We start from the raw sequence: 230,686 nt of genomic DNA, 5'->3' as shown, positions 1-230,686 counted from the left end.
GTTCCCGTCAGCCAGCTTGGAGAGCAGACCGGCAGGCAATCTGAGTGTCCCGGTCGGCGTTGCAACGACGAAAGATGCATCGGCCCCCGCCTTTCTCTCCGCGGCGTCAATGACGGCAGCCGGAATATTGATGCCGGCGGATACCGCCGAAGCGGATAGCAGGAACGTTGTCGTTCCTTGCGGCGCGGCATCGATGGCCGCGGCGGCTTTAACCGGATCGACGGACAAGTACGACAGTCCGCCACGCTCGGTTACCGCGGTCGAGAATTCGAGCGGCAAGCTTCCGGGCTTCGATGGAATAACTGTAATGCGATCATTCGAATTCGTCGTGGAAGGCGGACCTTCCCGGGTGACGACGAGCCGATATGTCATCCTCGTTTCGCCGTCCGGGGCTATAACTTCAACGGAGATCGGAGTTTCCCCGACGGCCAGCTGCACGGCATCTACCTTGGCCTTTCCGTTAACGGTGACGGAGGCATCCGGCTCGAACGGCAAGGCTTCGATAGTCATCTCCGTGGCCGTATAAGGCACATGTACGGTATAGCTCTCCACATCCGGCGCAAAAGCGGGAGTCAGGGCGCCGGGATGAACGGACAGATGGGCGATCGCCGCATTGTCGGAAGATTCCGGCGGCGGATCCGAGCCGGTGTCCGTTGCCGAACGTGTCACCGTAATCGAATATTCGTTCGTCGTGCCGTCCTCCGCCGTAACGGTAATGGGAATGGAGGTCACAGACGAGTCGGTTTTGAGGGATACGTCGACCGCGGCGCCGGATTCTACAGTTTTGCCGTCAACCGTTACCGTTGCCTTGCCGCTGGCGACCGTCGGCGTCACGGCTACGGCGTACACGGATTCGGAGACCGTAACCGAATAGCTCTTTCTGCCGGAGCTGAAGGCGGGCGTCAGGTTCCCTTCCGAGACGGAGAGACCGCTCAGCGTCGCGTCCGAGGACAACGCCGGCGCGGCGGATCGGGTGAAGGAGAAGAGAGTTCCGTTGTCCTCGAGCAGCCGCCATCCCTCTTTGCCGTTGTCCGCGTCGCCGGCAAGGATCTCGGAGCCGTGAGCCCCGACAAGGCTGTACAGCACGCGATAGCCAAGCCTGTACGTATTGCCTGCCTCGTAATCGTCAGCGGACGCTAGATCGATTTCCAAGGTTGTCCGGTTCGTGATCACTCGTTTCTGTTTTCCGGGCATTGCCGTATATGAACCTCCCGGCGTTTCCGCAAAAACCGCGAGTTCCACGCCGCGGTACCGATAGTGCCTCGACGTGTCCGGGGCGTACACGGAGAGCGTCACCGTCTTGAACGCGTCACCGGCATTCGAAACCAGCTTGTCCGCTTCCTTCCCGCCGCTCCCGCTAATTGCGTAGGAGACGGCGCCGGACGTTGGCGGGTCGACGGCATCGAACAAGAATGGAAACCCGTCGAGCACGATCCGTTGCAACCCCGTCTCGGCGATCATACCCGCAACTTGCACGTAACCGTCGTTTGAGTCGATATTGCTTAAAGTTACGCCGGAAGAATCGTACGACGACTCCAGAAAATCAAGACCCGGAATGGTTTCAGTAAAAGGCAGGCCTTTGACGACCGTCAGAACGGCGCTTTCGGCGAGCCGATCCCGCACTGCCGGAGCCAGATCGACTCGCTCGATGGTACCGTCCTTAATGTCGGATCCGCTAGCAGCCTCCACCAGCAAGGCAAGCGGCATGAGCCACAGCAGCGCGGCAAGCGCTCCGCTGACGATGCGGCGCATCGCAACCACGTCTCTTCGCCTCCTACTCATCGAACGTCACGGAAATCGGCGAATCGGCAGGCGCCTCCGTCACGTCGAATACGAATGAGGCACCGTCAATGGTCACCGTACGGATGCCGGGCACGGTCAACGTGCCGCTGAGGCGGATATAGCCGTCGCTCCCGTCCGTGTTGGTTACCGTTACGCCGTCCGATTCGGCACCGTTTTGCAAAGAATCGTGGCCGGCGACGGCGACATCGAACGGCTGATCTTGGACGACGGTCAGCACCGTACCGCCGCTAAGCCGTTTCGTGACGTCGTCGGCGAGATCTGCCAGGCCGATCGTGCCGTCCTCGATATCTTCGCCGGTAAGGGGCGTTACGGTGCCGCCGCTGTCAGATGGATGGACCGTCACGACGAACAGCTGCTCGGCGATGTCGCCGGACGGGTCGACTGCTTTGACGGAGAAATAATCGACGCCCGAATATCCGGCTTGCGGAGTATAGGTCCAACTGCCGTCCTCGTCGACGTCCACCGTGCCGTACAGGGGGCTTTTCAGCTTCGCATAAATTAAGGCGTCTCCACCGGCATCGACGACCCCCGCCTGGCCGGCAACCGCCTCGCCTTGACCCGTTTCGGCTTCCACGAAAGGCACGGCGGCGATAGGCGCGATGTTGGCAACGTCCACGGTCACGGTCGTCTGCGCGGACAAACCAAACGGATCCGAGGCCGTGACGCCAAAGCTGTCCGTACCCGTAAAACCTGCCGCGGGCGCGTACGTCCAGCTGCCGTCGGCGTTCACCGCGGCCGTTCCGTTCACTGGGCCCGCGGATTTGCTGAACGTCAACGCGTCTTGATTCGGGTCTGTCCCCGTCACTTTGCCGCTGACCGGCGTTGCCTGCCTGGTCGTTCTATGATCCGGATTCGCCGAAGGGGAGTAATTGTCATAAACGATATAGTCCAGAGCGACAACGTCCTTATATCCTGTCACGTTCGCCGGCGCAATGAAAACTTGATGAGGGACATATACCATTTCGCCTTTTTCGTTTTCGACCCTATCGCCCAGGTTGTCCAGTTCGAATGGAATGACGCCGCCATTGGCCAGGTCCACCGTGGTCGGATTCCCGTCGACGATAATTTGCACCTTGGGCTCCATCGGTGCGCTGTATTTCGCCGCCAACCCCAATTTCAGATAATTGCCGACAAACCGAAACGAGATGGTACCGCCGGTCAAGGACTGCTTCATGTTCCCGCTCGAGAACTCCGAACCGCTCACCGGCGTGAATGTCCCGTTATATTGGATTCTCGGGTCATCTTGTTCGATTTGCTGCCGCTGCGAGTCCGCGCTCGCGCCAGGAACGGACGTGGCGAACAGTCCGACAGACAAAGCCGCCAGCAGCGCGAGTCCTGCCGCTTTCTTCCTCAAATTTCGTCACCCTTTCGTCCCCTATGATTGTTGTTCTTCCAGCATACGATGTTGTTCTCCCAAAATTCTCACAAACCGAGCGCGGCTGCAGTTTCTCGTGGCAGGCTGTCGAAAATTTTGTGATAATGGCTTGAGAGGAATTTGGGAGCGAAAGATGTTAGGCTGGCGAAAATGATCACGGGAGGAACCGGTGGGGAGCTTGAGCTGGAGAAATGGGGGGCTTATCGGCTCCCGGGCGTTAGGGTTAACGCTGATACCGCTGATTTCGATTTTGTTATTGATAGGGATTTACGGTTACACGGTGCCGAACCGGTCGGCCCCGGAGGCTTCGCACGGCGTTTTGGATCTAAGCGGCTGGGATTTCGGCAGCAGGGGGTTCGTCAATCTCGACGGAGAGTGGACGTTCTACCCGAACAAGCTGCTTTCGCCGGATGATTTCCGCAGCGGCGGAGAAAGAGGCGAAGAGGCCATCACCGCCAACATCCCGAATGCCTGGTTTGGAGGAAGTCCTCCGGACCGGGCGAGCGGCACGCCGTACGGGACGTATCGTTTGAACGTCAAGCTGCAGGAGAGCGGCGCCAGTTACGGAATCCGGGTGAACAACATTAACAGGGCGCACCGGCTTTTCGTTAACGGCTTTGAGATCGGCAACGGCGGGAATCCGTCCGGCAACCCGCGCGAATTCAAAGCGGAAAACAAGCCGTATACGACGTTCTTCCGCGCGGAAGGCCGGGAGCTGGAAATCGTTCTGCAAGTCGCCAGCGACGATCCGGCGCGCATCGGAGGCTTTGAAGATTTGCAGTTCGGCACGCAAGCGGACATGGCACGAAATGACGAAATCCTTTTCGCTTTCGAGTTTTTCGGTCTGTTCATCCTTTTGTTGTTCGGCGGGCATCACTTGACCATCTACGTCATGAGGCTGAAGGACAAAGCCTATCTGTACAGCGGCCTCTACTTCCTGACATTCATCGTCTTCATTGCGTTGGACGGAGATCAACTGCTTCTTCAACTCGTGCCGGAATTCTCCTATGAATGGGCGAGGAAGCTTTATTACATCGGCGGGTTGTCGAATTTCGCGGTTCTGGGCATGTTCCTTCATTATTTGGACGGTAAGCTGTTATCCCGAAGGCTGCTTATGGCGCTCGTCGCCCCGCTCGCTGCCTACATCGCTTCCGTCGCGGCTCTTCCCCATACGATGTATTCGGTCGTCGGCAATCTGCCGTGGATCTATTCCTTGCTGCTGGTCGCGTTTTACTTCTTTCGGTCCGTGCGGCTGTACGCGAAACAAAACGGACAACTGGACCGCAAGGAATCCGCGCTCCTTTGCGGAGTTCTCGTATCGATCCTGTCGATTCTGCTGTTCGGTTTTTTCTATTCGCTCGGCTGGGTGGACACGGATTTTGGGCGCCGCATCGCGTTCCTTGCGGTCATCACCTTCATGAATACGCTGCTCGCGTTCCGTCTCGCCCGCGCCATGAATCGAACGGAACAGTTGACGGAGCAATTGATCCAGCGGGACAAGCTGAAGGATGAATTCCTGGCCAACACGTCGCATGAATTGAAAACCCCATTGCACGGCATTCAGAATATGGCTTCATTCTTGCTCGACGGGAGAGCGGGCGCACTTACGGATAAACAGCGAAGCGAGCTGACTCTCATCCAGGACACGTCGACGAAGCTTTCAGCGCTCGTGAACGACCTTGTGGACGTCGTCCGGCTGAAGCACGGGGATTTGCAGCTTGCGGAAACCGTGCTGGATTTGCGGGTCGCCGCTCAGACGGCGTTCCAGGTGCTGGAGTTCGAACTGGCGGGCAAGGATGTGCGATGGGAGAACCGCATAATGCCGGGCACGTTCGTCCGTGCGGACGAAAACCGGGTACGCCAGGTACTGTACAACCTCATTCATAATGCGATCAAACATACGAAAAGCGGATGGATCGCGATCGGCGCGGCGGTTGCGGACGGTCAAGTTATTGTGCGGGTAGAGGATACGGGGATCGGAATTCCGAAGGAAAGCCATGAAGCCATTTTCGGTTATTTCGAGCAAGCGGAACGCGACCTTCCGAAGGACGGTTACACGGGAATGGGGCTGGGTCTATACATCAGCCGCCGGCTGGTGGAACGGATGGGCGGCCAAATTTACGTGGAGCGTTCCGAACCCGGACAAGGCACGAGCATGGCGTTCACCTTGCCGCCGGCAGAGGGCATCGCCTTCGAATCCGCGGAAGGGTATGCTGCCGCATCGGAGGAACGGACAGGCTCGGTTTACCCGGCGGAACTCGAAATCATGGATCCATCGCGGGAGTATACCGTACTGATCGTCGACGACGAGGCCTCCAACGTCCGTATCCTGCTCAATCTGCTGGGTGATGAGTACAACGTGTTGACGGCCTTTTCCGCGAAAGAGGCGATGCGCAAGCTGGAAGACCATCCGGGCATCGATCTCATGATATTGGACGTCATGATGCCGGAAATGTCGGGAATCGATCTGTGCCGGACCGTACGGGAAACGCGCTCGGTGCTCGAATTGCCCGTTCTGTTTGCGACCGCAAGGGATTCCTTGCACGATATCGAGCTCTGCTTCCGCGCGGGCGGGAACGACTTCATCGCCAAACCGTTCGATCCGAAGACGCTCGCCGCAAGGGTCCGGACGTTGTTGTCGATGAAAAAATCGATGGACCTGGCCGTCAAAAACGAAATGGCGTTCCTGCAAGCGCAGATTAAACCGCATTTTCTGTACAACGCGATCAGCAGCATCGTTTCTTTTTGTTATACCGACGGGGAAAAGGCCGCTTATTTGCTGTCCAAGTTGAGCCGCTATTTGCGGATGGTGTTCGAACGTGACCAAAAGACGCTGTACGTTCCCCTAAACACGGAGTTGGAACTGATCGAGGCTTACGTGGAAATAGAGAAAGCGCGGTTCGGCGAGCGTCTGGCCTACAAGCTGCAGGCGGATCCCGAACTCGAATCGGTCGTCATTCCTTCGCTTACCCTTCAGCCGTTCGTCGAGAATGCCATCCGGCACGGGTTGTTCGAAAAAGATGGCAACGGTACGGTAACGTTAACGATTTCGGACGGGAACGGCTATATCCGATTCGATATCGCCGACGATGGCATCGGCATGGCGGATGATATCCTCTACCGCTTAAGAGCGGGCGATCGGCCGGACGGCGCCGGCATCGGAGTGACGAACGTCCGCAGGCGGCTGGCGGGCATTCCGGGCGCGAGCGTAACGGTCGATTCGGCATTGGAACGGGGAACGAGGGTTACCGTTTATATGCCGAAGCCGGATACGGCAAGCTGAAGAGGGGGGAGGAGAAAGCATGTTGCGCGTCATGATCGTAGAGGATGAGAAGCCGATCCTGGATCTGATGGAGAGGATTGTCGGCCGGCATCCGATGCTGCAGGTCGCGGGAACGTTCACGAGTTCTCTCGAGGCGCTGGAACGGTATCCGCAGTTGAAGCCCGACGCCGTCTTTCTTGACGTCGAGATGCCCAAGATGGGCGGTATCGAGCTTGCGGACAAACTGAGGGCGATCGATGAAGAGCTTCAGGTCGTGTTCACGACGGCTTATCCCGGCTACGCGGTCGAGGCGTTCCGCGTGAGCGCGGTCGATTACCTGCTCAAACCAGTCACGCCAGATACGCTTGAGAGGGTCGTGACCCGACTCTTGAAGAACCATTTGCTGCGTTCCGCATCGCGGCCTCAGTCCGCTGCCGAGAATCCGCCGGTCCGCTGCTTAGGCACGTTCGAGACAAGGAAAGCGGACGGAAGCCTGATCGGCTGGCCGACCCGGAAGACGGAGGAGCTGTTCGCTTATCTGCTCGCGTATCCGAACCGCCTTGCGGGCAAATGGCAATTGGCGGATCTTCTTTGGCCGGATCTGGATGAAGAACGTGCGCTCCATAACGTCCACAACACGGTCTACCGGCTGAAGAAGGCTTTGAAAGAAGCGGAACTGACGGTGGAGTTAACTCACGGCAACGAAGGATACCTGATGCGCATCCCCCCTTCTTTCACGGATCTGGAAAGCTTTCGCGACTTTATGAACCGGACGTCCGCGATCGACGAACGGAATGCGGTGGAGGGAGAGAACCAGTTTCGAACGTCCCGGGGAGCTTTGTTCGGGGGCAAAGATTACGTGTGGAGCTTAGGGCTCGGGGCGGAGGTGGCGGCGCAGCAGGCTGCCCTTGCCCGAATGCTCGTGCATTATTACCGCGGCATTGGGGATGAGGCGGCCGCGAAGGAAACGATCCGGAGTTATATGTGGAATTCCCCGTTCGACGAGGAGATGAATGCGGGGTTTTTTACGTTTGGCGGCTGACCGGGAGCTTGGGAGAATTTTGTGAGTGCCGCGGGTTATTCTTTCGGCAAGAAGTCGGGCGCGACTCGATGAACCGGGAGGATAACATGAGAGCAAACGAATATTATATGCCGACGGATTGGCGGATCAAGGGAGACATCCGGGAAGTTTATGAAGTCTGTTCGAATTTCAAGGATTATCAGCGCTGGTGGCCGGAAGTATATTTAGATATTCAAACGGCGGGAACCGACAAGGAAACGGGAAACGAGGTATACGCCCTCCTTACGAGGGGCAAGCTGCCCTACAAGCTGCGCTGGCAGTCGTGCAAAACGGCGGAAAATGTTCCGCATTCCCTGTCGCTCAAGGCCTCCGGCGATTTGGCCGGTCATGGCACTTGGAAATTCGAGCAGGACGGCGAGTACGTGAACGTACGATTCGATTGGTACGTGAACGCGGATAAACCGTTGTTGAAATGGTTGTCTCCGGTCATGAAGCCGATCTTCCGGTCCAATCATTACTGGGCGATGGGCAAAGGGCTCGCGAGCCTTGAGAGAGAATTGGAACGCAGACACCGGGACATTCGCTGATTTTGACCCGGCATGCGCGAATATCCTGTCCGTTGGCAGAATGTCTCCATATATTAAGGGGGGAACAAATCCCAACCTTCATAAGGAGTGATTCGAAATGGCTTTTGGATTCGGCGGAGTTGGCGGAGTCGGAGTCGGCGGAGTCGGAGTCGGCGGCGTAGGTTGCGGGGTTGGATGGGGCGGCGGCGCCGCGTTCGTTCTCGTTCTTTTCATCCTGCTGGTCATCATCTTGGCTGCCGGTATCATCTAACGGAGCAGACGGTTCAGCAAGTCCCGGTGAGGGTCACTCACCGGGACTTTTTTTACTTCCGCAGGAGTGGTACCATTCGAGAAGATGAGGATGAAGCGGGAATCCGCAAAGGAGAAACGTAAATATGACGTCTACTCATGGAACCGTGGTCGTGGTGGGAAGCATGAACATGGACATCGTCGTCAAGGCTTCCCGCTTTCCGGCGAGCGGCGAGACGCTGTTCGGACAAGAGGTGCACTTCGAGCCCGGCGGCAAAGGCGGCAACCAAGCCGTCGCTTGTGCCAAGCTCGGCCATGAAACGTTCATGCTGGGTGCGGTGGGGGGAGACGCGTTCGGCGGCAGCTTGATGAAGTCGCTCGAGACGAACGGGGTCAACGCCGAGCATATGAAGAAGACCGGCTCCGCGGCGACCGGGATCGCCTCCATTACGCTGACGCCAGAGGATAACACGATCCTGGTGGTACCCGGCGCGAACGGCACCCTAACCGCAGAAGACGTAAACGCTTGGAGCGAGGTCATCTCGAAGGGGTCGATCCTGCTCGTGCAGCTGGAGATTCCGATGGAAGCGGTCGCGGCGGCCGTGGACATCGCCTATCGACAGGGCATTCCGGTCATTCTGAATCCGGCCCCGGCGAGCGAGATTCCGGCGGACGTTTTGGGCAAAATCCGTTATATCACGCCGAATCAAACCGAGTTACATACCCTAACCGGCGTGGACCCAGAGTCCGAAGGCTTGGAGAAGGCCATGGATGCCCTGCTCGCCAAAGGACCGGAAGCGGTCATCGCGACGCTGGGCAGCCAAGGCGCAGCTTGGAAAACGCGGGGCGGAACGCTGCAACGGTCCGCTTCTCGACGCGTTGAAGTCGTGGATACGACCGGCGCGGGCGACGCCTTCAACGGCGGACTGGCCTGCTCGTTGTCCCGGAATCGGGGGCTCGAGGAAAGCGTGCGGTTCGCGATCGCCGTCTCCGCGCTGGCGGTGACGAAATTCGGAGCCCAAGGCGGCATGCCCGTCCTGAAAGAAGTGGAAAGATTGCTGAACGAGGGAGAATGAAATGACGCAACGGAAAATCATCATCGACGCGGACACCGGGATCGACGACGCTTTCGCGATCCTGTACGGCCTGAAATCGGAAAAGGCGGACATCGTGGGGATCACCACCGTTTTCGGCAACATTTCCGTGGAACTGGCAACCGAGAATACGCTCCGGATCCTCAAGCTGGCTGGGCGGGAGAATGAAATTCCCGTCAGCCGTGGCGCATCGAAGCCGATTTCACGCGAATTGCAAGGCTACTCGACGCACGTGCACGGACAGAACGGCATCGGCGAGGTCGAGCTGCCTCTATCCTCCCAACGTCCGATCGAGGAAGCCGCGGACGATTTCATCCTCCGCATGGCCGACGAGCTGAACGGCGAATTGGTTCTCGTCACGCTCGGGCGGCTGACGAACGTAGCGCTGGCTCTGCGGAAGGATCCCCGGCTCGCGGGCAAGATCAAACACCTCTATGTCATGGGTGGCGCGGTTCAAGCGCCGGGCAACGTGACGCCGGTCGCCGAAGCGAATATTTGGGGAGATCCCGAGGCCGCGGAACTCGTCGTCCGGTCGGGCATGCCGATCACGCTCGTCGGCTTGGACGTGACCATGAAGACGCTGCTGCATCAATCGCAGCTGGATTCGCTGAAGCGGACCTGCAAGCCCGAGAATCGCGGCATCGTCGACTTCATCGACGGGATGATGCGGTTTTATTTCGGCTTCTATCGAGAGTTCAACGGGTTCCGCGATTACGCGCCTATGCATGATCCCTTGGCCCTGCTGATCGCCCTGGAGCCGGGAATCGTGCGTACTCAGACGATGCATCTATCGGTGGAATGCACAGGCGAGCTTTGCGTCGGCATGACCGTGGCGGATCTGAGGCGCAAGCCCCGCGTCGGAACGCCGGTGCAGGTATGCGTGGAGGTTCAAGCAGCGCAAGCGGTGGAGTTACTCCTGGCGGCATTCGATTAACGGCAATAAAAATAAAGGACAAGAACCGTTAACGACGCAAACGTCGGCGGGTCTTGTCCTTTATTCTTTACGATCGTAAATCCGCTTATTGGCTTACCGGGCTGGAGCAGGATGTCTGGCAAGAGGATTGAAGAGAGCATGCCGCGCATTTGCCTTGCCTCGTTTTGCGCACATAACGATACAAAGTCCATCCGGCATAACCGAAAATACCCGCACCCGCAACAATGCTGAAGACCATGAAGGTTCATTCCCTTCTTCGTAGTTTAATGAAAGCCCAGGAGAAGACAGCCGCGATAGATGATGAACGCAATGATATAGGCGACGATCAACGCGTATCCCACGGAAAACCAGGTCCATTTGGCCGATTTCGTTTCGTTGCGGATAACGCCGACCGTTGCGAGGCAAGGGACATAAAGCAGGATAAACACCATGAAGCTGTAGGCTTGAAGAGGCGTAAAGAAATGAGAAATCGCGCCTTCCAAACCGGCTTGCGTGGGTGCCGCGTAAATGATTCCCATCGTGGACACGACGACCTCTTTGGCCAGAAAGCCCGTCAGCAGAGCGGCGCCCGCCTGCCAATTGCCGAAGCCCAGAGGATGCAGGACGGGAGAGATGAAGGAACCGATCGTCTGCAGGAAGCTTTCGTTCATCGGCACGTTCCACCCGTGAAAGCCGGTGTAGCCGAGCAGCCAGATGACGACGGAGCCGCCGAATATGAACGTGCCCGCTTTCCGAACGAAGCCTTTGCCTTTCTCCCACGTGCTGCGGGACAAGGTGCGCCATTGCGGGATCCGGTAAGGCGGCACCTCGACGATGAACATCGATTCCTCTTCCTTGGCTAACGAGCTGGAAAAAAGCTTGGCCAGGAGAAGCGCGACGACCACGCCGAGCACGTACAGCGATAAAACGATAATCGCCTGATGCGATTGAAAGAACGTGCCTACGAAGAGGCTGTATACGGACAATCTGGCGGAGCAGGACATGAGCGGGGTCAACAGAATGGTCAGAAGCCGTTCCTTCGGCTGCTCGATCGTCCGCGCGGCCATGATGCCCGGAACGTTGCAGCCGAACCCGATGATCATCGGGATGAAAGCTTTGCCGTTCAGCCCGACGCCCTCCAGCAATTTGTCCATGACGGTCGCGATACGCGCCATGTATCCGGAATCTTCGATGAACGAGATGATCAGGAACAGCATGAAGATTTGGGGCACGAAGACGAGTACGCCCCCGACTCCCGAAACCACGCCGTCCAGCAGGACGGCTTTGATGAACGCCGCGGCCCCCGCCGTGTCCAGAAAAGACGAAAGGCCGTTCCGGATCGGCCCGTTGAGCAGAGCGTCTAACTGATCGGACAGAGGCGTCCCGATCCAGTCGAACGTCAGCTTGAAAGTGAAATACATGAAGGCCAGAAATACCGGAATGCCGAGAAACTTGTTCATGACGACCGCGTCGATCTTTTCCGACAGCGTGGAGCGCGAAGATTCGGTTTCGCGTACTGCGTCCTTCATCCAGCCGCTTATGATATCGGCGCGTCTGTCGCGCACGTAATCCGGCAGCCGTTTGCCCGCGGCTTCCGCTTGAACAAGGGCCTCCGTTTCATCGTAGAAGGCTTGCAGCCAGGCGGGATCGACATGCTGGCGAAGCTTTTGCAAGACCGGAATGTTGCCTTCGAAAAATTGCAGGGCCAGCCACCGCTTGGGCTGCAAATCGTCCGGCAGCTTCGCTTCCAGCTTGGAAACGGCCTTCTCCAGCAGCGATCCGTAATTCAACCGGCGACCGCCGGGGTTTGAACCGCCGCCCTTGCTCGATTGGAGCGCTTCTTGCAGCAGAGCGTCGCAACCCTTGCCCGTGCGAGCGATGACGGGAACGACCGGAACGCCGATTTGCCGCGATAACCGCGGGATATCGATGTCCAAGCCGCGCTTCTCCGCCACGTCGACCATGTTGAGCGCCACCACGACCGGCTTGCCGTATTCCAGCAATTGAATCGTCAGATGCAGGTTCCGCTCCAGCTGCGAAGCGTCGACGACGTTCAAGAGCAGCGAAGGCGATTCGTCCAGCAAGTACAGCGTCGTGACCCCTTCGTCGCGGGACAACGGGCTGAGCGAATAAATCCCGGGTAGATCGACGAGCTGGCCTTGCTTATTATTGAGAATGCCGACTTTCTTCTCGATCGTGACGCCGGCCCAGTTGCCGACGTATTCGTACGAGTGGGTCAGCATGTTAAACAACGAAGTTTTGCCGGTATTCGGGTTACCGGTTAACGCGACCGTCAGCACACGGCCTCCACGAAGATGTGACCCGCGTCTTTGCGCCGAATCGCGATCCATTGCCCTTTGACTTCGATCGTGCAAGGGCCCCCGAACGGCATGGCTTTGCGAAGGGAAATGACGGTTCCTTCCATGACGCCGAGATCCCCGAGCCGCCGGCGGACGAGGGTATGCACCCGGTCCAGTCCCGTCACTTTCACTTGGGAACCGAAACTCGCTTCCAGTAAAGTCATTATGTTCACTCCGGTACAGTCTTTGCAATGATAATGATTATCAATTTCTACGACTTATACTAGAGCATAAAGGCGCGAAAATCAATGTAAAACTGTGGTGGAACGCTAATGCAATAGGGTTCCTTCCGAATGTCCGCATACAGCTGATCCGTCTGGTCGACTTGGGCTATCGCGACATGCTCACGTTACTTCCCCCTTCCGGCTTTTTTAACAGTATCTCCATATCCAGTGTGCGCAAGCGGATTATCGCCTCCCATGTGCGATCGTACTGGCGGTTCAACCGCCTGTGCATATGTTATCGCATGATCCACCCACCGTTGGGAAAAAGGGAGGCGAGCAGCATGGCGGTCAAGCCATCCGGACGGCAAACCGGCAATTATCTCGTGCCCATCTATCGGAAGTGCCGCCGCGGAATCGTGGACATCCAGGCGATCAGGGAGAGGACGGAACCGGCGTTTCCGCAATCGTTTTTCGATTTCATGCCCCCGCCGGAAAGGCGGCAGGAGATGGCCGCGTTCGGAACGGGGTTCGTCGTCAACCGCAAAGGTTGGATTCTGACGAGCGACCATGTCGTGAGGGACGCGCGTGAAATCCGGATCGGCCTTCATAACGGCAAGAAGTGTTCGGCCAAGGTCGTTTGGAACGACAAGGAACACGATATCGCGTTGCTTGAGGTGGAAGGCTCCCCGCCGCTCCAACCTCTGCCGTTAGGCTCTTCGCGGAGAAGCGAAGTGGGCGAATTCGTCCTGTCCATCGGAAATCCGCTCGGGTTGGAAAACTCGCTCTCCTCGGGAGTCATCAGCAGAAAACATAAGTCGGTGGCGGTTTCCGACAAGGATCTGGACGACGTCATCCAGACGGATTGCGCCATCAATCCGGGGAGCAGCGGCGGCCCTCTGATCAACTTGAAGGGCGAAGTGATCGGCATGAACGCCTTCATGGCGAAAAACAAAAACGGGCTCGGATTCGCGCTCGGCATCGACGGAATCAAGAGCCGAATCCGGGAATATCTCGACTAAGCGGTGTCCATCGGGGCTGTCCCAAAAGCTAAGGGACAGCCTTTTTATGTTTTCAGCGATGCGTCGGCGTAAGTTATTGTCCGGATTGCCTCGGGCTGAAAGCGAACCGTTGGCGGCAAGTCTCACCTCAACAAGAAAAATAACGTTACGTCAAAACGTTATTTACTCGGTAAAGCACGGCGGTGTCTGCTATAAGACGCTATGGTAACGCTATTGCTCCACGTGATGGCGCCCCGAAGGCATTTTCGACAAAATAACGATTCGGCATCATCCTATTTACGAGATAAGGTGCGTTTAAACGATGATAAGGTGTTAACGACGCCTTATGCCTAGAATAACAGCTAGAGACGGTTGGAGACGGCGGTGCGCTGTCCGGGTCGGTTGTCAGCCGGGCAGGAACCCATCCTCGCCCGGCTTCTTCTTAAATAAACAGAGTTTCTTCTTTAGTTCTCCTGGTAAAACGCAAAATGACCAGCCTTTATACTGGATGTGGTTTGGGAAAGGAGGACGTGCAAGAGGAGTTGTAAGCGCTTCACTTATGCTCAAATCTGATTACGGAGGGGGAATCAACCCATGAGGAGAAGAATCAAGCAAGCGATCAGCAGCCTACTTGCCGCGGCTTTGCTCGGCCCGGCGCTATGGCTGACTCCCGTCGCGCAGGCGGAAACCGATCCGACGGAAACCGTTACGGTGTACCACGAAGCGTTCGCGGGAGGCCAAGGAGCCGCAACGCCATCGGGCGGTGCGAGCCTGACGGCGGTGACCGGCAAAGCGTTTGACGGCAATGCGGACGGCGCGGCGCTCTACGTGAGCAACCGCGTGAACAACTGGGATGCCGTCGATTTCAGGTTCGCCGACCTCGGCCTGCAGAACGGCAAAACCTACACGGTCACCCTCACCGGTTACGTAGATGCCGGAGTGACGGTGCCGGCGGGCGCGCAAACCTGGCTGCAGACGGTGAACGGCTACGGCTGGCTGGCCGGGGCGGATTTCGCCGCCGGATCGGCGTTCACGATGACCAAAGAATTCACCGTGGATACGAGCAAGGATAGCGCGCTTCGCGTCCAATCGAACGATGCCGGAGCGGGCGTTCCGTTCTACATCGGGGATATCCTGATCACCGAGAAGACCGCTTCGGGCGGTGGAGGAAGTAACGACAGACCTCCGGCATTGCCGTTCAACACGATTACGTTCGAAGACCAAACGGCGGGCGGCTTCGCCGGCCGGGCCGGTACCGAAACGCTGACCGTCACGAACGAAGCCAACCATACGGCAGGCGGCTCCTATTCGCTCAAAGTGGAGAACAGAACCGCCGCTTGGCACGGTCCGTCGCTGCGAATCGAGAAATACGTGGATCTCGGCTTCGAATACACGCTCTCGGTGTGGGTGAAGCTGCTCTCCCCCGATAGCTCGCAGCTCCAATTGTCCACTCAGATCGGCGACGGAAGCAGCGCCAGCTATAACAACGTTTTGGGCAAAACGATCACGACCGCCGACGGATGGGTGCTGTACCAAGGCACGTATCGGTATAACAACGCGGGCGGCGAGTATCTAACCCTTTACGTGGAGAGCTCGAACAACGGCACGGCTTCTTACTACATCGACGATGTCAGCCTCGTGCGGGGATCGGGCCCGATCGGCATCCAGAAAGATTTGATCCCGATCAAGGATGCCTATCAAAACGACTTCCTCATCGGTAACGCGGTGTCGTCGGCCGATCTGGACGGCGTCAGGCTCGAGCTTCTGAAGATGCACCACAACGCGGTGACGGCCGAAAACACCATGAAGCCGGATTCGCTCCAACCGACGAAGGGAGACTTTACGTTCGACGGGGCGGACGCGATCGTGGATAAAGCGCGCGCCGAAGGGCTAAACGTGCACGGGCACGTGCTCGTCTGGCATCAGCAGACGCCCGCCTGGATGAATACGGCGCAGGATGCCCAAAACAACACGGTTCCTCTCGGACGCGACGAAGCGCTGGGCAATATGCGGACCCATATCCGCACGGTCATGGAGCATTTCGGCAGCAAGGTGATTTCCTGGGACGTCGTCAACGAAGCAATGAATGACAACCCGGCGAACCCATCGGATTGGCAATCGGCTCTGCGCCGTTCCCCTTGGTATCAAGCCGTCGGACCGGACTACGTCGAGCAAGCGTTCTTGGCAGCGAGAGAGGTTCTGAACGATCATCCCGACTGGGATATCAAGCTCTACTACAATGACTATAACGACGACAATCAGAACAAGGCCCAAGCCATCTACAGCATGGTCAAAGCGCTGAACGACAAGTATGCCGAAACGCATCCCGGCAAGAAGCTGATCGACGGAATCGGCATGCAAGGACACTACAACATCAACACGAATCCGGACAACGTGAAGCTGTCGCTCGAGAAGTTCATTTCCCTCGGCGTGGAAGTCAGCGTCTCCGAGCTCGACGTGCAGGCCGGCAGCAACGGCCAGCTGACCGAGAAGCAAGCGGTCGCCCAAGGCTATCTGTACGCGCAGCTGTTCAAGCTTTACAAAGCCCATGCCGACCACATCGCGCGCGTGACGTTCTGGGGACTGAACGACGCGACGAGCTGGCGGGCCGAAAGCAGTCCGCTGCCGTTCGATAAGAACCTGCAGGCCAAACCGGCTTACTACGGTATCCTCGACCCGGATAAATTCATCGCCGAGCATCCGCCCGAGTCGACGCAAGCCAACCAGGCAACGGCCGGGTTCGCGACGCCCGTCGTCGACGGCACGGTCGACGCGGTCTGGAGCCGGACGCCGGAAATGCCGATCAACCGGTACCAGACGGCTTGGCAAGGCGCGGCCGGAACCGCGAAAGCGCTCTGGGACAATCAAAACCTGTACGTGCTGATCCAGGTGAGCGATGCGCAGCTGGATAAGGGCAGCCTCAATCCTTGGGAGCAGGATTCCGTCGAAATCTTCGTGGATCAGAACAATGCCAAGACTTCGTTCTACCAAGACGATGACGGGCAGTACAGGGTGAACTTCGACAACGAGACTTCGTTTAACCCGCCTGCCCTCGCGGACGGTTTCGTATCGGCAACCCATGTCAACGGAATGAACTATACCGTCGAAGTCAAGATTCCGCTCAAGTCGGTCACGCCGGCGAACGGCTTGAAGCTCGGCTTCGACGTGCAGATCAACGACGCCAAAGACGGTGCCCGCCAAAGCGTGGCGGCTTGGAACGACACGACAGGCACCGGTTATATGGACACATCCGTATACGGCGAGCTGACCTTGAAGGCGCCCCCGGCCGCGCCGACCGATCTCACGCTGACCGCGGCAAGCTCCACTTCGATCGCGCTCGATTGGTCCTATGCTTCCGGAGCTCCGGTCACGTTCAGCGTTTTCCGCGCCACGGCAGCCGACGGTCCGTTCACGGAAGCGGCCGCGAACCTGAATGACTCGGCTTTCACGGACACGAACCTGCAGCCGGATACGAAGTACTACTACTATGTGAAGGCTTCCGACGGAACGACGGTTTCGCAGCCGAGCCTGACGGTATCCGGGCGCACGCTTCTTGCTCCGGTCGGTCACCTGGCCGCAGCTGCGCTGAACCATCAGGTCATCCGCTTGGACTGGGATCGAATCCAGCCTGCCGCTGCTTACGCCGTGTATCGCTCTACGGCTGCCGACGGGCCCTACACGAAGATCGCCGATCGCTTGAGCGCCTCCCAGTATGTGGACAATCAACTCGAACCTTCGACGATTTATTATTATAAGGTCGTGGCGATTGCCGGCAACAACCGGTCCGAAGCGGCGAGCGCGCAAGCGGCAACCCCCGCCAAGCCGGGTAAGCCGCAGCGTTAAAGAAAACGATTTTCCAATGGCGGCTCCAGCATATATGCTTTTTGAAGTAAGGACTATAGTTTGCCTGGTTAACTTGCTGAGGGATTATTTCCTATAATGAAAGTGCTTACAAAAAAGGTTGGAGAGGGGTTTCGGCACAGTGGCAAAAAATAAATGGTGGTCGATCGGCCTGGCGCTCGCTCTCACAGGGTCGTTAATCGCAGGTTGTTCCAAAGCGACGGACAAAACGGAGAGCAAGCCGAGCGATTCGGCTAGCGCACCCGCATCGGCGTCCGCATCCGCATCCGCGGAGCAATCCCAGAAACCGCTGGATAAAGTGACGTTCACTTACTTCAACGGCGTCGCGGGGAAAAAAGACAGGAACACGAACGAGACTACGATAGGCAAGGCGTTGGAAGACCAGACCGGCGTGAATTTCAAAATGGAATTCCTCGTCGGCGACCTGAACACCAAAATCGGAACGTTCATCGCCTCCAACGAGTATCCCGACGTGCTGGTGCCGGACGCGGCCATCGATAAAGTCATCGACGCCGGCGGCTTCATCGACCTTGCGCCATATATCGAGAAGTATCCGAATCTCAAACGCGTTTACGGTCCCTATTTGAAACAAATGACCTCTTCCGACGGCAAAATCTACATCCTGCCTTTCTCCACGGTCGTCGGCGACTTCGTTCCGGACCCGAACATCAACCAAGGCGCGTTCTGGGTACAGCGCCGCGTCCTGAAGGAAGCGGGTTACCCGAAAATCAAAACGCTCGACGAATACTTCAAGCTGGTCGAAGATTACGTCAACAAGCATAAAGACGAAAATCTGACGGGCTTCCTGACGCTGACGCACGACTGGAGATTTTTCGCGACCTCCAACCCGCCGATGCATCTGCAGGGATATCCGAACGACGGCAACGTCATCGTCGACATGAACACGCACGAAGCGAAGACGTATGCAGGTACCGACGCTACGAAACAATGGCTGCAGAAGCTGAACGAACTGAACGCGAAGGGCTTGTTCGACAAAGCTTCCTTCGTCGACAACTACGACCAATATATCGCCAAGCTCGCCTCCCATAAAGTCGTCGGATTTTTCGATTACGGCTGGCAGATCAACAACGCGCAGCTTAACCTGCAGGACGCGGCGAAGAAAGATCCTGCCCAGGACGATTTCGTGTACTTCCCGCTGCCGGTCACTTTCGACGGAGGCAAGGACCAGTACCTCGATCCGCCGGGCTTCGTCAAAAACCGCGGTCTGGGCGTCACCGTCAGCGCGAAGGATCCGGACCGCATCATGGCTTTCTTCGATACGCTGCTGAAAGAAGATAACCAGATCATGAAAAGCTGGGGCATCAAGGGCGAAACGTACGAAGTCGACGACAAAGGCCGTTTCTACCGCACGAAGGAAGAAATCACTAAAATCGATGAAGCGTTCCGCGAGCAATTCGGTTTCAAATACTTCGATTGGGATTGGCCGATGTACAACACGAACTCCACGCTCGCGGACGGCAACGCGCTGGCGCCGGCCCTGCAGCCTGAAGTGTTCCAAATGAACTTGACCGACAAAGACAAGGAAATCCTCGGCAAGTACGGCGTGCAGACGTATTCCGAAATGTTCTCGCCTCCGGATCCCCGCCCGTGGTACCCGGCATGGGGCATTCCGAAGGAACAAGGTTCGCCGCAGCAAATCTGGGAAACGAAGAAAGACGAGGTCACCAAGAAGTACTTCCCGAAAATCGTGCTGGCGAGCCCGGACAAATTCGAGTCCGAATGGCAAGCGTACCTGAAAGAGTTCGGCAAACTGGATACCGCCGGTTACGAGAAGTGGTATACGGAACAAATCAAGGGTATTCTTGATTCCCTGAAATAAGGATCCCTGAATAGGAGGCGAAAGGCCGGCCCACATGCCATGCGCATACTGCCGGCCTTTCCTTCATACGGATTCGGCCCTACAAGGAGCGAAGGATATGGAGAATCTGATGACACCGAAGAGTCACGCCGGCACGCCGCTGCCGAACAATCCGAGACGGCTCCGCCTCTTCTTCAAAAGACTGTTTCAGCAAAGAGCGCTTGTTCTGATGTCGTTTCCCTTCCTGATCTGGCTGTTCATTTTCAAGTACGTCCCGATCTGGGGTTGGACTATCGCGTTTCAGGACTTCAAGCCGGCCAAGAAGATTTTCGACCAGAAGTGGGTAGGCTGGAAGCACTTCGAGGCTTTGTTCAAGGAAGATGCTTTCTTTCGGGTGCTGAGGAATACGCTCGCCATGAGCGGGATCAACCTGGTGCTGGGCTTCGTAACGGCCATCTTGCTGGCCATCATGCTGAACGAGCTGCGCCATGCCTTTTTCAAACGGCTCGTGCAGACGATCAGTTACATGCCGCATTTTATTTCGTGGGTCGTCGCGGCCAGCATCATTTCGACCGTCCTGTCTTCGGACGGCGGCATCATCAACGAATTGCTGATGGCGCTCGGATTGATCAAGGAGCCGATTTTATGGCTGGGTGTCGGCCACTATTTCTGGGGCATTCTCGGAGCATCCGAGGTGTGGAAGAACGTCGGCTGGAATACGATCGTCTACCTCGCGGCCATGACGATGATCGATCCGTCGCAATACGAAGCGGCGGAAATGGACGGAGCCGGCCGGTTTAAGCGGATTTGGCACATCACGCTGCCGGGACTCAAGCCCGTCATCATCATCCTGCTCATCATGAACGTCGGCAACATTCTGGAAACCGGCTTCGAGCCCCAGTACTTGCTGGGCAACGGAATGAATTTGGACTATTCGGAGAACCTCGACCTATTCGTCCTCCGTTACGGGATATCCATGGGGAATTTCTCGCTGGCTGCTGCCGCGGGCATTTTCAAGACCGTGGTGAGCTTCATTCTGTTGTTCTCGGCTAACGGCATCGCCAAACGGTTCGGCGAAGCCAGGCTGTTTTAAGGAGGGAGCACATCATGGAAAAAACGCAAAAGCTGTACGGCCGGTTCCGTTCTCCGGGAGACCGCATTTTCGATACGGTCAACGCGATTTTATTGCTCCTGTTGGTCGTCGTCACTTTATATCCGTTCGTCAACATGCTGGCGGTTTCCGTGAACGATGCCAACGATTCGATCAAGGGCGGCATTTATTTATGGCCGAGAGTGTTCAGTTGGAGCAATTACGCTTATGTATTCCGGGAAGCGACGATCTTCCACGCCGCTTGGATTTCCATCCTGCGGACCGTCATCGGCACCGTGATTACCGTTTTCTGCTCGGCCATGGTCGCCTATACGATCAGCCGGCAGGATTTCGTGCTCCGCAAATTCGTCTCCATCGCTTTCGTGCTCACGATGTACTTCAACGGAGGACTCATTCCGAACTACCTGCTCATCCGGGAGCTCGGCATGCTGAATAACTTCTGGGTTTACATCATTCCGGGCATCATCGGCGTGTTCAACCTGATCATTATCCGTTCGTTCATTGAAGGATTGCCCGAAAGCATCTTGGAATCGTCCAGGATTGACGGAGCGGGGGAATTCACGACGTTCATCAAAATCGTGCTGCCGCTCACGGTGCCGGTGCTCGCGACCGTCGCCTTGTTTACGGCCGTCTGGCAATGGAACTCCTGGTTCGACGTTTTCCTGTACAATTCCAGGGAACTTAACCTGAGCACGCTGCAATATGAACTCATGAAGATTCTCCAGAACTCCAATGCATCCACGTCGGCGACCGACGGCTTCGCTACGTCCCAGAACGGGGGCAATTTCGTGACGCCGACCTCGATCAGGGCCACGATGACCATCGTCGCCAGCTTGCCGATCATCATCGTGTATCCGTTCTTGCAAAAATACTTCGTCAAAGGCATGACGCTCGGCGGGGTGAAAGGTTAAATCTAAACTTTTCAAAGGAAAAGTTAAATATTTTCGGTTTCCCGACGGCAGTCGAACCGTTACAATTGAAAAGAAAGCGATTACAAGCACTCCCGGCGAGGAGATGAGCCGTACATGAGATCAGTCATTCTCATCGACGACGAAGTGTTTGCCCGCAAAGGGCTGTGCAGCCTCATTCCCTGGAATGACCATGGCTATCAAATCGTGGGCGAGGCTTCCGACGGGGAAGAAGGGCTCGAACTGATCGAGCGGCTGCAACCGGATTTGGTCATTACGGATATCCGAATGCCCGTCGTGGACGGGTTGGAGTTGATCCGCAGCGCGAAAGAAAAGAACCTGACGCGCTCCAAATTCATCCTGATTACCGGATACAACGACTTCTCATATGCTCAGCAAGCTCTCCGCTTCGAAGTGGACGATCTCCTGCTCAAACCGATCGATGAAGACGAGCTGACGGAGACGCTGCGCCGCGTTTCCTCGAAATGGGAGAAAGCGGCCGTGCCGGCGGAAAACGAGAACCGTCGCGCGCTCCTGCTGGAGCGGCTCTTGCAAGGCAAGGCGGAAGAATCGACGGCCCAAGAAGCTGCCCGCCTGTTCGGCTTCACGCGGGACGCCGAGTTTCGGTATGTCATCGTGGAAAGGAACGACGCCTCTTCCGAGACCGAGGAAGAGGCGGCTTTGGCATTGGAAGGCTGGAAACGCTCGGCCGCGGATTTCCTGGCGGCATTAGGCCAAGGGGATCCGCCGATGCCGTTTCAGACCCATAATCCCTACGCATTCGGGTTTCTCGCGGATTCAGGGCGGCTGCGCGCATATGCGGGATCTTGGGAGAGATTCGCCGAAGGGCTCGTACGTCACGTGTCCAAAGCCGCTGCGGATTCCTCCGCCGTTCCCCGGGTATATCTGGGCCATTCCGTACGTTCCGCGAAGGATGCGGCCATGTCTTACCGGAGCGTCTTCGAATCGCTGCCCCATAAATTCGCTTTGGCGGATCAAACCGTGATTTTCTCGGAAAAGACGGGTTCGATGCCCTTGCAATATCGCGACCTGGATCCGAAATGGACGGACGTTTTCATGGAGAGCCTGGAAGAGCACGACGTGAACGCCGCCCATGAAGCGGTGTCCCATATGTTCGCGGAATTTCGGGACTTGCGGTTTGCGCCGGAATCCATACATGCGTGCATCTCGCGTTTTGCGCTCGGAGTCGCCGAAACCATCGGGAAAATGGAGGGAAATGAAGCGGAAGTCGAGTCTTTGCTCGGCGTTTTGCATTGGAACAAGCGCCCGATGACCTTGTCCGGGCTGAGGCGGGTATTCGAGGACTTCGTCCGGGACGGCTCCGATTATATGGCCTCCCTTCGCAAGGATAAAGCGAAAGGCGGCATTTCCAAAGTAAAGCTGTACATCGAGACGCACTTCCGGGAAAATATCAGCTTGAAGAGCATCGCGAAGCAGTTTTACATGAACCCCGTTTATTTGGGCCAGCTGTTCAGAAAAACGTACAACGTTTACTTTAACGATTACCTGCTGAACATCCGGATCCAGGAGGCCAAACGCCTGCTGCGGCAAACCGACTGCAAGGTATACGAAGTCGCGGCCAAGGTCGGTTTCAGCAACCCGGATTACTTCGTCACGCAATTCGAGAAAGTCGAACGGAAAACGCCCATGGAGTATAAAAATTCGCTCATTGCCCGTTCCTAAACCTTCTTGCGGCGGTGTCCCATGGTTCGAAGCTTAAACGACATCCGGCTGCGGGATAAAATGCTGCTCGTGTTCGTGCTTGCGGTATTCATTCCCGTCGTGCTGACGAACGTGATTTTCTACCAGATCACGACGAACAACGTGAAAAACCAGAAACTTTCGGACATCAACAGGGCCCTCGACCAGATCCGCAATAACATTTTGGATCAGATCGACGCGAGCGTTGGAATTTCGTCCGTCTTATATAACGATGCCGTGCTGATGGAGTACCTCGACAAGGAGTACGATTCTCCCGCCGACTACGTGGATAACTACCATACGTACATTCTCCATGTGCTCGAGAAATACAGCCCGGTCTACCAAGTCATCCAGTCCGTGACCCTCTACTCCGACAACCCCACTCTCTTGTTCGGCGGACGGGTGCTGCAAATCACGGACGAGGTCCGAAAGCAGGCGTGGTACCGTAAATTAACGGAGAACGCATCCACGCTGCCGATCATCGAATGGAACCATCCGGATTTCCCCGGCCTGACGCCGAACGCGATCAGCGTCATCCGCAGCATGAATGATCCCGGCGGATTCAACCAAACGGAGAAGTTTTTGAAGATCGACCTTCATCCCGAGAAAATCGCGGACTCCCTGCGCAACGTGACCTTGGAGGGACAAGTGTATTTGATCGAGGGGGACCGGATCCTGCTTTCGACCGACCCGGACAGGGCTTCGGCCGAACCCGTCCCTTTCGTTGCGCCGTCCCGATCGAACGGATCGATCGTGCTGGAGAAAGACTTCGGGAACGTATCCTACCTGAAGGGTTGGAAAATCGTCGGAGAGTTCGATGAGCGCAAAGTGTTGGAAGAGGTACGGAAATCCAGGGAGTTCGTGATCTATATGGCGATTCCCAATATCGTCGTTCCGACCATCATCATCATCTGGTTCACGCGCTCGCTGAACAACCGGATCATCCGCATTTTGAAGCATATGAAACGGGTGAAGAACCATTCGTTCGAGCCGATCAACGATAAGCCGTCCGCCGACGAGATCGGGCAGCTGACCGGCGAATTCAACCGCATGACGCTGCAGATCAAATCCCTGATCCAAGACGTCTATCTCGCGGACATCCAGAAGAAGGAGCTTCAGCTCAGCCGCAACCAATCGCAGCTGCACGCCCTGCAAAGCCAGATTAACCCCCATTTCCTGTTCAATTCGCTGGAGACGATCCGGATGCGAAGCTTGATGAAGCAGGAGACCGAAACGGCCAAGATGATCCACAACATGGCGAAGATTTTCCGGAAGTCGCTGACGTGGGGCAAGGATTGGATCACGGTGAAAGACGAGCTGGATCTCGTCGAGTGTTTCCTGGAAATCCAGAAGTACCGTTTCGGCGATAAGTTGAATTACGAAATTCGGGCGGACGACGAAGTGCTGAAGGCGATGATTCCCAAAATGTCGCTTCAGCCGCTGGTCGAGAATGCGAGCATCCACGGCATCGAGCCGCTGAAGGAATCCGGGAAGATCATCGTGGAAATCCGCAAGGTTCCCGGCGGAATCGTGTATATCGTACAGGATAACGGAGTCGGCATTCCGGCGGAGAAGCTCGAACAGCTGCTCAGGGCGTTGGACAACGAAGAGGAAGCCTACGACCGCGTCGGGATCCGCAACGTGTTCCTGCGCCTTAAAGGTTATTACGGAGACCGCGTCGATTACCGGGTGCAAAGCACGGAAGGCGAAGGAACGGAAATCGTGATTTTCGTCGAGGATGAGCCGGCAGAAGATGAATCTGCATAGGAAGGCATGAAAGCCCCGATGATCTTGGGATCACCGGGGCTTTCATGCGATTAATGGCCTGCGGTGAGTATTTCATGCCGCTGTTGCAAGCGAGTTCCCCGCTTATGCATTGACAAAATTTTATAATGTGTTTAGAATTTATCCATTTTTTATAAATATCCGATCGGTAGGATGGAGAGGAGCTTTTATGAAAAATGGGGGAGCAAAATGAAATTCGCTTACGCGGCGTTGATTTTGTTGATTTGCTTGGCGAGCGAGCTGAGGATTCCCTCCGCCAGCGTGGTGCCCCGGGAGGCGGCGGGCTCCGAATTTTCGGCGGAGCGGGCATACGATCACCTGAAAGTGTTCGCGGTGCAGCCGAGGGTGCCCGGAACGGCCAATCACAATGAAGCCGCGAATTACATCGCCGAGACGATCAGAAGAATGGGCATTCCGGTATCCTTCGAAACGTCGACCGTGGATTTCCGGGTCCGAAAGCTGCCCATCCGCAACATCGTCGCCGAGCTGCCGGGCACGCAGCCGGGAAAGCCGATTCTCATGACCGCCCACTACGACTCCGTGGAGGAAGGGCCGGGCGCGAACGACGATGCCGCTAGCGTCGCCGTGCTGCTGGAGACGCTGCGCGTCCTAAAGCAGGAAGCTCCCCTGCGGAACACGGTCGTCGTGCTGCTCACGGACGGGGAAGAATCCGGGCTGTTCGGCGCGAAAGCCTATATGAATCGTCATGCTGCGGACGACATCGGTTTCGTGCTGAACCTGGAAGCACGGGGCTCCTCAGGTCCGATGCTGCTTTTCCAGACGAGTGGAGAAAACGGTCAAGCGATCCGGTTGCTCCGGGAAAACGCAGATCATCCCTATGCCTTCTCGTTTTTCCAGGACGTGTTCAAGATCTTGCCGAACGATACGGATTTCACGGTATTCAAAAACGCGGGCGTGCCCGGGCTGAACTTCGCCTACGCGGAAGGCGCGGGCGTGTATCATACCGCGAACGACGATCTCGGCCATGTCAGCCTTCCGACGGTGCAGCATAGCGGAGAGACGGCTTTAGCGATGGCCAAAACACTGGGTAATGTGGACCTATCCTCGTTGAACGGCCAAGGAAATGATGCGTTCTTTAACTTGTTCGGCAATGCGCTCGTGACGTACCCCGCGGCATGGAATCCCGTGTTGACCGCGATCTCCCTGGGGCTGTTCGCATGGGCGGTTTACTTGGGATGGAAAAGAAGAGAGCTGCGGCCGAGGAATGGGGTAAAATGGGCGTTGTTCACGATCGTAGTGATTCTGCTGCTAGCCGTCTTCGGGACGTTTTGGAGCATCGGTTATTCGCTTCTGGAGTTCCAGGGCTTCACTTGGCCGTTCTTCGTTTATGTCGGCATCGTCGCGATCCTCAGCGGTCTCATCGTTTGGGGACTTAGGAAAATCAAGGCGGTCTCTTGGTTGAACATGCTGCTGAATGGCATGCGGATCGAGGACGCCGCAGTCGGTGCAATGCTTTTGATGGCGTTGCTTGCTCTCCTTACGACTTTCGGCATGCCGGGCAGCCATTACCTCACGGCGATCCCGTTGTCGTTAAGCGCCGTCAGCCTAGGGGGCAGCGTTCGGCTGCGCCGATCCCCGCGGGCGATCACTTTTCTTCAAATGGTGACCGTCATCCCCCTCATTCTCGTGCTCTATCCGTTCTTCCGGCTGATGGCCATCGGGGTCGGGATCGCGGGAATCCATTATCTGCTGATCCTCCTGCTGCTGTTCGTGCCGCTAGCCATGCCGCTTGCGCGCAAACGTTAACTATATTTGGGGATGCGCCCGCTTTATAATGGTGTAGAAGTCATGTTCGGGAAAGCCGAGGCATGTTTTCGAAGGAGGAGATTCGCGCATGAGCGGAGATAAAGCCCTGCCCATCCTTAGCCTGAAGGCGTTGAACCGGGCTTCGCTCGCCAGACAAATGCTGTTGAGCCGGGTCCGGCTGCCTTCGCTCGAAGCCATCGAGCGGCTTGCCGGCCTGCAAGCTCAGGCGCCGAACCCCCCTTATTACGCGCTATGGTCCCGTTTGGAGGGCTTTCGTCAAGAAGAATTATCCCGGCTCATTCAGGATAAAAAGGCCGTTCGGATCGCCTTGATGCGCGCGACGCTCCACCTGGTGTCCTCCCGGGATTGCTTCTCTTTGCGATCGTGGGTGCAGCCCGCCTTGGACCGAAGCTTGAACGGAGCTTTCGGCACGCTTCTTGGGGAAGTAGACCGGCAGGCACTGGCATTAGAGGCACGAGCGGAGATTCAAGAGGAGCCGCTGACGCTCCGCGAGCTCGGCAAGAGGCTGGGAAAGCGATGGACCCGCAGCGACCCGGAAGCCCTCGCCGCGGCAGCCAGAAACCTGGTGCCGCTCGTTCAGGTGCCGCCGCGGGGCTTATGGGGCGTGAGCGGACAAGCCGTGCATACGACCGCGGAAGCTTGGCTGGGCCCGCTATTCTCCTCGTCAATGGGGGAGGAGGAAATCATTCTCCGGTACCTGTACGCTTTCGGCCCGGCGTCCGTCAAGGACATACAGGCATGGTCGGGGCTTACCCGTTTGAACGAAACCGTCGGGAAGCTGCGGGCCAAACTTATCTCCTTCCGCGACGAAAGAGACGTCGAATTGTTCGATTTGCCGGACGCTCCGAGACCGGATCCGGAAACGCACGCCCCGCCAAGATTCCTGGGAGAATTCGATAACCTGCTCCTGTCCTACGCGGATCGCAGCCGGCTGATCGGGGAGGAAGACCGAGCGCGGGTATTCACCAGGAACGGCATCGTCCGGTCCACCATCCTCGTGGACGGTTTCGTCTCCGGCACGTGGAAAATCACGCGCGATAAAAGTACGGCCGTTTTAAGCATAGAACCCTTCCAATCTCTATCCGGTGAGGCTCGAAGCGAGCTGACCTTGGAGGGGGAACGATTACTCGGCTTTGCCGCAGCGGACGCTTCCAAGCTTGATATCGTGTTCGAATCGCACAGCGAAGAGTAAGCTCCGAGTCCAGCGCAAAGCTGGCCCCTTCACCGCTTTCTTGTATAATGAAAATAACAAGATGCTTTCCAAGCATGGAACAAAGGAGAGCCTATGTCGACGATCAATGACGTAGCGGAGAAGGCGGGAGTCTCCGTGACGACGGTGTCCCGGGTCCTAAACAACCGCGGTTACATCAGCGAGAAAACCCGGGAAAAAGTTTACCGCACGATGGAAGAACTGAATTACCAGCCGAACGAGATCGCCCGGTCTCTGCTTCGCAAGCAATCGAATATCATCGGCCTCATCATTCCGGACATTTCCCACCCCTTCTTCGGCGAGTTCGCCAATGCCGCGGAGTATTACGCCTACCAGAACGGGTGCAAGCTTTTACTATGCAATTCGCAGCTGGATCCGGCCAAGGAACGGGAGTATATCGAGATGATGAAACGCCACCGGGTGGACGGCATCATCATGGGCAGCCACACGCTTGACGTCGAGGTGTATCGCAATCTCCCCTATCCCGTCGTGACGCTGGACCGCCAAATCGAAGGCATTCCTTTTGTCGCATCGGACAATGAACGCGGCGGAGAACTCGCGGCTCAGCTCCTGATCGACAAGGGTTGCCGGAAACTCGCGCATATTTGCGGCAACCTGCAGTTGGACTTGCTCGCAAACCGGCGGACGTCCGGGTTCGAACGGGTCGCTTCCGAGAACGGCGCAACGTTTATGACCCTTCAGACGAACATGGACGTTTTCGACCAGCAAGAGTACGAGCGGATCATATCCGGCCTTTTGACGGAGCACCCGGATATCGACGGTGTTTTCGCGACCAGCGACATTATCGCCGCCTTCGTGATCAAATGGTGCCGCAAGCTCGGCAAACAGGTGCCCGGCCAGGTGAGGATCGTCGGGTACGACGACGTCCGGATGGCTTCGTGGGCTACCCCCGGAATCACCACGGTCAAGCAGCCGATCCGGGAGATGGGCAGACTGGCGGTCGAGTTGATCCGCAAACAAATGGACGAGGAAGACTTCAGCATGGAAAATTTACTCCCGGTCACATTGGTAGAGAGAGAGACGACGTAACGCAGCAGGCAAGCCCGCGATTTTCGCGGGCTTTTTTCTATGAAAAAAAACCGTGAATTTACATATGTCAAACGATTGACATGTCAAACGATTGTCATATATAATCGGAATCGTTGAAAGCGATTACCAAAAACGCATTTGGAGGGGTTCTGTTTGAAAAAGACATTCGCTTCGCTCCTGATCGCATCGCTGGCTTTTGGCTTGGCCGCATGCGGCGGCTCCAAAACGGCTGAGTCGCCGGACGCGTCCTCCGCGGCGCCGAGCAGCTCGGCGAGCAGCAGCGCGTCAGCCAGTCCGGACCAGGAAAAAGTGAAAATCATCATCACGAACGGCAAAGGTGAAATCGCTTCCCAATGGACGCAGGCCGCCAAGGACTTCATGGCCGCGAACCCGAACATCGAAGTCGTGGCGCAGTCCCAAGCGGTCGGCGACACGCTCAGCATTCTCGATAAGCTGACGGCCTCCGGTGAAGTCGTCACCGTAGCCATGCTGGAACCGAGTGCCGTACTAAACAAATACAAAGACTTCGGCATCGATTTGTCCGGCGAGAAGTGGAACGAAGAAACGAAAGACGGCTTCAAGAACGAGCAAGGCCAAGTCGTCGGCTTCCCGTTCGCGATCGAAGGCTTCGGACTCGTCTATAACAAGAAAGTGGTCGAGAAAGCGGTGGGCGGCACGTTCGACCCGTTCTCCATCAACACCCGCGACAAATTGAAAGAGCTGCTTGACAAAATCAAGGCTTCCGGCGTGAAATACCCGGTCGCCTACCAGACGGAAGCCTGGTCGGTGAGCAACCATTACAGCACGCAATTCCTGAACCAGGTCGCCGACGGCAGCACGATCGTCTCGCAGCTGAAGGAAGGCAAATTCGACCTGGCCGGCAACGCGGCTTGGAACGGTTATTACGACACGATGGACCTGCTGGCTTCCAAGGATTACAACAAATACGGCGAGCGTCCGCTGGGCCAGTACTACGACGACGCTCACCTGTCGGTCGGCAAAGGCGAATCCGCGATGCTGTTCAACGGCAACTGGGCGTTCGACTCCCTGAAAGCCGTCGCCGGCGACTCCTTCGGCTTCATTCCGGTACCGAACGACAACAACCCGGACAACCCGCTGAACAACAAAATCGTGGCCGGCCCGACGCAAATCCTGGCCATCAACAAAAACGCGACTCCGGCGCAGCAAGAAGCGGGCAAGAAGTTCTTGAACTGGCTCGTCTACGATAAAGCCGGCCAAGACTTCCTGGTGAACAAATCCCAAATCATCTCGGCCTTCAAGAACAACCCGAACAAGGTCACGAACCCGCTCGGAGCCGCGATTGCCGACGCTATCGCGCAAGGCAAAACGATGCCGTTCAGCACGAACTACGTCGTCGCCGACGACTGGTTCAAAATCATCGGCCCGGATGTCCAGAAATACATCGTCAAGAAAGAATCCCGCGCGGATCTGGCGAAAGCCATCCAAACGTATTGCACGAGCAAGAAATAACGGCGTCGCAGGTTCCATGGATCAGATAGGCGAGTTCACGCTCGCCTATCTGATCGTTCATTTCGTGCAAGGGGTGGCGAGAGAGAATGATCGCAGAAAAAAGCAAGGTCAAACGGTTAGGCAACCAGTTGTTTTTCACCGGCCCCACCCTGATCGCGTTCGCGATTGCCGTATTGATTCCGTTCGCGTACGGCTATTACCTGACATTGATGCACATGACGTCGCCCGTGAGTCCGCTGGAGTTCTCGGGGATCGACAACTATAAGACGGCTTTCCAGGATAAGGACCTGTGGGCGTCGCTGTGGTTGACCGTCAAATACGTCGGCGCCACGATCGTGCTCGTCAACGCGATCGGTTTCATCTTGGCTTATCTGGTCACTTCCGGCCTCCGAAGCCAAAACTTTTTCCGTACCGCGCTGTTCACGCCGAACCTCATCGGCGGCTTGGTCCTCGGCTATATCTGGCAATTCATTTTCGTCCAATCCCTGCCTATGATCGGGGAGAAATTCGGCATCGAGGCGCTGCGTCTAGGTTGGCTGGGCGATGAGCACCAAGCCTTCTGGGCCCTCGTCATCGTGACGATCTGGCAATCGGCGGGTTACATGATGATCATTTTCATCGCCGGACTGATCAGCGTGCCGAAAGACATCATCGAAGCGTCTACCATCGATGGCGCCAATGCGTTCCAGCGGCTCACCAGAATGACCTTGCCCCTGATGGTGCCTTCGTTCGTCGTCACGATTTTCCTGACTTTGAAAAACGCCTTCATGGTTTACGATATCAACTTCTCCCTCACGGGAGGAGGCCCGTTCAACAGCACGCAGATGGTATCCATGCACGTCGTGCAGAAAGCGTTCCTGGAGACGAACTACGGCGTCGGTCAGGCGGAAGCGATCGTTCTGTTCGTCATCGTGGCCGTCGTGACGGGATTGCAGGTTTATTTCAGCAAGAAGATGGAGGTGGAAGCGTAATGGCGGCACGCAGGTGGACTTCTTTGACGCTGACTTACCTTTTGCTGATCGTGGCGTTCGTGTCGTTTACGTTCCCGTTCTTCCTCCTTATCGTGAATTCTTTCAAAACCAACGGAGACATCCTCGAGAATCCGTTCTCGCTGCCGAGGCATTGGGATTTCAGCCATTTCGGCGACGTCATCGAGAAAATGAACTTCCTCGTGACGTTCAAAAACACGTTCGTGATCTCCGCGCTCAGCGTCGCGTTCATCCTGCTGTTCAGCGCGATGGCGGCGTACTATATCGTCAGGAACGCGACCCGGTTCAATAAAACGTTTTTCGCGGTTCTCGTCGCTTCCATGATCATTCCGTTCCAATCGATCATGATTCCGCTCATTTACATTTACGGAGCCAAGCTGAATTGGATCAAAACGATGCCGATGGGGCTGCTGATCGTCCTCTATATCGGTTTCGGCAGCGCGTTTTCCGTCTTCATCTACCACGGCTTCATCAAGTCCATCCCGCTCGAATTGGAGGAAGCGTCGCTCATCGACGGATGCACCCGCAGGCAGACGTTTTTCAAAATCGTCCTGCCGATGCTCGCGCCGACCTCCTCCACGATCGCGATCCTGAACGTGCTGTGGATCTGGAACGACTATTTGCTTCCGTCGCTCGTGCTGAACGACGAGGCGCATTTCACGATGCCGATCAAAATGAAGGTTTTCAACGGCACGTACATGAACAACTGGGAGCTGCTGATCCCGGCGATCCTCATGACGGTGCTGCCGATTCTCGTCGTCTATTTGTTCGGCCAGCGGTACATCATCAAGGGCGTCATGCAAGGGGCGATCAAATAAGTTGAAGCATCAGGAACTCGCGCGCAAAGCAACGCATTGGGTGGCCGCTCACCGCGAACGGGCGGCGGACGATTACTGGAAACTGCGGTACCATGTGACGCCGCCGATGCATTGGATGAACGATCCGAACGGTTTTTGTTTTTACAGGGGGGAATACCATCTTTTTTATCAGTACCACCCTTATTCGGCTTATTGGGACGATATCCATTGGGGACATGTCAAAAGCGCCGATCTCGTTTTTTGGACCGAAATGCCGATCGCGCTGGCGCCTTCCGAGGATTATGACCGGGACGGTTGTTTCTCGGGAAGCGCCATCGAGAAAGACGGGCTGCTGTTCCTGATGTATACGGGCAACCGTTGGACGGGCGGCAACCGGGATACCGACCTGGAGCAAGCCCAGTGCTTGGCGATCAGCGCAGACGGAATCCGTTTTGACAAGTGGTCAGAAAATCCGGTGATCCGCAAGGCGCCCGACGGCGATATCCATCCGTACCATTTCCGCGATCCCAAGGTTTGGCGTCACGGCGACCAATTTTACTGCGTCCTCGGATCCCGAACGCGCGAGCATGTTGGACAACTGTTGCTGTACGTCTCGGCCGATCTCATGAATTGGGAATTCATCGGCATTCCCGCCCAAGGGTCGGACCCGGATCGGGACGGCTACATGTGGGAATGCCCGGACTTGTTCCGTCTGGACGGCCAAGACGTGCTCGTGATGTCACCTCAAGGCGTGAAACCGACGGGAGACAAGTTCCTGAACTTGCACCAAGCCGGCTATATGCTTGGCGAACTGGATTACGCGTCCGGGAAATTCCAACACGGGCCGTTCGAGATGCTCGATTACGGATTCGATTTTTACGCGCCGCAGACAATGGAGGACGGGCAAGGCCGCCGAATCATGATGGCTTGGATGGCAATGTGGGAAAGTTCGATGCCGGAGCGGGACCGCCACTGGGCGGGCGCCATGACGCTGCCGCGGCAACTGTCGCTGGAAGAAGGGCAAATCCGCTGCAGGCCGATCCCGGAGCTTGAGAAGCTTCGTGGCGGCCTTACGGCATACGACGATATCGAAGTATCGGGAGATGTGCGGCTGGACGGGGTTTTCGGTGACGGCTACGAGTTGGAATTGCTGATCGACGCGTCGGGGGCGGCGGTAGCCGGCGTCGCGCTTCGGGTGGACGAGGTCGCCGGCGAAGAGACGGTTATCTCGTTCCGTCCTTCGGAACAAACGGTCACGCTCAATCGCGAAAAATCGGGAAGCGGCCCGGGAGGCATACGGAAAGCGCCGGTACGATCGGAGGACGGACTGCTGCAGCTTCGGCTGTTCGTGGACCGGTCTTCCGTGGAAGCGTTCCTGCAAGACGGAGAGAAAACGATGACGGCGAGAATATACCCGGGCGAACGCTCGACCGGGATCCGGTTTTTCGCCGAAGGAACCATGAAGATCGTCCGATTGCGCAAATGGGATTTACAACGAAGCGTAGGAGCGGCGGAAGGAGTCGTGCACGGTGAATAGGGCATGGTGGAAAGAAGCTGTGGTATACCAGATCTACCCCCGAAGCTTCATGGACAGCAACGGGGACGGAATCGGAGATCTGCAAGGCATCGTCTCCAAGCTGGATTATTTGAAGGAATTCGGCATCGACGTCATTTGGATCTGCCCGACGTACAAATCGCCGAACGACGATAACGGATACGACATTTCCGACTATCAGGACATCATGGACGAATTCGGCACGATGGGAGACTTCGATCGGCTGCTGGAAGAAGTGCATGCCCGGGGCATGAAGCTCATTTTGGACTTAGTCATCAACCATACGTCGGACGAGCATCCCTGGTTCATCGAATCGCGGTCGGGCAAGGACAGCGGGAAACGCGATTATTACATTTGGAGCGACCCGAAGGACGGCGCGGAACCGAACAACTGGGAGAGCATCTTCGGCGGTCCTGCTTGGGAATTGGACGAAGCGAGCGGGCAGTACTACATGCACATTTTCTCCCGCAAGCAGCCGGACCTGAATTGGGAAAATCCGAAGGTGCGCCAAGAGCTTTACGACATGGTCAACTGGTGGCTCGACAAAGGCATCGACGGGTTCCGGGTGGACGCGATTTCCCACATCAAGAAAGTGCCGGGTTTTCCGGACCTCCCGAATCCTGAAGGACGGAAGCTCGTTCCTTCGTTCGACGGTCACATGAACCGCGAAGGCATCCACGTTTTTCTTGACGAACTGAAACGCGAAACGCTGTCCCGGTATGACGTCATGACGGTCGGCGAAGCCAACGGCGTCAGCGTGGAGGATACGGAGGACGTCGATCTCTGGGTAGGAGAAGAAAACGGCAAGTTCAATATGATCTTCCAGTTCGAACACTTGAAGCTTTGGAACACGGGAGAGGGCGGACGGCCGGACCTGCCGGCTTTCAAAAAGACGCTCACCCGTTGGCAAAAGGGCTTGGAGGGCCGAGGCTGGAACGCTTTGTTCATGGAGAACCATGACCTTCCCCGCTCGGTATCCATCTGGGGCGACGAAGGCGCATACCGCGTACAGTCCGCCAAGGCGCTCGCCACGATGTACTTCCTGATGCACGGAACGCCGTATATTTATCAAGGGCAGGAAATCGGCATGACGAACGTGCGGTTCGACTCCATTGAGGACTACAACGACGTCGCCATCCGCAACCTGTATCGGATCGAGTCCGAGAACGGCAAAAGCCACGAGGAGATCATGAAGGGCATCTGGTCCCACGGAAGGGACAACTCCCGAACGCCCATGCAGTGGAATGATGGCCCGAATGCCGGTTTTACCGAGGGCAAGCCGTGGCTCAAAACCAATCCGAACTACCGGGCGATCAACGTCGCACAGGACATCGACGACCCTGATTCGATCTATCACCATTACAGGCGGCTTATCCGCCTGCGCAAGCAGCTTGCCGTCGCCGTTTACGGCACTTACGATCTGCTGCTGCCGGAGCATGAGAGCGTATATGCTTATACGAGAACGTTGGGCGATGACTTGCTGCTGGTCGCGGTTAATCTATCCGAAGCGGCGGCGACCGTTAACCTGCCTAAAGATTTACGGCTTGAAACGTCGGAGCTGCTGCTCGCGAGCGACGCGGGTGCCAGCCCTGACGCCGCGACGGAAATGATGACTTTAAAGCCGTTCGAGTCGAGAGTATACTTAATAGAGCGATGAATCGGCGGAAGGTTCGAGCGGCCGGCGCCTTCGGCGTCGGCTTTTCATCGTATTTCGACGGGGGGAAGGGAATACATATGCGCATCGGCGCGATCGAAGCAGGGGGCACCAAATTCGTGTGCGGCATCGGCGACGAGGAAGGGCGGATCCTGGACCGGATCAGCTTTCCGACGGAAAGGCCGGAGCCGACGCTGGGCAAAGTGATCGACTATTTCCGGGATAAAGGCGTAGAGGCGATCGGGATCGGGACGTTCGGACCGATCAACATCGACCCGGCCAGCCCGATGTACGGGCACGTAACGACGACGCCGAAACCGGGCTGGACGGGTTACGATTTCCTCGGAACGTTGAAAAAGGAATTCGACGTTCCGTTCGGCTGGGACACGGACGTGAACGCCGCGGCGTACGGCGAGGCGAAGTGGGGAGCGGCGAAAGGGCTGGACAGCTGCGCCTATTTCACGATCGGCACCGGCATCGGCGTCGGCGTCTATGCGGAAGGTAAGCTCGTCCACGGCCTTGTGCACCCGGAGGGCGGCCACATTCCGGTCAAGCGTCACCCGGACGATACGTTCGAGGGTTTCTGCCCTTACCACAAGGACTGCTTGGAGGGCGTAGCGGCGGGCCCGGCAATTGAGCGGAGATGGGGCGTTAAAGGCAGCGAACTGGGCGCGGACCATCCGGCATGGGCGATGGAAGCCTACTATATCGGACAAGCCGTGGCGACGGCCGTTCTCATGCTGTCTCCGAAGAAGATCATTCTCGGCGGCGGCGTCATGAAACAGGAGCACCTGCTTCCGATGATTCGGGAAGAAGCGAAACGCTATCTGAACGGATACGTGCGCGATGAGAGGGTCCTGGCGGGAATGGACGAATACGTCGTCGCTCCGGGGCTCGGCGAAATCGCCGGCCTTTATGGGGCGCTGGCGCTCGGCCTCGCCGCAGCGGGACGCGCGTAAGGAATCGGAATTCATAAAGAAAGTCCCGGCGAGGCGATCGCCGGGACTTGCCATTTTCGCGGAAAACGGTCCCCCTCTCCTAATTCTCGGTGTTCTCTTCCTCTTTCTTGGGTGCGTTTTGAAGCTTCCGCAGGTAATCGTCCAGTTGGTCGAACCTTTGCATCCAAAGACGGCGGTACGATTCCAGCCACTCGTCCATTTCCCGGAAAGGTTCGGGCTTCAGCCTGTAGATTCGCCGGTTCGCGATCGCTTGGACTTCGACGATTCCGGCTTCGCTCAGCACCTTCAGATGCTTGGAAGCCTGAGGCTGGCCCAGCCCCAATCGAACGGTGATTTCTCCTACGGACAGGGGACCGTCTCGTAACAGCTCGACGATGTGCAGGCGGTTAGGTTCGGCAAGAGCGGTAAGTGTCGAGTTCATATTCTTAATATATCCAATTGGGAATATTCCAGTCAATGCAATCAAAGCGGAATCATGTTGCGATTCTTTGAACATGGATGGGGAGCGGAACGTCCGATTGGATGGAGACGGACGGGCTCTCCCGTTTTAAAATAAAGGCAAAACGAAAAGGAGGGGTCGACAGTGGGAACTACCGGCACGATCATTCTCATCGTCTGCGTCATGGCCGTCGCCTTGATCGCGACGTTCTGGGTCGGCTTTTCCAAAGAAAACAAAGAAGAGAACGCGGCCTATGACGCCAAACCGTTGGCGAAATGGAAGAGGCTGCTTTGGATTTACGCGGCCACGCTCGTCGCTGTAGTGGCCGTCTTTTTTCTCTTGCTGCGGAAGTAAGCTACAGGCTACAGGGTCTCCAGGGCATGGGCGAACGCTTCGATGCCTGGGCCGATTTGATGCAGTCCCGGTTTGGCATAGCTGAGCCGGACGAATCCCGGCTCGGAGCCGAACACGCTTCCCGGCAAGAATAGAATGCCCCGCTTGATTCCTTCCTCCACGAGCTTGCCTCCGTCCGGCTCCCGATCGATTTTGCACCATAGATTGAGGCCGCCTTCCGGGAGATGGAACGAGACCCGGCGTCCGAGATGGCGATGAAGCGCATCGGCCATCTTTTGCTGCTTTTCCCGAAGGGAATGCTGCAGACGCCGAAGGTGATCTCCGAATTCTTCCGACTGGAGCAGCCGCTCGGCCAGCCACTGGGAGACGACGCTCAAGCCGAAATCCATCTGCTGCCGGGCATCGGTCAGACGGCCGATGACGGTTCGGGGAGCGATCATCCAACCGATCCGAAGGCCGGAAGCGGCGATTTTCGAGAGCGAGCCGATATAGAGAACGATGCCTTCCCGATCCGACGCCTTTAGCGGCAGAGGCGGTTCTCCGCCGAACGAGGTCAAGCTGAAGGGGTCGTCTTCGACGATCGGGATCCTGAGCCGGGCGGCCGTCCGGAGCAGCCGTTCCCGCTTCTCCGCGCTCATGACCGACCCGGTTGGATTCTGATAATTCGGATTCACGAAGATCATGCGGATCTGATGTTCCCGGTACAGCCGCTCGATATCCTCCGGCTCGATCCCGTCCGGGTATACCGGCAACGGCAAGACGCGGAGTCCGGCCGATCGGAACATCGGCAGGGAGCGGCAGTACGACGGATCCTCCACGGCCACGGCGTCGCCGGGCGAGAGAAGGCACCGGGTAATCAAAAACAGGGATTGCTGCGAGCCGGACGTGATCAACACGGACGATTCCGTCGCGGAAATGCCGAGACGGCGGAGCAGGGTGGCGACGAGCGTTTTTCTCAGCGGCCCGAAGCCCTGGGGATCGTCGTACCCGAGGTGCTCCGAGAACCGCTGTCCCTGCAGGAGATCCGCGACCGCCTCATTGGGAAACAGGTCGGCCGACAATTCCCCGTTCGCCATGTCGATCACGTTGTCGCCGTTCCGGGCAACCTCACGTATCCTCCGCATGAGCGGAAGATTGGGAAGGATGGTTCCGCCTTCCGTGTATTTTCTCCAGTTCGGAGCCGCGTCCCAACCCGAACGCGCCACCCGGGTTCCGCTGCCCACGCTGCTTTCCACCCATCCCGAAGCGCGCAGCTCTTCATACGCCTGCACGACCGTGCTCCGGTTGACGCCCAGCCGTTCCGCCAGCTTTCTCTCGGAAGGAAGCAGGCTGCCGGGCGGCCACTCCCCGTAAGCGATCCCTTGTTCGAGGTACTCGTAAATTTGCCGGTACAACGGTTTGCCCGCCGTTCGATCCGGTTTCCACATCGCTGCCGATCCTCCGTCCTTCATTCCCGCCAACGCCGATGTCAGTGCCATTTTACAACAGTATCCGCTCTTCGAACCGAAAAATCAAAAAACCGCCGAAGCATCGGCGGTTTGTACGTTTACGGATCAACCTTGGTTGGCCAGGTTGTCGGCGGTCATCGCGATTTGTTCGAACGCCTTGTTCAGCTCGGCCAGGCTGCCGGCTTGCGAGTCGGTGTTCCGGCTGATCGATTGGACCAGCTTGCCGAACCGGTCGGTCGAGGACTGGATCGATTTCAGCAGTTCCCGGATTTGCCCGGATGTCTCTTTGGACACGTCGGCCATTTTACGAATTTCCTGCGCGACCACGGAAAAGCCCTTGCCGGCTTCACCGGCCCTTGCGGCCTCAATGGCGGCGTTCAGCCCGAGCAGGTTGGACTGGTTGGCGATTTCCTGGACGAATTCCAGTGCTTTGTGGACTTGCTTGATATCCTCGGCCATCGAATGAGAGACCGCGGCGAAACCTTTCACTTCTTCCGACAGATCCTTCGACCCTTCGGTGATTTGGACGGTCATCGCGGTCATTTCCTCCACGACGGCGGACAAATGGGTCGCTTCTTCGCGCAGTTTGCTCACCGTTTCGTTCGTCGTGATCGCGGCGATGACGCCGACGGCTGTCTTTCCGTCCTCGTCGAAAATCGGCACGGCCTTCGAATAATACGGAAAGCCGAACGCCTCCGGCCCTCTTTCTTCTTTGACGGGAAGCCCCGTCATCAGCGCCTTGTACGACACGCTGTCCTTGAAACGGTCGATCGTCATTCCTTTAATTTTGAAGTGGATTTTCTCCGATGGCAGCGATTCCAGCACCGTTTCGGTATCGGCGAGCAGCAACGCGGCTCCTTCGAAAAACAGCTCCTGAATCGTACCCAAGTGGCGATGATACAGCTCTAGTCTAGGATGCATGGCGGGAATCTCCTTCGCTCTGGTTGTCGACGTTTTACCGCTGTTGCTTTACATTCGATGGACGGCGGGGATTTCCTGCGGGAAGGCGCGCAAATTGCGGCGTTACCCCCATTTTTTGCGCGCCGGAAACGGCGGGATTGCGGTATGATGTTATCAAACAATCCCCTCCGAGGAGCAGGATAGGATGAACGAAGCGGAAGCGCAAACGACAACCTCTCTTCAACCCGGCATCGGGCAAGAAGAGCGATTCCGGATCATCGCCGAAAATAGTTTGGACGCGATCATTTTGGTGGATAACGACGGCATCGTCCGGTTCGTGTCGCCCTCCATCGAAAGCCTGATCGGATTTTACACTTCGGATTACGAGGGAATCGATGCGTTCGACGTCATTCACCCGGACGACCAAGAACGGGTCCGGCAGTGTCATCGGGACGTCGTGCGAACGAAAGAATCCGTCGATTTGGAGTACCGTGTCCTTCACACGAAAGGGCACACCGTTTACATAGAATCCAGGGTAAAAGCCGTGCTCGACTGCGCCGGCGAGGTTCAGTACGTCGTCGCCATCGCCCGGGACATCACGAAACGCAAAGCAACGGAGAGGGCCCTGGAGGAAAGCGAGCAAAGATACAAATCCCTGTTCGAAAATAATCTGGCCGGCGTTTTCTCGATCGATTTGGCATTGAATTTCGTCAACGCGAACAGAGCCTTCGAGGACATCTCCGGCATCGAGATGGCTACGCTGACGGACCGGTGCTTTATGGGGCTGATTTGGGACGAAGACCATCCCTCGGTTTACCAGGTGTTGTTCGAAGTCATGCAGCAGAAAGAGCCGCGGGACTTCGATTGCCGGATTTACAAGGGCCGGCACGGCGAGAAAATCGTTAACATCACGATGGTGCCGATCATCCTGGGCGGCCAACTGACGGGCGTACACGGCCTCGTGCGCGATATTACGGAGCGGAAGCGGGAAGAGCAGGAGCTCATTCACAGCGAGGAAAGATACAGGTCCCTTCAACAAAGCCTCAATCGTTTCTCCAGCGACCTGGCGAACGTCATGAAGGTCGCCGATCTGGAGAAACGGCTGCTGGACGAGGTGAGGGACGTCCTGCAGGTCACCGAGGCATCCATCGAAGAGCGGCCTCGGGGGCAAGAGCCTGCCGATCGGGATCCGCTCGACCACTGGGTGAAAATCGGGCAGAAGGAGCATCCGGTTTATTTGCGAATCGCGCTGAAGCAGCCGATTTCGGGCATCGAAGCGCAATGGCTGGAAACGGCGATGCATTACGTGACCATCCTGTACGACAACCTGCTGGTGATCGAGGATTTGATCCGGCAAGTCGAAGAAATGGTGGAGAAGAACGAAACGCCCAAGTGGATGCTTCGCCTGCTTTTCAAGCTATCGGAGAAAGAACGGTTCGCGCTCTCGAGCGACCTGCACGATTCGGTGCTGCAGGATTTGATCATCTGGTACCGTAAGCTGGAGTCGCTTCGGTCCGGCAACGGGTTCGACGAACCCGTACGAAGCGAGCTTGTCCGCATCGAAGAGGGATTGCTGGACGCGATCCATCAGATTCGCATCACCTGCAACGAATTACGGCCGCCTTTCCTGCTGAAAATGGGGCTCGTCGAATCGGTCAAAAGCCTGCTGACCTATGCCCGGATGTTCGCGAACTACGAAATCGGCTTTACGGCAGACGGGTTCGACAGTGCGCTCGGCGAAGAACAGATTCTCGGCGTGTATCGGATCGTGCAGGAACTGCTGAACAACGCCTCCAAGCACTCTGAAGCAACCCGGGTGGACATGAATCTGTCGTCGGACGGCGGCCGCGTCTATTTTTCTTATTCGGACGACGGAGTCGGAATCGACTTGACGACGCTGTCGGGATCCTTCCAGCACATGGGCATCTCCGGCATGGAAAAGCGCGTGCTGAGCTTGGGCGGCGAAATGAAGCTGAGGTCTTCTCCGAAAGCCGGGTTCCACGTTCAGATCTCGATTCCCGAAAATACGGACTTTAAAGGTGATACGTATGGACATTTTGTTGGTTGACGACCACCGTTCCGTGGTCGAAGGGACGAAGCTGTTGATCGAATCCGAGCCGGACATGAACGTGAAGATCGAGACCGACGTGTACTTGGTGCCGGACTTGATCAAGCTTCATAAGTTCGACGTGATCTTATTCGATTTATACATGCCGAACATCAATGGGGCCGACCTGGCGAAAAAGGTGCTCGAAATCGTGCCCGATGCGGTCATTTTGATCTATTCCGGTTTCGAGATCGCTCCGCACTTCAATCTGCTGATGGAGTCCGGCGTGTCCGGCTTCATCGCGAAAACGTCGACGAGGGATCAGCTCATCCAAGCGATCCGCTTCGCGGCAAGGAAAGAGGCGATCATCCCGATGCAGCTGCTGAAGCAGCTGAGGAGGCAGGAAATCGTCGTGTCCGGGGGAGCCGATCAAGAGAAAGTGACGATCACGAACGAAGAGGAAAAGCTGCTCCGGGAACTCGCGAAAGGCAAGAGCAACAAGGAGATCGCCAAAACGCTCATGATCAGCCAGCGGTCCCTGGAATACGGCCTGACGGACATTTTCCAGAAGCTGCACGCGGGTTCGCGGGTCGAAGCCATCAAGAAAGCCAAAACCCTCGGCATTCTGCCGGCGGAGGATTTATATTGATGTTAGAGAAAGCCGGCCTCGGGCCGGCTTTTTGTGTGCTTCCCACTAATCAGCTCGTTTCACCGTGCGTCCGCCGAAATAGTGTCCCACGTCCACTAATCAGCTCGCACACTCTACCGCACCCCCGCCCCAATAGCGCGCCACCCGCGCTAAATCGCACACTCTCCTGCACTAACCCCCGCCTCCCGCCCACTTTTTGCGTCGCCCCCGCATTTTTTTGCGCGAGACGGCACTTTGTTTGCGGGCGGGTCGCCATCGTTTGCGCGTTGGGCCGAAACCTTCCGTTATATGATGTCTCCATAAACGCCCGGATCCAATTAAAGGGCCGCACAATGGAGGAACGGAACGATGATTAACATCCGCAACGTATCGAAAGTATTCCCGATGGAGTCCGGCGATTTCGCCGCGCTGAGGAACAACGAAATCCACATCCGCAAAGGTGAATTCGTCGCGATCATGGGTCCGAGCGGCTCCGGCAAGAGCACGCTCCTGCAACTGATCGGAGGGCTGGATCTGCCGACCTCGGGCGACGTGGTCGTGGACGGCGTGAAGCTGAACGCGTTGAACGAGAAGGAGAGGACGCTGTTCCGCAGAACGAAGGTCGGCTTCGTGTTCCAGAACTACCAGCTGCTGCCGATGATGACGGCCTCCGAGAACATTGCCTTGTCGCTCGCGGCGAACAAAACGCCGAAAGAGGAAATCCGGAAGACCGTGCAGCGCCTCCTCAAAGAGGTCAACCTCGAGGGCAAAGGCGACCAATTCCCTTCGCAGCTGTCCGGCGGCCAGCAGCAGCGCGTGGCGATCGCCAGGGCGCTGGCGATGAAGCCGGGCCTCATCCTGGCGGATGAGCCGACCGGCAACCTGGACGGCCAGAACGGCCGCGATATTCTGCAGCTTCTCTCCAGGCTCAGCAGGGAAGAGCAAATGACGATCGTTATGGTGACGCACGACCGTCAGGCTGCAAAGGCGGCGGACCGCATCATCGTGATCCGGGACGGCGAAGTGGCGCAAGACGGGCTGGAAGGCGGGGAAGCGGTATGAATCCTTGGCAAATCGCCTGGCGCAACCTGAAGCGCAGAAAGCTTCGGACCTTCCTGACCATGCTGTCGATCGTCATCGGCGTCGCTTCGACTTTCGCGGTCATCTCTTCCGTCGAAACCGCGAAGAAGACGTTCCCCCTGTATCTCCAGCAGGCTTTCGGCAAAGCGGATTTCCAGATCAGCGGGACCGATGCTTACTTCCCGGAGGAAACGTTCCGCTCGTTCGAACAAATAAACGGTACGGCGTCCGTGTCGGCCTTAAAGCAGAATACGAAGCTGCTCCTCGACAAAGAAGGCGTATCCGCGATCCAAAAACGCGTCGACCTGACCGGCTATAGCCGGCTCGATACCGCGCTCACCGGTTTCAAAGTCGTCGAAGGGAGTTTGACCCAGGGCGGCGCCGTCATCACGGACCGTACGGCAGGCGTTTGGAAAGCCCGCGTCGGCGACACGATCTCCTTCGACACGGATAAAGGAGTCCGCGAAATCCGGATCTCCGCCATCGTCAAATATACGGTGGAGCTGATGGGGCCGAGCAGCTGGATGATGGCCAAATACCACCCCTGGTCGGTTGCCGTGCCGCTGCCCGTTCTGCAGGATTGGTTCGGGTTGTCAGGCAAAATCCAGGGCATCCAGGTCAAAGCCTTGCCGGGAACGGACAAAGCCGCGCTCGAAGGGCAGCTCGACAAGCTCGTCAAAGGTTACGGCAACGTCTACATGCAGCCCATCCTGATCGATTACGATTCGCTCGACGAGGCGGATACGTTTTTCATCGCCCTGTATTTGGCCGGCTTCCTCGGCATCGCGCTCAGCGCGTTCATTATCTTCAATTCCATGTACGTGGGTATCAAAGAGCGTAAAAACGAATTCGCAGCGCTTAAGACAATCGGTTACACGCCGGAACAATTGCGGTCGTTCGTCCTGCTCGAGGTCGTGCTGCTTTCCGTCATCGGTACCGCATTTGGTCTGCTCTTCGGTTATGGACTGGCGCACTTGCTGAAAATGCTCATTTTCCTGGTGTTCGGCGCGGACGACGAGGGGGGCATGTCCCTGGGCCAAGGATTCGCGATTTCCGTATGCGCCGGGCTGCTCATGCCTGTCGCGGCTGCCTTGTACCCGATCCGGCAAGCGGGAAAGATCAGCGTCATCGAGGCGTTCAAGGAGACCCGGACTGCGCCGAAGTCCCGAGGGAAGTGGTGGGGTATTCTCGGGGTTCTGCTGATCGCGTCCGCCTTTTTCATCAACCATTTGCTGCTCGTCGCGCCGCTCATGCTGGGCATCGTGCTCGTCTTCCCCTATTTGTTCAGGGGCGCCGTGATCTTGCTAAGACCGGTGTACCGCAAGCTGTTCGGCTTCAGCGGACAAATCGCCGCCAGCAACCTGAACCGGAACCGGACCCGCTCGGCCATGACTTCCATCATTCTGTGCATGGGCATCGCCATGATCGTGCTGATGAGCTCGCTCAATTCCGCGCTGGTCCAATCGTTCGAACGCGTCATTTATTCTTCCTACGGAGGCAACCTGGACATCCATCTGCACCACATCGAGAAAACCGACTTGGAGCAGCTGAAGCAGGTGGAAGGGGTGGCGGACGCCCAGACGTACCCGACTTATTCCGCCATCTGGAACTTGGACGGATCGAAACGCAAGCTTCCCGTATACGGGATCGGCGCCGAGTGGATCGACCGCTTCCCGCTGTTCTCGGTTTCGGATCGGACGCCGGGCGAACTCGTTCGGGGCTTGAAGAAGGATGAAATCGTCCTCGATAAAATGGCATTCAAAGCTTGGGGCGGCGAAATCGGCGGGGCGATCGAGCTTGCCACCCTTCAAGGTACGCAGTCTTTCCGCGTAGTCGACGTCGTGGAGTCGATGAAAAACGGCGGTTACGGCGCTTTCCTCCCGACCGATCGATTCAAGGAAGCATTTGGGCTCAAATACGAGAGGAACGCTTTGATCCTGAAGGACGAGAACGCCTCGCCGGTGCAGCTAAGGGAAAACATTTTCGATCGGTTCGGCGGCCGGATCGAAGAAATGTTCGGGCCGGAAGACTGGGTATCGGTCATGAGCGCAACTTACACGGGCTCGTTCGCCATTATCGATTTCCTGGTCATCCTTTCGATCCTGATATCGGGCATCGGCATTGCCAACACGCTGCTGATCAACATCATGGAGCGGGTTCGCGAGCTCGGCATGATGCGCGCGGTCGGCGTGACGAGGCGCCAGGTGAACCGGATGGTCCTGCTGGAGGGACTCGGCATGGGAACGGCAGCGACCGTGATCGGCTGCGCGTTCGGGATCACGCTCGTCTACCTAACTTCGACTTTCATGGAAATCCGTTCTTTGACGTACCGATTCGGGGTTCCCTGGACGATTATCGCGATCATCTCCTTGTTCGGCCTCGCCGTCAGCTTGATCGCAAGCTTCGCTCCCGCTTCGCGAGCTTCGAAAACCCGTTTAAGCGAGGCGCTGCGCTATGAGTAAACGAAGCCTGTTTGCGCTAGGTTTGTTGGCCATGTTGCTGCTGTCGGGGTGCGGCTCGAAATCATCGTGGGAAAATGAAGAGGTATCCGAGGTCAGCCACAGGCTCATGGAAGACGACGTTAAAGCGGAATGGACGATTGACGGCAACGGAGACGACGGAACCAAACGGATTCGCGTCGTCATCGCGGCCAAAGACGGCGGGACGATCGATGATTTCGACGTGAACCACGAGAAACTGCTGCACCTCATGGTCGTCAGCAAGGATTTATCCTATTTCCGTCACATCCATCCCGAGTATTTGGGGAACGGCGTATTCGAGATCGAAAACCGCTTCCCGTTCGGCGGCGAGTACCGGTTGATCGCCGATTTCAAACCGACCGACGGCGATGCCATGAACAAGATGGCTTGGGTTACGGTCGACGGTAAGACCGCGAAGGCGGTCCCCGTCACGCCGGATCAGCGCCTGGACCGAACCGTGGACGGACTGCGAGTCAGTCTCACGATCAATCCTCCGGCATCCGGCAAGGATGTGACACTGCGGTACGCGATCACCGACGCGGCGACGGGGAAGGCCGTAACCGATCTGGAGCCTTATTTGGGAGCGATCGGGCACGTGGTGGTCTTGACGGAGGATGGGGAGCGGTACTTGCATGTTCATGCCGAAGAAGGCCAGGGTACGGGGCCGGTTGCCGTATTCGAAACCCGGTTTCCCGCCCCTGGAATCTATAAGATTTGGGCTCAGTTCCAGAGGAACGGCGAGGTGGTGACGGTTCCTTTCGTGACGCGCATTTCCTGAACGTTGGCAACATTTATGGCATGAACCGGCCCGGAAAACCTGCTAGACTTGTAGACATTCCAAGCCGAAGTCCGCTATCGGACACGGGGGACCCAAGAATGGGGTGAAGCCGCATGCAGCATGTGCGGCCGGGGCTACTCTTTGACCCGAACCCGTCAGCTAACCTCGCAGGCACGACAAAGGGAGGAATCTGCAAGTGAAAGGTTTGAAAGGTTGGAAGAAGTGGCTTTCCGTTGGTGCGTTGACGGCAGCGATCGCGATTCCGGGTGCGGCATCCGCGGCAACTCCGAATTACGCAACCGTCCAGTATAAAGTATTCTACGTGACCTCCGGCGACTACGCCGATTTCACTAAGCTCCTTCAGCAATATTTCCAAGGGTTCGCAGGTTATGCGCAACCGGTCGTGACGAATCCCGTGACGACGAAGCCGGTGACGCAGCCGACCGCGACTCCCGTAACGAAGCCGGTAACGACGGCGCCCGTGACGAAACCGGTCGCGAAGCCCGTATCGAAACCGGTCACGAAACCGACGACGAGCACAACGACGACGACCGCTTCCAGCTACGCGTCCCAAGTCGTTTCCTTGGTCAACCAGGAACGTGCCAAGGCAGGCCTGAAGCCGCTCGCTTCCAACGCGAAGCTGACGCAAATGGCGCTGGTGAAAGCCAAAGACATGAAAAACAACAACTACTTCGACCATAACTCGCCGACCTACGGCTCCCCGTTCGACATGATGAAATCGTTCGGCATCGCGTACCGCTACGCCGGCGAGAACATCGCGATGGGGCAGCGCACGCCGCAGGAAGTCATGACGGCATGGATGAACAGCCCGGGCCATAAGGCGAACATCCTGGGCGCGAACTACACCTCCATCGGCGTTGCTTATTACAACGGCGAATGGGTCCAGGAGTTCACAGGCTAAAATCGATAACGACACGAGCCTTTGCCTTTCGCGATCACGCGGAGGCAAAGGCTTTTTTTATTTTATGGTATTAATTTCCCATATGCCTATGGTATTTTATAGCTAAGAGAATGCAGTAGACTAAAAATTCGACGACACCGTGGAGCATGCTCATGACCTATTTATATATCTTCTATTTTTTCCTGCCATTCCTCTTCCTGTTCTATACGGGAATCGAAGTACTCCATCGGGACCCCCGCAACAAGCTTCATCGCGTGACCATGGAATTCATGCTGTCATGCAGCTTGCTTTATTTAGGCGACTTTTTCGGCCACATGCTTCCGCTGGAGCAATCGGACTTCGGCCTGCGCCTTAAGCTGATCGGCGGTTTCTTCACGATGTCGGTCGGCATGTATTTCTTCCAGATCCTCAATAAATTCTCGCTGCGTTCCGTCTTGTTCCACGTCGTCGCATTGTTTCCGCTCGTATGCATCGTGCCGCTCATTCTAAACATGCCCGCGTTCCGTTTTGAATATTTGGCCGGCCCCTATTTCCGTACGGAGCATTATAACGAAGCTTACAGGTGGGTCATTTACTCCGTGGCCGCCATCGCGATGGCGGGTTTCGTTTCCCAAATCGTCCGCGCTTTCAATCAATACCGCACCAAGGAAATCAGCGTCCTGGAACGCAAAAGAATCCGTTTGATCCTGGGGGGCGGTCTCGCGTGCGTCGTCTGGGTCGTCGTTTCAGAAGCGGTCTTCAAACCGCTGCTGCCAGACGTTCCATGGGTCCCTTACTCCGCGCTGGATTCGTTCGCCGTTCTCATTTTCGCGCTTTTCATCCGTCATGCGATGGTTAACTACGAGTTTCTGTCCACAGCCGACCTCCGCTACAAAATTCTGTTCAATTTAACTTCGCAAGGCATCTTCCTGCTCGACGACCATGGAAGATTGGTGGAGATGAACCCTGCGGCAGTCGCGATGACGGGATTTTCGCCGAATGAGACTTGTTGGAAAGGAATGCTCCTGGCGGATGTGGTTACGCTAGAAGATACAAGCCAGTACGAGTTGTTCAGCCACGCGATCCGCAACCGAATTCCGCTGCACCTTGTTTCCCGAATCCGCAACCGGCGCGGGGAAGCTTACGTCGTCGAGTCCGACATGGTGCATATGGAAGTGGAAGGACGCTACTGGAGATACCTCACGAATACGGACATTACCCTGCAGACGGAAAACGAGCGGAAGCTGAGACAACTCGCGTACCATGACTCCTTGACGGGTTTGCTGAACCGCCGGAGCTTCATGGAGATTCTGACGGACAAAATCGCGGAATGGCCGGCGCAAGGCCAAGGGTTTGCCGTATATTTGATCGACTTGGACCACTTCAAATGGGTGAACGATACGCTTGGCCATGCGGCGGGGGATGAATTGCTCCAGGTTCTGTCGCAACGTTTGAAGGAGATCGCTCCCGGACGCTCCCATGCGGCTCGGATGGGGGGCGACGAGTTTGTCCTCCTTCTCGAAGGTGCAGAGGGGGTTCGCGACGTGACGGACGTCGCCGATCGGCTGACATCTGAACTCAATAAGCCTGTCCGGCTTTCGGATCAAGATTACGAGATGACCGCCAGCGTCGGCATCCGGATCGTCGCAGGTGAAGAGAATGCCGAGCTGGAAACGATTCTTAAAGATGCGGACCGCGCCATGTACGAAGCCAAACAAGCGGGGCGCAATCGATACCGAGTATTCGGAACCGCCATGGTGGAAAGTTAGTCAGGTTCGCTTGCGCCGCACTATTGACAGTGTGGCTTTTCTGTATTATCTTTAATTTAAGATAATTAAATTCAAAGTTTAAGGAGGCCGATTCACATGGAATTGAAAGGCATCCACCATTTGTCGGCGATCACGGCCAGCGCTTCGGCGAACTTCGATTTCTATACGAAAATCCTCGGCATGCGGCTGGTGAAGAAGACGGTCAACCAGGACGACACCTCCGTTTATCACCTGTTCTACGGGGACGACAGAGGGAACCCGGGGACGGAGCTCACTTTCTTCGAATTTCCGATGGCCGGCCGGAACCGGCATGGCGGGAACAGCATTTCCTCGACGTCTCTCCGCGTGGCCGGCGACGAAGCCCTGCGCTATTGGAAGCAGCGCTTTGAAGAGTATGGCGTCGAGCATGACGAGATCATCGAGCGGGCCGGTCGCCAGACGCTGGCTTTCCGGGATCCCGAAGATCAGCGCCTGATCCTGGTGTCGGACGAGAACAACCATGGGGTGGCCGGCGGCGTTCCTTGGACGCGCAGCCCGATCCCGGCTGAATATTTCATCCTCGGGCTAGGTCCCGTACAGCTGACCGTTCCCTACGCGGAGCCGACCGTTCAAGTCCTGACCTCGCTTATGGGCTTCCGTCCCAAAGGCAAATATCCTTCGACCGTGGCCGGGCAGCCGGACATTCTGGTATTCGAAACCGGCGAAGGGGGGAGCGGGGCCGAAATTCACGTGGAGGAGAGAACCGACCTTCCGCGCGAGCTGCCGGGCGCCGGCGGAGTCCATCACGTCGCCTTCCGCGTGGAAGACGAGGAAGAGCTTCGCAAGTGGATCGAACGGATCCGTTCGGCCCGATTCCCGAATTCCGGATTCGTCGACCGGTTTTACTTCCGATCGCTGTATTTCCGGGAAGCGAACGGCATTCTGTTCGAGCTGGCGACGGACGGACCGGGCTTCGACACCGACGAGGACATCCGCCATCTGGGTGAGTCGTTGGCGCTGCCCCCGTTCCTCGAGCCTCACCGGCAACGAATCGAAGCGGGATTGAAACCGCTGGATACCGCAAACGAAACGAAGGAGGGCGATCCTTATGATCCATTACTTTGAGCAAGGAACGAACCCTGCGGCGCCGACGCTGCTGCTGCTTCACGGTACGGGGGGCTCCGAGCGCGATCTGGTCGGCGTCGGGAAAATGATCTCCCCCGCCTCGTCTCTGCTTGGCGTTCGGGGCAACGTGTCCGAAAACGGGATGGCGAGGTTTTTTCGGCGCTTGGCCGAAGGGGTTTTCGACGAAGAGGATTTGATTTTCCGCACGCAGGAATTGAACGGCTTCCTCGATGAGGCCGCCGTACAGTACGGCTTGGATCGCGGAAACATCTTGGCGGTCGGGTACTCCAACGGGGCGAATATCGCCGCCAGCCTGCTGTTCCATCTTCAGGATTCGCTCAAGGGAGCCGTGCTGTTCCACCCGATGGTTCCCCGGCGCGGAATTGCGCTGCCTTCCATGGAGGGAGTGCCGGTCTTCATCGGCGCCGGCCGCAACGATCCTCTCTGCGCTCCATCCGAATCGGAGGAGCTGGCGGAGTTGCTGCAAGGGGCCGGAGCCGGCGTAACCCTGCATTGGGAGAACAACGGCCACCAGCTCTCGAGGAGCGAAGTCGAGCAAGCCGCCGCCTGGTTCGGCGACCAATTCTGACGTTGGAACGATTAACGCATGCGCATATGTGAATGTACGGAGCCGACCTGCTTATGCAGGCGGCTTTTTTGCTTAATGTACCTGTAGATGGAATTGGAAAGTTATTGCTCTCGGGCACTAAAACTTCATAAAGCAATAAAATGGACCCTTACTCGGGGACAAAGCAGAAGTTCGTGCCCAAAAGCAATAAAATGGGGGAGGGCGGTTTACCCGTACCATAAGGAAATCAAATGGTTATGATTTACGAATTCAATTTTTAGGCACCCGGAGGCATGTGGTACATTCAAATTACAATACGGGAGGAGCTGACGCGACGTGGAGACGGTTCGCTTGGAACGCGGGGAATTCGGTGAGGCAGCCGTTCCTTCTCACGCTTACTACGGGGTCCGGACGAAGCTTGCGATGGAGCGGTTCAGGGATGCGGGCAGGGATTACAAGCATGATTTACTGATCTCCTTGTCGTCGCTTAAACGGTGCGCGGCACGCGCGGAGGCGGATGCCGGACGTCTCGAACCGCGGCTCGCCTCCCAGCTCGAAAGGTCCGCTCAAGAGATCGTGGAAGGCCGATGGCACGATCAATTCGTGTTCGAGCCGAACCGGTGCGGCTTCGGGGCGCTTCTGTCGCTCAACATGAACGAAGTGCTGGTGAACCGGACGATGGAACTGCTCGGGGAGGACAAAGGCAGCTACCACTTGATCAGTCCCGACTGGCATGCGGAATCGACGCTGCACCCGAACCGCTTTTTTACCGTCGCGTTCCAACTCGCCTCGGCCCGGTACGTGTCCGACATGCTGCGGTGCGCGGATACGCTTCCGGCGCATCTATCCAAAGCGCTCGTTCCCGTACTCAGGCCGCTTTACGAACGCCTATGTCGGATCGACGCCGACCATTTCGATGCCGTCTTCGTCGCGAAGCTGGCTCGGGCGACGAGCCTGCCCCTGCGGACGGAACGAACGCCGGCCCCCTATGCTGAAAGCGTTTACGACGTATCGGCTTCTTCCATGAAAGCTTCCCTATCGGCCATCGAGCCCGCCATTCATCAAATCGATTCCGTCGAGCTGAAGGCCGGCATCATCCAGATTTCGGCGTTCCGGGACATGATTTCCTATATCGCCAAATCGGGATTTTCGGCGCAGGGCATGGAGGAAGTGGCCGCTTACTACGCGTGGCAGTGTTTGGATTCATTTTACAGGGCTTTGATCAAAATAAATCAGATCTACCACTGAGAAATGCGGTAATATGAGGGCGGATGGAAATCGCGAAGAGGAGAGACCGGGATGGACTTCCGCAAGCTCAAAACCTTTCAGGCCGTCGCCGAGAACTTGAACCTGACCAAAGCGGCGGAGCAGCTGGGCTATTCCCAGCCGGCCATTACGCTTCAGCTTCAGGCCCTCGAAAGCGAACTCGGGGTTTCCCTTATAACGAGAGTAGGCAAAAAAACGTACCTCACGGCCTCCGGCAGGGTGGTCAAGTCTTACATCGACCAGGCGTTTTCGATCCTGGACGAGATGGAGCACGAGCTCAAAAAAATGCAGCAGCCGTACGGCCTGCTGACGATCGCGGCACCGGAGCTGTACTGCAACCAGTTCCTGTCGATCGGCATTCACTCCTTCATCGCCGAGAACCCGCAAGTGAAGCTGCAGCTGTTCTCCTGCGACAGCAACGAGGCCATGAAGAAGGTCGCCGCCAACGAGGCGGACCTGGCGATCATCGCCGGGCCTTGCCGGTCCCCTCTGATGGAGTCGCAGCCGCTCGGCAAGGAAGATTTCGTGCTCGTGACGACCAAGGAACTGTTCGAAGAGCATTCCCTGGAGGAGCTTCTGACGAAGTATCCTTTCATTACGTATAAATCGGGCTCCAATCTGCAACTCATGGTCAATGAGTGCCTGGATGACGTCGGTTTCGCCCCAAGCAGCTATATCGAATGCATCAGCGACGAAACGATCAAACGCACCGTCCTTCACCATACGGGCGTGGCGCTGCTCGGCTCCGCGCTGGTGGAGGAAGAGTTGAACAAAGGCACGTTAATCGAGCTGCACCGTTTTCCGGAGCAGATCGAGACCTCGATGGTCGTCCTCAAAAGCAGGGCGGAGGAAAACAACATCCGGACCTTTTCCGGAATCGTGCGGCGGATTTGGGCCAATATGGGTGGAATGGGGGAACGCGCATGATCGCAACGAAGAACCGCAACATATCCTTGATCGGCGTACCGATTCAGCTCGGAGCGGACCGTCCCGGCGTCGAGATGGGTCCAAGCGCGATCCGAAGTTCGAATCTGCAAGCCAAACTGGAGTCTCTCGGGTATCGCGTGAGCGACGTAGGGGACGTCCATGTCAATCGTAACATCGAAGCCTGCGGCCCCGGAGAGAAGCTGAAATATATCGCCGAGATCGCCAGGGTCAATACCGATCTGACGGCACGGGTGTCTCAAGAGATGGCAAAAGGCCAATTGCCGCTCGTCCTGGGCGGCGACCATAGTCTCGCCATCGGGACGATCAAAGGCGTGCTGCAGCACGTGAAGAAGCTCGGCGTGATTTGGTTCGATGCCCATGCGGACGTGAACACGGAAGAGACGACGATGTCCGGCAACATCCACGGGATGTCGCTGGCCGTGCTGCTCGGATACGGCCATCACAGCCTGGTGTCCATCGCCGGGGAGCAGACGAAGGTGGATCCCTCCAAGGTCGTCATTATCGGCGCGCGTTCGGTGGATCCAGGTGAACGGACGTTTCTCCGGGAACAGGGCATCCGGGTATTCACGATGCACGACATCGACCGCTACGGCATGAAGGCGGTCATGGACGAAGCGCTGGAGCGCGTCACGACGGGAACGGACGGCGTCCATCTGAGCCTGGACCTGGACGGGATGGACCCGAGCGCCGCTCCGGGCGTCGGCACGCCGGTTAACGGAGGTCTATCCTATCGGGAGAGCCATTTTGCGATGGAACTGCTCCACGAGAGCGCGAATCTCGTGTCCGCCGAAGTGGTGGAAGTGAATCCGGCGCTCGACGTGAACAATAAAACGGCGCAAACCGCCGTGGAGCTGATCGGCTCCCTGTTCGGGGAAAGCATCATGTAGCGCGCCTTCCGTTCGGCGCGCGAGAAAGGAGTGGATCCGGGATGAACGCGGCCATGGACATCATCGGGCAAACCGTACGCTACGGCGCCCGCAATTACCATCCGCTGCCGATCGTCATCTCGAAAGCGGAAGGCGTTTGGGTGGAGGATCCGTCGGGCAAGAAATACATGGATATGCTCAGCGCCTACTCCGCTTTGAACCACGGACACCGGCATCCGAAAATCATCCAGGCGCTCAAGGACCAGGCGGACCAAGTGACCTTGACTTCGAGGGCGTTCCATAGCGGCAACCTGGGCGTATTTTATGAGAAGCTGGCCGCCTTGACCGGCAAGTCCCGCATCCTTCCGATGAATACGGGCGCCGAAGCGGTGGAGACGGCGATCAAGGCCGTCCGCCGCTGGGCGTACCGGGTGAAGAAGGTGCCCGAGAACCAGGCGGAGATCATCGTGTGCGAGGGGAATTTCCACGGACGCACGATCACGGTCACTTCCTTCTCCTCGGCGGCGGAGTACAGGGACGGGTTCGGCCCGTTCACGCCGGGCTTCCGGATCATTCCGTACGGCGATCTGGAGGCGCTGCGGGCGGCGATGACGCCGAACACCGCCGCGCTGCTGATCGAGCCGATCCAGGGCGAAGCCGGCATCGTCCTTCCGCCGGAAGGGTTCCTGAAAGCCGCTTACGAGCTGTGCCGGGACAACGGTGTGCTCTTCGCGGCCGATGAAATCCAGACCGGTTTCGGCCGAACGGGCATGCCGTTCGCCTGCGACTGGGAAGGCGTGAAGCCCGACCTGTACATCCTCGGGAAAGCGCTCGGGGGAGGCGTCTTTCCGATCTCGGCCGTCGCCGCGGACGACGAAATCCTCGGCGTGTTCGATCCCGGCTCCCACGGCTCGACGTTCGGCGGCAACCCGCTCGGCTGCGCCGTCGCGATCGCCGCGATGGAGGTTTTCGAAGAAGAAGAGCTGGCCGGCCGTTCGGCAGAGCTGGGGGTCTACTTCCTGGGCCGCTTGAAGGCGATCCGCCATCCCGCCATCCGGGAGGTGCGCGGGCGGGGATTGTTCATCGGGCTGGAACTGAACGAGCCGGCGAGGCCTTACTGCGAGAAGCTGATGGAGCTTGGCATCTTGTGCAAGGAAACCCACGAAACGACGATCCGGTTCGCTCCTCCGCTCATCATCACGGAGCAGCAGCTGGATTGGGCCGTCAACCGCATCCAATCGATTTTTCAATCGTCTTCCTACTAAAGGCTTCACGGAGAGGAGAGCCCGTATGGAGAGGACAACGCTTGCGCCTTACGCGAACGAACCGTTTACCGATTTTACTCAGCCCGAGAACCGTGAGGCGATGGAGGCCGCGCTTCGCAAGGTGAAAGGCGAGCTTGGCCGGGACTACCCGCTGTGGATCGGTGCCGACAAAGTCATGACCGACGGCAAGACGGAATCGCTCAATCCCGGGGACATCGGACAGGTGGTCGGCAGGGTCAGCAAGGCGACGAAGGAGCTGGCCGAGAAGGCGCTGGAAGCCGCGCTAGCGGCATTCGAGACGTGGAAGCGGGTCCCGGCGGAAACCCGCGCGGGCTATTTGTTCCGGGCGGCAAGCCTGATGCGGGAACGAAAGCATGAATTTTCGGCCATGATGGTATTCGAGGCGGGCAAAAACTGGGCCGAAGCGGACGCGGACACGGCGGAAGCGATCGACTTCCTGGAGTTCTACGGACGGGAAATGATCCGCCTGAGCGAAGCGAACGAGCACCGGCCGCTCACTCCCGTCGCGGGCGAGCGGAATCGGATCGCTTACATCCCGCTCGGGGTCGGCGTCGTCATTCCTCCATGGAATTTCCCGCTCGCCATCTGTGCCGGCATGACGTCGGCCGCGGTGGTAAGCGGCAATACGGTGCTATTGAAGCCGGCCTCGGTCACTCCGGTCATCGCCCATAAATTCGTGGAGCTGATGGAAGAGGCGGGGCTGCCGCCGGGCGTCATCAACTTCGTGCCGGGCAGCGGCTCGGAGATCGGCGACTACCTGGTCGCCCATCCGAAAACGCGGTTCATCAGCTTTACCGGCTCCAAGGAAGTCGGCCTGCGGATCAACGAGTTGGCGGCCAAAACGGCGGAGGGCCAGATCTGGATCAAACGCGTCATTGCGGAGATGGGCGGCAAGGACGGCATCGTGGTGGATGAAACGGCGGACTTGGAGGCGGCGGCTCAAGCGATCGTCGTTTCCGCATTCGGCTACCAAGGGCAGAAGTGTTCGGCCGGTTCCCGCGCCTTCATCGTGGAGTCGGTTTACGATGAAGTGGTGGAGCGGGTTCGCGAGCTGACCGCGGCATGGGCCGTGGGGCTGCCGGAACTGAACTTCAAAAGCGGACCGGTGGCGGAGCGGAACGCTTACGAGAAAATTCTGCAGTACATCGAGATCGGCAAAGGTGAAGGACGGCTGATCGCGGGCGGCGGCAAAGCGGACGTCGAACCTAACGGCTATTACATCGAGCCGACCGTGTTCGCGGACGTCGACGGCAAAGCCCGCATCATGCAGGAGGAAATTTTCGGACCCGTATTGGCGATCGGCAAGGCACGCGATTATCGCGAAGCCGTCGCCCTGTACAACGATACCGAGTTCGGGCTGACCGGCTCTTTCTTCTCGCGGGATGAAGACCGGATCGCCTACGCGCTCGAGGAAATGCACTGCGGCAACCTGTACATCAACCGCAAATGCACGGGAGCGCTCGTGGGTGCCCATCCTTTCGGCGGCTTCAACATGTCCGGCACCGACTCGAAAGCCGGAGGATACGATTATTTGCTTCTGTTCACGCAAGCCAAAGCGACTTCGAGAAAGTTGTAAAAGGAGGGGCTTCCCATGGCGGCTGCCCGTAAAATTCGATTAATCAAAGTCCCGTTCGCCGTTAGAACCGGCCGCCCGGGCGCCGAGCAGGGAGCGGACAGCATCATGGACGCCGGGCTGGGAAGGATGATCCGCCATCTCGGCCAGGAGCTGGAGGAAGAGAGGCTGACCGGCGCCAACGTGCGGGAGGTCAGCGAGCGGCTGGCAAGCAAAGTGTCGCAAGCGGTCTCCGAAGGCGAGTTTCCGCTCGTCGTGGGAGGAGATAGGAGCATCTCCATCGGCGCGATTGCCGGATTGAACCGTGAGCACGGCAACGTGGGCGTCATCTGGTTCGACGCGCATCCGAGCCTGCTGACGGAGCAAACGAGCTCGACCGGTTACGTGAACGAAATGGCGCTGGCCTCGATCCTCGGCAAGACGGAGATCGATGTTGCGGGCGTGGGCAAGGTTCGCAAGGAAAACCTCGTTCTGATCGGCCTTCGCGAAGTGCAGCCGAGCGAGCGCGAGTGGATTAAGGCGGAAGGCCTCCACTGCTTCACGATGGCGGAAGTCGACCGGATGGGCATCGAAAAAGTCGTGCAGCAAGCGCTCGAAATCGCGGGCCGCGGGACGGACGGCATCCATGTGAGCTTCGACGCGGATTGCCTGGATCCGCTGGAGGCGCCGGGCGTCGTGTCTGCGGTGCCGGGCGGGCTTTATTTCCGCGAAGCGCACTTTGCATGCGAGCTGCTGGCGGATTCGGGCAAGGTGACGTCGATGGACGTCACCGAAGTGAACCCGTTCCTCGATGACCAGCGTAGAACGGCGCGGTTGATCGCGGGCTTGGTGGCTTCGGTGCTGGGTAAAAAGATTTTGTGAGTGTTTGTGATGGAGAGACCGACGATTCCGAATCGAAGGTGATGAATCATGGAGACGATGCTTCGCAACGCCTTCCAGCATCTCGGCAAAAGCCGCACGGCGAACCGGATGGCGCGCAAGTACGGGCTGAAGTTCGGCGCCGGCCGTTTCGTGGCCGGGGAAACGATCGAGCACGCGATCCGGACGGTGCGGCGGCTCAACGGCGAGGGCTTGATGGCGACGCTGGACCATTTGGGAGAGTTCGTCGGGACGGAAGCGGAAGCGGCCCAATCGGCAGACATGTGCATCCGCACGCTGGAGGCGATCGCCGAGTCCGGCGTCGACTCCAATTTGTCGCTGAAGCTGACCTCGCTCGGCCTCGACCTGAACGAAGAAACGTGCCTCCGCAACATGCGCGCCATTTTGGAAACCGCCCGAAAGCACGGGAATTTCGTCCGGATCGACATGGAGGATTTTTCCCACTGCCAGCAGACGCTGGACCTTTACCGCAGGCTAAGGGAAGAATTCGATAACGTCGGGGTCGTCATCCAAGCGTATTTGTACCGCAGCGAACAGGATATCGCGGATTTGGCGGCGTACCGGGCGAACATGCGTCTCGTGAAAGGGGCTTATAAGGAATCCCCCCGCGTGGCCTACCCCGAGAAGAAGCAGGTGGACGACAATTACCGGAAAATCATCCGGCAACAGCTGAACAACGGGAATTACGCGGCCATCGCCACCCACGACGAGTCCGTGGTGGAGGAGATCAAGGGGTATATCTGGGATCGCGGCATCCCGCATGATAAGTTCGAATTCCAGATGCTGTACGGGATCGCGGAGGACCTCCAGCGGAGATTGGTCGGCGAAGGTTACCGCGTCCGCGTTTACGTCCCCTACGGCATCGATTGGTTCGGCTATTTCATGAGGCGCCTGGCGGAACGGCCGGCGAACGTCTGGTTCGTGTTGAAGAATTTGTTCCGGTAACTTGTGCCATGGAGGCCTGAAGGGCTAGGTTGAGCCCTTCGGGCTTTTTTTATTATTGGGCGAAAAACGCTTGAAGGTGACGTAACGTCACCCGATATAATCAAGAAAGCGGCCGCACCGTAGGCAAGGAGAGGAGCTGAGGCGATGGATCGGAAAGATCCCGAACAATGGACGACCGGACAGATCGCGCGCCGAACGGGCATCACGCTCAGAACGCTGCGCTATTACGACCAAATCGGGCTGCTCAAGCCGACCGTTCGCCAGATTAGCTCCGCCCGGCGGTACGGCAAGGAAGATTTGATCCGGCTGCAGAAGATCCAGGCGCTGAAATACATCGGGATGCCACTGGCGGACATCCAAAGGATCATCGACGACCCGTCGCTGCCCGAACGGGATTTGAAGAGCTCCTTCCTGGCGCAGCAGGAGATGATCCGGCATAAAATCAACCACATGCAGTTCGTGTCCCAAGCGATCGAGGAAGCGATCGGCATGCTGGACCGGCAGACGGAAGAGGCGGACTGGGACGGTTTGGCACGCATCATGGAGACGATCCGCCAAGACCGCGACTGGGGGGTGCAATACCGCAATGCGGCCCGGCTGCAGGCGCGAATACGGCTGTACGACCGGTTCGGCGAGAATCCTACGGGCTGGCACCGGTGGTTGTTCGAGCGCCTTCCGCTGAAGGGCGATCTAAAGGTCGCGGACATCGGTTGCGGAGACGGATCTCTGTGGCGGAGAAACGGCGAACGCATTCCGCTCCGGTGGAGCGTCACGCTCGCGGACATCTCCTCCGGCATGCTGGAGGCCGCGCGCCTCAATCTCGGCGACCTCGGCAACCGAATGAAGTTCGTCGCGGCGGACGTCCAGGCCCTGCCGTTCGAAGACGGCGAATTCGACGTCGTCATCGCCGGCCATATGCTGTACCACGTGGGCGATATTCCGCGGGCGATCGCCGAGCTTCGGCGCATCCTGAAGCCGGGAGGAACGCTTTACGCCACCACGATGGGGAAACGCCATCTCCGCGAGATGGAAGAGCTGGCCCGGGAGTTCCAGCCCGACATGCAGGTGCTCGATCCCGTGATGGAACGGTTCCACTTAGAGAACGGGGAAGCGATACTCAAGCCCTGGTTTCCGGTCTGCGAGACGATCCGATACGGGGACGGACTCCGCGTCACGGAAGCCGAACCGCTCATTCAATACATGGCTTCTACGCCGATGAACGCCGGCCAGTATATGACGGGGGAAACACTGGAGCGATTCCGCCAGCATGTCCGGGGGCGGCTGGAACGGGAAGGAAGCATCGACATCACGGCGGACACGGGAGTGTTCCGCGCCGTGAAATCCGAATAAGGGGAATCGACCATGAACCCGAATGTCCGAATGTTGAAAGAAGAAGTGTTGTCCGACAATTGGTACGTGCTGAAGAAGCTGACCTTCGAATATCGCGGAAAAAACGGCACGTGGGAAACGCAATCGAGAGAGGCTTACGATCGAGGCAACGGCGCGGCGATCTTGCTCTATAACCGCGACAAGCAAACGGTCATCCTGACTCGCCAGTTCCGCATGCCGACTTACGTGAACGGGAATGAGACGGGGATGCTCATCGAGGCGTGCGCCGGCCTGCTCGACCGGGACGGCCCCGAGGATTGCATCCGCCGCGAAGCGGAGGAAGAGACGGGATATGCGGTCACCTCCGTACATAAAATCAGGGAGGCGTATATGTCCCCGGGCTCCGTGACGGAGATTCTGCATCTGTTCGTGGCCGAATACGATGCCAAGATGAAGGTCGGACGCGGCGGAGGGCTGGACGAGGAGCAGGAAAACATCGAGGTGCTGGAGCTCACGTTCGCCGAGGCGATTCGGATGGTGGAAACCGGGGAAATCCGGGACGCGAAAACGATCCTGCTGCTCCAACATGCGCAGCTGCACGGCTTGCTTGAGCCGCCCGTGAAGGTTGAACATATACTGGTCGCCGGGCCATACCGGTCGAACACGGGGGACGATCCCGAGCGGATCGCGGCGAACATGAGGGCGATGAACGAAGCGGCATGGCGCATCTACGAAGCGGGACACTTGCCGGTATTGGGGGAGTGGTACGCTTTGCCCTTGATGGAGACCGCGGGGTCCACCCGCATCGGCGACGAAGTGTTCGAGCGCGTCTTCCACCCTTCCGCGATTCGCCTGTTGGAGCATTGCGACGCCGTTCTCCGGATCGGAGGGCCTTCCGCGGGCGCAGACGAAATGGTGCGGACGGCCGAGCGGCTCGGCAAGAAAGTGTACCGCGCGTTCGAAGAGATACCGGAGATCGCTCAGGCATAGGGGAAGCTTTGTCCGCGTCCCGTCCTCCGCCGCCGCAAAATTGTTTTTAAGCCGTTTTTTCACTTTTATTTCCACTCCGGTTCGGAGTATGATAAGGATGTCGGGCCGACGAATTTTCCGGAAAGGAGTTGATCGTTTTGATTCACAACCATGAGGTGGTTTCCGTCTAAGACGGAAACCGCTCTGCAAGGCAAGGGGCCTCGCCGGCCCCTTGTTTTATAGATTCTGTGGATGCCGGGCATCCACGGTTTTTTCGTTTTTTTCATTTGGAGGAGGACGCGGGCCGTTATTTACAAAAACGGAAAAGACGTGCTTCCCCCTGGGCTTTTCGAGGAATTGCAGCGTACCATTCCGGGAGAGCTCATCTATATTCCCAAACCCGCGGAGCAGCGGGCGGGCTGGGGGGAAGTCAGCGGAACGCGGAAGCAGCTCGCCGAGAGGAACGCGGAAATTTGCCGCTTCTACACGGACGGATGGTCGGTCGCGGAATTGGAGCGCAAGTACCATCTGTCGGGCGACAGCATCCGCAGGATCGTCGTGAAATCGAAATAGCGCAAGCCGGACGGGAGCGATCCCGGACCGGCTTTTTTATTTTGGGAACTATTTTCCAAATCGATTTCGTTGTATTGTAGGAGTGTTGGAATCTTCAGCAGGATGGAACTCAAAACTCATTGGTGGAGGTTGTGCGGCCATGGAGATCGTCAATCAAAAGGAGCAGCCTACGGTACGGAATGCCGACGTGAGCGGCGCCAAGTTCGAATGCGTAAATCTCGGCGGGGCGACATTCACGAACGTGAACATGAGCGGAATCCGGATCCGGGACGCCGATCTGTCGGATCTGGAGATTTTCGAGGCGCAGCTGGGCGGCGCGTACATACACGGTATCGGATTGCCGCCGGCGGGTCATCCGGCTTACCGGGAAGATCAAGGGCCCCAGCGGCCGCTTCGCTTCGAAATGTGCGAACTCGCAGGGAGCTCCATCACCTCTTGCGACTTGAGCGATGTACGCATCGAGGGATGCAAAATCGATGGGTTGACGATAGATGGCATCGACGTCGCCGCTCTCATCAAGCAATACAAGTCTGAGCAGCAGCAGGGACAAGCGGAAGCGGAGAGACTGCAGGAGGAAACGCCGACCACCCCTTTCCTGCGTAGGACCGGCTCGAATTTCGTGCCGGTTCGGGACATCGAGAAGGCGCGGGACTGGTATTGCCGGATTCTCGGCATGCCGGTGGAATCGGCGGAAATCATGAACGGACACTTGTGCCCGCTTCCGATGGAAGAGCCCGGTATCATCCTTGATACGATGCCCGGGTGGGGCGGCAAGGAACCCGACGGTCCTCCAACGTTTCAGACGCCTGCATTCATGCTGCTGACCAAGGACATTGAGGCAGCCTATAGGTTCATGAAAGAGCAAGATGTCGAACTCGTCACGGAAATCGAAAACGGCCACTGGTTCGTTTTCCGCGATCCTGACGGCAACTTACTGATGGTGTGCCGTTAGAAATATGGAATGTAAGAGAGGCTCTCATAGATGCCGTACGTTCCCGTAAATGACCTTGAGATGTTCTATGAAAAAATGGGCGTCGGCGAGGCGGTCATTTTTCTGCACAGCGGTTATTCGAGAGGGATTTTGGCGTTCGCCGGCCAGATGCTGGACTTCCAGAAAAGCTTTTCTTGTTTCTTTCCGGATTTCAGGGGTCACGGACGGACCCGATGCGAGAGCTTGGAATGGAGCACGCCCCGGCTTGCGGATGATATCACTTTATTTATGGATCGCCTGAACATCCCGAAAGCGCATCTGATCGGTTACAGTTTAGGGGCGAACGTAGGGTTGTATATGGCCGTGAACCGGCCGGACAGAGTGGCGACTTTGACGACGATCGGCACCGGCGGCTTCCGCGATCCATCCGGCGTTGAAGAGTTCGAACCGGAGTGGCTGCTTAGGAATGGGAAAAAGGATACGATCGAACAGATGATCGAGAGACATGAAGAGGCCCACCGGGGGGACTGGCAGACGTTCATGCGGCAAAGCGCGCTCGACTGGCGGTTATATCCGCAGCTAACGGAAAAGCAGATCGCGGAAATTCGCTGCCCATGCTTGTTCATCGCAGGGGAACATGACCCTTTCGCGGATAAACGAAGGTTAGAGCGTCTGAGTTCGCTTGTTCGAGGCTCGCGTTCCTTCGTCGTCCCCGGAGGCAGTCATAAGCCCCACATGGTGAGGGAGAATCCGATAATCGTGAACGACGAGATACTGGCTTTTCTCAGATCCCATCCGATTCGCGAACAAGGAGAAGGTAATGATGAGCGGTGACAGTCGAGTTTACGAATTCGATGCGGTTATTCGGCGCGAAGACGATATCGATGCCGCATTCGTGGAATTTCCCTACGATGTGGAAAAAGAATTCGGCACCAAGGGACAAGTGAAAGTGTCCGTGCGGTTCGATTCGGCGGTGTACCGAGGTTCGCTCGCGCAAATGGGCATGCCGAAGCACTGTATCGGACTGACGAAAGCGATCCGTACCGCCATCGGCAAACAGCCGGGAGACACGGTGCATGTGGTGCTGAAGCGGGATGAGGAGCCGAGGGTCGTCGAGGTTCCCGAAGAGCTGTCGCGGCTTCTGGAACGCCACCCGGAAGCGAAGCGCGCGTTCGCGGAGCTTTCGTACACAAATCGCAAAGAATACGCGGTCTGGATCCGCGGCGCCAAGAAGAAGGAAACGCGGGAGGCCAGGCTGGGCAAAACGATCGACATGCTGCTTAACGGCGTGAAACATCCATGACGTTAAGCGGCATAAAAAGGTTAGGCATGAGACAAGCTAGTTTCCAAGCTTGAAAAGACAAGAGACTGTCCCGCGAAGGAACAGTCTCTTGGTTCGCGTTAACGCATGCCGTTTCCGGCTAAAACTCTGCCCCCGGTGAAACCGGTGGCATTCGCGCCTCCGCCAGCCGTCGTACCGCGCACGACCGTGGCTTTCTTCAGCACATACCGCAGATCCTTGGCCAAAGCGTCGGACTTCGTGGTGATCGAAGAGCCGGTGAGGTTCCGCTTTAAACGGTGAAGCGCGGCTACGGCTTTGGAATCGGTCACGCGAAGCACGCGGAACTGCTGACCGAAAGCTTGAGCATGCGTGCTTCTTGTGAGGGAAGTGCCGTCGGTTCCGGTACCGCCTGTGGTTCCCAGCATCGTATTCCGGGATTTCGGGCCAACGATCATCAGGTTCCCGAACAACAGCGTATCCGGGTCATGCAGGCTGAATCCGCCGGTGGCGCTGAGGCTGCCGAAGGTCCCTCCGCTCGAAGTGCCCGTGTAGGATCCGGTACCCGTTGCGGTGTTACCGCCGAAACCGGAAGTGCTCGTGCCGCCATAAGTGCCGTTGAAACCTGAAGTACCCGTTCCGCCGTACGTGCCCATACCCGTAGTGCCCGTTCCGTTATAAGTGCCGCCGAAACCGGAAGTGCCCAAAGGGGAAATGCCCGTTCCGCCGTAGGTTCCGCCGATACCGGAATTACCGATACTGGAAGTGCTCATGCCCGTAGAGCCCGTTCCGCCGTAGGTTCCGCCATTCAACATCCCGCCGCGGTTGTTTAAGCCATGATAAGCATGGGTTCCGATCAGATTGCCGCGGTTCGTGCTGCGGGTCCCTACGTCATTGTTGTTTCCGCAACCGGCGAAAAGCACGGCAGACAGACCGATGGTGCAGGCCAACGTTAAGGAGCGGTAGTTCAAGGCATAAAACCCCTTTTGCGCATAGTAGCCATAAGGCCCTGTCTTATCTTTTGCGCAACGAGGCCTTCTTACCGGGGTAAACTCCTGCGAAAGCTGGTCACTCATGGAAACCGCCATGAGCGTAAAGAAGACCCCCGGAACGAAGGTTCCAGGGGCCTTCTTATCTTTATGCCAACGCCTTTTTGAACTCTTCCGTCAGAAGCGGCACGACCTCGAACAAATCTCCGACGATTCCGTAATCCGCCACTTTGAAAATCGGCGCCTCCGGGTCTTTGTTGATCGCGATGATGATGCGGGATTGGCTCATGCCGGCAAGATGCTGAATCGCGCCGCTGATGCCGCACGCAATGTAAATCTCCGGAGTGACCACCTTGCCCGTCTGCCCGATCTGCATCGCGTAATCGCAGTAACCCGCGTCGCAAGCTCCGCGCGAAGCCCCGACCGCCGCGTTCAGCACCTCGGCCAGCTGCTCCAGCGGCTTGAAGCCGTCCGAGCTTTTCACGCCGCGGCCGCCGGACACGACGATCTTCGCTTCGGTAAGATCGACTTTGCCGGACGTTTTGCGAATGACATCCTTCACGACCGAACGGAGGTCGGCGGGTGCGGCGTAATTTTCCATTACGATCTCGCCGCTGTTCGCAAGCGGCTTGGCGGGCGAAAAGTTGTTCGGACGCACCGTGACGACCTGGGGACCGGCCGTGTCGGACGCAAACCGCTTCTTCTCGAATACCTTGCCCGCATACAGAGGTCGGGTATACACAACGCCGGTTCCTTCGTTCTCGATTGCGATAACGTCGGAAATTTGCCCGGCCTGGAGGCCAGCGGCGATTTTGGGTGCCAAGTCCTTGCCGACGGCCGTATGCCCGAGAAAGACGGCTTTCGGGCTCAGCGCCTCCAGCGCTTTGGACACGGCCGCATGGTAAGATTCCGCGTTATAGGTTTCCAAATCCGCATGCTCGATCACGTGAACGGGCCCGTCTACGTACCGGGCAAGCTCTTGGGCCAGGGCTTCGACTTGGTGACCGGCCAATACCGCCGCCACCCGGTCGCCATCCGACTTCGCCTGGTTTGCCGCCGAAATTGCCTCCAGCGTGACCTGCCTCAGTTTGCCTCCGCGAACTTCCGCCACTACCGCGTAATGTTGGCTCATCCGGATTTCCTCCCCGATCGATTAGATGACTTTCGCTTCGTTGCGCAGCAATTGCACCAGTTGGGCGGCCTGCTCCTGCGGGGCGCCTTTGATGAGCTGGCCGGCTTGGCGCGCCGGAGGCAGGGATAACGATTCACGCGCAGTCTTGGGAGCGACATCCGCCTCCGAGAGGCCCAGATCGTCCAAGCCGAGCTGCTGAAAAGGCTTCTTCTTCGCTTTCATGATGCCGGGAAGCGACGGATAACGCGGCTCGTTCAAGCCTTGCTGGGCCGTGAACAAAGCGGGCAGCGAAATTTCCACGGTCTCGGTGTCGCCTTCCGCGTCGCGTTGTGCCTCAGCCCGGTCTCCGTTCAGCGTCAACCGGGTGATCGAGGAGACGTGGGGGATATTCAGCAGATGCGCGAGCCGGACGGCGACCTGGCCGCTGCCGTTGTCGATCGAGAAGTTGCCGCCAAGGATAACATCGAATGATTGCTTGCCGAGGTAAGCGGCTAATACCTTAGAGACGGCGTATTCGTCGGTGCCGATCCGCTCGTCGGCGATGAGTACCGCTTCGTCGGCTCCCATCGCAAGCGCCGTGCGCAGCGCTTCCGCCGTGCGTTCCGGGCCGACGGAAACGGCGACGATGCTGCCGCCGTGCTGCTCCTTGATGCGGATCGCTTCCTCCACGGCGTATTCGTCATAAGGATTGATCACGAACTTGACGCCGTCGTCGGAGATGTTCCCGTTCTGCAACACGATTTTCTCTTCGGTGTCGAACGTTTGCTTCATGATTACGTAGACGTTCATGCGGCTTACCCCTCTCGAAGCGTTATTTTAGGCCTCTCAGGAAAAAGTCGACCGTTTTGTCCACCTGGCCGGACAAGGAATATTTCCTGCCCGAGATCAGCCAGGAAGTGACGACTTCGTCCATGGCGCCGAACAGCAGCAGACGCGTGAGCTTCACGTCCAGGTCGGGGCGGAACGTTTGCTCCGAAATCCCCTTTTCCAGAATATGCTCGATCAATTCGATATAGGGCTTTACGGCAAGGCCGATCGCTTTGCGCAAATCGAGCGAGCTTTGCCGGAGTTCGATTTGGGTGACGTAAGCCATGTCGACGTTCTGCTCCAGCTGCGTGAAATGGATCTCGCAAATTTTGCGGATCGCTTCGTCCGCCGTACGGGTTTCCCGGATGCTGGCGTTGATCATGTCGACCAAGTCTCCCAGCCTGTCCTGGAACAGGGAAATCAGAATGTCCTCTTTGTTTTTGAAATAGAGGTAGATGGTGCCGTCGGCCACCCCTGCTTCTTTGGCGATTCTGGACACTTGCGAGCCGTGGTAGCCGTTCTCGGCGATCACTTTCTGGGCGGCATCCAAAATCTGGGCGTACTTTTCTTTCTTTTTACTTGTCATGGGGTGCTCCTCAGTGATAAAATTCAAGGTGTACTGAATGAATACTCATTCATTTTTCTTCATCTTATGAGAAAGCATGCCGGAAGTCAATGTTTTCCTCATAAGATTTTTATAGAGGGAGGTTTGTAACCGCTTACTCGAGGCGAGCTAAGACGGGGAGTTAAGCAGCGGAGAGTTTCTTATGGAAAGGGCGGATGACGATGGCGTGGCAGACGGTGAATCTCCTGCTGTTTTTGGCGGTGACAGGCTACGGGCTTTTCTTGTTTTACAAGACGGTATACCATCGCTACCTCTATTTGAAGCTGGGACAGCCCGCGGACTTCAAACGCCGGGGCGAGGGCAGGCTGGCGGAATTCCTCTCGCAGGTATTCGGACAGAAAAAGCTGCTGAAGGATCCGAAAAGCGGCATCATGCACGTCGTCGTCTTTTACGGGTTCATCATCCTGCAGTTCGGTGCCCTGGACCTCATTATCAAAGGGCTTACCCGAGGCAAACACCTCCCGCTGCCGGCTTACCGCGTGTTCGGCTTGCTGCAGGAAGTCACGGTCGCGCTCATCCTGCTTGCCATGGGTTACGCGGCCTATCGCCGATATGGAGAGAAGCTGGCGCGCCTTAAAAAAGGGTGGAAGCCGAGCATCGTGCTCTTCTTCATTTTCTTCCTGATGCTGTCGGTGGTCCTGTCGCTTGGCTTCGAACGGCTTTGGCTGGGCATGGAGCCGTCGGGATATGCGCCGATCTCCTCCGCGATCGCATCCCTCTTCGCCGGAATGCCGACGGCAGCCGCGAGGGCCGCATTTTACGTGTCCTGGTGGGCGCATCTGCTCATTTTGCTCTCGTTCTTGGTCTATGTGCCTCAGTCGAAGCATTTTCATATTGTGACGGCGCCGATCAACATTTGGTTCCGCCGCAAGGAGCCGGTCGGCAAACTCGCCAAATTGGACCTCGAGGACGAGGAAGCCGAGTCGTTCGGCGTCGGACGTATCGAGGACTTCACGCAGAAGCAGATGCTCGACTTCTACGCCTGCGTCGAGTGCGGCCGCTGCACCAACGTCTGTCCGGCCTCCAATACAGGCAAGGTGCTGTCGCCGATGCACCTGATCACGAAGCTGCGGGACCATCTCCAGGAGAAAGGCGCGGCCATCACCGGCAAGTCGCCTTGGGTGCCGGCTTTCGCTTTCACGAACTTGTCTCAAACGACGCACGCCCTCGATACCGCTGCTGTCCGGGAAACCGCATGGAACGAGACGGCCCAAGGAGCGATCACGGATATCCGTCCGACGCTGGCGTGGCAGAAGTCGACGTGGAAAGCATCGGCTATCGCAGACCCAACCTCACTCGCGGACGAGGCCGCAGCCGAAACGGCAGCCGCCAGCACCACAGCTCGTGCAATAGTCGCCTCCCCAGGGAAAAAGCCCGTAGAGCTAGAGCTGATCGGCGAGATCATGACCGAAGAAGAAATCTGGTCCTGCACGACCTGCCGCAACTGCGAAGACCAATGCCCGGTCGGCAACGAGCACGTCGACAAAATCGTCGACCTCCGCCGCCACCTCGTCCTCATGCAGGGCAGCATCCCGCACGAAGGCCAGCGCGCTTTGCAGAACATCGAGCGCCAGGGCAATCCCTGGGGCATCAGCCGCAACGACCGCGCGAAGTGGACCGGGGAGGTCGAGGGCATCCCGGTTCCGACCGTCAAAGAGAATCCCGATTTCGAATATTTGTTTTTCGTCGGCTCCATGGGCTCCTACGACCTGCGCAGCCGCAAAATCTCGCGCGCTTTCGCCCGCCTGCTGAACGAATCCGGCATCAGCTTCGCCATTCTCGGCAACGAAGAGAAAAACTCGGGCGACACGCCGCGCCGGATGGGCAACGAAATGCTGTTCCAGCAGCTCGCCGCTGAGAATATCCAGACGTTCCGGAAATACGGAGTCCGCAGAATCGTGACCGCTTGCCCGCACACCTTCAACATTTTCAAAAACGAATACCCCGATTTCGGCCTGGAAGGCGTCGAAGTGCTTCACCATACGCAACTGCTCGACCGGCTGATCCGCGAAGGCCGCCTGAAGCCCCGCCACGAGGTGAGGGAACGCATCACTTACCACGATTCCTGCTACCTCGGCCGCTACAACAACGTGTACGACGAACCGCGCAGCGTGCTCAAAGCCATACCGGGCGTGGAACTCGCCGAGATGGCGAGAAACCGCGAAAACGGCATGTGCTGCGGCGCCGGCGGCGGGATGATGTGGATGGAGGAGACGTCCGGCAAACGGGTCAATCTCGCCCGGACCGAGCAGGCGCTCGAAACCTCGCCCACGGTCATCAGCAGCGCGTGTCCGTATTGCCTCACGATGATGGAAGACGGCACCAAAATGAAGGAGGTCGACAACCGCGTCAAAGCGAGGGACATCGCGGAAATTTTGGAGCAGTCCGTGTTCGGCGACCGCCCCATCCGAGCCCTGGAAACCGAATCCACGAAAATCGGAGGTTAAGTGAACATGAACAAACCCATTCGCAAAGCGGCCGTCATCGGCTCGGGCATCATGGGCTCCGGCATCGCGGCCCATCTCGCCAACGTTGGCATCCCCTGCTTGCTGCTGGACGTCGTGCCGAAAGAACCGAGCGCGGAGGAATCCGCCAAAGGGCTGACGCTGGAGCACCCAGCGGTCCGCAACCGACTGGCTGCGGCCGCGATCGCCAAGCTGAAGAAGACGAACCCGGCACCGCTGTACGACGAAGCTTTCGCGGATCGGATTACCCCGGGCAATCTGGAGGATCATTTGCCGCAAATCGCCGAAGTGGACTGGATTATCGAAGTGGTCGTCGAAAACCTGCAGGTCAAGAAGGAGCTGCTGGCGAAAATCGAGTCGTTTTGGAAGCCGGGCACCGTCGTCACCTCCAACACGTCGGGCATCTCGATCAACGAAATGTCGGCCGACCGAGGCGAGGCGTTCCGGAAGTCGTTCATGGGCACGCACTTTTTCAATCCTCCCCGATATATGAAACTGCTCGAAATCATCCCGGGCCGTGATACGGACCCCACTCTCGTGAACCGGATGAAAGCGTTCTGCGAAAACGTGCTCGGCAAGGGCGTCGTCATCGCCAAGGATACGCCGAACTTCATCGCCAACCGGATCGGGACCTACGGCCTGCTCGTGACGCTGCAGGAAATGGTGGAGAAAGGCTATTCGGTCGAGGAAGTCGACGCCGTCACCGGACCCGCGATGGGCCGGCCGAAAAGCGCGACCTTCCGCACGTTGGACCTTGTCGGTCTCGATACGTTCGTGCACGTGGCGGACAACGTATACGGCAGCGTCGCGGACGGCGCGGAGAAAGCGGCGTTCGACACTCCGGCTGTCCTTAAAGACATGGTGGCGAGAGGCTGGCTGGGGGAGAAGTCCGGACAAGGCTTCTACCGGAAAGTGAAAGGCGAAGGCGGTAAAAGCGAGATTTTGTCGCTCGACCTCGCCTCGATGGAATATCGGCCGCAGAAGAAACCGTCGTCGGGTTCGCTGGAAGCCGCGAAACTCGCCAAAGGAGCCCGCGAGAAAACGAAAGCGCTGCTGACGGGCGGCGACCGCTTCTCCGATTTGACGTGGGACATTTTGAAAAAGGTGCTTCTCTACTCCGCCGGCAAAGTCGGGGAAATCGCGGATTCGATCGAAGAGATCGACAATGCGATGAAATGGGGCTTCAACTGGGAACTGGGGCCTTTCGAGACATGGGACGCCATCGGGCTCGTCCGTTCGGTCGAGCGGATGGAGAAGGAAGGGGAGACCGTCCCGCTCTGGGTCAAGGATTGGATCACGCAAGGCAACACGTCGTTCTACCGGGTGGATAACGGGATCCGTTTCTACGTCGACGAGGGCAAATACAAGCAGGTGGACCAGCGGCCCGAGGTGATTTCGCTGCGCAGCCTGAAGGAACAGAACCGGGTCGTAAAAGGCAATGGTGGCGCAAGCCTGATCGACCTTGGGGACGGAGTCGCTTGCCTGGAGTTCCATTCGCCGAATAACGCGATCGGGGCCGACATCCTGACGATGATCTCGCAGAGCGTCGAGGAAGTCCGGAACAACTTCGAAGGCATGGTTGTCGCCAACCAGGGGCGGAACTTCTGCGTCGGCGCCAACATCATGCTGCTGCTGATGGAAGCGCAGGACGAGGAATGGGACGAAGTCGACGGGATCATCCGGCTGTTCCAGAATACGATGTACAAATTGAAACGGCTGGAAAAACCCGTCGTGGCCGCTCCTCACCGGATGACGCTGGGCGGCGGCGTGGAAGCGTGCATGCCCGCGGACCAGGTCATCGCGTCGGCCGAAACCTACTACGGCCTGGTAGAGGTCGGCGTCGGCCTCATCCCGGCGGGCGGCGGCTGCAAGGAGTTCGCGCTGCGGGTCAGCCAGAACGTCAGCCATCCGGAAGCGGACTTGCAGCCTTTCATCAACCAAGTGTTCGAAACGATCGGCATGGCCAAGGTTTCGACGAGCGGTCATGACGCCAAACGATTGGGCTACCTGAAGCCGACGGACCGCGTGCTGGCCAACCAGGACCACCTCATCTATGAGGCGAAGCAAGCCGTGCTGCGCATGGCCAAAGCGGGCTACGAGCCGATTCGCGAAGAGAAAATCCGGGTCGTCGGTTCGGAAGGCAAAGCGGTCATGCAGCTGGGTGCCATCGGCATGAGGGAGAGCGGCTATATCAGCGACCACGACCTGAAAATCGCCAAGAAGCTCGCGCACGTGCTGGCGGGCGGCGACGTGCCGGCCGGTACGCTCGTGACCGAACAATACATGCTCGATCTGGAGAGGGAAGCCTTCCTGAGCCTCTGCGGGGAGCCGAAAACCCAGCAGCGCATGCAGCACATGTTGACCAAAGGCAAAGCGCTTCGCAACTAACATCCCCGGGAGGGTGATCGATCGATGAGAGAAGCCGTAATCGTATCCATCGCGAGAACCGCGATCGGCAAAGCCAAGAAGGGCAGCCTCGTCCAGACGCGTGCGGATGATATGGGCAAAGCCGTGCTGGAAGCGGTGATGGAGCGGACGCCCGGCCTGGCCAAGGAGGACGTGGAAGACGTCATTATCGGCTGCGCGATGCCGGAGGGCGAGCAGGGCTTGAACTTCGCCCGGATCATGTCGCTGTACGCCGGATTTCCGAACACGGTCCCCGCGCTGACGGTCAACCGTTTTTGCTCCTCGGGGCTGCAGTCCATCGCGTTCGCGGCCGAGAGGATCATGCTGGGCCACGCGGACGTCATCATCGCCGGAGGCGTGGAAAGCATGAGCCACGTGCCGATGACGGGCTTCAAAATTTCCCCGAATCCGCGGATCGTCGAGGAGATGCCGGAGGTTTACATCGGCATGGGCCACACGGCGGAGAACGTGGCTTCTCGGTTCGACGTCTCTCGCGAGGACCAGGACCGTTTTGCCGTCCGCTCGCACGAGAAAGCGGCGAGAGCGATCGCGGAAGGCAAGTTCAAGGAAGAGATCGTCCCTCTTCCCGTGGAGCTGAAGAGCGTGGACGAGAAGGGCAAGGTGCAGGCGAAGCGGTTCGCGTTCGACACGGACGAGGGCGTGCGCGCCGACACGTCGTTGGAAGGGCTCGCCAAGCTGAAGCCGGCGTTTAAGCTGGGCGGCTCCGTCACGGCGGGCAATTCGTCGCAGATGAGCGACGGAGCGGCAGCCGCCGTCGTCATGAGCAAGGAGCGGGCGGAAGCGCTCGGCTTGAAGCCGCTGGCGACTTTCCGGTCGTTCGCGCTGGCCGGCGTTGAGCCGGAAATCATGGGCGTCGGCCCCGTGAAGGCCATTCCGAAAGCGCTGAAGATGGCCGGTATTACTTTGGATGACGTGAAGCTGTTCGAAATCAACGAGGCGTTCGCTTCCCAATGCGTGCAAATCATCCGGGAGCTCGGCATCGACGAGGAGAAGGTGAACGTGAACGGCGGCGCCATCGCGCTCGGGCATCCGCTGGGGTGCACGGGCACCAAAATCACGGCGACGCTCATTCACGAGCTGCGCCGCAGGGGCGGAGGTTTCGGCGTCGTCTCGATGTGCATCGGCGGCGGCATGGGCGCGGCGGGCGTGTTCGAGGTTCATGCGGGGTAAGAGGCAGGCAGCATCCCACCATTCATCCATCCGAATACGAGGAGAGATCGGCGATGAGCAAAGTGCTGAACGACAAGGTGCTGGGCGGAAGCTTCATCATTGAGGATATCGATTATTCGAGAATCGTGTCTCCCGAGGATTTCACCGAAGAACAGCGCATGATCGCGCAGACGACCGAGGATTTCGTGGAGACGGAGATTGCCCCGCACGACGAGGCGATCGAGAAGCTGAACTACGAGCTGACCGTGCAGAAGCTGCGCAAGGCCGGGGAGACCGGCTTGCTCGGCGCCGACGTGCCGGAGGCCTACGGCGGCCTCGGCCTCGATAAGGTCAGCTCCACGTTGATCAGCGAAAGCATGACCAAAGCGTCCGCGTTCGCGCTGTCCGCCGGCGCGCACGTCGGCATCGGCACGCTGCCGATCGTCTATTTCGGCACCGAAGCGCAGAAGCGAAAGTACTTGCCCGACCTCGCTTCCGGCGAGAAGCTGGCCGCCTACTGCCTCACGGAGCCGTCCTCCGGCTCGGACGCCCAAGGCGCCAAGACGACGGCGATGCCGACGGAAGACGGCAAGCATTACGTGCTGAACGGCACGAAGCAATTCATTACGAATGCTGGCTTCGCCGACATTTTCATCGTCTATGCCAAGGTGAACGGCACCGATTTCAGCACGTTCATCGTCGAGCGAACGATGCCGGGCGTCAGCATCGGGCCTGAAGAGAAGAAGATGGGCATCAAGGGGTCGTCCACTTGCCCGCTCATTCTCGAGGACGTCATGGTGCCGGCCGAGAACCTGCTGTGGGAGATCGGCAAAGGCCACCTGATCGCGTTCAACATCCTGAACATCGGCCGCTTCAAGCTGGCAGCGGGCACGCTCGGCGCCTCCAAGGACGCGATCGAGCTGGCTTCCAAATACGCGAACGAGCGCACCCAGTTCGGCCGCAAAATCTCATCGTTCCCGCTCATCGGCAAGAAGCTGGCGGAGATGAACGTAAAGACGTATGCGCTCGAGAGCATGGTTTACCGCACGGCCGGCCTGTTCGACGAGGGGCTGGCGGAGGTCGACCACGCCGGCGACAACGTCGGATTGCAAGCGGCCAAAGCCATCGCCGAGTACCAGCTGGAATGCTCGATCAACAAGGTGTTCGGCTCCGAGGTGCTGGACTTCGTCGCGGACGAGGGCGTCCAAATCCACGGCGGCTACGGCTTCATCCAGGAGTACCGCATCGAGCGCATTTACCGGGATTCCCGCATCAACCGCATTTTCGAAGGGACGAACGAAATCAACCGCCTGCTCATTCCGGGCACGCTGATCAAACGCGCGATGAAAGGCGAGCTGCCGCTCATGCAGAAAGCGATGGCGCTGCAGTCGGAGCTGATGGAGCTGGTGCCGGGGCAACCGTTCGAAGGCACGCTGGAGCAGGAAACCCACCTGCTGGGCATGGCGAAGAAGATTTTCCTGATGGTCGGCGCGCAGGCGGTGCAGAAATACCAGATGAAGCTGGAGCAGGAGCAGGAAATCTTGAGCCACCTCGCGGACATCATGATCTCCGTGTTCGCGGCGGAAAGCGCCCTGCTGCGGACGCGCAAGCTGATCGCCAAGTCCGGGGAGGCGAAAGCGGCAACCGCCGTCGCCATGACGCAGGTTTTCGTGCACGAGGAGTTCGCGAAAATCGAAGGCTGGGCCAAGGAAGCCTTGTCGGCCATGGAGTCCGGGGATATGCTCAGAACCCAGTTGTCGGTGCTGAAGAAGCTGACGCGCAAGACGCCGGTCGACACGATCGGGTTGAAACGCCAAATCGCGGCCAAAGTCATCGAAGCGGAAAAATACGTCGTGTGACGCGAGGGTAGAAGCAACGCCGTAACTCTGCAACTCTGTAACTCGTAACTCACCATGTGAGAAGAGGTGTCGGCCCATGCCGAATAAACCTTGGTTGAAGGAGTATCCTGCAGAAGTTCCTCCGACTTACGAGTATCCGAAACGGAATTTGGCCCATTTTCTCGTGGATTCCGCCTCGGCGCATCCGGACAGGATCGCGCTCGAGTTTCTGGGTAAACGGATCAATTACCGTTCCCTCCTGGCGTCGTCCCGCCGCTTCGCGAACGCCCTGCTTCGGCTGGGCGTCCGCAAGGGGGATCGCGTCGCCGTGATGCTGCCGAACTGCCCGCAAGGGGTCATCGCGTATTACGGCACGCTCCTGATGGGCGGCATCGTCGTCATGACGAACCCGCTGTATATGCCTCGGGAGCTGGAGCACCAGCTGCGCGACTCTGGCGCCAAAGTCATCGTCACCTTGGACCAACTGGTCGGACGGGTCAAGAAAGCGACGGCGGCCCGCCCGCTCGACCACCTGATCGTGACGACGATCCAGGACTACTTGCCGTTTCCCAAAAACCTGCTGTTTCCGCTGAAGCAGAAGAAGGAAGGCAAGTACGTCAAAATCGACTACGGCGGCAATGTCCATGCTTTCCGGGAGCTGTTGAACCGCTCTCCGGCCGATGCAGAGGAGGTCTCGGTCGATGCCGACCGCGATCTTGCCCTGGTCCAATACACCGGAGGAACGACCGGACTCGCCAAAGGCGTAATGCTCACGCACTCCAATCTCGTGGCCAATACGATCCAAAGCCGGCTCTGGTGTTATCGGATCGAGAGCGCCCAGGAAAGGCTGCTAGCGGCGCTGCCGTTTTTTCACGTTTTCGGCCTGACCTGCCTGCTGAATCTCGGCATCTATACCGCAGGCACGCTCATCTTGCTTCCCCGGTATGAGCCCGGGCAGGTGCTGGAGACGATCCAGAAGCAGCGGCCGACGATGTTCCCCGGAGCCCCGACGATGTACATCGGCCTCATGAACCATCCGAGGATCAAGGAGTACGACCTGTCCTCCATCAAGTGCTGCATCAGCGGCGCCGCGTCTCTCCCGCACCAGGTGCAGGAACGTTTCGAAACGCTCACGGGAGGCAAGCTGATCGAAGGCTACGGACTCACCGAAGCGTCTCCGGTCACGCACGCCAACAACATTTGGGGGAAACGCAAAAACGGCTCCATCGGCATCCCGTTTCCCGACACGCAAGCGCGGATCGTTTATCCCGATTCGTTCGAGGACGTGGAGCCGGGGGAAATCGGCGAGCTTGCGGTGAGCGGGCCGCAGGTCATGCAAGGCTATTGGAACCGGCCGGAGGAGACGGAGCGCGTGCTTCGGGACGGCTGGCTGCTCACAGGAGACCTCGGGACGATGGATGATGAAGGGTTCTGTTACATTCTCGACCGCCGGAAGGACTTGATCATCGCGGGCGGCTACAATATTTATCCCCGCGAAGTAGAAGAAGTGCTGTTCGAGCATCCGGACGTCGAAGAGGCGGCGGTCGCCGGCGTCGTGGACCCGTACCGGGGCGAAACGGTCAAGGCCTACATTGTCCTGCGCCAAGGGGCGAGCGTCGGCGCGGACGACCTGAAAGCTTGGTGCAAAGAAAGACTTGCGGTTTACAAGGTTCCGAAAGTCTATGAGTTTCGGGAAACGCTCCCGAAGACGATGGCCGGCAAAGTGTTGCGGCGGAAGCTGATCGAAGAAGACGAGGAGAAAGCACGCACATCCTAAGAGACATGCAGGAGGCGGGGACGCCATGGACGCGACGAACCCGGAAACGAAGCTGCCGGCGGAGTTCGAGATTTGGAAGGAGAAGGCGGAATCCACCTTCTGGGGGTTGCTCGGCTGCGAATTCGAGGAGCTGACCGACAAGCAGATCACCGTTTCGCTCGACATCAAGCCCCATCATCTGAATTTGATCGGGATTTTGCACGGCGGCGTGCATGCCACGATGATGGATTCCGCGATGGGCCTCATGGCGATGATCGCCAGACCCCGCGAAAGCGTGGTCACGACCAACCTGAATCTGCACTACGTGGCGCCGACCGGCCAAGGGCGCATCATCGTGACGGCGGAGCTCGTGCATATGTCGCGGAAGCTGGTCAATACGCAGGCTTACGCACGCACGGGTGACGGGGAGCTGCTGGCGTTCGGGACGGGAACGTTCCGCGTCATCGAACCGAAAGCGCCGGTTCCGGCCGACGACCACAATTAAAGGAGAGGAACGAATGGGGGCCATTGAAGAATTGCGGAAGCTCGCGGAGGCGATGAATGCCGATCCGGAGCCGATCCGTTCCCTGCAGACCGTCTACCAATTCAACCTGACCGACGGAGCCTCGTATCAGGCTTCGTTTCGGGACGGAACGGTGACGGTCACCGAAGGGACGCCGGATGAGCCGGCCTGCACGCTGACGCTCTCGGAAGCGAATTTCTTCAAGCTGCTCCGGGACGACCTCAACGCGACAATGGCGTTCATGCTGGGCACGCTCAAGGTGGAAGGAAAGATCGGGCTGGCGCTCAAGCTGCAAGAGGCGCTGAGGCAGTACGTATAATTTACTGGGTCGAGTTTCGGAGCAACGGAAGTGACGCGGTAATCCGGCGAGATAACCGGATATTCCGGCTATCTCTGTTTATTTGAGAGTTTGTAGGGGGATTTTAACCGTATCTCAGACGATTTTGGGCTGAAATCGGAGAGTTGACCGGAAAATCCGGTTATCTGTATCGTATTCGCGGGCTAGAGCGGCGGGTTAGCAGGAATTTCCAGTTATCTTGCACGCCGCTCCTGCGATCTAGTCACCATGCTCTGCAAATCGTCGACACCGTCTTTAGTGACACCCAGTATCGCTATTTCGGCGTCGTTCCTGTGCCCGTCACCAGCCAGACCTCATAACAAAAAAAGCGCAAGGATCTTTCGATCCCTGCGCTTTCATATTTTTATAGAAAAGAGTTGAGTTTAAGAGAAAAACATGTTACAATAGGGTTTACCTTATTTCACATCTTTTAATAATATCACAGCGATTTGCACTTGTCAATGGGCAGTTATCTAAAGGGGAGTTGCACGGTGGAAGACAAACAACGGCAAGATCTCATTGCGGACAAAGCGTCGGAGCAAGAGCAGGAACAGTTCGACCTGCAAGACCTTTCGCTGCCGCCGGGAGTCGACACGAACGATCCGGTAAGGATGTACCTGAAGGAAATCGGGAGAACCCGCCTTCTGTCGATGGACGAGGAGATCGAGTTGGCCCAGAGGATCGAGCAGGGGGACGAAGAAGCCCGGCAAAAGCTGACGGAAGCCAACCTTCGTCTGGTCGTCAGCATCGCGCGCAGATACGCGGGACGGGGCATGCTGTTTCTCGACCTGATCCAGGAAGGGAACCTCGGCCTGATGAAGGCGGTCGAGAAGTTCGACTATCGCAAAGGCTTTAAATTCAGCACTTACGCCACTTGGTGGATCCGGCAAGCGATCACGCGCGCCATCGCCGATCAGGCCAGGACCATCCGTATTCCCGTGCACATGGTGGAGACGATCAACAAGCTGATCCGCGTATCCCGCCAACTGCTGCAGGAGCTGGGCCGCGAGCCGACGCCGGAGGAGATCGCGCAGACGATGGAGCTGACGGTGGAACGCGTTCGCGAAATCCAGAAAATCGCGCAGGAGCCCGTGTCGATGGAGACGCCGATCGGCGAGGAGAGCGATTCCCACCTAGGCGATTTCATCGAGGATCCCGACGCGATCGCTCCCGAGGACGTCGCGGCGTACGAGATGCTCAAGGAACAGATGAAAGACATTCTCGATACGCTGACCGACCGGGAAGAGAACGTCCTGCGCCTGCGCTTCGGACTTGACGACGGGAAAACCCGCACGCTCGAGGAAGTGGGCAAAGTGTTCGGCGTTACCCGCGAGCGGATTCGCCAGATCGAGGCGAAGGCGCTTCGGAAGCTGAGGCATCCGAGCCGCAGCAAGAGACTGAAGGATTTCCTGGAAGACTAATGTCCATTTCATAGATTGGGTCATCGGGAGGAGCCGAATTCGGCTCCTTCTTTATTTTGGCCGCTTGTTGGGAAGAATACGGGAAAAATGGGCAAACGAGGTGCCGGCGGTGATCCAATTCATCGAGGTGACGAAGAAGTACAACGAGCGGTCCATGGTGCTGAAAGGAATCAACTTGGAGATCAAGGAGGGCGAGCTGATTACCCTGATCGGGCCGAGCGGCTGCGGCAAGACGACGACGATGAAAATGATCAACCGGCTCGTCGAGCCGACTTCCGGAAAAATCCTGATCGACGGGCAAGACATTTCGCGAATCAACCCGGTCGAATTGAGGAGAAACATCGGTTACGTGATCCAGCAGATCGGCTTGTTTCCGCATATGACGATCAAGGAGAACGTCGCCATCGTTCCCAAGCTGAAGGGAATGGACAAAGCCGCTTATGAAAAAAGGATCGACGAGCTGATGGATATGGTCGGACTGAACCCGGACCAATACCGGAACCGTTACCCGTCCGAGCTCAGCGGCGGGCAGCAGCAGAGAATCGGCGTCATCCGGGCGATGGCGGCGGAGCCGTCCATCATCCTCATGGACGAGCCGTTCAGCGCGCTGGACCCGATCAGCCGGGAGCAGCTTCAAGATGAACTGATCCGCCTGCAGGAAGAAGTCAAAAAGACGATCGTGTTCGTCTCGCACGATATGGATGAGTCCCTGAAAATCGCGGACCGCATCGTGATCATGCAGGGAGGAGTCATCGTGCAGGCCGATACGCCGGACCGGATCCTGAGGCGGCCGAAGAACGATTTCGTGCGGACGTTCATCGGGGAGAGCCGGCTGAACGAGTCGGAGTCCTTAACGGTGGACGACGTCATGATCCCGAATCCGGTCATCGTCTTCCAGACCAGGGGACTCGCTTTCGGCGCGAAGCTGATGCGCGAGCGCCGGGTGAACGGCCTTCTCGTGACGGACCGGAACCGCCACTTCAAGGGCGTCGTTTCGAAAGAAATGCTCGAAGAGCGATACCGGGAAGAGGATCTCACGCTGCAGGAAATCATGAAAACGGATATTCCGGTGATTCCTCTGGGCACCAGCGTCGGCGAAGCCGTGGACACCATGAAACAGCACGCAATGAGTTATATTCCCGTCGTGAACGGCAGCGGACAAATCGCCGGCCTCGTGACCAATTCCAGTTTGATTGACGCCTTGCTTAAACAGATCTGACACGGAGGCCGAAGCCATGAACCTGTTGGAAGTGTTCGCTGCCCGCAAAGACGACATCGTCCGGGCCGCGATCGAGCACATTCAAATCTCTCTCATAGCGCTTGTGATCGCCATCGTGATCTCCATTCCGACGGGATTGATCCTGACGCGGTTTCCCCGCTTGGCGCCGCCGGTCATCGGGGTGGCCTCGCTGTTTCAGACGATTCCGAGCCTGGCCTTGCTCGGTTTCATGATTCCGCTGCTTGGCATCGGGATGGTTCCGGCCATCGTCGCTTTGACGGTATACGCCCTGCTGCCCATTTTGAGAAACACGTACACCGGCATCGTCAACGTGCCGAAGGCGATGAAGGAAGCCGGCGTCGGAATGGGGATGACGAGCTTCCAAGTGATGACCAAGGTGGAGCTCCCGCTGGCGCTCAGCGTCATCATGGCGGGGATTCGTACGGCGACGGTCATGTTGATCGGCGTCGCGACCTTGGCGTCCTTGGTCGGGGCGGGGGGACTCGGCGACCTGATCTTCCGCGGAATTTCCACCGTGAATACGGAGTTGATCCTGGCGGGAACGATTCCGGCGGCGCTGCTGGCTCTCCTCTTCGACTTCCTGCTCGCCAGGCTGGAAAAAGCGGTCACTCCCCGAGGAGTTCGAACGGGCGGGAAGCCTCGGTCGAAAACCGCCAGAAGGCTGGAAGCGGCGCTTCTCGCCGTCGTCGCGATCGCCCTGCTGGCGGGATTGGCCGTCAAGTGGCTGCAGCCTCATCGGGATTCCGTGGCGGTCGGCGGCAAAAATTTTACCGAGCAGGACATTCTGGCCCACATGATGGCGTCGCTCATCGAAGCCAAAACGGATTTGAACGTCGTTCGGAAAACCTTTCTGGGCGGTACCCAGGTGACGCACAGCGCCCTGGTGAAAGGAAACATCGATCTGTACCCCGAATACACCGGAACGGGATGGACGTCGGTGCTGAAGCGGCAGCCAGTGGGCGGGGGGCCGGAGGAGACCTTCCGCCAAGTCAAAGCCTCATATGAGAAGAATTTCGGCGTAACCTGGCTTGCTCCTTTCGGGTTCAATAACACGTACACTTTGTCGATGAGGAAAGATAAAGCGGAACAGGCCGGCATCCGGACCTTCAGCGATTTGGCCGGAAAATCGCCGGGATTGATACTGGGCGCCACGCATGAATTCCTGGAGCGCCCGGACGGCTTCGAGGGCTTGCGCAAGGCGTACGGAATGAACTTCAAGGAGACGAAAGGTTTGGATCCCGGGCTCACCTACGGCGCGGTGCGGGACGGCACGACGGACGTGAACGACGCGTTCTCCACCGACGGGCGGATTCAGGCTTTTCATCTAACGCCGCTTGAGGACGACAAACACTTCTTTCCGCCTTATTACGCGGCGCCGGTCATTCGACAGGATACGTTGAAGGCGCATCCCGAGTTGGCGGAAGTGCTGAAGCTGCTCGCCGGCAAAATCAACGACCGGGAAATGTCCTTGCTCAACGGGCAGGTGGATTTGGAGGGAAAAGACGCGCGGGCAGTGGCCGAAAATTGGCTGAAAGCGAAGGGCCTTCTTCCGTAAAAGGAAGAGGGCCTTAAATTTTTGTTTTTTGACAGGATTATACAGATATTACCGAGACTTTCTTCCTGGGCTGTTCGGATTATTTTATAATGATCTTACAACGAAGAAGAACTCCTAGGCAGGTGCAGCCTTGTCACTGCGGACTAAAATCATGTTGTATGTCGGGATCACGACGCTTTGTCTGTTATCGATTTTTTACGTGATTTTTCGCAGCGCCATTTTGAATAACTACGAAACGATGGAGCGCAACGATTCCCGGGAAGGGATGAAGCGGATCCTCTATTCGTATTTCGACGAATACCGGAGCCTGGGTTCCGTTACGCTCGATTATGCCAGCTGGGACGACACCTTCGACTTCGTCTCGACCCCATCCGATCCCCGTAAAGCCGAATCTTACGTGTCCGGAAATTTCACGGATTCCATGTTCGCCAACGTCCGTCTGGACATCGCGGTCCTTTTGGATGACGGCCGCCGCGTACGTTATGCCAAAGCCTATGAATCCGAGCTTCGACACGCGCTCCCTTATCCTCAAACGTTCATCGACACTTTGTTTCGCCGGTATCCCAATCTGATCGCCGGACCGCAGTCTTCCGGCACTGTCGGACTGCTCCTCCTGGACGGCAAACCGATCATTGCGGCATCCTATCCGATCCTGACGAGCAATAACGAAGGCCCGGCCCGGGGGACCTTGATTTTCGCCCGTTATCTGGACGAGGAATTCGTCCGCTACTTGTCGGAAAAGGCGGACACGCAAATATCCTTCCTCCCGGCCGGGCAAGCTTCGTCCGCCGTACCGGCCGAAACCGAAACGATCCGAGGTCCCGGCATGCGGGACTTCTCCTTCTGGACGGTTGCCGACGCTTCTACGATACAGAGCAACGTGCTTCTCAAGGACGTCCTGAACGAGCCCGCGGTCGTGCTTCAATTCTCCGCGCCGAGGGAACTCTACCGCCAGGCAGAGCGCAGCATTCAGCTTTACATGGTGTTTTTCTTGCTGGCCGGCGCGGCGTTCTTCGTGATCGTGAACGTGATTTGGCAGCGGCTCGTGTTCTCCAGGGTGAACCGGTTGAAGTGGGAAATGAAGTCCATTCGGACGGAACGGGACTTTTCCATGCGGATCCATGTCGGCAGAAACGACGAATTCGCGCAGCTTGAGAAATCCTTCAACCGCATGATGGCCTCGCTGGAAACCGCGCAAGATGAAATCAAATATCAGGCGGAGTACGATCCGCTGACTCGAATCGCGAACCGGAACGGGTTCTTTAAATTCATGGATCGGATGATAGAGGAAAGTTTGCCGGCCCGGCGGCCTTTCACCGTGCTTTTCGTCGACCTGGACCATTTCAATACGGTGAACGTCAGCATGGGACATCACACGGGAGACCTTCTCTTGCGCAAGGCGGCGGGGAGGCTGCGCGGCGTGCTGCGGGAAGGGGACTTCTTGTGCCGGCTCGGAGGCGACGAGTTTTGCGTCGTTTCCCCGGAAGACGGCAGGGTGGATGAGCGCGAAGGTCTGGCCGGGCGCATTAAGGAAGCTTTGGTCGAACCGATCGATCTGGGAGGCGGGCGGTTTCACTCCGTTACCGTAAGCATCGGGATCAGCCTGTTCCCGGAACACGGCGAGGACGCCGAAAGCTTGCTGCAGCATGCCGATGCCGCCATGCTGGACGCCAAGGAATCGGGGCGGGACGGCTATCGAAGGTACACCGAGCAGCTCGAGAAGAGTCGATTGCGGAAGAGCCGAATCGAGCAATTGTTGAAGCGGGCGGCGGCGAACGGCGAACTCCGGCTGCACTATCAGCCCAAGTGGGACGTCTCGGCGGACAAAGTGGCCGGCGTAGAGGCGTTGCTCCGTTGGGACAGCCCGGAGCTTGGCGCCGTGTCTCCCCTCGAATTCATACCCGCGGCTGAATCGACGGGTTTGATCCACGAGATCGGAGAGTGGGTGATCCGGGCCGCATGCAGGCAGTATCTCGCTTGGCGCTCGGACAAGCCGGACCTGTCGCTGGTAGTCGCCGTCAACGTATCGGGCATCCAACTGCTCACTCCCGGCTTCGCGGAGAAGATGTGCCGGATTCTGCAGGAGGAAGGGATGGATCCGCGCGCGATGGAGCTCGAAGTGACGGAAAGCTTCGCCATCGAGAAGTTCGGCGAAGTGACGGAGGTGCTCACGCGCCTGCGGGAAGAGGGCTTCCTTCTCTCGATCGACGACTTCGGAGCAGGTTATTCATCGATGAAGTATCTGTGCCAGCTTCCGGTCCAATGCATGAAAATCGACAAAGCCCTGATCGACAGCCTGGGCGAAGACCTGCGCCACCAGATCGTCGTTTCCAAGATCATCGAAATGGCGCACCGGCTGCAGCTGATCGTCGTCGCGGAAGGCGTCGAAACGTTGGAGCAGCTTGAATTCCTGCGGTTTCACCAATGCGACCAGATACAAGGTTATTTCATCAGCAAGCCGGTGCCGGCGGACCGCGTGTTCAGTTTCGCAGCCTCTTGATTTTCACGGTGCCACCACCCATACGAAAGCCGCCTTACAGGCCATTCGGCCGATAAGGCGGCTTTTTCTCATTCGCGTGGTTAGCCCCGCTTGTCATCCTGCACGGCGTAGAGCGCCCGCACGAGCAGATCCTGGCTGTAGTTGCCGAAGCTTTTGCCGAAAATCGTCAATCCCCGTTTGTTCGCGGATTTCTCGGTGACGGCGATCCGGAAATTGATGTCGCTCCGGTAGTCGAGCCCGATGTCCTGAAGCGTGACGTCGGAAATCCGGCAGCCGTCGATGTAACTGCCCTCGCTGTTGATCCGGATGAGCTTCAGCATGCCGTACTGGTTCAAATGCGGCGGCCACCAATCCGGGTTGAACGTGCCCCGAACGTCTCCGAAGTCGCCCGGACTCGTCCACAAGCCGATCTCCTTGTTGTTCAGGAAGAAATGGATGTCCGAAGGGTAGTTGTTGTTGAAGCCGGGCGCTTCGGAGCCGAGTTCCATCGAAAATTGGATTTCGGTGAAGGTCTGGTTGGATTTGAGGTAGTTCGGGATTTTGTATTCCAGGAAACCCTCCGACAGCCAGATGATTTCCGAGTCGATGCGCATCGGGTCGGCGAAATACCGAGGCTCGTCGAAATCCCCGATGATGCTGTCCTTCGTGGCCAGTCCGCAGGTCGGCAAGGCGTGGTAGTTGCTGTAATGGCCGACCTTGATCTCCACCTCGTACAGGTTGCCGATCTCTTTGCTCCGTAAATCCACCATCAGCCTCTCTTCGTTGAGGTAGCAGATTTTTTGGATGCCGTGCTTGCCGCCGACGGTGTTGATCTCGATCAGGCCGCTTTCCTCGAGCTTTTTGATGTGCATGGTGATCGCTCCGTTGCTGAGGTTCAGCTTGGTCGCGATGTCGTTCAGGTTGAGGCTTCGGTTATTCGCGAGCAGTTCGAGGATTTGAATCCGGATCTCCGAGCTCAGCGCTTTGAAGATGTTAACCCCCGACATGAGATCCTTGATATAGATCATGAGAGACATCCCTTTTATTTGAAGGTTTTTATTTTAGATAAGTATAAATCAATCAACCGAAAAAAGGAAGGAGAAAACGGAAAAGGCGAAAATCGGCGAAAAAACCGATTCCATCAGCCTTTTTTCAGCGCGAACGGAAGCGAAAAATAGCGATTTCTATCCTTCGAGCTCTATAAAAAACTAAAATAAAAAGATTAGAAAGCGGATACAAAAAAGCGTTGACAGCCAAAATGTGCCTATGTATTATAAAAACATGAAATGGTTTATAAAATTGTGAAACAAAAAACGGCGATAACCCGGAAACGGGTTGAGCATATTCAACCAATTCCTTATAGGGGGAAACGGACTCATGAAAAAGCTTGTTCATTCCGCTTGGGCATTGCTGCTCGTGTGCGCCCTCGTGCTTGCGGCTTGCAGCAGCAACAATGACGGCGGGAAAAGCGCCGGCGAAAGCCCGGCGGGAGGGAAGAATTCGGGAGGCTCCGGCGCCGGCACGGTCACGCTGACGTTCTGGACGTTTAATGAGCTTCACCAGAAGTTCTTCGAAAGCATGGCGGAGAAATGGAACGCGGCGAATCCGGACCAGAAGATCAAGCTGGAAGCGACCACGTTCCCGTATGACGACAACCACAACAAGCTGCTCGTCGCGCTTCAGTCGAAGACGGGAGCGCCGGACATGGCGGACATCGAGATCAGCAAAATCGGCAACTACCTGAAGGGAGATCCGCAGCTCGTTCCGCTGAACGACATCGTGGAGCCCGAGAAAGCGAATCTGGTCATGTCCCGCCTCGACAACTATGCCAAGGACGGGAAATATTACGGCATCGACTACCACGTGGGAGCCCAAGTGATCTACTACAACAAAGAGATTTTGGATCAGGCAGGCGTCAACGCGGACGATATCAAAACATGGGACGATTACGAGAAAGCCGGCCAGCAAGTGCTGGCCAAAACCGGAAAGCCCATGACGACGATCGAAACGACGGACCAATGGTCTTACTGGCCGCTGGTCGTGCAGCACGGCTCCGACTTCCTCGACAAAGACGGCACCGTGAAAATGAACGATCAGGCGAATTTGGACGTGCTCACGTACCTGCAGAAGCTCGTCAAAGAAAAGGTAGCGGTCGCCGCGCCGGGCGGGTTCCATCACGCGGAAGAGTACTACGGCTTCATGAACGGCGGAGGAGCGGCTTCCGTATGGATGCCGATGTGGTACATGGGACGTTTCACGGACTACATGCCGGATCTCAAAGGCAAGATCATTATCAAGCCGATGCCGGTCTTCAAGGAAGGCGAAATGAGATCGTCGGGCATGGGCGGCACGGGAACGGTCATCACCAACCAATCCAAAAACCAGGAAATCGCGAAGAAATTCCTGGCGTTCGCCAAGCTCTCGAAGGAGGGCACGATTGAGATCTGGAAGCAGCTCGGCTTCGACCCGATCCGCTCCGACGTATGGGAAGATCCCGCGCTGAAGGAAACGAACAAATTCACCGACTATTTCGGCACGAACCTGTGGGACGTTCTGATCGGCGTGCGCGACGAAATCGCTCCGACCAACATCAAGGAGAGAACGCCGGCGGTGTCCGACGTGATCAAAACCAAAGTGATGTTCCAAGCGATCAACGACCTGAAAGATCCGAAGCAGGTGCTTGACGAAGCGGCGGCCAGCATCAAGTAAGCCTATAAGAATCTCGTTGGCGGCTTTGCCGGAGGGAAGCTCCCCTCCGGCAAAGCTGAACACGTTTCAAGGAAAGGAGCTGAGCCGGATGACCAAATTCCTGTATTCCTCCCGCATCGCCCCCTATGTGTTCGTGTTGCCATTCATCTTGTCGTTTCTGATCTTTTTCGCCTATCCGGTGTACGCCACGATCGTCATGAGCTTTCAAGAGGTGCTCCCGGGGCAGACGCACTTCATCGGTTTGGCCAACTACAAGGATTTGTGGAACGACAGGTTCTACGCGGCGCTTTGGAACAGCACGCGCTATACGTTCTGGACGCTGGTCGTCCTCATCCCGCTGCCGATGGTGCTGGCCGTGTTCTTGAATGGGAAGCGAATGATCTGGAGCGGCTTCTTCCGCTCGGCGCTCTTCATTCCGACGCTGACGTCGGTCGTCGTAGCCGGCACGATTTTCAGGCTCGTCTTCGGCCAGCTCGATCAGGCGGTAATGAACCAATTCCGGCACCTGTTCGGGTTCCATACGATCAACTGGCTGGCGGGTTCGACGACGGGCATGCTGGTGCTGGTCGTCCTGGCGACCTGGCGGTTCGCGGGGATCAACATCGTGTATTTCCTGTCCGCGCTGCAGAACATTCCGGATGAGCTTTACGAAGCCGCGGCTATAGACGGCGCCAACGCCTGGAACAAGTTTCGGCGCATCACGCTGCCGCTCTTGAAGCCCGTTTCCATCTACGTCATCACCATCAGCATCTACGGCGGGTACGCCATGTTCACCGAGAGCTACATGCTGTGGAACGGCAACCACTCTCCGAACGACATCGGGCTTACGATGGTCGGCTACCTGTTCCGGGAGGGCATCGAGACCAACAACCTGGGCTTCGGCTCGGCCGTCGGAGTAACGCTGCTCGCGCTTACCATGGCGGTCAACGTCGTTCAGCTCAAATTTTTCGGCCTGTTCAAGAAGGAGGAGTAGCGATGCCAATCAAACGGTGGACCCCGCAAAGCCTTCTCCTGCTCCTGTTGTTTCTCGTGCTGGCCGTGCTTGCGGTTTTTCCTCTCTACGCGTTGGCCCTGGCTTCGCTGAAGCCTTCGAAAGAGCTGCTGCGGATGGGGCTTAACCTGAAATGGGATTTCGAAATCATGTCGTTCAAAAATTACGCATTCCTATTCTCGGAGAGCGCGAAGAAGTACTTGGTGTGGTACGGAAACAGCTTGGGCATCACCGCCGTATACACGGTGCTGAGCCTGCTGTTGTCTTCCATGGTCGGGTACGGGATCGCCATGTACCGCTTCCCGGGGCGCAACCTGATCTTCGTCTTCGTGCTGCTCGTCATGATGGTGCCGGTGGAAATCATCATGCTTCCTCTGTACAAGCAGATGATTTCCCTGCGAATGATCGATACGTTCCGGGGCGTCGTGCTGCCTTTCCTGGTCGCGCCGCTTCCGATCTTCTTTTTCCGGCAATACGCGGAGGGGCTGCCCAAGGATTTCCTGGATGCCGGACGCATGGATGGTTGCACGGAATACGGCATCTTCTTCCGCATCATGGTGCCGCTCATGGCGCCGGCGTTCGGCGCGATGGCGATTCTGCAGGCGCTCGGCAGCTGGAACAGCTTCGTCTGGCCGCTGATCGTGCTGAAAACGGGGTCCAAGCTCACGCTGCCGATCGGGCTCTCCAGTCTTGTCACCCCTTACGGCAACAACTACGACATCCTGATCGCCGGCTCGGTCATCGCGATCGTTCCGATATTGCTGGTATTCATCTTCTTCCAACGCTACTTCGTCTCCGGCCTGACGGTCGGCGGCGTGAAAGGGTGACGCTCCATGACACGAAATCCATCCCTTACATCCGCCCCTTTGATCGAGCAGAGAGCCGATCCCTGGATCTATCGGCATGCCGACGGGTACTACTATTTCACGGCTTCGGTACCCGAATACGACAGAATCGAAATCCGGCGTTCCCGTACGCTGCATGGGCTGCGGGATGCGGATCCCGTGGTTGCCTGGAGAAAACACGAGACCGGGAAACTGAGCGCCAACATCTGGGCGCCGGAAATCCATTTCATTAAAGGAAAGTGGTACATCTACTTCGCGGCCGCGCGGACGGCGGAAACGAATGAAGGGTTGTTCGACCATCGCATGTACGTATTGGAGAACGATTCCGAAAATCCGCTGGAGGGCGTTTGGGCGGAGAAGGGGCAAATCCGGACCCGGTGGGAAAGCTTTTCGCTCGACGCGACGACGTTCGAGCACCGGGGAATCCGGTATCTGGTCTGGGCGCAGAAAGAGCCCGAAATACCGGGCAATTCGAATCTTTATATTTCCGAAATGAGCAACCCCTGGACGCTGCGGGGCGAGCAGGTCATGCTGACGATGCCGGTTTATCCGTGGGAGACCATCGGGTTCAAGGTGAATGAGGGGGCGGCGGTGCTCAAACGAGACGGCCGAATCTACATCAGCTATTCCGCAAGCGCCACCGACGCGAATTATTGCATGGGCCTGCTGACGGCGTCCGAGGATGCGGACCTGCTCGACCCGAACTCCTGGAGCAAATCGCCGCATCCCGTTCTCGCCACCGACGAAGAGAAAGGCTTGTACGGGCCCGGCCACAACAGCTTCACCGTATCGGAAGACGGGGAGTCCGACATCCTCGTCTTCCATGCCCGCACGTATAAGGAGATTCAAGGGGATCCGCTCTACGATCCGAACCGCCACACGTTCTTTCGGCCGCTGAGCCGGTTTCCGGACGGAGCGATATCTTTCGAGTGAGAATAAAAGCAAAAAGCCGCGCGTTCGCCGGGTTGTTCACCGGACGACGCGCGGCTTTGCTTATTTGCGGATATCGGCAACGCTTCCCCTTCGGACCAGTTCCGTCGGCAACGTCAGCTGGGTCTGGACGTTCCGGCCTTCGAGCAGGTCGATCAGCATTTGGGCCGAATGGTAGCCGAGTTCGTACTTGTTTTGGTGAACCGTCGTGAGCGCCGGCGTGCTGTATTCCGTCACGTTGATGTTGTCGAAACCGATGATCGAGATGTCCTCCGGAATGCGCAGTCCGAGACCGCGGACAGCTTGCATTGCGCCGAGCGCCATCAAGTCGCTGGCGCAGAAAATCGCCGTGACGTCCGGCCGCTTCGACAGCAGTTGGTAGGCGGCTTCCTTGCCGCCTTCTTCGGAGAAGGATCCGTCGAGAAGCAGCGAATCGTCGAGCGACAGACCCGCTTCCGCCAAGGCTTGCTTGAAGCCATCCAGCCGCTGGATGCTGACGTGGGCTTGTGAGTGACCGTTGATGAATCCGATGTTCCGGTGCCCGTTCTCGAGAAGGTGCCGAGTCGCCCGGTAAGCACCCCCTACGTTGTCGGAAGTGGCGAATCCGACCTGAGGGCCTTTGAGCGGTATGTCGATCAGCACGCAAGCGATGTCCGAAGTGATGATTTCGTTCAGATAGGGATCATCCAGACGGATGCCCATGATGATCACGCCGTCGACTCCGCGCTCATGGCATAATGCCTTATAGGATTTCACCTTCTGCTTCTGCGGCGTCGTGCTGAACAGCACGAGATCGTAATTCAGTTCGCCTGCCCGGTCGTTCATGCCGCAGAGCACCTCGAAGGCGATGTTGTCCTTGGCGCTGTTCCGCGTAATGCCGGAGAGGAGCAAGCCGAGCGTTTTCGTTTTTTTCATGATCAAAGAGCGGGCGGCCATATTGGGGCTGTAACCCATTTGCTGGGCGAGTTCCGTCACTTTGCGCCGGGTCGTTTCGTTGACGTCGTCGTACCCGTTTAACGCACGGGAGACCGTCGTGATGGAAACTCCGGCTTTTTTAGCAATGTCTTTGATCGTAACCACGGGCAAATCCTCCGAAACGTTTTGAGAACGGTTTTTTTCATTGTAATGGAACATATCGACGTAGACAAGAAGAAAATAAAACGTAAAAAAAGCAGTTGAAAGTGCTTACACAACCTCGTATAATGAGGGCAGATGCCGAAACGTTTTGGAAACGGCATAAACGTTGCCTTTCATTGCCAGAAAAACTGTAAAATTTTTTTATTTTGTTTCCGAAACGTTTCGGAAAATCGTCATTAAACGAGGTGAGGACAGGTTGAGATCCAGGGTCATCAAAGAAAACGATCTGTTCCTGATGACGGATGAGGGCGGCGATATCGCCGCGGAAACCGGATCCGTCTTCGGACTGTTCACCCGGGACACCCGATTTCTGAGCCGTTTGGAGATCCGAATCAACGGCTTGAAACCGGTATTGTTGTCCTCCTCCGCCGATGAAAGCTGGCGGGCTTCCATCCGTTTGACCAACCCCCATATGGAGAAATCCGACGGTACGCTTATCTTGTGGCGGGAATCCGTTGAAATCGAACGCAAACGCTTTATTTATGACGGCGTTCTTTATGAGTCGATCACGCTGACCAATTATCATCCCAAAGCCGTAAGCTTCGAGTTCAGCACGCTCTGGGATACCGATTTTGCCGACATGTTCGTCGTCCGAGGCTACGAGGCGCCGCCGGGCGGGCAGAAGACCGTCTTGGCCCCGCAGCCGGGGAAACTCGTATTTCGTTACATAGGCAGCGACCGGGTCGTCCGGGAAACCCGGATCGAATGGGAAGGCGATCAGGTCGCGGATGCGGAAGGGAGCATACGGTTCCTTCTTTCCCTGCAGCCAAGGGAGAAGCAAGTCCTTTCTTTCCGTATCGTCCCTGTCGTGGACGGCCTGGAACCCGCCATTCACGCAGAGGAAGAGGCGCTTTCCAAACTCGAGCGTTCCTACGCGGAATGGAACGGCGCCACCGCGTCGGTTCAAAGCGACGACCCGCTGTTCGACCGGATGTACGCCCGGGGCGTGCAAGATCTAAGGGTCCTGTTGACCGATCTTGGGCATGGACCGTTTCCGGTTGCCGGGTTGCCGATTTTCGCGGTTCCTTTCGGGCGGGATAGCCTGATCGCCGCTCTCCAGATGCTGGCCGTACAATCGGAAGTCGCGAAAGGCACTCTGCGGACGATGGCTTCGATGCAGGGCACCAAGATCGATCCTTCGAGGGACGAACAGCCCGGCAAAATCATGCATGAGATCCGGTACGGCGAGCTGGCCAATCTGGGCCGAATTCCATTCACGCCGTATTACGGGACGATCGACGCCACTCCGCTCTTTCTCATTCTTGCCGCGGAGTACTATCATTGGACGGCGGATCGCGAATTGATGGTCGAGCTGCTTCCCCATATCGAGCAAGCGCTGCACTGGCTGGATCATTACGGGGATTCGGACGGGGACGGATTCGTCGAGTACCGGCGGGAAGCGGACGGCGGACTCGCCAACCAAGGCTGGAAGGATTCCGGCGATTCCATCGTCCATGAGGATGGGGAATTGGCCCGAGGGTCGATTGCGCTCGTGGAAGTTCAGGGGTACGTCTACCTGGCGAAAACCCGGCTTGCTCCCATCCTCGCCGAGCTAGGGCTTACGGATAAGGCCTCCAAGTTGTCTGAGGAGGCGGAGCTGCTGCGGAAACGGTTCGAGGATGCGTATTGGATGGAGGACGAGCGCTTTTACGCGATCGCGCTCGACGGCGACAAGAAGCAGGTGCGTTCCGTGACTTCCAACACGGGCCAAGCGCTGATGTCCGGCATCGTCTCCGAGTCAAGGGCGCGCGCGGTAGCCGAGCGCATGGTCAGCGAGGATATGTTCAGCGGTTACGGAATCCGGACGATGAGCAAGCGTTCCGCCGGGTATAATCCGATGAGCTACCACGACGGCAGCATTTGGCCGCACGACAATTCGCTGTGCATCCTGGGCCTGAAAAAATACGGCTTCAACCGGGAAGCCGTGCAGGTCGTGGAAGGCTTGATGCAGGCGGCGGCGCACTACGAGTATCACCGTCTGCCCGAGCTGTTCTGCGGTTACGACCGGTCTCTCGGCTATCCCGTATCTTATCCGGTCGCCTGTTCGCCTCAAGCTTGGGCCGCGGGTACGCCGCTGCTTTTCTTGCAAGTGCTTCTCGGCTTGAAAGCTGACGGGGTCGAACGCACGCTCTTGATGGACCCCGTTCTGCCGTCCACGATGAACGAGCTCCGAGTACGGCAGCTGCGCGTTGGTGAAGGCTCGCTCAGCTTGAATCTGCGGCGGGAAACCGGTAGTTCCGCGATTCTCGTGCAGGTGATAGAGAACTCGACGGGCTACGACATCCGCCTTCCCTACGCGGTCGAACAGTAGATATAAGCGGAAGCAACGCAGGGTAATTGATTTTTATGGCGGCCTGCTTGCAGGACACCTTAAAAATAATAAAGGTCATTCCAAGGGAGTGTTCAAGCAAATGAGAAACAGGGGTAAAGCTTTACTGGCACTCAGTATGGCGTTTGGACTGGTCCTGACGGCTTGCGGCGGAGGCGGAAATAACTCTGCATCCGGTTCGCCGTCCGCAGACGCAAATTCGCCGTCCGCAAGCTCGCCAAGCGCGTCGGCAAGCGCAAGCGCGCCGGCGAAAGATGTCAAGCTCCGCATCGGAACCTGGGACGGCGGAGACGGTTTGAAGCAGCAACAGCAAATTGCCGACAACTACCAGAAGCTGCATCCTAACGTCAAGATCAGCATTGAATCGGTTCCGGACCAATACGGCACGAAATTGCTCACCCAGATCGCAGGCGGTCAGGCTCCCGACATTTTCCAAATCGGCGACGGCGACGTCAAAATGTTCATGGACAAAGGCGCTCTCGAAGATTTGACTCCGTACATCCAAGGACAAAACGGCATCGACTTGAACGATTATTATCCCAACGTTCTGGATGTAGGCAAATTGGGCGACAAGTACTATACTATGCCCAAAGACTATTCCGATATCGGCGTCTATTACAACAAGAAGCTGTTCGACGCGGCGGGAGTTCCTTATCCGCAAGCGGGCTGGACGTGGGATCAATTCTACGATACCGCCAAGAAACTGACCAAAAAAGAAGGCAGCAAATATACGCAATGGGGCGTCAGCCTCCCGGGCGGATGGCTGCGCGCGATTCTTCCGCTCATTAACGCTTACGGCGGCAGCGTCATCAGCCCCGACGGCAATTCCTTCGAAGGCTTCATGAACAGCGACGGCACGGTTAAAGCGCTGGAGCTTTACCAGGACATGTACCTGAAGGATCATATTTCTCCTTCCAATACCGAATCGGCCGCTTTCAAAGGCGTAGACCTGTTCGGCGCCGGCAAAGTCGCCATGAACGTGACCGGAAGATGGCCGGTCATGGATTACGAGAAAAACCCGGATCTTTCCTTCGGAGTCGCTCCGATGCCGGTCGGCCCGAGCGGTGCCGCCAACACGATCTGTTATGCCGGTTACGGCCTGTATTCCAAATCGGCCAACAAGGATGAAGCTTGGAATTATCTCAAATATTTGACCGGTCCCGAAGGACAGGAAATCATGGCTCAATTCGCCTTCACCGCCGTCAAATCGACCACCGAAAAACTCGGTCAAGCCTCGAATGAACATCTGAAGCCGTTCCTGGACGATCTCGCGAACGTGAAGGAATTCCCGGAGAAAACGAGCACGTACTTCGGAGCTTCCGGCGCCAAAGCCATGCAGGGCGTGCTTGACAAGATGTTGCTGGGCAAACCGATCGACATCAAAAAGGAACTCGACGCAGCGGCCAAACAGGCGACTACTGACCTGGAAGCGGCCAAAAACCAATAACGTACCAGCGTTTCCAAAAGCGGGCGGGAAGAGCAACGTTCTTCCCGCCCCTTATCAAGAAAGGTGGGAATTCGCGGTTCGGATATTGTGAGGAAAGGGTGTTTTCATGGAAGCGGTGACACAAACAGACGTGAAAGTCAGAGGGCGAAAAAAGCGCTCGAAAGCGGAACGCAAGGAAGCCCGGATGTTTTATATTCTGACGGGACCGTGGCTGCTCGGATTGTTGATTTTTTTCGCGCTTCCGATGCTCGCTTCCCTGTGGATCAGTCTCAACCAGTGGGATTTGCTGACTCCGGAGAAATTCGTGGGTTTGAAAAACTACAGAACCGCGTTCAGACACGACCCGCTTTTTTGGCAGTCTCTTAAGGTGACGGCTTTATATTCGGTATTTTCCGTTCCTCTGGGTTTGGTTTTTTCCCTCTTGCTCGCTTTGCTGCTGAACCAGGGAGTAAGGGGCATGCGGCTCTTCCGGACGATCTTCTATTTGCCCGCCGTCGTGAGCGGCGTATCCGTTCTCGTATTGTGGGCGTGGATCTTCAACCCGCAGGTCGGATTGCTGAATACGATGCTCGGCTATTTGGGCATTGAAGGACCCGGTTGGATTTTCGATCCCCATTGGGCGCTTCCCTCCATGGTTATCATGAGCTTGTGGTCCACCGTCGGCGGCAGCATCATTATCTGGCTGGCCGGTTTGAAAGGCATTTCTCCTTCCTTATACGAGGCGGCTGAGCTCGACGGTGCCGGCGCATGGCAGAAGTTCAAGAGCGTGACGCTCCCCATGTTAACCCCGACGATTTTCTTCAGCCTGGTTACGGACATCATCGGCAAGATGCAGACATTCGGCGAAGCGTATGTTCTGACCAAGGGCGGACCGATGAATTCCACGCTGTTCTTCAATTTCTACCTGTTCGATCATGCTTTCCAAAATTTCCGGATGGGCTATGCTTCCGCGTTGGCCTGGGTACTATTCATTATTATCCTGGTGCTGACGATCGTTGTCGTGAAGTCATCCGCTCTGTGGGTTTATTACGAAGGGGAAAGGAACTGACGCCGAATGACGAACAGCACGCGCTATTGGATGAAAACCTCGCTCGCTTACGTGTTGCTTTTGGGCGGTTCGGCGGTCATGCTCATCCCGTTTTTCTGGATGCTGTCCACGTCGCTGAAGGAATCTTATCAGGTATTCACGACGCCGATCAAATGGATTCCCGACCCGATCAAATGGAGCAACTACGTCACGACGTTTACCAGCCTTCCGTTCGGCCGATGGTTTAACAATACGCTGATCATCACGGTTGCGAGCATCATCGGCGCGGTCGTTTCTTGCATTCTCGTCTCGTATGGCTTTGCCAGGTTCCGGGCCAGGGGCAGAAACGTTCTTTTCATTTTGACTTTGGCTACGATGATGCTTCCGGATACCGTAACGCTGATCCCCAAGTTCTACCTGTTTTCTCAATTCGGATGGGTCAATACGTACTATCCTCTCATTGTCCCTCTCTTCTTCGGCAAAGCCTACTTTATCTTCCTGCTGCGCCAGTTCTTCATGTCGATTCCGACGGACTTCGAAGAAGCGGCCAAAATCGACGGCGCATCGACGTTCGGCATCTTGTGGCGGGTCATCCTTCCGCTGACGCTGCCGGCGATCGTCACGATCACGATTTTCCAATTCAACGATTCATGGAAGGATCTCCTTCAACCGATCCTGTATTTAAGTAAACCGGATCTCTATACGCTTACGCTTGGCATTAACTTTTTCAAAAGCGAAAACGACGTCCAATGGAACTACCTGATGGCCGCTTCCTTCGTGACGATGCTGCCCTCGCTGTTCTTCTATTTCATTGGGCAAAAATATTTCGTAGAAAGCATTACGCTCACCGGCATGAAAGGATGAACCCGTGGTGAAGGCAGGAACCAAAGACGCACTTTTGTGGGGCGTCGGAGTCGGCTTCATGTCGGCCGCCGCACTCGGACTCGAAATCGCGCTCGCCAACGTATTCGGCGTTCTGCTTCAGTACCACTATGTTTCTTTCATCGTGTCCCTGGCGATCTTCGGCATTGGAGCGGGCGCATACGCCTCCCGAAAATATGGGGATCCGGCCGGGAAAGGCACGCAGTCTTCCGCTTGGATATGCTTGGCGGCGGGCGTCTATATCGCTTTGCTCAGCGTGTTTCTGGCCAAGTTTCCCTACGCGAACCAAATGGCTCTGTATGCGTTGCTGGCCGCCGTTCCGTTCGGACTGTTCGGCTGGGTCACCGGCAAAGCGTTAAATGCCGGAGCCATGAAAGCCAGCGCCGTGTATGCCTCCGATTTGCTGGGCGCAGGCGTGGGCGTGGTCGGCGCGTACGCGCTGCTCTACCGGCTTGGCGGCCTCGGCGCCTTGTTCGCGATGTCCGCGTTCGCCTTTGCCGGCGCGATCGTCCTGTTCGGCTTGAAAGATGAGCGGATCGGCAATGGCGGCCGAAAGCGCCGTGCGGGAATGGCGGCGTCCTCGCTTCTACTTGGGGGAAGCATCATTCTTGGCATCTTCGCCGGCCCTCAATCCGCTTGGTGGAAAATCGATTTTGCCGGGTTGAAAGGCGCCGCCCCCGACAAGACGATCGTGGCGTCGCTGCAAAGCCCGGGGGCGCGCATCGAACGCACGACATGGGATCCGTTTGCGCGGACCGACGTGGTGTCCACGACCGATCCGACGCGCAAAATGGTGTTCGTGGACGGCGGCGCAGGGAGTTATATCTATAAATTCGACGGAAACCTGAATTCGATGGCCGGATTGGCGCAGGACATCGAATTTTTGCCTTTTGCCGCGGGGCCCGCGGAGAAGGCGGTCGTGATCGGTTCGGGGGGCGGCCGCGACGTGCTGTACACGCTGCTGGCCGGAGCGAAAGACGTCACCGCCGTCGAGCTTAGCGAAGGCATCGTGCGCAGCATGAGGGAGGACACCGCTTACAACGGAGGCATTCTGGATCGCCCAGGGGTCCATACCGTCGTGGGGGATGGGCGGGGCGTGCTGGAACGGAGCAGCGAGTCTTTCGATCTCATCGTGCTGGATCTCGTTTATTCCCAAGTGGGAGGCCTGAACGGCCAGGCGTTATCGGAAAACTATGTATTTACGAAAGACGCGTTTGAAACCTACGTGAACCGCCTGAAGGCGGGCGGCCGGATCATCGTGGTGTCCCACCAGGGAATCGAGGGCGTCCGGGCCTTCTATACCGGTTATTCGGCGTTGATGAAAGAGATGAATCTGACGCCTGCTGAAGCCGGAAGCCGCGTGGCGTTGATCATGGCGCCGGAAGGATCGAAATCGCCCAATTTGACCCTGTCGATGATTCAGAAGTCCCCTCTGACGAAGGATCAGCTGACCTTGCTGCAGGCAGGCGTCCAATCTCTCAGCTTGCAGCCTCTCTTCCTGCCTCAAACGCATGAGCAGCTGCTGAAGCCTCTGCTGGACGGGAAAATGCCGTTTGACGACTTCGTGAGGGATTCGGATTTTAACGTATACCCGACGACGGATGACCGGCCTTTCTTCTACCAACTTCAACCCGGTTGGCCGGAATCGATGAAATCCTGGCTTGCCGTCATTGCGATTCTGACCGTCCTGTTCGCCGGGTGGGTGTGGTGGATGGAAGTCGCGCCTGCGGCAACGACGGGGGGATCCGCCGGCAAGCCGCTGAACGCGAGAATCAAGGTGCGCCTCGGACCGGTCGCGTATTTCGCGCTGCTCGGAATCGGATATATGTGCATCCAGATGACGTTCATACAAAAAACGGTGAAGTTTGCCGGAAGTCCCGCGTTGGCCGCATCGGTCATCATTTTCGCGATGCTGGCAGGGGGAGGCGCCGGCAGCCGGTTCGCGGGCGTTTTCCGGGCTTCGGAGCGATTCGCGCTGCCGGCCGTGATCCTGCTGGCCATCGTTCTAACGGTTGCGTCGGACCAATGGGGAGCCGCGCTGCATCGGCTGGACTTGGCGGTAAGAATGACCGTGATCGGCTTGCCGGTGTTTATGTTCGGGTTTGCGGCGGGCATTCCCCTGCCTTCCCGGTTGGAACGCGAGGAACTCCGGCAGGCGGGGGTATCCCCGTTTTTGTTCGCGGTGAACGGCATCGCGGGAATTTGGGGGTCCTGGTTAGGCTCGTGTCTTGCTTTATCCGGCGGACTGAACGGAACGCTGGCCGGAGGCTGTTTATGTTACTTCATCCTTGCCGCAGCGGCTTGGTACAAACGGAGAGGTGTTCATCATGGAAACGAAGCGGGAACTGCGGCTTGACCGATCGCTGGATTCATTCCGGGAGGAAAGGGATGTCCGGGAGGTCACGATTCGGGATTTGTATATTTGCGCGGGAAACCGATCTTACATGGTCGGTTCGCAAAACGGAGGATTTCCGGATTTCGGGCATCACGTCCAGGATGAGATGGGCGGGTTGTGGGACCATCCGATCAAACTGATGGACGGCTTTTGGCTTCGTATCGCCGATCGGGAAGATACGGAAACCGAAGGCGGCGTTTGGCTGGATGCCGCCGATACGTTTTGCAATTATCCCTATTACAATGAGTTCGTTTACCGTCTTGAGAAATGGGGACTCGAAGTCGTCCGCCATCAATTTTGCCCCGACGATACGGAAGGCTTCGTGGTGACCTATCGGTTGCGCGATAAGAGCGGTGAAGGCCGGAGGCTGGCGGTGGAATTCAACGGACGCTCGGATTTGAGTCCGGTTTGGTTTTCGGAACATGCGGGCATTGAAGACGGCCAAGACGAGGGAAGCATCGATTGGGAAAGCCATACGTTTCGCGGTCGGGACGACCGGAACCCTTGGTTCGTTATTTTCGGGTCCGATCAACCGTTCGCGGACGCCCATATCGGGCAAGATCCGGAAGGCCCCCGCGCAACAGCGGGATTGGGCGTATCGGCCGGGCTGACCTACGAGGTGGAGATTCCGGCGGGTGAACAAGCGGTCATCCGGTTTTTTATCGCGGGGTCTTACCGTTCCGAAGAAGAAGCTTCGCAAACGTTCGATCGATTGAAACGGGAACATGCGGAGCTGTTGGAAGCCAAAAGGGCTCGTTACGAGTCTTTGCTGAACAAAACCGTGCTGACCCTTCCGGACGACCGCCTGCGTTATATTTTCGACTGGGTCAAATTCCATAACGACTGGCTGGTCCGCGAAGTGCCCGAGATCGGGCGAGGATTCGGCGCAGGACATCCGGAGTATCCATGGTGGTTCGGCTGCGACAACAGCTATGCGCTGCTGGGCTTGCTGCCGGTGGGACAACACCGGCTGGCGCTGGAAACGTCCGATCTGATTCGAAGCGTGTCCGAGCGCGCGAACGGCAACGGCCGGATCATCCATGAACTGTCCACCTGCGATGTCGTGGCGAATCCCGGGAATACGCAGGAGACGCCCCATTACATTCAGAGCGTGTGGGAGCTGTTCTCGTGGACGGGAGACCGGGCGTTTCTGGAGCGGGCTTATCCGACGGTGAAGAAAGGCTTGTCCTGGCTGCTCGAAGAAATGGATCCGGACGGCGATTTGCTGCCCGAGGGATACGGCATCATCGAGATTGAAGGACTGAACGTCGAGCTGATCGATACGGCCGTGTATACCTGGTCCGCGCTTCAGTGCGGCGCCCGCATGGCGGAGCTTTTCGGAGAGATGGAATTGGCAAGTCGCTACTCCGAAACCGCCTTGCGGCTCGGGGACAAAATCAACCGCGACCTTTGGATCGACAGCGAAGGTTTGTACGCCGACGCCATGGCGCCGGTCGGTAAAGTGCTGGAGAGGATGCCGCTGTACATTGCGCGGGCCAGAGCGGACGGAGCCGAAAGCGCCGCGCGGCAGATGGAAGAGATGCAGGCGGTGATGGGCGGAATGGATCCCGATCAGGAACGGCCATGGCTGTTCAAAAACTGGGTGATCAATACGCCGATGGAAGTCGGGCTTGCTCCCCGCGACCAAGCCGTACGGGCACTGGACCGAATGGGAACGGAGGAATTCACCGGTCCTTGTGGGACCTACCTGTCCGGAATGTACCGGACGAACATGATGACGATTTCGACGGGCGTACAGGCCGTCGCCGAGGCGAAGTACGACCGGATGGACGAATCGCTTCGCTTTATCCGTCTTATTGCCTCGACGTTCAACCTGCGTCTTCCCGGGTCGATCTCGGAGATGTCGCCCGATTACGGGTGTTTCGTCCAGGCGTGGACGAATTACGGGATGGCTTGGCCGTTGATGCGGTTCATGTTCGGGATCCAACCGGAGTCCCATTTGAACAAGCTGACGCTCCGCCCTCGCCTTCCTTCGGAATGGAAAGAAGCTTCCGTGGAACGCGTGGAGCTCGGGTCGGGAGCCCGTTCCAACGAGCTGGATTTGGGCATCGAGCTCGGCTCGGAACAAGACGCGTACCGGATTAAGCTGGCAAATGAAGGCTGGAATATCGTATTGGACGTGCCGAACGCATCCGGCGCCGAAATCCGGTTGGACGGAGCCCGGATACAACCGGAAGCGGTCGGTCCGGACGGCTCGGCTGTCATTCGGATCGAGCGCGCTGCATCCCATGAAATTCTCGTGATGCGAGGTTGATGGAAGCATGAAGTTTCCCTATGATCCGGATTTCGCCGTATTTGCGGACGGAAGACGGTTCGGCAGCGCAACCGCCGGGGTATCCGATCTGGGCAGAAGGGAAAAGCGCGAGGAAACGGGAGCCCCCGTCATCACCGTCACTTTCGGTTACGAACGGGAAGGCATTGAAATCGATCGCCATCGCATCGATTACGACGGCTTTTCCGTGATGGAACAATGGCTCACGATTCGCAATACGGGGCATGAACCGCTGAGCATCGACAGGATCGATTCCTTCTGCGTTTCTCTTCCCCGGGAAGAGTGGCGGTTGCTCTTTTTCCGCAGCGATTGGGGAGCGGAATTCGAACCGGAGGAATCGGTTCTTCAAGATACCGTCATTCTGGAGACGCTACACGGAAGGTCGTCGAAGGGGATGCAGCCCTGGATGACGCTGATTCGCGGCAACGGCGGCCTCTTGAACGTATGTCCCGTCTGGTCGGGCAACTGGATTTTACGCTGCATGCGGGAAGAAGACGATGCTTACCGCATGAGCGGGGGCTTGCATGACCGGGATTTCCAAGTCGTTCTGGCCCCGGGGGAAGCATTGGAGAGCATCCGTGTCGTAATGGCTGCCGGCAGCGATGCCGATTTGAATACCGTCTCCGTCCCTCTCGCGCGCATTGGCCGGAAATTCTGGTATCCGCGAAACGCCCTTTCGCAATCCTTGCCCGTCGAATGGAACCATTGGTGGACTTACGAAGACCGGCGGATTAACGAAACCGTGTTTCTTGAAAACGCGGAGCAAGCGGCAAACCTCGGGATCGAGGTTTGCACGCTGGATGCCGGATGGTTCGGACCCGATGAGGCCGAAGCGCCATGGTACGATTATCGCGGCGATTGGGACCTTGTAAACCGCAGTCGTTTTCCCGGCGGAATCCGAAGACTATCCGACGAGATACACGAAAAAGGAATGATGTTCGGCCTTTGGTGCGAGATCGAGGCGCTGGGGGAGCGGGCTCGGCTGGGCCAGCAATTTCCGGATTTCGCCGCCGCCCGGGATGGGGAACGTCTCGGATATTTGTGTTTCGGGAATCCGGAGGTGCGCGACTGGGCGTTCCGGACGCTCGACCGGCTCATTCGCGAGTACGGATGCGATTGGATCAAACTGGACTTCAACCTGGATCCGGCGTCCGGCTGCAACCGGACCGATCATGGGCACGGTGCCGGGGATGGCTTATTCCGGCATTATCAGGGCTACTACGAAGTGCTGGACCGCGTCCGGGAGGCACATCCGGATGTCCTGTTGGAGAACTGCGCATCCGGCGGGCTGCGAAACGATCTCGGTATCATGAGGCACGCTCACGTAACGTTTCTGAGCGACCCGGATTGGCCGGAGCACAGCCTGCAGGTATTTTGGGGAGCGACCACTTTCCTGGCGCCGAACGCCTGCCTGCATTGGAGTTACTCGGATTGGCTGGGACAGCATCCCGAGCAGCGATTCAAACCGGACGATCCCGGTCTGGGACAGGCGCAATTCGATTTCTATACGCGCATTTCGATGATGAGAGGATTCGGATTTTCCCAGAACCTGCCGGGACTTCCGGATTGGATCCGGGAACGAATCGCCTTTCACGTCCGCGTATACCGGACCCTCGTCAATCGGTTCGTGAAGGATGCGGACCTCTATCGTTTGACGGGCCAGCCCCTGCGCGGCGGCAAAGGAGACCGTTGGACCGCCTTCCAATACAGCATGCCGGACGGGGCGGAGCATCTTTTGTTCGTATTCCGGTTGTCCGGAGCCGATCCCAGGCGATACGTCCGTTTAACGAATTTGGCTGCGGACGGGAACTATGAGTTAGCGGGGTTGCCGGGAGCAAGGCGGCGGTTTCGGGGCTCGGAGCTGATGGGGCTGGGAATCCGTTTCGAGCATATGGCGGAAGAGGAATCCGCCTTGATTCACATCCGCAGAACGGAAGAATGAGAAAATTTTAGGAATGCAAACGCCGTTTGATGCTCGGTCACTCGGGTAAAAAGCCTTGTCGAGAGACAGACGCTTATCCGAAAGGAGTGATCCGTGTATGGCGCGCGGCAAAGAAGGGAAAATGAGCAGGGAAGAAGCGGGCCGTTTGGGCGGCATCGCGACGGCGAAGAAGCACGACCGGGATTTTTACCGGGAGATCGGACGCAAGGGAGGCAACGCGACCTCCGAATCCCACGGCCGGGAATTCTATCAAGAGATCGGCCGCAAAGGCGGGGAGGCCACTTCGAACTCCCACGACCGGGAATTTTACCAGGAGATCGGCCAAAAAGGCGGCGAAGCCCGCGGCTCCGGAAGCTCCGGGGGCTCCGAAGGCTCCGGAGGCAGCAGGGGCAAGCGGGGATCCCGCGAATGAACGACCTACGCGCCAAGAGAACAACCTGACCGGAAATCCATCCGGTGCAGGTTGTTCTTTTTTAGTGCCTGCTCGCTGCCGCCGCTTGCTTGCGAAACGAGAGGAACCAAGCTTCGGAAGATAAGATTTTTCTTAAGAGAAGAACCGTTTTGTCCCTCCTGGGAGTGGTAAAGAGAACATGTCAACACGACAAACAAACCTTCGAAGGAGTGATTCGGAATGGCACGCAACAACGGAAGCGACGACGGAAAAATGAGCCGCGAGGAAGCGGGACGCATGGGTGGAGAAGCTACAGCCAAAAACCATGACAAAGAGTTTTACCAGGAAATCGGACGCAAGGGCGGAGAAGCGACGTCCGAATCGCATGACAAAGATTTCTATCAGGAAATCGGCCGTAAGGGCGGGGAAGCCACGTCCGAGTCGCATGACCGGGAATTCTATCAGGAAATCGGCCAAAAAGGCGGCGAAGCCCGCGGCGGCGGGAACAACGGCAATGGCCGGGGCCGCGGCGACGGCGGCGACAAGGACGGCAAAATGAGTCCCGAGGAAGCGGGCCGCAAAGGCGGAGAAGCCCGTTCCCGCAATAACGACTGACCTGACTACGGCAAACGGCCCTGCGGTTAAGCAGAGGCCGTTTGTTTTTTCTTGCGGGCCGGGAGATGGCACGCTCTATAGTAGGGCATCAGCGAATGGTAAGAGATTTCCTGGAGCAATGCCGCGTAAGGAGAATCCGTCAGCAGGTTATACGCGTATTTCCAGGCGTTCCGCTCGATCCGGAGCGCCAAGCTTTTCTTCTCTCTCGCGGGAAGCCGATCCCGTTCGAGGCGCTCCGACAGCTCCTGCAGATCAGGGTCTTCCGCATGGCCCAGCTCGTGGGACAAAATCACGACCCCGAATGCCTCGGCATACGCATCCGTGCCGAACAGCTGCAGGCATTGCTCGCGGATCGTTTCCCGGTACAACGTGACTTGATGGGAGACGGGATTGTATTTGCCTCCGACGAGCCTTCGGCCCGGAAACCGCTCCTCGACGACAACGCTGGCGGCGCTGCCCGACCGTGCCAGCCAGCATCCGATCCTTTCCTCGAAATCCCCTCTGGTCAATCCCTTCACCCGTTCTTTCTTTCGCAGATAGAATCCATTATAGACTCTTGCGCGCGAAACGCCAGTTTCCGAAGAACCATTAGCATTGACGGCTTGCTTCCCTTCATACCTATTTAACGGAGGATCGGAAGGGAGGGTGGACGGATGGCCGTCAGGGGACCGGCATTGCAACAGGGAGATACGATCGGCGTCGTGACGCTGGGCAGCCCGCTTGCTCGGGACATCATCGACGAACGTGTCCGATATTTGCAAGCCATGGGCTTTCAAGTCGCCATCGGCAGGCACGTCTACGACCAGAACGGCTATTTGGCCGGATCGGATACGGACAGGGCGACGGATCTGATGGGCATGTTCGCGGACCCTCGCGTCAAAATGATCTTGCCCGTTCGCGGCGGCGTCGGCGTAGAAGGCATCCTGCCGTATCTGGACTATGCCATGATCGCCTCGAATCCGAAGCTTCTCAGCGGCTACAGCGACATTACCGTGCTGTTGAACGCGCTGTACCAGTTCTCCGGACTTGTGGCCCTGCACAGCCTGATGCTCATCGATTTCCGCCCGGAAACGCCGGCCTACAATTTCGGACAGTTTTTTACGGCCGCATCTTCGGCCGCCGTTCCCCGAGCGATCTCCAATCCTCCCGGCATGCCGCTCGCGGGCAAGGTACCCGGTCAGGCGGAAGGACCGGTCGTCGGCGGAAACGTCACTTCGTTGGTCGGTTCTCTGGGCACTCCGTTCGAGCTCGACACCTCGGGCGCGATTCTGCTATTGGAAGAGACGCACGAGCCGATCAACCGGGTGTACCGTTCACTGGAACAGCTGAAGCTGGCCGGCAAATTCGAAGACTGCGCGGGCATCCTGGTCGGACAATGCACGCACTGCCCGGACGCATACGGAAAGTCCTACGAGAACCTGATCGACGAGTTCCTCGTGCCGCTCGGAAAACCCCTGGTCTCAGAACTCGCTTCCGGTCACGGAGTTTACAAGGCGGCGATTCCGATCGGCTCCCGGCTTCGGATCGACGGCGGGACGGGAGAGTTGGAGCTGCTCGAGCCGGCGGTTCGTCCTTGAACTTCCGCATGTATGAGGATCTGCTCCCCTGCCTAAAACGTTGGACAAGCGGCGGAGACGGCTCCATACTGGAGATAGATCGATGGAGCCGAGGAGAGAGATGCGATGAGCACGAGAGTCACGATCCCTTTATGGCAAGGGGAACCTCCTTACGGGGAGGGAACGGAACCGAAGCAAATTCCCAGGCTGACGCTTTATCCCGCCGAGGGAGCGCGCGGCCTTGTCGTCGTGTGCCCGGGAGGCGGCTATGGAGGTTTGGCGGACCACGAAGGAGGACCGGTGGCCGAGTGGCTGAACGCAATCGGGATTTCGGCGGTCGTGCTGAAATACCGGCTTTCCCCCTACAGCCACCCGGTTCCGCTCGCGGACGCGTCACGCGCGATCCGCCATGCCCGTCATTTGGCGGGGGAATGGGGCCATTCGCCGGACCGGATCGGCATCCTTGGCTTCTCCGCGGGGGGTCATCTGGCCGCTTCCGCCGGTACGCTGTTCGGCAACGGCCATCCGGAGTCGGCCGATCCGGTCGAGCGGCTGCACAGCCGTCCGGACGCGATGGTCCTGTGCTATCCGGTGATCTCGTTCGGGGAATACCGCCATCACGGATCGATGGTGAACCTGCTCGGGGACAATCCCGATCCGGCGTTAAGGCAGCAGCTGTCCATCGAAAAACAGGTCGGAAACGATACCCCGCCGGCATTCATCTGGTTCACGGACGACGACGGAGCCGTACCCGCGGAGAACGGATTATTGATGGCAGGAGCGCTTAGCCGCCATCGCATTCCTTACGAGCTGCACGTCTTCGAGCACGGCCGGCACGGTCTCGGCTTGTGCGACGGAGAGGACTTGACCGCGCGCGCCTGGACCTCGCTATGCGAGAATTGGCTTCGCAAGCAAGGATTCTGAAGGAAGAAATAAAGAGAGCCTCCGGCCGGACGATTCAGCGGCCGAAGGCTCTCTTTTCGTTTCTCCGGACTACTTCATCGCGATTTGCAGGAGCCGTTGGATGTCCGCCGCCATTTGGCGCGGTGATGAGCTTCCCGCGCCGGAACGGATGCGGTCGATCGTACGCACCGCTTCCGGGCTCGTGACGGAATAGACTTTGACGTTGCCCATGTTGCTGCGGACCCACCGTTCCGCCTGCTCGAGGCTGTCGTGAGTCGCCTGAGCGCCGGCCCCATACGTTCCCGCGTTCAAGCCGGGGCCGACCTCCGGCCCTTTGCCCGACAGGCCGGCCGTGCCGCTTAACACCTTCTGTTGCATGGAATCGTATTGGCCCGCGGTCGTGCGGTGCTTGCTTTCCGCGAGGATGACCATGTCGTCGAGCGCGAATACGCGGATGTCGGAGAGCCCGGCGCCGCTCAGCCGCGACTCGATGTGGGACGACAGGCCGTGGCTGTGGAGACCCGAACTTCCGATGACGCTGTACACGGAGCTGCCCAAGCCGTAGCTGGTGCCGCCGTATTGGTTCGTCGTTCTCGTTTTCATCCGGTCCACGCTCGGGATCGCTCTGGGATCATGGTTGCCGGCATGGTGCGGGGGCAGGAGCGATTTCGCTTTGAGGCTGTCGTCGGTCGCTTGCTGCTGCCGGGCGATGTCTTGCCCGTCGTAGGACTGCTGGCGCATCGTGTTCGCTTGGCAAGCGGGCAGAAGCAGCGCGCCGGTCAGCGCCAGGGCGGATAATGCGGTTCTTTTCATCGGGATCTCCACCTTAAGCTGGATTGGTTTTTTTTAGCATGACCAAATTCCGGGAATGCATAATCGCTTTTTTTTGGAAAAACAATAAACCGGTAAAGAAAGCCAATCCATCGAACATCCGAGGTGATCTCAATGGCCGACAATGAAGGGCCTAAGGGTACCCAGCCTCCAGGCTCGCGGCAAGGAGGCGGCGTGCAGGAGCCGTCGCGGAGGAAGTTCCTCGTCAACGCAGGCTACGCGATCGGCGGCGTCGTCGTAGGCGGGGCGCTGGGCAGCCTGATCCGCCGCAATAACAAGGCCGCCGCTCCTTCCCCAGCTTCGCCTTCGGCTTCCCCGGGCGCGGCCCCGGCCGCGGAGCCCAAGAACTACAACCGGGCGCTGATGTTCCTGACCCAGGAGCAGTTCGCGACATTGAACGCGGCGACGGAAAGAATCTTCCCGACGGACGACACGGGACCGGGAGCGCAGGCGCTGGGCGTGGCCTATTTCATCGACCACCAGCTGGCCGGGGAATGGGGGTTTAACGGCAGGGAGTACATGTCTCCGCCGTTCTATCACGGGGAAACCGTGCAAGGGTACCAAGGGCGGCTGAAGCGGCGGGAAATTTTCGCCATCGCGCTGAAGGAAATGGACAACTACAGCCAGTCCCAGTTCAGCAAAAATTTCGTGGATCTCACGGCAGACCAGCAAGACAGCGTGTTGTCGGATTTCGAATCGGATAAAGTGCCGCTGACCACGATTTCTCCGAGCGGGTTTTTCAAAATGCTCCGTTCAAGCACGATCGAAGGCGCGTACAGCGATCCGCTTTACGGCGGCAACCTGGACATGGCCGGGTGGAAAATGCGCAGCTACCCGGGCAACCAGATGAGCTATGCGGCCGTCATCGACAAAGAGTTTACCGCGATGCCGCCGAACAGCCTGCAAGACCACATGGCAGGTCATTAAGAAAGGGGGGACATTATCATGGCCAAAACATTGCCGAAAACGGACGTGGTCATCGTCGGCGTCGGCTGGGGAGGCGGCATCATCGCCTCCGAGTTAACCAAAGCCGGGATGAACGTCGTCGGACTTGAGCGCGGCAAAGAACGCAAGACGGAAGATTATTTCATGGTCCACGACGAGCTCCGGTATTCCCAGCGTTACGAGCTGATGCAGGATTTGTCCAAGGAAACGGTGACCTTCCGAAGCAACGAGAAGATGCGAGCCCTGCCCATGCGGGCATACGGATCGTTCCTGATCGGCGACGGGATCGGGGGAGCTGGCGTGCATTGGAACGGACAGACGTTCCGGTTTCTGCCGTACGACTTCCAAATCCGCAGTAAAACGATCGAGCGGTACGGCAAGGCGAAAATTCCCGACGGGATGACGATTCAAGACTGGGGCATCACCTACGACGAAATGGAGCCGTACTACGACAAGTTCGAGAAAATGGCGGGCATATCCGGCGAGACGAATCCTTTGGCGGGCAAACGCTCCAGCGATTACCCGAACCCTCCGATGAAGAAGTCGCCGCCGATGCAGATGTTCGAGGAGGCCGCCAAAAAGCTCAACCTGCATCCCTACATGCAGCCTTCGGCGAACCTCTCCCAAAACTATACCAACCCCGACGGTATCGCCCGCGCGGCATGCCAATATTGCGGATACTGCGAGCGGTTCGGGTGCGAATACGGCGCGAAAGCGGATCCGGTCGTCACGGTCATCCCGGTAGCGCTGAAAACGGGCAAGCTCGAGATCCGGACCCATTCGCATGTTCGCAGGATCATGCATAGCGGCGGCAAAGCGACGGGGGTCATGTATACCGACGTCACGACGGGCGAGGAAATCGTGCAGCCCGCGGACATCGTCGTGGTGACGAGCTACGTTTTCAATAACATTCGCCTGCTTCTGATGTCCAAGCTCGGTAAGGCTTACAATCCGGCTACCGGCACCGGGGTCGTCGGCAAAAACTATGCCTACCAGGTCCTGAAGGGCAACGCGCTCGGCTTCTACGACGACAAGAAGTTCAATCTGTTCGCGGGAGCAGGGGCGCTCGGCATGAATTTGGACGACTACAACGGCGACAATTTCGACCACTCCGACCTGAAGTTCATTCACGGCGCGTCGATCAGCATCGGGCAAACCGGCTTCCGACCCATCTCCAATAATCAGGTGCCTTCGGGTACGAAGGCATGGGGCCAGGAATTCAAGGCGAATTCGATCAAATACGCTAACAGTTGGATCAGCGTAGGCGGACAAGGCTCCTCGATGCCGTTCCAGCACCACTACATCGATTTGGATCCCGAATACAAGGATGCGTATGGGGATCCGCTCCCGCGGATGACGTTCGACTTCGAGGACCAGGACCGGGAGCTCGCCGTGTTCATGGCCAACAAATGCGAAGAGATCCAGAAGGAGATGGGGGCCAGCCGCATCGACAAGCTGAAAAGCCTCGGCCCTTACGAAATCACGACGTACCAGTCGACGCACAACACGGGCGGCGTCATCATGGGCGCGGATCCGGCAACCTCTGCGGTCAATAATTACCTGCAAATGTGGGACGCGGAGAACGTCTTCGTCGTCGGAGCGAGCGCGTTCCCCCACAACTCGGGCTACAATCCGACGGACACGGTCGGCGCCCTGGCTTACCGCGCTTCGGAAGGCATTCTGAAATACGCCAAAAAAGGCGGCTCGCTGGTTTAATCGCAAATGAAGATGAAACGCATAAAGGGACCCGGCCGATTCGGCCGGGTCCCTTTATCATTCGTTTTTGAATCCGTCAGGTCAGCTTCTGCGGCTCTTCTTTCAGCAGCTCGATCGGATCCGGCTTGTCATCGTCGGCAATGCCGCGGGTCGAGTTGCGGAACTCGCGCAGCGTTTCGCCGAAGGCTTTGCCGAGCAGCGGCAGCTTCGCCGGCCCGAACACGATGAGGGCGATGACCAGAATGATCAGGAGCCCCGAAATACCGATGTTGTGGAACATTAGACACCCTCCAGTAGGTTCGTGATTTACAGGATCAGCCGGGGGACGGCACGGCCAATCCCCTTCTCCGGGCGTAACGCACGGAAATGAACGCGCTGAGTTCGAAAAGAAGGAGAAGCGGAACGGTGACGGACAGATGGGAGACGAAATCGGGCGGGGAGATGCACGAACCGACGACGGCTAAGCCCACGTACGCGTATTTGCGGACGAAGCGGATCCTCGAAGGATTCAGCAGGCCGAGCCGGGTCAGGAACAGAATGACCAGGGGCATCTCGAACGCCAGGCCCAAGGGAAACACGACGTTGAACAGAAACGAGAAATAACGGTCGATTCCGTAGGTTTCCGCGGCTCCCAAGCTCTCGTTCATGCTCTTCATGAAGCGGAGCATCATCGGAAACACGACGAAATAACCAAAGGATAACCCCGTCAGGAACAGCACGAAGGAAGCGGGTACGTAGCGAAACGTTCCTTTGGCTTCCACCGGGGTCAGGCCGGGCCGTACGAAAGCCCAGACTTGATACAACAGAACGGGGAGCGTAACCAACGCCGCGACCAGAAAAGCGCAGCGCAAGTAGACGAACAGGCCGTCGGTGAACGAGAAGACGTTCCACTCGATCGTTTCTCCGGCCGGGTGGCTCTTGAGGCGGAGCAAAATATGCGGGGACCAATAGAGACCCGCGCACATCGCGGCCAAAAACCAGACGCTGACCCAGATCAGCCGTTTGCGGAGCTCCGCCAGATGGCTGACTACATCGTCCTGCAGTTCGATGACGTTCACCCTCTCCACTGCCAGAAATTTCATGACCGTGGTTTTAGCGTACCCACTGCGGCGTTTCCTATTCTTGCGCGAACCATTCATTCGTTTTAGAAGGGATTTGAAGGTATGGGGGATGGAAACGGGGGTAATCTAAGGCGAAAGGATCAGGAAACTGTCCAGAAGCTTCGAGAAACCATTCCGCAGGAGGAAATCAGCCATGAGAAACAAAGTCGTTGCCGTCTTCCTCGTATTCGCCCTCGTGCTCGCCATCTCGGCGTGCCAGAGAAACAACAACGGAGCGCCCGATCAGACTCCCGCGGCTCCGCCGGCGGGCTCGCCTGCGGCTTCTCCGGCTTCTCCCGCAGCGTCCCCTTCGGGGGCGGCCGGCAACGTCAACGCGGAAGCCGTGTTCAAACAGAACTGCATCGCCTGCCATGGCGCGGATCTGCATGGCGGCGTCGGCCCGAACCTGACGGCCGTCGGTTCCCGGTTGTCCTCGGACGCCATCGCGGCCAAAATTTCCGCCGGCGGCGGAGGCATGACCGCTTTCAAAGGCGTGCTGTCCGACGCGGAAATCCATGCGCTGGCGGATTGGCTCGCCGCCAAAAAAGGATAACGTTCTAACCGTCAAAACCGCAAAGCGCCGCTCACCCATCGGGGGAGGCGGCGCTTTGTCGTATCTCGGTTATCTAACCCTGTCTCAACCGTTCCCTCGACCAGTCGTCGATGACCCGGAACACATCCTCGCGGCCCCGTTCATTGTGCAGCTCGTGGCGGAATCCCGGCCATTCCCGAAACGTACATAACGAACCGGCCCGTTCCGCGAACTTGCGGCTGGCGGCGATGGAAGTGACGCGGTCGGCGTCGCCTTGCATGAGGAGCAAGGGGAGGGCCAGTTCTTGCGCATGCTCCAGCGCCCATCGGCCCGCGCGGTGCACGCCGAAGAAGAATCGTGCGGTGATCATGCCGTGTCCCCGGCGATCCTCTCTTAGCTTCACGAGCATCTCCGGATCGGAGGTCAGGTGGGTCGGGTCGAACGGCCGGTCGTTGGTGAATTTCGGGTACACCTTCTCCAGCAGGCGGGCCGCGATAACGGTAAGCGCCGGCGGATCGAAGGCGAGCTTCAGCCAAGGGCTCAGCACGACGACGCCGGCAACGTCAGGCTTGCGCCGGAGCGCGTAGTTCAGCGTCAAATTGCCGCCCATGCTGTGTCCCCACAGAAATATGGGTTTGCCGGGAAAACGCCGGTCCGCCTCCTCGAGCATCCGGTCGATCCCTTCCAGCAAATCTTCATAGGAATCCGTGTGCCCGCGTTTGCCGTCCGTACGTCCGTGGCCTAACTGGTCGAAGCCCAACACGGCATAGCTTCGCGCCGTAAACCATTCCGCCACGTGGACGTATCGGCCGGTGTGCTCCCCCATGCCGTGGGTGATCAGGATTACCGCTTCGGCCGCACCCGGCCCTGCGTCCGGCGTCCATTCGCAAGCGTAAACTTTGTTTCCGCCTCGGGCCGTCCAGCCCCATTCGCGTTCTTTCAAGGAGAAAAGCTCCTTTCGCCCGGTTTCTGTTTCCTATTATCTCATATTCCGCGGCGATGGATAGTTCCTCGAAGTCAAAATGCACCGCAAATAAGCCGAAAGAGCCGTCCCGAGGGACGGCTCTTCCGCTCGTCAGTGGTTGTTGCCGGATGAATTGCCTTTCTTGTCGGTCGAACGGGTCGTCGTATTCTGACGGCCGTGCCCTTGTTGCTTGGCTCCCATGGTTTCAACCTCCTTCGTCACCGGATCCTGTTTAGCTTGCGCGGATCGGCGGGCGGCTATCACGTGCCGGATGTTGCCAAAAGGAGTCCGGGAAGCGCATAATGACCGTGAGGTGATCGTACTTGCTGCGGACTCTGGCCATATCGGACAATGGGGATAAAATCGAAAACATCCCCCTGCACAACTTGACCGACCCCGGCATCAAATGGTTTTGGGTCGATTTCGATTGCCCGACGGAGGATGAAACGAAGCTGCTGGACAGCTATTTCCATTTTCATCCCCTCGCGATCGAAGACTGCCTGCACCTCCTGCAGCGGCCCAAGCTCGATCACTATGCGGATACGCATTTCTTTGTCATCCACGGCATCGATACCGAAACGCTCAAAGCGGAAGAAATCAACTTTTTCCTCGGCCCGAGAGGCATCGTGACGTTCCATTTGAAGCCTTCCGCGGAAGTGGACGAAGCCTGGCGGCGAATGCAGGAGGACGGACTGTACAAGAAGCAGGATCACCACTACGTGGCGTACCTGATCATGGATAAGCTGGTCGACAACTATTTTCCGACGCTGTACAAGATCGAAGACCATATGAACGACCTGGAGAGCCGGGAAGAGAGCGAAAAGCTGCAGACGCTCATCGACGAAGTGTACGACATCCGGAACGATTTGCTGAGGCTCCGCCGGACGGTCATCCCGATGCGCGACCTGCTTTACCGGACGCTGAACTCCGACAAAATCCCGGGCATTCGCGAGCATAACGCCTATTTCACCGATATATACGACCATTTGCTGAAGCTGACCGACATGATCGAGTCCAACCGCGAGATGACGGCCGATTTGCGGGACAGCTACGATTCCATCCGTTCCAGCCGAATGAACATGATCATGAAGACGCTGACCGTCATCACGACGATTTTCATGCCGCTGACCTTCATCGCGGGCATCTACGGCATGAACTTCCACAATATGCCCGAGCTGAACTGGCACTTCGGCTATTTCGGCGTGCTGGCCGTCATGGCCGTGCTGGGGGTCGGCATGTACGTTTGGTTCAGGCGCAAGGGCTGGTTCGACTAAAAAGGGGAGGCGGTGCTCGGCATGCGGATGTCGGTTTGCGTAGACTCGGTTTTTCGCGGGATGGATACGGTTGAAGCGATGCGCCGGGTACGCCTGGCGGGATACGGCGCTTACGAATTTTGGTCCTGGTGGGATAAGGACATTGGCGCCGTGAAAGCCGCCCAGGAGGAGAACGGCCTGACTCTGACGGCCATGTGCACCAAATTCGTCAGCCTGGTCGATCCGGCGGAACGCGACCGGTACTTGGAAGGGCTTCGCGAGTCGCTGGAAGCCGCCCGCGCGCTTGGCTGCAAGCTGCTGATTTCGCAAACGGGGCAAGACCGGGTCGGCGTGCCGCGGGATGAACAGCGGGCATCGCTTGCGGACGGGTTGCGCGCCTGCGTTCCCCTGCTGGAGGAAGCGGGCGTCACGCTGGCGGTGGAACCGCTCAATACGGCCGTCGACCACGCGGGATATTTCCTGTCTTCTTCGGACGAGGCGTTCGGCATCGTAAGGGAAGTCGGAAGCCCGTTCGTGAAGGTGCTGTTCGACGTCTACCACCAGCAGATTACCGAGGGGGACCTCATCCGGCGAATCCGGGCGAACCGTCATTTGATCGGCCACTTCCACGCCGCCGGACATCCCGGGCGCGGCGAATTGGATGCGGGTGAGATCCATTACGAAAACGTACTGGGTGCGATTCGCGAAACGGGATACGAGGGGTACGTCGGGTTGGAATATTTTACGGACGGGGACCCGATGCCGGGCCTCCTTCGATGGTCGGATAAAGGGAAGCAAGAGGCTTAGGCCGCCGAGGCTTCCGCATGAAATACGAGAGCGAGAGGAGGGAAACCGTTGTAAAACCGGGCGCCGAATCCATTCGACAACTGAATAGGAAAGGTACGGTGGCGACGGGATGAAACGGTTTCGCTTCTTATTGTCCGGTCAAGCTTTGTCGACTTTGGGCGATATTCTGTACATTTTGGCGCTGGTCACCACTTTGTACCGGCAGTCGGGATCGGCCGCGGTCGCGGCTTTGTTCCCGCTGCTCCGGGTGATCGGCATGACGGCCGGAAGCCTGGCCGCTCCGCTCGTGCTGGGCAGGTTCCGTCTCGGTTCGCTGCTCGCCGTTTGCTTGTTGATCCAGGCCGGGGGACTGGCCGCTCTCGCCGCGTATTTGGACGCTGCAGGGGCGGGTGCCCGAACGGAGTGGCTGACGGGCACCGTCTTCGTTTTGTCGGTGCTGGAAGGCGTCGCGGGACCGGTCCGCTCCTCGCTTCTTCCGCGTCTCGTGGAAAAGGACCGTTTGCTGAAGGCGAACGGAACGATGGGAGCCGTCGTCGAAGCCTGTTCCCTGGCGGGCTGGGCGTTCGGAGCCGTCGTCGTATCCGGTTTGGGGGCCGGTCCCTCCTTGTGGACGTCTGCCGGCTTGCTGTTGCTGGCCGGAGGCTTCGCCGTCGCGACGGGCAATCCTGTCGCCTCCGGGGCCGACGAGGCGGAGAGCGGAGACGCAGGCGCGAGTAAGTCGTTTCTCGCGGGCTGGCGAACGCTGCTCCGCATTCCGGCGCTCCGTCTCGTGGTGTGGATGGACGCGTGGGAAGGGCTGTTCGCCTCCGCTTTCGCCGGCGCGCTGTTGCTCGTCTTCGCGCAGGAAAGGCTGCATGCGGGAGAAGTTTGGTGGGGTTGGATGAACGGTGCGTTCTGCGCCGGACTGATCTTGGCCAACGCCTTTTTCGGGCGGCTTTCCGCGAGGCGGCCGTCGGGCGGCATGTCCGGCCTGCTTCTCGGGGGCGGCGCAGGCATGGCACTGGCGGTTTGGGTGTTTTCGTTCAGCCGCCATCCGGGCTTCGCGCTGGGGATCATGCTTCTCATCGGCGTGGCGGAGTCCGCCAAAGGATTGGCCAGCCGCACGCTGCTCCAACTGGCGTCCCCCGCGCGGGAGATGCCGTCCGTATTCGCCGCGCAATCCGCCGTCATCTCGGGGCTCTACGGCATTTCCTTGCTGCTCACGGGATGGCTGGCGGACCGATACGGCATCCGGCTCATCTATGTCTGTGCTGCTGCCGGCTATTTCATCGCATTCCTGGGGGCGTTCCGTTATCGGAAAACCGTCCGGGAAGTCACGCTAAAGGATGTGGAAATGCAAGCATGATTAAAGCAGTCATTTTCGATTTTGACGGAACGTTATTGGATACCGAGAGCTGCGCGTACGAAGCGTTCGGCGGCCTGTACGCCGAACACGGGCATGTGCTTCCGCTCGAACAGTGGGCGCTCGGCATCGGGACGCACGGAAGTCCGTTCGACCCGTACGTCGACCTGCAAGCCCGGACCGGCCTCACGATGGATCGTGAGGCCTTGAAAGCCCGCTTCGAAGCGGAATTGCTGGCGAAAGCCGATTGCGCGGAGCTTCGTCCCGGCGTCGTGGAAGTGCTCGAAGAAGCCAAGTCGCTCGGCTTGTCCATCGGTTTGGCTTCCAGCGCGGACCGGGCCTGGGTAGAACGGCATCTGGAGGCCAAGGGCATCCGGAAATACTTTGAAGCGCTCCGCACCTCCGACGACGTCGAGAAGGTGAAGCCGGACCCGGCCCTCTATTTGCTGGCGGCGGAAGCGCTCGGCGTGAAGCCCGAGGAAGCGGTCGCGTTCGAGGACTCGTTGAACGGCATGAAGGCCGCCGTGGCGGCGGGCATGCCGGTCGTCGTCGTGCCGAATCCGATGACGCGGCACATGGATTTCGCCGCGGCCCGCGCCGATCTCATTATCGAATCCCTAGCCGATCAGCCGCTGCGCGCCGTTTTGGACCGGATCGGGACCGTGGCGAAGCAGGCTTAACGAAGAAGGGGCTCGGACATCATGGATGGGGGAATATGGGCCGCGTTCTTGGGCGCTTCCGTGCTGCTGACGCTGATGCCGGGACCGGATATCCTGTTCGTCATCGCGCAAAGCGTAAGCGGGAGCCCAAGAGACGGGTCCGCCGTTGCACTCGGGCTCTGCACGGGACTGCTCGCGCATATCAGCGCGGCAGCGTTAGGCGTGTCGGCTGTAGTTTACCGCTCGTCTGCGGCGATTGAAGCCGTGGAATTCCTCGGTGCCGCCTATTTGTTATACTTGGCTTGGCAAGCGTGGCGTTCGTCTTCGATCCCGGCGGCGGAAGCCGGACATGGAGAGGTCGAAGCGGCTCCTGCCGAGACGGGCGGCTCCCGGCCGACGTTCGGCCGGTTGTACCGGCGCGGGATTCTCATGAACGTGATGAACCCGAAGGTGTCGCTCTTCTTCATCGCGTTTCTCCCGCAGTTCGTCACGCCGGGAGGCGGACCGGTAGCCGTGCAGTTGGCGGTACTGGGCGTTACGTTTCTGCTGCAAGCGCTGGCGATTTTCCACGTCGTCGCGTTGGCGGCGGGAAAGCTCGGGCGCCAGTGGATTCGCGGAACCGCCGCCCGCCGGAGGACGGCGCGCATGGAGGCTGCGGTGTACGTTTTGCTTGCGGCATATATGCTGCTGATGCATGTCGGAGGTTAAAGTATTGGAAGGCCGCCCTGAGGGGCGGCCTTTCAAGTTCGAGGGGGGGGAGAATCATTTCTCCAATTCGATTTTGCCCAATTCGAAGGGTGCATGTACGTGAAGAGATAGCTGTAGTTCGGAATTGCACAATTGGAGGCCGCTTTTGAAGCTGACATTGCTTTTAAGGCCATTTAAGTAGGCAAAATCGAACTGGAGAGCAATCCAATCGGGGAAAGCCGAAAATAGTGAGGCAAAATCGAACTGCGAGCAACGAAAAAGCCTGCCGGCGGAAACGCCGGCAGGCTTTGGTTTGATGTGAGAAAGCTTAGCTGCCAATACCGGGGGAGATGGAGCCAAACCCGCCCGGCATGCCGCCAGGGATTCCACCCATACCGGGGAACCCCCCCATGCCGCCGATACCGCCCGGAAATCCTCCCATGCCGCCGGGGAAACCGCCAACGCCGCCGGGGAATCCGCCCATGCCGCCGGGGAATCCGCCCATGCCGCCGGGGAAACCGCCGATGCCGCCGGGGAATCCACCCATGCCACCGGGGAAACCGCCAACGCCGCCGGGGAATCCACCCATGCCGCCGGGGAATCCACCCATGCCACCGGGGAACCCGCCAACGCCACCGGGGAATCCGCCAACGCCTCCCGGGAATCCACCGACACCACCGGGGAACCCGCCAACGCCACCGGGGAACCCGCCAACGCCACCGGGGAATCCGCCAACGCCACCGGGGAATCCGCCAACGCCACCGGGGAACCCGCCAACGCCACCGGGGAACCCGCCAACGCCACCGGGGAATCCGCCGACACCGCCGGGGAATCCGCCTACTCCACCGGGGAATCCGCCAACGCCACCAGGGAATCCACCCACACCGCCGGGGAATCCACCAACGCCACCAGGGAATCCGCCCACACCGCCGGGGAATCCACCAACGCCTCCCGGAAATCCACCCACACCGCCGGGGAATCCGCCCACGCCGCCGGAAAGCCCTGCGCCCGGAAATGCCCGGGTTTGCGCGGCCCCCGCGGCTGCTTTTTGATGCAATTGAGCCTTGCCGGCTTTTTGGGCCTCAGCCGATTTTACGTTCGCAGTGCTGCCGGAAAGCTTCGCTTTCGAATCATCGGACGATTTACGCGTGATCGGACGGGCGTCCGCCGGCCGTATTTTCGACATGTTCGTTCCTCCTTGAGATGGGCAAATGACGTGATACAGGATATGCGCCCGCCCGGATTCCGGTGCGTGAGTCGATTAGGGGCTTTTGTCCGTTTTTTCCTTTTGGGATAAGATAGAGTCAACATAAGCTTCGGGAGGATTCGAGAGTGGATGTGATCATCGCCGGCGCGGGCGCCGCAGGATGTTTGGTGGGAGCGGGGGCGGCCGCACTATACGGGCTGACCGCGAAAGCGCAGCAGCCCCGTCTGCTTCCGAATACGAGCAAGCCGACCGTGCCGTACGAAACCGTGGAGTGGACAAGCGGGGGGCAGACGGTCCGGGGCTGGATGCTGCCGCAGACGGGTCAGGGCAAAAAACCGGCTGTGCTGGTCGCGCACGGCTGGGGCTCCAACCGTTCGAGGGTGCTGAGGTATGCGCTTCCCTTGCACGAGGCGGGGTATTCCGTCCTGATGTACGATGCGAGAGGACACGGGGAAAGCGATCCCTATTCCGCGCCTTCGGGATTGATGTTCAAAGAAGACCTGCTGGCCGCCTTGGAGTGGCTTAGGACCAGGCCGGACATCGACCCGGACCGGATCGGAGTGATTGGGCATTCCCTCGGCGGTTTCGGTGCCGTCCTGGCGCTCGACGATGGCGCACCGATCACTACTCTCGTCACCGATTCGATGCCCGTCCGATTTTCCACGATGATCGGATCGGAGCTGAGGAGGCGGAAGCTGCCGTCGTTTCCGCTCGCGCACATCATTCCGTACCTGATGGTGAAGCGCAGCCGAATCCCCCGCTCGGTATTGAAACGGGCCGATCCGGCGCGGATTCTTGCGGAGAACGTACACGGCCGGAAAGTGCCGGTGCTGCTCATCCACTCCCGGCGTGACGCCTATGTGTCCTCCGCGGAGTTGGAGCATGTACTGTCCCGGACTCCCGGCCTTCCGCACCTATTTGTGGATAGCGAAGGCCACAGCGTATCGGAGCGCGATCCGGCATTTTGGCCGGCCGTCCAATCCTTCTTCGCGGCGCATCTTCGTCCGGACAAAGAAAATGGGCCTGCGGCATCGGCCGCAAGCCCGTCAAGATAATATATTGAAAAGGGGGGTCATGTATGTATTGTAACCCCTCTATATGAAAGAAACATGAAGGTTATATTACGGTTCCATTACAAAACCGGCGATCCGCGAAATACAAGAAAATATTCCAACACCGCAATAACTTTTTGGATTGCCGAGGGCCCGGCATGACCCTACAATGGGATTGGACTCGACAAAACGGCGCTTAAGGCGGGATTTCATGTATAAGCTGTTGATCGTCGACGACGAAGAGCTGGTCCGGGAAGCGATCAAGGAGCAGATGGACTGGGAGAAGCTCGGCTATCGCTGCGCGGGCGATTGCGAGGACGGCGCGGAGGCGCTCGAGTTCGTCGAGCGGGAGACGCCGGACATCGTGCTGACCGACATCGGCATGCCGTTCATGGACGGCTTGGAGCTGACGCGCGAACTGTCCCTGCGCTTTCCGCAGGTCAAAGTGGTCATTTTGACGGGGTACGACGACTTCGATTACGCGCGGCAGGCAGTAAAACTGCAGGCCGTCGATTATATTTTGAAACCGATTACTTCCGCCGAGCTTGAAGGCGTGCTGCTAAAGTTGAAAGAAGAGCTGGACCACGAAGGCCGGCGCAAGCGGGATTACGAGCAGCTCCGCCGGCAGCTGGCGGAGAACATGCCGTTGCTCCGGGAACGGTTCCTGGAACGGTTCGTCTCCACCCCGATGGCGGAAAAAGCCGCCGCGGACGGATGCGCGTTTTTCGGCATCGCCATGCAGGGCCCGTTTCTCGTCGAAGCGGCAATCCGCGTCGACGAATTCGCGGCGGAGACGAGTCCGACTCCTTCCGACCAGGAACTGTACCGCTTCGCCGTCTACAATATCGCTCAGGAGATCGCGGCCCGGCACCCGGGAGCCGAAGTTTTCCGCGACGTGGAGAACCGCGTGCTGGCGCTTTTCTCCGGCGACGATGCCGAAGAGCTGCAGGAACGATCGCTCGCGACCGCCGAAGAAATCCTGAAGTCGGTTTCGTCCTATTTGCCCCTTCGGATTTCGGTCGGCATCGGACATACGTGCCGCAGGGGCCAACACGTCCCGGCCGTCCACCAGTCCGCCTTGTCCGCGCTGGACTACCGGTTTGTGACGGGCGGCGGCGAAGTGATCCGCATTACCGACATGGAATGCCGCGACCGTCCGGCGCTCCTGTCCGCGGTCGCTTGGGAGAACGAGCTCATCACGAAGCTGAAGACGGGCACCGCTCGGGAGTTGGACGAATGGGTAGACCGGCTGTTCGCGGCGTTCCGGGAGCATCTGTTCCCGATCGAGGTTTGCTACCTGTACCTTCAGAGAATCGTGCTGACGCTGCTGCATACCCTTTACGAAACGGACGGGAACCTGATCCGGACGTTCGGCGAAGCGGAGAACCCGATTCTGAGAATCAACCGTTTCGCCAAGCTGGACGAAATGGAAGGTTGGATGAAGGGGCTGTGCGCGGACGCGGTTTCCGCCATCCAAAGCAAGAGGGAAGATCACGGCCAGCTTCAGGTGGAGAAGGCGATCGCGTACGTGAAGGAGCATTATCAGGATCCGGATCTGTCCCTGAAATCCGTCTGCAAGCATATTTCCATGAGCGTGAGCTATTTCAGCACGCTGTTCAAGCAGCATACGGGCAAAACCTTCGTCGAGCACGTCACCCAGGAACGAATGGAGAAAGCGAAAGAGTTGCTCAAGCTGACCGCCATGAAAAATTACGAAATCGCTTACGCCGTCGGCTACAGCGATCCTCATTACTTCAGCGGGGCGTTCAAGAAGCACGAAGGAGATACGCCCACCGATTACCGCCTCAAAATGTCGGACAGGAAAGCGTGAGCGAAAATGGGTTCCCCCGCCAGATTCCGAAGCATCCAGACGAATATCGCGCTGGCGTTCGTCCTGCTGATCCTGATGACCATTTTCATCATGAGCTTCACCTCCTACTACTTGTCCAAGGACGCGGTCCAGGCCAACGTGCAGGCGTATACGACGGAGCTGGTCCGGCAGGTCGACAGCAACATCGAGACGTACGTCAACGGCATGAAATACATTTCGGACCTTGTCGCCGGCAACCGGACCGTGCGCGAATATTTGTCCAAAACGTCTTTCGCCAGCCTGGCGGAGGAGAAGCAATATAAGGCGGCCATCGCCGACTTCCTCGGTTCGATGCTCGTCTCCCGAACCGATATCGCGTCCGTCAACATTTACGGGGCGAATGGGCAGTTCGTCTCCGGCAGCCCGGAGCTCGAGCTGAATCCGTACATCGACATCCGGACGCTGAACTGGTTCACGAAGGCCCGGGAGGCGGGCGGCCGCAGCGTGATTTCCCCCTCCCACGTCCAGCCCGTGTTCAAAGACCGCTATTCCTGGGTCGTGTCGCTCAGCCGGCAGCTGCGCAGCGAAGACGGGACGCGGGAGCTCGGCGTGTTTTGGGTCGATCTGAATTTCAGCGTCATGAACGACATGCTGCGCAACATCAACCTCGGCGACCGGGGTTATTTGTTCATCGTGGATACGGAAGGCAAAATCGTCTACCATCCGCAGCAGCAGCTCATTTACAGCAACCTCAAATCGGAGCAGATCGACCGGGTGCTCGCCGTGAAGAACGGAACGTTCACGAGCGACGAAGGAAGCGGCAGCCGGATGTACACCGTCCAGGACTCGGGATTCGGATGGAAAATCGTCGGCGTCTCTTACGTGGACGAACTCATCGGCAATCAGGCGGAGGTGCGCTATTCCTTCCTCGCGCTGGGGCTGATCTGCATTTTCATGGCCATCCTGCTTTCCGTGTATTTGTCCCAGCGGGTGAGCCGGCCGATCCGGCAGCTGCAGACTTACATGAAAGAAGTGGAGAAAGGGAATTTCGACATCCAGGTGCCGGTTCCGCGGACGATCGAAGTCGGGCGGCTGGCCCGCGCGTTTAACATCATGGTCGGCAAAATCAAAGAGCTGATGACGCAAACGGTGCGGGATCAGGAGCAAAAACGCAAAAGCGAGATGAACGCGCTGCAGGCCCAAATCAATCCGCATTTTCTGTACAACACGCTCGACTCGATCATTTGGATGGCGGAGAGCAACAAGAACAAGGAGGTCGTGCTCATGACTTCCGCGCTGGCCAAGCTGTTCCGTTCTTCGATCAGCCGGGGCGAGGAGCTTGTGCCGATCCACAACGAAATCGAGCATATCACGAACTATTTGATGATCCAGAAAATGCGGTATAAGAACAAGCTGGATTACGAGATCGACATCGCGGAATCGGTCCGGCATTATCCGACGATCAAAGTGATCCTGCAGCCCCTCGTCGAAAACGCCATTTACCACGGCATCAAGAAAAAACGCGGCCCCGGCATGATCGCGATCTCCTCGGAGGAGAAAGGCGGCGATATTCTGCTGACAGTGCGGGATAACGGCATCGGCATGGACGAGGAAACCGTCCGCAAGCTGCTGCTGCCCTTTCCGCCCGGCCAAGGGGGCCGCGGGGTCGGCGTCCTGAACGTGCATGAGCGGCTGAGGCTCTATTTCGGACCTCCCTACGGCTTGTCGTTCGCGAGCGTACCCGGGGAAGGAACGACGGCGACGATCCGCATCCCCAAATCGCTGCCGCAGACGGAGGAGGAGACCGGATGATACGGAACCGCAAACGGCTGACGGGAAGCCTGGCCATCCTGGTGCTCGCCGCGGCGGCGTTATGGCTTGGGCTGGCGCGGTGGTCAGGCCCCAAGGAAGCCGACATCGTCGTCATCATCAAGTCGACCAACGCCTCCCTCGATTTCTGGCAGGTCGTCGTGGACGGCGTCCATGACGCGGCCAAGGAGTTCAAGGCCAACGTGCAAGTCCGGGGCCCCGCGAAGGAGACGGAAGTGGACGAACAGATCGCCATTTTGGAGAAGACCATCGAGGAACGGCCGGACGCGATCGTGCTGGCGGCCAGTGACTACGTCCGTTTGGCGCCGGCGGCGGAGAAGGCGAGGAAAAACGGGATCAAGCTGCTCATTCTCGACTCGGGCATCCGGTCGGAAGCGCCGCAAAGCATCGTCGCGACGGATAACGTGAAAGCGGGCGTCGAAGCCGGCAATGCCATGCTGGGGCAAATCGAAGGTCCCGCCAAAATCGCGATCGTCAGCTACGTCACCAGCGCGGGTTCTCTAATGGACCGTGAAAAGGGCGTCCGTTCGGTACTGGAAGGCAAGCCAAACATTACGCTGCTCGAAACGATCGACGCCGGCGGGGACAACGAACGAGCCTACGAGAAAACGAAAGAGCTGCTGCTGCGCGAGCCCGATCTTTACGGCATCGTCGGCTTGAACGAACCGACCAGCGTCGGGGCGGGGAGGGCGGTCAAGGATCTGGGCTTGAAGGGCAAAGTGAAGCTGATCGGCTTCGACAGCTCGATTCCCGAGATCAAGCTGCTGGACGAAGGGGTCATGCAGGCGACCGTGATCCAGCGTCCGTTCCAGATGGGATATCTCAGCGTCAAAACCGCACTGGAGGCGATCCGGGGCAAGAAGGTCCCCGCCATGATCGACACTTCGTCCCTGCTGATCACCAAGAACAATATGTATGAGGAAGAAAACCAGAAGCTGCTGTTCCCCTTCGTGGGCAAATAAAGGGATGAAGGACACCGGAGAAATCCGGTGTATTTTATTGTCTTAAATTCCAGAAAATATTCGACTTTCACAGGAAGAAATCCCATGTATGTCTTCCGTCCCGGCCTGTAAAGTGGAAATCGACAACGGCAACGAAGATGGGGGGCATGACCGGATGGGCGAAATCCTCGTGAGCATGGAAGGGATCGAGAAGCGGTTTGCCGGCGTCCCGGCTTTGAAAGGCTGCCGCTTCGAATTGCGGGCCGGGGAGGTCCACGCGCTCGTCGGCGAAAACGGCGCAGGCAAGTCCACGCTGATGAAGGTGCTGACCGGCGTCTATCGGAAGGACGGCGGCAGCATTTCGGTTTTCGGCAAGGAAGTGGAGATTCCGGACGCGAAAACGGCGCAGGATCTCGGGATCGGCATGATCCACCAGGAGCTGAATTTGGCCGCGGATTTGACCGTCGCCGAGAACATCTTCATCGGCCGGGAGCCGAGAAGGGCATTCCGACTGTTTCTGGACGACAAGGAAATGAACAAACGGGCTGACGTGCTGCTGAGGCAAATGAACCTGGATATCGAACCGACCGCCCTCGTCTCGGACCTGACGGTAGCCAAGCAGCAGATGGTCGAAATCGTGAAGGCGATTTCGCGCGAATCTCGGGTGCTGATCATGGACGAGCCGACCGCGGCCCTTAGCGACGCGGAGATCGAAGAGCTATTCCGGACGGTCGAGCAGCTGCGGGCGAAAGGCGTCGGCATCGTCTACATCTCCCACCGGATGGCCGAGCTGCAGCGGATCGCCGACCGGATCACGGTCATGCGGGACGGAAGCTATATCGATACGGTGCCGGCCGCCGGGGTGAGCGTGGACCGGATCATCTCGATGATGGTCGGGCGGGAAATCTATCAGTCCCATCGGGAAGCACGCGCCGTATCCCATAGGGAGATCGCGTTGGAGGTGCGCGCCTTAAGCCGCGGGAAGGCGCTGAAGGAGATCAGCTTCACGCTGCGGAGAGGAGAAATCCTTGGCGTGGCGGGTCTGGTCGGGGCGGGCAGGACGGAGATGGCGCGGGCGATTTTCGGCGCCGACCCGATCGACGGCGGAGAGATTCTCGTCCATGGGAAAAAGGTCCGGATCGCTTCCCCGCATCAGGCGGTCGGGCATGGTATCGGCTATTTGTCGGAGGACAGGAAGCGCTATGGCTGCCTGCTCGAGATGGACGTAAAGACGAACGCGGCGATGGCCACGCTGAAGCGGCACATGACCCGGTTCGGCTGGATGAAGGACGCGGGCATGGCTTCTTCCGCGGCTAAAGTCGTCGAAGACCTGAAGGTCAAGACGCCGGGCATCAAGCAGCCGCTAAAGTTCCTGTCCGGAGGCAACCAGCAGAAGGTCATCATCGGCAAGTGGCTCTTGCGGGATTGCGACATTCTGATTTTCGACGAGCCGACCCGAGGCATCGACGTCGGCGCGAAGAGCGAGATTTATAAACTGCTCGAGCGTTTGGCTGACGAGGGCAAATCGATCATCATGATCAGCTCGGAGCTGCCCGAAATCATTCGGCTCAGCCACCGCATCCTCGTCATGTGCGAAGGACGGATTACCGGGGAGCTCGAGAACGACGATCAAGTGACGCAGGAACGAATCATGACGTTCGCGACGGACCGGGCCGGCTGACGCGCGGCTACAAGGAGGAGAAAACCGGATGAAGGCATCGATAGCGGCGGCCGGCAGGCCGCGAATCGCGATCCAGTCGGGATTGCAGCAGTTCATGGCGTTCGGCAGCTTGATTTTGCTCATCATCGTCTTTTCGCTCGCTTCGAGCAGTTTCTTTCACTTTTCCAATATCGTGGGGATTTTGCTCTCCACGGCCGTGACCGGCGTCCTCGCGCTCGGTTCGACCTTCGTCATCGTGACGGGAGGCATCGACCTCTCCGTCGGTACGGTCATGACGCTCAGTTCGGTGATGACGGGCGTGTTCATTACGATGTGGGGCTGGCCGATAGAGGTCGGCATCGTCGGCGGACTGCTGACCGGCGCGCTGTGCGGGTTCATTTCCGGGACGGCGGTCGCGAGGCTCGGCATCCCCCCTTTCATCGCGACGCTCGCCATGATGATGATCGCCAAGGGGCTCTCGCTCGTGATCTCGGGGACGAAGCCGGTCTACTTCACGAATACGCCGGCCTTCTCGAAGATCTCCTTGGGATCGGTCCTGGATATCCCGAATGCGGTGTTCATCTACTTCGGGGCGGCGATTGTCGGCGGCATCCTGCTGTCGCGCACGATCGTGGGCCGCTACAATTTCGCGATCGGCAGCAATGAAGAGGCGACCCGGCTGTCCGGCGTCAACGTGCGGTTCTGGAAAATCGTGATCTACACGATTACCGGCCTGTTCACCGGGTTGGCCGGTATCCTGATGGCCTCCCGGCTGAATTCGGCGCAACCCGCGCTCGGGATGGGCTATGAGCTGGAAGCGATCGCGGCCGTCGTGATCGGGGGAACGTCCCTCAGCGGAGGGAAGGGCACGATCGTCGGCACGGTAATCGGTGCGCTGATCATGAGCGTGCTGACGAACGGCCTGCGCATTTTGTCCGTCCCTCAGGAATGGCAGACCGTCGTCGTCGGCCTCGTCATTTTGCTGGCGGTTTACGTGGATATCTTGCGCAGGAAGAAAGCTTGATAGCCGGTATGGTCTCCGTGCGGAGATTATATAGCCTTTCGTTTACCATTTCATTAAGAAGGGGACAGGGGAACATGAAAAAAGCGTGGTTGGCGGTAGCGATGGCGCTCGTGCTGGTGCTCGGCGCGTGCGGTTCGAACAAAGGAGGAGAAGCAAGCTCTTCTCCGAAAAGCGGAGGCGACGCATCCGGTGGGAGCCCGAGCGCGAGCACGAGTCCGAGCGCGTCGGCTTCCGCGGGGAAATTATTCATTCCGATCGTCTCGAAAGGCTTCCAGCACCAATTCTGGCAGGCGGTCAAAGCCGGAGCGGAGAAAGCGGCCGCCGAGCTGAACGTAGAGATCACGTTCGAAGGGCCGGAAACCGAGCAGCAGGTCGATAAGCAGCTCGAGATGCTGCAGGTCGCTTTGGACAAGAAACCGTCGGCGATCGGCTTCGCGGCGCTCGACAGCCAGGCGTCCATTCCGCTGCTTCAGAAGGCCAAAGACGCCGGAATCCCCGTCATCGCGTTCGACTCCGGCGTGGACAGTGACATCCCGCTCGCTACGGCAGCTACGGACAACATCGCGGCAGCCGCACTTGCCGCCGACAAAATGGCGGAGCTGATCGGCGGGGAAGGCGAAGTGGCCATGGTCGTGCACGACCAGACGAGCCGTACGGGCATCGACCGCGAGAACGGCTTCAAGAACCGGATCAAGGAAAAGTATCCGAAGATCAAAATCGTCGACATCCAATACGGCGGCGGCGACCACCTGAAGTCGACCGACCTCGCGAAAACGATCATGCAGGCGCACCCGAACTTGAAAGGCATTTTCGGCTCCAACGAAGGCTCCGCGATCGGCGTCGTCAACGCCGTGACGGAAATGAAGATGGACGGCAAAATCGTCGTCATCGGTTACGATTCCGGCAAGGCGCAGATCGACGCCATCAAGTCCGGCAAAATGGCCGGCGCGATCACGCAAAACCCGATCGGCATCGGCTATGAAACGGTCAAGGCGGCCGTCGCCGCGATCAAAGGCGAGAAGGTCGAGAAGAACATCGACACCGGATTTTTCTGGTACGACAAGACGAACATCGACAATCCGGAAATCAAAGCCGTATTGTACGAGTAATCGCGAAATGCATGGAAAGAGCGCCGGCCGCCGGCGCTCTTTTACTTGTTGTATAGCGCTATCGTGAGAACCCCGCTTTGGCTCTGACCGACTTCGCGTAATCCGACGGGGACATGCCCGTATTCTTTTTGAATTCCCTCGAGAAATAATGAAGGCTGGCGTACCCGAGTTTTTCCGAGATTTCGGTGAAATTGTATTTGTGCTCGCGAATCAGCGATTTGGCTTCCTCCAATTTAAGAAGCTTGAAATATTCCAAAACGCCTGAGCCGTAACGCGCGTGGAAAATTTCCTTCAGCCGGCTTTTCCCGAGATGGAACTGCCTGCACAGCGCGTCCAGGGAAAGCTGAACGTCCAAGTTTTCCTTGAGATAGTGGACGATGCGATCGGCCAGCTCGCGCTCCCGGTTTTCGATATGGACGGGCGTGAGTTTGGCGGAGCGAGCCGGCGCTGCGGCTTCCCGTTCCGAGCGGATGAGGCTGATGAGCAGCATTTCGAGATGGGATTTGATCATTTGTTCCCCGGCGTACGGAGCGTCGGGATTTCGGGTCAGCTGATGGTCGGCGGGATCGTCGTACGGCGGCAGGAACGTGCGGAAACCTTCCTGCAAAATGCGGGACAGATAGAGTCTCTCTTGTTCTTTCAAAGAGGTTATTTTGTTGCGGAAAAAGTCCATGTCGGGAGAGGCGCACTCGAACGAGATGACGATGAGGTTCGGCGGTTTGTGTTCGGGATTGACGCGCACCGTGTGGAATTCGTCCGGTTTGTGGAACACGATGTTTCCCTGCTCCAACTGCAGCGCTCTGTCGTCCGCGCGCACCTCGACGTTGCCTTTATCTACATAGAGAAGCTCCCAGAAGTCGTGCTGCTCCCCCTCAAAGGCATAACCGTTCGCATATTCGAAATAGTGGAAAGAAATCAGCTGGTCGACCGTGATCGATTCGGTGAGCGTCGTCCTGGCAAAATCCATGCGAATCGTCGTCCTCCCTGGGTAGCCTCACCCTGATTCTAGCACAGGAGAGGCGCGGGGCGTGCAAATTGTCCGGCTGAATGGATAAATCCGATTCTCTCTTCCTTTCCTATAATGGACGGTATAAAGGGAAGGAGAGGATGGCCGTGAAGAAAGGAATCAACGCTTGGTCGTTTCCCGGCGGCATGGCGGTGCCGGATTGTCTGCGGTTAGCGAAGGACGCGGGTTTCGAGGGGCTCGAGCCTGCTTTGAACGAGACGGGAGAACTTAGCTTGGAAAGCAAGGAGGCCGAGATCGCGGACATCCGGAAGCGGGCGGAAGAGACCGGGATCGCGCTGACCAGCCTCGCGAGCGGACTGTACTGGCAGTACTCGCTGACCAGTTCGGATGCCAAGATCCGGGAAAAAGCCATGGGGATCGTACGGAAACAGCTCGAAACGGCTGCCATTCTCGGGGTCGACGCGATCCTCGTCGTGCCGGGCGCGGTGGGCGTTGACTTCATCCCGGGGGCCGAGGTCGTTCCCTATGACCGGGCTTACGACTACGCACTGGAAGCGTTCTCCCGGTTGGCTGGGGAGGCGGAGGCCTGCGGCGTGTCCATCGGGATCGAGAACGTATGGAACAAGTTCCTGTTGTCCCCGCTGGAAATGAGGGACTTCATCGACCGGATCGGTTCCCCTTGGGTCGGCTCGTATTTCGACGTTGGGAACGTGCTCTATTCGGGGTACCCGGAGCATTGGATTTCTATTTTGGGAAGCCGGATCAAAAAGGTGCATTTCAAGGATTACCGTCGGGAAGCGGGCGGATTGCACGGGTTCGTCGATTTGCTGGCCGGCGACGTGGATTACGCGGCCGTCGTGGCGGGTCTGCAAGCTGTCGGATATGACGGATACGTGATCGCGGAAATGATCCCGTCCTACAAGCAGCATACCGAGCAGATCGTTTACAATACGTCGGGCGCCATGGATGCCATTTTGGGGAGGAAATAGGATGCTGAGAATCGGGCTGATCGGGCTGGGGTTCATGGGGCGGACCCATTTGGAAAACTATTTGCGGCTGGAGCGAGAAGGGCTGGACATCCGCGTAACGGCGTTGTGCGATGCGGATCCGGAGAAGCTTAAGGGCGGGGCGCAAGCGGGCAACATCGAGACGGTGACGGAACCCGTGGATTTCAGCCGGTTTCGTCATTATACGAGCGTGGAAGAAATGCTGGCGAACGAGGAACTGGACGCTGTGGACATCACGCTGCCGACGTTCCTGCACGAAAAGATCTCGATCCAATGCCTGAATCATGGACTGCATGTGCTTTGCGAGAAACCGATGGCGCTTACGGCGCAGGAGTGCGAGAACATGCTACTCGCGGCGGAGAGGAACGGCAAACAGCTCTTGATCGGGCAATGCCTCCGGTTCTGGCCGGCCTACGTTTATTTGAAAGAAGTCGTGGACAGCGGCGTATACGGGAAGGCGACGAGCGGGTACTTCTTCCGCGGAGGCGCGACGCCGACGTGGGGGCCCTGGCTGCTGCAAAAGGAGAAGAGCGGCGGGGCGCTGATGGACATGCACGTTCACGATGCGGACATGGTGCATTGGCTGTTCGGCAAACCGCGGGCGGTTTCCACGCTGGCCCGCAACGTCGTGCCGGGCGGCGGCTACGACATCGTCTCGACGAACTATGCGTACGAAGACGGCAAAGTGGTCAACGCGCAGGCCGATTGGACGTTAGAAGGCGATTTCGGCTTCGACATGCAGTACCGCGTCAATTTCGAGCGGGGCAACGTCGTGTTCCGGGAGAACGGAGTCCGGTCGAATCCGAACGACGGGCCGGGCTTCGCGCCGGAGCTGCCGGAGGATCAGGGGTATTACTTCGAGCTCCGGTATTTCGTGGAGTCCCTGCTGGAGGGGCGCCCGGTCGAAACGGCCTCGGGACGTGCCGTCCAAGGCTCGATCGAAATCGTCGAGGCCGAGATCGCCTCGGCCGACCGCGGCGGCGCCTGGGTCTCGCTGTGAAAAAAACCTTCGGTTTCTCTCCCGGGAGAAACCGAAGGTTTTTTGTTGGTTGTGGCGTGCGAAGTGTGGTGATTCCGCCGAAATAGTGTCTTATGTCCACTATTTTGCATGTAGTGTCGTGATGTCGGCGAAATAGTCTCCCACGTCCACTATTCAGAAGGCAGTGTCGTATTTCCGGAAAAATAGCGCGCCACACGCGCTAATCGCCGACGCGATGCCGGATTACTCGCCCGAGCGCTCCTGCTCGCGCATGCGGGTCATCTGCTGCCAGACGGAGCCGGCGGCTTCCTCGCCGCGCTCGATGCGCGCCACGGCCATCTCGGCCTGCAGCCGGACCTCGAACTCCGGCTCATCCGCGGCGACGCGCCGCAAAGCGTCGAGCGCCGACTCGTCGCCGGCCTCGTACAGGAACCGCGCGGCGCGCCAGCGCACGAGCTTGTTCCCGTCGCCGAGCGCCTCCGTCATCGGGCCGATCGCGGCCGGGTCGCCGAGGTCGGACAGCGTATCGCCGGCAGTGCGGCGCACGGCGACGGACGGGTCCTTCAGCGCGGCGAACAGATGCGGCATCGTCTCGGGCGTCCGCAGGTCGCCCAAGTAGACGACCGCCAGCCGGCGCACGGACATATGGCCGTCGCGAAGCGCCTTCGCCACGATCGGCAAATGCTCCGGCTCCGGCTTGAATCGCTCCAGCGCGGCATAGCGCTCCCGCCAGTCTTCCGACCCGAGCGCGCTCTCCGCTTCTTCCGCGCTAAGCGGCGCGGGCGGAGCCGGCGGCGGGGCTTCCGGTCCCGCGATTTTCGCCTGCTCGATCAAATCGCGCAGGCGTTCTTCGGTATATGCGGCATCGAGCTCGCGAACGACCTCTTCCAGAATTTCCTGGGGTTCGCCGTAACGGACGCCGAACTCCTCGAGCTTCCGCTCGCGGATCATCGTCGCGCCGGCCGCTTCCGTCACGGCCTTGGTGAACCGCTCGGGCAGGGCAGCCCGGGATTCCTGCCCGCCGCTCCGGACGCGGATCTGGATCGGAATGCCCCGGTACATCTGCACGAGCACGTGCGCTTCCCCGAAACCGCCGGCTTCCGGCGTCGCGCTAATGCCGGCGCCTTCTCCCGCGGATCCGAACGCTTCGTGAACTTCCCGCAGGATGGCGGCCCAGTCGGCGTTCCCTTTGCGGTCCAGGGCGATGAAATCGGCCGTGTGGAACACGCCTTTCACGCCAGGTATGCGCAGCAGCTTGCCGATCAGCGGGGGAGCTTGCTCCGCCTGCTCCGGCTTGTAGTCGAGGCGGATGCCGGCGGCCAGCTTCTCGTCGACGTTCAGCTTCATGGAATTCGGACTCGGTGTCGGTTCGATGGACAACAGTTTCATTTTCGAAGGTTCCTCGCTTTCCCTCAGCGTCTCTACATCTCTACCCTAACAATACTGCATCTTCGGCCAAAGTGCCAAAACCTCCGCACATTCAGCGGACTCTCAGTTTGTCTTAAGGATCCTTTCAGCCGTCGGCTCCATAATGGAAGCGATTAGGCGGCAGCGGGGACAATCCGAATGCCGCATCCATCGATTTCAAGGAGCGTAGGAAACGATGAAAAAAACGTTGATCACCGTCATGCTGTTCGCTTCCATCGCGGCGACGGCATCCGCTTGTTCGTCCAAGAGCGCGGATACGGGAGGGAACGCCGCCGCGAATGCGGCCCCTGCCCAGCAGGGAAACGGCGATCCGGCTCAAACTCGGGTCAGGCCGGACGTCATCGGAAAGGTCGCCTCCATCGGAGACGGCAAACTGGTCGTCTATGCCTCGACGATGAACGGACAGAGAGGCCGGAACTGGAACGGGGGCGCCTCCGCGGGCGGACAGCCTGCGCCGAGCGGCTCGCCGCAAGCATCTCCGCCTTCGAACGGCAGCTCGCCGAACGGACAAGCGAACGGCGGCGGTCCGGGCCGAGGCCGCGGCGGCATGATGAACATGCAGTTTTCGGAGCAGACGACCGAATACGCTTATACGGACCAGACGGAAGTGACGTCCCGCAGCTTCGGCGATCAGGGCGCGACGACGAACACGCTGATGATGACCGACATCAAGGCGGGGGACATCGTCTCCCTCAAGCTCTCGGACGATAAAACGACCGTCGTTTCCATCCAGATGATGCCGACGCGGACCCGACAGCCGAACCAGCAGTCGATCCCGCAATCAAACCAGCAGCCGACCCAAAGCGCGGCGGGCGGCTCCTAATCCCGCAAGAGAACGAAACCTCGGCCCCTCCAAGGGAACCGGGGTTTTGCATTACCGGTACCAACTTGCCTCAGATTCAGAACCCTAAGCGGAATGGTAAAATCTTTTACATACATCCGGAAGCCTCGGAAGTCCGGGTTTGTCCGCCCAGGCGGGGGCCTTTTTCCCGGTACGGCTTGGTACATTTCCTCGTTTCCTGCTATAGTATGAATGAGCACAGTCATCGGAGGGATTTCATGCGCAAGCAACGCTTCATGCAACGCTTCGGCAACCTGGACTCCGCCCGTGTCAATAACGCTCCCATGGAACAAATCGGCCGCTGGAGCCAGGAAAGGCTGAGCCGCATCCGCGCCAGCCGGGACTACAGCCACTGCGTGCCGAACGCGAAACCGGATCTTCCCTTCCTCCAGCAGAATCGTACCGAACCGTCGATCACTTGGATCGGGCACTCCACGTTTTTGATTCAGCTGGCGGGTTTGAATATCGTGACCGACCCCGTATGGGCTCGGAGGATGGCATTCCAGAAGAGGCTTGCTCCTCCCGGAGTCGAACTGTCGGACATGCCTCCGACCGATGTCGTCCTCGTCTCGCACTCCCATTACGACCATCTCCACATGGGCTCGCTCCGCAGGCTTCGCGGCAACAAGAAGATGCTCGTGCCGGCCGGCCTTCGGACCAAGCTCTTCTTGCGGGGCTTCCGCGACGTGACCGAGCTTCACTGGTGGGAAGACGACGTTTGCCACAACGTCAAATTCACGTTCGTGCCCGCCCAGCATTGGACGCGGCGCAATCCTTGGGACAAGAACACGTCCCATTGGGGCGGCTGGGTGATCCAGGCGGATAACGGGCCTACGATTTACTTCGCTGGGGACAGCGGGTATTTCCGCGGTTTTGGCGATATCGGCCGGCGCTTCAAAATCGACGTGGCGTTGATGCCGATCGGCGCATATGATCCGGAATGGTTCATGTCCGCGCAGCACGTCAGTCCCGAGGAAGCGCTGCAGGCTTTCGTGGACCTGGGCGCGAAATATTTCGTACCGATGCATTACGGCGCGTTCAAGCTGGCCGACGATACGCCCAAAGAAGCGCTCGTGCGGCTGGAAGCCGCAAGGGAACGGATGGGCATTTCGGAAGAACGGCTGTTTCTCCTCAAACACGGAGAGACGATGCGTTTTCATAATGAAAATACCGATAACGACGCAAAGGATGGATCCGATTCATGATTACCGTTAACGGCGTGAGCCTGCGTTTCGGCAAACGCCCCCTTTTCGAAGACGTGAACATCAAGTTCACGCCCGGCAACTGTTACGGCCTTATCGGCGCGAACGGGGCAGGTAAATCGACTTTCCTCAAAATCCTGTCCGGGGAAGTGGAACCGACGAACGGCGAGGTTTTTATCGCGCCGGGTGAACGGATGGCCGTATTGAAGCAGAACCATTACGAGTACGACGAATATCAAGTTCTGGAGACGGTCATCATGGGCCACCAGAAGCTTTATTCCGTCATGAAAGAGAAAGACGCCATCTACGCCAAAGACCCGTTCACCGACGAAGACGGCATGCGGGCGGGCGAGCTGGAAGCCGAATTCGCCGAGATGAACGGCTGGGAAGCCGAGAGTGAAGCGGCAGGCCTTCTCAACGGCCTTGGCATCACGACCGACCTGCACGACAAGAAAATGGCGGAGCTGGGCGGCAACGAGAAAGTCCGCGTGCTTCTCGCGCAAGCTTTGTTCGGCAACCCGAACATCCTGCTGCTCGACGAGCCGACCAACCATTTGGACATCGAATCCGTGCGTTGGCTGGAAGATTTCCTTTCCCGCTATGAAGGCACCGTTATCGTGGTATCCCACGACCGGCACTTCCTGAACCAAGTGTGTACGCACATCGCCGATATCGACTTCGCGAAAATCCAGATGTACGTCGGCAACTACGACTTCTGGTACGAGTCGAGCCAACTGGCGCTCCAGCTGATGCGCGACCAGAACAAGAAGAAGGAAGACAAGATCAAGGAGCTGCAGGCGTTCATCCAGCGCTTCTCGGCGAACAAGTCCAAGGCCAAGCAAGCGACGAGCCGCCGGAAAATGCTCGATAAGATTTCACTGGACGACATCCGGCCTTCGAGCCGCAAATATCCGTTCATCCATTTCAAAGGCGAGCGCGAAGTCGGCAAGCAAGTCGTATCCGTGGAAAATATCACCGCGACGGTCGAAGGCGAGAAAGTGCTCGAGAACATCTCCTTCGTCGTGAACAAGAACGACAAAATCGCGCTGGTCGGCCCGAACGGCCTCGCCAAAACCGTGCTGTTCCAAATCCTGACCGGCGAGCGCGAACCCGATTCCGGTTCGGTGACCTGGGGCGTCACGACCACGCAGGCGTATTTCCCGAAGGATAACTCCGCGTACTTCGACGGCGTCGAGCTTAACCTGGTCGAATGGCTGCGCCAATATTCGAAGGACCAGGACGAATCGTTCATCCGCGGCTTCCTTGGCCGGATGTTGTTCTCCGGCGACGAAGCGCTCAAAAAAGCGTCGGTCCTCTCCGGTGGCGAGAAAGTCCGCTGCATGCTGTCCAAAATGATGCTCGGAGGCGGCAACGTCCTGCTGCTCGACGAACCGACCAACCACCTCGACCTCGAGTCTATTACGGCGCTCAATAACGGCTTGATCGATTTCGACGGCCCGATCATCTTCACGTCGCATGACCATCAGTTCGTCGAAACGATCGCGAACCGCATCATCGAGATCACGCCGAACGGCATCATCGACCGCCTGATGACGTACGAAGAGTACCTGGAACACCCGGAAGTCAAAGAACTCCGCGCTCGCATGCTTCCGGCCTAATCCATTACAACGAGAATAGAACGTCAAAAAACCTCCAAACCGTCGGTTTGGAGGTTTTGTTTTCACGGTTTACGCGATCATTCCGGCTCGTATCGATACTCTTCCAGGTCGATCCGGCCGCCGGCGGTGACGGTCACGCCTTCGGCTTCGAGCTCCGAAACCTGAAGCTCCCGGTGGTAGAAGTCCTGGAGTCCGATTTCGCCCTTGCCGTTGATGACCCGATGCCAAGGCAGGCCGTATTTGCCGCTCATGGCGTGCAGGATACGCACCACTTGGCGGGCGCCGCGGGGGCTTCCGGCCCAGGCGGCGACTTGCCCGTACGTCATCACCTTGCCGGGAGGAATGCCGCGGATCACTTCGATGGCCCGTTCGGTAAACGATTGCATAGGATCTACTCCAGGAGCGCCAGTACGGCTTCCGAGCATTTAGCCGGATGGTACTCGGCGTTGCGCAGCGCCATTAAGGTGTCGCGGTGCTGATAGGCCGCGTAAGGCTCCTGGATCAGCCGGAACCAGCGGTCGATCGCCTCGGTGCCTGCCATCAACTCGCCGAAACCGTGGGTGATGAAATATTCGGCGTTTTCTTCCTCTTGTCCCGGAATCGGCTCGTAGAACAGCATCGGCATGCCTTTAGCCATGCCTTCGGTGCAGGTCATGCCCCCGGGCTTGGTGACCAGCAAGTCCGAGACGTCCATCAGCTTGCTGATCTCCTTTGTGAAGCCGAGAACCTTGATGTTCTCATGCTGGAAGCGCGGGTCGGAGAGCAGCTTCTCCCGTGCCTTCTCATTGCTTCCCATGCACAGGATCAACTGCACGCGGTCCGCGTACTTGGTCATGTATTCGACGAGGTGTTCCCCGTACAGCAAACCCCAGCCGCCGCCCATGATCAGCGCGGTAGGCATGTCCTTCAGCCCGAATTGCTTCTGGATTTCGGCACGGTCATGCGGGTGCCAGAAATTCGGGTGGACGGGAATGCCGGTCACCTCGATCAGCGAGGCCGGAATCCCGCGCGCGATCAGCTTGTTGCGAACCGCCGGCGTACTGACCAGGTACATGTTCACCTCGGGATTCACCCAAGTGGCATGGGCATCATAATCGGTAATCAGCGTATACAAAGGAACGTCCAGCCCGAGCCGTTTCAAACGGCTGACGACGGCGTTCGGAATCGGATGGGTGCAGACGATCAAGTCCGGTTTGAGTTGGCGGACGACGTCGGACACTTGATTGTAAAAAATGCGATGCAGCGCGAACTGCGTGACCCGGTTGAGGGATTTGTCGTAGTTGCTGCGGTACATTTTGCCGACCAGCTTCGGCTGTTTGGATACCGTCTTCCGGTAAGCCCCGAGAATGAGCGGCCCGATGATCGGATTCAAGAAGGTCCCCAGCTCGATCACGCGCGTCTGGATTTTCTGCGACAGCTGCCGCAGGCCCACCGCAAGCGCGTAAGCGGCTTGAGTATGTCCGGTGCCGAACCCTTCGGAAAGCAGCAATACCCTTTTTTTGCGCATCGGAAACGATCCTCCATTTATCCTACTTCCATATTACGCGCTGAAGTGACAGGTAACAAGTCCAGTTATAAGCCGAAAGGCGGACCAGGGGCCGCCGGCTTTCCCGCACGAGCGCGGTAGGATACAATGGCGATGTAAAGATTACCACCCAGGAGGCGCGTTTGCATGGATAAACACCAACCGGGCGCGATCGTCAAAGCGGCTTACAAAACCGGCGAGTATATCGGGGAAACGGTAGAGAGCGACGGGCGCCGGATTCTCGTCAAAGTGCTGGCGGTGCTGGTGCACCCTACGCAGGGCGACCTGCATCATCCGTACGATCCCGATGCGCCGTTGTTCCATGAAAGGAAAGCTTCGGCGTATACCGAGAAGGTATGGGTCTCGGCCTCGGCAGCTGAACCCTATGACGGCGCGATCCCTCCGTACCGGGAAACGCTGGAGACGGCGCTGGGAGCGGAGATGGAGAAGTTGGACCGGCTGAAAAGATGGGCGGAGCGCTGTCTGGAGCAGCTGGCGGAAATCCGGAAGGATTACCGCTTGTGAACGGTGCGGGGATGTGTTAAAGTAGGTTTCGGAACAAACTGACCATTTTGTTATTTTGGTCAGTTTTGAAGGAGGAAGCGATCATGGCGTCGGAACGCAAGCCGGTCGACCGCCGCAAGCAGGTGCTGGAAGCTTCGGCGCGTTCTTTCGAGACGTTCGGCTACAAGGCGACGACGATGGACCAGGTCGCGAAAATCGCCGGCGTCGGCAAAGGGACGATATACACGTTTTTCGCCAATAAGGAAGAGCTGTTCGGCGAGATCATGGCCAGCATGCTGCGGAATTTGAGGGAAATGGCGGACCGCACGGTCAAACCGGACCTTCCCTTTGTCGAGAACTTGATGGAGGTGCTGCATCAACTCCTCGATTACCGGGAACAGCACGCGCTCGTCGTGAAGCTTTCGCAAGAGGTGCGGGACATCGGCACTCCGATGGCGAAGGAAGGCCTGGAAACGCTGGAGCGCGCGGTCGTGGCTTATATCGCAAGACATGTGAAGGAAGCGGCGGACAAAGGCGAGATCAAGCCTTGCGATCCGAACCTGACGGCTTATGTGATGCTGAAAACCTATTTGGCGCTGACCGCGGAAAGCCATCACCTTCACGAGCCGCTCGGCAAAGAAGAGGTGCTGGATTACTTCCGGCGGTATTGGATGGAAGGGTTGGCGGTTCGCTGACGCTTTCTTTTTTGCAGCGTAGTGACTGAATGAGCAAAATGGTCATTTTGTCTAAATAGATAGAGAATGCAAGTTCGATACGATGGGAGAGAGAAACATGAGCAAGAACAAAGGAAACCTGTTCGCCGAATTCAAACGGCTGTCCCGCAGCCGGATGGCGCTGCTGTCCGTGGCCGGCTTGGCGTTTATCCCGCTGTTGTACAGCGGCATGCTGCTCGGCGCGTTCTGGGATCCTTACGGCAAGCTGGACCGGCTTCCCGTCGCCGTCGTGAACCGGGACGCGGGCGCGGTAATGGACGGGAATACGATCGATACCGGCAAGGAATTGACCGACGAATTAAAGTCGCATTCCGATTTCAAATGGAAGTTCACGGACGAGAAGGACGCCATGGACGGGTTAAAGGCGCATCGGTACGCGATGGCCTTCGTCATTCCGGAGGATTTTTCGAAACGGACGACCACGCTTCAGGACGAAACGCCGACCCCGGCTCAGATTCAGTACTACGTGGACGACGGATGGAACTACTTGAACTCCAAAATCGGGTCCCAGGCCGCGGACCAGCTGCGCAGCGACGTTTCCAAGTCGGTGACGAAAGCTTACGCGAAAGCGGTTATGGATTCCATCAACAAGGCGGCCGACGGAATCAAGGAAGCAGGAAATGGCGCCGCCAAGCTGGCGGACGGAGCCGCGCAGGCGGATGAAGGCGCGCAGAGATTGCACGATAATCTCGCCAAGCTGGCGGACGGTTCGCTGCAATTGGAGCAAGGGATGGGTAAGCTGAAAGCCGGCGCATCGTCATTATCCGCCGGCGTACGTGAAGTGTCCGGGGGCGCCGCTTCTTTGGCGGACGGCCTTGGGCAGCTGAAGGCGGCGGAAGGCAAACTGGCGGGCGGTGTTAACGGCAGTGTGGCTGGAGCAGGCGAGCTGGCCGCAGGTTCTTCGCAGCTGGCGCAGAGCGCGCAGTCGCTCGCGGCCGGCGCGGGGCAGCTGAGCGAGGCCGGTCAAGCGGTATCGTCCGGCGCCGAGCAAGTCGCGCAAGGCTTGGAACAGTACGCTGCAGCTCACGGGGGAATGGCGGACGACGCCGCCTTCCAGAAGCTGCTCGCGGCGGCCAAGCAGGTGTCGGCCGGAGCCGGCAAGCTGGAAGGCGGCGCAACGAGCTTGAGCGGCGGCGCCGGCAAACTGGCCGACGCGCAGGCTCAAGCCGCGGCCGGAGCCGGCCGGCTTCATCAGGGCTTGAAGCAGTTGGACGCCGGCATGGATCAATTCGGCGGCAAACTCGCGGATGCGGCAGCCGGCGCGGATAAGCTGGCTGCCGGCAGCGCGAAAGCGGCAGCCGGGGCGGACAGCCTGCTGGCCGGCATCCGGGATGCGGGCAACGGCTTCAGCACCGTCACCCAAGGAACCGCGCAGCTCGCGGACGGGTCGAAGGATCTCGCGGGTGGAGTCAGCCAACTGACTTCCGGCTCCAAGGAATTGTCCGACAAGCTCGGATCGGCCGCGGATAACGCAAACGGCTTGTCGGGCGGGGACAAGACGGCCGACATGTTCGCCGAACCGGTGTCGGTATCCGAGCATAAGCTGGCGGACGTGCCGAACTACGGCACGGGGATGACGCCGTATTTCTTGTCGCTGGGCCTTTACGTCGGCGCGCTGCTGTCGACGGTCATCCTGCCATTGCGTGACGCGCCGTCGGGAACGGCCGGAGGCGTGCGGTGGTATCTTTCGAAAGTGCTGTTGTTCGCGCCGCTCGTGTTGGTGCAGACCGCTTTGGCGGATACGGTCATTCTCTATGGGCTCGGTTTGAAGGTACCGCACGTCGCCGTTTTCTACGGCGTGACGATGGCCATTTCGCTGACGTTTATGACGATTCTGCAGTTCCTCATCTCGCTGGCGGACCAGATCGGACGGTTTCTCGGCGTCATTCTGCTCACGATGCAGCTGGCTTCGAGCGCAGGCACTTATCCGGCCGAACTGCTGCCGGCATGGCTGCAAGCGATCAGCCCCTGGATGCCCATGACGCACGCGATCCAAGCGCTGCGCTTGGTTATCGAAGGCGCATCCGCCGGGGAAATCGCGCAGCCGCTGTATAAGCTCGCGGTTTATGCCGTGGTGTTCATCGCGTTGACGATCGGCTATTTCCTCTTGGCGAGCCGTCGTCTTCGCAAAGGGGCCGGCACCTCGGCCGGAGGAGCCGTGCTGGCAGGGTGAGTTGAATACCAATATATAACATGAAGCCGCTCGCGGAGTTTCCGCGGGCGTTTTCTTGTGGGAACATATTCCTAAATTTGCCTAAAAACCTCAACCTTTCGGCGCGCGGAACCGTTATTAGTAGGAGACCGACATTTTTCTCCGGAGGATTTCACGAATGCAAAAATCCAGAACGTACAAGCCTCGCTTCCGATACTTTGCCGCCATGCTGGTGATGCTGCTGTTCGCCCAAGGCGCCGCGGGCATCGCTTCCGCGGAAGACACCGTGACCGGCATTCAATTCGATGCCGTTCCTTCTCCGATCCAGCTGTACGTCGAAGACAATACGTACAGCCTGACGCTGTGGGCCAACATTCAAGGCTCCACGGCCAAAAACGTCACGTCGGACGCGACGTGGTCTTCTTCATCGAGCAGCATCAAAGTGGACAAAGGCGTGCTCTCCGCTACGGGCGCGGTCACGTCGGCGACGATTACGGCCAAATACAAAACCTTCACCGCGACGGCGACCGTGAAGGCCGATTATTACTACGCCAGCCTCAAACTCGAAAATTCGGTCGGAGGCGACGCGCCGGACCAGCTCGACATCGAGATGGGGAACAGCCTGAGCTTTAACGCTTCCGCCTATGGAGACAACGGCTCGAAGGTCGCGGCCACGGGCATGGCGCAGTGGCTCACGTCCAACGCGAACGTTGCCACCGTCTCCGGAGGGAACGTTACGCTCATCGGCACGGGAACGGTCACCATTACGGCCAAGCTGAAAGGCCGGTCGGACTCGGTGCAGTTGAACGTCACCTCGCCGTACAAATCTCTGGACATTTCGCACAAGACGGCCGATGACGCGATTGAGTTGAACGTGGGCGACGAGGATAACTACGTGCTGAAATCGTTCGTCACGCTGAAGAACTCTTCCGAGACCCAGGACGTGACGGACTTGGCGACTTGGACGAGCAGCAACGGCAGCGTCGTCAAAGTCGAGAAAGGCGTTGTCACCCCGGTCGGCTCGGGAAGCGCCGTCGTCACGGCGATGCGTTACGGGGTTTCGGATGCGGTAACTTTCTACGTGCGCACGCCTTACGAGGCCTTGAACGTCAAGACCTCCAAGCCTCTGAACATGACGCTCTACGCGACTCCCGCCGAGGTTTCGGTCTCCGCCGCCAAAGGCACGGCTCCGGCCGAAGACGTGTCGGATAAAGCCGAGTGGAAGATCGCAGACCCTATGGTGGCGATGATCGCCAAAGACAACGGCAAGGTGACCGTCACCCCGAAATCCCCGGGCTCGACGAAGCTGACGGTGTCCTACAAGGGATTGTCCAAAGAAATGACGGTCTCGGTTTTCCCGACCATCCAGAAGGTCATTATCCCTTCGGGCAAGCTGGATCTGTTCGAAGGAGAAACGGGCAACGTGCCGGCCGTGAAGGGAACGACCGTGTCAGGGGACCAACTCGACATCACGAAGCTGGTCCGGTGGAAGTCCAGCGACGAATCCGTGCTTGCGCTGGAAGACGGCAAATGGACCGCTAAGAAGGTCGGGACGGTCACATTGACCGCGGAAGTGGAGAACGAAGCGGATTACGGCACGAAGAGCGAAGAAATCGAAGTCGAAGTGCACAAGAATATTTTGACGCTGCTGACGGACACCGCGAACATGAGCGTCGTGATCGGCAAGGAAAGCGACCTGCCGAAGGTGCGTCTGGTGTTCACCGACGGCGAGGAGAAGGACGTTACCGCCGATATCGAGTGGAAAGCGTCGAACGCCAATCTTTTCGTCAAGGACGACAAAATGAAAGGGCTCCTCCCCGCCAGCGTGACGCTGACCGGCACCTACTTGGACAAGAAGATCACGGTGAAGATCCAGGTGGAAGAGGAATTCGCGTCTTTCGATATCCAGCCGAAGGCGCTCAGCCTGACGCTGAACCGGTCGCAGTCGGTTAAAGTCACGGGCATCACCAAGTCGGGCAAAAAAGTGACGCTGGGCAGCCGGCTCACCTGGACGACGTCGTCCGAAAGCTTGGTGCAAGTGAAAGGGAGCTCCGTGAAGGGCGTGGCGGAAGGAAACGGCAAGCTGACGGCGACGATCCAGGGCAAAACGCTGGAGCTGCCTTTCTCGGTCATCGCCAAGCTGACCAAGCTGACGGCGTCCGACTCTTCGTTCAAAATGGCCGTCGGGCAGTCGGAGACGGTTTCCCTCAAAGCCCTGTACGATAACGGAAAATCCGCCGACGTGACGAAATCCGCCGTGTGGACTTCCAGCAAAAACGCGGTAGCCACGGTCACGAACGGCACGATCAAGGCGGTCACCAAAGGCTCGGCGTCTATCAAGGCGGTCTATGGCGGCAAAACCGTGACGATCCGAATTACCGTCAAATAAACGAACGAAGAAAAAACAGGCTGTTCCGTGTGCGGATTCGTCCGCCGGGAACAGCCTGTTCGTCGTTTCGGGATAAGATAAAGGGGATGAGATCAAGGATTCAGGAAATACGTTTGGAGCTGGGAGCTGTAAACCGCTTCGTATTGAAGCGAAGCCGCGACCGCCGTCAGGGGCACGAAAGGCTTGTTGTCCTTCCCGACTTTCTGTTGGAAGGCCGGTGCGGCCAGCTTCGTCTTGGCTGCGCCGACCGTCATCGTTTGCGTTTTGCCGTCGGCCACGAGGGTCACGGTCCGGGTCTTCGTTTTGAATACGGCGGTTTTCTTTTTCGCGTCCCACTTGAGCTCCGCGCCCAGCGCTTTCGCCAGGTCGGCGGCTGAGGCATAGGCGACCGCGTTTTTCAGCACCGGCTTAATCGCGGTTTTCCATTCGCGTCCGGAAACGACGACCGAGAACGGAACGCCGGTTGCCCGCGCCGCGGGTTTGCGGTACTCGCCCCACATCGCCTTGGCGAAAGCCTGGGCGATCGTCTCATATCCCGCTTGCGTCGGGTGGATGTCCGGCGGAGTGCTGCCGTCCAGCGAGATGGCCATATGCGTCAAGCTGCCTTCCTTCCCTTTAAAGAGGCCGTAAATCGATACGGGCAAGACGTCGATTCCTTCGCCCTGCAGCTTCGCGGCCAGTTCGTTCACCTTGCCGGACAACGGAACGACGGCTTTGTCGTAAAGCATGTCGTACAAATCCGGCGCGAAAAACTTCGGCAAGGGCAGGTATTGGTCCGCGAGCAAAATCCGGGCATGAGGGGCAAGCGACGCGGTCAGCCGGAGGGCGTTTTCGGCTTCTTCTGTATATTTATTCAGTCTGGTGATAAAATCATTCGCAAGCGCCGCTTCGGCGTCCGTGTTGGACATCGGTTGCAGCTGCTTGACGAAATCGCCGAAATCGTTGCCGCCGATCGTGATGACGACGACGTTGGCGCTTTCCAGCGACTTTTTCAGCGCCGCGGTTTTCGCTCCGACGCCGTCCGCCATGGCGGTAATCCGGTCATCCGCATACATAGAGAAATCCTGGATGTCCGCCGCTTTCAGCGTTTTTCCTTCCTCGGCTCCCTGCAGCAGGCGAATGAGCCCTTCCGTCCGCAGCCCGAGAATGCCGTAATTCGCGGCGCTCGCCCGGCCATGGAACAGCGCCTGCTCCCGGAACCTTTCCGAATAGCCGTACGGCACGGATTTCTCCGTCATGCCCGGCTCGTAGCCGACGGCGAGCGAGTCGCCGAGCGTGACGATTCGGTACGCGGCGGGAGCCGCCGCTCCGTAAGCCGTTCCGGCCGCGGCCATGACCGCCGCGATAAGCATGGCGCAAACCGAATGCAGAAGTTTCGTTTTCAACCGTTTTTTCCTCCCCCGGATTCCTCCGAAAAGCCCGCTCTCCCAAGCATTGCTTATCGGCTTCATAAAAATATTAAATTGCCATTCCTCGAAATGTGATGTTAAAATAATATAATAACCAAAATGAATATTTATGAAATTTGGCTGAAAAACAAGCCTCGTTTCCCGTGAGTCCGCAGCCGAGACGTTCTCTTGCAGACTTCTCCATTTTAGGACAAATCGGAAGGGAATTGAAGTGTTGAAACGCCGCAATCGTTTAAAATACTTGTAATAGAGAGGTAACGCCTGATGACTGACATCGTGAAAGGTTTACCCCCGAAACAGGGCATGTACGATCCCCAGTACGAACACGACGCCTGCGGGATGGGATTCGTCGCACACATCAAAGGACGGAAGTCGCACGACATCGTCGAGCAGGCGCTGTCCCTTCTGATCAACATGGAGCACCGCGGCGGTCAGGGAAGCGAGCCGAACTCCGGCGACGGAGCCGGCATCCTGCTGCAGATCCCGCACTTGTTCTTCTCCAAGGAAGCGGCCAAACTCGGCTTCACGCTTCCGCAGGAAGGCGACTACGCGGTCGGCATGGTTTTCCTCCCGCAGGATGAAGCCATTCGACGCAAGCATGAAGAAATTTTCGAAACGATCGTCGCCGAAGAAGGCCAAACCGTTCTCGGCTGGCGGACCGTTCCGACCGACGACGGCAAGCTCGGCATTTCGGCCGCGCGCGTGAAGCCGTTCGTGCGCCAGGCGTTCATCGCACGCGATCTCAACCTGACCGGCGACATGGCGTTCGAGCGCAAGCTGTACGTCATCCGCAAACGCGCCGAGAAAGCGATCCGCTTCTCCGGCATGGAAGGCGGCGACTCGTTCTATTTCCCGAGCCTGTCGAGCAAGAAAATCGTCTATAAAGGCATGCTGACGACCGAGCAGGTGGGCAGCTTCTATCCGGAGCTCCACGAGCCCGACGTCGTAACGGCGATGGCGCTCGTGCACTCCCGCTTCTCGACGAACACGTTCCCGAGCTGGGAGCGCGCGCATCCTTTCCACTATATGATCCACAACGGCGAGATCAACACGCTTCGCGGCAACATCAACTGGATGCACGCCCGCCAGACGCTGTTCGCCTCCAAGCTGTTCGGCGACGACCTGGAGAAGGTGCTTCCGATCATCGCTCCGGACGGGTCCGACACGGCGATGTTCGACAACACGTTCGAGTTCATGTACCTGGCGGGCCGCTCGCTGGCTCACTGCGCCATGATGATGGTGCCGGAGCCGTGGCAGAACGACGAGCACATGGATCCCGACAAGAAGGCGTTCTACGAATACCACGCCACGCTGATGGAACCGTGGGACGGCCCGGCCGCCATGGGCTTCACCGACGGCGTGCAGATCGGCGCCGTGCTGGACCGCAACGGCCTCCGTCCGGCCCGTTACTACGTGACGAAGGACGACCTGATCGTCATGGCTTCCGAAGCCGGCGTCATCGAGCTTCCTCCCGAGGACATCGTGCTGAAGGACCGGCTGCGTCCGGGACGCATGCTTCTTGTGGATACGAAGGAAGGACGCATCATTTCCGACGAGGAAGTGAAGCGCACGATCTTCACCGAGCATCCGTACCGCGAATGGCTGAACGACCATCTCGTCGATCTCGAGGACGTCGAAGACGCGCCCGAACTGCCGGAACCGGACCATGCGACCGTACAGCAACGCCAACTGGCGTTCGGCTACTCGTTCGAAGACATCCGCAAAATCATGGAGCCGATGGCGCTGACCGGCGTCGAGCCGCTGGCATCCATGGGATACGATGCGCCGCTGGCCGTTCTGTCGGAACGTCCGCAGCGCCTGTTCAACTACTTCAAGCAATTGTTCGCGCAGGTGACGAACCCGCCGATCGACGCGATCCGCGAGGAAATCATCACCTCGACCTATACGTCCGTCGGTCCGGAGCGGAACCTGCTGGAGCCGGAACCGGAAAGCTGCCGCCACATCCGGCTGTATTCGCCGGTGCTCTCCAACGAGGAGTTCGCGAAGCTGCGCCACGTCCATCGTCCGGGCTTCAAGTCGATCACGCTGCCGATTTTCTTCCAGGCGGCCGAAGGCGAGCAGGGCTTGCGCGACGCGCTGAAGCTGCTGTGCGAAGCGGCCGACCGCGTCATCTCGAAGGGCCATAACATCATCATCCTGTCCGATAAAGGCCTTGACGCCGACAACGCGGCGATTCCTTCGCTGCTGGCGGTTTCGACGCTGCACCACCACCTGATCCGCCAAGGCACGCGGACGAAGGTCAGCCTGCTGCTGGAATCCGGCGAGCCGCGCGAAGTGCACCACTTCGCCCTGCTGATCGGCTACGGCATCAGCGCGGTGAACCCGTACCTCGCGTTCGAGACGCTGGACGATCTGATCCGCCAAGGCATGCTCCGCAACATTACGCATGAGAAAGCGGTCAAGAACTTCATCAAAGCGGCGACCAAAGGCGTCGTGAAGATCCTGTCCAAAATGGGCATTTCGACGATCCAGTCGTACCGCGGCGCGCAAATTTTCGAAGCGATCGGCCTGAACCAAGACGTCATCGACCAGTACTTCACCTGGACGCCGTCCCGGATCGGAGGAGTCGGCCTCGACGTCATCGCCGAGGAAGCGTTGGCGGCCCACCGCCGCGCCTATGCCAAGCAGGAAGGCGCCGAGCGCGAGCTTGACTCGGGCGGCGACTACCAGTGGCGCAAAGACGGGGAAGAGCATCTGTTCAACCCGAAAACGATCCACACGCTGCAGATGGCGACCCGTACGGGCAATTACGAAACGTACAAGAAATATTCCGCCCTCGTGCAGGGCGAATACGAAGACGTACGCACGCTGCGCTCGATGCTGGAATTCAAATTCGACCAGCCTCCGGTGCCGATCGATGAGGTCGAATCGGTGGAGTCGATCGTGAAGCGGTTCAAGACGGGCGCCATGTCGTTCGGCTCGATCAGCAAGGAAGCGCACGAGGACCTGGCGATCGCGATGAATCGCATCGGCGGCAAGTCCAACTCCGGCGAAGGCGGGGAAGACCATCGCCGCTTCATCCCGGACGCCAACGGCGACCTGCGCCGCAGCGCGATCAAGCAAGTGGCGTCGGGACGTTTCGGCGTCACGAGCTACTACCTGAGCAACGCGGACGAAATCCAGATCAAGATGGCCCAAGGCGCGAAGCCGGGCGAAGGCGGCCAGCTGCCGGGCAAGAAAGTGTACCCGTGGGTCGCCGAAGTCCGCGGCTCGACGCCGGGCGTCGGCCTCATCTCGCCGCCGCCGCACCATGACATCTATTCGATCGAAGATTTGGCCGAATTGATCCATGACCTGAAAAACGCCAATCCGAGCGCCCGCATCAACGTGAAGCTGGTGTCCGAAGTCGGCGTCGGCACGATCGCGGCCGGCGTGGCCAAAGGCCGCGCGGACGTCATTCTGGTCAGCGGCTACGACGGCGGCACGGGCGCGTCCCCGATCGGCTCGATCCGCCACGCGGGCCTGCCGTGGGAGCTCGGCTTGGCCGAGACGCACCAGACGCTGATCCTGAACAACTTGCGCGACCGCGTCGTCGTCGAAACCGACGGCAAAATGATGACCGGCCGCGACCTCGCGATCGCCGCTCTGCTGGGCGCCGAGGAATACGGCTTCTCGACCGCACCGCTCGTCACCGTCGGCTGTATCATGATGCGAGTCTGCCACCTGGACACGTGTCCGGTCGGCGTCGCGACGCAGAACCCGGAATTGCGCGCCAAGTACATGGGCGATCCGCAATACGCCGTCAACTTCATGCGTTTCGTGGCGCAGGAGCTTCGCGAAATCATGGCGCAGCTCGGCTTCCGCACCATCACCGAGATGGTCGGCCGCGTAGACCGCCTCGATACGAAGAAGGCGATCCGCCATTACAAAACGCAGGGAGTCGACCTGACGAACCTGCTCCACATGCCGGAGCTGCCGGAAGGCTCCGAGCGTTATAACGTGAAACAGCAGAACCATGGGCTGGAAGAGTCGCTCGACATCCAATCGCTCGTTCCCGCCGCTCAAGCCGCGCTGGAGCGCAAAGAGCGGGTCGAAGGCTCCTTCCCGATCAAGAACACGAACCGCGTCGTAGGCACAATTCTCGGCCACGAAGTGACGATGCGCTACGGCAAAGACGGTTTGGCGGAGGATACGATCAAGTACCACTTCACCGGCACGGCCGGCCAGAGCTTCGGAGCGTTCCTGCCGAAAGGCATTACGCTCACGCTCGAAGGGGACGCCAACGACTACGTCGGCAAAGGATTGTCCGGCGGCAAGCTGGCGATCTACCCGTCCTCGAAGGCGACGTTCAAAGCCGACAGCAACATCATCATCGGCAACACGGCGTTCTACGGGGCGACGGGCGGGGAAGCTTACGTCAGCGGCGTCGCGGGCGAACGCTTCGCGGTCCGCAACAGCGGAGCGAGCGTCGTCGTCGAAGGCGTGGGCGACCACGGCTGCGAATATATGACCGGCGGACGCGTCGTCGTGCTGGGCCGTACGGGCCGCAACTTCGCGGCCGGCATGTCCGGCGGCATCGCCTACGTCATCGATTGGGACGGACAATTCGTGAACCGCTGCAACTTCGAGATGGTCGCGCTCGAGCGTCTGGAAGAAGAGCCGGAAATCGCCGAAGTCCGCGGTATGATCGAGAAGCACGCCACCTATACGAACAGCGAACTGGCCCGCACGATTTTGAAGGATTGGAACGCATTCCTGCCGAAAGTCGTGAAGGTCATACCGAAAGACTACAAGCGGATGATGGAGCAGATCGCCAAAGTCCAGGCCCAAGGCCTGAGCGGTGAGAAAGCCTTGCTGGCTGCTTTCGAAGCCAACATGAGAGACCTTTCCCGCGTCGGCGGCAACTGATCTTCGCGATCTATGAAAACCGGATGAACCCCCGGCCTCGGGGAATTCATCCGGTTTTTTTCATGCGCTTCGGGGATAAACCGGAAGGTTCGACAAAACTTCCTTGAAAAAAGAAAGGAACAGCCCCATCGCTCGACACCCTCTGCATGGTAAGGCTCTTATAATAAACATATGTTTATGTTTTAGGAACCAATTTCCAGAGAGAGGATTTGGATGGAGCAATGGAGAGCGATTTGCGGTTGGGGAGATCCGACGAAATGCATCCAGTGGAAATAGACGTACGTAAAATTCTCGAACAAATGGGATTGGATAAGGATCGCTGGCCGCAAGAGTGGAGAGATACCGCGGAACAACAAATAAATAGCTAAGATGGCCATGAAAACAAAAGAACCTCGCAAACGGGAGCAATGAGAGACCCGTTTCGCGAGGTTTTATTCGTTGTGTACAAATTTGAGATTCAAAGGCGGACTGATCAGTTCATCGCGCGTTCGGCGCGAACGAAGGCAATGAAACGGCGGGCTTCGTCCGGCGTCAGCTTGCGTCCGTCGATCGTCAGGGCGAACCGCTCGAGCAGCTCCGCGTCGGACAGCTCCACTTCGTCGAGGAACTGGCGCACGTCGGCGTCCACCTTACCGTTCGGCGATTCCGTCCGTCCGACCAGGTAGTCGATGGAGACGGAGAACAAGTCCGCGACTTTGGAAAGCGTCTCGGTATCGGGTTCCCTGCGGTTTTTTTCGTAATGGGATAATGCTGCACGCGAGATGCCAAGGGAAGATGCCAGCTCTTCCTGTGTCAGGCCGCGCTGATCCCGAAGGAATGCGATGCGGCTGCCGATGTTCATTCGATTCTCTCCTAACTGTATCCCTTATGTGTCCATCATAATATGGAAACGGGTATTTTGCACTTGTTGCGACAAAATGTCGCATCTATCGTTCATTACTATTATACGCCATGAATTCGTTTTCTAGACGGTAATCATCCCTGAATGCTTGGTCTGTCAAGCGCTTGTTTGCTTTTTCTCTCGTAAAAGCATATGCGAATTCACTTGACATTGTTACAATTTGTATCTATTGTTAAAGAGGTGAATTGATACATTTAGTAACGTGCATGTCGAAAAGAGAATTCGGAGCTGACGGGAATGCCGGAAAAGGAAATCGTTTGGAGTCGAAAACAGCTGCGGATGAACGTCCTGGATGCGATCGACGCCGAGATGAGAATCGAAGCTCTCGGCGGCCGCCCGGTGAAGACGAATACGAGAAAAGTGCTGCTGATGGATCTTTCCCCGGACAGTCTCCGTTTCAAAACGACGTTATGGATGCCGCCGCACGAGGAATGGACGGTATTGCTTTCCTTCCGCATGGAAGGGGTATTGCTGGAGGTCGCCGGTAAAATCATACAGGCCGACGGAGAAGACCAGTGGTGGACCTATGAGGTCGAACTGGAAAGAGATCCGGTGAAACGCATCGTCCTCATGAGAGTGTTGAACCGACGGCTCCAAAGCCGGGCACCGCTGCTCTATCGGATGCATGAGGCATATCGAAAGCAATTGTGGGAATGACTGGTAGATACATCCCGTAACAACCATTAACCGTTGGATACAAAAAGTAAACACACCAAGGGAGCAAATCAAATGGAACGATTTTATTGCGTTAAATGCGGACGACTGACCGGTATCGAGCAGGCGGAGTCGCTTTTCAAGACGGGCTATTTCCGAATAGAGCACCGACTGGGCTGCTGTAAAGCCTGCGAGTCCGAAGCCGGCCTGCACGGCCATTCGAATGTCACGCTAGACGGCAATCCCGCCCATACCGTTTCCCCTTTCAGTTAAAGATTCGTATAAACCGCAAGCCGGGACTCCCGAAATTGGTATAATGGAAACCGTAAGCCATTACTTGGCAATGGAGGGGAACGCATGTCATCGGCACCCGTCGTCAAGCTGCAGGATGTGACCAAACGCATCGGCGGCCGGACGATTATCGACCGGATCTCCCTTGAGGTGTATCCGGGCGAAGTATTCGGTTTTCTCGGTCCCAACGGTTCGGGCAAAACCACGACGATCCGTATGATGGTCGGCTTGATGGCCATGACCGGCGGAGACATACATATCGGGAACCGCAGCGTCAAAACGGAATTTTCCCAAGCGGTCGCCCAAGTCGGCGCCATTGTCGAAAATCCGGAAATGTACAAGTTTCTGACCGGCTATCAGAACCTGCTTCATTTTGCGAGAATGTCCAAGGTGCCCAGAGCCCGGATCGACGAAGTGGTCGATCTGGTCGGGCTGACCGGCCGGATTGACGACAAGGTGAAGAAGTATTCGCTCGGGATGCGGCAGAGGCTGGGCGTCGCGCAGGCGGTCATGCACCGTCCGAAGCTGCTCGTATTGGACGAGCCGACGAACGGGCTCGATCCGGCGGGAATCCGGGAGCTGCGCGACTACCTGCGCCGGCTGGCGCGGGAAGAAGGGACGGCCGTGTTCGTCTCCAGCCACCTCCTCTCGGAGATGGAGCTGATGTGCGACCGCGTCGCCATCCTTCAGAAGGGGCAGATCATCGATATCCGGTCGCTGCGCCCCGACGGCGGGGACGCTGCCGACCGTTCGGCCGAAGAAGTTCTGTTCGACGTGGATCGCCCCGATGCCGCGCTTGACGCGTTGGCGGGAATGGGCGCGGGTCGAACGGCGGAGGAAGGCTTGACCGTGCAAGCGGATCGCAAGACGGTAGCCGCCATTAACCGCAGGCTGGTCGAAGCCGGCATTCAGGTCTACGGCATCCGCGTCAAAACCAAGTCGCTTGAGGATCAATTCCTCGAGGTGACGGGGGGTGAGACCGTTGGTTGATTTTTGGAGCTTGATTCTGAACGAGAATATGAAAATCTACCGGCGCGTCGCCACTTGGATCATGCTGGGGTTCGTCGTGATCATGCCGCTGGCGATGTCCGTGCTGTTCTACTTCGCTGCCGGAGATCAGGATTTGGCATCGAACTGGTGGGTCATGAAAACCGCCAGCCAAATTTTATTTCCATTGATAACGATCTTCACGGCCGTCAAAGCCTCGGAGTCCGTCGCGGGCGAATTCACCTGGGGAACGATCAAGCTGCTGCTGATTCGTCCATGGAGCCGTTCGTCGATATTGCTGTCCAAGTATATCTCCACGATCCTATTCGCCTTGTTTTTCACCATCATCGGCTTCGTCGTATCACTGCTCGCTTCTATGGCCTTGTTCGGCTATTCGAACTCGGCGACGGACCTGTCGCAGACGATGAACTCGCCCTGGACTTACATGCTGGAGTTTTACGGGCTGCAGTTCGTCAGCCTGATCGTCATCGTCACGTTCGGCTTCATGATGTCGTCGGCTTTCCGCAGCAGCGGACTGGCGATCGGCTTGTCCATTTTCCTCCTGCTGTCGGGGAATCTGCTCGCCGCCTTGTTCGCGCTGGCCGATAAAGCCTGGGTCAAATACGTGATGTTCCTGCATCTGGATTTGACCTCCTATTTGAACGGAGGCACCGGCCCGATTCCGAACCAGGAAACGACGCTCGGCTTCTCGATCGCGGTATTGGCCGTTTACGTCATCATTTTCAACATCGTCTCATGGTCCGTCTTCGTCAAACGCGACGTCGCGGCATAATCCCGGACGCTCTTCCTCTCCGCCCTTAGGGGCGGATTTTTATTCCTTGACATGTTACAGTTCGTATCATAAAGTATTTACATATTGTATCGAGCAGCGGAGAAAGGAAGGCGACGGCATTGGCTGTTTATATGCTCCCTAAGAAGCTGGAAGGAAACAAGTACATTGAATTGCTGGTCGAATCGCTGGAACGAAGAGACTTGCCGGTGAAATCGTTCAACCGGGAAGCCGTCGTCCGGATCGGGAGGGGAGACGTCTTCCATATCCACTGGCCCAGCTACTATTACACCGGCAAAAACGCGGCCATGACCGCGGCGAAATCCGCCCTGTTCGTTCTCTTGCTCGTCTATTTGCGGTTGAGAGGAGCCAAAATCGTCTGGACGGTTCACAACGTATGGCCCCACCAAACGGGGGAAACGGGCTGGAACCGTTTCATGAGAAAGCTGCTGTGCCGTTTTTGCAGCCGTTTGATCGTGATGGGGGATTCGGTGAAGGCGGAGCTGGTCCGGCACTTCAAAGCCGACGAGAGCAAAATCGTCCGCGTCCCCCACGGCCATTACGGCGGCGTATACGGAAGCAAAGGGACGAACGTGCGAGCGAGATTCGGCATTCCGGAAGAGGATTACCTGTTCCTGTTCGTCGGCCAAATCTCTCCTTATAAAGGGCTGGATCATCTGGTTCCGAGCTTCAAGCGGATGAGGGACCGGCACACGCATCTCCTGATCGCCGGCAAGCCTTCCTCCGACTTCGACCGCTCGCTGCTCGCGGACTGCGGCGAAGGCGTGCACTTGCATCTCGACTTCGTTCCCGACGAAGAGCTGGCGGATTACGTCCGCGGTGCGGATGCGGTCGTGCTTCCCTATCGCAAAATCACCACTTCCGGCACCGCCATTCTCGCCGCTTCATACTGCAGGCCGGTCGTCGCGCCGGATCTGGGACTCCTGAAAGATTATCTGACGCCCGACATCGCCATCCTCTACGACCCGGGGAAGCCGGACGCCTTGGCGGCCGCGATGGCGGAAATAAAAGAGAGAAGAGACGAGTTCCGTTCCGAAGACCGGTATGCCCGCATCCTGCGGGATTTGGACTGGCACTCCGTGTCCCGGACCATGCTGGACGTTTACGGCACTCCCGCACAGGTGATGACATGTCCGTAGCGAGAAGCTCCCTGTGGGCCATCGCCCAGTCGGTGTCCACCCAAATCGCGGCCATGGCCGGCAGCGTCGTCCTGGCTCGCCTGCTGTCGCCGGAAGCGTTCGGACTTCTCGGAATGGCGACCATCTTCACCGGACTGGTCGCCGTCATCCAGGAAGTCGGAATGGGCTCGTACCTGATCTACAAGCAGCAGGCCTCCCCCTCGTTCATCCCGACCGCGAATTTCATGAACCTGGCCATATCGGCCGTCCTGACGCTTATCCTCGTTCTCGGCGCCAAGCCGATCTCTTCCTTCTACGGAGCCGCGGAAGTGGAGACGATCGTGTACTACATCGCCGCGGGGGTGATGCTCGGTTCCTTCGGCATGACCGCCAAGAGCTACTTCCAGAAAATCATGAAATTCCGGCGGCTGGCACTGACCGACCTGTCGGCTGAACTGCTCTGCACCGCGGCGGCTATCGCTTTGGCGCTGAACGGCCAAACGATTCCGGCGATTACGGCCAAGTTTCTGGTGCGTCCAGCCCTGCAAACGCTCATTCTCCTGTGCGGTCCGGAATGCCGGATATTTCTTCGTCTGCGGTTCGACCGTGCGGTTGTCCGGGAGATGACCGGTTACAGTCTCCCGCTCATTCTGTCCCAGATGCTGATTTACCTCAGCAGCGTAGCGGATTACCTCGTGGTCGGCAAAACGATGGGAAGCCGCGTGTTGGGGCTTTATACGATGGCGTTTACTTGGGCTTTCCTGATTCGGACTTACGTGTCCGGACAAATCGCCCGAGTCATGTTTTCCGAGTTTTCCCGGATCCAAGGGGATCCCGCGCAAATCCGCAACCAATACCTTCGCTTAATGGAAGTGATGGCGTTTGCGCTGTTCCCCCTCTGCACGGGCTTCTGCCTGCTCGCGCCGGAGTTCGTCGCTACGCTCTACGGAGACGCTTGGAAAGAGGCGGTGCCGCCGATGCGCCTGCTCATGGCGGCAGGTCTCGCATCCGGTCTCGGAACGGTCAGCGGAGCTTTGTTTAAAAGTCTCGGCAGGCCCGATTACGAACTGAAGCTGTTTTCCGTCATGTTCGTCGTCACCTGCGGGATGTTGTACGCCGGCTCTTATTTCGGAATTCTGGGCGTCTGCGCGGCCGTACTTGCCGAGAATCTGATCGTTCTCGTCATCCGCAGCTGGTTGGTCGCCAAGCTGCTGAAGCTGGCTATGCTCCGTTACGTCGCATGTTTCGTGCCGTCCGCCGCGAGCGCGCTGGGTATGGCCGGCGTTTATCTCCTGGCGACGGCGCTTCCCGAAGCCGGCTTGCCGGCGCCGGTACGTCTCGTTGTATGGAGCCTTATTCTCTCGGCCGTCTATCTGGCGCTGTCCCGGTTCCTGAACCGGCCCGCCTACCGCATGGTCAAACAACGGCTTTTCCCGATCGGGCAGAACGGTTGAGCCGTTTTTTCTTGCTTGACTAGTTACAAAATGTATCCTATATTCAACATAGTGACAGATTGTATCATGTATTTTGGCAGGGGCAGGTTGGAGGCAAGCATTTGGAAAGGGAAAAAATGAACATTTTGTTCGCGAGCCATACCTACATCGGCGGCCCGTTCGTCGTCGGATCCCACCACTTGGCCCGCGAGCTCTCGAAGATGGGACATCGGGTGTTCCATCTCAGCACCTCGGTGACGCCCGCTCATCTGCTGAAAATGAAGCAAAGGCCGATTTTGGACCGTTTCAGGCAGTGGTGGAACCTGAGGAAGATGAATGGGGGGCTGATCCATGGCGTGCCCCTCTCCCTCGTTCCGTGGAACGTCGCCGGCCGGATCTTCCAAAAGACGGGTTCGAATTGGTTCGTCGAATCGATCCGGTTCCCGAAAGTTTCGAAGCTGCTCAAACGCCATCGGTTTACCGAAGTGGATCTGCTCCTCATCGATCAGCCGTATTTTGTCGGCATCGAAAAACACGTCAAAGCGAAGATCGTCATTTACCGGCCGACCGACCATTACGCGGAAATGTCCGGAGACTTCACCGTTGCCGCCGCGGAACGGGAGATCGCAGGCAAAGCCCACGGGATGATCGCCACTTCCGAGCCGGTGCTGCTCAGCGTCCGGCAATACAACGAAGACGTTCCCGCCATCGTGCTGGAGAACGGCGTGGAATTCGAACATTTCTCCCAAGGAGGCCCCGAGCCGGAAGAGCTGAGGGAAATTCCGAGACCGCGGGCAATATACGTCGGCGCCGTGGACGAACGGCTGGACCTGAAGGCGCTCCGCATACTGGCAGAGAGGCGCCCCGACGTGAGCCTGATCGTGATCGGCCCGCACTCCGCAACGGCCGCCGTGTCGTTTGCGGGCCTCGCCAACGTGTTTTTCCTTGGGCAGAAGCCGTACGCGGAGCTGCCTTCCTATCTGCATCACGCGGATTTGGCGCTTCTTCCGCTGTCCGACCATAAGGCGAACCGGGGAAGAAGTCCGATGAAGCTGTACGAATACGCGGCGGCAGGCTTGCCCATCGTGGTCAGGGAAACGCCGGAGCTGCTGAGAAGGGGAGAACGTTTCCTGGCCTTCTATAACGGAAGCGAAGATCTGGTCAGGGCGGTCGGGGAGGTTCTCGATCGTTCGTCCCGTCATGCGATTTCCAAAGATGAAATCCGGGGCGCCGCAAGGCGGCAGTCCTGGAAATCGAAGGCCGAATCGATCGTGGATTTCAGCAGAAGGCTGCGGGAAGCGGCCGAGACAAAGAAAAACATGGGAGCAGGAGTGGTGAAGTCGTGAAAATCGCCGTCGTGGGAGCCGGTTACGTCGGATTGGTAACCGGCGTTTGTTTTTCCAGCTTGGGGAACGAGGTCGTGTGCGTGGATAAAGACGAGGAGAAGATCGCTCGTCTTCGCGGGGGAGAGTCGCCCATTCATGAACCGGGTTTGACCGATCTGATCCGGAGAAACGCCGGAGCCGGGTGGCTGAGTTTCACCGGGGATTTAGCGGAGGCCGTTCGGCAGGCGGAGCTGATCGTTCTGGCCGTGGGGACGCCGTCGCTCCCGAGCGGGGAGGCCGACCTGAGCTATATCCGGCAGGCCGCCGTCGAGATCGGAGAGGCGATGAACGGCTACAAGATCGTCGTCACCAAAAGCACCGTGCCCGTCGGCACGAATGAGAAAATCAAAGCGACGATCGCGAGCTTCACTTCGCATCCGTTCGACGTCGTATCCGTACCGGAGTTTCTGCGCGAAGGCTCGGCCGTCATCGATACGTTCCACCCGGACCGGATCGTGATCGGAGCCGACAATCCCGCCGCGGCCGACGCCGTCGCCGAGCTGCATAGAGAACTGACCTTGAACATTCTCATCACCGACATCCGAAGCGCGGAGATGATTAAATACGCGTCCAACGCTTTTCTCGCGACCAAAATTTCCTTTATCAACGAGATCGCGAACATTTGCGAGAAAGTCGGAGCGGATGTGACGCAGGTCGCGCTGGGCATGGGCCAGGACCGAAGAATCGGATCCGCGTTCCTGAGCGCTGGCATCGGTTACGGCGGCTCGTGTTTTCCGAAGGATACGCGAGCCCTGATCCAGATCGCGGGGAACGTGGATTATGATTTCAAATTGCTGAAGTCGGTCGTCGACGTCAACCGGGACCAGCGGACGGGCGTCATCCGAAAGCTGGAGGAATTCACGGGCAGCTTGTCCGGCCGCACGATCGCCGTCTGGGGCCTCGCTTTCAAGCCGAACACGGACGACGTGCGTGAAGCTCCATCGCTGGACATCGTCTCGGAGCTCATCGATAGAGGGGCCGTCGTACGGGCGTACGACCCGATCGCGACGGACAATTTCCGCCGGATGTACGACCATCCTCTCGTCGTCTGGTGCGAAAATGCTTTGGAGGCAGCCGAAGGCGCCGACGCGCTTTGTTTGTTGACGGAATGGCCGGAGTTCGCGGAGACGGATCTGGGCGTTCTTCGGGCAAAAATGAAGGAGCCCGTGCTGTTCGACGGGAGGAACGTATTCGGGAAGGAAGCGTTCGCGTTGACGGATTTCCGTTACTATTCCGTCGGCCGCCCGCATTTGAACCGATACCGGGAGGCTTCGATCCCTCTCTGAGAGAGTTTGGCATAACTCCTTGACATGTGACAGATTGTATCGTATATTCGGAAAGTAATTGATACATTATGTAACATATTTTCGGGAGGTACTTATGACACTGTCCGACTATTTGGCTATCGTACGCAAGAGATGGATCCTGATCACGGTCTTGATCGTCATCGCTTGCTCAGCCGCCGGATACGCCGCTGCGGCTTACACCCAGCCGATGTACCAGGCAAGCAGCAAAATCATCGTCAACCAGGCGACGCTCGAAAACGGGAAGCTTCAGGTGAACCCCGGCGACGTGGCGGTCAACAACATGCTGATCAATACCTACAAGGAATTGATCAAGACGCCCGGCATCCTGCAGAAAGTCGTCCAGGCGAATCCGGGCTTGAACGTCACGGTAGACGAGCTGCTCGGCTCCCTGAAGATCAGCTCAGCCGCGGGAAGCCAGATCATGACGGTCGCATGGGAAGATCCGAGCTACGTGAAAGCTTCGAAAATCGTGAACGCGGTCACCTCGACATTCCGCGTGGAAGCCCCCGGCATCATGATGACGGACGGCGCGATGATCGTGATTCCGTCCGATCCCGAAACGCCTTCGTCACCGCGGCAGACCGGCCTGACGTTCATCCTGCTCGTCTCTTTCGTCGCCTCGTCCATCGTCGCCGTTTTCATCGCTTTCCTGCTGGAAACGCTGGACTCCGGACTGAAGGACGCCGGAAAGGTTGAAGATTGGCTCGGCATTCCCGTTCTGGCGAACATTCCGGTCATCCGCAAAAGCGATATCAAAAACGCGAAACAAGCGGCCGCAGCGCCGGCTTTCAAACGGGTAGGGGAGGATCAACATGTCCACGCTAACGGCTAAACGGAGTCTGGTTACGCATCTGGACCCCTATTCGCAAGTTTCGGACACGTTCCGTTCGCTTCGCAATATGATCGCCACTTCCGCGGGAGAGAAGGATCGCAAGATCATCGCGGTGACTTCGGCCGAACCGTCGGAAGGCAAGACGACGGTCGCCGTCAATCTCGCGATCGCCAGCGCCCAGACGGGCAAAAAAGTGCTGCTGATCGACGCGAATCTCCGGCAGCCGGGACTTCATCAGACGTTCTCCGTCTCCAACCATAACGGGCTGTCCAGCGTGCTGCTCCAGTCGGCCGGCTTGGCGGAAAGCGTCAAAGACGTCGGCATTCCGCTGCTGACCGTATTGACGTCGGGACCGGCGCCGGTGCTGAGCGGCGATCCGCTCGACTCCTCCGCCATGGACGCGCTGCTGAAGCAGGCAAGGGCGGAATACGACCTGGTCATCATCGATTCCCCTGCGCTTCTGGCTTTGGCGGACGCCTCGACCGTCGCCATGAAAAGCGACGGCGTGCTGTGGGTGCTCCATTCCGGGATTTCCCGGAAGGCCAAGGCGTTGGAAGCCAAGAAGCTGCTGGCGCGGTTGGACGCGAAAGTGATCGGCTGCGTGCTGAACAAAGCCAAAAGCGGGCAGGCAAGCGCCTACCGCCATTATCAAGCTTCCCGCGCTTAGGGAAGGAGAGAGCTTCATGGAACGGAGCCAGGCGCATCCCATGGAAGAGCTGAAACGGATGCTGGAACGCATTCTGGATGTGATACCGCCGGGATCGAACATCGTGTACGTCGATTATCCGGTCCACGAGAATATCGGGGATCTGCTGATCCTGCAGGGCACCGAAAGGTTTTTCCAAGACCATGGCATCCGCGTTCGCAAAAGATTGTCGTACCTGCAGTTCCGCAAGGGGATGCGGCTGCCGCCGGAGTGGATCGTCGTCTGCCACGGCGGCGGGAACTTCGGCGATCTCTACCCCGCGAACCAGAAGCTCCGGGAAACGCTGGCGCGGACGTATCCGGCCAACCGGATCGTCGTGCTCCCCCAAACGGTCTATTTCTCCGATGAGGAGGAACGGGAACGCTCGCTTGCGGTGTTCGCCAGCCATCCGGACTTCCACCTGTTCGTCCGGGACCGCGTGTCTTACGATCTCGCAGCCGACAGGCTGCCCCGCGTCTACCTGTCTCCCGATATGGCTCACCAGCTGTATCCGATCGAATCGCCCCCGTCTCCCGCAGGCCCCAGGCTCGGTATATTGCGGACGGACGGCGAGGCGGCGCGGGAGGGAGACGAGCGAGTCGGCTGCGATATCCGGACGGATTGGCCAGAGCTGCTGTCGAAGGCGGATTACGCGATGCAACGGGTGCTCGTCCTCGCTTCTTCCCTCGACCGATACTTGCTGAACCTGCTTCCGGTGCGCCCGCTTTGGTACCGTCTGGCGAACCGTTTCGTCGCGAAAGCCGTGCGCCTGTACGGATCTTGCGGCAGCGTCGTCACCTCAAGGCTGCACGGGCATATTCTCGCCTGCCTCATGGGCGTTCCGAACCGGCTGCTCGACAACAACTACGGCAAAAACGGGAGCTATTACCGGCAGTGGACTTACCGGGTTCGGGAGGGAAAGGACTTTGAAAACGGAACAGGGAATGACCTTGGCGGTATGTACGCGGAATCGTCATGAGGAGCTGGAGCGGTGCATCGTCTCCATTGCCGGCGAAGCGCCCGGGTTTCCGTGCGAGGTCATGGTCGTGGACGACGGGGAATTGCCGGATCCGTTGAGGGAACGGCTGAACGAGGTGCTCCGCGGTGCCGGCATGGCGTTCACCTATCACCGCAAGCGCCGTCCGGGATTGCTTTATTCCCGGATCGACGCGGCCGAGCATGCGGCCCACGACATCCTTCTGTTCCTGGACGACGACGTGGAGCTGGAAGAGGGGTATCTCCGGCGGTTGGCCCGCCTTTACAGCCGTTATGAGGGTGCGGCGGGCTTCGGCGGCATCGACGTGTTCATCCGCAGTAATTGGAAATGGGATTGGTTTACGAGACTTATTCTCTACGATTCCGGGAAGCCGGGGAAATTGTCCCCGGGGGGCTTCGGCGGCTCCATGACCCGGTGGACCCGCATGAAGGATCCGTTTCGGACGGAGTTCATGCTCGGATGCAACATGTCCTTCCGCCGCACCGCGCTGCTCGGGCTGCCCGACGCGGAGTGGCTCTCGGGCTACAGCCTGGGAGAAGACCTGTACTTGTCGCATTGGGCGGCGCGCAGCGGCCCTTTGTGGATCGACCCGTCCTTGCGGGTGAAGCATTACCAGTCTCCGGTCTCCCGAGATAAGGAAGAGCAAGTCGCCTTCACGGAAGTCGTCAACCACTACCGACTGTTAAGGTTGAAGCGGGCGGGGAGCTGGAGACACGCCGCCCACCTGTGGACTTCCATCGGTCTGTGGGGAAGGGCATGGGCACGGAAAAAATGGCGGCACAAAGCGCCTTACTACGGGAAGGCGATACGAGAGGTTCTCGTGGAGGATTGGAGGAGGTTGTTCCGTGAAAGTGTCTCTGATCTTGGCAACGGTTGACCGCTTGGCTGAGATGGAGAATTTTTTGGAGAAGCTGGAACGGCAAGTTTACCGGGATTTCGAGCTGATTGTCGTGGACCAGAACGAGGATGATCGACTGGTGCCGCTGCTAGACCGGTATGAGCCGAATTTCCCGATTCTCCGGCTCCGTTCTCCGAGGGGGTTGTCCAGGGCGAGAAACATTGGCCTGCGGTATGTGACCGGCGACATCGTCTCGTTTCCCGATGACGACTGCTGGTACGATCCGGAATTGCTGTGCAAAGCGGTCCATTTGTTCGTTCGGAATCCCGAAGCCTCCATCATTACGGGGCGGTCGATCGATGCGGACGGCAAAGACGCCGTCGGCAAGTTCGATCACGTCGAAGGCAGTGTCGACAAGTACAACGTGTGGCGGCGGGCCGTATCCTTCACGATTTTCCTGAGGAAGGAAGCGGCGGACGCCATCGGCGGATTCGACGAGGAAATCGGCGTAGGGGCCAGCTCCATCTATCATTCCGGGGAAGAAACGGACTACATTTTAAGGGCGCTTTGCCGGTTTAACGTCTATTACTACCCGGACCTGACAGTCCGGCATCCCAATCCGCTGCTGCAATATTCGCCGCAAATCATCCGCCGGGCTTACAAGTACGGCTGCGGTTTCGGCAAGGTCGTCACCAAGCATCGGTACACCGTCCGGTTTAAAATCCGGGCGCTGCTCAAGCCGTTTTTGGGCATGATGCTGTTCTGTACCGCGTTCCAGTTTCCGAAATCGCAATACTACTGGAACTCGTTCAAAGGCAGACTCAGGGGCATGTTATGAACCTTTATATTAACGGACGTTTTCTGACGCAGGCGATCACGGGCGTCCAGCGTTACGCAGTCGAGCTGGTGAAGCAATGGGACGGGCTGCTGGCTTCCGGCGACGGAGAAACGGCGGAGTACCGGTTTACGCTGCTGGTTCCGCCCGGCGCGATCCACGACCTGAACCTGAAGCGCATCCGGGTGAAGCAGGTCGGCCGTATCGGCGGGCATGCATGGGAGCAGCTGGTGCTGCCCTGGCACGCCAGGGACGGCTGGCTCGTCAACCTGTGCAACACGGGGCCGCTGTCCAAGAGAAGGCAGATCGCGACCATCCATGACGCTGCGGTTTACGAATTCCCGCACTCGTTCTCGTTCGCCTTCCGCAGCGCTTACCGCGTCATCCAGAACGGCCTCGGCATCATGGCTCAAAGGATCATCACGGTGTCCCAGTTTTCCAAAACGCAATTGACCCGGCACTGCCGCATACCGGAAAGCAAAATCCGGGTGGTGGCGCTGGGCAACGAACACGTCAGGGAGCTTCGCGCGGATCCCGGAATATTCGCCAAACACGGAATCGAGCCCAAACGCTACTTGCTCGCGGTCAGCAGCCACAATCCGAGCAAAAACTTCGCCAATCTCGTAAAAGCCGTCGAATGCCTGGAAAACGCGGATTACGACATCGTCATCGCGGGCGGAGCGAATGCCAAAATATTCGGACGCTCCGATCTCCCGGTATCGGGCAAGATCAAGCAGATCGGCTACGTGACCGACGGCGAGCTGAAGGCTTTGTACGAGGGAGCCGCTTGCTTCGTGTTTCCTTCTCTCTATGAAGGATTCGGCTTGCCGCCTCTCGAGGCGATGGCTTGCGGCACGCCGGTCGTCGTTTCCGACGCCGCGTCGCTGCCGGAGGTATGCGGAGAAGCCGCCTTGTATTGCGATCCGCGGGATCCAAGGAACATCGCCCGCCAGATCGGCACCGTCATGAGCGATGAACGGATAAGGGAGACGCTGAGCGAAAGCGGCCGGAGACAGGCCGCAAGGTTTACTTGGGGCGCCTGCGCGAGGCAAACCCTTGAAGTGGTGAAGGAGGCGATACGCGCATGAAGGTGGCCATCGTCCACGATTGGCTCGTCGTTTACGCCGGCGCGGAGAAGGTGCTGGAGCAGCTGCTCCTGTTGTATCCGGATGCGGACGTGTACAGCCTCGTCGATTTCCTGCCCGATTCCCAGCGCGGATTCATCGGCAACCGGAAAGTCCATACCTCGTTTATCCAGAAGCTTCCGTTCGCCCGCCGGCATTTCCGCCATTATCTCGGGCTCATGCCCCTCGCGATCGAGCAATTCGACCTGTCGGGGTACGACTTGGTTATTTCCAGCTCCTATGCGGTGGCCAAAGGCGTCATTACCGGTCCGAACCAGCTTCATATTTCCTACGTGCATTCGCCGATCCGCTACGCTTGGGATTTGCAGCACCAATATTTGAAGGAATCGGGCCTCCATAAAGGGTTGAAGGGCGGCATCGCCAAATGGATGCTCCACAAAATGAGGCTCTGGGACGCAAGGACGGCCAATGGCGTGGATTCCATCGTAGCCAATTCAAGCTACATCTCGATGAGGATCCGCAAAGTCTACCGGCGGGAGTCTTCCGTGATCTACCCGCCCGTGGCCGTGGAGCAATTCGAGCTCTGCGAAGCGAAGGAGGACTATTACGTAACGGCTTCCCGGCTCGTTCCCTACAAGAAAATCGACTTGATCGTGGAAGCGTTCGGCGCGATGCCCGACAAGAAGCTGATCGTGATCGGGGACGGCCCCGACTTCGCCAAAATAAAAGCCAAAGCGAAACCGAACGTCACCATGCTCGGCTACCAGCCGTGCGACGTGCTGCGCAAGCATATGCAGAAAGCGCGGGCCTTCGTGTTCGCGGCGGAAGAGGATTTCGGCATCGCGCCGGTCGAAGCGCAATCTTGCGGCACCCCGGTCATCGCCTACGGCAGGGGCGGGGTGCTGGAAACGGTCAGAGGCTTAGGCCAGGCGAATCCGACGGGCGTGTTCTTCCCGGAGCAGACCGTCCATTCCTTGATTCAGGCGGTGCACGATTTCGAGCGGAACGAGCACCGCATCCGGTACCGGAACTGCAGCGACAACGCTCGCCGCTTCTCGTCCCAGGAATTCCGCGAACGGTTCCGGCGGCACGTGGACGAACAAATCCTGTATTACACTTTGAACGGCGGAGATGGTTCCCGTGAACTGGACGATCTTGAATCCGAGGCTGCTGTTGCTGCTAGTCGTTTCCTCTAGCACGGCGATATGGTTTTTTTACCGGCCGATGTTCGCTTACGAGAAATATTACTCGTTGAACGGCTTCGCCAACTTTCTTTTTTTCTATTTAATCATCTTCATCTGCTGTTTCCTGACCGAGAAAACGGGATGGGCGCGGAAGACCGAACCGGGAACGGCGCTCGAACGATTCAGGCGCGCCTACGGCAGCGGGGACGCGCTGCGCAAGGAAGCGCTGGCGCTGGCACTGGTGGCCGGCGGGGCGCAGCTGCTCTGGCTCATCAGAATCGTGCTCTTCCAAGGAATCGGCCCGCTCGTCGACATGCTCATCGTGCGCCAGGATTTCTTGGCGTTCAAGCAGCAAGTCGTGAACGTGACCAGCATTTCCGGCGTGACCACGCTGACGCAGCTAGGCATGATCGCCTCCTCGCTGTACGCGGTGTGCGTCTTCGGCTTGAAGCGCAAAAGCAGCTTCGGGATGTGGGCGCTGATCCTGTTCCCAGGTGTGCTGAGAGGGTTGTTTTTCTCCGAACGCGTGGCCTTTCTCGAGCTCGTCGTTCCCATTCTGGTCGCGGCGGTTCTGTTCGGCCGGATCAAAGTGACGATTACGAAAATCGCGCTGGCCGGATTGGCGGTCATCCTCTTCTTCTCCGCCGCGGAAAGCGTGCGAAGCTACCAGTATTATTCGAAAACGGGCTTCTCCCAGGAGGGAGCCTACGCTTACGGGATCGGCAGATTCTTCGACTACATCAGCTCCAGCGTGAACCATTCGATGGCGATGCCCGATTTGTCCGAACGGACGGTCGGATTCCCGGCTCTTATGTTCAACGGCTGGATCAACCTGGCGACGAACGTCCTCCCGGCTTCGAGCTTGAGGCAATTTCTCCATATGGACGAGACGACGCAGGCTTACGCCAACGTGAAGAGCAGTCCTTACTCGGCCGCGGACTATACGAACATGGGCTTTTTCGGCGAGATTTTCGCGGATTCCGGCTATCTGTACGTCTTGTACGCCTTGGTTTACGGATGGTTCATCGCCATGGCCTACAAAGGGATCCGACGATATGAGGTCGGATGGATGGCGATTTATCCGGCGGTGTTTTTCTCGCTGCTCGAAAGCTACCGGATCACGTACCTGTTCGACACCCGGATGTTTTATCCGCTGCTCTACATCGCGCTCCGGTATTGGCTTCATTCCATGCGGCAAGCGAAATCGGCGAAATTCGAATGGGCGGAGGGGTCGGCATGACCGGCAAAGAGAACCGCATATACGTAAAAGAAGCGACGGTGGAGGAAGGCCGCACGATTCAGTACCGCGTCGAGTACGGCGCGAAGGCGGCACGCTATTTTTCGGGAAAAGAGTTTTTCGTCCAGTATGACCGGCCGATACGGGGGGTTCCCGAGGGCATCCTCATGATCCCCTTGCTGGCCAATCTGCTGCCCGTTGCCTGGGCGGCAGGGGCGGATGTCTACGTGGATAAGCTGGACCGGGCTTTTCATGAGAGCTTGCTCGAAGTGAAAGCCGCGTTCGGCCTCCTGTATCCCCGCATCAAGTTCTCGGGCGAGCTTTACGTCCGGCAGCTGACGGACGACCGACCGGTGCTTCCGCCGACCCGTTCCGCCGCATTCTTCAGCGGGGGAGTGGATTCTCTCGGCACTTTCCTGCGCCGCAAAGAGGAAAATCCGTACCTCATTACGATCTGGGGCGGAGACATCGGGTTTCATCAGCCGCATATCTGGCATGAGGTCAGACGATATAACCGGGATTTTGCCCAAGCGCACGGCATGGAAAGCCTGTTCATCAAGTCCAGCCTGCGCACTTTCCTGAACGAGGAAAGGATCGCCTTCCAATTCGGCCGGTTCACGCATGGCTGGTGGCCGGGCTTGCAGCACGGCATCGGCATGGTCGGTTTATGCGCTCCGCTCGCCTACGCGCTCGGTATCGGGAACCTGTATGTCCCCTCCGCGCTGCCGCCCAAACTCGCGGTTTCCATTCCGGACGGCTCCAACACGTTGATCAACAATCGGATCCGTTGGGCCGGCGCGAAGGTGCAGCTCGAAGGGGAGGAACTGACCCGCCAAGACAAAGTCACGCTGATATCGGATTTTATCCGAGGCCGTGAAGCGGGACTGGGACTCACCGTACGCGTTTGCTGGTCCAACAAAGTGTACGGCAACTGCGGGCGCTGCGAGAAATGCTCGAGGACGATCGCGGCCTTGATGGCCGAGGGAATCGATCCGGAGGCAGCCGGGTTTCCGATGGAGGCCGACACACGGGACTATATCCGGCAGCAGCTGCCGGGCTGGCTGGGGACCAGCGCGCTCCGGGCCGAGTACTGGAATGAAATCAGACTGCGCAGCATAGCCAACGTCGCGGCGATCCGCCAGGAGGACCGGGCTTTCTTCGGGTGGTTCCGGCAGCTGGACTTGAAGGCCGGACTCAAGGGCAAGCGGGCCAGGGATTTGCTGATCGATCTCATTCCGCATCCGTTGTTCCTGTTCCTGAAAAGAAGGTCGCCGCACGCGCGGGCCAAAGCCGAATGAGGGGAAAACGATGTCTCTAAAAGGCAAAGGCATCGCCGCGGCGAAATGGTCGAGCCTGTCCACCGTCGTGACCACGGTCATTCAGATGGCCCAAGTCGTAGCGGTGTCCCGGCTTCTGGCGCCGGAGGATTACGGTTTGATCAGCATGATCATGGTCGTCGTCGGCATTGCCGTCTCGATGAGCGATTTCGGCGTATCCAGCGCCATCATTCACCGGCAGGACATCACGCGGAGCGAGCTGTCCGGGCTCTACGCGCTGAACCTTGCTTCCGGAGTTGCGGTCGGCGCCGCGGTATGGCTTCTCGCCCCGCTCGCCTGCGCCTATTACCAGGAACCGGGACTGCTCGTTCCGATGCGGTGGATGGCGCTGCTGTGCGTCATTCCCGCGATCGGCCAGCAGTTCCAGGTGCTGTTCCAAAAAGAACTGCGGTTCGCGTATCTGGCCAAAGTCGACATCGCCTCCATCGCGGTCGGATTCGCCGTCGCGGCCGCAGGCGCGTACGCCGGTTACGGCGTGTATGCGCTGGTTGGCTCCTATTTGGCGAACGCCTTGTTTAAAACCGTTTGTTTGACGGCGGCGGGCTGGAAGGAATGGCGGCCCGGCTGGCGTTTTTCGCTCCGGGATCTATACGGGTTCCTCCGTTTCGGCGCTTACCAGATGGGGTCCAACGTCCTGCAAACTCTCACTTCCAACGTCGATTACCTGATCCTCGGGCGGCTTGCTGGCGCGGAAGCGTTGGGCTACTATACGTTCGCCTATCAATTATGCATGATGCCGATGCAGAAGCTGTGGCCGCTCGTCTCCCAGATCTCGCTGCCGCTGCTGGCCAAGATCCAGGACCGGGCGGATCTGCTTCGGCAAGGCTATTTTCAGATCACCGGCCTGATCAGCTACGTCACGGGTCCGATTTACTTGGGCCTGGCGGTGACGGCTCCTTACGCGGTCCCGTTCGCTTTCGGAAGCCAGTGGGAGGCCAGCATCGCTCTCGTCCAGGTTCATGCCGTGATGTTCCTGCTCCGTTCCTCGCTGATCCCGACGCAAAGCCTGCTGCTCGCCGTCGGCCGCGCGGACACGAGATTCTACTATTCCGTCCTGTGCCTGGTCATCATCGCCCCTTCGCTGCTGGTCGGGGAGTGGCTCGGCGGGGCGATCGGCGTCGCCTATGGGTATTTGGCGGCGCAAGCCTTAATCGTCGTCGTGAACTACCGTCAATCCATCCGCAAAGTGCTGGCGAAATGCGCTTCGGATTACATTCGAAGCTTCATGCCGGGGGTGCTGTTCAGCGCGGTCATGGCCGCCGGGGTATTGATGCTGGGGCGTCTCGCGCAAGGATGGGGTTCCGAGCCGTTCCTCGTCGTCTGGGAGCTGGCGTGGGGCATGATCCTGTACGGCGCCCTCCTGCTCGTCTTCAAGCGGGAGCTGGTGCTCTCGCTTCGGGATCGCATGCTGGCGAAGGGCGGGAAGCGGGAAAGTCCGGGATAAGCCGTCTTTCGAGGAGGAGCCATGAGAACGGAAGAAAAGCGAATTCGGATCAAAAACGTCCGGGTGGCGGACGGAAACACGGTAACCTGCGACGTCGAATACGGGAGCAAGGTGCGGGGCTATTTTTCGGGCGAACCGTTCTATGTCCAGTACGACCGGAACGTCGAGAACGTACCGGCCGGCGTGCTCGTCATTCCGCTGCTGGCCAACCTGTGTCCGGTCGCGTGGGTCACGGGAGCCGACGTCTACGTCGAAGAATTGGACCGCGCGTTTTACCGGAGCCTGCAGAGAATCAAGGAATCGTTTCGGGCGTTATACCCGAAGCTGCCGATCTCAGGCGGCTTGTTCGCCGGCCGGTTGGCGGACCATCTTTCCTTGCCCGCGGAGGGAAGCCGGAGCGCCATGTTTTTCAGCGGGGGCGTGGATTCCCTGGCGACATGCCTGCGCAAAAGGGAGGAGCGTCCCTATCTGATCACCGTATGGGGAGCGGATATCGGCCTCGGGCAGCCGGACATCTGGGAGCAGGTGCGGGAAAGCCACGTCGCTTTCGGGAAAGCGTTCGGCATGGAAAACTTGTTCATCAAGAGCAACCTGAGGGGCTTTATCCAGGAGGATAGGGTGGCCGACGAGTTCGGGCGCATCACAAGGGGCTGGTGGCCCGGCATCCAGCACGGCGTCGGCATGATCGGCCTGTTCGCTCCCCTGGGTTGGCGGCTGGGTGTCCGTCAGCTCTACATTGCTTCCTCGCTGCCGCCCAAGATGGCGTTAACCGTGCCCTACGGATCCCATACGACGGTCGATAACCATGTGCGTTTCGCGGATACGGCCGTGGAGCTGGAAGGGGAGGAACTGACGCGTCAGGAGAAAATGGGCGTGATCGCCGATTACGTCAAACGAACCGGCGATCAAGGGCTGAAAATCCGCGTCTGCTGGACGAACGGGGAATACGGCAATTGCTGTCGCTGCGAGAAGTGCGCCAGAACCGCGGCCGGGCTGCAAGCCGAGGGGATCGATCCGCGCGCGTGCGGATTTCCCGTGGACGGGGAGTTATCCGCCTTCACGCGAGAAAACCTTCCCGACTGGCTGGCGCAAAACCGCATTTGGGTAGAGTATTGGGACGAGATCAAACGCCGCAGCCTCTCCAACGCCGAACTGCTGCGCGAAGAGGACCGGCCTTTTTTGGAGTGGCTTCAGGGAATCGACGTGCACGCGCACAAAAAACGGCGCAGCGCGAGGGATTCGATCCTCGACCTGCTTCCGCATTCGATTTACATATGGATCAAAAAAACGGTGTGATCGGGCGGAACGCCGGAGGGAGAGAGGGATGGGATGAGAACGAGCGCGGGACCGGGAACGCGATGGCTGAAACAGGTCTTGAAAATCGGGCTGGCGGGCTTGGCCGCGCTCCTGTTCCTGTCTTATCCGACGGTGATGGAGACGAAGTCCACGGCTTCGGGTACCCTGGAGCTTGCCGTCGGTCCCGCGGCTGGGAAAGCTTCCGCCAAAGCGCCTCTCCCTTCCTGGGGACCGGAGCGGGACATTCCCGCTTACCGGGTATCCGTCCGTGACTTCGGCGCCAAAGGGGACGGCAAAGCGGACGACACCTTGAAGATCCAAGCGGCCGTCGATTCGGTCGGGAAGCATGGCGGCGGGGTCGTTTATTTTCCCAATGGGGTCTACAAGGTCAGCGAGAGCATCGTGGTGAAGCGGGACTTGGTGGCGCTCGAGGGGGAAGGCTGGGGAGCCGAGCTGCGGATGGTGAAGCATCCCAAGCGAGTCGTCACGATCCAAGGCTCTCGGGACAACGTCGTCAGGAATCTCAAAATCTCTCTCGGCGTGGCGAATGCCGTCCGGAACGACCAGGACGTCGGCGTCTACGTCACTTCCGCAGCGTCCAACTTCATGGTCGAGAACGTGTTTGGGGAAGGCAAAGGGATCATGGTTCGCGGCAGCGTCGTCAAGGGGACGATTCGGAATAACCGGATTCAGAATACGCTCGCCGACGGTATTCATCTGACCGGAGGATCGAGGTTCATTCTCGTGACCGGGAACGAGCTGTCCCATACGGGAGACGATTCGATCGCCGTGGTAAGTTACGAGAGCCAGAAGGCGCTCACGATGCAGGTCGTCATTGCGGACAATCGCGTCCGCAATTCCCTTTCGCGCGGCATCGCGCACGTGGGCGGCTATCAGGTGGAAATCCGCGGCAACGTGATCGAAGGGACTTCCTCGAGCGGCATTCTCGTCGACCGGGACGGCAACTACCAAACCTTCGCGCCCGTCCTGACGACGATCGAAGGCAATACGGTCACCGGTGCGGGGACTTACGGCGTGCGGAGGGGCAACCAATTCGGCATCGAGGTGTCGAAAGGGGCTTCTTACGTCACGATTTCGGACAACAGCGTGACCGGATCGAAAACCAGGGGGATCAGCGTCATCGCGGACCGGACGTCGATTCGCAACAACGTCTCGTCCGGCAACGGGGACTCGGGGATCCAGGTGGGTGCCGACGACGTCGTCGTGGCCGGGAACCTGATCGAGAAAAACGGAATCTATGGTTTTTTCGCGGAAGACAGTGACCGATTGCGTTTTACGGGCAACCGCCTGACGGACAACAATACCCGCAACCGCAGCCATACCGACAATTTTCTGCTGGCGGACAGCGATGACTCCGAAATCACGGGCAACGTGTCCGTCGAGACGAGGAAGACGATGCGGATCGAGCGTTCTTTCGAGCTGACCGGCTCTTGCAAAGGCACCGTTTTCGAGAAAAACCAATCCCAAGGGACGATGTCCGGCGCTGTTGTCACTTGTAAACCGTAGGCTGGTTCCGGTTGCTATATCGTCCCATTGTGGTGCATGCCGCAGACTACGTCTGCGGTTATTCGGCATTGCGCGGGTCTGCGCCCGAATCTTTCACGTCCTCTACGAAACTGCCATACGATATTTTAAATACGATGAAAGGCGGGGAACGTATGGCGGCAGGTTCGTATCTCAATGTGAAAACGGATTACGGAGCAGCGGGAAATGGCACCAACAACGACACGGCCCCGATTCGGAAAGCGATCGAGGATGCGATTCGGCTGGGCGGCGCAACCGTCTATCTTCCTATCGGAACTTACCGGATCACCGGCTTGGAAGTGAGCGGCTCTTTCAATATGATCGGCGATGGAGAAGACTCGGTGCTGCTTTCCGACGACCGAACCCGCAGCGTGCTCAAAATCAGCAACGCATCCGGGGCGTTTTGGCGCGGGTTCAAAATCAAATCGACCGCGGGGACCGACTATTCCAAACGGAATCCGCTGCTGAACGGATTGTTTTTGTCCGGGGCCGATCGCTGCACGGTCGAAGGCTTGTTCGTCGAAAATACGTATGCGGCGGGTATTCTCGTATCCGGCTGCACGGGAACCTCGATTGTCGGCTGCCAAGTCCGGAACACCCTGGCGGACGGCATTCATTTCACCGGCAGAAGCAAAGACTGCACGGCAGCCCATAATACGTTGTCCGAAACGGGGGATGACGGCATCGCCGTCGTCAGCTACCTCGGGGATAAGGACGTTTGCGAGCGGATCCTGATCACGGGCAACCACGTGAACCGGAGCTGGGCGAGGGGGATCTCCCACGTCGGCGGGAGGAACGTCACGATCGCCGACAACTTCGTGCTGGCCTCGGCATCCAGCGGCATTCTGGTCGTGGAAGACAAAAACTACGGAACCTATCCGCCGACCGATACGGTCATCCATCATAACCAGGTCATACAGGCCGGCACGTATGTTCCTCCGCGGCCTCTGTCGGGCAATAAAATCGGCGTCGAAGTGGCGTCGGGGGCCTCGGGCGTCCGAATCGACGGCAACACGGTGAAAGAATCGAAGGCGGCCGGCTTGGCCGTCTCCGGCGGCGGTACCGGCATCTCCATCGCCGGGAACCATGTGTACCGGAACCGGGCGACCGGCGTCGAGCTGGCCGACCTGAGCAAAGTTACGTTCACCGGGAATACGGTGGAGCTGAACTTCAAATACGGCTTGTTCGCGACGCGCGTCACCTACGGGCTGTTTACCGGGAACCGTTGGGTCAACAACAACTGCTTCGACATGGATAACCCGGCAATGGGCACTCCCAATGCCAACACATTGGCGATCGACAACGCCAACTTCAATGCGTGCAACGACTGTACGATCGCGGATAACCTGTCCGTGGACGACCGCACCGACAGGTCGCGGGCCCGGGTGGAGCGCGCGATCGAGATTTCGGGCAGCCGCCGGATCAAAACCGGGGGGAACCGGTGCTACGTATACAACGCCGATCCCTCGAAAGCGGTCACGACCGAAAGCTTCTTGGCCTGGAACGCGGAGTGCGAGCGGATGGACGCATTCACCGGGGCAGGCGTGCCCGATGCGAAAATCTACAAAGCCGGCCAATTCTACTTCCGGACGGATACGAAAGAGCTTTATCTCTACGACGGCTCGGCTTGGAGAAGGCTCGCGTTGAACTGATATGAATGGGTTGCCAAGGCAGGTCCGGTTGGGCCTGCCTTTTTGCGTTGTCCTGGCTTCGGTACGAAGTTGCGCGTCTCCGCTGGTTAGTCTCCCACGTTCGCTATTCGGCTTGTTGCTGCGGAAATCCAGTGAAATAGTCTCCCACGTTCGCTATTCGGCTCGTTGCTGCGGGAATCCAGTGAAATAGTCTCCCACGTTCGCTATTCAGCTTGTTGCTGCGGGAATCCAGTGAAATAGTCTCCCACGTTCGCTATTCGGCTTGTTGCTGCGGGAATCCAGTGAAATAGTCTCCCATGTTCGCTATTCGGCTTGTTGCTGCGGGAATCCAGTGAAATAGTCTCCCACGTTCGCTATTCAGCTTGTTGCTGCGGGAATCCAGTGAAATAGTCTCCCACTTTCGCTAAACCAGATCATTACTCAGCATCCCCACCCAAATAGCGCGCCACACGCGCTAACTCACCCACTATCCCGCATCCCCACCCAAATAGCGCGCCACATGCGCTAAATCACCCACCATCCCGCGATCCCACCCAAATAGCGCGCCACACGCGCTAACTCACCCACCATCCCGCATTCCCACCGAAATAGCGCACCACCTGCGCTAATTCGCCCTCCGCACCGCATCCCCACCAATATAGCGCGTCTCAAGCGCTAAATAGCACTCCGCACCGCATCCCCACCGAATAAGTGCGCCAACCGCGCTATTCCCAAACACATTCCCCACTCCCCCACAGCACCACCCCAAACTTTTGACACATATTGTATCTAAGTATTTGTACAAGCCCCGGCCTTCCCGCCTATCCGATGCCACGGAACGACACAAGCGAAAATCCGCCTCCAGTCCCGCCATTGCGCCGAAATAGGCAGGATTTTTACGCCAAAAAACGCGCTTAGAAACCAGTTTCCGCAGGCTGCGAACCGTATCAAAAATGTCTTGACACGATACAATTTGTATCTTAATGTAAGAGGTATACTTGATACGAATTGTAGCAGTCAATCGCAATAAGGGGGACGTTAGTCATGGATTTCGGCAAGCGGGAACAGGAGGCGGAACAAGCGGAAACCACCGCTTTGCAAATATAAAGGTTCCGAAAACTCTGAAGGATAGGTGATGGGAAATGCGCAAGGTACGAAAAGCAATCATCCCGGCGGCGGGGCTCGGAACGAGATTCCTGCCGGCGACAAAAGCGATGCCGAAGGAAATGCTGCCGCTGGTGGACAAACCGACGATTCAATACATCGTCGAGGAAGCCGTGGCCGCGGGCATCGAAGATATCCTGATCGTTACGGGCAAGGGCAAACGGGCGATCGAGGACCATTTCGACTCCGCATTCGAACTCGAACAGAATCTGCTCGGGAAAGGCAAGCTGGAGCTGCTGCGGCAGGTGCAGCATCCTTCCCGCATGGTGGACATCCACTATATCCGGCAAAAAGAACCGAAAGGTCTCGGCCACGCCGTATGGTGCGCCCGCAAATTCATCGGCGACGAACCTTTCGCCGTGCTCCTCGGCGACGACATCGTCCGTTCGGAAACGCCCTGCATCGGGCAGCTCATGCAGCAATTCGAGCTGACGCAACGCTCCGTCGTCGGCGTCCAGCAGGTAGACGATAGAGACGTGAACCGCTACGGCATCGTCGATCCGTTCGACCAGAAAGGGAGACTGTGCCGGGTCGCCAATTTCGTCGAGAAGCCTGAGCGCTATCAGGCGCCTTCGAACATGGCCATCATGGGCCGCTATGTCCTGACGCCGGCGATTTTCGATTTCCTCGAGAGGATGGAAGTCGGCGCCGGAGGGGAAATCCAGCTGACCGACGCGATCCAGCAGTTGAACCAAGTGGAGGACGTCTTCGCCTATCAGTTCGAAGGCATCCGCTATGACGTGGGCGAGAAGCTCGGTTTCATTCTGACGACGCTGGAATTCGCGCTCGACCATCATGAGCTGCGCACGCCGCTGCTCTATCAGATGGAAAAGCTGCTCTCCCTTCATCAGCGCAAGGTTGTCGGATAAGGAGATTTTGCCATGAGCATGCGCATGCAGGAATTGGAAGTCGCCGTCAAAAGGTATCCGTCGGAATCCGCCGCGGAGCGGAGCGACTGGGCCAAACGGTTATTCGATATCGTCGCCGCGCTGATCGGGTTCGCGCTCGTGTCCCCCATTTTGCTGATCACGGCCGCCGCGATCAAACTCGAAGATCCCCGCGGACCGGTGCTGTTCAGCCAAACGCGCATCGGCAAAAACGGGAAGACCTTCAAAATGTACAAATTCCGTTCGATGGTCACCAACGCGGAGCAGCTGTTCGAGCGGCTCGCCGCCCAAAGCGACGTCAGCGGGGCGATGTTCAAAATGAAAGACGATCCCCGGATCACGAAGGTCGGCAAGTTCATCCGCCGTACGAGCATAGACGAACTGCCGCAATTTTGGAACGTCCTGAGGGGAGACATGAGCATCGTCGGGCCCCGGCCTCCGCTGCCGAGGGAGGTCACGGCTTATCGGGAACGGGATTTTCAGCGGCTGACCGTGGTGCCGGGCTGCACCGGGCTTTGGCAGGTCAGCGGCAGAAGCAGCGTCGGATTCGAGGAAATGGTCGAGCTCGATCTCCAGTACATCCGCAGGCGGAGCTTCTGGTTCGATATGGTCATCATCGTCCGCACCGTACGGCTGCTATTCGGGTCGCGCAACGCGTTTTAGAACCCCTAATTCCTTGAAGGTGGTTAAACATCGATGGACAAAAACGCCCATATTTACGTGGCAGGGCACCGAGGTTTGGTCGGTTCCGCCCTTGTCCGGGCTTTGGAACGGCAGGGCCATGAACGCATCTTGCACCGCACTTCTCGGGAGCTGGATTTGCGGGACGCCCTGGCGGTCCGGGAATTTTTCGATAAGGAGCAGGTCGATTACGTGTTCCTCGCGGCCGCCAAAGTCGGCGGGATCGGCGCGAATTACGACTACCCGGCGGATTTCATCCGCGACAACCTGCTGATCCAAACGAACGTGATCGAAGCGGCGTACCGTACCGGCGTCCGAAAGCTGATGTTCCTGGGCAGCACGTGCATTTATCCGAAAATGGCGCCGCAGCCGCTTAGGGAGGATTCGCTGCTTACCGGAACCCTGGAGCCGACGAACGAGCCGTACGCGATCGCCAAAATCGCCGGCATCAAAATGTGCCAGGCCTACAATCGGCAATTCGGCACCCGGTTCATCTCGGTCATGCCGACGAACCTCTACGGCCCGAACGACAATTTCGATATCGAAAGTTCCCACGTTCTTCCGGCCCTCATCCGCAAATTCCATGACGCGAAACGGGACCGGGCGCCCTATGTCACCCTGTGGGGGACGGGTACGCCGAGGCGCGAGTTTCTCCACGTGGACGATATGGCCGACGCTTGCCTGTTCCTGATGGACCGCTATGAAGACAGCGACATCGTGAACATCGGGTGGGGAGAGGACATCCCGATCGCCGGACTGGCGGAACTCGTGAAGAGCATCGTCGGCTACGAAGGGGAGATCCGCTACGATTCGAACCGGCCGGACGGTACGCCGCGGAAGCTGGTCGACGTCTCCAAGCTGAGCGGGCTCGGTTGGAAGGCGAGCATTCCGCTTGAAGCAGGGTTGCGGGAGACCTACTCCTGGTATGTACGACATTCGGCAGAAGCCCCCGAACTGACCGGGCTTCAAGGGAGGCTGGGGTGATATGCCGGTGAAAACGGCGAAAAAAGCTTTGATCACGGGAACGACGGGGCAGGACGGCTCCTACTTGGCGGAGCTTCTGCTGAACAAAGGATATAAGGTTTACGGATTAAGACGCAGGACCAGTACGCCGAACTACGACAACGTCCAGGCGATCCGCAACGAAATCGAATGGCTGTCGGGAGACTTGACCGACCTGTCGTCGCTGATTTCGGCGGTACAGCATGCGAAGCCCGACGAGGTGTACAATCTCGGCGCCCAATCGTTCGTCGAGACGTCTTGGCCGCAGCCTCTGCTGACGGGCCAAATCACGGCGATCGGCGTCACGAACATGCTGGAAGCCGTGCGGATTGCTTGCCCGACGGCCCGATTCTACCAAGCCTCGAGCAGCGAAATGTTCGGCAAAGTGGTGGAGACGCCGCAGCGGGAGACGACGCCGTTTTACCCGCGAAGTCCCTACGGCGCGGCGAAAGTGTTCGGGCACTGGATCACGGTGAATTACCGCGAAAGCTTCAATATGTACGCCTGCTCCGGCATTTTGTTCAATCACGAATCCCCGCGGCGCGGCATCGAGTTCGTGACCCGGAAAGTGACGGACGGGGTGGCCAGAATCAAGCTCGGCTTGCAGAAGCAGCTGCACATGGGCAACTTGGAGGCCCAGCGCGACTGGGGCTTCGCCGGCGATTACGTGAAGGCGATGTGGCTCATGCTCCAGCAGGAAACCCCGGACGATTACGTCATCTCGACCGGAGAGACTCGGACGGTGCGCGAGCTGCTGCGCGTCGCGTTCAACCATGTCGGCCTGGATTATGAGGACCACGTGGTCATCGACCCGAAATTTTTCCGGCCCGCCGAAGTCGACTTACTGCTCGGCGATTGCACGAAAGCCAAGAGCCAGCTGGATTGGAGGCCGGAAGTCAGCTTCGAGCAAATGATCGGCATGATGGTGGACTCCGACCTGCAGCTCGTGAAATGGGAAATGCAGCGTACCCCCGATTTGCCCAAGAGACCGCTGGCCATATCGATTTGAAGGCAAAGGAAGAGAGCGAAGTGATTTCCACTTGAAGACCGGTTCGGGCAAAGTGCTGCTTTACAGCATCAATTTCGCTCCCGAATTGACGGGCATCGGCAAGTACAACGGAGAGATGGTTCGTTGGCTGACCGAGCAAGGGTACCGGGTGCGCGTCATTACGGCGCCGCCGTACTATCCGCAATGGAAAGTGCCGGAGGGCTATTCGGCCGCCCGTTACGCGCGCGAAGAATGGCACGGGGCGCGGATCTGGCGTTGTCCCGTATGGGTGCCGAAGCAGGCGTCCGGAATCAAACGCCTCCTGCACCTGTTTTCCTTCGCGGTTTCCAGCGTGCCTGTCCTATTCCTCCAAATGTTTTGGCGTCCGGATATCCTCTTCGTCGTCGAACCCCCGCTAATGCTCTCTCCGATGGCGCTTCTGCTGTCGAAACCTTTTCGGGTCAAATCGTGGCTGCACGTACAGGATTTCGAGGTAGATGCCGCTTTCGAGCTCGGGATTCTGCCCGACCGCCCTTGGCTGAAGAAGGCGGTGACCCGCTTCGAGGGCTGGCTGATGCGGTCGTTCCGCATCGTCTCCTCGATCAGCCAGCCGATGGTCCGGCGGCTGCAAGCCAAAGGAGTGCCGGAGGAGCGGATACGGCACTTCCCGAATTGGGCCGATCTTCGCGCCATCCGGCCGCTCGCAGAGGGTGAACCGAACGGCTTGCGGGATGGAATGGGGTTCGGCCCCGGCGACATCGTCTGCCTCTATTCCGGCAACATGGGCGAGAAACAGGGGCTGGAAATCGTGCTCGACGCCGCGGAAAAGCTGAGGGAGCATCCCCGCATCCGGTTCGTCCTGTGCGGGGACGGCGTGGCCAAAGCGAACTTGGCGGAGCAGGCGCGGCGCCGCGGATTGGCCAACGTCCGGTTCCTGCCGCTTCAGCCGGCCGAGCGGCTGAACGAGCTGCTCAACATGGCGGACATCCACATGCTTATCCAAAAGCGGAAATCCTCCGATCTGGTCATGCCCTCCAAGCTGACCGGGATGCTCGCCAGCGGCAAAGCCGTCATCGCGACGGCGGAACGGGAGACGGCCGTCCACGCCGTCATGGAACAGTCCCGAGCGGGACTGCTCATTCCGCCCGAAGATCCGGACGCTTTGGCGGACGGGCTGCGGGACCTTGCCGAACGGGAGGCGTTCCGCAAGGAGGCAGGGCTTGCCGCCAGGAGATACGCGGAAGAAAAGCTCGGCTACGAGGCCGTCATGCAGGCCTTCCATCAATCCGTGACGGAGCTGGGAGTTCAGGTGGCTTATGGATCCAATGATCAATCGCATTCGGTTAAATCAGTATAGGCAAGACGGCTATTCGCGCGGCCGGAACGGGGCGGTCGTCCTGCTGTGGTGGTTCGTGCAGGCGACGTTGTTCCGATGCTCGCCGCAGCCGATGTACGGTTTCCGCCGGTTCTTGCTTCGGTTATTCGGCGCAAAGATCGGCGCGGGCGTGAAAGTGCGTCCGAGCGCGTCCTTTACGTACCCGTGGAAGGTTACCATCGGGGATCATTCCTGGATCGGCGACCGGGCCGAGCTTTACAGCCTGGATCGGATCGAGATCGGCGCGCACTGCGTCGTCTCCCAGCGCAGTTACCTGTGCACGGGAAGCCACGATCCGGAGGACGTCGCGTTTTCCTTGATCGTCAAGCCCGTACGCATCGAAGACGGCGCATGGGTCGCGAGCGACGTGTTCGTGTATCCGGGCGTGACGATCGGCACGATGGCCGTTGCCGCAGCGAGGAGCACGGTACTGCGCGACGTGCCGGCCGGGGAAATCCACGCGGGAACGCCCGCACGGTTCGTTCGGCAGCGTTTCCCGGGAGAAGCGGGCGAGGAATGGCCTGCGACCCCATCAGAACAACGGAAAGCGGTGGTTTCATGAAAATCGTGTTATTGTCCGGAGGTTCCGGCAAAAGGCTGTGGCCTCTCTCGAACGATACAAGGTCCAAACAGTTTCTGAAGGTGCTTCGCAACGAGCAGGGCGAGATGGAATCAATGGTCCAGCGGGTATGGCGTCAACTGGAAAAGGCGGGGCTGGCGGACGACACGCTCGTGGCGGTCGGCGCCAAGCAGACGGAAATCATCCGCAACCAGCTGCCGGATTCCGTCGTGACGATCGTCGAACCTACGCGCCGGGATACGTTTCCGGCCATCGCGCTGACCGCGGCGTATCTGTACTCCATCGAAAGCACGCCGCTCGACGAAGTCGTGGCCGTATTGCCGGTCGATCCTTACGTGGAGCAGAGCTTTTTCGAAAAGGTGAAGGAGCTCGAAACGGTCGTCAGGTCCTCTGAAGCGGACCTGGCGCTGATCGGCGTTCAACCGACCTATCCGTCCGCAAAATACGGCTACATCGTCCCGCACGCCGGGTCCGCCGATTCGGATACATACCGCTCCGTCCGGAAATTCGTGGAGAAGCCTTCGGAAGAAGCGGCCGAGGGCCTTATCGCCGAAGGCGCTTTATGGAACTGCGGCGTGTTCGCGTTCAAGCTGGATACGGTCATCCGCCTGCTGATCGATAAAGGCCTGCCGATCCACTACGAGGAAATGGTGAAGCAGTACGACCGCTTGCCGGCCATCAGCTTCGACTACGAAGTGGTGGAGAAAGTCGAATCCGTCGCCGTCACGCCTTACGATGGCTACTGGAAAGACCTCGGCACGTGGAATACGCTCACCGAAGAGATGAACATCGACAAAATCGGCCGCGGGTTGGTCAGTCCGGACTCGGTCAACACGCATGTCGTGAATGAACTGGATATGCTCGTGACCGTAATCGGCCTGTCGGACGTCGTCGTGGCCGCCAGTCCGGACGGCATTCTCGTCGCGGACAAAGCCCGCAGCCCCAAGCTGAAAGACATGCTGAAGGACATTGAGCAGCGGCCCATGTACGAGGAGAAGCGGTGGGGAACGTCGCGCGTCATGGACTTCCGGAAGCTGGATAACGATCGAGAATTGCTCACCCGCACCGTACGCGTCAATAAGGGACACTGCACAAGCTACCATTTTCATCTGAACCGGGACGAATATTGGACGGTCGCGAGCGGGGAAGGGACGTTCGTCATGAACAACGTCATCTCCAAAATCCACGCCGGCGACGTGCTCCACATTCCGGCCGGCACCCCTCACAGCGTGCTCGCCGAGAGCGACATGGAGTGGGTCGAGGTTCAAATGGGCAGCCGCGTAAGCGCGGAAGACGTCATTCGGCTTTACCACGAGTGGGCGGATATCGAGAAGCATTGCGGCATTACCGGATAACCTTCCGAAGCGGCGAACGTTAACGACCTAAACCTTTAACGAAGCGAGGTTTCCGCATCATGGATGAGAAAAGCAAGTACCGGGAGTTGTGCCGCCGCCATTCGGACATCCCGCTCGTCAATCAGGACTGGTGGTTGGACGCGACGGTCGGCGAAAGCAACTGGGATGTGCTTTTGGTGGAAAGGGGAGGCGAGGTCGTCGCCAGCCTTCCTTACCACCGGACGAAGAAATTGCTCTTCGACGTCATCGAAATGCCGTACCTGACGTTAACGATGGGCATCTGGATCAAATATCCGAAAGGCCAGAAATACGCGACCCGATTGTCCTACGAAAAAGAAATCTACTTAGAACTCATCGACCGCCTGCCGAAGGTGGACTACTACACCCAGCACTTCCACTGGCATATCACCAACTGGAGCACGTTCTATTGGCGGGGCTTCCGTCAGACGACGCGCTACACTTACGTCCTGGAGAACCTTCAGGATACGGAGCGTCTCTACGCCAACCTGAAGGAAAAGACGCGCAACGAAATCCGCAAAGCCGAGAAGCAGCTTCGGATCGTCGAAAGCGACGACATCGAGGCGTTTCACCGGATCAACGAAATGACGTTCGAACGGCAAGGGGTCAAAATGCCGCATACGCTCGAATTCATTCGGAAAGTCGACAAGGCGTGCCGGGAACGGAATTGCCGCAAAATCTGGTTTGCCGTCGATCGGGAAGGCCGCGTTCACAGCGCCGTTTACATCGTCTGGGACGAGCACTGCGCCTATTATCTCTTGGGCGGCGGCGATCCGGAGCTTCGGAAAAGCGGGGCGTCTTCGCTGCTGTTGTGGGAAGCCGTGAAGAGACTGTCGGGCGTGACGAAGAATCTCGATCTCTATGGCGGCATGCACGAGCCCGTCGAAACCTTTTTCCGCTCTTTCGGCGCGGTGCAGAAGCCTTATTTTCAAATTTCGAAAATCAACGGCAAGCTGTTCAAATTCGCCTATTACCTGAAGCAGGCGATCAGCCAGGTGACGGCGGTCGTCACGACGGTTTCCTTATATACCAATATCAATCAAGGGATGATGGTGTAAAATGAGCCTTCTTCAGACCGGTCCCGCGGCCGCGGCCAGGGACGCCAAAAGCAAATACAGGGAGCTTTGCAGCACCGAGCCCGGCGTGCCGCTGTTCGATCAGGATTGGTGGCTCGACGCTGTCTGTGGGGGACCGGACAATTGGGACGTCGCCCTCGTGGAAAGAGGGGGCCGGATCGTGGCTTCGATGCCGTACCGCAAGACGAAAAAGTCGATGTTCGAGGTCATTTCCATGCCGCAGCTTACGCTGACGATGGGGGTTTGGATCCGCTACCCCGAGTTTCCCAACCAGGACGCCAAGCTGTCCTACGAAAGGGAAATCTACACGGAGCTGATCGAGCAGATTCCGGCGGTGGATTACTTTAACCAGCAGTTGCACTGGGACAATACGAACTGGAGCATTTTTTATTGGAAAGGGTTCCGTCAAACGTCCCGGTTCACGTACGTGCTGGAGGATACGACGGATTTGGAGCGGGTGTACGGGGAGTTTTCGGACAAGGTGAAGGCGGACATCGCGAAAGCCGAAGGGCGGATCCGCGTCGTGGAAAGCGACGATCTCGACCTTTTCCAGGCGACCAACAGCAAAATGTTCGATCCTCCGAGGTTCTCGATGCCGTACTCCTATGAGACTCTGAAAGCGGTGGATGAACGGTGCCGAAGGAGAAACCGCCGGAAAATCCTGCTGGCGCTGGACGCCGACGGGAACGCGCAATGCGCCTTGTACCTGGTGTGGGACGACCGCTGCACGTATTACCTGCTGGGCGGGGAGACGCCTGAGGCGAAGATGAGCGGAGCTCACTCGCTGCTCGTTTGGCATGCGATCCGGGAGATGTCCAAGGATCGGAAGGCGTTCGATTTCCACGGAGGCATGCACGAGCCGATCGAGAGAATCTACCGTTCTTTCGGCGCGGCGCAGAAGCCCTACTTTCAGATTTCGAAAATCAACGGCAAGCTGTTCAAGTTCGCCTACTACCTGAAGCAGGCGATTCGGTAGAAATAGGGTGGCTTTAAAAGCGTGCGGCAATTTTCGGGAACCGCGGGATCCATGCGCTGGTCGACTACCGGATCAGCACTGTGGAATCTGCGGTTCTCGTGCGTTCGCTCGAACCCCCAGCTTGCTAGAACCCCCGTCGAACCTCCGAAATAGACTCCCACGTCCACTATTTGGATCGTAAGTCCGAAGTACCGCTAAAATAGCCTCCCACGTCCACTAACTCGCTCGCGTCCAGGCAGCGCAAATTTAGTGATACCCGGTATCGCTAATTCGGCGGAATGGTGGTGATGGGGCGATTTAGTGATACCCGGTATCGTTAATCCGTCGCGATGACGGTGTTTGGGCAATTTAGTGATACCCAGTGTCGTTAATTCGACGTGATGGCGATGGTCGAGCGATTTAGCGATACCTAGTAACGTTACTTGCAGCGACGCGGAGGTCGAGCAATTTAGCCACAAAAAAAGCGATCGAGGCGATCGCTTTTTTTTTCATGTACGCTCAATCCCGTTTCCCGGCTGCCGTCTGCAGCTCGGACGACGTTCTCACGTTGCGCAGCAGGCCATGCTCGACCAATTGCAGCGCGGCTTCCTTCATGTCCTTGCCGGCTAGATTCAGTGTTTCGGCGATGTCCATCAGGTCACGCTGCCCGTCGCTGAAGGCGATCAGATGAGTGGTCTGGAGGATGCGCAGCTTCTGCTCGGGCGTTCTCGTCCCGCCGGTGTAGGGGTAGAGGCCGCGTTTGTCGAGCTTGGGCTCGCCGTGGATATGCGTGCAGACGTACGTCTCGTTCGCTTCCAGCGTCTCGATGAGCGCCAGGTACATGTCGACCGTCTCCTGCAGCACTTGCTCGCTGATGAGCGAACGGTTGTCGAGCGACGTGTGGTACTCGGGATACTCCCCGTACATCGTGCGCATGAGACTGCCGACCGGAAGTCGGAAGCCTTCGCTGCAATATTGCCGCTCATCGCTGCCGAACGGGTTCCACTCGACGACTTTATAAGGCTTGCCCGACTGCTTCAGCACATGAAGCGCCGCTTTGTCGGCCAACGTGTCGCCCCGCTTGCTCTTCTTGTAGGTGAACGCCTCGCCGTGTCCGACGCAGGTGACGACATAGCCGGCGTCCACCTTGGCGACCAGTTCATCCCCGTGCTGGCTTAGATACAGCAGCGAACCGATCGTTTCGGGCAGGTAGAGGAAACGGTAGTTGTATTTCAAGTCTTTGCGGTCTTTCAGCGCCCGGTAAATCATCGTCTGAACGAGAGGCCCCGACAGTTCGTTGATCGCCATCGAAGGATGGCAGACGTACGTCGAGAGCAAAATTTCGCGGTCCGACGAACCCCGAATGAATCCCTCTCCGATGGTCATGTGCCCGTCTTCCAGGTCGGAATCGATCACGACCTCGTACCAGTCGTCGGTGAACTCGGGCAGACGGCGATGCTCGACGCAAAATCCCCAGTCCTCCCGGTAATAGGACATGACATAGGGAATGGCGTCCGGGAGATCGGGCTTCGTGTACAGATGCTCCATCAGCTCGTTTCGGGAGACGTAGCCCCTGAACGGCTTGCTATAGCCCATCAAATGGAGGTTGTTCGCTTTAAAATCGATCAGCGTGCGTCCTTGCCCGTCTTTGACGTAGGCGTCCCTGACGTTCCATTCCTTCGGCACGGTCCAATCGAAGCATACGGTGCCGGTCGGGAATTCCCGCTGCCGGATCGGGGCGCACTCGCCCAGGATGTGCAGCGTTTCCCGCACGCCGTTGCCCGTAATGCTCCGGTTGATCGGAAACAGCCGGTCGAACAAGTCCATCAACATGCCCTGGAACCCCCCGTCAGAAGTCGTGGTCGCCGCCGACGATGCCGGATGCGCTCTCGCTCAGGTAATAGGACTTCGCGTGGGGGTTCGTGGACACGCACGTATACCAGCCCATCCGCCCGCCGAAAAATTCGAGCAGCTCCGGATGTTCGCTCAGCCGGATTTCGTGAACGCCGTTCGGCGGCAGTTCCAGTTCTCGAGTCAGGGTGGCCGTATCTTCTTCCCTGTAGAAGGTCAACGTGACGGGAGCGTTCCGCTCGTAAGGATTCAGCGGAGCGCTGTTCACGACCCATACGACGGCATCCTGCTGGTCGGCCAGCACGGGCGCCCAGTGGAAGGAGCTTCGTTTGTTCTCCAGCGCCGGATTGTTGACGTCCATCGTTTTGCAAATGTTGCAGGGCAAGGCGTGGGTTCCCATGCCGTAATCCAGGCCGATTTTCAATCGGGTCGGCAGCCGGCTTCCCCGGACGGTGCGGGCGACCAGGTTGGCCCCCGCCGCGCGCTCTGCATCCGCCCCGAACTTCTCGGCCAGCGGTTTCAGTTCCAAGGTATGCAGTCCCCGGTGAATCGGGGCAATCCGGTGGACGTTTCTCTCGATGCCGATGAGCGTTCCGTCCTTCTCGTAGAGCTCCAGGTCGATTTCCAGCTCCGAGGGAGAATAGATCGGGTAGAAATTAATGTTCGTGTAGCGGTCCCCGGAAAGAGACAGCGGCACGAACAAGCTGGCCGGCTGCCAGCCTTCGGGCGCGTCCTTCCAATAATGCTCGTCGCCCGAATGGGAAGACGTGTCGTAATAGGTGTGGGTGACGCTGATGCCTTGCCGCGAGCGCTGGACGTTGCCGGCGATGATGCGGGGGAACACCCACGCAACGTCGAACTGGATTTGCGCCGTGCCCGGCTTGCCGCCGAGGAAGCCCTGCAGATCGACGTGCCGATCCGGATGGACGATCGTCGTCTCGTAAGGGAGCAGCTGCGAAACCGGAATCAAGCATTCCAGCGTCTCGCGTTTGCTGTTGTAGAACTTCATAGCGATGCGGCCGTCCCGTACCGGATCGCAGCCGTTCACGAACGCGAAGAACGGTTCCCGGTCGTCGTCGGCGTAAATGTTGAAGCCGGCTTCGGGAACGACGGACTCGAGGTTGGCGTTGCGGTCTTCCGCGTCATTAAATACCCGCTGAGCCGTGTGGACGATCGTTCCGAATTCCGGGCCGTAATATTGCACGACAACGGCCGGATAGGGATAGACGAGGTCACGGGAGGAGTAGAATTCGATTTCCAGACTGCCGGTAAATTCGGCTTCCGGGTTCATACCGGCCCAGGCCAGCAGATCCTCCGCCTCGACGCGGTAGGCTTTCGCTTCGGTGATGCGTTCAGAGCGACGGTACAACGGGGTGCCGTGGATCGAACGCAATGTGACGACGGAATGGATCTCCGGAATGCTTCGTTTGACCATCCAATAGCCGAGAAAAGCGATGCGGGTCCGCACGCCCTTCAAATGGAACACCGGAAAGATCGCGGACGAACGGAACGTCGGTTTCCGCGCGACGGCGGCATTTGCAGCCGACGCATGCTGAAGATGGCTTTGGTAGCTTCTCATGAAACGGCCTCCTCCGGGATCAGAGCCGGCTTCTCGACGGCCAACCCGTGTTTGAGCAATTCGCTGTAAAATTCGTGAACGAACGAGAACGAGACGTCCGCTTTCTCCGCGATTTCCAGCAAGCTTCTTTCCCCGTTCATGTAAATCTGGATCGCCTGAAGGGCGTTGTAGCCTTTGGGATCCTTCAGCGGATCGATGTACAAGTTGTATCCGCTCAAGTAAAGAGGACCTTCGTAGGTCCGGACCGGGACGCAGTCGGCTTCGAACGTGGCGACGATATCGGTCAGGATGCGGAACGTTTCCTCGAGCCCTTCGAAGTCGCAATGGGCGAGGTCGTCCCAATCCGTGTGGTAGTAAGGAAAAGGATGCCGGGCGAGGCAGACGGTCGGAATTTCGAATCCCGGCCCGTCGTAGAACATTTCGTCGTTCCCGTACAGGCTGCGGTATGGGGCATCCAGGCGCCCCGCTTCGTAATTCCGGAGGACGCTGCGCGTGATGCGGTCCGCGTAGCTGTTGCCGGCGAACGAGGCGGAATAGCTCATGGGCAGCAGGTTGGCCACCATGTCCAGGTAATAGCCATAGCGCAGGTTTTTCACGTCCCGGCCGTGCTCCAGGACGGCAGCCGCCGCGAAGTATTCCGGCCCCATGATGAGCCGGTACGTGTACTTGCGCCTCGGCAAGGTCTGCAGGTGCCGGAAAAGCTCGACCAGCACGGCCATACAGGCGATTCCGTCGTTCACCTGGCCGGGGTGGCAGGTGTGGGCGGCGAAGAAGATCGTCTCTTCGGTTTCTCCCGGGAGAATCCAGTCGATGACGTCGAGCTGTCCCTCTTCGAAGGAAACGTCGATATGGACGCGGTAAGCTTCGTCCGTCATTTCCTTCACGACGTTGGCCGGAACGCTGAAGCCCCATTGGGTATGCTCCCGGTGGTACTGCCAGCGGTTGAGGTATATTAGGCGGTCTTCCAAAACCGGATGGGAGGATACGTGCTTCATGAGCTCCTCCCGGCTGAGGATGCCGGAAAAGGGGGCCGAGTAGGAATTCAGGTACAGCGGGTGCCAGGCGTAATCGGCGATCCGCTTGCCGTCCAGCGTTTCGATAAACGCTTCTTTCACGACCCATTTACGGGGCACGGCCCAAGTCAGGCAAGGGGTGCCCGTGGACAGCGAAAGGACGCCCACTCCCAACTCCTCGGCGAGCTCCCTCGCGAACAGGCTGGTATCGTCCGCGACCGACACCCGGTTCAGCCTGTAGTACCGGTCAATCATCGTTTTCATCCGTTCCTTGCGACGCTCCGCCTCCACATTTTCACGCTCCAATTAGTATACTTACGAAGAAAATTTGTTACATATTGTATCAATCTTGCATTTAATTTATACTAATCTCTGTCAAGAGTCAATCCTACTTTTCCGACACGGGGGGAACCAAAGATGAGAATCGCCGCCATCGTGCAGGCGCGCATGGGCTCCACGCGGCTGCCGGGCAAAGTGCTCCGGCCTCTCGGCGGGGTGCCGGTCATTCAATGGATCTACGAGCGGTTGTCCAAATGCAGGAACCTGGACCAAATCGTCGTGGCGACGGGCGAATCGGCCGCCGACGACGAATTCGCGGAAACGCTCAAACGGCTCGGCATTCCGGTGTTTCGAGGAAGCGAGCACGATGTGCTGGACCGCTATTACCGGGCGGCGAGAGCCATCCGGGCGGACGCCGTGGTACGCATTACGGGAGATTGTCCCTTAATCGATCCGGCCGTCGTGGACGCCGTGGTCGCAAGGTTCAATGAAGGCCAGCCGGAGCTGCGCTATGTTTCCAACATCAATCCGCCGACGTATCCCGACGGGCTGGATGTCGAGGTGTTCACCATCGAGGCGCTGTACCAGGCATGGCGCCAGTCGGAATGGGCGTCCGAGCGCGAACACGTCACGCCTTACATGAGAAACCGTCCGGACCTGTTTCCCCAGGACCATATCCGCTGCGAGAAGGACTATTCCCACTACAGGTGGACGTTGGACGAAGAGCGGGATTGGAGCTTTCTGACCGCACTCGTGAGCCTGGCCTCGGACAAGGGGTGGGAGCCTCGAGAGGTCTCGTTCCCCGAATGGCTTTCGCTGATCGAAAGCCATTCGGACTTGACCGGGCGGAACGAAGGAATCCTCCGCAACGAAGGAGAGATGAAGTCTCTCGCGGCGGACCGGAAGGTCAAATGAGCGGACCCGCTCGAATACCGCAAGCGGCTGTCAAAGGAGAGGCTCGTCAAATGAACAAAACGAAGCTGGGTCTCGGGACCGTTCAATTCGGCTTGCCGTACGGCGTGTCCAACCGCCAAGGGCAGACGGCTCCCGAAGAGGTGCGGGCGATTCTCGAAACGGCGCAAGAGCTGGGCGTTCGGGTTCTGGATACGGCCGTGCTGTACGGGGAGAGCGAAGAGGTGCTGGGCAGCCGGCTTTGGGGGAATCACGGCTTCGATATCGTGACGAAGATGCCTTCCCTGCTTGCGGCAGACGGCGGCCGCTTCGACGCTGCTGAGGCGGACCGGCTGCTGGAGCAGTCCCTCGGCAGGCTGCGTCAGCCCTCCGTCTACGGGCTGCTGCTGCACCGGGCGGGAGACTTGCTGTCCCCGCAGGGCGACGAAATCATGGAATGGCTGCTGGGCTGCAGACGGCGGGGCCTGGTGGAGAAGGTCGGGGTGTCCGTCTACGCCGAAGACGACGTCGAGGGGCTGGCGGAGCGTTATCCGCTCCAGCTGCTGCAGGCGCCCGTCAACGTTTTCGACCAGCGGCTGATCCGCAGTGGAGCACTCCGCAAATGCAAGGAGCGGGGGATCGAGGTCCATGCCCGGTCGGTTTTCCTGCAGGGCCTCTTGTTGATGGACAAGGATGAGATCCCCGCCTATTTCCGGCCGTATGCCCGGCATCTCGAAGGCTACGCTCTGTTTCTCCAGCGCACGGGACTTGATGCGGTAGAAGCGGCCCTCTCCTACGTGGACGGGCTGGCGGAAGTGGATGCTTTCGTATGCGGCGTGAATGACCGCGCCCAACTGCTCCAGCTCGCCGCCGCGCTGCGCAACGGCCTCCGCCGCCGGTCCGACGAGTTCGCTCCTTTCGCGGCGCGCGACCCGGCGTTGTTGAATCCTTCCCAGTGGAAGCTTTAAGCCATACAAGAATGATCCGATCCACCCAATCCCAAGAAATCAGGTGAAACCATGTCCAGTCGATACGCGCAATCGGAAAGATTGCTGGAAAGAGCCCTGCACACGATTCCGCTCGGCAGCCAAACGTTCAGCAAAAGCAAAACCCAATACCCGCTCGGCGTCTCTCCCTATTTCATCGAAAAAGGGCTCGGCAGCCGGGTGTGGGACGCGGACGGCAACGAATACATCGATTTCGTGAACAGCCTGGGGGCCGTGCTGCTCGGCTACCGCGACCCGTTCGTCGACGACGCGGTCCGGCGCCAGATGGACAACGGAGTTTCGTTCAGCTTGCCGCACCGGCTGGAAATGCAGGTCTCGGAGAAACTGACGGAGCTCATTCCGTGCGCCGAGATGGCGCGTTTCGGCAAAAACGGCTCCGACGCCACGGCCGGCGCGGTCCGGCTGGCCCGGGCCTACACGTCGCGGGAACGCGTCGCGGTGTGCGGTTACCACGGCTGGCAGGACTGGTACATCGGTTCGACCGCGCGTCATCTCGGCGTTCCGAAGGCGGTTCGCGAGCTGACCCATTCTTTTACCTTCAACCGTCTCGATACGCTGGAGAAATTGTTTTCGGATTACCCGGGCGAATTCGCCGCCGTCATTCTCGAGCCGATGAACTCGACCGAACCGACTCCCGAATTCCTGCAGGGTATCCAGGCTCTATGCCGCAATCACGGTACGGTCCTCATTTTCGACGAGACGGTCACCGGATTCCGCTTCGACATCGGGGGCGCGCAGCGTCTGTTCGGCGTGACGCCGGACCTCGCGACGTTCGGCAAAGGAATGGCCAACGGTTACCCGATCTCGGCCATCGTGGGAAAACGCGACCTCATGATGAAAATGGAGGATATTTTCTATTCGTTTACGTTCGGAGGGGAAACGCTGTCCCTGGCGGCGACGCTTGCGACCCTGCGCAGGCTGGAGACGTACCCTGTGATCAGCTCGATCCACCGCGTCGGGCGTAAAATCATGGACGGCATTCGCGATTCCATCGAACTGCACGGTCTGGAGTCGGTCCTGTCGGTGACCGGCAGTCCGTCGTGGTCGTTTCTGAGCATCCGGGACACCGACCGGTACAGCTCCTGGGACATCAAAACCTTCTATTTGCAAGAAATGCTGGCCCGGGGCATTCTCACGCTGGGCGCCCATACCGTCAGCTATTCGCATACCGACGAGGACGCGGCCCGGCTCCTGCTCGCTTACGACGAATTCCTGCAGCAGCTCGAAACCGCGCTCACCCGCGGCGATCTGGAGAACCGGCTTCGCTGCAAGCCGTTGGAGCCCCTGTTCCGGGTACGATAACGCTTGACATGTTACATTTTGTATCGTATCGTGAAGAGGCATAAGATACAACGTGTATCTCAAGGGGCGAACCGATCATGGAACCGGAATTGAAGGAATTGCTGAGGCTGTTGTTTCGCAGGGCGTGGTTCATGGTCCTGATGGCCGCCGTATTCGGCGGATCCGTATTTTACTACCACGACAAGTATGCCGTGCCGAGTTACGAAGCCGTCTCGAAGGTCATCGTCCATACCTCTTCGACTTCGGAGTATACCGATACGTACAAAGAAATTTTGACGACGCCCGTGATCATGGATCCGGCCGCCGCCCGCCATCCGGAGCTCGGGCTGACTTCCGAGCAGCTCGCTTCGCGCATTTCGGTGGGCACCTCCGAGAAATCCCAGGTCATGAGCATTTCGGTGAGGGATCCTTCTCCCGACAAAGCGGCCGCGATCGTGCATGCGGTGGCGGACACGTTCCGCGAGGAAATCCCGAAAGTCATGAAGGTGGACAGCGTCACGATCCTGAGCGACTCGGGCAAAGCCGAGCCTCCCCGCAACGTCTCCAAGAGCTTGACCAGCAAGCTCGCGATCGCGGTCGTGCTGTCGTTCATGGCCTCCATCGGCTTGATTCTGCTTCGCGAATACTTCGACGACAAGATCCGCACGGAGAAGGACGTGGCCGTGATGCTGGGCAAGCCTTTGCTCGCGACGGTAACCCGCATCCGGAAAGGGGATTTCAAGACGGGTGAAGTTGAAGATCTGGAGCTTTCGAAGAAAATCAAGGCAGGTGAAGCGATCAATGTCGGCGTTAATCAGTAAGCACAAGCTGGTGGCGATCGCGAATCCCGATTCCCCGCGTACCGAGATGTTCCGGGCTTTGCGAACGAACATCCAATTCGCCGACTCGGATCGGGAACGCCGGGTTCTCGCGGTGACCTCCTCCAAACCCGGCGAGGGCAAATCGACGACCGTCAGCAATTTGGCGGTCCTGTATGCCCAAGCCGAAAAGAAAGTGCTGCTGGTGGACGCCAACCTGCGCAAACCGGCGCTTCACCGCTTGTTCTCGGCGTCCAACCGGCTGGGGCTGACCAGCGTGCTGTCCGAAAGCTGCACGATCGAGCATGCCGTGCAGGAGCTTTCCGTGCCGAACTTGTCCCTGATGGCCGCGGGGCCGGCCACCGTCTATCCGTCCGAAATGCTCGGATCGGAACGGATGCTGAAGCTCCTCGAGGAGCTGAGGACCCGTTACGACCTCATCCTGATCGACGCATCCTGTTTGCTGAACGTGACGGATTCGCAAGTGCTGTCCGCTTTCTGCGACGGCGTCGTGTTCGTGGTGAGAGCGGGAAAAGTCAGGCAGAAGGAAGCGATGCAGGCAATGGAGAGACTGGAGCACGTTCGGGCCAAAATCGTAGGTGTCGTCTTGAATCGAATGTAGGACCCACGCACTATGCAAGCGTGCCCGGCGGGCCAAGCCGGCGCGCTTTTTCTTGTTTTTGATACATTCTGTAGACAAAAGTGTTGACGTATAATTGATACTAAATGTATCATAAGGTTCAAGCGGAATACATTATGTATCGAATAGGTCTATAGTCGGGGAAGGAAGGTACAGATGGAAGTTACGGGAAAAGTGGTATTGGTGACCGGGGGAACCGGATCGTTCGGAAGAAAGTTCGTGCAGAAGGCGTTGGATATGGATGTGCGGAAGATCATCGTGTTCAGCCGGGACGAGTTGAAACAGTACGAAATGAGCCAAGAATTCACGGATCCGAGGATGCGGTTTTTCATCGGGGACGTTCGCGACGCGGAGCGCTTGAACCGGGCTTTCGACGGCGTGGACATCGTGATTCACGCAGCGGCGCTGAAGCACGTGACCGCTTGCGAATACAATCCGATCGAAGCGGTCCGGACGAATATCCTGGGCGCCCAGAACGTCATCGACGCGGCGATCAACCGCGGCGTCAAGCGGGTCATCGCGCTCAGCACGGACAAAGCGGCCAACCCCATCAACCTGTACGGCGCGACGAAGCTCGCTTCCGACAAGCTGTTCGTCGCGGCCAACGCTTACGTGGGCGAGAAGCCGACCCGGTTTTCCGTCGTCCGGTACGGCAACGTGGCCGGCAGCCGCGGCAGCGTCATTCCTTTTTTTCACAAAATCCGCCGCACCGGCAAAGTGCCGATTACCGACGAACGGATGACCCGTTTCTGGATCACACTCGACCAAGGCGTGCAATTCGTCATGGATAACTTGAAGCGGATGAAAGGCGGCGAAATTTTCGTCCCGAAAATCCCGAGCGTGAAAATCGTCGATTTGGCCCAGGTGATCGCCCCCGACTGCCAGATGGAATTCGTCGGCATCCGGCCCGGCGAGAAATTGCACGAAGCGATGATCACGGAAGACGACGCCCGGAAAACGGTCGAATTCGACGGTTATTACGTCATCAAACCCGAATACCACGGCTGGCTGGACGACGACCCGGACGGCTACGGGGGCAAACCGCTGGACGAAAGGTTCAGCTATTGCAGCCATACCAACGACCACTGGCTGACGGACGAAGAAATCCGGCAGTACCTAGGTGAATACGCATGAGAAACACCTTCCTTCCTTACGCACGGCAATGGATTGACGACCGTGACATCGAGGCCGTCACGGCGATCTTAAAGGGAGATTACCTGACGACCGGCCCGCTCGTTCCGGAGCTGGAGAGCAAAATGGCGAAAACCGTGGGAGCCCGCTACGCCGTCGCTTTCGCAAACGGCACCGCGGCGCTGCACGCCGCCTGCAGCGCGGCCGGAATCGGCGATGGAGACGAGGTCATCACCACGCCGATGACGTTCGCGGCCAGCGCTAACTGCGTGCTGTACCAAAACGGAACGCCGGTTTTCGCGGACATCGACGAGCGGACCTATAATGTCGACCCGGTTGAAGTCGAGAAGCTCGTGACCGATCGGACGAAGGCGATCATCGCCGTCGATTTCACCGGCCAGCCGGCCAATCTCGCCGCGCTGCGGAAAATCGCGTCGAAGCACGGACTCGTGCTGATCGAGGATGCGGCCCATGCGCTGGGCGCGAGCTACCAGGGGAGCAAAGTCGGTTCCGTCAGCGACATGACGATGTTCAGTCTTCATCCCGTGAAGCACGTCACGTCGGGGGAAGGCGGCGTCATCACGACGAACAGCGAGGAATATTACCGGAAGCTCCTGCGGTTCCGCAGCCACGGCATCGTGCGAGACCGCGAGTCGCTCGAGAATCCGAGCCGCGGCGCCTGGTATTACGAAATGCAGGAGCTCGGCTACAATTACCGGCTGACCGACTTCCAGGCGGCGCTTGCCGTCAGCCAGCTTGACAAGCTGGATCGTTTCGTCGAGCGGCGGCGGGCGATCGCCGACCGCTATAACGAGGCTTTCTGCGACATGGAGGAAGCCATCCTGCCCGAGCAGGACGGCAACGGAGAGTCCAGCTGGCATCTCTACGTCGTACAGCTGAAGCTCGACCGCCTTCGCTTCGGGCGCGACGAAATTTTCGAACGCATGCATGCCGAGAACATCGGCGTTAACCTGCATTACATTCCGGTCCACCTTCATCCGTATTACCGCCGCTTAGGATACGGTCCGGGCTTGTGCCCGAAGGCCGAACGGTTTTACGACAGGGTGCTGACGCTGCCGCTGTTCCCCGCGATGACCGACCGCGACGTCGAGGACGTGATTCACGCCTTCCGCAAAGTCATCGGGGAGAGCGTCAAAGAGCCCGTTGCCGGATGAAAGCCGCTATACGCGCCGACGCTTCCCGGCTCATCGGGTCGGGACACGTCATGCGGTGCCTGACGTTGGCGGACCGGCTTCGGCAGCGGCGGCAGGCCGAAGTCGTCTTCCTGTGCCGGGAGCATGACGGGAATCTCATCGCCTATATCCGCGAGAGGGGCTACGAAGTTTTCGTGCTGCCGGAACCGGCCGCGACAGGCTCGCGGAATGAGGATGAGCGGCCGCCGGCCCACGCGCACTGGCTCGGCGCGCATTGGGCGGAGGACGCGGAGCAGACGATCGCTTGCTTGCCCCGCCTCGGCCGGAACGGGAAGATCGACTGGTTGGTCGTCGATCACTATGCCTTGGACAGCCGGTACGAGGAGAAGGTGCGTCCTTACGTCGGCAAGCTCATGGCGATCGACGATTTGGCGGACCGCCCGCACGACTGCGACCTGCTGCTCGACCAGAACCTGGACCCCGACGCGGGGGCTCGTTACGGCGGATTGATCGCGCCAGGGACCCGCCTGTTGGTCGGGCCTATGTTCGCGCTGCTGCGGGAGGAATTTGCTGAGCTTCGCAGGCGCGTCAGGCGCGATGGAAGCGTGCGGCGGCTGCTCGTCTCGTTCGGTGGCATAGATGCGACCGGGGAGACCGTCAAAGCCCTGCAGGCGCTGCAGTCGATGCCGGAGGAAGATTGGGCCGTGACGGTGCTCGCCGGCAAATCGAATCCGAACGCCGAGCGGATTGCCGAATTCTGCGACGGGCTGCCGAACGCACGCTTCTTCCGCCACGCGGAGAACGTCGCGGAGCTGATGCTGGAAGCCGACGCGGCCGTCGGGGCGGGAGGCTCGTCCACGTGGGAGCGCTGCTGCCTCGGCCTTCCCTCGCTGATCGTAACGACCGCTTCGAACCAGATCGAACTGACGGAACGCGTCGCGCAGACCGGCGCGGTTCAATGGTTGGGCCCATCCGAGGAAGTCGGCCCGGACGTGATCCGGGAGGCGCTGCTGACGCTGCGCCGGCATCCCGGGACGGTGCTGCGGATGTCCGCGCGCGCCATGGAACTGACCGACGGCTTAGGCGCCGATAGAATCGTGGAGGAGCTTGTCCGATGAAGAAATTCGCGAGCATTACGGTCATTTCCGACCGGCGGAATTGGATGAACGAATTCCTGCCGGCCTGGCTGCTCAAGCTGAAGCCGCTGGTAGAGGATATTATCTGGGTCCATGAAGTGAGGGACATGACGGGCGGGGACATCGCTTTCTATCTGGGCTGCGGGGAGATCGTTCCCCCGGCAATTCTCTCCCTCTATGAACGCAATTTGGTCGTGCATGCGAGCGACTTGCCCAAGGGCAAAGGCTGGTCTCCCTTGGCTTGGCAGATCCTCGAGGGCAAAAGCGACATCCCCGTCAGCCTGTTCGAGGCGGCGGAGCGGGTAGACAGCGGCCCGATCTACTTGAAGCGAACGCTCTCCTTCCGCGGAACCGAACTGATCGATGAAATGAGGCGGGAGCTCGCCCGGGCCACTTTCGAGATGTGCGGGGAGTTCCTGGACCGCTACCCCGGCATCGTCGCGGAAGCGGTGCCGCAAGAGGGCGAGGCCACGTTTTATCCGAAGCGCACGCCCGCCGACAGCCGGCTCAACCCGGACCTGTCGATCCGCGATCAGTTCGCGCTGATGCGCGTGGCGGACAATGAAAGATATCCTTGCTATTTCGAATTGGACGGCGACACCTTCGTGGTGAAAGTCGAAAAGAAGAAGGTGACGTGATGCGGGAAATCCAACTGGGACACCGCAAGGTCGGAACGGGCCATGCCCCGTTCATCATCGCGGAAATGTCCGGCAACCATAACCAATCGCTCGAAACCGCGCTTCGCATCGTGGACGCGGCGGCCGAATCCGGCGCGCACGCGCTGAAGCTGCAGACGTACCGGGCGGACCTGATGACGCTGGATCTGGAGGAAGGCGACTTCTTCATCGGCGACCCGGCCAGCCTGTGGAAAGGGCAATCCCTTTACAAGCTGTACGAGCAGGCTTATACGCCGTGGGAGTGGCACAAGCCGATTTTCGACCGCTGCCGGGAGCGGGGGCTGATTCCGTTCAGCACGCCGTTCCACCCGGACGCCGTCGATTTCCTGGAAGAGCTGGACGTGCCGTTTTACAAAATCGCGTCGTTCGAGAACAACGACCTGCCGCTCATCCGGCGCGTCGCCGCGACCGGCAAACCGCTGATCATCTCGACCGGCTTGTCGACGATCGCCGATCTCGAAGAAGCGGTCAGCGCAGCCCGGGAAGCCGGATGCCGTGACCTGATCCTGCTCAAATGCACGAGCCATTATCCGGCTTCGCCCGTCGACAGCCACTTGAACACGATCCCCCACCTGCGCAGCCTGTTCGGCTGCGAAGTCGGCTTGTCCGACCATACGCAAGGGATCGGCGTGCCGATCGCCAGCGTGGCGCTCGGGGCGACGGTCATCGAAAAGCATTTCACGATTTCCCGGGCGGACGGCGGCGTGGACGCGGCTTTCTCGCTCGAGCCGGAGGAAATGAGACAGCTCGTTGCCGAATCGGAGCGCGCTTGGCAAGCGCTCGGCGGCGTGCATTACGGGCTGACCGAGAAGGACAAGCAATCGCTGAAGTTCCGGCGCTCCCTCTACATCAGCCGCGACGTCGCCGCCGGAGAAACGCTCAGCGAGGACAATATCCGGATCATCCGGCCGGGATACGGCCTCCCTCCCAAATTCATGGGCATGTTCGTAGGGCGCACCGCTTCCCGCGCTCTGAAAGCGGGCACGCCCGTCAGCTGGGATCTGCTCTAGCATGGCGAAAATAGGCTACGGCGCGTTTCTGCTCGGCTGGATGGCCGTCATGTTCCTGTTCTCCTCCCAGCCGTTCGAGCGGCAAGACATGCGCCCGTGGCTAGAGCGGTTAGTGTCCTCGCAACAGCTGGAGCGCTACCTGTCTTGGGTGGATTTCACGTACGGCGGCCACCCCGTCAGCATTGAAGAGCTGGGCGCGGCCGAGTTCGTGCAATTTTTCATCCGCAAGGCGGCTCATGTGACGGAGTACGCGATTCTCGGCTGCCTGACGCTGCTCTTGCTGAGAGCGATATTCAGAGGCAGAAGCTATCTGCCGATCGCCGCCGCGCTGCTCTGCTTCGCCTTCGCCGCCACCGACGAATACCACCAATCCTTCGTGGGCGGACGGACGCCTCTTCCGGAGGACGTCCTGCTCGATACGCTCGGCGCTTGTTTGGGCACCGTGCTGACCCTGCTCGCGATCGGAATCGGAGGGCGTCCGGGCCGAAGGGCCGGGCAAGCCAAAGGAAAGGAGAAAATGGGATGAAAGTGCTGTTCCTGACCAATATTCCCTCTCCTTACCGCATCGATTTCTTCAACGAGCTGGGCAAGCGCTGCGAGCTGACCGTATGGTTCCAAGCCCGTAACGAGTCCAACCGCGAATGGGAGATCGAAGGGCTGGGCCGCCATTTTCGCTATCAATTCCTGAAAGGCCGAACGTTCGGCCTCGATAAGCATTTGAACCTGTCGATCCTCCGCGAGCTGAACGCGGAGCCGTTCGACGCGTATATCATGGGCTGCTACAGCTCGCCGACCGAGATGCTCGCGATCCATTGGCTCAAGCTTCGGCGGAAACCGTTTATCCTGAATTCGGACGGCGGGTTTCCGGGCAACGACCGCTGGCTGCAGCGGAAATTGAAAACCTATCTGATCTCCAGCGCCGCTCTGTGGCTTTCTTCGGGCAGCAGCTGCACTCGCTACTTGGAGCATTACGGAGCGGCCGCCGACCGCATTCGGGAGTACCCGCTGTCTTCGACGGTGCTGTCCGGCGAGGAGTTACAACCACTGGCACCCGAAGAGAAAGCGGAGCTGAAGCGGAAGGGAAACCTGGAAGGCGTCGTCCTGCTTGCCGTCGGGCAATTCATTCCGCGCAAGGGCTTGGACGTGCTTCTGCGAGCCTTCGCCAAGCTGCAGAGGGAACTTCCGGAAGGGAAGGCCAGCCTGCTGCTCATCGGCGGCGGGCCGGAGGAAGCGCGTTACGAGGAGATCATCCGGGAGGAAGGCATCCGCGGCGTTACGATCAAGCGCTTCTTGCAGAAGAACGAGCTGCTGCCCTATTGGAAGCTGGCCGACGCATTCGTCCTGCCGACGCGTTACGACGTGTGGGGCCTTGTGTTCAACGAAGCGGCCGCCTTCGGCTTGCCGATCGTGACCACGGACCGGGCGGGCGCGGCCGGCGACTTGGTGCGCGACGGGGAGAACGGCTTCGTCGTGCCCGCGGAGGATACCGAGGAGCTGGCCCGGGCACTTCGGCGGTTGGCGGAGGATATCGACCTCCGGCAACAGTTCTCCCGCCGGAGCCGGGAGATCTCCGAGCTGTATTCGATGGACAGGATGGTGGATGCCCATGCCGCTATCCTGGAAGGCTGGCGGACGGAAAGAGAGGTTGCCTCCCGTGAACATCTGTACCTGGATTCATGAGGGGGAAGGGAGCCGGGAATCGGATTGGCGTTGCGCCGCGGTATTCTTCGCGACAAGCCGCCGCCACAATCCGCTGGCCGACCACATCCTGTTCACCGACGCCTCCTCGGTCCCCCGGATCCGGGGGTTCGACCTGGAACGGTTCCTCATCGAGGAGCTGAAGGTCAGGATCGAACGGGTCCCGCTGAGTTACCGTTCGCCTTTCGGGTTTCAAGGCATGCGCAAAAGCCCGTTTTATCTGTTTGACGTGATTAAGCGAATCGCTTCGCCGGGAGAAGACGAGGAAGCCAAATACGCGGTCTTTCATCCGGACTGCGTCTGGCTGCGGCCGGCATCCATCGTGGAGTCCCAGTTGGAACGGTACGGACTGCTCACGATGGCAACCGAAGACGCCGTCCTGACGGAAGCCGAACTGAACAGCATCAGCCGCCTCAAGCTCCGGGAGATTTACCGGGAGATGCTGGGCGAAACTCCGGTCCGGGTACCCGAAGTCTGCGGCAGCGAGTGCTTCGCCGCCACCGTGAAGGAAGCCCGCAAACTCATGCCGGAGCTGGAACGCGTATGGAGCGTGTCCCTCGAGCGTTTCCGCCGGAATCGTCCGAGGCTCGCGGACGAGGAGCAGATGCTCGGGTTCGCCTACGCCCGGCTCGGGTATCCGCCGCGGACGGCGAATCCGTTCATCAAGCGGATCCGGACTTCTCCCGACGCAGCCGGAAACGAGGATCCGGACGATTTGTATCTGACCGTGTGGCATTTGCCGGACGAAACCGATGTCGGCTTCGTTCGGGTGTATCGGGATGTCGTTCGGGGGCGTACGGTTTTCCGTACGGCGAAGGCCGACGCCTACCGGCGGTACCTGTCCCGGGCGATGGGCGTTCGGCTCGGCAGGCGCGGCCTTACGGCGCGCGGCATGCGGAACCTGGTATACCGCAAGCTGCGGCATATCGTCAAATGAGTATGAGAGTAAGCGAGTAAAGGACGGAGCGGGATGGACCAAGACGAGTCGATTGTCATCATAGGCGCCGCGGACAACTGTTATGCCCAGCATCTGGCTGTCGCATTCGTGTCCGTACTCGCGAACCTGGCTTGCGAAAGACGGGTCCGGTTTTACGTCGCCGACGGGGAGCTGACGGCGGATAACCGGGAACTGCTTACCCGTTCGGTGACCCGCCACGGCGGAGAAATCGAATTTCTGTCCGTCAGCAGGGACGCTTTCAACGATCTCTTCATCGCCAAAGGCCGGCACATCACCCAAGCCAGCTATTACCGGCTGGTCATACCGGAAATGCTTCGGGACCGGTTGATCGAGAAAGCCGTTTACCTGGATTGCGATCTTATCGTGCGGGACGATATCTCCAAGCTCCTGGACGTGCCGATGGAGGATTGTCCGATCGGCGCGGTCGAGGATTTGGGAGGCGGATTCCGGCGGGCCGATCTAGGCATGCCCGACAACGCCGCATACTTCAACTCGGGCGTGCTTCTGATCCATTTGCCCAAATGGCGGGAAGCGCGGATCACGGAGCGCGTTTTCCGGTTCGTGAGGGAAAATCCCCACCGCATGCACTATCACGACCAAGACGGGCTGAATGCCGTGCTCCATGGCCAATGGATGGCCCTGCATCCCAAGTGGAACGTGCAGCGGAACATGCTGGGCAGGATCGACGCGGCCGGTGATAAGCGGGAGAAATTCCGCCAAGCCGTGAAGCAGCCGTCCATCGTGCATTTCACGGGCAACTCCAAGCCGTGGCATTACGACAACGCGCATCCTTACAAGAAAGAGTATTACCGCTACCTGTCCATGACGGAGTGGAAGCACTACAAGCCGGCCGCCGGCTTCAGGCTCATTCTGAAGCGGTGGGCCCGGACGATGCTGCCCGATGCGTTCCTGACCCTGGCGAGAAGATTGCGCTTCCGGTGACGGCATGGGCCGCAGACGTTTGCCAACATGCCGCAGAGGAGACCTGTTCCGGTGAAGAAGGCGAAGGGTACGAAAATCCTGTTCGTTTGCACGAAACCCTATCAATACTTGATCGCCCGCCTGATCAAGGAGGGGGGCGGCTACGAGCCGTGCGACATCCTCATTCTGAACCATTTCCACGAAGCGGAAGAGTTCGCCCGCAAGGTCCGGGAAACGGGGGTATGGAAGAAAGTTTTCTATATCGACGACGGGCAGCTGGATCAATACAAGCTGGCTCTGCACCCGCTTCGCAAGTATTTCTTCTATCACGGCTGGAAGAAGCTCCTGCCTTCCGTGCTTGCCGACACTTCAGCCTATTCCGAAGTTTTCGTCGCGCATGATTTCGTCGCCGTGGAATACGCGATCATGCGGAAATTCGGCAGCGAAAACAAGCCGGTTTACCTGTACGAGGAAGGCTTCGGCAACTACATCAACAACAGCACCCATTCCCGCTGGCACATGCGCATGCTCAAGCGAATGGCGCCCCTGCTCGGGCTTCCCGGCGGCTATTTCGGCAGCCTGCGCTGGATCGACTCGGTCTGGCTGCAAAGACCGGCGCTGATCCAACAGGATCGCCAAAATCCGATCCGCAAGAAAACAAGGGGCTTGCCGATGACCTTTAACCGGTTTCTCGCCATTCCCCGCATCGTAGAGGAATGTTACCGGCTTTACCCTGAACTGAGCGAGATCGACCGCCAAGTCGCGGGGCTGAAGGAAATGTCGGTCGTGCTGACCGATTCGTTCCTGGATACGGTTCCGGACCGTGCGGCCTACGTTCGGGACATGAAGGCGAAAGTCGATGAAGCGGTCGGGCGTTCCGACGCTCCGATGTTCATCAAACAGCATCCGGGCGAGAAGCGGGATATCGACGCGGTACCGGGAAAGATCCTGACGCTGCCCAAGAAGCTGCCCTGCGAGCTGCTCTACCTGGTGATCCTCAAAAACGGAATCCGCAAAATCAACCTCTTCTCCTTCGGCAGCACCGCCATTCTCAATCTGTACGACCTGTGCAAGTCCGACAACAGCCTGGACATCTACATATTCGACAGCCTGAGGATGGAAGAGGACGTCAAAATGATCGCCGACCGCTTCTGCGAGCTGGCGAAAAAGCATCAGATCGCGTTCCAAACCGTGTAAGGGGGAGGACATGAAAAACATTCTGTTCATCCAGCCGTACGCCAGCCAGGTGGGCGGCGTCGATTCCGTGCTGCTCCAGCTGGTCCAAGGCTTGGACCCTGCGCAATACCGCTCCTTCGTCATGCTGAGCGGTCCTTCGCCCTATGCGGAGAAGTATGAAGCCTCGGGAGCAACCGTGTTGTACGGTCCCTTGGCCGTTTTCGGCAAGCCGACGGACGCCGGGTATTACTTCCGCAACTTCAAGCTGCTGTTCCGCTCCATGAAAGAGATTCGGCGGATCGTGAAGGAACACAAGATCGACCTGATCCATTCGCACAAAATGGAGGTCATCGGCGCGAACGCCGTCGGCCGCATGCTCGGAATCCCCACGATCCAAACCGTGCACGAGCTGGCCAGGCGGCCTCTGTTCGCTTATCGGTTCGTGGGCTGGCTGGACCACGTGCTGAACGACAAAGTGATCGTGCTATGCGAGAGAAGCAAAATCATGTTCCGGTGGGCGGGACGGGAATCCCGCAAGCTCGTCAAAATCTATAACGGGATTTCGGCTCAGCACCCGGATCGGCTGCCCTTCGCGTCCTCTTCCCTTCGGCAGCAATTGAACCTGCCGGACGACGCGAAGATCGCGATCGCGGTTGCCCGCTTGTCCCCCATGAAAGGCTTGGAGTACTTCATCGAAGCGGCCGCTCGCTGGAAAGCCGAGCATCCCGGCATCAAAGCCGTTATCGTCGGGGACGTCGCGTTCGACCATGAAGCGCCTTACAAGGAGAAGCTGCTATCCAGAATCCAAGAGGCCGGCCTGCAGGATACGGTGTTCATGCTCGGCTTGCGCCGGGACGTTCCCGAGCTGCTGCGCCAGAGCGACTTGCTTGTGCTGCCGTCGGTGTACGACATTTTCCCGACGGTGATCCTGGAAGGCATGAGCGCGGGCCTGCCCGTCGTGGCGACCGACGTCGGAGGGGTGCCCGAAATGGTGCGCGAAGGGACCGGCGTTCTCGTTCCTCCGCAGAATGCGGCTGCGCTGTCGGATGAGGTTGTCCGAACCCTGTCGGGGGATTACGAATCGATGGGGCTCCGCGCGAGGGAAGTGTTTATGAAAGAGTTCACGAAAGAGCAGTACGTCAAGCGTACGACCGAGGTGTACGACGAAATGTTCGCCCGATACGCGGCTGCTCGTTAACCGGTTGATTTTGGGATCCGCGGAGAGGGTGTAAGCTCGGATGAAAGTGTTGTTCCTGTCTTGGGCATATCCGAAGGAGAGCTCGCCTTATTTGGGCATATGGGCGCATCAGCAGGCGTTGGCGCTGCGGAACGGCGGGGTCGACGTCGAGGTCGTCAATTCCGTCCCGTTCATTCCGCGGGCGGCCGGTTTCCTTTCCGGCAAAATCAAGAAGTATTCCGAAATCCCGAGCGTGGAGAAGCTGGACGGCGTGACCGTGTACCACCCGAAATTCATTCGCGTCAGCCCCAACTCCGCGCTGGACGAGTTCCTGTTCCGCCTGATGGGCATCCAGACGAAGCTGCTCGCCCGGCGGCTGCGCCGGCAAATCGACGTCGGGCGGTACCAGGTGCTGCATGCCCACAACATCTTCCCGGACGGAGCCATCGCGTATCGACTGCATCGGAAGTACGGCATTCCCTATGTGCTGACCCTCCACGATGTGGACCGTTTCCACAGTTACCCGAAGGAGGGACCCCATCGCGAGCTGGGCTCCGCGATTCTTTCGCATGCGTCCAAGGTGCTGGCCGTCAGCAACCGGGTGAAGAGCAACATTCGGGAACACGTGCCGAACGGCAGGTCCGTTGAGCTGCTGTACAACACCTTCTGGACGCAGGACCATCTCTCGGACACCGGGTCCGGCAAGCGCAAGCGGATCGTCACGCTCGCCTCGCTCATCAAGCGCAAAGGCGTACATGAGCTGCTTCGGGCGTTTCGCGAGGTGCTCGGCCGCTACCCGGATTATGAGCTCATGATGATCGGGCAGGGAAGCGAACTGGGCCCGCTGAAGAAAGCGGCGGAGGAGCTGGGCGTCGCAGGGAGCGTGACCTTCACGGGAGCGATGCCGCATGCCGACGCGATGAAAGAGCTCGCCCGCTCGTCGATATTTTGCCTCGCCAGCTGGGACGAGGCGTTCGGCGTCGCCTACGCCGAAGCGATGTCCTACGGGCTGCCGGTGATCGGCTGCCGGGGAGAAGGAATCGCCGACGTCGTTACCGACGGGGTCGACGGGCTGCTGGTAGAGCCGCGGAACGCGGAGGAACTGGCGCGCGCGCTGTTCCGCTTGATCGAGCACCCCGAGGAGGCGGAGCGGATCGGGAGCAATGGCCGCGAGCGGATCCGCGAGCTGAGACCGGAGGCGTTCGGCCGGAAGCTGGCCGGAATTTACGAAGAAATTCTATTAACCGTATAGCGTAAAGGTCTATGGGAATTCCGAACCTATCAAGTGCGGAGTTTCTATTTTTTTTTTGCCTGATAGGGTGATAACGGGAGCCGATTCTCGCAGTCCTTCATACGATGGAGCATTACGTCACATGGAGGTGCAAGAAATGGCAATCAGCGGTCAAGATTTAATGAATGCTTACAAGGACCAATACGGCGTCATCAACGTCAAGCAATACGGCGCGAAAGGCGACGGGGTCCAGGACGACACGGCGGCGTTCATCGCGGCGAAGAAGGAAGTCATGCGGCTGGTGACCAACTTCAGCTCCGAAAACGGCCAAAGAAGGGGGAACGCGGTTCTCTACATTCCCCCGGGTACGTACCTGATCAAATCCGGCAAGGCGCTCATGGACGACACCATGACTTCCTCTGCCATGGGATATTCCGTGCAAGGCGCGGGCCGGATGATTACGAGAATCGTATTCGACCCGAACCCCGCGGGACAATACCTGTTCTACAACCGGGACGGATGGAACCAAATCCACGTTTCCGATATCGAGTTTCAATCCCGCAACGGCGCGAACAATCTCTTCTACTCATACTCCTCGGGCAGAAGCCACGGCATGGAGTTCGAGCGGATCCACGTCGGCGGCCAATGGAATTACGGCTTCCATCTGGAAGGCACGAACACGGACAGCGAGATTCTCTGGTACAAATGCGGCTTCTCCGGCGAATGGAACAAAGTGTTCTACATTCCCGCGACCGCGTCTGACCAGATGGTGAACTACGATTTCATCTCGTGCCAATTCGAAGTGGCCAAAGGCGATTTCATCGACGTCCAGAAGGGCGGCAGCATCAACGTCATCGGAGGGAGCCTGCTCTATTATCCCGGCACGACGGTCGGCGGGACGATGTTCAAGCTCGGCGTCGGCGGCGGGGACCATAACTCCGGGGCCATGCGGTTCCTGTGCATGGGCGCGCGCGTCGAACTGGCCAAATCGGTTTGCCGCATGCTGCAAAGCGAGTGGAAAGCCGGCATCATCACGTTCCAGAACGTCGACAACTCCGTACAGGCGTACCAAGCGGACAAAAACTGGGTGAACGTCAGCATCAACTCACAGGGAGACGCTTTCCCCAACGTCGTTTTCGATAACTGCGTTCTGCAAGGCCGCCATGAATACCGGTATTCGGGCGGCGGGGCCCAGCGTCTTGAGACCATTGCTTACCGCAGCTGCTCCATCGCGCAGCACAATACGCCGGACGCTTTCATCAGCCTCGTCAACACTTCCGGGACGGCACCGGCCGCGGTCCCGCAAATCAGCTTCCGAAACTGCAGCGGAACCGGCAGCACGACGATGTACAAAAACCTGTTCGACACCGAATTGAACTGGTCGAACACGACTTCAGGCAGAGCCGAGAAGAAGGTCCTCTCCATCAACACGGCCGGCAATACGCTGCCCTATAACCGGGCTGCGACCGAAGACGTCTACCTTCCTCTGGGTGCGGTCATCACGAAAGTCACGGTATTCATGGCCCCCAATACGACGTCGTCCACGGCTTCAGGCTGGAGCTATACGGTCAGAACGAGCGAGGCGACCCCGACCGTGCTTGCGACGGCGACGCCGTCCAACGGCGCTCCACGGAATGGCTTCAATACGCAGAAGGACGTTTTCTTCATCTGCGACACGGAAGAGAAGCGCCATATCGTGCTCGCGGCATCCTCCGCGGTTACCGAAGCCCGCAAAGGCTACTGCCTGATCGAATATATCGGCTAATGAAGCGAAGAAGCCCGGCGAATCCCCTTGACACGATACGAAATGTAGCGTAAATTCAAAAGAGATTGCGTTACAGAATGTATCAATAGCTAGGGGCTGGGTTATGAATTCGAAAGCGATCGTATCAGGCGCGGTAATTCTGTTCGTCGGCAATTTGCTCAGCAGTTTTCTGGGATTGTTCAGGGAGGTACTGCTCGCGGCGCAATACGGGGCGGACGTCGACATGGACTCCTACTTGTTCGCCAACGCGGTACCTTCCATTTTGCTGGCTTTCGTCACTTCCGTCTTCCTAACCGGTTTTATCCCGCTGTTCATTAAAGCGAGGGTGCACCAAAGCGCGGAAGAAGCTTCGCTCATGTTCAGCAATACGGTCAACTGGTTTATCGTCATCATTTTGGGGATCATCGGCATCTGCTACGCGTTCAGCAGCGGTCTGTCCGCCATCTTCGCGGATAACCCTGCCGTTCACGAGAAGGTGGAGCATCTGCTGTGGATTCTGCTGCCGGGCATGCTCTTTTTCGGATTGTCCTACGCGCAGTCGACGGTGCTCAACAGCCTGAACCATTTTACGCTGCCTGCTTTGCTGTCCGTCCTGAACAACATCGTGGTCATCGTGTTCATGGTGCTGTTCCATCAGTCCATGGGCATCTATTCGGTGGCGGTCGGTTACGTACTCGGCAACGTCCTGCAGGTGGTCGTCCAAATTCCCGTCGTCCGCAAGAAAGGGGTCCGGTACCGTTTTTACATCCGGATCAAAGACGAGTATTTGCGGAAGCTGCTCACGATGTCGCTCCCGATCATCACGCTCGTGCTCATCGACCAGACCATGGTGTTCGCTTCCCGTTATTTCTCCGCCTATCTGGACGCGGGCAGCGCGTCGGCGATCAATTACGCCAACCGCATCCTCATGCTGCCGGTTACCTTGTTCGGAACGGCCATGGTTAGCGCCACTTATCCTTCCGCCGTTCAGATGTGGACGGAGAACAAGCGCAAGGAATACAACACGATCGTTTCCACGGGCATCAAAAGCTTGCTGCTCATCCTCATCCCGATTTTCTTCTTCTGCATGCTGTTCGCGACGAACATCGTCCAAGCGCTGCTCGAGAGAGGGGCGTTCGACGAGAAGGCGACGCGCATGACCTCGACGGTCTTCCTCGTCCTCTCGGCCGCCATCGTCATCATGCCGGTCCGGGACTTCTTCAACAAACTGTTTTTCAGCCGGGGGCAGTTCAAGACTCCGATTACGTATTCCTTGATCTACACGGCCGGCTTCGTCACGAGCTGTTTCATCCTCGTTCCGCTTATCGGATACATAGGCATTGCGGTCTCCACGATCGGTTCGCTGACTGTCTCGTTCGCGTATCTCGTCCTCACTTACAAGAGGCTGAACAAAGGGGAGACCATCGGCATCGCGTTCTCTTACTTCATGAAAATCGTGCTTTCCGCGGGGGTATCGTCGGGTCTGGCGTACGGCCTCTATTGGGAGGTGCTCAGGGATCTCGTTCCCGGCAAGCTGGGCGATCTGATCGTGACGGTGCTCGCGATCGGCGCCGGATTCGCGCTCTATTTCGTTCTCGTAAAAATGCTGAAGGTCGAAGAGGTCAACTTCGTCTGGAACAAGCTGTCGGCCAAGTTCCAGCCGGGCAGAAGAAGGGCGGCCGCGGAAGGTTAAGTCCGGGCGCGAGGGGAATCGGAGATGCTCAGAGTCTATCTGTTAACCTGCTTCCTGATCGTGAACGCGGTGTTGTGCTACGGCAACACGTCCGCATGGGACAACGCCTATTTGCTGCCTTCGTTCCTCGCGAATCTGGTCGCGTTGGTCATCGGGTTCCACTTCGCTCTGAAGCGGAAGGAACTGAACCTGGACACCATCATCTGGGTGTTCGTCTACATGTTCTTCTTCCTCGCCCCGGTCATCCAACTGGGGAACGGAGCCTTCTTCCCGAATACGATGCCGATTGCGGCCGCCGACGTGGTGGAGGCCAACTTCATTCTGCTGATCTGGAATTTCGTCTACCTGCTGTTCCGGATCGGGAAGAGGTCGGAGCCGGTCGAGCCTGCTTCGAGCTTGCCGGAGGCAGCGAACGCGAGTCCCCTGCCATTCATGACCGATCGCATCCGGCAAATCTATTTCGCTTCGGCGTTCCTCGTTTTCGGATTGACGTTCGCTTTGTTCAAGTTCCAGTATTTTTTCGGCTACGCGGACTACTCCTCCAAAGGGCTGGATAAATCCATTCTGCTTATTTGGAACATCACGACGCAGGGGGTCGTCGTCGCGAATTGGATTTTCATGTTCGACAGACGCAGACGAAAGCCGAGCCTGGCGGCTTCGAGTCAGCTTTGGTTGTCTACGGCCATGCTGCTGTACATGACGAGCCCGTTCAATACGACCCGGTTTTATTTGGGCTTCATCATCATTCTGATCGTCTACCTGTTCTACGAGCACCGGATGACCCCGGGCAAATTCGTCTGGGTCATCCTGTCCGGGCTGTTTTTCATTTTTCCGCTGCTGAATTACTTCCGGTACGGCTTCAAAGGCATCGAGGTGCCGTCCCCCTACCATCTCATGTTCGATCAGCTCACGGAGCTCCATTTCGACGCGTTCTCGAATTTGATCGCCACGTTCCATTATTGCGCGGAACACGGCTACGCTTTCGGCTACCGGCTGCTCGGCGTTTTCCTTTTCTTCGTCCCCCGGAGCATCTGGACCGGCAAACCGCTCAGCTCCGGCGAAGCGATCGGCGATTATATCTCCGCGTTGTACTCGCTGAACTTCAATAACCTGTCGAATCCGCTGCCGAGCGAGTTTTTCATGAACTTCGGCTGGGTCGGCGTCGCCGTGGGAGCGGCGTTGTGCGCTGCGATCGTCAACAAACTCGAGAAAGGGATTCACAAGAACCGCTACGTGCACGCGCTGATCGCCGGGTTCCTGTTCATCATTTTCCGGGGTGACCTGATGAACGCATTCGCCTACTGTTTCGGAACCTACGTGATCATGGTCAAAATGCCGGCCGTCATTTCCCGTTTGCAGGGGCCGGCACGGGACCGCGGAAAGGAGGGACCGCCGTGGAAGATGAATCCCCGAAAAAGAGAATGGGGCGCAGACAGTTTCTGACCGGCGTCGCGGCGGCAGGGCTCGCGCTTCTTACCGGCGGGCTTCTGAGAGGGAAGCTGATGCCGGTGGAATCGGCGTCCGCTTCGGCAACGCCGACGGCGCAGCCGGACAAGCCCATGGCGGTCAATATCCGGGATTTCGGCGCAGATCCCACGGGCAAAAAGGACAGCAGCGAAGCGTTCACCCGCGCGCTCAAGTTCATCGAGGATTCCGTCTCGGCCAATCCCGCCGCGGCTGCGGTCGGGGACCCGAACCGCAGGGGAAGGGTCAACCTGTATTTGCCGGAGGGCAGCTATCTGGTCACGAAACCGGAAGCGCTTATGCGGAAATCTTACACCACCCGGACGGTCGGCCTGACCATTCAGGGAGCCGGCCGGGGCGTCACGCAGATCGTTTACCGCAATTCGTCGGCCGGCAAATACATGCTTTACAACGACGACGCTTGGATGTTCCTCACGATAGCGGACATCGAGTTCGTGTCGCAGAACGCCGCGAACAATTTCATGTACTCGTACTCGGAAGGCGGCGCCCAGAACTACACGTTCGAAAGGTGTTTGTGGACGGGGTCCTGGAACGAGATTTTCCGGCTCGAGGGCAGCAACACGAACAGCGAAATGACCTGGTACCATTGCGGGTTTTCGGGCGCGATCAAGCGGGCGGTGTACGTGCCGGCGGCGAAGGGCTCGGACCAGTTCCTCAACTACAACTTTTTCGCTTGCCAATTCGAGGTGTCGCAGGGCGACTATCTCATTTTCGAGAAGGGCGGCAACATCAACGTTTGGGGCGGCAGCCTGATCCATCGGGACGACGAGAAGGGCGGCACGTTCTTCAAATTGATGAACGGCAGTCACGCCAACGGCGTTCAGCGTTTCCTGTGCATCGGGGCGAGATTCGAGCATCGGAACGAGAGCAGCCAGTTGATCGACTGCGGTTGGAACGACGGAACGGTGTCTTTCATCAGCTGCGACATGTCCTCCCAGGCGTTTCGCTTGGATCCCGCCGTCCATGCCGTGTTCCGTTCGGCTAATCAGAAAATGCCGAATATCAAATTCCAGGAATGCTCGCTGATGGGAAAACACGAATTCCGTTACAGCAAAGGCTCCTGGCAAGCTCCCCATAACGTCGTTTACGAAAACTGCGAATTCCCGCAGGGTCTGGCCGCGAAGGATTTCCTGGTTTACACGGCGGAGGACGGCCCCACGGGAGGCAATGCGGGAGGCCAGCCGGTCGTGGCGTTCCGGAATTGCCGGAGCATCGGGGCTACGGAGGAAACGGCCTTCTTCGACTCCGATCAAGGTTACCAACGGAGCAACCGGGCCCAGCTGACCAAGAAGCTGATCAGCATCAAGGACGCTTCGGGGGCGCTCCCGGCCAGGGGAGGGCAAGAAGTATTCCGGCTTCCCTTGGGAGCGGTTATCTTGAACGTCAAATTCCTGTGCACCGCCGGCGCCTTCGACGGATCCGGGCCCGCCGATTATTGGCTCGAAACGTCGGAGTCGGTGCCGTCCCGGATCGCTGCCGTACAGGCCGCATCCGCGGCGCAGGGATTCCGGAAGGACGAAGACGTCTTTTTCGAATGCGGCACTTCTGCCCGGTGCAGGCTCAAGCTTCGCGCCGGACCGGGCGTAGAGCCCAACCGTGCGGCTTATTGTTTGGTGGAATACATCGGCTGAGGAGGAGCGGATTTATGAGTCGGTTACTGGGATACGATCTGTCGAGCGACGGTCACCATCACCTTTACAACTTGACGGTCATGCAGCATTTGCGGAAGCAAAATCAATATGAACGGATCGGCTACTATACGCTGAACGCGGGAGATGAGCTGGTGTCGGAATTGAACGCCGCCGGCGTCAAGGTCCGCAACCTGCCCCCGTTCCGCAAGACGGGAAGGCTGGGCATATGGCAAAGGACGTTGTGCCTGCTCGGCATGTTCATCTACGCGAGACGGCACGGCTACGACAAGGTGCATCTTTTCCACTTGGACAGCGCGATCCTCTCTCTGCTGCTCGTGCTTCCGTTCACGATGGGGATTCGGGTAACCGGAACGCTGCACTGGTATCCGACGAACCGGTTGAAACGGTGGCTGATGATGCTGCTCATTAAGCTGAGGACCGTCGACAAGGTCGCGGTCCATGGGAATTTCACCCACGCGCGCATCCTCCGGGACGGCTGCGACGAACGCAAAGTGGCCAACATTCACATCCCCTATTTCAAACGAGCTTCGGAAGGCGCTGAAGGGGGAGGGCAGGAGATTCGCGAGGCGTTGTCCGGACGCAAACGGCCTCTGCTGCTCGCGTTCGGCGGAATGCGTTACGACAAGGGCATCGATATTCTGATGGAGGCGCTCGGTTACTTGCGCGATCTCGATTTCACCTTGATCGTCGCGGGGTCGGAGGACCGCTTCACGGAAGCGGATTTGGACCGCTGGGCAATGGAATACGGTCTCTCCGACCGTCTGCACAAGGACATCCGCTACATCCCGGAGTCGGTCAAAAGCCAGTATCTCGAACTCTGCGATGCCGTTATCCTGCCTTACCGCAGCATGTTTTCGGGCATCAGCGGCCCATTGACGGAAGGCGCGGCCCACGGCAAATTCGTGCTCGGACCGAATCACGGGGAAATCGGCTACACCATCGAAACGTATCAGCTTGGCGACACGTTCGAGGCGGAGAACCGGGCCGATCTGACGGATAAGCTGCGGAAGCTGCTTAACCGTCTGCATCGCGGAGGGACCGCGACTGCTGCAGCGAATACGAAAACGACGAGCCTGTTCGCCCGGTTCATTCGTGACGAGAAGCTGTTCGGAGAGAATTACCGGAAATTTTTGGCGTGATGAGAGTGTGCGAAGCCCTGCGGAGGGTAGTCCGGCAGGGCTTTTTTATTTGGTCATTCGGTGAGGGCGATGCCGGCGGCTTGATTCCTGCCTCGCTTGATGGGTAATGATGGTATAATGGTCATCTGACAAGCTACGGCGAAAAGAGGAGTATCGCATGTATTGGCTCATCGGAGTTTTGGTCATCTTCGTGTTCCAGGCCGCGACCATTCTCGTGCTGGAATATCGGAGGCCCGCCAACGCGATGGCTTGGCTTTTTATCTTGTTTTTGTTCCCGATCGTGGGTTTCGTGCTGTACTATTTTCTGGCTCGGGAATACCAGCGCCGCCGGCGCGTTAGAAAGCGCGGGGGAATCGACGAGCAGAGGCGGGCGGAAATCATCGCGAAAAGCCACCTGATCGCCCAGCCCGAAGAGATGCCGAGCCCTGAGTTCGCCCATCAGGAGCGGTTGTTCAAGCTGCTGCGCAAAGCGGGAGCGGCTCCGATCACGGGCTGCAACAAATCGCGGGTGCTGACGAACGCGGAGAACGCTTATAAGGCGATGTTGGAAGCGATCCGGACCGCGACGCACCACATCCATTTTTCCTCGTACATCATCCGGGACGACGAGACGGGCCGAAAATTCCGTGAAGAATTGATCCGCAAAGCGGAAGCGGGCGTCCAGGTGCGGGTACTGTACGACGGGATCGGCAGCATTACTTTGAACAAAAAGTACTTCGTTCCGCTGGTGGAGTCGGGAGCCGAATGCGCCGTTTTTTTTCCCCTTCGCCCGGCGTTCATGAAAAAACGGATGAACTACCGTAACCACCGCAAAATTCTCGTCGTCGACGGGACGCTCGGATTCGTGGGCGGCATCAATCTCGGGGACGAATATTTGGGCAAACATCCGAGGCTCGGATTCTGGCGGGACACGCATTTGGCGCTGGAAGGCGACGCGGTGTACGGGCTGCAGGAGGTATTCCTGAAGGATTGGGAAACGGCGACCCGGCACAATCCGAAGGATCCGGCGTATTTCCCCGTCCATCAGTGCACGGGGAAAGAAGCGGTGCAGATCGTGGCCGGCGGCCCGAACCGGCGGGACGACGCGATCCACGAGACGCTGTTCGCCGCGCTGTCGGTGGCGAAGAAGCGCATTTGGATCACGACCCCGTACTTCATCCCGGACGCGAGCATCGCGATGGCGCTCAAAATCGCGGCGATGAGCGGAGTGGACGTCCGGCTGATCGTGCCGCTCGTGCCGGACACGTACCTCGTGCACGCCGCGACGCTGTCGTACGTGGACGAGATGATGAGCTACGGCGTACGGTTCTGGCAGTACAGCCGGGGGTTCATCCACGCGAAAGTGGTCATCGTCGATGATCTGATGGGCTCGGTCGGGACGGCCAACATGGATTTGCGCAGCTTTTTCAGCAATTTCGAAACGAACGCGCTGCTGTTCGATGCCGAACGCATCGCGGAGCTGGAGCGGGACTTCTTGCAGGATCTGAACGACAGCCGCGAGATCGAGCTTTCCTCGTTCCGCAAACGCCCGCGAAAGGTCAAGGCGAAGCAGGCGCTCGCGAGGATGCTCTCTCCGCTGTTGTGATTCGGTTAAAAAGAAGCAGCCTTAAACCCGGTATGCACCGCGGACAGGCTGCTTCTTTTATGCGCCTATAGAGTGGAAATGCTCTTGAGTACGCGGCCGAGCGGCTGGGGCTTCATTTGAGAGATCAGTTCGCCGCGCTCTTTGAGTCTCTGTTCGATATTGAGCAGGTTAAAGTCAGTTGGGGCCGGGTTGCGGGCGACTTCGTCCCACGTTAAGGGCGTGGAGACGGGAGCGCCGGGCCGAGCACGGGGCGTGTAAGGAGCGGCTAACGTCCGGCCGGGATGGAATTGCAAGTAGTCCAGGTAAATGAGCGTTCCCCGATCCTTTTTGAACCGTTCCACCGTGAACAGTTTCGGGTTCCGGACGGTCAGGTACTCGGAAACGAATTTGCCGAAAGCCCTCAGCTCGTCGAAGGTAGGGCCGCGCTCGATCGGCATCACGACCTGGACGCCGGTGGCCCCGGACGTTTTCGCTACGGCGTCGAGACCGAGCGAATGAAGAAGCTCGCCGACGAGGGACGCTGCTTCCATAATACGGGGCTCCTCATCCAGCGAAGGGTCGATGTCGAGAATCCACCGGTCGGGAAGCGGATCCCCGATGATTTCGCAGGAGACGTGGAGCTCGAGACTGTACAGACTGCCCAGCCAAACCAGTGTTTCCATCGAATCCAGCACCACGTAATGGATGTTGCCGTCCTGGGCGATCTTGACGAACGGAGGCGTGGGTTTGGGGGCGTTCTTTTGGTAAAATGACGTCCCCGCGATGCCTTCCGGATAGCGGATCGTCGTCAGGTAGCGGCCCGTCGAATGGGGCAGCAGATAAGGGCCGAGTTTCGCTAGCAATTGAATATAGTCCAATTTGGTGATGTTCATATCCGGCCATATCATTTTATCCGGGTGCGTGACGTTAAGCTCGTAGTCCCCGAGCTTCAGGATCGTCTTCGTCGCGGGCATGGCGGCGCCTCCTCGGCAATGGGCTTTTTCCCATTTTACCCATTCATAGAAGGCCCATCCCATCGGAGGCCGAAATAACGTACCAGCGTTCGGCTATTTCGCCGAAATCCCGCCCGCCTCACTTGATCCGGCCAATCGAGAGACTGCAGCGGTAGTTCCCATACTTCAGCAGCTCGTCGAGAAACGCGTTGAGCTCGTCATGCGTGCCGGCGTGCACCCTCAGCCAGTAGCAGCCTTCTCCGCTTACGCGCACCGTTTCGGCGACACGATCGTCTTCCGCGACGAAACGCTGGAAGGACGCATGCGAGGAAGCCGGATGCATGAATACGGTCACGAGGGCATGCACCGGTTTGCCCAAACGCTCGGGCCGATAGCGGATCGTGTATCCTTCCACGATGCCGCTCTCCTCCAGCTTGCGGATTCGAGCACCTACTGCTTGGCCCGTGAGATGGACGAGCTGCCCGATCTCCTTATGGGAGCGCGTGGCGTCCTCCACCAAGCAGTCCAGAATGCGCCGATCCAGTTCATCCAATAGCGGTTCCGTCATCTGTGCGAAATTCCTTTCACGATGAAAATCGGCGAGGCCGATCGCTTTCACCAGACCGTTCCGGACCGGAACGGTTTTTTCTATCATTGTAGCAAGACGCGCGAAACGCGAATAGAGGAGGAATCCCAAAATGAAACTTCAACTCATCCGGCATGCCACGCTGGCGATCGAATACGGGGGCTTGCGGATCGTCGTCGATCCGATGCTGTCGGAACCGGAAGCGAACCCGCCGATCGCCAATACGCCGAACGCCCGGCACAACCCGCTCGTCCCGATGCCGGTTCAGGCCGAATCGCTCGCGAACGCCGACCTGCTTATCGTCACCCACCTGCACCAAGACCATTGGGACGCCGCCGCGGCCACATTTTTCGACAAGAACCTGCCGCTCCTGTGCCAACCGGGTGATGAGCCGACGCTGCATCAACAAGGCTTTTCGAACGCCATTCCGGTCCAAGAACACACCACGGTGGGCAGCGTGACTTTCCATCGAACCGGCGGCCGCCACGGCACGGGCGAGATCGGACTCCGAATGGGGCAAGTCTCCGGCTTCGTGTTCAAAGCAAACGGGGAGCCGACGTTGTATATCGCAGGGGACACGATCTACTGCGCCGAAGTCGAGGAAGCGCTCAGCCGTTACCGGCCGGAATGGACGGTCGTGAACGCCGGAGCCGCAAGGTTCCTTGTCGGGGATCCCATCACGATGACGGCGGACGACGTGGCCAAAGTCTCCGAGATTTCTCCCGCTACGAAAGTCGTCGCGGTACACATGGAAGCGATCAATCACTGCTTGCTGATGCGGGAAGAGTTGGAGAGCGAGATGGAGCGCAGAGGTTTAACAGGCAGGGTGGTCGTTCCGAATGACGGCGAGGTGATCCGACCATGATTACCGTAGACGCCTTCGTCGTCTCCGACGACCCGGCTTGGCTGGACCTGAGAGGAACCTACGACTATCTGCAAGCCAACATGTATTGGGCCGCTAAACTCAGCTACGAGGACTTCGTGCGTTCCCTGGCATTCTCCGCCGTTTGCCTGGGCGTTTATCAAACGGACGACGCAAACCGCCGCAAACAAGTCGGGTTCGCCAGGGTCGTGTCCGATCGCGCTACGTTCGCCTATTTGACGGACGTCTTCATCCACGAGGATTACCGAGGGCTCGGGTTATCCAAAAAGCTGATGGAAGCCGTCATGTCCCATCCGGATCTCCAAAGTTTGAGAAGATTCCTTCTCGTGACGGCAGACGCCCAGGGGCTGTACAGCCGGTACGGGTTTCGGGAGCTGGGGGAGGAAGGCTCTCATTGGCTGCAAATTTTCCGGGGGTAAGCCGACGATTTTCCTGCACCTTCTCGAAGAAAGCGTCATAGAGAAAGGAGAGAAGGATAACCGAAGGTGGGAACGAGACATGGACATGGCGGCCGCCGCGCCCTTGATTTCCTTCATGCTGGCGATGCTTTTGATCGTTTCGACGGGTACTGCGTGGTTCGCGGCTCTCCATCCCCGATTCATCGGGAGATTCATACAGGGGAACGAGGATTCGAATGAAACGGATGCAGGGCTGTACCTCTCGATCCGGCTGGGAGGCATGGCGCTTGGGCTGATCGGCGTTTTCCTGCTCTTCTTGGGCGACGTATTCGCCTAAACAGAAACGGCTCCCTCTCAGGGAGCCGTTTCCGTTTTGCGAGTGCGCGGGGCCCGCGGTTTCTTCGTTCGCGTACTTCCTCCTCCGGCCGCTGCGGCTGCAGGTTCCGCCGTTGCCGGCGCTGCGGCCGGCGCGGGCGTCTTGACCGCCTCTAAGCTCGCCTGCAGCGCGGCCATCAGGTCGATGACGTTCGTGCGTTCCGCGGCGGGCGCCGTGACGACGTCCGTGCCTTGGCCGGTGATTTTCCGCTGGATGGCATCGAGCAAGGCGATCCGATAATCGTCGGTGTACTTCTCCGGCTCGAACGGGGCGGACAGCTGATCGATCAGCAGCTTGGCCATGTTCAGCTCGCGCTCGTTGACGTTCGTTTGCTCCGGCAGATTGGGGACGAGCTGAAGCGCGCGGATTTCGTCCGGGTAATGCATCGTCTCCATGCAAATGCAATTCTCCACCGCACGGATGGCGGCGAGGCTGCTTTTGCTCCGAATGGCGATTTTGGCGATGCCGATCTTGCCGGACTGCCGCATCGCTTCGAGCAGCAAGCTGTAAGCGCCGGCGCCCGCCTGGTCGGGTGACAAATAGTAAGCCTTCTGAAAATAAAGCGGATCGATTTCCGTCAGGTCCACGAAGTCGAGAATTTGGATCGTCCTCGTATTTTCGGGCTTGATCGCGTCCAGCTCCTCATTTTCGAACAGCACGAATCGGCCTTTTTCATACTCGTAGCCTCTCGAAATTTCCTCCCACTCCGCTTCCTTCTGGCAATGGGGGCAGGAACGCGTGTAGGCGATGGGAGTGCCGCACGGCTTATGAATGTAGCGCAAATGCACATCCTTGTCCTCGGTGGAGGTAAACATTTTAACGGGGACGTGCACCAAGCCGAAGCTGATCGCGCCCTTCCAGACGGTATGCATGGCATCGCTCTCCTTCAATCGGACTCTCTGTCCAAGGGGAATGCCCTTAGAATGCCCAGTCGTATGGGAAACAACCGCCCGGGGCATATTGAGTTTGAGGTGAGCGCAAGTGGCGGACGAAACGCTGGAAGACGCGATTTTCGAAGGAAGAGACGAATACGACATGGACGTCGACCGCATGATCAACGAAGGGCTGGGCGGCGGCCAAGTGACGAACGACAACGGCTTGATCACCGAAACGACCACGGACGCGATGGAGGCGGACAACCCATGAATGCGGAAAGAGCGCAGCAAATTTACGATTCGAAGGACACGATCCCGGTCCATCTCGATAACGGACAGTCGGTTTGGATCGAAAAAGTGGACCAAGCGAACGGAGTGGCGACCGTGCAGGTCGGCACGAATCCGATTAATACGCAGACGGTGGCGGTGGAACGGCTTCACGAGCCGCACTGACTGCAGCCACGAAGAGGGCGGTCGCGACAAGCGGCCGCTCTTGCTTTTTGTAAGTAACCCTCTAACTGTGATAAAATCATTGCAGATTGATCATTCTTGTTAAGGAGTGAAAGAAGATGTACGATATCGCGATCATCGGAGCCGGTCCTGCCGGGGCCAGCGCCGCTTTGTTCACGGCTAAAGCGGGCAAGAAAACGCTCGTGCTGGACAGCGACCAAAGCGTCACCAAACGGGCCTGGATCGAAAACCACTACGGCGCGCCGGATATTTCCGGTCCGGACCTCGTCGCGGTCGGCAAGAAGCAAGCAGCCAAATTCGGGGCCGAATTCGTGACGGCCAAAGTTTCCAAGCTGAACGCGAAGGACGGCTCCGTCGCCATCGAGACGGAAGGCGGAGAAACCTACGAAGCGACGCATGTCATCCTCGCAACGGGCATGCTGACCGACATGGCGGAAGCCAGCGGCATCGCCACGAAGCCGGGCACCGAGCCCCGCATCAAAACGATCGTCGACGTCACGCCGGAAGGCCGAACGAATCAAGCGAATGTATGGGCGGCCGGTACGGTGGCGGGCGTCAGCATGCATACGATCGTGACGGCCGGCGACGGCGCCAAAGTCGCGATCAACGTCATCAGCGAGCTGAACGGCGAACGCTACGTCGACCACGACGTACTGAAAAGCTGAACCGCTTTTTAAAAACTCCCGAAAAAAAGCTATGCGTACCGCGATCGCGGCACGCATAGCTTTTATGGTTTGTAAACTTATTAGCCCGTGAAATGCTGGACCCATTCGCCCTGATAGTAGGCAACGCCGATATATTTGTACTTCGAGCTCATGATGATGGAACGGTGGGCTTTGCTGTTCATCCAATCCTTCATGACCTGCGCCGGGGATGTCTGGCCCATCGCGATGTTTTCGGCTGCGTAACGGTAGGTGATGCCGAGCTTCTTCATGAGCTGAAACGGCGTTCCGAGAATCGGCGAATTGTGAGAGAAGTAGCGGTTGACCTTCATGTCCTTGGCTTTCTTCAGCGCCGATGCGCTCAGCTTCGTGCTGATTTTCACCGGCTTCAGGCCGGCTTTGGCACGCTGTTGGTTGACGAGCGTCACGACTTTGGTGGAGAACGATGCGGTGGTTGTTGCCGAAAGCTTCGCGGTGTTGGCGGCAAGCAGCGAGTTAAGCTGCGCGGTGGTGAGCGTGCCGGTGCTGATATTATAAACGGATGAGCTCGACGCTGCGGATGCGGCTCCTGCCGGGATGGAGATGGAAAGCGCGAGCGCGCCGACGGCAAGCAGTTTGGCCCAACCTTTAAACCCCTTCAAAACTTTCACGAAAAAAATTCCTCCCTTTGTTTTCGCCTGTTTCATTCAGGCCTTCATTGGGTAACGAGGATCAGTCTAACAGGTTTTCATCTCCGAGTCATGCCATAAATTTTTACAATTGGGTTGTTTTGCCAACTATCTAACTTCGATATATCCTGCTTTTCGCAGTTGAGATATGATAGGAAAACAGAGGCGAAAACGCCCGAAAACGCGGGGGAAAATTGAAATTGGGGGAGCGCGGAATGAGCGGAATTAAAGTGCTGCATTACGAGGCATTTTCCCGGATTCCGGGCAAAGGCAATCCGGCAGGCATCGTCGAAGACGCGGACGGCATGCCGGATGCCGAGATGCAACGAATCGCCGCCGCGGTCGGATTCAACGAGACGACGTTCATCCAGACGAGCCGGACGGCGGACGCGCGGCTGAGGTATTTCACGCCGGGACACGAGATGGACCTGTGCGGACATGCGACCGTCGCGACGCTGTACCATTTGAAAACGAACGGGTGGTTCGCGGACAAGGACCGGATTACCGTGGAAACCCGGGTGGGCGACTTGCCGATGGAATTTCTGAGAGAGCCGGACGGCGCTTGGTCGATCCGCATGATGCAAGACCGTCCGAAGTTCGAGCCGTTCGGCGGGGACCGGGCAGCGCTGGCCCGATCGATCGGGCTCGAGGAGCGGGATCTGCATCCGGACCTCCCGATCGTCTACGGCAGCACGGGGATTTGGACGCTGCTCGTGCCGATCCGCGACAAAGAGGCTTTCACCCGAATGAAGCCGGATAACCGGCGGTTTCCCGAAATCTTGACGGAACGCCCGCGTGCTTCGGTCCATCCGTTCGGGCTCGAGACGGAAGATCCGGAAGCGTTCATGCACGCAAGGCATTTTTCATCCGCTTTTTCGGGTACCGTCGAGGATCCTGTAACCGGCACTGCCGCGGGGGTTAAGGGGGCGTATGCGCTGACCTATTTGGAGCCGGAACGGGAGTCGGCCTCCTTTCTCGTGGAGCAGGGCCTGGAGATCGGACGAGACGGACGCGTGAAGGTGGAGGTCCGTCGGCTCAAGGACGAGGGCATCGAGGTGCGGATCACGGGCAGCGCGGTGTTCGTGAAGGAGTTTACGGTGTAAGCTTGCGGGCAAGCGGTTCCGGCATCGGAGCCGCTTTTTTCTTTGTTCGGATTGCGGAAAACAAGAAGGATTTTCCATTATAAAGGCGAATATACATTCGCATTGGAGTTTTTAATAGGCCAATGAAGAGAGGAGAATCGGGATTATGGCCAGACAAATCGGAAGCTCCCTTGCCGTGCTCATGGTATCGGATTTGGCGCGTTCACAGCGCTATTACCGAGAGGTGCTGGGGTTCGACGTTACGGAGTGGTGGGCGGTGCGCGACGGTCTCACGGGACTCGCGCTGAAGCTGCAGCAGTCGCCCGCGCCGTCCGGCGTCCATCCGAATCCGCCGGAAGCGGGGCAGGATACGGGCGTCGACGTTTACGCCTATGTCGAGAATTGGATGGCGCTGGACCAGTTATACGCCGAGTTTACCGCGAATGGGGCGGAGATCGCTCGCGAGCCGGTCGTTTATGCGGAAGGCGGTCCCTGGAAGGAATTCATCGTCTCGGATCCCGACGGCTATCATCTGGCTTTCGGCGGCATCGACGGCAGCCGTACCCATTGCAGCTTTAGCCCGCACGTGGATTCCGCCATTTTGTGGGTCAGGGACTTGGACGGTGCGGTGGAGCGTTACGCCAAACTCCTCGGCCTGGCAGTGCGCAAGGAAGATCGCTACGGTCTGCTCCACCTGTTCCGCCTGGACAATGGCACGCATTTGATGCTCGATTCCCGCGGCATGGAGAGCGTCCCCGTGCCTGAGCGCGGTCCCGTCCTATTCAAGCTCAACGCCTTTGATATCGGCAAGGCGGCCGAGGAGGCAGAAGCCTGCGGATTTACGATCGTACATGGAATTGAGCGCCTGCCTGAGGTCGCGTATTTCAACATGAAAGATCCGGATGGTAACGTACTGATGGTGACGCAAGATCACCCTAAAGGAGAGCGAAAGGCATGAGCGTAGAAATCGTTGAAAGACCGACGCTGCTCGCCGCTGTCATCCAGGTCCCCCGAGACGGGGCCAAAGTTCGCGAAGCATGGAAGCAGGTAGAAGTGCTCCTGGCTGATCATCCTGCAGTGGCGGATCGAGAAAACGGGCTCGTGTTCATTCCCGAATGGCAGTGGAAGACGGGCGTGGAAACTTTGTGGGTCGGAGTGGAGATCCGAGATGCAGAGGGTTTGCCGCAAGGCCTGCAAACCGTCTCGCTCCCGGCACGGACTTATGCCCGGATACGGGTAAGGGGCGATAAGCAGCGGATGTGGGAAACGTATGAGGAGCTTTCCGCCTGGTTCCGGAGCGGTCCATACGAACGTGACACCGAGGAAGGAAGCCTCGGTTTCGAATCCAACCCGCTGCACCCGGTCAACCCATTCGATATCCCGGCGGACGAAATCAACGATTTTCATTTTGACATTTATGCGCCGATTAAACAGCCCTGAAAACCGAATACGCGGCGTATCCCTTCGGCATACTATTTGAGGTTTTGAACCGAACCCAAAAACGAAGGGATGATTCCGCTTGTACCAAAACATTTCCGGTTTGACGTCGCAATGCGATCAAATGATTCGTCAAATGATCAACCAGACGAACCAGTCCACGCATATGTATCAACAAATGGCACAAACGGAAGAGCAGAACGCCCGTGAACTGGATCGCCTCGTGCAGCGTGAACGTCAAACCGCGCAAACGATCCAAAACATGATCCACACGCATGAAATGGCCGTACAACAGCTTCAGCACTTGCAACAACTTTGCCAGCAAATTTCCCAGTCGGCCCTGAACGCTTCCTCGATTGGAATGGGCCAGTACGGCCAATCCCAGTTCGGTCAATCGCAATTCGGGCAATCCTCTTACGTCCCTTCGTCGTTTAGCCAATCCCAATCCGGTCTGTCCGGCTCGATCGGCCAATCCGGCATTTCCGGCTCGATCGGCCAGTCCGGTTCTTTCGGCGGTTCTTCCGGTATGTCGGGATCTTCCCAAGCCATCCATTCCCCTACTTCCGGCATCACGAGCTCGATCGCTCATTCCGCCCTTTCGGGAAGCTCGAGCTCCCTTGGACAATCCGGCTCGATCGGCCAGTCCGGTTCTTTCGGAAGCCAAGCTTCTTCCGGCTTCGCTTCCCCGATGACTTCCTCCATCGTCGGCGGCTCCTACCGCTCGTTCCAATAAGCGGAGTTCACCGCAAGAAACCCGCTGCGCGTCCGCGCAGCGGGTTTTGCATGTTCGGACGTACCCCGATATAATTAAGGACAAACTCTTGGCAAAGGGGAACCTACCGTGCCCTCACCGGACGAATTCGCGCTGATCCGAAGTTGGACAGCAGGCCGCCAATCCGCGGAACGGCTGGCGCTCGCGGGCGTGAAAACGGGCATCGGCGACGACGCCGCGGTGGTGTCCCCCGAGCAGGGACACGACCTGCTTCTCGCCATGGATACGATGGTCGAAGAAATCCACTTTCTCCCCGAAACGATGGAGGATGCGGATATCGGATACAAAGCGCTTGCCGCCAATGTCAGCGATATCGCGGCCATGGGCGGCAAGCCGTTGCACGCGCTCATTTCCGTAAGCGTTCCCTCTGCCTGGGGGCCGGAGCGCATGGCCTCCCTCTATGACGGATTCTACGAGTGTGCGGATCAGTACGGAATCGCGGTGGTCGGAGGAGATACGACCGTTTCCCGCCGGCATCTGGTCGTCGCGGTCACGTTGACCGGCGCCGTTCCTTCAGGCAGGGCCGTTACCCGGAGCGGCGCGTCCCCGGACGAAATCGTGTTCGTCACCGGTCCCGTCGGCTTGTCGGCGGGCGGGTTGTACGGCATGCTTCCGCCCGGCGAAGGAGGCCGGGTTCCTCCCTTTCCTCCGGAACGGCTGGTCAGGGCGCACCGAAAGCCCGTTCCGTCCGTGTCGGCGGGCCGGATCCTGGCGGACGAAGGTTGGGCGACTTCGCTGAACGACGTCAGCGACGGGCTGGCGAGCGAAGCCTGGGAAATTGCCGAATCCTCAGGCGTAACCCTTGTGCTTCACGAAAACCGGCTGCCGTTGTCCGGCGAATTGGCCGCTTACGCCTCGGCTTGCCGGATGGATCCTCTCGAATGGATGCTCTACGGAGGAGAGGATTACGTGCTGCTCGGAACCGCCGAACGTCGGAACGCGGAGGCCATTCAAACGCGGTTCCGCGCCGAAGGCCTGCCTTTTTTCGTCATCGGGGAAACGGAGAGCGGTTCTCCCGGCGTTTATTTGGACTCGCAGGATCCCGGGCGGGCGCGCAAGCCGATCGCCAAACGGGGCTATAATCATTTTACGAAGGGATAGTCGGCAAAATGGAGCAGTCGAGGAACGGCCAATCGGTCTGGTACGTGAAGGAGGCCGAGTCTGAGTCCGATACCGCGGCATTCGCCGCCGCCCTGGCACGGAAAGCCGAGGCAGGCACCGTGCTTGCGCTGGATGGAGACCTCGGAGCGGGCAAAACCCGTTTCTCCCAAGCGTTCGCCGCCTCGCTCGGCGTTCCGGGCATCGTCAACAGCCCTACGTTTACGATCATTAAAGAATACGAAGGCGGCAGACTGCCCTTTTACCATATGGATGTTTACCGGCTTTCCATGGCTGAGGCCGACGAGCTGGGGTTGGACGAATATTTCTTAGGCGACGGCGTCTGCCTCGTGGAGTGGGCTTCGTTGATCGAGCCGCTGCTGCCTCCCGACCGGCTTCATCTCGTATTGGTACATACAGGACCGACGTCCCGCCGCATCCGCTGCCTTCCGGTGGGGGACAAGTACGAGGCTTGGTGCAGGGAATTGAGGCTCGCCCCGGAGGAGGAAATACGATGACGACCGCACCATCCGCGGGAACGCCGCCGGGTAAGCCGGTCACGGTTCTCGCGTTCGATACATCAACGGCTTCGCTCGCGGCCGCGGTCGTGAGGGACGGCGTCGTGCTGGATACCGTGCAATCCTTCGCGGAGCGCAACCATTCCGTCCTGATCGTTCCGGAGATCAAGCGCCTGCTGGCCGACAACGGTTTAACGGCGGATGGGCTGGACGCGATCGCAGTCGGGCAGGGGCCGGGATCTTACACGGGCGTCCGGATCGCCGTCTCCGTCGGCAAAACGCTCGCTTGGGCTTGGAACAAGCCGCTGCTCGGCATCTCCAGCCTGGAGGCGCTTGCTTTCGGCGCTTGGGGTTCGGATTCCGCGGGCCGTTCGGGCCTTGGGGCCGGACAGGTATGGGTCGTGCCAGCCATGGATGCCCGGCGGGGCCAGGTTTATACGGCTTGTTTCGCTGCGGACGGCGCCGGCGGCTGGGAACGGCGGGATGCAGACGGCATCCGCATGGCTGGCGATTGGGCGGACAAGCTGCGGCAGGAGGCCGCGGACGACGGTCGGGTAGTGGAAATCCTGTTCGTCGGAGAGACCGAACCGCACGCGGAGAAGTTCCAAGCGGAACCGGACGGCGGCGTGCCGGTCCGGACGCTGTCGTATGCCATGGAAGCCGGGGCGCTCGGGAAGCTCGCGGTTGCGCGTTTCCGGCTGGGAGAGCGCGAAAGCGTCCATGCGTTCGTTCCGAATTACACGCAGATGACGGAAGCGGAAGTCAAGTTGGCCGCGGCCCGGAGGGATTGACATGGAGGAGCGGGAGAACCGGACGGAAAGCGAAGAACTCGTATTTCGGGGCATGACCTTGGACGACGTCGGGACGATCGTGCAAATCGAACGCGAATCGTTTACCGCGCCATGGTCGGAAGAAGCTTTCCGCACGGAATTGACGCAAAATCACTTTGCCCGCTATATGGTGCTGGAACGAGACGGTGCGATTTTGGGTTACGGCGGCATGTGGCTGATCGTGGACGAGGCGCATGTCACGAATATCGCGATCCGCGAGCCTTATCGGGGACAAGGATTAGGCGAACTGCTGCTGCGCGAGTTGATGCGGACGGCCTCGTGGCTGGGCGCCAAGCGCATGACGCTCGAGGTTCGCGTATCCAACAATACCGCGCAGTCCTTGTATCGGAAGTTAGGATTTTACCCGTCCGGGCTGCGCCCGCGCTATTATTCGGACAATCAGGAAGACGCGCTCATCATGTGGGCCGAGCTCGAGCCGGACGCCAAGGACGCGGATTCGGAAACGGCCGGCGCGGCGGAGTTATCCGAAGAGTAGAACGGGATCGAATACTGAAGATTGGGGCTGCTTGCGAAAATGTTCTCCGAATCGTCCGATTATTATCTCCTCGCGATCGAAACCAGCTGTGACGAAACCTCGGTCGCGGTGGTGCGAAACGGGCGGGAAGTGCTTTCGAATCTCGTTTCCAGCCAAATCGACACGCATCGGCAATTCGGCGGCGTCGTGCCGGAGATCGCTTCCCGGAAGCACGTGGAGAGCATCACGGCGATCGCGGAGGAGGCGCTTCGAAATGCCGACGTCGGCTTGGAACGCATCGATGCCGTAGCCGTCACGCAGGGGCCCGGTCTTGTCGGGGCTCTTCTCGTCGGCGTGGTGGCGGCTAAGACGCTCGCTTTCGCGCTCGACGTTCCGCTGATCGGCACGCACCATATCGCCGGACATATCTACGCCAACCGGCTCATCGGCGAAATTCTTTACCCGGCGATGGCGCTCGTCGTTTCCGGCGGCCATACCGAACTGGTATTGCTGGAAAGCGAGGGCAGCTTCCGAATAATTGGGCGGACGCGGGATGATGCGATCGGCGAAGCGTACGACAAAGTCGCCCGGGCGTTGAAATTCCCTTATCCCGGGGGTCCGCATGTGGACCGGCTCGCTCAGGAAGCCGAAGCCGAAATCGAGCTGCCGCGTTCCTGGCTCGAGCCGGACTCCTACGACTTCAGCTTCAGCGGGCTCAAATCCGCGGTTCTCGCCGAGATCAACCGCGCGAACATGAAGGGCGAAGAGCTCAACGCAGCGGCACTGGCCAAGGGGTTCCAAGCTTCGGCGGTCGAAGTCGTCACCGGCAAAGCGATGCGGGCGGCGGCCGAATTCGGCGTGCGCCAAATGCTGCTTTGCGGCGGCGTAGCCGCAAACCGCGGATTGCGGGAGCGGCTGTCGCGGCTGTGCGAAGAGGCGGGGCTGCCTTTGCTGATTCCGCCGTTATCGCTCTGCACGGACAACGCCGCCATGATCGCCGCCGCAGCGGATTTGAAGTGGCGCCGGGGGGAGTTCACTTCGCTGGACATGAAAGCGGACCCCCAAATGCCGCTGGAAGACTGGTCTGTAAAAAAATCCGCGTCCGTAGGTGAAGACTGAATTGACAGAACATTTTCCGGTGAATATAATAAAGACCAATCCCGTATGGGAACATAAGGAATTCAAACGCGAAGATCAGGAACAGTAGGGTAACGCCCGGACCACAGAGAGCTGCGGGTTGGTGCAACGCAGCGGAAGGGAACCCCGAAGCTCGCCTGGGAGCGGATCGGCGGAAGGCCTCACGGCCTCGTACGCCGGAACGGCTGACCCCCGTGATCGGGTATCGAGTGGACGCTTCGGCGTCAATGAGAGTGGTACCGCGGATGGCCGACAGGCCCGCCGTCTCTTGCAGAAGAGACGTGCGGGCTTTTTTGATTTTCCGGTCCCGCCGCCAGTCATAAAACACATCCACAACGCGATGAACGGAAGCAGTAGGAAAGGCCTTGGAAAATGGAACTCTCACAGGGGTTCCAAGCAGAGAGCTGCGGGTCGGTGCGACGCAGCCGAAAAGGCATCCGAACTCGTCCGGGAGCGGAACGGAAAAAACGGCAGCAGCAGGCGCAAGCCGCGTTGTCCGAAGTAATCCGTTACGGCCGGCCCCCGATATCGGGCGCTCGCCGGGTTCACGCCGTCCGGACGGCGCGAACCCGGCGCAGGAGAGGGAGAACCGTTTCGTCACCGGAAGACGAAACCTCCAAGCAGAGTGGTACCGCGGCGGCCCAAAGGCCCGTCGTCTCTAGCGCGACTAGGAGACGACGGGCTTTTTGTCGTCTCCGGAGAATTTGCGAAACCCACATTCCAAGGAGGTTTTTCCCATGAATCAAGAAAACACGCAAGCCAAGCGCCGCATTCGCATTTTCGATACGACGCTCCGTGACGGCGAGCAGGCGCCGGGCGCATCCATCAAACCGGAGCAGAAAATCGTCATTGCCCGCCAGTTGGCCCGCTTGGGCGTCGACGTGATCGAGCCCGGCTTCGCGATCTCCAGTCCCGGCGAATTCCAAGCGATTCAGCAAATTTCCCGGGAACTGCAGGGTGTAGAAATCGCCGGTTTCGCCCGCTGCGTGAAGGAAGACATCGACGCGGCCGTGGCCGCTACGCGGGATGCCGCCAAACGTCGCCTGCACCTGTTCATTTCGTCGTCCCAGATCCACCTCGACTTCCAGTTGCGCAAAACGCAGGACGAGGTCATCCGCGTGCTTCGCGACATGGTCGCGTACGGCAAACAATTCGTCGACGAAATCGAGTTTTCGCCGATGGACGCTTCCCGTTCGAGCGAGGAGTTTCTCTATCGCGTCATCGAGTCGGCGATCGACGAGGGCGCAACGGTCATCAACGTGCCGGACACGATGGGCTACGCGCTGCCGGAGGAATTCGGCCCCATGTTCACCCGCATCCGCCAAAACGTGCGCGGCGGCGATAAAGTCGCGTACAGCACGCACTGCCACAACGACTTGGGACTCGCCGTCGCGAACAGTTTGGCCGCGATCCGGCACGGGGTGACGCAGGTCGAGGTGTGCGTCAACGGCATCGGCGAACGAGCGGGCAACTGCTCGCTGGAGGAGCTGGTCATGGCGATCCACACGCGGGGAGATTCCCTCGGCGTGGAAACCGGCATCCAGCCGGAGCACATTTACGAGACGTCCCGGCTGGTCAGCCGCACGATGCATTTTCCGATCGCGTTCAACAAGCCGATCGTCGGGCGTAACGCGTTCCAGCACGAATCCGGCATCCATCAGGACGGCCTGCTCAAAAACCGCAATACCTACGAAATCATGGATCCCGAAGCGATGGGCATTCCGCGCAGCATGATCATCCTGGGCAAGCATTCCGGCCGGCACGCCATCAAGCACCGGATCGCGGAATACGGCTTCCGCCTTGAGGACGGGGAAATGGAAGAGCTGTATACCCGATTCAAAGCGAAGGCGGATGAGCAGAAAATCATTACGGACGACGTCCTGCTGCAATTGGTCGGCGAATCTACGGATACGGTGACGGAGCCCTACTCGCTGGTCGACCTGCAGGTGCTGGCGGGCTCGCAGCGTACCCGCATCGCTTCCGTGACGGTGCGCCGGGAGGACGGCTCCGAAGGTACGTTCGCGGCTTCCGGCGAAGGACCGCTGGAGGCGGTCATCCATTGCATCCGGCAAGCGGTGCCGGTGGATGCCGAGTTCGAGGATTTGGAGCTGCACTCGTTGTCTACCGGGGAAGGCGCGTTCGGGGAAGCCGTCGTCACCGTGCAGCATCAAGGGGAAAGGTACCAGGGGACGGCGGTCCATCGGGATATCATCCTGGCCGCGGCGCGGGCTTACGTATCCGCCTGCAACGGCGTCCTGTTGACCGCGCGGAGAATCGGCAAGGCTGCGGCAGCGGGGGAATAATCGTATGAAAACGGGAGGTGTGGACAAAGTTGTCCACACCTCCTGTGCATACTGTGGAGAAAACGGGGTATCCCTTGGGGGCGTAAGGAAAGCTATGCCCTGAAAAAAGGATGAGTTTTTCACAGGTTCGGTGTGGATTCTGTGGACAATGTGGACAAAACGGTGGAAAAGTGGGAGAGACGCGAAGAGGCATGAAAAAAAGCTTGCCCCGAAGCGGTTTCGCGGCCGCGGCAAATACTGCCGGGCCGGCACCCGATCGGCGCAAGCTGT

Annotated in this window: 197 protein-coding genes, 1 pseudogene, 1 riboswitch and 1 other annotated feature (1 of these 200 running past the window's edge); of the genes and pseudogenes, 165 read left to right on the top strand and 33 right to left on the bottom strand. The window is 58.5% G+C overall.

Features of this window, described 5'->3' with window-relative positions; translation table 11 throughout:
- Both EAV92_RS16075 and EAV92_RS16070 read right to left on the bottom strand, forming a co-directional pair.
- On the bottom strand, positions 1–1,752 hold the 5' portion of the coding sequence (locus EAV92_RS16075) for an S-layer homology domain-containing protein (protein ID WP_241158570.1). 933 nt of this gene lie to the left of the window's left edge; only the first 1,752 of its 2,685 coding nucleotides appear in the window; it begins with the start codon at positions 1,750–1,752; the stop codon falls past the left edge of the window.
- Between the two features lie 22 nt (positions 1,753–1,774).
- A complete protein-coding gene (locus EAV92_RS16070) occupies positions 1,775–3,157 on the bottom strand; it encodes an Ig-like domain-containing protein (RefSeq protein WP_123042046.1) in 1,383 nt (460 codons plus the stop codon).
- Between the two features lie 199 nt (positions 3,158–3,356).
- Between EAV92_RS16070 and EAV92_RS16065 the strand changes: the two genes are divergently transcribed.
- From EAV92_RS16065 to EAV92_RS16040, 6 genes are all read left to right on the top strand, one after another.
- Positions 3,357–6,461 carry an ATP-binding protein gene (locus EAV92_RS16065; RefSeq protein WP_123042045.1) on the top strand — a complete coding sequence of 1,035 codons (3,105 nt, stop codon included), beginning with the start codon at positions 3,357–3,359 and terminating at the stop codon, positions 6,459–6,461.
- A gap of 19 nt (positions 6,462–6,480) precedes the next feature.
- A complete protein-coding gene (locus EAV92_RS16060; RefSeq protein ID WP_123042044.1) occupies positions 6,481–7,482 on the top strand; it encodes a response regulator in 1,002 nt (333 codons plus the stop codon).
- 86 nt (positions 7,483–7,568) lie between these two features.
- The gene (locus tag EAV92_RS16055) at positions 7,569–8,048 is read left to right on the top strand and encodes an SRPBCC family protein (protein ID WP_164472808.1); all 480 of its coding nucleotides are present in this window, start codon (positions 7,569–7,571) and stop codon (positions 8,046–8,048) included.
- 97 nt (positions 8,049–8,145) lie between these two features.
- Positions 8,146–8,298, top strand: coding sequence for a sporulation protein YjcZ (locus EAV92_RS16050; protein ID WP_123042042.1), 153 nt, complete (start codon positions 8,146–8,148; stop codon positions 8,296–8,298).
- Positions 8,299–8,422: 124 nt separating this feature from the next.
- Complete coding sequence (rbsK, locus tag EAV92_RS16045; protein WP_123042041.1) at positions 8,423–9,352, top strand: ribokinase; 930 nt, start codon at positions 8,423–8,425, stop codon at positions 9,350–9,352.
- A gap of 1 nt (position 9,353) precedes the next feature.
- Complete coding sequence (locus EAV92_RS16040; RefSeq protein WP_123042040.1) at positions 9,354–10,304, top strand: nucleoside hydrolase; 951 nt, start codon at positions 9,354–9,356, stop codon at positions 10,302–10,304.
- A gap of 263 nt (positions 10,305–10,567) precedes the next feature.
- Here the strand turns inward: EAV92_RS16040 and feoB are convergent, their stop codons facing one another.
- Both feoB and EAV92_RS16025 read right to left on the bottom strand, forming a co-directional pair.
- Complete coding sequence (gene feoB / locus EAV92_RS16030) at positions 10,568–12,583, bottom strand: ferrous iron transport protein B (RefSeq protein ID WP_123042038.1); 2,016 nt, start codon at positions 12,581–12,583, stop codon at positions 10,568–10,570.
- Positions 12,577–12,807: a FeoA family protein gene (locus EAV92_RS16025; RefSeq protein WP_123042037.1), complete on the bottom strand. Its 231-nt coding sequence runs from the start codon at positions 12,805–12,807 to the stop codon at positions 12,577–12,579. The genes feoB and EAV92_RS16025 overlap by 7 nt, the downstream gene beginning before the upstream one ends.
- Before the next feature lie 341 nt (positions 12,808–13,148).
- Between EAV92_RS16025 and EAV92_RS16020 the strand changes: the two genes are divergently transcribed.
- From EAV92_RS16020 to EAV92_RS15945, 16 genes are all read left to right on the top strand, one after another.
- The gene (locus tag EAV92_RS16020) at positions 13,149–13,826 is read left to right on the top strand and encodes a S1C family serine protease (protein WP_164472807.1); all 678 of its coding nucleotides are present in this window, start codon (positions 13,149–13,151) and stop codon (positions 13,824–13,826) included.
- A gap of 573 nt (positions 13,827–14,399) precedes the next feature.
- A complete protein-coding gene (locus tag EAV92_RS16015) occupies positions 14,400–17,648 on the top strand; it encodes an endo-1,4-beta-xylanase (RefSeq protein WP_123042035.1) in 3,249 nt (1,082 codons plus the stop codon).
- Positions 17,649–17,787: 139 nt separating this feature from the next.
- Entirely contained in the window at positions 17,788–19,506 is a 1,719-nt protein-coding gene (locus EAV92_RS16010) for a type 2 periplasmic-binding domain-containing protein (protein WP_123042034.1), read from the top strand.
- Positions 19,507–19,714: 208 nt separating this feature from the next.
- Positions 19,715–20,578: an ABC transporter permease gene (locus EAV92_RS16005; RefSeq protein WP_241158569.1), complete on the top strand. Its 864-nt coding sequence runs from the start codon at positions 19,715–19,717 to the stop codon at positions 20,576–20,578.
- Between the two features lie 14 nt (positions 20,579–20,592).
- Positions 20,593–21,507 (top strand): carbohydrate ABC transporter permease, encoded by a 915-nt coding sequence (locus tag EAV92_RS16000; RefSeq protein WP_123042032.1) that lies wholly within the window; start codon positions 20,593–20,595, stop codon positions 21,505–21,507.
- Between the two features lie 114 nt (positions 21,508–21,621).
- On the top strand, positions 21,622–23,208 hold the full coding sequence (locus EAV92_RS15995) for a response regulator transcription factor (RefSeq protein WP_123042031.1): 1,587 nt from the start codon (positions 21,622–21,624) through the stop codon (positions 23,206–23,208).
- Positions 23,209–23,229: 21 nt separating this feature from the next.
- Positions 23,230–24,993, top strand: a complete 1,764-nt coding sequence (locus EAV92_RS15990) for a cache domain-containing sensor histidine kinase (protein WP_123042030.1) — start codon at positions 23,230–23,232, stop codon at positions 24,991–24,993.
- 207 nt (positions 24,994–25,200) lie between these two features.
- Complete coding sequence (locus EAV92_RS15985; RefSeq protein ID WP_164472806.1) at positions 25,201–26,778, top strand: M20/M25/M40 family metallo-hydrolase; 1,578 nt, start codon at positions 25,201–25,203, stop codon at positions 26,776–26,778.
- An 88-nt stretch (positions 26,779–26,866) separates the two neighbouring features.
- Positions 26,867–27,991, top strand: a complete 1,125-nt coding sequence (locus tag EAV92_RS15980) for a winged helix DNA-binding domain-containing protein (RefSeq protein WP_123042028.1) — start codon at positions 26,867–26,869, stop codon at positions 27,989–27,991.
- 93 nt (positions 27,992–28,084) lie between these two features.
- Entirely contained in the window at positions 28,085–29,059 is a 975-nt protein-coding gene (locus EAV92_RS15975) for a LacI family DNA-binding transcriptional regulator (protein ID WP_123042027.1), read from the top strand.
- Positions 29,060–29,212: 153 nt separating this feature from the next.
- Positions 29,213–30,550 (top strand): ABC transporter substrate-binding protein, encoded by a 1,338-nt coding sequence (locus EAV92_RS15970; protein WP_123042026.1) that lies wholly within the window; start codon positions 29,213–29,215, stop codon positions 30,548–30,550.
- Positions 30,551–30,636: 86 nt separating this feature from the next.
- Positions 30,637–31,521, top strand: coding sequence for a carbohydrate ABC transporter permease (locus EAV92_RS15965; RefSeq protein ID WP_123042025.1), 885 nt, complete (start codon positions 30,637–30,639; stop codon positions 31,519–31,521).
- Complete coding sequence (locus EAV92_RS15960) at positions 31,521–32,357, top strand: carbohydrate ABC transporter permease (RefSeq protein WP_123042024.1); 837 nt, start codon at positions 31,521–31,523, stop codon at positions 32,355–32,357. Before EAV92_RS15965 ends, EAV92_RS15960 begins: the two co-directional genes overlap by 1 nt.
- Position 32,358: 1 nt before the next feature.
- Positions 32,359–33,873, top strand: a complete 1,515-nt coding sequence (locus EAV92_RS15955) for a glycoside hydrolase family 32 protein (protein WP_206424227.1) — start codon at positions 32,359–32,361, stop codon at positions 33,871–33,873.
- Complete coding sequence (locus EAV92_RS15950) at positions 33,866–35,548, top strand: glycoside hydrolase family 13 protein (RefSeq protein WP_123042023.1); 1,683 nt, start codon at positions 33,866–33,868, stop codon at positions 35,546–35,548. The genes EAV92_RS15955 and EAV92_RS15950 overlap by 8 nt, the downstream gene beginning before the upstream one ends.
- A gap of 77 nt (positions 35,549–35,625) precedes the next feature.
- Positions 35,626–36,504: an ROK family protein gene (locus EAV92_RS15945; RefSeq protein WP_123042022.1), complete on the top strand. Its 879-nt coding sequence runs from the start codon at positions 35,626–35,628 to the stop codon at positions 36,502–36,504.
- A gap of 79 nt (positions 36,505–36,583) precedes the next feature.
- Here the strand turns inward: EAV92_RS15945 and EAV92_RS15940 are convergent, their stop codons facing one another.
- On the bottom strand, positions 36,584–36,925 hold the full coding sequence (locus EAV92_RS15940) for an ArsR/SmtB family transcription factor (RefSeq protein ID WP_123042021.1): 342 nt from the start codon (positions 36,923–36,925) through the stop codon (positions 36,584–36,586).
- A gap of 162 nt (positions 36,926–37,087) precedes the next feature.
- Between EAV92_RS15940 and EAV92_RS15935 the strand changes: the two genes are divergently transcribed.
- Positions 37,088–37,297: a hypothetical protein gene (locus EAV92_RS15935; RefSeq protein WP_123042020.1), complete on the top strand. Its 210-nt coding sequence runs from the start codon at positions 37,088–37,090 to the stop codon at positions 37,295–37,297.
- A gap of 8 nt (positions 37,298–37,305) precedes the next feature.
- On the opposite strand, the gene EAV92_RS15930 is transcribed toward EAV92_RS15935, so the two are convergent.
- Both EAV92_RS15930 and EAV92_RS25055 read right to left on the bottom strand, forming a co-directional pair.
- Positions 37,306–38,724, bottom strand: coding sequence for an aminotransferase-like domain-containing protein (locus EAV92_RS15930; RefSeq protein WP_123042019.1), 1,419 nt, complete (start codon positions 38,722–38,724; stop codon positions 37,306–37,308).
- Between the two features lie 126 nt (positions 38,725–38,850).
- Entirely contained in the window at positions 38,851–39,666 is an 816-nt protein-coding gene (locus tag EAV92_RS25055; RefSeq protein WP_123042018.1) for a methyl-accepting chemotaxis protein, read from the bottom strand.
- Between the two features lie 184 nt (positions 39,667–39,850).
- On the opposite strand from EAV92_RS25055, the gene EAV92_RS15920 reads away from it, so the two are divergent.
- The 22 genes from EAV92_RS15920 to EAV92_RS15815 all read left to right on the top strand — a co-directional run bounded on the left by EAV92_RS15920 (position 39,851) and on the right by EAV92_RS15815 (position 63,868).
- Positions 39,851–41,713, top strand: coding sequence for a PAS domain-containing sensor histidine kinase (locus EAV92_RS15920; protein WP_123042017.1), 1,863 nt, complete (start codon positions 39,851–39,853; stop codon positions 41,711–41,713).
- On the top strand, positions 41,694–42,341 hold the full coding sequence (locus EAV92_RS15915; protein WP_123042016.1) for a response regulator transcription factor: 648 nt from the start codon (positions 41,694–41,696) through the stop codon (positions 42,339–42,341). Before EAV92_RS15920 ends, EAV92_RS15915 begins: the two co-directional genes overlap by 20 nt.
- Positions 42,342–42,689: 348 nt before the next feature.
- Positions 42,690–43,382 (top strand): ABC transporter ATP-binding protein, encoded by a 693-nt coding sequence (locus EAV92_RS15910; protein ID WP_123042015.1) that lies wholly within the window; start codon positions 42,690–42,692, stop codon positions 43,380–43,382.
- Positions 43,379–45,862 carry an FtsX-like permease family protein gene (locus EAV92_RS15905; RefSeq protein ID WP_123042014.1) on the top strand — a complete coding sequence of 828 codons (2,484 nt, stop codon included), beginning with the start codon at positions 43,379–43,381 and terminating at the stop codon, positions 45,860–45,862. The genes EAV92_RS15910 and EAV92_RS15905 overlap by 4 nt, the downstream gene beginning before the upstream one ends.
- Positions 45,855–46,658: a hypothetical protein gene (locus EAV92_RS15900; RefSeq protein WP_123042013.1), complete on the top strand. Its 804-nt coding sequence runs from the start codon at positions 45,855–45,857 to the stop codon at positions 46,656–46,658. Before EAV92_RS15905 ends, EAV92_RS15900 begins: the two co-directional genes overlap by 8 nt.
- 52 nt (positions 46,659–46,710) lie before the next feature.
- A riboswitch (cyclic di-AMP (ydaO/yuaA leader) is annotated at positions 46,711–46,847 on the top strand.
- Between the two features lie 7 nt (positions 46,848–46,854).
- Positions 46,855–47,580 (top strand): CAP domain-containing protein, encoded by a 726-nt coding sequence (locus EAV92_RS15895; protein ID WP_420888783.1) that lies wholly within the window; start codon positions 46,855–46,857, stop codon positions 47,578–47,580.
- A gap of 152 nt (positions 47,581–47,732) precedes the next feature.
- Positions 47,733–49,328: a sensor domain-containing diguanylate cyclase gene (locus tag EAV92_RS15890; RefSeq protein WP_164472805.1), complete on the top strand. Its 1,596-nt coding sequence runs from the start codon at positions 47,733–47,735 to the stop codon at positions 49,326–49,328.
- A 96-nt stretch (positions 49,329–49,424) separates the two neighbouring features.
- Positions 49,425–50,432, top strand: a complete 1,008-nt coding sequence (locus tag EAV92_RS15885; RefSeq protein ID WP_123042011.1) for a ring-cleaving dioxygenase — start codon at positions 49,425–49,427, stop codon at positions 50,430–50,432.
- A complete protein-coding gene (locus EAV92_RS15880) occupies positions 50,416–51,021 on the top strand; it encodes an alpha/beta hydrolase (RefSeq protein ID WP_123042010.1) in 606 nt (201 codons plus the stop codon). Before EAV92_RS15885 ends, EAV92_RS15880 begins: the two co-directional genes overlap by 17 nt.
- Positions 51,022–51,336: 315 nt before the next feature.
- Entirely contained in the window at positions 51,337–52,248 is a 912-nt protein-coding gene (locus EAV92_RS15875) for a lyase family protein (RefSeq protein WP_123042009.1), read from the top strand.
- Positions 52,249–52,299: 51 nt separating this feature from the next.
- Entirely contained in the window at positions 52,300–53,193 is an 894-nt protein-coding gene (locus EAV92_RS15870; protein ID WP_123042008.1) for a LysR family transcriptional regulator, read from the top strand.
- On the top strand, positions 53,190–54,101 hold the full coding sequence (gene rocF / locus EAV92_RS15865) for an arginase (protein ID WP_123042007.1): 912 nt from the start codon (positions 53,190–53,192) through the stop codon (positions 54,099–54,101). Before EAV92_RS15870 ends, rocF begins: the two co-directional genes overlap by 4 nt.
- A gap of 41 nt (positions 54,102–54,142) precedes the next feature.
- Positions 54,143–55,345 (top strand): ornithine--oxo-acid transaminase, encoded by a 1,203-nt coding sequence (locus EAV92_RS15860; protein WP_123042006.1) that lies wholly within the window; start codon positions 54,143–54,145, stop codon positions 55,343–55,345.
- 25 nt (positions 55,346–55,370) lie between these two features.
- Complete coding sequence (gene pruA, locus EAV92_RS15855) at positions 55,371–56,942, top strand: L-glutamate gamma-semialdehyde dehydrogenase (RefSeq protein WP_123042005.1); 1,572 nt, start codon at positions 55,371–55,373, stop codon at positions 56,940–56,942.
- A 15-nt stretch (positions 56,943–56,957) separates the two neighbouring features.
- Positions 56,958–57,800: an arginase gene (locus tag EAV92_RS15850; protein WP_123042004.1), complete on the top strand. Its 843-nt coding sequence runs from the start codon at positions 56,958–56,960 to the stop codon at positions 57,798–57,800.
- A gap of 48 nt (positions 57,801–57,848) precedes the next feature.
- A complete protein-coding gene (locus EAV92_RS15845; RefSeq protein WP_123042003.1) occupies positions 57,849–58,763 on the top strand; it encodes a proline dehydrogenase family protein in 915 nt (304 codons plus the stop codon).
- Positions 58,764–58,907: 144 nt separating this feature from the next.
- Positions 58,908–60,113, top strand: a complete 1,206-nt coding sequence (locus EAV92_RS15840; protein WP_123042002.1) for a MerR family transcriptional regulator — start codon at positions 58,908–58,910, stop codon at positions 60,111–60,113.
- 12 nt (positions 60,114–60,125) lie between these two features.
- Positions 60,126–61,082, top strand: coding sequence for a GDP-mannose pyrophosphatase NudK (gene nudK / locus EAV92_RS15835; protein WP_123042001.1), 957 nt, complete (start codon positions 60,126–60,128; stop codon positions 61,080–61,082).
- 231 nt (positions 61,083–61,313) lie between these two features.
- Positions 61,314–61,634, top strand: a complete 321-nt coding sequence (locus tag EAV92_RS15830; RefSeq protein ID WP_123042000.1) for a CD3324 family protein — start codon at positions 61,314–61,316, stop codon at positions 61,632–61,634.
- Positions 61,635–61,773: 139 nt separating this feature from the next.
- Positions 61,774–62,586 (top strand): VOC family protein, encoded by an 813-nt coding sequence (locus tag EAV92_RS25135; protein ID WP_123041999.1) that lies wholly within the window; start codon positions 61,774–61,776, stop codon positions 62,584–62,586.
- 30 nt (positions 62,587–62,616) lie between these two features.
- Positions 62,617–63,399, top strand: coding sequence for an alpha/beta fold hydrolase (locus tag EAV92_RS15820; protein ID WP_123041998.1), 783 nt, complete (start codon positions 62,617–62,619; stop codon positions 63,397–63,399).
- Positions 63,389–63,868, top strand: coding sequence for a YdeI/OmpD-associated family protein (locus EAV92_RS15815; RefSeq protein WP_123041997.1), 480 nt, complete (start codon positions 63,389–63,391; stop codon positions 63,866–63,868). Before EAV92_RS15820 ends, EAV92_RS15815 begins: the two co-directional genes overlap by 11 nt.
- 98 nt (positions 63,869–63,966) lie before the next feature.
- Here EAV92_RS15815 and EAV92_RS15810 read toward each other — a convergent pair whose 3' ends face one another.
- The 4 genes from EAV92_RS15810 to EAV92_RS15795 form a co-directional block, all read right to left on the bottom strand.
- Entirely contained in the window at positions 63,967–64,815 is an 849-nt protein-coding gene (locus EAV92_RS15810; RefSeq protein ID WP_123041996.1) for a hypothetical protein, read from the bottom strand.
- A 166-nt stretch (positions 64,816–64,981) separates the two neighbouring features.
- A complete protein-coding gene (locus EAV92_RS15805) occupies positions 64,982–65,965 on the bottom strand; it encodes an electron transfer flavoprotein subunit alpha/FixB family protein (RefSeq protein ID WP_123041995.1) in 984 nt (327 codons plus the stop codon).
- A gap of 21 nt (positions 65,966–65,986) precedes the next feature.
- Positions 65,987–66,754: an electron transfer flavoprotein subunit beta/FixA family protein gene (locus EAV92_RS15800; protein WP_123041994.1), complete on the bottom strand. Its 768-nt coding sequence runs from the start codon at positions 66,752–66,754 to the stop codon at positions 65,987–65,989.
- Between the two features lie 22 nt (positions 66,755–66,776).
- Positions 66,777–67,358: a TetR/AcrR family transcriptional regulator gene (locus EAV92_RS15795; protein WP_123041993.1), complete on the bottom strand. Its 582-nt coding sequence runs from the start codon at positions 67,356–67,358 to the stop codon at positions 66,777–66,779.
- Positions 67,359–67,558: 200 nt separating this feature from the next.
- On the opposite strand from EAV92_RS15795, the gene EAV92_RS15790 reads away from it, so the two are divergent.
- The 11 genes and pseudogenes from EAV92_RS15790 to EAV92_RS15740 all read left to right on the top strand — a co-directional run bounded on the left by EAV92_RS15790 (position 67,559) and on the right by EAV92_RS15740 (position 84,608).
- Entirely contained in the window at positions 67,559–69,844 is a 2,286-nt protein-coding gene (locus EAV92_RS15790) for a (Fe-S)-binding protein (protein WP_123043765.1), read from the top strand.
- A gap of 6 nt (positions 69,845–69,850) precedes the next feature.
- A complete protein-coding gene (locus tag EAV92_RS15785) occupies positions 69,851–72,250 on the top strand; it encodes a 3-hydroxyacyl-CoA dehydrogenase/enoyl-CoA hydratase family protein (RefSeq protein WP_123041992.1) in 2,400 nt (799 codons plus the stop codon).
- A 24-nt stretch (positions 72,251–72,274) separates the two neighbouring features.
- Positions 72,275–73,459 (top strand): acetyl-CoA C-acetyltransferase, encoded by a 1,185-nt coding sequence (locus tag EAV92_RS15780; RefSeq protein WP_123041991.1) that lies wholly within the window; start codon positions 72,275–72,277, stop codon positions 73,457–73,459.
- Between the two features lie 53 nt (positions 73,460–73,512).
- Positions 73,513–75,297: an acyl-CoA dehydrogenase family protein gene (locus tag EAV92_RS15775; RefSeq protein ID WP_123041990.1), complete on the top strand. Its 1,785-nt coding sequence runs from the start codon at positions 73,513–73,515 to the stop codon at positions 75,295–75,297.
- 76 nt (positions 75,298–75,373) lie between these two features.
- Positions 75,374–77,053 (top strand): long-chain-fatty-acid--CoA ligase, encoded by a 1,680-nt coding sequence (locus EAV92_RS15770; protein WP_123041989.1) that lies wholly within the window; start codon positions 75,374–75,376, stop codon positions 77,051–77,053.
- A gap of 25 nt (positions 77,054–77,078) precedes the next feature.
- Positions 77,079–77,537, top strand: a complete 459-nt coding sequence (locus EAV92_RS15765; protein WP_123041988.1) for a PaaI family thioesterase — start codon at positions 77,079–77,081, stop codon at positions 77,535–77,537.
- A gap of 13 nt (positions 77,538–77,550) precedes the next feature.
- Positions 77,551–77,874: an SCP2 sterol-binding domain-containing protein gene (locus EAV92_RS15760; RefSeq protein ID WP_123041987.1), complete on the top strand. Its 324-nt coding sequence runs from the start codon at positions 77,551–77,553 to the stop codon at positions 77,872–77,874.
- Positions 77,875–78,368: 494 nt separating this feature from the next.
- Positions 78,369–79,313 (top strand): annotated as a pseudogene (gene rpoD / locus EAV92_RS15755) (RNA polymerase sigma factor RpoD); the annotation flags it as partial.
- 109 nt (positions 79,314–79,422) lie between these two features.
- The gene (locus EAV92_RS15750) at positions 79,423–80,532 is read left to right on the top strand and encodes an ABC transporter ATP-binding protein (RefSeq protein ID WP_123043764.1); all 1,110 of its coding nucleotides are present in this window, start codon (positions 79,423–79,425) and stop codon (positions 80,530–80,532) included.
- 16 nt (positions 80,533–80,548) lie between these two features.
- On the top strand, positions 80,549–82,108 hold the full coding sequence (locus EAV92_RS25045; RefSeq protein WP_123041986.1) for a glycine betaine ABC transporter substrate-binding protein: 1,560 nt from the start codon (positions 80,549–80,551) through the stop codon (positions 82,106–82,108).
- Between the two features lie 130 nt (positions 82,109–82,238).
- Positions 82,239–84,608, top strand: a complete 2,370-nt coding sequence (locus EAV92_RS15740; protein ID WP_164472804.1) for a putative bifunctional diguanylate cyclase/phosphodiesterase — start codon at positions 82,239–82,241, stop codon at positions 84,606–84,608.
- 80 nt (positions 84,609–84,688) lie between these two features.
- Here EAV92_RS15740 and EAV92_RS15735 read toward each other — a convergent pair whose 3' ends face one another.
- The gene (locus EAV92_RS15735; protein ID WP_123041984.1) at positions 84,689–85,615 is read right to left on the bottom strand and encodes an ArsR/SmtB family transcription factor; all 927 of its coding nucleotides are present in this window, start codon (positions 85,613–85,615) and stop codon (positions 84,689–84,691) included.
- A gap of 349 nt (positions 85,616–85,964) precedes the next feature.
- Here EAV92_RS15735 and EAV92_RS15730 point away from each other — a divergent pair, with 349 nt between their 5' ends.
- From EAV92_RS15730 to EAV92_RS15715, 4 genes are all read left to right on the top strand, one after another.
- A complete protein-coding gene (locus EAV92_RS15730; protein ID WP_123041983.1) occupies positions 85,965–87,296 on the top strand; it encodes an ABC transporter substrate-binding protein in 1,332 nt (443 codons plus the stop codon).
- A gap of 88 nt (positions 87,297–87,384) precedes the next feature.
- Entirely contained in the window at positions 87,385–88,269 is an 885-nt protein-coding gene (locus EAV92_RS15725) for a carbohydrate ABC transporter permease (RefSeq protein WP_123043763.1), read from the top strand.
- 2 nt (positions 88,270–88,271) lie between these two features.
- Complete coding sequence (locus tag EAV92_RS15720) at positions 88,272–89,114, top strand: carbohydrate ABC transporter permease (protein WP_123041982.1); 843 nt, start codon at positions 88,272–88,274, stop codon at positions 89,112–89,114.
- Between the two features lie 6 nt (positions 89,115–89,120).
- Entirely contained in the window at positions 89,121–90,065 is a 945-nt protein-coding gene (locus tag EAV92_RS15715) for a glycoside hydrolase family 43 protein (RefSeq protein WP_123041981.1), read from the top strand.
- Positions 90,066–90,125: 60 nt separating this feature from the next.
- Here EAV92_RS15715 and EAV92_RS15710 read toward each other — a convergent pair whose 3' ends face one another.
- Positions 90,126–91,142 (bottom strand): LacI family DNA-binding transcriptional regulator, encoded by a 1,017-nt coding sequence (locus tag EAV92_RS15710; RefSeq protein WP_123041980.1) that lies wholly within the window; start codon positions 91,140–91,142, stop codon positions 90,126–90,128.
- Between the two features lie 253 nt (positions 91,143–91,395).
- Here EAV92_RS15710 and EAV92_RS15705 point away from each other — a divergent pair, with 253 nt between their 5' ends.
- From EAV92_RS15705 to EAV92_RS15665, 9 genes are all read left to right on the top strand, one after another.
- The gene (locus EAV92_RS15705) at positions 91,396–93,510 is read left to right on the top strand and encodes an amylo-alpha-1,6-glucosidase (protein WP_123043762.1); all 2,115 of its coding nucleotides are present in this window, start codon (positions 91,396–91,398) and stop codon (positions 93,508–93,510) included.
- A gap of 100 nt (positions 93,511–93,610) precedes the next feature.
- Positions 93,611–94,975, top strand: coding sequence for an ABC transporter substrate-binding protein (locus EAV92_RS15700; protein ID WP_123041979.1), 1,365 nt, complete (start codon positions 93,611–93,613; stop codon positions 94,973–94,975).
- Positions 94,976–95,081: 106 nt separating this feature from the next.
- Entirely contained in the window at positions 95,082–96,023 is a 942-nt protein-coding gene (locus EAV92_RS15695) for a carbohydrate ABC transporter permease (protein WP_123041978.1), read from the top strand.
- Positions 96,024–96,029: 6 nt separating this feature from the next.
- Positions 96,030–96,866: a carbohydrate ABC transporter permease gene (locus tag EAV92_RS15690; RefSeq protein ID WP_123041977.1), complete on the top strand. Its 837-nt coding sequence runs from the start codon at positions 96,030–96,032 to the stop codon at positions 96,864–96,866.
- A gap of 7 nt (positions 96,867–96,873) precedes the next feature.
- Positions 96,874–99,240, top strand: coding sequence for a spermidine synthase family protein (locus EAV92_RS15685; protein WP_123041976.1), 2,367 nt, complete (start codon positions 96,874–96,876; stop codon positions 99,238–99,240).
- Positions 99,212–101,554: an alpha-L-rhamnosidase-related protein gene (locus EAV92_RS15680; RefSeq protein ID WP_123041975.1), complete on the top strand. Its 2,343-nt coding sequence runs from the start codon at positions 99,212–99,214 to the stop codon at positions 101,552–101,554. Before EAV92_RS15685 ends, EAV92_RS15680 begins: the two co-directional genes overlap by 29 nt.
- Before the next feature lie 7 nt (positions 101,555–101,561).
- Positions 101,562–103,514 (top strand): alpha-galactosidase, encoded by a 1,953-nt coding sequence (locus EAV92_RS15675; protein ID WP_123041974.1) that lies wholly within the window; start codon positions 101,562–101,564, stop codon positions 103,512–103,514.
- A 97-nt stretch (positions 103,515–103,611) separates the two neighbouring features.
- Entirely contained in the window at positions 103,612–103,926 is a 315-nt protein-coding gene (locus EAV92_RS15670; protein WP_123041973.1) for a KGG domain-containing protein, read from the top strand.
- A gap of 219 nt (positions 103,927–104,145) precedes the next feature.
- Entirely contained in the window at positions 104,146–104,520 is a 375-nt protein-coding gene (locus tag EAV92_RS15665; RefSeq protein WP_123041972.1) for a KGG domain-containing protein, read from the top strand.
- 26 nt (positions 104,521–104,546) lie between these two features.
- On the opposite strand, the gene EAV92_RS15660 is transcribed toward EAV92_RS15665, so the two are convergent.
- Positions 104,547–105,038, bottom strand: coding sequence for a hypothetical protein (locus EAV92_RS15660; RefSeq protein ID WP_123041971.1), 492 nt, complete (start codon positions 105,036–105,038; stop codon positions 104,547–104,549).
- A gap of 135 nt (positions 105,039–105,173) precedes the next feature.
- Here EAV92_RS15660 and EAV92_RS15655 point away from each other — a divergent pair, with 135 nt between their 5' ends.
- Both EAV92_RS15655 and EAV92_RS15650 read left to right on the top strand, forming a co-directional pair.
- Entirely contained in the window at positions 105,174–106,097 is a 924-nt protein-coding gene (locus EAV92_RS15655; RefSeq protein WP_123041970.1) for a S66 peptidase family protein, read from the top strand.
- Positions 106,098–106,202: 105 nt separating this feature from the next.
- Entirely contained in the window at positions 106,203–107,000 is a 798-nt protein-coding gene (locus tag EAV92_RS15650) for an alpha/beta hydrolase (protein ID WP_123041969.1), read from the top strand.
- A gap of 69 nt (positions 107,001–107,069) precedes the next feature.
- Here EAV92_RS15650 and EAV92_RS15645 read toward each other — a convergent pair whose 3' ends face one another.
- On the bottom strand, positions 107,070–107,792 hold the full coding sequence (locus tag EAV92_RS15645) for a hypothetical protein (RefSeq protein ID WP_123041968.1): 723 nt from the start codon (positions 107,790–107,792) through the stop codon (positions 107,070–107,072).
- A gap of 132 nt (positions 107,793–107,924) precedes the next feature.
- On the opposite strand from EAV92_RS15645, the gene EAV92_RS15640 reads away from it, so the two are divergent.
- Together EAV92_RS15640 and EAV92_RS15635 are read left to right on the top strand one after the other, a co-directional pair.
- The gene (locus EAV92_RS15640) at positions 107,925–108,737 is read left to right on the top strand and encodes a gluconate 2-dehydrogenase subunit 3 family protein (protein WP_123041967.1); all 813 of its coding nucleotides are present in this window, start codon (positions 107,925–107,927) and stop codon (positions 108,735–108,737) included.
- A gap of 18 nt (positions 108,738–108,755) precedes the next feature.
- Positions 108,756–110,471, top strand: coding sequence for a GMC family oxidoreductase (locus EAV92_RS15635; protein WP_123041966.1), 1,716 nt, complete (start codon positions 108,756–108,758; stop codon positions 110,469–110,471).
- Between the two features lie 76 nt (positions 110,472–110,547).
- On the opposite strand, the gene tatA is transcribed toward EAV92_RS15635, so the two are convergent.
- Positions 110,548–110,751, bottom strand: coding sequence for a twin-arginine translocase TatA/TatE family subunit (gene tatA / locus EAV92_RS15630; RefSeq protein ID WP_123041965.1), 204 nt, complete (start codon positions 110,749–110,751; stop codon positions 110,548–110,550).
- A gap of 34 nt (positions 110,752–110,785) precedes the next feature.
- On the bottom strand, positions 110,786–111,553 hold the full coding sequence (tatC, locus tag EAV92_RS15625) for a twin-arginine translocase subunit TatC (RefSeq protein ID WP_241158286.1): 768 nt from the start codon (positions 111,551–111,553) through the stop codon (positions 110,786–110,788).
- A 172-nt stretch (positions 111,554–111,725) separates the two neighbouring features.
- Here tatC and EAV92_RS15620 point away from each other — a divergent pair, with 172 nt between their 5' ends.
- A complete protein-coding gene (locus EAV92_RS15620) occupies positions 111,726–112,124 on the top strand; it encodes a c-type cytochrome (protein WP_123041964.1) in 399 nt (132 codons plus the stop codon).
- Between the two features lie 73 nt (positions 112,125–112,197).
- On the opposite strand, the gene EAV92_RS15615 is transcribed toward EAV92_RS15620, so the two are convergent.
- Entirely contained in the window at positions 112,198–113,046 is an 849-nt protein-coding gene (locus tag EAV92_RS15615) for an alpha/beta hydrolase (protein ID WP_241158285.1), read from the bottom strand.
- 344 nt (positions 113,047–113,390) lie between these two features.
- On the opposite strand from EAV92_RS15615, the gene corA reads away from it, so the two are divergent.
- From corA to EAV92_RS15590, 5 genes are all read left to right on the top strand, one after another.
- Positions 113,391–114,341 (top strand): magnesium/cobalt transporter CorA, encoded by a 951-nt coding sequence (gene corA / locus EAV92_RS15610; RefSeq protein WP_123041963.1) that lies wholly within the window; start codon positions 113,391–113,393, stop codon positions 114,339–114,341.
- Positions 114,342–114,362: 21 nt separating this feature from the next.
- Entirely contained in the window at positions 114,363–115,127 is a 765-nt protein-coding gene (locus EAV92_RS15605) for a hydroxypyruvate isomerase family protein (protein ID WP_123041962.1), read from the top strand.
- Between the two features lie 109 nt (positions 115,128–115,236).
- A complete protein-coding gene (locus EAV92_RS15600) occupies positions 115,237–116,472 on the top strand; it encodes an MFS transporter (RefSeq protein ID WP_123041961.1) in 1,236 nt (411 codons plus the stop codon).
- Positions 116,469–117,149, top strand: coding sequence for an HAD family hydrolase (locus EAV92_RS15595; RefSeq protein WP_123041960.1), 681 nt, complete (start codon positions 116,469–116,471; stop codon positions 117,147–117,149). The genes EAV92_RS15600 and EAV92_RS15595 overlap by 4 nt, the downstream gene beginning before the upstream one ends.
- A 21-nt stretch (positions 117,150–117,170) precedes the next feature.
- A complete protein-coding gene (locus EAV92_RS15590) occupies positions 117,171–117,836 on the top strand; it encodes a LysE family translocator (protein ID WP_123041959.1) in 666 nt (221 codons plus the stop codon).
- Between the two features lie 54 nt (positions 117,837–117,890).
- Here the strand turns inward: EAV92_RS15590 and EAV92_RS15585 are convergent, their stop codons facing one another.
- Together EAV92_RS15585 and EAV92_RS25040 are read right to left on the bottom strand one after the other, a co-directional pair.
- Entirely contained in the window at positions 117,891–118,637 is a 747-nt protein-coding gene (locus EAV92_RS15585; protein ID WP_164472803.1) for a ribosomal eL19 family protein, read from the bottom strand.
- Positions 118,638–118,652: 15 nt separating this feature from the next.
- Positions 118,653–118,784, bottom strand: coding sequence for a hypothetical protein (locus EAV92_RS25040; RefSeq protein WP_277424208.1), 132 nt, complete (start codon positions 118,782–118,784; stop codon positions 118,653–118,655).
- A 363-nt stretch (positions 118,785–119,147) separates the two neighbouring features.
- Between EAV92_RS25040 and EAV92_RS15580 the strand changes: the two genes are divergently transcribed.
- The 7 genes from EAV92_RS15580 to EAV92_RS15550 all read left to right on the top strand — a co-directional run bounded on the left by EAV92_RS15580 (position 119,148) and on the right by EAV92_RS15550 (position 128,448).
- A complete protein-coding gene (locus tag EAV92_RS15580) occupies positions 119,148–120,077 on the top strand; it encodes an alpha/beta hydrolase (protein WP_123041958.1) in 930 nt (309 codons plus the stop codon).
- A 208-nt stretch (positions 120,078–120,285) separates the two neighbouring features.
- A complete protein-coding gene (locus tag EAV92_RS15575; protein ID WP_164472802.1) occupies positions 120,286–121,905 on the top strand; it encodes a response regulator transcription factor in 1,620 nt (539 codons plus the stop codon).
- A 6-nt stretch (positions 121,906–121,911) separates the two neighbouring features.
- Positions 121,912–123,696: a cache domain-containing sensor histidine kinase gene (locus EAV92_RS15570; RefSeq protein WP_123041956.1), complete on the top strand. Its 1,785-nt coding sequence runs from the start codon at positions 121,912–121,914 to the stop codon at positions 123,694–123,696.
- Complete coding sequence (locus EAV92_RS15565; protein ID WP_123041955.1) at positions 123,693–124,676, top strand: substrate-binding domain-containing protein; 984 nt, start codon at positions 123,693–123,695, stop codon at positions 124,674–124,676. The genes EAV92_RS15570 and EAV92_RS15565 overlap by 4 nt, the downstream gene beginning before the upstream one ends.
- A 154-nt stretch (positions 124,677–124,830) precedes the next feature.
- Positions 124,831–126,336: a sugar ABC transporter ATP-binding protein gene (locus EAV92_RS15560; protein WP_123043758.1), complete on the top strand. Its 1,506-nt coding sequence runs from the start codon at positions 124,831–124,833 to the stop codon at positions 126,334–126,336.
- Between the two features lie 28 nt (positions 126,337–126,364).
- Entirely contained in the window at positions 126,365–127,339 is a 975-nt protein-coding gene (locus tag EAV92_RS15555) for an ABC transporter permease (RefSeq protein ID WP_123041954.1), read from the top strand.
- Positions 127,340–127,413: 74 nt separating this feature from the next.
- Positions 127,414–128,448 carry an ABC transporter substrate-binding protein gene (locus EAV92_RS15550; RefSeq protein ID WP_123041953.1) on the top strand — a complete coding sequence of 345 codons (1,035 nt, stop codon included), beginning with the start codon at positions 127,414–127,416 and terminating at the stop codon, positions 128,446–128,448.
- A gap of 58 nt (positions 128,449–128,506) precedes the next feature.
- On the opposite strand, the gene EAV92_RS15545 is transcribed toward EAV92_RS15550, so the two are convergent.
- Positions 128,507–129,415: an AraC family transcriptional regulator gene (locus tag EAV92_RS15545; protein WP_123041952.1), complete on the bottom strand. Its 909-nt coding sequence runs from the start codon at positions 129,413–129,415 to the stop codon at positions 128,507–128,509.
- Positions 129,416–129,561: 146 nt separating this feature from the next.
- Between EAV92_RS15545 and EAV92_RS15540 the strand changes: the two genes are divergently transcribed.
- Entirely contained in the window at positions 129,562–130,404 is an 843-nt protein-coding gene (locus EAV92_RS15540) for a sugar phosphate isomerase/epimerase family protein (protein ID WP_123043757.1), read from the top strand.
- 1 nt (position 130,405) lies between these two features.
- Entirely contained in the window at positions 130,406–131,422 is a 1,017-nt protein-coding gene (locus EAV92_RS15535; protein WP_123041951.1) for a Gfo/Idh/MocA family protein, read from the top strand.
- A 222-nt stretch (positions 131,423–131,644) separates the two neighbouring features.
- Here EAV92_RS15535 and EAV92_RS15530 read toward each other — a convergent pair whose 3' ends face one another.
- Positions 131,645–132,790, bottom strand: coding sequence for a conserved virulence factor C family protein (locus tag EAV92_RS15530; RefSeq protein WP_123041950.1), 1,146 nt, complete (start codon positions 132,788–132,790; stop codon positions 131,645–131,647).
- A 214-nt stretch (positions 132,791–133,004) separates the two neighbouring features.
- Between EAV92_RS15530 and EAV92_RS15525 the strand changes: the two genes are divergently transcribed.
- The 3 genes from EAV92_RS15525 to EAV92_RS15515 all read left to right on the top strand — a co-directional run bounded on the left by EAV92_RS15525 (position 133,005) and on the right by EAV92_RS15515 (position 136,491).
- Positions 133,005–133,652 carry a hypothetical protein gene (locus tag EAV92_RS15525; RefSeq protein ID WP_123041949.1) on the top strand — a complete coding sequence of 216 codons (648 nt, stop codon included), beginning with the start codon at positions 133,005–133,007 and terminating at the stop codon, positions 133,650–133,652.
- Positions 133,653–133,888: 236 nt separating this feature from the next.
- A complete protein-coding gene (locus tag EAV92_RS15520; protein ID WP_420888782.1) occupies positions 133,889–134,875 on the top strand; it encodes an MBL fold metallo-hydrolase in 987 nt (328 codons plus the stop codon).
- Positions 134,872–136,491 carry an ABC-F family ATP-binding cassette domain-containing protein gene (locus EAV92_RS15515; protein ID WP_123041948.1) on the top strand — a complete coding sequence of 540 codons (1,620 nt, stop codon included), beginning with the start codon at positions 134,872–134,874 and terminating at the stop codon, positions 136,489–136,491. Before EAV92_RS15520 ends, EAV92_RS15515 begins: the two co-directional genes overlap by 4 nt.
- Positions 136,492–136,568: 77 nt before the next feature.
- Here EAV92_RS15515 and EAV92_RS15510 read toward each other — a convergent pair whose 3' ends face one another.
- Together EAV92_RS15510 and EAV92_RS15505 are read right to left on the bottom strand one after the other, a co-directional pair.
- Positions 136,569–136,877, bottom strand: a complete 309-nt coding sequence (locus EAV92_RS15510) for an MGMT family protein (protein WP_123041947.1) — start codon at positions 136,875–136,877, stop codon at positions 136,569–136,571.
- A gap of 5 nt (positions 136,878–136,882) precedes the next feature.
- Positions 136,883–137,998, bottom strand: coding sequence for an MGDG synthase family glycosyltransferase (locus tag EAV92_RS15505; protein ID WP_123041946.1), 1,116 nt, complete (start codon positions 137,996–137,998; stop codon positions 136,883–136,885).
- 165 nt (positions 137,999–138,163) lie between these two features.
- Between EAV92_RS15505 and kapB the strand changes: the two genes are divergently transcribed.
- The 4 genes from kapB to EAV92_RS15485 all read left to right on the top strand — a co-directional run bounded on the left by kapB (position 138,164) and on the right by EAV92_RS15485 (position 143,795).
- The gene (kapB, locus tag EAV92_RS15500; RefSeq protein WP_123041945.1) at positions 138,164–138,541 is read left to right on the top strand and encodes a kinase-associated lipoprotein KapB; all 378 of its coding nucleotides are present in this window, start codon (positions 138,164–138,166) and stop codon (positions 138,539–138,541) included.
- A gap of 83 nt (positions 138,542–138,624) precedes the next feature.
- On the top strand, positions 138,625–139,215 hold the full coding sequence (locus EAV92_RS15495; RefSeq protein ID WP_123041944.1) for a TetR/AcrR family transcriptional regulator: 591 nt from the start codon (positions 138,625–138,627) through the stop codon (positions 139,213–139,215).
- Between the two features lie 97 nt (positions 139,216–139,312).
- Entirely contained in the window at positions 139,313–141,427 is a 2,115-nt protein-coding gene (locus tag EAV92_RS15490; protein ID WP_164472801.1) for a YhgE/Pip domain-containing protein, read from the top strand.
- Between the two features lie 157 nt (positions 141,428–141,584).
- Positions 141,585–143,795, top strand: coding sequence for a hypothetical protein (locus EAV92_RS15485; RefSeq protein WP_123041942.1), 2,211 nt, complete (start codon positions 141,585–141,587; stop codon positions 143,793–143,795).
- A gap of 92 nt (positions 143,796–143,887) precedes the next feature.
- Here the strand turns inward: EAV92_RS15485 and EAV92_RS15480 are convergent, their stop codons facing one another.
- Entirely contained in the window at positions 143,888–145,180 is a 1,293-nt protein-coding gene (locus EAV92_RS15480) for an SGNH/GDSL hydrolase family protein (protein WP_164472800.1), read from the bottom strand.
- A gap of 288 nt (positions 145,181–145,468) precedes the next feature.
- Between EAV92_RS15480 and gltB the strand changes: the two genes are divergently transcribed.
- Positions 145,469–150,073, top strand: coding sequence for a glutamate synthase large subunit (gltB, locus tag EAV92_RS15475; RefSeq protein ID WP_123041940.1), 4,605 nt, complete (start codon positions 145,469–145,471; stop codon positions 150,071–150,073).
- A 472-nt stretch (positions 150,074–150,545) separates the two neighbouring features.
- On the opposite strand, the gene EAV92_RS15470 is transcribed toward gltB, so the two are convergent.
- Positions 150,546–150,914 carry a helix-turn-helix domain-containing protein gene (locus EAV92_RS15470; RefSeq protein WP_123041939.1) on the bottom strand — a complete coding sequence of 123 codons (369 nt, stop codon included), beginning with the start codon at positions 150,912–150,914 and terminating at the stop codon, positions 150,546–150,548.
- Positions 150,915–151,211: 297 nt separating this feature from the next.
- Between EAV92_RS15470 and EAV92_RS15465 the strand changes: the two genes are divergently transcribed.
- The 30 genes from EAV92_RS15465 to EAV92_RS15325 all read left to right on the top strand — a co-directional run bounded on the left by EAV92_RS15465 (position 151,212) and on the right by EAV92_RS15325 (position 184,008).
- Positions 151,212–151,631 (top strand): hypothetical protein, encoded by a 420-nt coding sequence (locus tag EAV92_RS15465; protein ID WP_123041938.1) that lies wholly within the window; start codon positions 151,212–151,214, stop codon positions 151,629–151,631.
- 72 nt (positions 151,632–151,703) lie between these two features.
- Complete coding sequence (locus EAV92_RS24580; protein WP_164472799.1) at positions 151,704–151,901, top strand: hypothetical protein; 198 nt, start codon at positions 151,704–151,706, stop codon at positions 151,899–151,901.
- A gap of 84 nt (positions 151,902–151,985) precedes the next feature.
- On the top strand, positions 151,986–152,909 hold the full coding sequence (locus EAV92_RS15460) for an ABC transporter ATP-binding protein (protein ID WP_123041937.1): 924 nt from the start codon (positions 151,986–151,988) through the stop codon (positions 152,907–152,909).
- Positions 152,902–153,699, top strand: coding sequence for an ABC transporter permease (locus EAV92_RS15455; RefSeq protein WP_123041936.1), 798 nt, complete (start codon positions 152,902–152,904; stop codon positions 153,697–153,699). The genes EAV92_RS15460 and EAV92_RS15455 overlap by 8 nt, the downstream gene beginning before the upstream one ends.
- Positions 153,700–153,818: 119 nt before the next feature.
- Complete coding sequence (locus EAV92_RS15450; RefSeq protein ID WP_123041935.1) at positions 153,819–154,856, top strand: glycosyltransferase family 4 protein; 1,038 nt, start codon at positions 153,819–153,821, stop codon at positions 154,854–154,856.
- On the top strand, positions 154,847–156,289 hold the full coding sequence (locus EAV92_RS15445; protein ID WP_123041934.1) for a lipopolysaccharide biosynthesis protein: 1,443 nt from the start codon (positions 154,847–154,849) through the stop codon (positions 156,287–156,289). The genes EAV92_RS15450 and EAV92_RS15445 overlap by 10 nt, the downstream gene beginning before the upstream one ends.
- 101 nt (positions 156,290–156,390) lie before the next feature.
- Positions 156,391–157,614 carry a glycosyltransferase gene (locus tag EAV92_RS15440; RefSeq protein WP_241158284.1) on the top strand — a complete coding sequence of 408 codons (1,224 nt, stop codon included), beginning with the start codon at positions 156,391–156,393 and terminating at the stop codon, positions 157,612–157,614.
- On the top strand, positions 157,611–158,939 hold the full coding sequence (locus tag EAV92_RS15435; RefSeq protein ID WP_123041933.1) for a UDP-glucose dehydrogenase family protein: 1,329 nt from the start codon (positions 157,611–157,613) through the stop codon (positions 158,937–158,939). Before EAV92_RS15440 ends, EAV92_RS15435 begins: the two co-directional genes overlap by 4 nt.
- Positions 158,940–159,033: 94 nt before the next feature.
- Positions 159,034–159,792: a YveK family protein gene (locus EAV92_RS15430; RefSeq protein WP_123041932.1), complete on the top strand. Its 759-nt coding sequence runs from the start codon at positions 159,034–159,036 to the stop codon at positions 159,790–159,792.
- Positions 159,773–160,459, top strand: coding sequence for a CpsD/CapB family tyrosine-protein kinase (locus tag EAV92_RS15425; protein WP_123041931.1), 687 nt, complete (start codon positions 159,773–159,775; stop codon positions 160,457–160,459). Before EAV92_RS15430 ends, EAV92_RS15425 begins: the two co-directional genes overlap by 20 nt.
- A gap of 16 nt (positions 160,460–160,475) precedes the next feature.
- The gene (locus tag EAV92_RS15420) at positions 160,476–161,456 is read left to right on the top strand and encodes a polysaccharide pyruvyl transferase family protein (protein ID WP_123041930.1); all 981 of its coding nucleotides are present in this window, start codon (positions 160,476–160,478) and stop codon (positions 161,454–161,456) included.
- Positions 161,404–162,351: a glycosyltransferase family 2 protein gene (locus tag EAV92_RS15415; protein WP_123041929.1), complete on the top strand. Its 948-nt coding sequence runs from the start codon at positions 161,404–161,406 to the stop codon at positions 162,349–162,351. Before EAV92_RS15420 ends, EAV92_RS15415 begins: the two co-directional genes overlap by 53 nt.
- Complete coding sequence (locus EAV92_RS15410) at positions 162,320–163,150, top strand: glycosyltransferase family 2 protein (RefSeq protein ID WP_206424226.1); 831 nt, start codon at positions 162,320–162,322, stop codon at positions 163,148–163,150. The genes EAV92_RS15415 and EAV92_RS15410 overlap by 32 nt, the downstream gene beginning before the upstream one ends.
- On the top strand, positions 163,147–164,235 hold the full coding sequence (locus EAV92_RS15405; RefSeq protein WP_123041928.1) for a glycosyltransferase family 4 protein: 1,089 nt from the start codon (positions 163,147–163,149) through the stop codon (positions 164,233–164,235). The genes EAV92_RS15410 and EAV92_RS15405 overlap by 4 nt, the downstream gene beginning before the upstream one ends.
- Positions 164,232–165,428 (top strand): glycosyltransferase family 4 protein, encoded by a 1,197-nt coding sequence (locus EAV92_RS15400; protein ID WP_123041927.1) that lies wholly within the window; start codon positions 164,232–164,234, stop codon positions 165,426–165,428. Before EAV92_RS15405 ends, EAV92_RS15400 begins: the two co-directional genes overlap by 4 nt.
- A complete protein-coding gene (locus EAV92_RS15395) occupies positions 165,373–166,656 on the top strand; it encodes a hypothetical protein (protein ID WP_123041926.1) in 1,284 nt (427 codons plus the stop codon). Before EAV92_RS15400 ends, EAV92_RS15395 begins: the two co-directional genes overlap by 56 nt.
- Positions 166,653–167,951 (top strand): hypothetical protein, encoded by a 1,299-nt coding sequence (locus tag EAV92_RS15390; protein ID WP_123041925.1) that lies wholly within the window; start codon positions 166,653–166,655, stop codon positions 167,949–167,951. The genes EAV92_RS15395 and EAV92_RS15390 overlap by 4 nt, the downstream gene beginning before the upstream one ends.
- 10 nt (positions 167,952–167,961) lie before the next feature.
- Positions 167,962–169,434: an MOP flippase family protein gene (locus EAV92_RS15385; RefSeq protein ID WP_123041924.1), complete on the top strand. Its 1,473-nt coding sequence runs from the start codon at positions 167,962–167,964 to the stop codon at positions 169,432–169,434.
- Between the two features lie 21 nt (positions 169,435–169,455).
- Positions 169,456–170,730: a hypothetical protein gene (locus tag EAV92_RS15380; RefSeq protein ID WP_123041923.1), complete on the top strand. Its 1,275-nt coding sequence runs from the start codon at positions 169,456–169,458 to the stop codon at positions 170,728–170,730.
- A gap of 33 nt (positions 170,731–170,763) precedes the next feature.
- The gene (locus tag EAV92_RS15375) at positions 170,764–172,257 is read left to right on the top strand and encodes a right-handed parallel beta-helix repeat-containing protein (RefSeq protein ID WP_123041922.1); all 1,494 of its coding nucleotides are present in this window, start codon (positions 170,764–170,766) and stop codon (positions 172,255–172,257) included.
- Between the two features lie 152 nt (positions 172,258–172,409).
- Positions 172,410–173,927, top strand: coding sequence for a right-handed parallel beta-helix repeat-containing protein (locus tag EAV92_RS15370; protein ID WP_164472798.1), 1,518 nt, complete (start codon positions 172,410–172,412; stop codon positions 173,925–173,927).
- Positions 173,928–175,048: 1,121 nt separating this feature from the next.
- Positions 175,049–175,939, top strand: a complete 891-nt coding sequence (gene galU, locus EAV92_RS15365; protein ID WP_123041920.1) for a UTP--glucose-1-phosphate uridylyltransferase GalU — start codon at positions 175,049–175,051, stop codon at positions 175,937–175,939.
- Positions 175,940–175,951: 12 nt separating this feature from the next.
- A complete protein-coding gene (locus tag EAV92_RS15360) occupies positions 175,952–176,620 on the top strand; it encodes a sugar transferase (RefSeq protein ID WP_123041919.1) in 669 nt (222 codons plus the stop codon).
- 33 nt (positions 176,621–176,653) lie between these two features.
- Positions 176,654–177,622: a GDP-L-fucose synthase gene (gene fcl / locus EAV92_RS15355; protein ID WP_123041918.1), complete on the top strand. Its 969-nt coding sequence runs from the start codon at positions 176,654–176,656 to the stop codon at positions 177,620–177,622.
- Between the two features lies 1 nt (position 177,623).
- Positions 177,624–178,649, top strand: a complete 1,026-nt coding sequence (gene gmd / locus EAV92_RS15350) for a GDP-mannose 4,6-dehydratase (RefSeq protein WP_123041917.1) — start codon at positions 177,624–177,626, stop codon at positions 178,647–178,649.
- A gap of 31 nt (positions 178,650–178,680) precedes the next feature.
- The gene (locus EAV92_RS15345; RefSeq protein WP_123041916.1) at positions 178,681–179,985 is read left to right on the top strand and encodes a glycosyltransferase WbuB; all 1,305 of its coding nucleotides are present in this window, start codon (positions 178,681–178,683) and stop codon (positions 179,983–179,985) included.
- Positions 179,954–180,565, top strand: a complete 612-nt coding sequence (locus EAV92_RS15340; RefSeq protein ID WP_123041915.1) for a putative colanic acid biosynthesis acetyltransferase — start codon at positions 179,954–179,956, stop codon at positions 180,563–180,565. Before EAV92_RS15345 ends, EAV92_RS15340 begins: the two co-directional genes overlap by 32 nt.
- A complete protein-coding gene (locus EAV92_RS15335; protein WP_123041914.1) occupies positions 180,562–181,938 on the top strand; it encodes a sugar phosphate nucleotidyltransferase in 1,377 nt (458 codons plus the stop codon). Before EAV92_RS15340 ends, EAV92_RS15335 begins: the two co-directional genes overlap by 4 nt.
- Before the next feature lie 59 nt (positions 181,939–181,997).
- The gene (locus EAV92_RS15330) at positions 181,998–183,014 is read left to right on the top strand and encodes a GNAT family N-acetyltransferase (RefSeq protein WP_123041913.1); all 1,017 of its coding nucleotides are present in this window, start codon (positions 181,998–182,000) and stop codon (positions 183,012–183,014) included.
- Position 183,015: 1 nt separating this feature from the next.
- Positions 183,016–184,008: a GNAT family N-acetyltransferase gene (locus EAV92_RS15325; protein ID WP_123041912.1), complete on the top strand. Its 993-nt coding sequence runs from the start codon at positions 183,016–183,018 to the stop codon at positions 184,006–184,008.
- Positions 184,009–184,506: 498 nt separating this feature from the next.
- Here the strand turns inward: EAV92_RS15325 and EAV92_RS15320 are convergent, their stop codons facing one another.
- Genes EAV92_RS15320 through EAV92_RS15310 form a run of 3 tightly spaced genes read right to left on the bottom strand, consistent with a single transcriptional unit; the run spans position 184,507 to position 188,721 of the window.
- Positions 184,507–185,820, bottom strand: a complete 1,314-nt coding sequence (locus tag EAV92_RS15320) for a DUF4910 domain-containing protein (protein ID WP_123041911.1) — start codon at positions 185,818–185,820, stop codon at positions 184,507–184,509.
- A gap of 16 nt (positions 185,821–185,836) precedes the next feature.
- On the bottom strand, positions 185,837–187,417 hold the full coding sequence (locus EAV92_RS15315; protein ID WP_123041910.1) for a hypothetical protein: 1,581 nt from the start codon (positions 187,415–187,417) through the stop codon (positions 185,837–185,839).
- A complete protein-coding gene (locus EAV92_RS15310; RefSeq protein WP_123041909.1) occupies positions 187,414–188,721 on the bottom strand; it encodes a DUF4910 domain-containing protein in 1,308 nt (435 codons plus the stop codon). The genes EAV92_RS15315 and EAV92_RS15310 overlap by 4 nt, the downstream gene beginning before the upstream one ends.
- A 126-nt stretch (positions 188,722–188,847) precedes the next feature.
- Between EAV92_RS15310 and EAV92_RS15305 the strand changes: the two genes are divergently transcribed.
- The 23 genes from EAV92_RS15305 to cls all read left to right on the top strand — a co-directional run bounded on the left by EAV92_RS15305 (position 188,848) and on the right by cls (position 214,913).
- Positions 188,848–189,624, top strand: coding sequence for a cytidylyltransferase domain-containing protein (locus EAV92_RS15305; protein ID WP_123041908.1), 777 nt, complete (start codon positions 188,848–188,850; stop codon positions 189,622–189,624).
- A gap of 50 nt (positions 189,625–189,674) precedes the next feature.
- Positions 189,675–190,568 carry an aldo/keto reductase gene (locus EAV92_RS15300; protein WP_164472797.1) on the top strand — a complete coding sequence of 298 codons (894 nt, stop codon included), beginning with the start codon at positions 189,675–189,677 and terminating at the stop codon, positions 190,566–190,568.
- 51 nt (positions 190,569–190,619) lie between these two features.
- Complete coding sequence (locus EAV92_RS15295) at positions 190,620–191,909, top strand: aminotransferase class III-fold pyridoxal phosphate-dependent enzyme (RefSeq protein WP_123041906.1); 1,290 nt, start codon at positions 190,620–190,622, stop codon at positions 191,907–191,909.
- Between the two features lie 77 nt (positions 191,910–191,986).
- On the top strand, positions 191,987–192,709 hold the full coding sequence (locus EAV92_RS15290; protein ID WP_123041905.1) for a YveK family protein: 723 nt from the start codon (positions 191,987–191,989) through the stop codon (positions 192,707–192,709).
- A complete protein-coding gene (locus EAV92_RS15285; RefSeq protein WP_123041904.1) occupies positions 192,690–193,328 on the top strand; it encodes a CpsD/CapB family tyrosine-protein kinase in 639 nt (212 codons plus the stop codon). Before EAV92_RS15290 ends, EAV92_RS15285 begins: the two co-directional genes overlap by 20 nt.
- A 174-nt stretch (positions 193,329–193,502) precedes the next feature.
- Positions 193,503–194,480, top strand: coding sequence for a UDP-N-acetylglucosamine 4,6-dehydratase (inverting) (gene pseB, locus EAV92_RS15280; protein WP_123041903.1), 978 nt, complete (start codon positions 193,503–193,505; stop codon positions 194,478–194,480).
- A complete protein-coding gene (gene pseC / locus EAV92_RS15275; protein WP_206424225.1) occupies positions 194,477–195,652 on the top strand; it encodes a UDP-4-amino-4,6-dideoxy-N-acetyl-beta-L-altrosamine transaminase in 1,176 nt (391 codons plus the stop codon). Before pseB ends, pseC begins: the two co-directional genes overlap by 4 nt.
- Positions 195,649–196,749 carry a UDP-2,4-diacetamido-2,4,6-trideoxy-beta-L-altropyranose hydrolase gene (pseG, locus tag EAV92_RS15270; RefSeq protein ID WP_123041901.1) on the top strand — a complete coding sequence of 367 codons (1,101 nt, stop codon included), beginning with the start codon at positions 195,649–195,651 and terminating at the stop codon, positions 196,747–196,749. The genes pseC and pseG overlap by 4 nt, the downstream gene beginning before the upstream one ends.
- The gene (locus tag EAV92_RS15265; RefSeq protein WP_206424224.1) at positions 196,746–197,405 is read left to right on the top strand and encodes a formyltransferase family protein; all 660 of its coding nucleotides are present in this window, start codon (positions 196,746–196,748) and stop codon (positions 197,403–197,405) included. Before pseG ends, EAV92_RS15265 begins: the two co-directional genes overlap by 4 nt.
- Positions 197,405–198,454: a pseudaminic acid synthase gene (gene pseI, locus EAV92_RS15260; protein ID WP_123041900.1), complete on the top strand. Its 1,050-nt coding sequence runs from the start codon at positions 197,405–197,407 to the stop codon at positions 198,452–198,454. The genes EAV92_RS15265 and pseI overlap by 1 nt, the downstream gene beginning before the upstream one ends.
- A 1-nt stretch (position 198,455) precedes the next feature.
- Positions 198,456–198,980 carry a VanZ family protein gene (locus EAV92_RS15255; RefSeq protein WP_123041899.1) on the top strand — a complete coding sequence of 175 codons (525 nt, stop codon included), beginning with the start codon at positions 198,456–198,458 and terminating at the stop codon, positions 198,978–198,980.
- Positions 198,977–200,134 carry a glycosyltransferase family 4 protein gene (locus EAV92_RS15250; RefSeq protein ID WP_123041898.1) on the top strand — a complete coding sequence of 386 codons (1,158 nt, stop codon included), beginning with the start codon at positions 198,977–198,979 and terminating at the stop codon, positions 200,132–200,134. The genes EAV92_RS15255 and EAV92_RS15250 overlap by 4 nt, the downstream gene beginning before the upstream one ends.
- Positions 200,109–201,089, top strand: coding sequence for a hypothetical protein (locus EAV92_RS15245; RefSeq protein ID WP_123041897.1), 981 nt, complete (start codon positions 200,109–200,111; stop codon positions 201,087–201,089). The genes EAV92_RS15250 and EAV92_RS15245 overlap by 26 nt, the downstream gene beginning before the upstream one ends.
- A 33-nt stretch (positions 201,090–201,122) precedes the next feature.
- Complete coding sequence (locus tag EAV92_RS15240) at positions 201,123–202,052, top strand: glycosyltransferase family 8 protein (protein ID WP_123041896.1); 930 nt, start codon at positions 201,123–201,125, stop codon at positions 202,050–202,052.
- 51 nt (positions 202,053–202,103) lie between these two features.
- On the top strand, positions 202,104–203,228 hold the full coding sequence (locus EAV92_RS15235) for a polysialyltransferase family glycosyltransferase (RefSeq protein ID WP_123041895.1): 1,125 nt from the start codon (positions 202,104–202,106) through the stop codon (positions 203,226–203,228).
- A 10-nt stretch (positions 203,229–203,238) separates the two neighbouring features.
- Positions 203,239–204,405 (top strand): glycosyltransferase family 4 protein, encoded by a 1,167-nt coding sequence (locus EAV92_RS15230; RefSeq protein ID WP_123041894.1) that lies wholly within the window; start codon positions 203,239–203,241, stop codon positions 204,403–204,405.
- Between the two features lie 40 nt (positions 204,406–204,445).
- Positions 204,446–205,636: a glycosyltransferase gene (locus EAV92_RS15225; protein ID WP_123041893.1), complete on the top strand. Its 1,191-nt coding sequence runs from the start codon at positions 204,446–204,448 to the stop codon at positions 205,634–205,636.
- A 136-nt stretch (positions 205,637–205,772) separates the two neighbouring features.
- Positions 205,773–207,380 carry a glycosyl hydrolase family 28-related protein gene (locus EAV92_RS15220; RefSeq protein ID WP_164472796.1) on the top strand — a complete coding sequence of 536 codons (1,608 nt, stop codon included), beginning with the start codon at positions 205,773–205,775 and terminating at the stop codon, positions 207,378–207,380.
- 103 nt (positions 207,381–207,483) lie between these two features.
- Entirely contained in the window at positions 207,484–209,052 is a 1,569-nt protein-coding gene (murJ, locus tag EAV92_RS15215; protein ID WP_123041891.1) for a murein biosynthesis integral membrane protein MurJ, read from the top strand.
- A 24-nt stretch (positions 209,053–209,076) separates the two neighbouring features.
- The gene (locus EAV92_RS15210; RefSeq protein WP_123041890.1) at positions 209,077–210,495 is read left to right on the top strand and encodes a hypothetical protein; all 1,419 of its coding nucleotides are present in this window, start codon (positions 209,077–209,079) and stop codon (positions 210,493–210,495) included.
- On the top strand, positions 210,447–212,168 hold the full coding sequence (locus EAV92_RS15205) for a glycosyl hydrolase family 28-related protein (RefSeq protein WP_164472795.1): 1,722 nt from the start codon (positions 210,447–210,449) through the stop codon (positions 212,166–212,168). The genes EAV92_RS15210 and EAV92_RS15205 overlap by 49 nt, the downstream gene beginning before the upstream one ends.
- Before the next feature lie 14 nt (positions 212,169–212,182).
- The gene (locus EAV92_RS15200; protein ID WP_164472794.1) at positions 212,183–213,328 is read left to right on the top strand and encodes a glycosyltransferase; all 1,146 of its coding nucleotides are present in this window, start codon (positions 212,183–212,185) and stop codon (positions 213,326–213,328) included.
- 157 nt (positions 213,329–213,485) lie between these two features.
- On the top strand, positions 213,486–214,913 hold the full coding sequence (gene cls / locus EAV92_RS15195) for a cardiolipin synthase (RefSeq protein WP_123041887.1): 1,428 nt from the start codon (positions 213,486–213,488) through the stop codon (positions 214,911–214,913).
- A gap of 65 nt (positions 214,914–214,978) precedes the next feature.
- Here the strand turns inward: cls and ligD are convergent, their stop codons facing one another.
- Both ligD and EAV92_RS15185 read right to left on the bottom strand, forming a co-directional pair.
- Positions 214,979–215,866, bottom strand: coding sequence for a non-homologous end-joining DNA ligase (ligD, locus tag EAV92_RS15190; RefSeq protein ID WP_123041886.1), 888 nt, complete (start codon positions 215,864–215,866; stop codon positions 214,979–214,981).
- A gap of 118 nt (positions 215,867–215,984) precedes the next feature.
- Entirely contained in the window at positions 215,985–216,413 is a 429-nt protein-coding gene (locus EAV92_RS15185) for an Lrp/AsnC family transcriptional regulator (protein WP_123043752.1), read from the bottom strand.
- A gap of 130 nt (positions 216,414–216,543) precedes the next feature.
- On the opposite strand from EAV92_RS15185, the gene EAV92_RS15180 reads away from it, so the two are divergent.
- The 3 genes from EAV92_RS15180 (at position 216,544) to EAV92_RS15170 (ending at position 218,049) form a co-directional block, all read left to right on the top strand.
- Complete coding sequence (locus tag EAV92_RS15180) at positions 216,544–217,296, top strand: MBL fold metallo-hydrolase (protein ID WP_123041885.1); 753 nt, start codon at positions 216,544–216,546, stop codon at positions 217,294–217,296.
- The gene (locus EAV92_RS15175) at positions 217,293–217,733 is read left to right on the top strand and encodes a GNAT family N-acetyltransferase (protein WP_123041884.1); all 441 of its coding nucleotides are present in this window, start codon (positions 217,293–217,295) and stop codon (positions 217,731–217,733) included. Before EAV92_RS15180 ends, EAV92_RS15175 begins: the two co-directional genes overlap by 4 nt.
- A 79-nt stretch (positions 217,734–217,812) precedes the next feature.
- Positions 217,813–218,049 carry a hypothetical protein gene (locus EAV92_RS15170; protein ID WP_123041883.1) on the top strand — a complete coding sequence of 79 codons (237 nt, stop codon included), beginning with the start codon at positions 217,813–217,815 and terminating at the stop codon, positions 218,047–218,049.
- Between the two features lie 17 nt (positions 218,050–218,066).
- Here EAV92_RS15170 and ku read toward each other — a convergent pair whose 3' ends face one another.
- Positions 218,067–218,960: a non-homologous end joining protein Ku gene (ku, locus tag EAV92_RS15165; RefSeq protein WP_123041882.1), complete on the bottom strand. Its 894-nt coding sequence runs from the start codon at positions 218,958–218,960 to the stop codon at positions 218,067–218,069.
- A gap of 109 nt (positions 218,961–219,069) precedes the next feature.
- Between ku and EAV92_RS24575 the strand changes: the two genes are divergently transcribed.
- From EAV92_RS24575 to EAV92_RS15155, 3 genes are all read left to right on the top strand, one after another.
- Positions 219,070–219,234, top strand: coding sequence for a hypothetical protein (locus tag EAV92_RS24575; RefSeq protein WP_164472793.1), 165 nt, complete (start codon positions 219,070–219,072; stop codon positions 219,232–219,234).
- Positions 219,231–219,416, top strand: coding sequence for an H-type small acid-soluble spore protein (locus EAV92_RS15160; RefSeq protein ID WP_123041881.1), 186 nt, complete (start codon positions 219,231–219,233; stop codon positions 219,414–219,416). Before EAV92_RS24575 ends, EAV92_RS15160 begins: the two co-directional genes overlap by 4 nt.
- A gap of 116 nt (positions 219,417–219,532) precedes the next feature.
- On the top strand, positions 219,533–220,099 hold the full coding sequence (locus tag EAV92_RS15155) for an FAD-dependent oxidoreductase (protein ID WP_123041880.1): 567 nt from the start codon (positions 219,533–219,535) through the stop codon (positions 220,097–220,099).
- 80 nt (positions 220,100–220,179) lie between these two features.
- Here the strand turns inward: EAV92_RS15155 and EAV92_RS15150 are convergent, their stop codons facing one another.
- Entirely contained in the window at positions 220,180–220,746 is a 567-nt protein-coding gene (locus tag EAV92_RS15150) for a CAP domain-containing protein (RefSeq protein ID WP_164472792.1), read from the bottom strand.
- Positions 220,747–220,979: 233 nt separating this feature from the next.
- On the opposite strand from EAV92_RS15150, the gene EAV92_RS15145 reads away from it, so the two are divergent.
- The 10 genes from EAV92_RS15145 (at position 220,980) to EAV92_RS15100 (ending at position 230,416) form a co-directional block, all read left to right on the top strand.
- Entirely contained in the window at positions 220,980–221,867 is an 888-nt protein-coding gene (locus EAV92_RS15145; RefSeq protein WP_123041878.1) for a PhzF family phenazine biosynthesis protein, read from the top strand.
- A gap of 145 nt (positions 221,868–222,012) precedes the next feature.
- On the top strand, positions 222,013–222,804 hold the full coding sequence (locus EAV92_RS15140; RefSeq protein WP_123041877.1) for a VOC family protein: 792 nt from the start codon (positions 222,013–222,015) through the stop codon (positions 222,802–222,804).
- Positions 222,801–223,286 (top strand): GyrI-like domain-containing protein, encoded by a 486-nt coding sequence (locus EAV92_RS15135; protein WP_123041876.1) that lies wholly within the window; start codon positions 222,801–222,803, stop codon positions 223,284–223,286. The genes EAV92_RS15140 and EAV92_RS15135 overlap by 4 nt, the downstream gene beginning before the upstream one ends.
- Before the next feature lie 79 nt (positions 223,287–223,365).
- Positions 223,366–224,016, top strand: coding sequence for a hypothetical protein (locus EAV92_RS15130; protein WP_123041875.1), 651 nt, complete (start codon positions 223,366–223,368; stop codon positions 224,014–224,016).
- A gap of 108 nt (positions 224,017–224,124) precedes the next feature.
- Positions 224,125–225,156, top strand: coding sequence for a thiamine-phosphate kinase (thiL, locus tag EAV92_RS15125; protein WP_123041874.1), 1,032 nt, complete (start codon positions 224,125–224,127; stop codon positions 225,154–225,156).
- Between the two features lie 8 nt (positions 225,157–225,164).
- Positions 225,165–225,671 (top strand): tRNA (adenosine(37)-N6)-threonylcarbamoyltransferase complex ATPase subunit type 1 TsaE, encoded by a 507-nt coding sequence (gene tsaE, locus EAV92_RS15120; protein WP_123041873.1) that lies wholly within the window; start codon positions 225,165–225,167, stop codon positions 225,669–225,671.
- Complete coding sequence (tsaB, locus tag EAV92_RS15115) at positions 225,668–226,462, top strand: tRNA (adenosine(37)-N6)-threonylcarbamoyltransferase complex dimerization subunit type 1 TsaB (RefSeq protein ID WP_123041872.1); 795 nt, start codon at positions 225,668–225,670, stop codon at positions 226,460–226,462. The genes tsaE and tsaB overlap by 4 nt, the downstream gene beginning before the upstream one ends.
- 1 nt (position 226,463) lies before the next feature.
- Entirely contained in the window at positions 226,464–226,997 is a 534-nt protein-coding gene (gene rimI / locus EAV92_RS15110) for a ribosomal protein S18-alanine N-acetyltransferase (protein ID WP_123041871.1), read from the top strand.
- Between the two features lie 39 nt (positions 226,998–227,036).
- Positions 227,037–228,095, top strand: coding sequence for a tRNA (adenosine(37)-N6)-threonylcarbamoyltransferase complex transferase subunit TsaD (gene tsaD, locus EAV92_RS15105; protein WP_123043751.1), 1,059 nt, complete (start codon positions 227,037–227,039; stop codon positions 228,093–228,095).
- A gap of 62 nt (positions 228,096–228,157) precedes the next feature.
- Positions 228,158–228,385 (top strand) — a binding site (T-box leader).
- A gap of 465 nt (positions 228,386–228,850) precedes the next feature.
- Positions 228,851–230,416 carry a 2-isopropylmalate synthase gene (locus tag EAV92_RS15100; protein ID WP_123041870.1) on the top strand — a complete coding sequence of 522 codons (1,566 nt, stop codon included), beginning with the start codon at positions 228,851–228,853 and terminating at the stop codon, positions 230,414–230,416.
- Positions 230,417–230,686 lie beyond the last annotated feature (270 nt).

It is taken from the genome of Cohnella candidum, assembly GCF_003713065.1.
GTDB classification, from domain to species: Bacteria; Bacillota; Bacilli; order Paenibacillales; family Paenibacillaceae; genus Cohnella; species Cohnella candidum.
Note: the sequence above shows the minus strand (reverse complement) of the source record. Positions and strands in the feature narration are given on the sequence as shown.

Excerpts from the sequence above, each read along its gene's own strand:
- EAV92_RS16060 (WP_123042044.1), top strand. The coding sequence starts at position 6,481 with ATGTTGCGCGTCATGATCGTAGAGGATGAGAAGCCGATCCTGGATCTG.
- EAV92_RS16055 (WP_164472808.1), top strand. The coding sequence starts at position 7,569 with ATGAGAGCAAACGAATATTATATGCCGACGGATTGGCGGATCAAGGGA.
- EAV92_RS16050 (WP_123042042.1), top strand. The coding sequence starts at position 8,146 with ATGGCTTTTGGATTCGGCGGAGTTGGCGGAGTCGGAGTCGGCGGAGTC.
- rbsK (WP_123042041.1), top strand. The coding sequence starts at position 8,423 with ATGACGTCTACTCATGGAACCGTGGTCGTGGTGGGAAGCATGAACATG.
- EAV92_RS16040 (WP_123042040.1), top strand. The coding sequence starts at position 9,354 with ATGACGCAACGGAAAATCATCATCGACGCGGACACCGGGATCGACGAC.
- EAV92_RS16025 (WP_123042037.1), bottom strand. The coding sequence starts at position 12,807 with ATGACTTTACTGGAAGCGAGTTTCGGTTCCCAAGTGAAAGTGACGGGA.
- EAV92_RS16020 (WP_164472807.1), top strand. The coding sequence starts at position 13,149 with ATGGCGGTCAAGCCATCCGGACGGCAAACCGGCAATTATCTCGTGCCC.
- EAV92_RS16015 (WP_123042035.1), top strand. The coding sequence starts at position 14,400 with ATGAGGAGAAGAATCAAGCAAGCGATCAGCAGCCTACTTGCCGCGGCT.
- EAV92_RS16005 (WP_241158569.1), top strand. The coding sequence starts at position 19,715 with ATGTCGTTTCCCTTCCTGATCTGGCTGTTCATTTTCAAGTACGTCCCG.
- EAV92_RS16000 (WP_123042032.1), top strand. The coding sequence starts at position 20,593 with ATGGAAAAAACGCAAAAGCTGTACGGCCGGTTCCGTTCTCCGGGAGAC.
- EAV92_RS15995 (WP_123042031.1), top strand. The coding sequence starts at position 21,622 with ATGAGATCAGTCATTCTCATCGACGACGAAGTGTTTGCCCGCAAAGGG.
- EAV92_RS15990 (WP_123042030.1), top strand. The coding sequence starts at position 23,230 with ATGGTTCGAAGCTTAAACGACATCCGGCTGCGGGATAAAATGCTGCTC.
- EAV92_RS15985 (WP_164472806.1), top strand. The coding sequence starts at position 25,201 with ATGAAATTCGCTTACGCGGCGTTGATTTTGTTGATTTGCTTGGCGAGC.
- EAV92_RS15980 (WP_123042028.1), top strand. The coding sequence starts at position 26,867 with ATGAGCGGAGATAAAGCCCTGCCCATCCTTAGCCTGAAGGCGTTGAAC.
- EAV92_RS15975 (WP_123042027.1), top strand. The coding sequence starts at position 28,085 with ATGTCGACGATCAATGACGTAGCGGAGAAGGCGGGAGTCTCCGTGACG.
- EAV92_RS15965 (WP_123042025.1), top strand. The coding sequence starts at position 30,637 with ATGATCGCAGAAAAAAGCAAGGTCAAACGGTTAGGCAACCAGTTGTTT.
- EAV92_RS15960 (WP_123042024.1), top strand. The coding sequence starts at position 31,521 with ATGGCGGCACGCAGGTGGACTTCTTTGACGCTGACTTACCTTTTGCTG.
- EAV92_RS15945 (WP_123042022.1), top strand. The coding sequence starts at position 35,626 with ATGCGCATCGGCGCGATCGAAGCAGGGGGCACCAAATTCGTGTGCGGC.
- EAV92_RS15940 (WP_123042021.1), bottom strand. The coding sequence starts at position 36,925 with ATGAACTCGACACTTACCGCTCTTGCCGAACCTAACCGCCTGCACATC.
- EAV92_RS15930 (WP_123042019.1), bottom strand. The coding sequence starts at position 38,724 with ATGTGGAAACCGGATCGAACGGCGGGCAAACCGTTGTACCGGCAAATT.
- EAV92_RS25055 (WP_123042018.1), bottom strand. The coding sequence starts at position 39,666 with ATGCATCCTAGACTAGAGCTGTATCATCGCCACTTGGGTACGATTCAG.
- EAV92_RS15920 (WP_123042017.1), top strand. The coding sequence starts at position 39,851 with ATGAACGAAGCGGAAGCGCAAACGACAACCTCTCTTCAACCCGGCATC.
- EAV92_RS15915 (WP_123042016.1), top strand. The coding sequence starts at position 41,694 with ATGGACATTTTGTTGGTTGACGACCACCGTTCCGTGGTCGAAGGGACG.
- EAV92_RS15910 (WP_123042015.1), top strand. The coding sequence starts at position 42,690 with ATGATTAACATCCGCAACGTATCGAAAGTATTCCCGATGGAGTCCGGC.
- EAV92_RS15905 (WP_123042014.1), top strand. The coding sequence starts at position 43,379 with ATGAATCCTTGGCAAATCGCCTGGCGCAACCTGAAGCGCAGAAAGCTT.
- EAV92_RS15900 (WP_123042013.1), top strand. The coding sequence starts at position 45,855 with ATGAGTAAACGAAGCCTGTTTGCGCTAGGTTTGTTGGCCATGTTGCTG.
- EAV92_RS15890 (WP_164472805.1), top strand. The coding sequence starts at position 47,733 with ATGACCTATTTATATATCTTCTATTTTTTCCTGCCATTCCTCTTCCTG.
- EAV92_RS15885 (WP_123042011.1), top strand. The coding sequence starts at position 49,425 with ATGGAATTGAAAGGCATCCACCATTTGTCGGCGATCACGGCCAGCGCT.
- EAV92_RS15880 (WP_123042010.1), top strand. The coding sequence starts at position 50,416 with ATGATCCATTACTTTGAGCAAGGAACGAACCCTGCGGCGCCGACGCTG.
- EAV92_RS15870 (WP_123042008.1), top strand. The coding sequence starts at position 52,300 with ATGGACTTCCGCAAGCTCAAAACCTTTCAGGCCGTCGCCGAGAACTTG.
- rocF (WP_123042007.1), top strand. The coding sequence starts at position 53,190 with ATGATCGCAACGAAGAACCGCAACATATCCTTGATCGGCGTACCGATT.
- EAV92_RS15860 (WP_123042006.1), top strand. The coding sequence starts at position 54,143 with ATGAACGCGGCCATGGACATCATCGGGCAAACCGTACGCTACGGCGCC.
- pruA (WP_123042005.1), top strand. The coding sequence starts at position 55,371 with ATGGAGAGGACAACGCTTGCGCCTTACGCGAACGAACCGTTTACCGAT.
- EAV92_RS15850 (WP_123042004.1), top strand. The coding sequence starts at position 56,958 with ATGGCGGCTGCCCGTAAAATTCGATTAATCAAAGTCCCGTTCGCCGTT.
- EAV92_RS15845 (WP_123042003.1), top strand. The coding sequence starts at position 57,849 with ATGGAGACGATGCTTCGCAACGCCTTCCAGCATCTCGGCAAAAGCCGC.
- EAV92_RS15840 (WP_123042002.1), top strand. The coding sequence starts at position 58,908 with ATGGATCGGAAAGATCCCGAACAATGGACGACCGGACAGATCGCGCGC.
- nudK (WP_123042001.1), top strand. The coding sequence starts at position 60,126 with ATGAACCCGAATGTCCGAATGTTGAAAGAAGAAGTGTTGTCCGACAAT.
- EAV92_RS15830 (WP_123042000.1), top strand. The coding sequence starts at position 61,314 with ATGCCGGGCATCCACGGTTTTTTCGTTTTTTTCATTTGGAGGAGGACG.
- EAV92_RS25135 (WP_123041999.1), top strand. The coding sequence starts at position 61,774 with ATGGAGATCGTCAATCAAAAGGAGCAGCCTACGGTACGGAATGCCGAC.
- EAV92_RS15820 (WP_123041998.1), top strand. The coding sequence starts at position 62,617 with ATGCCGTACGTTCCCGTAAATGACCTTGAGATGTTCTATGAAAAAATG.
- EAV92_RS15815 (WP_123041997.1), top strand. The coding sequence starts at position 63,389 with ATGAGCGGTGACAGTCGAGTTTACGAATTCGATGCGGTTATTCGGCGC.
- EAV92_RS15805 (WP_123041995.1), bottom strand. The coding sequence starts at position 65,965 with ATGAGCCAACATTACGCGGTAGTGGCGGAAGTTCGCGGAGGCAAACTG.
- EAV92_RS15800 (WP_123041994.1), bottom strand. The coding sequence starts at position 66,754 with ATGAACGTCTACGTAATCATGAAGCAAACGTTCGACACCGAAGAGAAA.
- EAV92_RS15795 (WP_123041993.1), bottom strand. The coding sequence starts at position 67,358 with ATGACAAGTAAAAAGAAAGAAAAGTACGCCCAGATTTTGGATGCCGCC.
- EAV92_RS15790 (WP_123043765.1), top strand. The coding sequence starts at position 67,559 with ATGGCGTGGCAGACGGTGAATCTCCTGCTGTTTTTGGCGGTGACAGGC.
- EAV92_RS15785 (WP_123041992.1), top strand. The coding sequence starts at position 69,851 with ATGAACAAACCCATTCGCAAAGCGGCCGTCATCGGCTCGGGCATCATG.
- EAV92_RS15780 (WP_123041991.1), top strand. The coding sequence starts at position 72,275 with ATGAGAGAAGCCGTAATCGTATCCATCGCGAGAACCGCGATCGGCAAA.
- EAV92_RS15775 (WP_123041990.1), top strand. The coding sequence starts at position 73,513 with ATGAGCAAAGTGCTGAACGACAAGGTGCTGGGCGGAAGCTTCATCATT.
- EAV92_RS15770 (WP_123041989.1), top strand. The coding sequence starts at position 75,374 with ATGCCGAATAAACCTTGGTTGAAGGAGTATCCTGCAGAAGTTCCTCCG.
- EAV92_RS15765 (WP_123041988.1), top strand. The coding sequence starts at position 77,079 with ATGGACGCGACGAACCCGGAAACGAAGCTGCCGGCGGAGTTCGAGATT.
- EAV92_RS15760 (WP_123041987.1), top strand. The coding sequence starts at position 77,551 with ATGGGGGCCATTGAAGAATTGCGGAAGCTCGCGGAGGCGATGAATGCC.
- EAV92_RS25045 (WP_123041986.1), top strand. The coding sequence starts at position 80,549 with ATGAACCTGTTGGAAGTGTTCGCTGCCCGCAAAGACGACATCGTCCGG.
- EAV92_RS15735 (WP_123041984.1), bottom strand. The coding sequence starts at position 85,615 with ATGATCTATATCAAGGATCTCATGTCGGGGGTTAACATCTTCAAAGCG.
- EAV92_RS15730 (WP_123041983.1), top strand. The coding sequence starts at position 85,965 with ATGAAAAAGCTTGTTCATTCCGCTTGGGCATTGCTGCTCGTGTGCGCC.
- EAV92_RS15725 (WP_123043763.1), top strand. The coding sequence starts at position 87,385 with ATGACCAAATTCCTGTATTCCTCCCGCATCGCCCCCTATGTGTTCGTG.
- EAV92_RS15720 (WP_123041982.1), top strand. The coding sequence starts at position 88,272 with ATGCCAATCAAACGGTGGACCCCGCAAAGCCTTCTCCTGCTCCTGTTG.
- EAV92_RS15715 (WP_123041981.1), top strand. The coding sequence starts at position 89,121 with ATGACACGAAATCCATCCCTTACATCCGCCCCTTTGATCGAGCAGAGA.
- EAV92_RS15700 (WP_123041979.1), top strand. The coding sequence starts at position 93,611 with ATGAGAAACAGGGGTAAAGCTTTACTGGCACTCAGTATGGCGTTTGGA.
- EAV92_RS15695 (WP_123041978.1), top strand. The coding sequence starts at position 95,082 with ATGGAAGCGGTGACACAAACAGACGTGAAAGTCAGAGGGCGAAAAAAG.
- EAV92_RS15690 (WP_123041977.1), top strand. The coding sequence starts at position 96,030 with ATGACGAACAGCACGCGCTATTGGATGAAAACCTCGCTCGCTTACGTG.
- EAV92_RS15680 (WP_123041975.1), top strand. The coding sequence starts at position 99,212 with ATGGAAACGAAGCGGGAACTGCGGCTTGACCGATCGCTGGATTCATTC.
- EAV92_RS15675 (WP_123041974.1), top strand. The coding sequence starts at position 101,562 with ATGAAGTTTCCCTATGATCCGGATTTCGCCGTATTTGCGGACGGAAGA.
- EAV92_RS15670 (WP_123041973.1), top strand. The coding sequence starts at position 103,612 with ATGGCGCGCGGCAAAGAAGGGAAAATGAGCAGGGAAGAAGCGGGCCGT.
- EAV92_RS15665 (WP_123041972.1), top strand. The coding sequence starts at position 104,146 with ATGGCACGCAACAACGGAAGCGACGACGGAAAAATGAGCCGCGAGGAA.
- EAV92_RS15655 (WP_123041970.1), top strand. The coding sequence starts at position 105,174 with ATGGCCGTCAGGGGACCGGCATTGCAACAGGGAGATACGATCGGCGTC.
- EAV92_RS15650 (WP_123041969.1), top strand. The coding sequence starts at position 106,203 with ATGAGCACGAGAGTCACGATCCCTTTATGGCAAGGGGAACCTCCTTAC.
- EAV92_RS15645 (WP_123041968.1), bottom strand. The coding sequence starts at position 107,792 with ATGAAAAGAACCGCATTATCCGCCCTGGCGCTGACCGGCGCGCTGCTT.
- EAV92_RS15640 (WP_123041967.1), top strand. The coding sequence starts at position 107,925 with ATGGCCGACAATGAAGGGCCTAAGGGTACCCAGCCTCCAGGCTCGCGG.
- EAV92_RS15635 (WP_123041966.1), top strand. The coding sequence starts at position 108,756 with ATGGCCAAAACATTGCCGAAAACGGACGTGGTCATCGTCGGCGTCGGC.
- tatA (WP_123041965.1), bottom strand. The coding sequence starts at position 110,751 with ATGTTCCACAACATCGGTATTTCGGGGCTCCTGATCATTCTGGTCATC.
- tatC (WP_241158286.1), bottom strand. The coding sequence starts at position 111,553 with ATGAAATTTCTGGCAGTGGAGAGGGTGAACGTCATCGAACTGCAGGAC.
- EAV92_RS15620 (WP_123041964.1), top strand. The coding sequence starts at position 111,726 with ATGAGAAACAAAGTCGTTGCCGTCTTCCTCGTATTCGCCCTCGTGCTC.
- EAV92_RS15605 (WP_123041962.1), top strand. The coding sequence starts at position 114,363 with ATGCGGATGTCGGTTTGCGTAGACTCGGTTTTTCGCGGGATGGATACG.
- EAV92_RS15600 (WP_123041961.1), top strand. The coding sequence starts at position 115,237 with ATGAAACGGTTTCGCTTCTTATTGTCCGGTCAAGCTTTGTCGACTTTG.
- EAV92_RS15595 (WP_123041960.1), top strand. The coding sequence starts at position 116,469 with ATGATTAAAGCAGTCATTTTCGATTTTGACGGAACGTTATTGGATACC.
- EAV92_RS15590 (WP_123041959.1), top strand. The coding sequence starts at position 117,171 with ATGGATGGGGGAATATGGGCCGCGTTCTTGGGCGCTTCCGTGCTGCTG.
- EAV92_RS15575 (WP_164472802.1), top strand. The coding sequence starts at position 120,286 with ATGTATAAGCTGTTGATCGTCGACGACGAAGAGCTGGTCCGGGAAGCG.
- EAV92_RS15570 (WP_123041956.1), top strand. The coding sequence starts at position 121,912 with ATGGGTTCCCCCGCCAGATTCCGAAGCATCCAGACGAATATCGCGCTG.
- EAV92_RS15565 (WP_123041955.1), top strand. The coding sequence starts at position 123,693 with ATGATACGGAACCGCAAACGGCTGACGGGAAGCCTGGCCATCCTGGTG.
- EAV92_RS15560 (WP_123043758.1), top strand. The coding sequence starts at position 124,831 with ATGGGCGAAATCCTCGTGAGCATGGAAGGGATCGAGAAGCGGTTTGCC.
- EAV92_RS15555 (WP_123041954.1), top strand. The coding sequence starts at position 126,365 with ATGAAGGCATCGATAGCGGCGGCCGGCAGGCCGCGAATCGCGATCCAG.
- EAV92_RS15550 (WP_123041953.1), top strand. The coding sequence starts at position 127,414 with ATGAAAAAAGCGTGGTTGGCGGTAGCGATGGCGCTCGTGCTGGTGCTC.
- EAV92_RS15545 (WP_123041952.1), bottom strand. The coding sequence starts at position 129,415 with ATGGATTTTGCCAGGACGACGCTCACCGAATCGATCACGGTCGACCAG.
- EAV92_RS15535 (WP_123041951.1), top strand. The coding sequence starts at position 130,406 with ATGCTGAGAATCGGGCTGATCGGGCTGGGGTTCATGGGGCGGACCCAT.
- EAV92_RS15530 (WP_123041950.1), bottom strand. The coding sequence starts at position 132,790 with ATGAAACTGTTGTCCATCGAACCGACACCGAGTCCGAATTCCATGAAG.
- EAV92_RS15525 (WP_123041949.1), top strand. The coding sequence starts at position 133,005 with ATGAAAAAAACGTTGATCACCGTCATGCTGTTCGCTTCCATCGCGGCG.
- EAV92_RS15520 (WP_420888782.1), top strand. The coding sequence starts at position 133,889 with ATGCGCAAGCAACGCTTCATGCAACGCTTCGGCAACCTGGACTCCGCC.
- EAV92_RS15515 (WP_123041948.1), top strand. The coding sequence starts at position 134,872 with ATGATTACCGTTAACGGCGTGAGCCTGCGTTTCGGCAAACGCCCCCTT.
- EAV92_RS15510 (WP_123041947.1), bottom strand. The coding sequence starts at position 136,877 with ATGCAATCGTTTACCGAACGGGCCATCGAAGTGATCCGCGGCATTCCT.
- EAV92_RS15505 (WP_123041946.1), bottom strand. The coding sequence starts at position 137,998 with ATGCGCAAAAAAAGGGTATTGCTGCTTTCCGAAGGGTTCGGCACCGGA.
- kapB (WP_123041945.1), top strand. The coding sequence starts at position 138,164 with ATGGATAAACACCAACCGGGCGCGATCGTCAAAGCGGCTTACAAAACC.
- EAV92_RS15495 (WP_123041944.1), top strand. The coding sequence starts at position 138,625 with ATGGCGTCGGAACGCAAGCCGGTCGACCGCCGCAAGCAGGTGCTGGAA.
- EAV92_RS15490 (WP_164472801.1), top strand. The coding sequence starts at position 139,313 with ATGAGCAAGAACAAAGGAAACCTGTTCGCCGAATTCAAACGGCTGTCC.
- EAV92_RS15485 (WP_123041942.1), top strand. The coding sequence starts at position 141,585 with ATGCAAAAATCCAGAACGTACAAGCCTCGCTTCCGATACTTTGCCGCC.
- gltB (WP_123041940.1), top strand. The coding sequence starts at position 145,469 with ATGACTGACATCGTGAAAGGTTTACCCCCGAAACAGGGCATGTACGAT.
- EAV92_RS15470 (WP_123041939.1), bottom strand. The coding sequence starts at position 150,914 with ATGAACATCGGCAGCCGCATCGCATTCCTTCGGGATCAGCGCGGCCTG.
- EAV92_RS15465 (WP_123041938.1), top strand. The coding sequence starts at position 151,212 with ATGCCGGAAAAGGAAATCGTTTGGAGTCGAAAACAGCTGCGGATGAAC.
- EAV92_RS24580 (WP_164472799.1), top strand. The coding sequence starts at position 151,704 with ATGGAACGATTTTATTGCGTTAAATGCGGACGACTGACCGGTATCGAG.
- EAV92_RS15460 (WP_123041937.1), top strand. The coding sequence starts at position 151,986 with ATGTCATCGGCACCCGTCGTCAAGCTGCAGGATGTGACCAAACGCATC.
- EAV92_RS15445 (WP_123041934.1), top strand. The coding sequence starts at position 154,847 with ATGTCCGTAGCGAGAAGCTCCCTGTGGGCCATCGCCCAGTCGGTGTCC.
- EAV92_RS15430 (WP_123041932.1), top strand. The coding sequence starts at position 159,034 with ATGACACTGTCCGACTATTTGGCTATCGTACGCAAGAGATGGATCCTG.
- EAV92_RS15425 (WP_123041931.1), top strand. The coding sequence starts at position 159,773 with ATGTCCACGCTAACGGCTAAACGGAGTCTGGTTACGCATCTGGACCCC.
- EAV92_RS15420 (WP_123041930.1), top strand. The coding sequence starts at position 160,476 with ATGGAACGGAGCCAGGCGCATCCCATGGAAGAGCTGAAACGGATGCTG.
- EAV92_RS15405 (WP_123041928.1), top strand. The coding sequence starts at position 163,147 with ATGAACCTTTATATTAACGGACGTTTTCTGACGCAGGCGATCACGGGC.
- EAV92_RS15400 (WP_123041927.1), top strand. The coding sequence starts at position 164,232 with ATGAAGGTGGCCATCGTCCACGATTGGCTCGTCGTTTACGCCGGCGCG.
- EAV92_RS15390 (WP_123041925.1), top strand. The coding sequence starts at position 166,653 with ATGACCGGCAAAGAGAACCGCATATACGTAAAAGAAGCGACGGTGGAG.
- EAV92_RS15385 (WP_123041924.1), top strand. The coding sequence starts at position 167,962 with ATGTCTCTAAAAGGCAAAGGCATCGCCGCGGCGAAATGGTCGAGCCTG.
- EAV92_RS15380 (WP_123041923.1), top strand. The coding sequence starts at position 169,456 with ATGAGAACGGAAGAAAAGCGAATTCGGATCAAAAACGTCCGGGTGGCG.
- EAV92_RS15375 (WP_123041922.1), top strand. The coding sequence starts at position 170,764 with ATGAGAACGAGCGCGGGACCGGGAACGCGATGGCTGAAACAGGTCTTG.
- EAV92_RS15370 (WP_164472798.1), top strand. The coding sequence starts at position 172,410 with ATGGCGGCAGGTTCGTATCTCAATGTGAAAACGGATTACGGAGCAGCG.
- galU (WP_123041920.1), top strand. The coding sequence starts at position 175,049 with ATGCGCAAGGTACGAAAAGCAATCATCCCGGCGGCGGGGCTCGGAACG.
- EAV92_RS15360 (WP_123041919.1), top strand. The coding sequence starts at position 175,952 with ATGAGCATGCGCATGCAGGAATTGGAAGTCGCCGTCAAAAGGTATCCG.
- fcl (WP_123041918.1), top strand. The coding sequence starts at position 176,654 with ATGGACAAAAACGCCCATATTTACGTGGCAGGGCACCGAGGTTTGGTC.
- gmd (WP_123041917.1), top strand. The coding sequence starts at position 177,624 with ATGCCGGTGAAAACGGCGAAAAAAGCTTTGATCACGGGAACGACGGGG.
- EAV92_RS15340 (WP_123041915.1), top strand. The coding sequence starts at position 179,954 with ATGATCAATCGCATTCGGTTAAATCAGTATAGGCAAGACGGCTATTCG.
- EAV92_RS15335 (WP_123041914.1), top strand. The coding sequence starts at position 180,562 with ATGAAAATCGTGTTATTGTCCGGAGGTTCCGGCAAAAGGCTGTGGCCT.
- EAV92_RS15330 (WP_123041913.1), top strand. The coding sequence starts at position 181,998 with ATGGATGAGAAAAGCAAGTACCGGGAGTTGTGCCGCCGCCATTCGGAC.
- EAV92_RS15325 (WP_123041912.1), top strand. The coding sequence starts at position 183,016 with ATGAGCCTTCTTCAGACCGGTCCCGCGGCCGCGGCCAGGGACGCCAAA.
- EAV92_RS15320 (WP_123041911.1), bottom strand. The coding sequence starts at position 185,820 with ATGTTGATGGACTTGTTCGACCGGCTGTTTCCGATCAACCGGAGCATT.
- EAV92_RS15315 (WP_123041910.1), bottom strand. The coding sequence starts at position 187,417 with ATGAGAAGCTACCAAAGCCATCTTCAGCATGCGTCGGCTGCAAATGCC.
- EAV92_RS15305 (WP_123041908.1), top strand. The coding sequence starts at position 188,848 with ATGAGAATCGCCGCCATCGTGCAGGCGCGCATGGGCTCCACGCGGCTG.
- EAV92_RS15300 (WP_164472797.1), top strand. The coding sequence starts at position 189,675 with ATGAACAAAACGAAGCTGGGTCTCGGGACCGTTCAATTCGGCTTGCCG.
- EAV92_RS15295 (WP_123041906.1), top strand. The coding sequence starts at position 190,620 with ATGTCCAGTCGATACGCGCAATCGGAAAGATTGCTGGAAAGAGCCCTG.
- EAV92_RS15290 (WP_123041905.1), top strand. The coding sequence starts at position 191,987 with ATGGAACCGGAATTGAAGGAATTGCTGAGGCTGTTGTTTCGCAGGGCG.
- EAV92_RS15285 (WP_123041904.1), top strand. The coding sequence starts at position 192,690 with ATGTCGGCGTTAATCAGTAAGCACAAGCTGGTGGCGATCGCGAATCCC.
- pseB (WP_123041903.1), top strand. The coding sequence starts at position 193,503 with ATGGAAGTTACGGGAAAAGTGGTATTGGTGACCGGGGGAACCGGATCG.
- pseC (WP_206424225.1), top strand. The coding sequence starts at position 194,477 with ATGAGAAACACCTTCCTTCCTTACGCACGGCAATGGATTGACGACCGT.
- pseG (WP_123041901.1), top strand. The coding sequence starts at position 195,649 with ATGAAAGCCGCTATACGCGCCGACGCTTCCCGGCTCATCGGGTCGGGA.
- EAV92_RS15265 (WP_206424224.1), top strand. The coding sequence starts at position 196,746 with ATGAAGAAATTCGCGAGCATTACGGTCATTTCCGACCGGCGGAATTGG.
- pseI (WP_123041900.1), top strand. The coding sequence starts at position 197,405 with ATGCGGGAAATCCAACTGGGACACCGCAAGGTCGGAACGGGCCATGCC.
- EAV92_RS15255 (WP_123041899.1), top strand. The coding sequence starts at position 198,456 with ATGGCGAAAATAGGCTACGGCGCGTTTCTGCTCGGCTGGATGGCCGTC.
- EAV92_RS15250 (WP_123041898.1), top strand. The coding sequence starts at position 198,977 with ATGAAAGTGCTGTTCCTGACCAATATTCCCTCTCCTTACCGCATCGAT.
- EAV92_RS15240 (WP_123041896.1), top strand. The coding sequence starts at position 201,123 with ATGGACCAAGACGAGTCGATTGTCATCATAGGCGCCGCGGACAACTGT.
- EAV92_RS15230 (WP_123041894.1), top strand. The coding sequence starts at position 203,239 with ATGAAAAACATTCTGTTCATCCAGCCGTACGCCAGCCAGGTGGGCGGC.
- EAV92_RS15225 (WP_123041893.1), top strand. The coding sequence starts at position 204,446 with ATGAAAGTGTTGTTCCTGTCTTGGGCATATCCGAAGGAGAGCTCGCCT.
- EAV92_RS15220 (WP_164472796.1), top strand. The coding sequence starts at position 205,773 with ATGGCAATCAGCGGTCAAGATTTAATGAATGCTTACAAGGACCAATAC.
- murJ (WP_123041891.1), top strand. The coding sequence starts at position 207,484 with ATGAATTCGAAAGCGATCGTATCAGGCGCGGTAATTCTGTTCGTCGGC.
- EAV92_RS15210 (WP_123041890.1), top strand. The coding sequence starts at position 209,077 with ATGCTCAGAGTCTATCTGTTAACCTGCTTCCTGATCGTGAACGCGGTG.
- EAV92_RS15200 (WP_164472794.1), top strand. The coding sequence starts at position 212,183 with ATGAGTCGGTTACTGGGATACGATCTGTCGAGCGACGGTCACCATCAC.
- cls (WP_123041887.1), top strand. The coding sequence starts at position 213,486 with ATGTATTGGCTCATCGGAGTTTTGGTCATCTTCGTGTTCCAGGCCGCG.
- ligD (WP_123041886.1), bottom strand. The coding sequence starts at position 215,866 with ATGCCCGCGACGAAGACGATCCTGAAGCTCGGGGACTACGAGCTTAAC.
- EAV92_RS15185 (WP_123043752.1), bottom strand. The coding sequence starts at position 216,413 with ATGACGGAACCGCTATTGGATGAACTGGATCGGCGCATTCTGGACTGC.
- EAV92_RS15180 (WP_123041885.1), top strand. The coding sequence starts at position 216,544 with ATGAAACTTCAACTCATCCGGCATGCCACGCTGGCGATCGAATACGGG.
- EAV92_RS15175 (WP_123041884.1), top strand. The coding sequence starts at position 217,293 with ATGATTACCGTAGACGCCTTCGTCGTCTCCGACGACCCGGCTTGGCTG.
- EAV92_RS15170 (WP_123041883.1), top strand. The coding sequence starts at position 217,813 with ATGGACATGGCGGCCGCCGCGCCCTTGATTTCCTTCATGCTGGCGATG.
- ku (WP_123041882.1), bottom strand. The coding sequence starts at position 218,960 with ATGCATACCGTCTGGAAGGGCGCGATCAGCTTCGGCTTGGTGCACGTC.
- EAV92_RS15160 (WP_123041881.1), top strand. The coding sequence starts at position 219,231 with ATGAATGCGGAAAGAGCGCAGCAAATTTACGATTCGAAGGACACGATC.
- EAV92_RS15155 (WP_123041880.1), top strand. The coding sequence starts at position 219,533 with ATGTACGATATCGCGATCATCGGAGCCGGTCCTGCCGGGGCCAGCGCC.
- EAV92_RS15145 (WP_123041878.1), top strand. The coding sequence starts at position 220,980 with ATGAGCGGAATTAAAGTGCTGCATTACGAGGCATTTTCCCGGATTCCG.
- EAV92_RS15140 (WP_123041877.1), top strand. The coding sequence starts at position 222,013 with ATGGCCAGACAAATCGGAAGCTCCCTTGCCGTGCTCATGGTATCGGAT.
- EAV92_RS15135 (WP_123041876.1), top strand. The coding sequence starts at position 222,801 with ATGAGCGTAGAAATCGTTGAAAGACCGACGCTGCTCGCCGCTGTCATC.
- tsaE (WP_123041873.1), top strand. The coding sequence starts at position 225,165 with ATGGAGCAGTCGAGGAACGGCCAATCGGTCTGGTACGTGAAGGAGGCC.
- tsaB (WP_123041872.1), top strand. The coding sequence starts at position 225,668 with ATGACGACCGCACCATCCGCGGGAACGCCGCCGGGTAAGCCGGTCACG.
- rimI (WP_123041871.1), top strand. The coding sequence starts at position 226,464 with ATGGAGGAGCGGGAGAACCGGACGGAAAGCGAAGAACTCGTATTTCGG.
- tsaD (WP_123043751.1), top strand. The coding sequence starts at position 227,037 with ATGTTCTCCGAATCGTCCGATTATTATCTCCTCGCGATCGAAACCAGC.
- EAV92_RS15100 (WP_123041870.1), top strand. The coding sequence starts at position 228,851 with ATGAATCAAGAAAACACGCAAGCCAAGCGCCGCATTCGCATTTTCGAT.